The sequence below is a fragment of the Sphingopyxis italica genome (assembly GCF_011926545.1).
Classification (GTDB): domain Bacteria; phylum Pseudomonadota; class Alphaproteobacteria; order Sphingomonadales; family Sphingomonadaceae; genus Sphingopyxis; species Sphingopyxis italica.
In genome coordinates this window covers 1-226,034 of record NZ_JAATIT010000003.1, presented here as the reverse complement: position 1 = coordinate 226,034, position 226,034 = coordinate 1, and the positions used below count along the sequence as shown (strand labels likewise).

Annotated in this window: 219 protein-coding genes, 1 tRNA gene and 1 pseudogene; 121 read left to right on the top strand and 100 right to left on the bottom strand. The window is 65.2% G+C overall.

Annotated features, from left to right (window positions below; translation table 11 throughout):
* Nucleotides 1-143: 143 nt before the first annotated feature.
* The 7 genes from sufC to GGR90_RS12305 all read right to left on the bottom strand — a co-directional run bounded on the left by sufC (nt 144) and on the right by GGR90_RS12305 (nt 6,748).
* Complete coding sequence (sufC, locus tag GGR90_RS12335; RefSeq protein WP_167921758.1) at nt 144-887, bottom strand: Fe-S cluster assembly ATPase SufC; 744 nt, start codon at nt 885-887, stop codon at nt 144-146.
* The gene (locus tag GGR90_RS12330; protein WP_167921757.1) at nt 874-1,146 is read right to left on the bottom strand and encodes a hypothetical protein; all 273 of its coding nucleotides are present in this window, start codon (nt 1,144-1,146) and stop codon (nt 874-876) included. The genes sufC and GGR90_RS12330 overlap by 14 nt, the downstream gene beginning before the upstream one ends.
* Nucleotides 1,143-1,562, bottom strand: a complete 420-nt coding sequence (locus tag GGR90_RS12325; RefSeq protein ID WP_280740874.1) for an endonuclease domain-containing protein — start codon at nt 1,560-1,562, stop codon at nt 1,143-1,145. The genes GGR90_RS12330 and GGR90_RS12325 overlap by 4 nt, the downstream gene beginning before the upstream one ends.
* Nucleotides 1,563-1,657: 95 nt before the next feature.
* Nucleotides 1,658-3,145 carry a Fe-S cluster assembly protein SufB gene (sufB, locus tag GGR90_RS12320; RefSeq protein ID WP_167921755.1) on the bottom strand — a complete coding sequence of 496 codons (1,488 nt, stop codon included), beginning with the start codon at nt 3,143-3,145 and terminating at the stop codon, nt 1,658-1,660.
* A complete protein-coding gene (locus GGR90_RS12315) occupies nt 3,142-3,666 on the bottom strand; it encodes an SUF system Fe-S cluster assembly regulator (protein ID WP_245198648.1) in 525 nt (174 codons plus the stop codon). Before GGR90_RS12315 ends, sufB begins: the two co-directional genes overlap by 4 nt.
* Before the next feature lie 298 nt (nt 3,667-3,964).
* Complete coding sequence (locus GGR90_RS12310) at nt 3,965-4,852, bottom strand: AraC family transcriptional regulator (RefSeq protein ID WP_167921754.1); 888 nt, start codon at nt 4,850-4,852, stop codon at nt 3,965-3,967.
* A 96-nt stretch (nt 4,853-4,948) separates the two neighbouring features.
* The gene (locus GGR90_RS12305; RefSeq protein ID WP_167922130.1) at nt 4,949-6,748 is read right to left on the bottom strand and encodes a DUF885 domain-containing protein; all 1,800 of its coding nucleotides are present in this window, start codon (nt 6,746-6,748) and stop codon (nt 4,949-4,951) included.
* A gap of 110 nt (nt 6,749-6,858) precedes the next feature.
* Here GGR90_RS12305 and GGR90_RS12300 point away from each other — a divergent pair, with 110 nt between their 5' ends.
* The 3 genes from GGR90_RS12300 to GGR90_RS12290 are packed head-to-tail and all read left to right on the top strand — an operon-like array spanning nt 6,859 to nt 11,515.
* Nucleotides 6,859-7,929, top strand: coding sequence for a quinone-dependent dihydroorotate dehydrogenase (locus GGR90_RS12300; RefSeq protein WP_167921753.1), 1,071 nt, complete (start codon nt 6,859-6,861; stop codon nt 7,927-7,929).
* A gap of 41 nt (nt 7,930-7,970) precedes the next feature.
* Entirely contained in the window at nt 7,971-9,659 is a 1,689-nt protein-coding gene (gene ggt / locus GGR90_RS12295) for a gamma-glutamyltransferase (protein WP_167921752.1), read from the top strand.
* A 50-nt stretch (nt 9,660-9,709) separates the two neighbouring features.
* On the top strand, nt 9,710-11,515 hold the full coding sequence (locus GGR90_RS12290; RefSeq protein ID WP_167921751.1) for an AMP-dependent synthetase/ligase: 1,806 nt from the start codon (nt 9,710-9,712) through the stop codon (nt 11,513-11,515).
* Nucleotides 11,516-11,697: 182 nt separating this feature from the next.
* On the opposite strand, the gene GGR90_RS12285 is transcribed toward GGR90_RS12290, so the two are convergent.
* The 8 genes from GGR90_RS12285 to GGR90_RS12250 all read right to left on the bottom strand — a co-directional run bounded on the left by GGR90_RS12285 (nt 11,698) and on the right by GGR90_RS12250 (nt 15,784).
* A complete protein-coding gene (locus GGR90_RS12285; RefSeq protein ID WP_167921750.1) occupies nt 11,698-12,144 on the bottom strand; it encodes a hypothetical protein in 447 nt (148 codons plus the stop codon).
* A 64-nt stretch (nt 12,145-12,208) separates the two neighbouring features.
* Complete coding sequence (gloB, locus tag GGR90_RS12280) at nt 12,209-12,961, bottom strand: hydroxyacylglutathione hydrolase (protein ID WP_167921749.1); 753 nt, start codon at nt 12,959-12,961, stop codon at nt 12,209-12,211.
* A gap of 45 nt (nt 12,962-13,006) precedes the next feature.
* Nucleotides 13,007-13,444 (bottom strand): VOC family protein, encoded by a 438-nt coding sequence (locus GGR90_RS12275; RefSeq protein ID WP_167921748.1) that lies wholly within the window; start codon nt 13,442-13,444, stop codon nt 13,007-13,009.
* Nucleotides 13,445-13,453: 9 nt separating this feature from the next.
* The gene (locus GGR90_RS12270; protein ID WP_167921747.1) at nt 13,454-13,891 is read right to left on the bottom strand and encodes an acyl-CoA thioesterase; all 438 of its coding nucleotides are present in this window, start codon (nt 13,889-13,891) and stop codon (nt 13,454-13,456) included.
* A 12-nt stretch (nt 13,892-13,903) separates the two neighbouring features.
* A complete protein-coding gene (locus GGR90_RS12265; RefSeq protein WP_167922129.1) occupies nt 13,904-14,671 on the bottom strand; it encodes an alpha/beta fold hydrolase in 768 nt (255 codons plus the stop codon).
* Entirely contained in the window at nt 14,668-14,922 is a 255-nt protein-coding gene (locus GGR90_RS12260; RefSeq protein ID WP_167921746.1) for a DUF6356 family protein, read from the bottom strand. The genes GGR90_RS12265 and GGR90_RS12260 overlap by 4 nt, the downstream gene beginning before the upstream one ends.
* A gap of 65 nt (nt 14,923-14,987) precedes the next feature.
* Nucleotides 14,988-15,365 carry a VOC family protein gene (locus tag GGR90_RS12255; protein ID WP_167921745.1) on the bottom strand — a complete coding sequence of 126 codons (378 nt, stop codon included), beginning with the start codon at nt 15,363-15,365 and terminating at the stop codon, nt 14,988-14,990.
* A complete protein-coding gene (locus GGR90_RS12250) occupies nt 15,362-15,784 on the bottom strand; it encodes a MerC family mercury resistance protein (RefSeq protein ID WP_167921744.1) in 423 nt (140 codons plus the stop codon). Before GGR90_RS12250 ends, GGR90_RS12255 begins: the two co-directional genes overlap by 4 nt.
* Before the next feature lie 145 nt (nt 15,785-15,929).
* On the opposite strand from GGR90_RS12250, the gene thrS reads away from it, so the two are divergent.
* The 3 genes from thrS to GGR90_RS12235 are packed head-to-tail and all read left to right on the top strand — an operon-like array spanning nt 15,930 to nt 19,569.
* Entirely contained in the window at nt 15,930-17,948 is a 2,019-nt protein-coding gene (thrS, locus tag GGR90_RS12245; protein ID WP_167921743.1) for a threonine--tRNA ligase, read from the top strand.
* 2 nt (nt 17,949-17,950) lie between these two features.
* Nucleotides 17,951-18,811, top strand: coding sequence for a metallophosphoesterase (locus tag GGR90_RS12240; protein ID WP_167921742.1), 861 nt, complete (start codon nt 17,951-17,953; stop codon nt 18,809-18,811).
* Nucleotides 18,808-19,569, top strand: a complete 762-nt coding sequence (locus GGR90_RS12235) for a sulfite exporter TauE/SafE family protein (RefSeq protein WP_167921741.1) — start codon at nt 18,808-18,810, stop codon at nt 19,567-19,569. Before GGR90_RS12240 ends, GGR90_RS12235 begins: the two co-directional genes overlap by 4 nt.
* Here the strand turns inward: GGR90_RS12235 and GGR90_RS12230 are convergent.
* Together GGR90_RS12230 and GGR90_RS12225 are read right to left on the bottom strand one after the other, a co-directional pair.
* Nucleotides 19,566-22,067, bottom strand: a complete 2,502-nt coding sequence (locus GGR90_RS12230) for an ABC transporter permease (RefSeq protein WP_167921740.1) — start codon at nt 22,065-22,067, stop codon at nt 19,566-19,568. The two genes, GGR90_RS12235 and GGR90_RS12230, sit on opposite strands and share 4 nt — an antisense overlap.
* On the bottom strand, nt 22,068-22,769 hold the full coding sequence (locus GGR90_RS12225; protein ID WP_167921739.1) for an ABC transporter ATP-binding protein: 702 nt from the start codon (nt 22,767-22,769) through the stop codon (nt 22,068-22,070).
* A gap of 17 nt (nt 22,770-22,786) precedes the next feature.
* On the opposite strand from GGR90_RS12225, the gene GGR90_RS12220 reads away from it, so the two are divergent.
* Complete coding sequence (locus GGR90_RS12220; protein ID WP_167921738.1) at nt 22,787-23,500, top strand: arylesterase; 714 nt, start codon at nt 22,787-22,789, stop codon at nt 23,498-23,500.
* Here the strand turns inward: GGR90_RS12220 and GGR90_RS12215 are convergent.
* From GGR90_RS12215 to GGR90_RS12200, 4 genes are all read right to left on the bottom strand, one after another.
* Nucleotides 23,497-23,820: a YnfA family protein gene (locus GGR90_RS12215; RefSeq protein ID WP_167921737.1), complete on the bottom strand. Its 324-nt coding sequence runs from the start codon at nt 23,818-23,820 to the stop codon at nt 23,497-23,499. The genes GGR90_RS12220 and GGR90_RS12215 overlap by 4 nt on opposite strands.
* Before the next feature lie 87 nt (nt 23,821-23,907).
* Nucleotides 23,908-24,366, bottom strand: coding sequence for an outer membrane protein (locus GGR90_RS12210; RefSeq protein WP_167921736.1), 459 nt, complete (start codon nt 24,364-24,366; stop codon nt 23,908-23,910).
* A gap of 228 nt (nt 24,367-24,594) precedes the next feature.
* Nucleotides 24,595-25,839 carry a dual-specificity RNA methyltransferase RlmN gene (gene rlmN, locus GGR90_RS12205; protein WP_167921735.1) on the bottom strand — a complete coding sequence of 415 codons (1,245 nt, stop codon included), beginning with the start codon at nt 25,837-25,839 and terminating at the stop codon, nt 24,595-24,597.
* Between the two features lie 72 nt (nt 25,840-25,911).
* Nucleotides 25,912-26,655, bottom strand: coding sequence for an SDR family oxidoreductase (locus GGR90_RS12200; RefSeq protein ID WP_167921734.1), 744 nt, complete (start codon nt 26,653-26,655; stop codon nt 25,912-25,914).
* Nucleotides 26,656-26,768: 113 nt separating this feature from the next.
* Between GGR90_RS12200 and GGR90_RS12195 the strand changes: the two genes are divergently transcribed.
* Nucleotides 26,769-27,161, top strand: coding sequence for a winged helix-turn-helix transcriptional regulator (locus GGR90_RS12195; protein WP_167921733.1), 393 nt, complete (start codon nt 26,769-26,771; stop codon nt 27,159-27,161).
* Between the two features lie 13 nt (nt 27,162-27,174).
* Here GGR90_RS12195 and GGR90_RS12190 read toward each other — a convergent pair whose 3' ends face one another.
* From GGR90_RS12190 to GGR90_RS12140, 11 genes are all read right to left on the bottom strand, one after another.
* A complete protein-coding gene (locus GGR90_RS12190) occupies nt 27,175-27,603 on the bottom strand; it encodes a PilZ domain-containing protein (protein ID WP_167921732.1) in 429 nt (142 codons plus the stop codon).
* Nucleotides 27,604-27,732: 129 nt separating this feature from the next.
* Nucleotides 27,733-29,583: a gamma-glutamyltransferase family protein gene (locus GGR90_RS12185; RefSeq protein WP_167921731.1), complete on the bottom strand. Its 1,851-nt coding sequence runs from the start codon at nt 29,581-29,583 to the stop codon at nt 27,733-27,735.
* A gap of 164 nt (nt 29,584-29,747) precedes the next feature.
* Nucleotides 29,748-30,272, bottom strand: coding sequence for a hypothetical protein (locus GGR90_RS12180; protein ID WP_167921730.1), 525 nt, complete (start codon nt 30,270-30,272; stop codon nt 29,748-29,750).
* A 253-nt stretch (nt 30,273-30,525) separates the two neighbouring features.
* Nucleotides 30,526-31,353 (bottom strand): glycine zipper 2TM domain-containing protein, encoded by an 828-nt coding sequence (locus GGR90_RS12175; RefSeq protein ID WP_167921729.1) that lies wholly within the window; start codon nt 31,351-31,353, stop codon nt 30,526-30,528.
* Between the two features lie 138 nt (nt 31,354-31,491).
* Nucleotides 31,492-31,980: a GAF domain-containing protein gene (locus tag GGR90_RS12170; protein ID WP_167921728.1), complete on the bottom strand. Its 489-nt coding sequence runs from the start codon at nt 31,978-31,980 to the stop codon at nt 31,492-31,494.
* Nucleotides 31,980-34,145 carry a prolyl oligopeptidase family serine peptidase gene (locus tag GGR90_RS12165; RefSeq protein WP_167921727.1) on the bottom strand — a complete coding sequence of 722 codons (2,166 nt, stop codon included), beginning with the start codon at nt 34,143-34,145 and terminating at the stop codon, nt 31,980-31,982. Before GGR90_RS12165 ends, GGR90_RS12170 begins: the two co-directional genes overlap by 1 nt.
* Nucleotides 34,146-34,232: 87 nt before the next feature.
* Nucleotides 34,233-35,894, bottom strand: a complete 1,662-nt coding sequence (locus tag GGR90_RS12160) for a saccharopine dehydrogenase family protein (RefSeq protein WP_209023733.1) — start codon at nt 35,892-35,894, stop codon at nt 34,233-34,235.
* Nucleotides 35,891-36,289 carry a thiol-disulfide oxidoreductase DCC family protein gene (locus GGR90_RS12155; RefSeq protein ID WP_167921725.1) on the bottom strand — a complete coding sequence of 133 codons (399 nt, stop codon included), beginning with the start codon at nt 36,287-36,289 and terminating at the stop codon, nt 35,891-35,893. Before GGR90_RS12155 ends, GGR90_RS12160 begins: the two co-directional genes overlap by 4 nt.
* A complete protein-coding gene (locus GGR90_RS12150; protein WP_245198647.1) occupies nt 36,282-36,950 on the bottom strand; it encodes a DUF4166 domain-containing protein in 669 nt (222 codons plus the stop codon). Before GGR90_RS12150 ends, GGR90_RS12155 begins: the two co-directional genes overlap by 8 nt.
* A gap of 10 nt (nt 36,951-36,960) precedes the next feature.
* Nucleotides 36,961-37,536, bottom strand: coding sequence for a GbsR/MarR family transcriptional regulator (locus GGR90_RS12145; protein ID WP_167921724.1), 576 nt, complete (start codon nt 37,534-37,536; stop codon nt 36,961-36,963).
* 365 nt (nt 37,537-37,901) lie between these two features.
* Nucleotides 37,902-38,231: a UrcA family protein gene (locus GGR90_RS12140; RefSeq protein WP_167921723.1), complete on the bottom strand. Its 330-nt coding sequence runs from the start codon at nt 38,229-38,231 to the stop codon at nt 37,902-37,904.
* Nucleotides 38,232-38,383: 152 nt separating this feature from the next.
* On the opposite strand from GGR90_RS12140, the gene GGR90_RS12135 reads away from it, so the two are divergent.
* Complete coding sequence (locus tag GGR90_RS12135) at nt 38,384-39,265, top strand: LysR family transcriptional regulator (RefSeq protein ID WP_167921722.1); 882 nt, start codon at nt 38,384-38,386, stop codon at nt 39,263-39,265.
* 115 nt (nt 39,266-39,380) lie between these two features.
* Entirely contained in the window at nt 39,381-39,851 is a 471-nt protein-coding gene (locus tag GGR90_RS12130; protein ID WP_167921721.1) for a hypothetical protein, read from the top strand.
* 97 nt (nt 39,852-39,948) lie between these two features.
* On the opposite strand, the gene GGR90_RS12125 is transcribed toward GGR90_RS12130, so the two are convergent.
* The gene (locus tag GGR90_RS12125) at nt 39,949-40,446 is read right to left on the bottom strand and encodes a hypothetical protein (protein ID WP_167921720.1); all 498 of its coding nucleotides are present in this window, start codon (nt 40,444-40,446) and stop codon (nt 39,949-39,951) included.
* A gap of 171 nt (nt 40,447-40,617) precedes the next feature.
* Between GGR90_RS12125 and dnaN the strand changes: the two genes are divergently transcribed.
* Nucleotides 40,618-41,733, top strand: coding sequence for a DNA polymerase III subunit beta (gene dnaN, locus GGR90_RS12120; protein WP_167921719.1), 1,116 nt, complete (start codon nt 40,618-40,620; stop codon nt 41,731-41,733).
* Between the two features lie 248 nt (nt 41,734-41,981).
* Here dnaN and GGR90_RS12115 read toward each other — a convergent pair whose 3' ends face one another.
* Nucleotides 41,982-43,334, bottom strand: a complete 1,353-nt coding sequence (locus GGR90_RS12115) for a PQQ-dependent sugar dehydrogenase (protein ID WP_167921718.1) — start codon at nt 43,332-43,334, stop codon at nt 41,982-41,984.
* Between the two features lie 170 nt (nt 43,335-43,504).
* Here GGR90_RS12115 and GGR90_RS12110 point away from each other — a divergent pair, with 170 nt between their 5' ends.
* Nucleotides 43,505-43,720 (top strand): hypothetical protein, encoded by a 216-nt coding sequence (locus GGR90_RS12110; RefSeq protein ID WP_209023732.1) that lies wholly within the window; start codon nt 43,505-43,507, stop codon nt 43,718-43,720.
* Nucleotides 43,721-43,723: 3 nt separating this feature from the next.
* Here the strand turns inward: GGR90_RS12110 and argC are convergent, their stop codons facing one another.
* The 3 genes from argC to GGR90_RS12095 all read right to left on the bottom strand — a co-directional run bounded on the left by argC (nt 43,724) and on the right by GGR90_RS12095 (nt 47,087).
* Nucleotides 43,724-44,650, bottom strand: a complete 927-nt coding sequence (gene argC / locus GGR90_RS12105; RefSeq protein WP_167921717.1) for an N-acetyl-gamma-glutamyl-phosphate reductase — start codon at nt 44,648-44,650, stop codon at nt 43,724-43,726.
* A gap of 3 nt (nt 44,651-44,653) precedes the next feature.
* Nucleotides 44,654-45,598 carry a C40 family peptidase gene (locus GGR90_RS12100; RefSeq protein WP_342449934.1) on the bottom strand — a complete coding sequence of 315 codons (945 nt, stop codon included), beginning with the start codon at nt 45,596-45,598 and terminating at the stop codon, nt 44,654-44,656.
* Nucleotides 45,599-45,683: 85 nt separating this feature from the next.
* Nucleotides 45,684-47,087, bottom strand: coding sequence for a leucyl aminopeptidase family protein (locus GGR90_RS12095; protein WP_167921716.1), 1,404 nt, complete (start codon nt 47,085-47,087; stop codon nt 45,684-45,686).
* Nucleotides 47,088-47,145: 58 nt separating this feature from the next.
* On the opposite strand from GGR90_RS12095, the gene GGR90_RS12090 reads away from it, so the two are divergent.
* From GGR90_RS12090 to GGR90_RS12080, 3 genes are all read left to right on the top strand, one after another.
* Nucleotides 47,146-47,970 carry a DUF4163 domain-containing protein gene (locus tag GGR90_RS12090; RefSeq protein WP_245198646.1) on the top strand — a complete coding sequence of 275 codons (825 nt, stop codon included), beginning with the start codon at nt 47,146-47,148 and terminating at the stop codon, nt 47,968-47,970.
* Between the two features lie 15 nt (nt 47,971-47,985).
* Nucleotides 47,986-48,921, top strand: coding sequence for an SDR family oxidoreductase (locus GGR90_RS12085; RefSeq protein WP_167921714.1), 936 nt, complete (start codon nt 47,986-47,988; stop codon nt 48,919-48,921).
* Nucleotides 48,922-49,086: 165 nt separating this feature from the next.
* On the top strand, nt 49,087-49,269 hold the full coding sequence (locus GGR90_RS12080) for a DUF3008 family protein (protein WP_167921713.1): 183 nt from the start codon (nt 49,087-49,089) through the stop codon (nt 49,267-49,269).
* Between the two features lie 3 nt (nt 49,270-49,272).
* Here the strand turns inward: GGR90_RS12080 and GGR90_RS12075 are convergent, their stop codons facing one another.
* The gene (locus GGR90_RS12075; protein WP_245198644.1) at nt 49,273-50,811 is read right to left on the bottom strand and encodes a flavin-containing monooxygenase; all 1,539 of its coding nucleotides are present in this window, start codon (nt 50,809-50,811) and stop codon (nt 49,273-49,275) included.
* Nucleotides 50,812-51,004: 193 nt separating this feature from the next.
* Here GGR90_RS12075 and GGR90_RS12070 point away from each other — a divergent pair, with 193 nt between their 5' ends.
* Complete coding sequence (locus GGR90_RS12070; protein ID WP_167921712.1) at nt 51,005-52,129, top strand: DUF47 family protein; 1,125 nt, start codon at nt 51,005-51,007, stop codon at nt 52,127-52,129.
* Between the two features lie 138 nt (nt 52,130-52,267).
* The gene (locus tag GGR90_RS12065) at nt 52,268-53,281 is read left to right on the top strand and encodes an inorganic phosphate transporter (protein WP_167921711.1); all 1,014 of its coding nucleotides are present in this window, start codon (nt 52,268-52,270) and stop codon (nt 53,279-53,281) included.
* Here the strand turns inward: GGR90_RS12065 and GGR90_RS12060 are convergent.
* Genes GGR90_RS12060 through rimO form a run of 3 tightly spaced genes read right to left on the bottom strand, consistent with a single transcriptional unit; the run spans nt 53,265 to nt 56,618 of the window.
* Entirely contained in the window at nt 53,265-53,690 is a 426-nt protein-coding gene (locus tag GGR90_RS12060; RefSeq protein WP_167921710.1) for a SecDF P1 head subdomain-containing protein, read from the bottom strand. The two genes, GGR90_RS12065 and GGR90_RS12060, sit on opposite strands and share 17 nt — an antisense overlap.
* A 23-nt stretch (nt 53,691-53,713) precedes the next feature.
* Nucleotides 53,714-55,216: a DUF4403 family protein gene (locus GGR90_RS12055; RefSeq protein WP_245198642.1), complete on the bottom strand. Its 1,503-nt coding sequence runs from the start codon at nt 55,214-55,216 to the stop codon at nt 53,714-53,716.
* A 31-nt stretch (nt 55,217-55,247) separates the two neighbouring features.
* Nucleotides 55,248-56,618: a 30S ribosomal protein S12 methylthiotransferase RimO gene (rimO, locus tag GGR90_RS12050; protein WP_167921709.1), complete on the bottom strand. Its 1,371-nt coding sequence runs from the start codon at nt 56,616-56,618 to the stop codon at nt 55,248-55,250.
* Nucleotides 56,619-56,724: 106 nt separating this feature from the next.
* Between rimO and GGR90_RS12045 the strand changes: the two genes are divergently transcribed.
* A complete protein-coding gene (locus GGR90_RS12045) occupies nt 56,725-57,051 on the top strand; it encodes a DUF423 domain-containing protein (protein WP_167921708.1) in 327 nt (108 codons plus the stop codon).
* Nucleotides 57,052-57,060: 9 nt separating this feature from the next.
* On the opposite strand, the gene GGR90_RS12040 is transcribed toward GGR90_RS12045, so the two are convergent.
* The 5 genes from GGR90_RS12040 to GGR90_RS12020 all read right to left on the bottom strand — a co-directional run bounded on the left by GGR90_RS12040 (nt 57,061) and on the right by GGR90_RS12020 (nt 61,449).
* Nucleotides 57,061-58,125, bottom strand: a complete 1,065-nt coding sequence (locus GGR90_RS12040) for a potassium channel family protein (protein WP_167921707.1) — start codon at nt 58,123-58,125, stop codon at nt 57,061-57,063.
* A 33-nt stretch (nt 58,126-58,158) separates the two neighbouring features.
* A complete protein-coding gene (gene surE / locus GGR90_RS12035; protein WP_167921706.1) occupies nt 58,159-58,923 on the bottom strand; it encodes a 5'/3'-nucleotidase SurE in 765 nt (254 codons plus the stop codon).
* Between the two features lie 125 nt (nt 58,924-59,048).
* On the bottom strand, nt 59,049-60,458 hold the full coding sequence (gene serS / locus GGR90_RS12030) for a serine--tRNA ligase (protein ID WP_167921705.1): 1,410 nt from the start codon (nt 60,456-60,458) through the stop codon (nt 59,049-59,051).
* 191 nt (nt 60,459-60,649) lie between these two features.
* Nucleotides 60,650-61,108, bottom strand: a complete 459-nt coding sequence (locus tag GGR90_RS12025; protein WP_167921704.1) for an SRPBCC domain-containing protein — start codon at nt 61,106-61,108, stop codon at nt 60,650-60,652.
* Nucleotides 61,105-61,449: an ArsR/SmtB family transcription factor gene (locus GGR90_RS12020; protein ID WP_167921703.1), complete on the bottom strand. Its 345-nt coding sequence runs from the start codon at nt 61,447-61,449 to the stop codon at nt 61,105-61,107. The genes GGR90_RS12025 and GGR90_RS12020 overlap by 4 nt, the downstream gene beginning before the upstream one ends.
* Before the next feature lie 152 nt (nt 61,450-61,601).
* Between GGR90_RS12020 and GGR90_RS19285 the strand changes: the two genes are divergently transcribed.
* The 3 genes from GGR90_RS19285 to GGR90_RS12005 all read left to right on the top strand — a co-directional run bounded on the left by GGR90_RS19285 (nt 61,602) and on the right by GGR90_RS12005 (nt 64,131).
* The gene (locus GGR90_RS19285; protein WP_209023731.1) at nt 61,602-62,477 is read left to right on the top strand and encodes a hypothetical protein; all 876 of its coding nucleotides are present in this window, start codon (nt 61,602-61,604) and stop codon (nt 62,475-62,477) included.
* Nucleotides 62,478-63,196: 719 nt separating this feature from the next.
* Entirely contained in the window at nt 63,197-63,658 is a 462-nt protein-coding gene (gene dksA, locus GGR90_RS12010) for an RNA polymerase-binding protein DksA (RefSeq protein ID WP_167921702.1), read from the top strand.
* Between the two features lie 83 nt (nt 63,659-63,741).
* Nucleotides 63,742-64,131: a PilZ domain-containing protein gene (locus tag GGR90_RS12005; protein ID WP_167921701.1), complete on the top strand. Its 390-nt coding sequence runs from the start codon at nt 63,742-63,744 to the stop codon at nt 64,129-64,131.
* A 44-nt stretch (nt 64,132-64,175) separates the two neighbouring features.
* Here GGR90_RS12005 and GGR90_RS12000 read toward each other — a convergent pair whose 3' ends face one another.
* Nucleotides 64,176-64,334: a DUF465 domain-containing protein gene (locus tag GGR90_RS12000; RefSeq protein ID WP_167921700.1), complete on the bottom strand. Its 159-nt coding sequence runs from the start codon at nt 64,332-64,334 to the stop codon at nt 64,176-64,178.
* A gap of 122 nt (nt 64,335-64,456) precedes the next feature.
* On the opposite strand from GGR90_RS12000, the gene GGR90_RS11995 reads away from it, so the two are divergent.
* Nucleotides 64,457-64,654, top strand: a complete 198-nt coding sequence (locus GGR90_RS11995) for a DUF465 domain-containing protein (protein ID WP_167921699.1) — start codon at nt 64,457-64,459, stop codon at nt 64,652-64,654.
* Nucleotides 64,655-64,768: 114 nt separating this feature from the next.
* Nucleotides 64,769-65,227 (top strand): DUF1465 family protein, encoded by a 459-nt coding sequence (locus tag GGR90_RS11990; protein WP_245198640.1) that lies wholly within the window; start codon nt 64,769-64,771, stop codon nt 65,225-65,227.
* Here the strand turns inward: GGR90_RS11990 and GGR90_RS11985 are convergent.
* Complete coding sequence (locus tag GGR90_RS11985; protein WP_167921698.1) at nt 65,224-66,306, bottom strand: DUF2332 domain-containing protein; 1,083 nt, start codon at nt 66,304-66,306, stop codon at nt 65,224-65,226. The genes GGR90_RS11990 and GGR90_RS11985 overlap by 4 nt on opposite strands.
* Before the next feature lie 39 nt (nt 66,307-66,345).
* Between GGR90_RS11985 and hisG the strand changes: the two genes are divergently transcribed.
* The 6 genes from hisG to GGR90_RS11955 all read left to right on the top strand — a co-directional run bounded on the left by hisG (nt 66,346) and on the right by GGR90_RS11955 (nt 74,508).
* Nucleotides 66,346-67,014 carry an ATP phosphoribosyltransferase gene (gene hisG / locus GGR90_RS11980; RefSeq protein ID WP_167921697.1) on the top strand — a complete coding sequence of 223 codons (669 nt, stop codon included), beginning with the start codon at nt 66,346-66,348 and terminating at the stop codon, nt 67,012-67,014.
* Nucleotides 67,001-68,293 (top strand): histidinol dehydrogenase, encoded by a 1,293-nt coding sequence (gene hisD / locus GGR90_RS11975; RefSeq protein WP_167921696.1) that lies wholly within the window; start codon nt 67,001-67,003, stop codon nt 68,291-68,293. Before hisG ends, hisD begins: the two co-directional genes overlap by 14 nt.
* A gap of 139 nt (nt 68,294-68,432) precedes the next feature.
* A complete protein-coding gene (gene nusB, locus GGR90_RS11970; RefSeq protein ID WP_167921695.1) occupies nt 68,433-68,882 on the top strand; it encodes a transcription antitermination factor NusB in 450 nt (149 codons plus the stop codon).
* A gap of 190 nt (nt 68,883-69,072) precedes the next feature.
* Nucleotides 69,073-70,005: a thiamine-phosphate kinase gene (gene thiL, locus GGR90_RS11965; RefSeq protein ID WP_167921694.1), complete on the top strand. Its 933-nt coding sequence runs from the start codon at nt 69,073-69,075 to the stop codon at nt 70,003-70,005.
* Between the two features lie 183 nt (nt 70,006-70,188).
* Nucleotides 70,189-72,309, top strand: a complete 2,121-nt coding sequence (locus tag GGR90_RS11960) for a sodium-translocating pyrophosphatase (RefSeq protein WP_167921693.1) — start codon at nt 70,189-70,191, stop codon at nt 72,307-72,309.
* A 309-nt stretch (nt 72,310-72,618) separates the two neighbouring features.
* Entirely contained in the window at nt 72,619-74,508 is a 1,890-nt protein-coding gene (locus GGR90_RS11955; RefSeq protein ID WP_167921692.1) for an alpha/beta hydrolase family protein, read from the top strand.
* Between the two features lie 45 nt (nt 74,509-74,553).
* Here GGR90_RS11955 and GGR90_RS11950 read toward each other — a convergent pair whose 3' ends face one another.
* Nucleotides 74,554-75,378 (bottom strand): SDR family NAD(P)-dependent oxidoreductase, encoded by an 825-nt coding sequence (locus GGR90_RS11950; protein ID WP_167921691.1) that lies wholly within the window; start codon nt 75,376-75,378, stop codon nt 74,554-74,556.
* A gap of 313 nt (nt 75,379-75,691) precedes the next feature.
* Here GGR90_RS11950 and GGR90_RS11945 point away from each other — a divergent pair, with 313 nt between their 5' ends.
* Complete coding sequence (locus tag GGR90_RS11945; RefSeq protein ID WP_037556573.1) at nt 75,692-76,219, top strand: CarD family transcriptional regulator; 528 nt, start codon at nt 75,692-75,694, stop codon at nt 76,217-76,219.
* Nucleotides 76,220-76,391: 172 nt separating this feature from the next.
* Here the strand turns inward: GGR90_RS11945 and truA are convergent, their stop codons facing one another.
* Together truA and fmt are read right to left on the bottom strand one after the other, a co-directional pair.
* Entirely contained in the window at nt 76,392-77,132 is a 741-nt protein-coding gene (gene truA / locus GGR90_RS11940; protein ID WP_167921690.1) for a tRNA pseudouridine(38-40) synthase TruA, read from the bottom strand.
* Between the two features lie 118 nt (nt 77,133-77,250).
* Nucleotides 77,251-78,171, bottom strand: a complete 921-nt coding sequence (gene fmt, locus GGR90_RS11935; protein ID WP_167921689.1) for a methionyl-tRNA formyltransferase — start codon at nt 78,169-78,171, stop codon at nt 77,251-77,253.
* A gap of 226 nt (nt 78,172-78,397) precedes the next feature.
* Between fmt and recR the strand changes: the two genes are divergently transcribed.
* The 3 genes from recR to def are packed head-to-tail and all read left to right on the top strand — an operon-like array spanning nt 78,398 to nt 79,993.
* Nucleotides 78,398-78,994, top strand: a complete 597-nt coding sequence (gene recR / locus GGR90_RS11930; RefSeq protein WP_167921688.1) for a recombination mediator RecR — start codon at nt 78,398-78,400, stop codon at nt 78,992-78,994.
* Between the two features lie 11 nt (nt 78,995-79,005).
* The gene (locus GGR90_RS11925; RefSeq protein ID WP_167921687.1) at nt 79,006-79,419 is read left to right on the top strand and encodes a hypothetical protein; all 414 of its coding nucleotides are present in this window, start codon (nt 79,006-79,008) and stop codon (nt 79,417-79,419) included.
* Nucleotides 79,420-79,459: 40 nt separating this feature from the next.
* On the top strand, nt 79,460-79,993 hold the full coding sequence (gene def, locus GGR90_RS11920; protein ID WP_167921686.1) for a peptide deformylase: 534 nt from the start codon (nt 79,460-79,462) through the stop codon (nt 79,991-79,993).
* A 164-nt stretch (nt 79,994-80,157) separates the two neighbouring features.
* Here the strand turns inward: def and grpE are convergent, their stop codons facing one another.
* Together grpE and hrcA are read right to left on the bottom strand one after the other, a co-directional pair.
* Nucleotides 80,158-80,703, bottom strand: a complete 546-nt coding sequence (grpE, locus tag GGR90_RS11915; RefSeq protein WP_167921685.1) for a nucleotide exchange factor GrpE — start codon at nt 80,701-80,703, stop codon at nt 80,158-80,160.
* A 4-nt stretch (nt 80,704-80,707) separates the two neighbouring features.
* Nucleotides 80,708-81,751 (bottom strand): heat-inducible transcriptional repressor HrcA, encoded by a 1,044-nt coding sequence (gene hrcA / locus GGR90_RS11910; RefSeq protein WP_167921684.1) that lies wholly within the window; start codon nt 81,749-81,751, stop codon nt 80,708-80,710.
* A gap of 90 nt (nt 81,752-81,841) precedes the next feature.
* Between hrcA and GGR90_RS11905 the strand changes: the two genes are divergently transcribed.
* The 6 genes from GGR90_RS11905 (at nt 81,842) to GGR90_RS11880 (ending at nt 86,752) form a co-directional block, all read left to right on the top strand.
* Nucleotides 81,842-82,642 (top strand): dienelactone hydrolase family protein, encoded by an 801-nt coding sequence (locus GGR90_RS11905; RefSeq protein ID WP_167921683.1) that lies wholly within the window; start codon nt 81,842-81,844, stop codon nt 82,640-82,642.
* A gap of 48 nt (nt 82,643-82,690) precedes the next feature.
* Nucleotides 82,691-83,419: a ribonuclease PH gene (gene rph, locus GGR90_RS11900; protein WP_167921682.1), complete on the top strand. Its 729-nt coding sequence runs from the start codon at nt 82,691-82,693 to the stop codon at nt 83,417-83,419.
* Nucleotides 83,419-84,051 carry an RdgB/HAM1 family non-canonical purine NTP pyrophosphatase gene (gene rdgB / locus GGR90_RS11895; RefSeq protein WP_167921681.1) on the top strand — a complete coding sequence of 211 codons (633 nt, stop codon included), beginning with the start codon at nt 83,419-83,421 and terminating at the stop codon, nt 84,049-84,051. Before rph ends, rdgB begins: the two co-directional genes overlap by 1 nt.
* A 51-nt stretch (nt 84,052-84,102) precedes the next feature.
* On the top strand, nt 84,103-84,621 hold the full coding sequence (locus tag GGR90_RS11890; RefSeq protein WP_167921680.1) for a DUF2239 family protein: 519 nt from the start codon (nt 84,103-84,105) through the stop codon (nt 84,619-84,621).
* 31 nt (nt 84,622-84,652) lie between these two features.
* Nucleotides 84,653-85,798: a radical SAM family heme chaperone HemW gene (gene hemW, locus GGR90_RS11885; RefSeq protein WP_167921679.1), complete on the top strand. Its 1,146-nt coding sequence runs from the start codon at nt 84,653-84,655 to the stop codon at nt 85,796-85,798.
* Nucleotides 85,799-85,861: 63 nt separating this feature from the next.
* Nucleotides 85,862-86,752 (top strand): tyrosine recombinase XerC, encoded by an 891-nt coding sequence (locus tag GGR90_RS11880; protein ID WP_167921678.1) that lies wholly within the window; start codon nt 85,862-85,864, stop codon nt 86,750-86,752.
* 221 nt (nt 86,753-86,973) lie between these two features.
* On the opposite strand, the gene GGR90_RS11875 is transcribed toward GGR90_RS11880, so the two are convergent.
* From GGR90_RS11875 to rsmI, 4 genes are all read right to left on the bottom strand, one after another.
* Nucleotides 86,974-87,582 carry a DedA family protein gene (locus GGR90_RS11875; protein ID WP_167921677.1) on the bottom strand — a complete coding sequence of 203 codons (609 nt, stop codon included), beginning with the start codon at nt 87,580-87,582 and terminating at the stop codon, nt 86,974-86,976.
* Between the two features lie 22 nt (nt 87,583-87,604).
* Complete coding sequence (gene gshB, locus GGR90_RS11870; RefSeq protein WP_167921676.1) at nt 87,605-88,555, bottom strand: glutathione synthase; 951 nt, start codon at nt 88,553-88,555, stop codon at nt 87,605-87,607.
* 152 nt (nt 88,556-88,707) lie between these two features.
* Nucleotides 88,708-89,058 carry a YraN family protein gene (locus tag GGR90_RS11865; RefSeq protein ID WP_167921675.1) on the bottom strand — a complete coding sequence of 117 codons (351 nt, stop codon included), beginning with the start codon at nt 89,056-89,058 and terminating at the stop codon, nt 88,708-88,710.
* Nucleotides 89,055-89,915 carry a 16S rRNA (cytidine(1402)-2'-O)-methyltransferase gene (gene rsmI / locus GGR90_RS11860; RefSeq protein WP_167921674.1) on the bottom strand — a complete coding sequence of 287 codons (861 nt, stop codon included), beginning with the start codon at nt 89,913-89,915 and terminating at the stop codon, nt 89,055-89,057. Before rsmI ends, GGR90_RS11865 begins: the two co-directional genes overlap by 4 nt.
* Nucleotides 89,916-89,991: 76 nt before the next feature.
* Here rsmI and GGR90_RS11855 point away from each other — a divergent pair, with 76 nt between their 5' ends.
* Both GGR90_RS11855 and infC read left to right on the top strand, forming a co-directional pair.
* Complete coding sequence (locus tag GGR90_RS11855; RefSeq protein ID WP_167922123.1) at nt 89,992-91,128, top strand: penicillin-binding protein activator; 1,137 nt, start codon at nt 89,992-89,994, stop codon at nt 91,126-91,128.
* Nucleotides 91,129-91,314: 186 nt separating this feature from the next.
* On the top strand, nt 91,315-91,836 hold the full coding sequence (gene infC, locus GGR90_RS11850) for a translation initiation factor IF-3 (protein ID WP_167921673.1): 522 nt from the start codon (nt 91,315-91,317) through the stop codon (nt 91,834-91,836).
* Between the two features lie 12 nt (nt 91,837-91,848).
* Here the strand turns inward: infC and GGR90_RS11845 are convergent, their stop codons facing one another.
* On the bottom strand, nt 91,849-92,547 hold the full coding sequence (locus GGR90_RS11845; protein WP_167921672.1) for an NRDE family protein: 699 nt from the start codon (nt 92,545-92,547) through the stop codon (nt 91,849-91,851).
* 144 nt (nt 92,548-92,691) lie between these two features.
* Between GGR90_RS11845 and GGR90_RS11840 the strand changes: the two genes are divergently transcribed.
* Nucleotides 92,692-93,129, top strand: a complete 438-nt coding sequence (locus tag GGR90_RS11840) for a hypothetical protein (RefSeq protein ID WP_167921671.1) — start codon at nt 92,692-92,694, stop codon at nt 93,127-93,129.
* Between the two features lie 945 nt (nt 93,130-94,074).
* Here GGR90_RS11840 and GGR90_RS11835 read toward each other — a convergent pair.
* The 4 genes from GGR90_RS11835 to uvrB all read right to left on the bottom strand — a co-directional run bounded on the left by GGR90_RS11835 (nt 94,075) and on the right by uvrB (nt 98,443).
* The gene (locus GGR90_RS11835; RefSeq protein ID WP_167921670.1) at nt 94,075-95,583 is read right to left on the bottom strand and encodes a S10 family peptidase; all 1,509 of its coding nucleotides are present in this window, start codon (nt 95,581-95,583) and stop codon (nt 94,075-94,077) included.
* A 98-nt stretch (nt 95,584-95,681) separates the two neighbouring features.
* Nucleotides 95,682-95,906: a type II toxin-antitoxin system HicB family antitoxin gene (locus GGR90_RS11830; RefSeq protein ID WP_381449531.1), complete on the bottom strand. Its 225-nt coding sequence runs from the start codon at nt 95,904-95,906 to the stop codon at nt 95,682-95,684.
* Nucleotides 95,903-96,157 carry a type II toxin-antitoxin system HicA family toxin gene (locus GGR90_RS11825; RefSeq protein WP_167921669.1) on the bottom strand — a complete coding sequence of 85 codons (255 nt, stop codon included), beginning with the start codon at nt 96,155-96,157 and terminating at the stop codon, nt 95,903-95,905. The genes GGR90_RS11830 and GGR90_RS11825 overlap by 4 nt, the downstream gene beginning before the upstream one ends.
* Before the next feature lie 99 nt (nt 96,158-96,256).
* Nucleotides 96,257-98,443 carry an excinuclease ABC subunit UvrB gene (uvrB, locus tag GGR90_RS11820; RefSeq protein WP_167921668.1) on the bottom strand — a complete coding sequence of 729 codons (2,187 nt, stop codon included), beginning with the start codon at nt 98,441-98,443 and terminating at the stop codon, nt 96,257-96,259.
* 88 nt (nt 98,444-98,531) lie between these two features.
* Here uvrB and GGR90_RS11815 point away from each other — a divergent pair, with 88 nt between their 5' ends.
* The 11 genes from GGR90_RS11815 (at nt 98,532) to GGR90_RS11765 (ending at nt 109,507) form a co-directional block, all read left to right on the top strand.
* On the top strand, nt 98,532-99,038 hold the full coding sequence (locus GGR90_RS11815; protein WP_167921667.1) for a DUF3617 domain-containing protein: 507 nt from the start codon (nt 98,532-98,534) through the stop codon (nt 99,036-99,038).
* A gap of 564 nt (nt 99,039-99,602) precedes the next feature.
* Nucleotides 99,603-101,357 carry a tetratricopeptide repeat protein gene (locus GGR90_RS11810; RefSeq protein WP_167921666.1) on the top strand — a complete coding sequence of 585 codons (1,755 nt, stop codon included), beginning with the start codon at nt 99,603-99,605 and terminating at the stop codon, nt 101,355-101,357.
* Between the two features lie 215 nt (nt 101,358-101,572).
* Nucleotides 101,573-101,809 carry an acyl carrier protein gene (locus tag GGR90_RS11805; RefSeq protein ID WP_003039428.1) on the top strand — a complete coding sequence of 79 codons (237 nt, stop codon included), beginning with the start codon at nt 101,573-101,575 and terminating at the stop codon, nt 101,807-101,809.
* 184 nt (nt 101,810-101,993) lie between these two features.
* Complete coding sequence (gene fabF / locus GGR90_RS11800) at nt 101,994-103,256, top strand: beta-ketoacyl-ACP synthase II (protein WP_167921665.1); 1,263 nt, start codon at nt 101,994-101,996, stop codon at nt 103,254-103,256.
* Nucleotides 103,257-103,380: 124 nt separating this feature from the next.
* Nucleotides 103,381-104,319, top strand: coding sequence for an endolytic transglycosylase MltG (gene mltG / locus GGR90_RS11795; protein ID WP_167921664.1), 939 nt, complete (start codon nt 103,381-103,383; stop codon nt 104,317-104,319).
* A gap of 26 nt (nt 104,320-104,345) precedes the next feature.
* Nucleotides 104,346-105,098 carry an alpha/beta fold hydrolase gene (locus tag GGR90_RS11790; protein ID WP_167921663.1) on the top strand — a complete coding sequence of 251 codons (753 nt, stop codon included), beginning with the start codon at nt 104,346-104,348 and terminating at the stop codon, nt 105,096-105,098.
* Nucleotides 105,099-105,328: 230 nt separating this feature from the next.
* On the top strand, nt 105,329-105,814 hold the full coding sequence (locus GGR90_RS11785) for a 2'-5' RNA ligase family protein (protein WP_167921662.1): 486 nt from the start codon (nt 105,329-105,331) through the stop codon (nt 105,812-105,814).
* 61 nt (nt 105,815-105,875) lie between these two features.
* A tRNA-Met gene (locus tag GGR90_RS11780) sits at nt 105,876-105,952 on the top strand.
* A gap of 190 nt (nt 105,953-106,142) precedes the next feature.
* The gene (locus tag GGR90_RS11775) at nt 106,143-107,468 is read left to right on the top strand and encodes a tyrosine-type recombinase/integrase (RefSeq protein WP_167921661.1); all 1,326 of its coding nucleotides are present in this window, start codon (nt 106,143-106,145) and stop codon (nt 107,466-107,468) included.
* 144 nt (nt 107,469-107,612) lie between these two features.
* Nucleotides 107,613-108,338 carry a hypothetical protein gene (locus GGR90_RS11770; RefSeq protein ID WP_167921660.1) on the top strand — a complete coding sequence of 242 codons (726 nt, stop codon included), beginning with the start codon at nt 107,613-107,615 and terminating at the stop codon, nt 108,336-108,338.
* A 14-nt stretch (nt 108,339-108,352) separates the two neighbouring features.
* Nucleotides 108,353-109,507, top strand: coding sequence for an XRE family transcriptional regulator (locus tag GGR90_RS11765; RefSeq protein ID WP_167921659.1), 1,155 nt, complete (start codon nt 108,353-108,355; stop codon nt 109,505-109,507).
* A 288-nt stretch (nt 109,508-109,795) separates the two neighbouring features.
* Here GGR90_RS11765 and GGR90_RS11760 read toward each other — a convergent pair whose 3' ends face one another.
* Complete coding sequence (locus GGR90_RS11760) at nt 109,796-110,842, bottom strand: aldo/keto reductase (RefSeq protein WP_167921658.1); 1,047 nt, start codon at nt 110,840-110,842, stop codon at nt 109,796-109,798.
* Nucleotides 110,842-111,549 carry an ester cyclase gene (locus tag GGR90_RS11755; RefSeq protein WP_167921657.1) on the bottom strand — a complete coding sequence of 236 codons (708 nt, stop codon included), beginning with the start codon at nt 111,547-111,549 and terminating at the stop codon, nt 110,842-110,844. The genes GGR90_RS11760 and GGR90_RS11755 overlap by 1 nt, the downstream gene beginning before the upstream one ends.
* 253 nt (nt 111,550-111,802) lie before the next feature.
* Between GGR90_RS11755 and GGR90_RS11750 the strand changes: the two genes are divergently transcribed.
* On the top strand, nt 111,803-113,053 hold the full coding sequence (locus GGR90_RS11750; RefSeq protein ID WP_167921656.1) for a cytochrome P450: 1,251 nt from the start codon (nt 111,803-111,805) through the stop codon (nt 113,051-113,053).
* A 38-nt stretch (nt 113,054-113,091) separates the two neighbouring features.
* Nucleotides 113,092-114,312: an alpha-hydroxy acid oxidase gene (locus GGR90_RS11745; RefSeq protein ID WP_167921655.1), complete on the top strand. Its 1,221-nt coding sequence runs from the start codon at nt 113,092-113,094 to the stop codon at nt 114,310-114,312.
* Here the strand turns inward: GGR90_RS11745 and GGR90_RS11740 are convergent.
* Nucleotides 114,309-115,316: an AraC family transcriptional regulator ligand-binding domain-containing protein gene (locus GGR90_RS11740; RefSeq protein WP_167921654.1), complete on the bottom strand. Its 1,008-nt coding sequence runs from the start codon at nt 115,314-115,316 to the stop codon at nt 114,309-114,311. The two genes, GGR90_RS11745 and GGR90_RS11740, sit on opposite strands and share 4 nt — an antisense overlap.
* 268 nt (nt 115,317-115,584) lie before the next feature.
* Between GGR90_RS11740 and GGR90_RS11735 the strand changes: the two genes are divergently transcribed.
* The 11 genes from GGR90_RS11735 to GGR90_RS11685 all read left to right on the top strand — a co-directional run bounded on the left by GGR90_RS11735 (nt 115,585) and on the right by GGR90_RS11685 (nt 129,212).
* Nucleotides 115,585-117,864 carry a TonB-dependent receptor gene (locus tag GGR90_RS11735; protein ID WP_167921653.1) on the top strand — a complete coding sequence of 760 codons (2,280 nt, stop codon included), beginning with the start codon at nt 115,585-115,587 and terminating at the stop codon, nt 117,862-117,864.
* A 116-nt stretch (nt 117,865-117,980) separates the two neighbouring features.
* Nucleotides 117,981-118,397, top strand: coding sequence for an ester cyclase (locus GGR90_RS11730; protein WP_167921652.1), 417 nt, complete (start codon nt 117,981-117,983; stop codon nt 118,395-118,397).
* 8 nt (nt 118,398-118,405) lie between these two features.
* Nucleotides 118,406-118,717, top strand: coding sequence for a Rieske (2Fe-2S) protein (locus GGR90_RS11725; RefSeq protein WP_167921651.1), 312 nt, complete (start codon nt 118,406-118,408; stop codon nt 118,715-118,717).
* Nucleotides 118,714-120,123 carry an FAD-binding oxidoreductase gene (locus GGR90_RS11720; RefSeq protein ID WP_167921650.1) on the top strand — a complete coding sequence of 470 codons (1,410 nt, stop codon included), beginning with the start codon at nt 118,714-118,716 and terminating at the stop codon, nt 120,121-120,123. The genes GGR90_RS11725 and GGR90_RS11720 overlap by 4 nt, the downstream gene beginning before the upstream one ends.
* Nucleotides 120,120-120,821, top strand: a complete 702-nt coding sequence (locus tag GGR90_RS11715) for a glutathione S-transferase family protein (protein WP_167921649.1) — start codon at nt 120,120-120,122, stop codon at nt 120,819-120,821. The genes GGR90_RS11720 and GGR90_RS11715 overlap by 4 nt, the downstream gene beginning before the upstream one ends.
* The gene (locus tag GGR90_RS11710) at nt 120,814-124,308 is read left to right on the top strand and encodes an indolepyruvate ferredoxin oxidoreductase family protein (RefSeq protein WP_167921648.1); all 3,495 of its coding nucleotides are present in this window, start codon (nt 120,814-120,816) and stop codon (nt 124,306-124,308) included. The genes GGR90_RS11715 and GGR90_RS11710 overlap by 8 nt, the downstream gene beginning before the upstream one ends.
* A 16-nt stretch (nt 124,309-124,324) precedes the next feature.
* On the top strand, nt 124,325-125,740 hold the full coding sequence (locus GGR90_RS11705) for an aldehyde dehydrogenase family protein (protein ID WP_167921647.1): 1,416 nt from the start codon (nt 124,325-124,327) through the stop codon (nt 125,738-125,740).
* A complete protein-coding gene (locus GGR90_RS19490) occupies nt 125,737-126,870 on the top strand; it encodes an SDR family oxidoreductase (RefSeq protein ID WP_167921646.1) in 1,134 nt (377 codons plus the stop codon). Before GGR90_RS11705 ends, GGR90_RS19490 begins: the two co-directional genes overlap by 4 nt.
* Entirely contained in the window at nt 126,858-127,589 is a 732-nt protein-coding gene (locus tag GGR90_RS11695) for an EthD domain-containing protein (RefSeq protein WP_167921645.1), read from the top strand. Before GGR90_RS19490 ends, GGR90_RS11695 begins: the two co-directional genes overlap by 13 nt.
* On the top strand, nt 127,586-128,827 hold the full coding sequence (locus GGR90_RS11690) for an MFS transporter (RefSeq protein WP_167921644.1): 1,242 nt from the start codon (nt 127,586-127,588) through the stop codon (nt 128,825-128,827). Before GGR90_RS11695 ends, GGR90_RS11690 begins: the two co-directional genes overlap by 4 nt.
* A gap of 46 nt (nt 128,828-128,873) precedes the next feature.
* Nucleotides 128,874-129,212: a DMT family transporter gene (locus GGR90_RS11685; RefSeq protein WP_167921643.1), complete on the top strand. Its 339-nt coding sequence runs from the start codon at nt 128,874-128,876 to the stop codon at nt 129,210-129,212.
* Nucleotides 129,213-129,221: 9 nt separating this feature from the next.
* On the opposite strand, the gene GGR90_RS11680 is transcribed toward GGR90_RS11685, so the two are convergent.
* Both GGR90_RS11680 and GGR90_RS11675 read right to left on the bottom strand, forming a co-directional pair.
* Nucleotides 129,222-130,184, bottom strand: a complete 963-nt coding sequence (locus GGR90_RS11680; protein ID WP_167921642.1) for an NAD(P)-dependent oxidoreductase — start codon at nt 130,182-130,184, stop codon at nt 129,222-129,224.
* Nucleotides 130,185-130,306: 122 nt separating this feature from the next.
* Nucleotides 130,307-131,449 (bottom strand): acyl-CoA dehydrogenase family protein, encoded by a 1,143-nt coding sequence (locus GGR90_RS11675; protein WP_167921641.1) that lies wholly within the window; start codon nt 131,447-131,449, stop codon nt 130,307-130,309.
* A 114-nt stretch (nt 131,450-131,563) separates the two neighbouring features.
* Between GGR90_RS11675 and GGR90_RS11670 the strand changes: the two genes are divergently transcribed.
* From GGR90_RS11670 to GGR90_RS11660, 3 genes are all read left to right on the top strand, one after another.
* The gene (locus GGR90_RS11670; protein ID WP_167921640.1) at nt 131,564-132,313 is read left to right on the top strand and encodes an electron transfer flavoprotein subunit beta/FixA family protein; all 750 of its coding nucleotides are present in this window, start codon (nt 131,564-131,566) and stop codon (nt 132,311-132,313) included.
* A complete protein-coding gene (locus GGR90_RS11665; RefSeq protein ID WP_167921639.1) occupies nt 132,310-133,239 on the top strand; it encodes an electron transfer flavoprotein subunit alpha/FixB family protein in 930 nt (309 codons plus the stop codon). Before GGR90_RS11670 ends, GGR90_RS11665 begins: the two co-directional genes overlap by 4 nt.
* Before the next feature lie 108 nt (nt 133,240-133,347).
* Nucleotides 133,348-134,205 carry a fumarylacetoacetate hydrolase family protein gene (locus GGR90_RS11660; RefSeq protein ID WP_167921638.1) on the top strand — a complete coding sequence of 286 codons (858 nt, stop codon included), beginning with the start codon at nt 133,348-133,350 and terminating at the stop codon, nt 134,203-134,205.
* Here GGR90_RS11660 and GGR90_RS11655 read toward each other — a convergent pair.
* Genes GGR90_RS11655 through GGR90_RS11630 form a run of 6 tightly spaced genes read right to left on the bottom strand, consistent with a single transcriptional unit; the run spans nt 134,202 to nt 139,085 of the window.
* A complete protein-coding gene (locus GGR90_RS11655; RefSeq protein WP_167921637.1) occupies nt 134,202-134,816 on the bottom strand; it encodes a TetR family transcriptional regulator in 615 nt (204 codons plus the stop codon). The genes GGR90_RS11660 and GGR90_RS11655 overlap by 4 nt on opposite strands.
* On the bottom strand, nt 134,813-135,643 hold the full coding sequence (locus tag GGR90_RS11650; RefSeq protein WP_167921636.1) for an alpha/beta fold hydrolase: 831 nt from the start codon (nt 135,641-135,643) through the stop codon (nt 134,813-134,815). Before GGR90_RS11650 ends, GGR90_RS11655 begins: the two co-directional genes overlap by 4 nt.
* 34 nt (nt 135,644-135,677) lie before the next feature.
* Complete coding sequence (locus GGR90_RS11645) at nt 135,678-136,421, bottom strand: SDR family NAD(P)-dependent oxidoreductase (RefSeq protein WP_167921635.1); 744 nt, start codon at nt 136,419-136,421, stop codon at nt 135,678-135,680.
* Nucleotides 136,414-137,310, bottom strand: coding sequence for a VOC family protein (locus tag GGR90_RS11640; RefSeq protein ID WP_167921634.1), 897 nt, complete (start codon nt 137,308-137,310; stop codon nt 136,414-136,416). Before GGR90_RS11640 ends, GGR90_RS11645 begins: the two co-directional genes overlap by 8 nt.
* Before the next feature lie 9 nt (nt 137,311-137,319).
* Nucleotides 137,320-137,826, bottom strand: coding sequence for an aromatic-ring-hydroxylating dioxygenase subunit beta (locus tag GGR90_RS11635; RefSeq protein ID WP_209023730.1), 507 nt, complete (start codon nt 137,824-137,826; stop codon nt 137,320-137,322).
* Nucleotides 137,823-139,085 carry an aromatic ring-hydroxylating oxygenase subunit alpha gene (locus tag GGR90_RS11630; protein ID WP_167921633.1) on the bottom strand — a complete coding sequence of 421 codons (1,263 nt, stop codon included), beginning with the start codon at nt 139,083-139,085 and terminating at the stop codon, nt 137,823-137,825. Before GGR90_RS11630 ends, GGR90_RS11635 begins: the two co-directional genes overlap by 4 nt.
* A 110-nt stretch (nt 139,086-139,195) precedes the next feature.
* Between GGR90_RS11630 and GGR90_RS11625 the strand changes: the two genes are divergently transcribed.
* The 9 genes from GGR90_RS11625 to GGR90_RS11585 all read left to right on the top strand — a co-directional run bounded on the left by GGR90_RS11625 (nt 139,196) and on the right by GGR90_RS11585 (nt 150,229).
* Complete coding sequence (locus GGR90_RS11625) at nt 139,196-139,972, top strand: 2-keto-4-pentenoate hydratase (protein ID WP_167921632.1); 777 nt, start codon at nt 139,196-139,198, stop codon at nt 139,970-139,972.
* A gap of 4 nt (nt 139,973-139,976) precedes the next feature.
* The gene (locus GGR90_RS11620; protein WP_167921631.1) at nt 139,977-140,918 is read left to right on the top strand and encodes an acetaldehyde dehydrogenase (acetylating); all 942 of its coding nucleotides are present in this window, start codon (nt 139,977-139,979) and stop codon (nt 140,916-140,918) included.
* Nucleotides 140,915-141,943 carry a 4-hydroxy-2-oxovalerate aldolase gene (gene dmpG, locus GGR90_RS11615; RefSeq protein ID WP_167921630.1) on the top strand — a complete coding sequence of 343 codons (1,029 nt, stop codon included), beginning with the start codon at nt 140,915-140,917 and terminating at the stop codon, nt 141,941-141,943. The genes GGR90_RS11620 and dmpG overlap by 4 nt, the downstream gene beginning before the upstream one ends.
* Nucleotides 141,940-142,605, top strand: a complete 666-nt coding sequence (locus tag GGR90_RS11610) for a class II aldolase/adducin family protein (protein ID WP_167921629.1) — start codon at nt 141,940-141,942, stop codon at nt 142,603-142,605. The genes dmpG and GGR90_RS11610 overlap by 4 nt, the downstream gene beginning before the upstream one ends.
* Nucleotides 142,602-144,494, top strand: a complete 1,893-nt coding sequence (locus GGR90_RS11605) for an AMP-binding protein (RefSeq protein ID WP_167921628.1) — start codon at nt 142,602-142,604, stop codon at nt 144,492-144,494. Before GGR90_RS11610 ends, GGR90_RS11605 begins: the two co-directional genes overlap by 4 nt.
* A gap of 134 nt (nt 144,495-144,628) precedes the next feature.
* On the top strand, nt 144,629-146,920 hold the full coding sequence (locus GGR90_RS11600) for a TonB-dependent receptor (protein ID WP_167921627.1): 2,292 nt from the start codon (nt 144,629-144,631) through the stop codon (nt 146,918-146,920).
* A 180-nt stretch (nt 146,921-147,100) separates the two neighbouring features.
* Complete coding sequence (locus GGR90_RS11595; protein WP_167921626.1) at nt 147,101-147,889, top strand: enoyl-CoA hydratase/isomerase family protein; 789 nt, start codon at nt 147,101-147,103, stop codon at nt 147,887-147,889.
* Nucleotide 147,890: 1 nt separating this feature from the next.
* Complete coding sequence (locus GGR90_RS11590) at nt 147,891-149,450, top strand: class I adenylate-forming enzyme family protein (protein WP_167921625.1); 1,560 nt, start codon at nt 147,891-147,893, stop codon at nt 149,448-149,450.
* Nucleotides 149,447-150,229 carry an enoyl-CoA hydratase gene (locus tag GGR90_RS11585; protein WP_167921624.1) on the top strand — a complete coding sequence of 261 codons (783 nt, stop codon included), beginning with the start codon at nt 149,447-149,449 and terminating at the stop codon, nt 150,227-150,229. Before GGR90_RS11590 ends, GGR90_RS11585 begins: the two co-directional genes overlap by 4 nt.
* On the opposite strand, the gene GGR90_RS11580 is transcribed toward GGR90_RS11585, so the two are convergent.
* From GGR90_RS11580 to GGR90_RS11535, 10 genes are read right to left on the bottom strand one after another with little or no spacing between them, the layout of a single operon-like run.
* Nucleotides 150,218-150,928, bottom strand: coding sequence for an SDR family oxidoreductase (locus GGR90_RS11580; RefSeq protein ID WP_167921623.1), 711 nt, complete (start codon nt 150,926-150,928; stop codon nt 150,218-150,220). The genes GGR90_RS11585 and GGR90_RS11580 overlap by 12 nt on opposite strands.
* A gap of 14 nt (nt 150,929-150,942) precedes the next feature.
* Entirely contained in the window at nt 150,943-151,938 is a 996-nt protein-coding gene (locus tag GGR90_RS11575; RefSeq protein WP_167921622.1) for an NADP-dependent oxidoreductase, read from the bottom strand.
* Nucleotides 151,935-152,882, bottom strand: coding sequence for an NAD(P)H-dependent flavin oxidoreductase (locus tag GGR90_RS11570; protein ID WP_167921621.1), 948 nt, complete (start codon nt 152,880-152,882; stop codon nt 151,935-151,937). The genes GGR90_RS11575 and GGR90_RS11570 overlap by 4 nt, the downstream gene beginning before the upstream one ends.
* Nucleotides 152,879-153,733 (bottom strand): MaoC/PaaZ C-terminal domain-containing protein, encoded by an 855-nt coding sequence (locus GGR90_RS11565; RefSeq protein WP_167921620.1) that lies wholly within the window; start codon nt 153,731-153,733, stop codon nt 152,879-152,881. Before GGR90_RS11565 ends, GGR90_RS11570 begins: the two co-directional genes overlap by 4 nt.
* A 3-nt stretch (nt 153,734-153,736) precedes the next feature.
* A complete protein-coding gene (locus GGR90_RS11560) occupies nt 153,737-154,651 on the bottom strand; it encodes an SDR family NAD(P)-dependent oxidoreductase (protein ID WP_167921619.1) in 915 nt (304 codons plus the stop codon).
* Between the two features lie 11 nt (nt 154,652-154,662).
* Nucleotides 154,663-155,841, bottom strand: coding sequence for an acyl-CoA dehydrogenase family protein (locus GGR90_RS11555; RefSeq protein ID WP_167921618.1), 1,179 nt, complete (start codon nt 155,839-155,841; stop codon nt 154,663-154,665).
* Between the two features lie 16 nt (nt 155,842-155,857).
* Nucleotides 155,858-156,721, bottom strand: coding sequence for an HpcH/HpaI aldolase/citrate lyase family protein (locus GGR90_RS11550; protein WP_167921617.1), 864 nt, complete (start codon nt 156,719-156,721; stop codon nt 155,858-155,860).
* Nucleotides 156,718-157,170 (bottom strand): MaoC family dehydratase, encoded by a 453-nt coding sequence (locus GGR90_RS11545; protein ID WP_167921616.1) that lies wholly within the window; start codon nt 157,168-157,170, stop codon nt 156,718-156,720. Before GGR90_RS11545 ends, GGR90_RS11550 begins: the two co-directional genes overlap by 4 nt.
* Nucleotides 157,171-157,181: 11 nt before the next feature.
* A complete protein-coding gene (locus GGR90_RS11540; RefSeq protein WP_167921615.1) occupies nt 157,182-158,381 on the bottom strand; it encodes an acetyl-CoA acetyltransferase in 1,200 nt (399 codons plus the stop codon).
* A 3-nt stretch (nt 158,382-158,384) separates the two neighbouring features.
* Nucleotides 158,385-159,815: a 3-oxoacyl-[acyl-carrier-protein] synthase III C-terminal domain-containing protein gene (locus tag GGR90_RS11535; protein WP_167921614.1), complete on the bottom strand. Its 1,431-nt coding sequence runs from the start codon at nt 159,813-159,815 to the stop codon at nt 158,385-158,387.
* A 139-nt stretch (nt 159,816-159,954) separates the two neighbouring features.
* Here GGR90_RS11535 and GGR90_RS11530 point away from each other — a divergent pair, with 139 nt between their 5' ends.
* From GGR90_RS11530 to GGR90_RS11485, 10 genes are all read left to right on the top strand, one after another.
* Nucleotides 159,955-160,842 (top strand): SDR family oxidoreductase, encoded by an 888-nt coding sequence (locus GGR90_RS11530; protein ID WP_167921613.1) that lies wholly within the window; start codon nt 159,955-159,957, stop codon nt 160,840-160,842.
* Between the two features lie 27 nt (nt 160,843-160,869).
* Nucleotides 160,870-162,036 carry an acyl-CoA dehydrogenase family protein gene (locus GGR90_RS11525; protein ID WP_167921612.1) on the top strand — a complete coding sequence of 389 codons (1,167 nt, stop codon included), beginning with the start codon at nt 160,870-160,872 and terminating at the stop codon, nt 162,034-162,036.
* A 103-nt stretch (nt 162,037-162,139) separates the two neighbouring features.
* Nucleotides 162,140-162,625 carry a MarR family transcriptional regulator gene (locus GGR90_RS19625; RefSeq protein WP_167921611.1) on the top strand — a complete coding sequence of 162 codons (486 nt, stop codon included), beginning with the start codon at nt 162,140-162,142 and terminating at the stop codon, nt 162,623-162,625.
* A 17-nt stretch (nt 162,626-162,642) separates the two neighbouring features.
* Entirely contained in the window at nt 162,643-163,404 is a 762-nt protein-coding gene (locus GGR90_RS11515) for a glucose 1-dehydrogenase (RefSeq protein ID WP_167921610.1), read from the top strand.
* Nucleotides 163,405-163,411: 7 nt separating this feature from the next.
* A complete protein-coding gene (locus tag GGR90_RS11510; protein ID WP_167921609.1) occupies nt 163,412-163,831 on the top strand; it encodes a PaaI family thioesterase in 420 nt (139 codons plus the stop codon).
* Nucleotides 163,828-164,622 carry an enoyl-CoA hydratase-related protein gene (locus tag GGR90_RS11505; RefSeq protein ID WP_167921608.1) on the top strand — a complete coding sequence of 265 codons (795 nt, stop codon included), beginning with the start codon at nt 163,828-163,830 and terminating at the stop codon, nt 164,620-164,622. The genes GGR90_RS11510 and GGR90_RS11505 overlap by 4 nt, the downstream gene beginning before the upstream one ends.
* Before the next feature lie 18 nt (nt 164,623-164,640).
* Nucleotides 164,641-165,885 carry an acetyl-CoA hydrolase/transferase family protein gene (locus tag GGR90_RS11500; RefSeq protein WP_167921607.1) on the top strand — a complete coding sequence of 415 codons (1,245 nt, stop codon included), beginning with the start codon at nt 164,641-164,643 and terminating at the stop codon, nt 165,883-165,885.
* 12 nt (nt 165,886-165,897) lie between these two features.
* Nucleotides 165,898-166,821 (top strand): 3,5-dioxohexanoate:acetyl-CoA acetone transferase, encoded by a 924-nt coding sequence (kce, locus tag GGR90_RS11495; protein ID WP_167921606.1) that lies wholly within the window; start codon nt 165,898-165,900, stop codon nt 166,819-166,821.
* A 2-nt stretch (nt 166,822-166,823) separates the two neighbouring features.
* Complete coding sequence (locus tag GGR90_RS11490) at nt 166,824-168,215, top strand: AMP-binding protein (RefSeq protein WP_167921605.1); 1,392 nt, start codon at nt 166,824-166,826, stop codon at nt 168,213-168,215.
* A gap of 14 nt (nt 168,216-168,229) precedes the next feature.
* Nucleotides 168,230-169,402, top strand: coding sequence for an enoyl-CoA hydratase-related protein (locus GGR90_RS11485; RefSeq protein WP_054735036.1), 1,173 nt, complete (start codon nt 168,230-168,232; stop codon nt 169,400-169,402).
* Here GGR90_RS11485 and GGR90_RS11480 read toward each other — a convergent pair.
* Nucleotides 169,357-170,085 (bottom strand): MerR family transcriptional regulator, encoded by a 729-nt coding sequence (locus tag GGR90_RS11480; protein WP_167921604.1) that lies wholly within the window; start codon nt 170,083-170,085, stop codon nt 169,357-169,359. The genes GGR90_RS11485 and GGR90_RS11480 overlap by 46 nt on opposite strands.
* 136 nt (nt 170,086-170,221) lie before the next feature.
* On the opposite strand from GGR90_RS11480, the gene GGR90_RS11475 reads away from it, so the two are divergent.
* Both GGR90_RS11475 and GGR90_RS11470 read left to right on the top strand, forming a co-directional pair.
* A complete protein-coding gene (locus GGR90_RS11475) occupies nt 170,222-171,331 on the top strand; it encodes an alkane 1-monooxygenase (protein WP_167921603.1) in 1,110 nt (369 codons plus the stop codon).
* Nucleotides 171,331-171,678, top strand: a complete 348-nt coding sequence (locus GGR90_RS11470) for a DUF2834 domain-containing protein (protein WP_167921602.1) — start codon at nt 171,331-171,333, stop codon at nt 171,676-171,678. Before GGR90_RS11475 ends, GGR90_RS11470 begins: the two co-directional genes overlap by 1 nt.
* A gap of 43 nt (nt 171,679-171,721) precedes the next feature.
* On the opposite strand, the gene GGR90_RS11465 is transcribed toward GGR90_RS11470, so the two are convergent.
* Together GGR90_RS11465 and GGR90_RS11460 are read right to left on the bottom strand one after the other, a co-directional pair.
* A complete protein-coding gene (locus GGR90_RS11465; protein WP_167921601.1) occupies nt 171,722-173,161 on the bottom strand; it encodes an aldehyde dehydrogenase in 1,440 nt (479 codons plus the stop codon).
* Between the two features lie 16 nt (nt 173,162-173,177).
* Entirely contained in the window at nt 173,178-174,224 is a 1,047-nt protein-coding gene (locus tag GGR90_RS11460) for a 2Fe-2S iron-sulfur cluster-binding protein (RefSeq protein ID WP_167921600.1), read from the bottom strand.
* 136 nt (nt 174,225-174,360) lie between these two features.
* Between GGR90_RS11460 and GGR90_RS11455 the strand changes: the two genes are divergently transcribed.
* The 10 genes from GGR90_RS11455 to GGR90_RS11410 all read left to right on the top strand — a co-directional run bounded on the left by GGR90_RS11455 (nt 174,361) and on the right by GGR90_RS11410 (nt 187,118).
* Nucleotides 174,361-176,973, top strand: a complete 2,613-nt coding sequence (locus GGR90_RS11455; protein WP_167921599.1) for a TonB-dependent receptor domain-containing protein — start codon at nt 174,361-174,363, stop codon at nt 176,971-176,973.
* Nucleotides 176,974-177,064: 91 nt separating this feature from the next.
* Nucleotides 177,065-178,009 (top strand): DUF7064 domain-containing protein, encoded by a 945-nt coding sequence (locus GGR90_RS11450; protein WP_167921598.1) that lies wholly within the window; start codon nt 177,065-177,067, stop codon nt 178,007-178,009.
* Complete coding sequence (locus tag GGR90_RS11445; protein ID WP_167921597.1) at nt 177,990-179,150, top strand: phosphotransferase family protein; 1,161 nt, start codon at nt 177,990-177,992, stop codon at nt 179,148-179,150. The genes GGR90_RS11450 and GGR90_RS11445 overlap by 20 nt, the downstream gene beginning before the upstream one ends.
* On the top strand, nt 179,147-179,626 hold the full coding sequence (locus tag GGR90_RS11440) for a hypothetical protein (RefSeq protein ID WP_167921596.1): 480 nt from the start codon (nt 179,147-179,149) through the stop codon (nt 179,624-179,626). Before GGR90_RS11445 ends, GGR90_RS11440 begins: the two co-directional genes overlap by 4 nt.
* Nucleotides 179,623-180,591, top strand: a complete 969-nt coding sequence (locus GGR90_RS11435; RefSeq protein WP_167921595.1) for a DUF7064 domain-containing protein — start codon at nt 179,623-179,625, stop codon at nt 180,589-180,591. The genes GGR90_RS11440 and GGR90_RS11435 overlap by 4 nt, the downstream gene beginning before the upstream one ends.
* A gap of 15 nt (nt 180,592-180,606) precedes the next feature.
* Nucleotides 180,607-181,707, top strand: a complete 1,101-nt coding sequence (locus GGR90_RS11430) for an NAD(P)-dependent alcohol dehydrogenase (RefSeq protein WP_167921594.1) — start codon at nt 180,607-180,609, stop codon at nt 181,705-181,707.
* A gap of 28 nt (nt 181,708-181,735) precedes the next feature.
* Nucleotides 181,736-182,494, top strand: a complete 759-nt coding sequence (locus tag GGR90_RS11425; protein WP_167921593.1) for a tyrosine-protein phosphatase — start codon at nt 181,736-181,738, stop codon at nt 182,492-182,494.
* 240 nt (nt 182,495-182,734) lie between these two features.
* A complete protein-coding gene (locus GGR90_RS11420; protein WP_167921592.1) occupies nt 182,735-183,550 on the top strand; it encodes an SDR family NAD(P)-dependent oxidoreductase in 816 nt (271 codons plus the stop codon).
* Between the two features lie 44 nt (nt 183,551-183,594).
* On the top strand, nt 183,595-185,454 hold the full coding sequence (locus GGR90_RS11415; RefSeq protein ID WP_167921591.1) for an AMP-binding protein: 1,860 nt from the start codon (nt 183,595-183,597) through the stop codon (nt 185,452-185,454).
* Nucleotides 185,451-187,118: an acyl-CoA dehydrogenase family protein gene (locus tag GGR90_RS11410; RefSeq protein WP_167921590.1), complete on the top strand. Its 1,668-nt coding sequence runs from the start codon at nt 185,451-185,453 to the stop codon at nt 187,116-187,118. Before GGR90_RS11415 ends, GGR90_RS11410 begins: the two co-directional genes overlap by 4 nt.
* 5 nt (nt 187,119-187,123) lie before the next feature.
* Here GGR90_RS11410 and GGR90_RS11405 read toward each other — a convergent pair whose 3' ends face one another.
* The 7 genes from GGR90_RS11405 to GGR90_RS11375 form a co-directional block, all read right to left on the bottom strand.
* On the bottom strand, nt 187,124-188,158 hold the full coding sequence (locus tag GGR90_RS11405; RefSeq protein WP_167921589.1) for a lipase secretion chaperone: 1,035 nt from the start codon (nt 188,156-188,158) through the stop codon (nt 187,124-187,126).
* The gene (locus GGR90_RS11400) at nt 188,155-189,117 is read right to left on the bottom strand and encodes a lipase family alpha/beta hydrolase (protein ID WP_167921588.1); all 963 of its coding nucleotides are present in this window, start codon (nt 189,115-189,117) and stop codon (nt 188,155-188,157) included. Before GGR90_RS11400 ends, GGR90_RS11405 begins: the two co-directional genes overlap by 4 nt.
* Before the next feature lie 57 nt (nt 189,118-189,174).
* Complete coding sequence (locus GGR90_RS11395) at nt 189,175-190,062, bottom strand: alpha/beta fold hydrolase (RefSeq protein WP_054734988.1); 888 nt, start codon at nt 190,060-190,062, stop codon at nt 189,175-189,177.
* Nucleotides 190,059-192,230 (bottom strand): TonB-dependent receptor, encoded by a 2,172-nt coding sequence (locus GGR90_RS11390; protein WP_167921587.1) that lies wholly within the window; start codon nt 192,228-192,230, stop codon nt 190,059-190,061. Before GGR90_RS11390 ends, GGR90_RS11395 begins: the two co-directional genes overlap by 4 nt.
* A 105-nt stretch (nt 192,231-192,335) precedes the next feature.
* Nucleotides 192,336-192,845 carry a helix-turn-helix domain-containing protein gene (locus GGR90_RS11385; RefSeq protein ID WP_167921586.1) on the bottom strand — a complete coding sequence of 170 codons (510 nt, stop codon included), beginning with the start codon at nt 192,843-192,845 and terminating at the stop codon, nt 192,336-192,338.
* Nucleotides 192,846-192,920: 75 nt separating this feature from the next.
* A complete protein-coding gene (locus GGR90_RS11380) occupies nt 192,921-193,700 on the bottom strand; it encodes an enoyl-CoA hydratase/isomerase family protein (RefSeq protein ID WP_167921585.1) in 780 nt (259 codons plus the stop codon).
* On the bottom strand, nt 193,697-195,229 hold the full coding sequence (locus tag GGR90_RS11375) for an AMP-binding protein (RefSeq protein WP_167921584.1): 1,533 nt from the start codon (nt 195,227-195,229) through the stop codon (nt 193,697-193,699). Before GGR90_RS11375 ends, GGR90_RS11380 begins: the two co-directional genes overlap by 4 nt.
* Nucleotides 195,230-195,410: 181 nt before the next feature.
* Between GGR90_RS11375 and GGR90_RS11370 the strand changes: the two genes are divergently transcribed.
* The 6 genes from GGR90_RS11370 to GGR90_RS11345 are packed head-to-tail and all read left to right on the top strand — an operon-like array spanning nt 195,411 to nt 201,789.
* Nucleotides 195,411-196,604, top strand: coding sequence for an acyl-CoA dehydrogenase family protein (locus GGR90_RS11370; protein ID WP_245198639.1), 1,194 nt, complete (start codon nt 195,411-195,413; stop codon nt 196,602-196,604).
* Complete coding sequence (locus tag GGR90_RS11365; protein WP_167921583.1) at nt 196,601-197,461, top strand: SDR family oxidoreductase; 861 nt, start codon at nt 196,601-196,603, stop codon at nt 197,459-197,461. The genes GGR90_RS11370 and GGR90_RS11365 overlap by 4 nt, the downstream gene beginning before the upstream one ends.
* Before the next feature lie 2 nt (nt 197,462-197,463).
* Nucleotides 197,464-198,234 carry an SDR family oxidoreductase gene (locus GGR90_RS11360; protein ID WP_342449932.1) on the top strand — a complete coding sequence of 257 codons (771 nt, stop codon included), beginning with the start codon at nt 197,464-197,466 and terminating at the stop codon, nt 198,232-198,234.
* A 4-nt stretch (nt 198,235-198,238) separates the two neighbouring features.
* Complete coding sequence (locus tag GGR90_RS11355) at nt 198,239-199,714, top strand: acetyl-CoA carboxylase biotin carboxylase subunit (protein WP_167921581.1); 1,476 nt, start codon at nt 198,239-198,241, stop codon at nt 199,712-199,714.
* Nucleotides 199,714-200,175, top strand: a complete 462-nt coding sequence (locus GGR90_RS11350; protein ID WP_167921580.1) for an acyl-CoA carboxylase biotin carboxyl carrier protein subunit — start codon at nt 199,714-199,716, stop codon at nt 200,173-200,175. The genes GGR90_RS11355 and GGR90_RS11350 overlap by 1 nt, the downstream gene beginning before the upstream one ends.
* Before the next feature lie 3 nt (nt 200,176-200,178).
* Nucleotides 200,179-201,789, top strand: coding sequence for an acyl-CoA carboxylase subunit beta (locus GGR90_RS11345; RefSeq protein ID WP_167921579.1), 1,611 nt, complete (start codon nt 200,179-200,181; stop codon nt 201,787-201,789).
* On the opposite strand, the gene GGR90_RS11340 is transcribed toward GGR90_RS11345, so the two are convergent.
* Nucleotides 201,790-202,362 carry a helix-turn-helix domain-containing protein gene (locus GGR90_RS11340; RefSeq protein WP_167921578.1) on the bottom strand — a complete coding sequence of 191 codons (573 nt, stop codon included), beginning with the start codon at nt 202,360-202,362 and terminating at the stop codon, nt 201,790-201,792.
* 176 nt (nt 202,363-202,538) lie between these two features.
* Here GGR90_RS11340 and GGR90_RS11335 point away from each other — a divergent pair, with 176 nt between their 5' ends.
* From GGR90_RS11335 to GGR90_RS11325, 3 genes are all read left to right on the top strand, one after another.
* Nucleotides 202,539-204,782 carry a TonB-dependent receptor gene (locus tag GGR90_RS11335; RefSeq protein WP_167921577.1) on the top strand — a complete coding sequence of 748 codons (2,244 nt, stop codon included), beginning with the start codon at nt 202,539-202,541 and terminating at the stop codon, nt 204,780-204,782.
* 183 nt (nt 204,783-204,965) lie between these two features.
* Nucleotides 204,966-206,108: a CaiB/BaiF CoA transferase family protein gene (locus GGR90_RS11330; protein ID WP_167921576.1), complete on the top strand. Its 1,143-nt coding sequence runs from the start codon at nt 204,966-204,968 to the stop codon at nt 206,106-206,108.
* A 179-nt stretch (nt 206,109-206,287) separates the two neighbouring features.
* Nucleotides 206,288-207,007: a TetR/AcrR family transcriptional regulator gene (locus GGR90_RS11325; protein ID WP_167921575.1), complete on the top strand. Its 720-nt coding sequence runs from the start codon at nt 206,288-206,290 to the stop codon at nt 207,005-207,007.
* 41 nt (nt 207,008-207,048) lie between these two features.
* On the opposite strand, the gene GGR90_RS11320 is transcribed toward GGR90_RS11325, so the two are convergent.
* Nucleotides 207,049-209,280, bottom strand: coding sequence for a TonB-dependent receptor (locus GGR90_RS11320; RefSeq protein WP_167921574.1), 2,232 nt, complete (start codon nt 209,278-209,280; stop codon nt 207,049-207,051).
* A gap of 222 nt (nt 209,281-209,502) precedes the next feature.
* Between GGR90_RS11320 and GGR90_RS11315 the strand changes: the two genes are divergently transcribed.
* Together GGR90_RS11315 and GGR90_RS11310 are read left to right on the top strand one after the other, a co-directional pair.
* The gene (locus tag GGR90_RS11315; protein ID WP_167921573.1) at nt 209,503-211,446 is read left to right on the top strand and encodes an AMP-binding protein; all 1,944 of its coding nucleotides are present in this window, start codon (nt 209,503-209,505) and stop codon (nt 211,444-211,446) included.
* Nucleotides 211,443-213,605 (top strand): molybdopterin-containing oxidoreductase family protein, encoded by a 2,163-nt coding sequence (locus GGR90_RS11310; RefSeq protein ID WP_167921572.1) that lies wholly within the window; start codon nt 211,443-211,445, stop codon nt 213,603-213,605. Before GGR90_RS11315 ends, GGR90_RS11310 begins: the two co-directional genes overlap by 4 nt.
* A gap of 64 nt (nt 213,606-213,669) precedes the next feature.
* Here GGR90_RS11310 and GGR90_RS11305 read toward each other — a convergent pair whose 3' ends face one another.
* The 3 genes from GGR90_RS11305 to GGR90_RS11295 all read right to left on the bottom strand — a co-directional run bounded on the left by GGR90_RS11305 (nt 213,670) and on the right by GGR90_RS11295 (nt 217,120).
* A complete protein-coding gene (locus GGR90_RS11305; protein WP_167921571.1) occupies nt 213,670-215,046 on the bottom strand; it encodes a 2-hydroxyacyl-CoA dehydratase subunit D in 1,377 nt (458 codons plus the stop codon).
* Nucleotides 215,047-215,073: 27 nt separating this feature from the next.
* Nucleotides 215,074-216,255: a 2-hydroxyacyl-CoA dehydratase subunit D gene (locus tag GGR90_RS11300; RefSeq protein ID WP_167921570.1), complete on the bottom strand. Its 1,182-nt coding sequence runs from the start codon at nt 216,253-216,255 to the stop codon at nt 215,074-215,076.
* A gap of 73 nt (nt 216,256-216,328) precedes the next feature.
* Nucleotides 216,329-217,120, bottom strand: a complete 792-nt coding sequence (locus GGR90_RS11295) for an SDR family NAD(P)-dependent oxidoreductase (protein WP_167921569.1) — start codon at nt 217,118-217,120, stop codon at nt 216,329-216,331.
* Between the two features lie 410 nt (nt 217,121-217,530).
* Between GGR90_RS11295 and GGR90_RS11290 the strand changes: the two genes are divergently transcribed.
* On the top strand, nt 217,531-218,445 hold the full coding sequence (locus tag GGR90_RS11290) for an acyl-CoA dehydratase activase (protein ID WP_167921568.1): 915 nt from the start codon (nt 217,531-217,533) through the stop codon (nt 218,443-218,445).
* Nucleotides 218,394-218,900, top strand: a pseudogene (locus GGR90_RS19775) (ParB/Srx family N-terminal domain-containing protein); the annotation flags it as partial. The gene GGR90_RS11290 and the pseudogene GGR90_RS19775, both read left to right, overlap by 52 nt.
* A gap of 366 nt (nt 218,901-219,266) precedes the next feature.
* Here GGR90_RS19775 and GGR90_RS19770 read toward each other — a convergent pair.
* Nucleotides 219,267-219,518 (bottom strand): hypothetical protein, encoded by a 252-nt coding sequence (locus GGR90_RS19770; protein WP_381449603.1) that lies wholly within the window; start codon nt 219,516-219,518, stop codon nt 219,267-219,269.
* 130 nt (nt 219,519-219,648) lie between these two features.
* Between GGR90_RS19770 and trbJ the strand changes: the two genes are divergently transcribed.
* From trbJ to GGR90_RS11245, 8 genes are read left to right on the top strand one after another with little or no spacing between them, the layout of a single operon-like run.
* Nucleotides 219,649-220,365, top strand: coding sequence for a P-type conjugative transfer protein TrbJ (gene trbJ, locus GGR90_RS11280; protein WP_167921567.1), 717 nt, complete (start codon nt 219,649-219,651; stop codon nt 220,363-220,365).
* A gap of 1 nt (nt 220,366) precedes the next feature.
* The gene (gene trbK-alt / locus GGR90_RS11275) at nt 220,367-220,618 is read left to right on the top strand and encodes a putative entry exclusion protein TrbK-alt (protein ID WP_209023728.1); all 252 of its coding nucleotides are present in this window, start codon (nt 220,367-220,369) and stop codon (nt 220,616-220,618) included.
* Nucleotides 220,615-221,895 (top strand): P-type conjugative transfer protein TrbL, encoded by a 1,281-nt coding sequence (trbL, locus tag GGR90_RS11270; RefSeq protein WP_167921565.1) that lies wholly within the window; start codon nt 220,615-220,617, stop codon nt 221,893-221,895. The genes trbK-alt and trbL overlap by 4 nt, the downstream gene beginning before the upstream one ends.
* Before the next feature lie 4 nt (nt 221,896-221,899).
* Nucleotides 221,900-222,583 carry a conjugal transfer protein TrbF gene (gene trbF, locus GGR90_RS11265; protein WP_167921564.1) on the top strand — a complete coding sequence of 228 codons (684 nt, stop codon included), beginning with the start codon at nt 221,900-221,902 and terminating at the stop codon, nt 222,581-222,583.
* Nucleotides 222,584-222,597: 14 nt separating this feature from the next.
* The gene (trbG, locus tag GGR90_RS11260; protein WP_245198677.1) at nt 222,598-223,416 is read left to right on the top strand and encodes a P-type conjugative transfer protein TrbG; all 819 of its coding nucleotides are present in this window, start codon (nt 222,598-222,600) and stop codon (nt 223,414-223,416) included.
* Nucleotides 223,413-224,642, top strand: a complete 1,230-nt coding sequence (locus GGR90_RS11255) for a TraB/TrbI/VirB10 family type IV secretion system protein (protein ID WP_342449931.1) — start codon at nt 223,413-223,415, stop codon at nt 224,640-224,642. Before trbG ends, GGR90_RS11255 begins: the two co-directional genes overlap by 4 nt.
* Nucleotides 224,639-224,851 carry a DUF2274 domain-containing protein gene (locus GGR90_RS11250; protein WP_167921562.1) on the top strand — a complete coding sequence of 71 codons (213 nt, stop codon included), beginning with the start codon at nt 224,639-224,641 and terminating at the stop codon, nt 224,849-224,851. Before GGR90_RS11255 ends, GGR90_RS11250 begins: the two co-directional genes overlap by 4 nt.
* 38 nt (nt 224,852-224,889) lie before the next feature.
* Nucleotides 224,890-225,138, top strand: coding sequence for a helix-turn-helix domain-containing protein (locus GGR90_RS11245; protein WP_342449930.1), 249 nt, complete (start codon nt 224,890-224,892; stop codon nt 225,136-225,138).
* Nucleotides 225,139-225,378: 240 nt separating this feature from the next.
* Here the strand turns inward: GGR90_RS11245 and GGR90_RS11240 are convergent, their stop codons facing one another.
* A complete protein-coding gene (locus tag GGR90_RS11240) occupies nt 225,379-225,852 on the bottom strand; it encodes a hypothetical protein (protein WP_209023727.1) in 474 nt (157 codons plus the stop codon).
* Nucleotides 225,853-226,034: the final 182 nt, after the last annotated feature.

Genomic DNA, 226,034 nt, shown 5'->3' with positions numbered 1-226,034 from the left:
CCTCGTGGCGTGTGGGGACGGAAGCCGCGCTCACGGCCTGTCCCCCTCCGCGTCTCCGCGTCTCCGCGTGAACAAAATGAATGATTCACGCGGAGACGCGGAGACGCGGAGAAAGAGAGAGGCGCCTACGGCGCGAAAGCGTGTCACGCCATCACCTCCGCATAGCCATGCGCTTCCAGCTCGCGCGCGAGCTCGGGGCCGCCGGACTTCACGATCCGGCCCGCCGCCAGAACATGGACGAAATCGGGCTGCACATAATCGAGCAGGCGCTGATAGTGGGTAATCAGCAGCACCGCCTTGTCGGGGCGCCGCATGATCGAATTGATCCCGTCGCCGACTGTGCGCAGCGCGTCGATGTCTAGCCCTGAGTCCGTTTCGTCGAGGATCGCGAGCTTGGGGTCGAGGATCCCCATCTGCACCATCTCGTTGCGCTTCTTCTCGCCGCCCGAAAAGCCGACGTTCACCGGACGCTTGAGCATGTCCATGTCCATCTTGAGCAGCCCCGCCTTCTCGCGCGCCACTTTAAGGAAATCGCCGCCCGACAGCGGTTCTTCACCGCGCGCCTTGCGCTGGGCGTTGAGGCTCTCGCGCAGGAACTGGACGTTCGATACGCCGGGGATTTCGACCGGATATTGGAAGCCGAGGAACAGGCCGGCGGCGGCGCGCTCATGCGGATCCATGTCGAGCAGATCCTGTCCGTCGAAGTCGACCGACCCCTCGGTGACTTCATAACCGGGCCGCCCGCCGAGCACATAGGACAAAGTCGACTTGCCCGCGCCATTGGGCCCCATGATCGCATGGATTTCGCCCGCATTGATGGCGAGCGACAGGCCCTTCAGGATCGGCTTGTCGGCGACGTTGGCGTGGAGGTTTTCAATCCGAAGCATTGTTTTCCAATTCAGCGATTAACTCGGAGACCAGAGGCGTGATGCGTTGCCGCAACGTTTGATCTCGCGAGGAAAGTAGATTGATCAGTTCGTTAGCGACTCGAAGACGGCATCGATTGATCGCGGGATCAGAATGCGGGATCGACATGAAATCATCTATGTCCCACTCGCGCATATCGATCTGCTCACGGCCATCAATGGCGCCGAGCAGACGTATCGCGTTCTTGCGAGTTTCAATGCCGTTGGGGAAGGCTGTCACCCGACCGACCCCTCCAGCGAAATCCCCAGCAACTTCTGCGCCTCGACCCTCTCAAGCCCCTCCCCTTCAGGGGAGGGGTTGGGGTGGGGTCTCTCGGCCTGACGCAAGGTGTCGGCTATGAACCGCAACACCCCGTCCATGTTGGACATCACATCATAGTTAGCCACGCGGATGGTTCGATAACCTTGCTCCGCCAATGTTTCATCGCGGACGCGGTCCGCTGCTTCCTCATGCGTATCGCCATCGACTTCGACGATCAGCTTCGACGCAGCACACACAAAATCGGCAATATGCCAGCCAATGACCTGCTGGCGACGGAACTTATGGCCTTCAAGCTGGCCATTCGACAGATGCCGCCACAGCCGCTTTTCGGGCTCGGTCGGGTTGTTTCGCATGCTGCGCGCTCGGCTCTGCAACTCTTCGAGGCTAAAGGCCGATAGACCCCACCCCCGGCCCCTCCCCTGAAGGGGAGGGGTGTTAAGTTGTTTTGCCTGATCGCGAAGGGTCCAGGTCACCCCACGCTCCCCTCAAGGCTGATACCCAGCAATTTCTGCGCCTCGACCGCGAACTCCATCGGCAGCTGCTGCAACACTTCCTTGGCAAAGCCGTTGACGATCAACGCCACCGCTTCTTCGGCGTCCAGCCCGCGCTGCATCGCGTAGAAGAGCTGGTCGTCGCTGATCTTGCTCGTCGTCGCTTCATGCTCGACGGTCGCGGTCGGGTTGCGGACCTCGATGTACGGCACGGTGTGTGCGCCGCTGAGCGACCCCAACAACAGGCTGTCGCACTGGGTGAAGTTGCGCACCCCTTCGGCATTGGGCGCCACGCGGACGATGCCGCGATAAGTGTTGTTCGACTTGCCCGCGCTGATTCCCTTGCTGACGATGGTCGAGCGCGTGCGCTTGCCATTGTGGATCATCTTGGTGCCGGTGTCGGCCTGCTGGAAATTGTTGGTGACCGCGACCGAATAGAATTCGCCGACGCTGTCGTCGCCGTTGAGCACGCAGCTCGGATATTTCCAGGTGATCGCCGAGCCGGTTTCGACCTGCGTCCACGACACTTTGCTGCGCTTGCCCTGGCACAGCGCGCGCTTGGTCACGAAATTATAGATGCCGCCCAGCCCCTCGGCATTGCCGGGATACCAGTTCTGCACCGTCGAATATTTGATCTCGGCATCGTCGAGCGTCACCAGTTCGACCACCGCGGCGTGGAGCTGGTTTTCGTCGCGCATCGGCGCGGTGCAGCCTTCGAGGTAGCTGACATACGCACCCTTGTCGGCGATGATCAGCGTGCGCTCGAACTGACCGGTATTTTCGGCATTGATGCGGAAATAGGTCGACAGCTCCATCGGGCAGCGCACACCCTCGGGCACATAGACGAAGGTGCCGTCCGAAAAGACCGCGCAATTGAGCGTCGCGAAATAATTGTCGTGCATCGGCACGACCTTGCCGAGCCACTTTTTCACCAGCTCGGGATATTCGCGGATCGCTTCGGAGATGGAGAGGAAGATCACCCCCGCGCGCTTCAGCTCCTCGCGGAAGGTCGTCGCGACGCTGACGCTGTCGAACACCGCGTCGACCGCGACCTTGCGCGCGCCCTCGACCCCGGCGAGCACCTTCTGCTCCTCGATCGGGATGCCGAGCTTTTTATAGACCTCGAGGATCTCGGGATCGACCTCGTCGAGGCTGCTCAGCTTCGGTTTCGCCTTGGGCGCCGCGTAATAGTACGCGTCCTGATAGTCGATCGGCGGGACGTTGAGCTTCGCCCAGTCGGGCGTCTCCATCGTCTGCCAGTGGCGGAACGCCTTCAGCCGCCAGTCGAGCATCCATTCGGGCTCGTTCTTCTTTGCCGAAATGAAGCGGACCGTATCTTCGGTCAGCCCCTTGGGCGCGAAGTCGGTCTCGATGTCGGCCGACCAGCCATGTTCATAATCGGCAACCTTCGCCGCGGCGTCGTGCGCGGCCTGGTCCTTGACGGGAAGTTCGGTGTTGTCGGTCATAGAAGAATTCCGTTCGCCTCGAGCCCTTCGACACGCTCAGGATTCGAGAGGCCCATCGGTTGTGCGCTGCCGAGGAGTGTCTCGACTTCGCTCGACACGAGCGGGTTTGATTTGCGGGGTGTCACGGTGAGGCTGGCGAGGCTGATTTCCGCCAATGCCCCGCGCACCGCGCCGTTCACGACGCCCCAGTGCGGCTGCACCTTGCAGCTGCCCTCGAGCGAGCAATCATGGCGCCCTTCGGCAACGCAGGCGGTCAGCGCGATCGGCCCTTCGACCGCTTCGATGATGTCGGCGACATTGATCGCCGCCGCGGGTCGCGCGAGCCGCACCCCGCCGCCGCTGCCGCGCGACGCGACGAGCAGTCCGGCCCGCGCGAGCTGACTCACCAGCTTCTGCGCGGTCGGCCCCGGAATGCCCGTCTGCTCGGCGAGCATGCCGGCGTGGATGGGCACCGACCCGCACTGGCGCGCGGCGGCGCTCATCAGCACCACGGCATAATCGGCAAGGTTGGACAGGCGCATGTTCTTTTCCGTCGCAGTTGCGAACGATTCTTAACTGGAGTAAATCACTCCACTTACATAGGCGATCGGTTCAAGCGGTGCAAGGTTGGTGCCTTCGCATAGCTTTGCGGCCAAAAAAAAGGCACCCATCCGGCCGAAGCCAAATGAGTGCCAAGATGAAGGTCTCAAGTCCTCGTTAGAGGATGAGCTCTTCTGGGTCGCAGGGGGGAATTATGCCCCCGCGACGATTCGCGATTGTATGGAAACGCCAAAACGACATGCGGCGCAATTTTTGAAGGCTTTCGCCGTTGGAATGCGCTCAGGTCTCGGAAACGAGCGGGCTGACCTTGCCAGCAAGCTGCTTGCGGCCCTTGGTGGTCGCCTCGGTATAGCTGGTGGGCTTGCCGAGCTGGCCGGGGGTCGCTCCGGCGAACCGCTTGATCTCGCGGATCAGGTGCGACTGGTCGTAGAAGGCGTCGCCCAGCTGCGCCGCGTCGAGTCCTTCGCCACGCGCGAGCGCCGATGCGGCGCGGACAGCGCGATATTTGCGCGCGAGCATTCGCGGCGACAGGCCGTAATAATGCTTGGTCATCCGTTCGACCGAGCGGATCGACATGCCCGTCGCCCCGACCAGTTCGGGCACCTGCGGCGAAGCGGACGCGGTCAGCCAGCCGTCGACGGTGCGGATGAACCACATCGGCGCGGGCTCATCGCGTTTCAGCACCTCGCGCGCGAAATTATTGCCGATGACCAGCTTGTCCTCGACGGTCGCCGCCTTTTCCAGCGTGGCCGCGACCTCGTCGATCCATGGACCGAACAGATCGGCGGCGTTCATGGCGCGGTCGGTCAGCTTGTCGGCGTCGTCGCCCATCAACGCGGCCCAGCCCGCGGGCAGCATGCCGAAACCGAACATCTGGGTGGGGCGGTTGCTGATTGCACGCACGCGCCCGCTCGTCGGGCCGACGATATTGGCCCGGCAAACCGGCGCATGATGGGCGTCGGCAAAGATATATTCGCCATCGGCCGCGGTCACGAAGCGAAACTGCGGCCGGTCGGCGCGTTCATATTCGTCGAATCGCGGCATGTTGACGCGCGCGAAATAAAAGCTCGACACCATGTCCGCCAGATCGGGATCGGGCGGAAAATAATGCAGTTCGAACGGCGCGCTGCCGTCCGCGCCGGACGGCGAGGATGATGTTTGCGACATGGACCCAGACCCCGACAGCCTTTCCCCGGCTGCCTTCTTATCCGGGAAATCATTTGCCTTTCATCCCCGCGCGTCAAGCGCCAATCGTCAACTTATTTAACTCTTCTGCGCGGCGATCCACGTATCGACCCGCCGTTCGAGGATGTCGAGCGGCACCGGGCCCGATTCGAGCACGACGTCGTGGAAGGTCCGGAAATCGAATTTGTCGCCGAGCGCCGTCTGCGCGCGGCCGCGGAGTTCCATGATCTTGAGCTTGCCGATCAGATAGGCCGTCGCCTGTCCGGGATAGACGATATAGCGTTCGATCGCCTTTTCGATGTCGCCGTCGGGATTGGGCGTGTTGTCCTTCAGATACTGGATCGCCTGTTCGCGGCTCCAGCGCTTGTCGTGGATGCCGGTGTCGACGACGAGGCGGCACGCGCGCCACAATTCCATGCCGAGCCGCCCGAAATCGCTGTAGGGATCGGTGTAGAAACCCATGTCCTTGGCGAGCTCCTCGGTATAGAGCCCCCAACCCTCGGTATAGGCGGTGAAACCGCCGAAGCGGCGGAAGGGCGGCAGGCCGGTGAGTTCGGTCTGCACCGCGCGCTGCAAATGATGTCCCGGTATGCCCTCATGGTAAGCAAGCGCCTCGAGTTCGGTCTTCGACATGTCGCGAAGGTCGTAGAGGTTCACATAGTAAGTGCCGGGCCGCGATCCGTCGGGTGAGGGCGACTGATAGAAGGCCTTGCCCGCCGATTTCTCGCGGAACGCCTCGACCGCCTTCACCTGCAGCGGCGCCTTGGGCAGCGTGTTGAAGAAGGCGGGGAGCCGCGCCTCCATCGCCTTCACATGCGCATCGACCTCGGCAAGATAGGCCGCGCGCGTCTTATGGAAATATTGCGGGCTGGTGCGCAGATGCACGAAGAATTGCTGCAGACTGCCCTTGAAGCCGACCTTCGCCATGATCGTCTTCATCTCGCCGTGGATGCGCGCGACTTCGGACAGGCCGAGATCGTGGATCTGCGTCGCGGTCATGTCGGTCGTCGTATAATTGGCGAGCAGCGCCTCATAATAGGCCTTGCCGTCGGGGAGCCGCCACACGCCGTCGGCGGTCGGTGCGCCGGCCTGCTGTCCCTTCATTTCGGCGAGCAGGCGGGTGTAGGCGGGACCGGCGCTCGCCGACCACGCCGCCTTCGCGGCATCGACCAGCCGCGCCTTTTCGGCGGCCGCGACGTCGAGCTTGCCGACCTTGGCGGTGATATCCTCGATCAGCGCATTGTCGGGCTTCAGCAGATTCTCGACGTCCGAGATGACATAGGCATAGACCCATTTGGGCGGCTGGATGCCCATCTTGACGCGCTCGGCCGACTGCGCGGTCAGCGCGTCGATCACCGGACCCATGCCGCGGATGCGCTCGACATAGGCCTCGGCCTCGGCGACGTTCGACACGCGGTGGATGTTGATCAGGAACGCCGGCATCTGGCTCTGCGCGCCGCGCATCTGGTTGAACAGATAATTGTGGTGGCGATAGGGGAAGAGGCTTTCCTCGCGCGCCGCCTGCGCGTTGAACAGTTCAAAGGACAGCGCGTCGTCGGGCGACAGCTTGGCGGGGTCGTAACTCGTCCGCATCGCGGCGGCGGTCGCCTGTTGCAGCTTGTGCTGCGCGACCTCGGCCTCGTCGCTCACATCATTCCATTTGCCATAATCGCCGTCGCGGATGCCGCGATACGCCTTGGTCTGCGGAGACAGGGATAGTTGCGCCTCGTCATATTTCTGGAAGAATTCGGCGAGCGGGGCACCGGCAGGCACGTCCAAAGGCGCCGCCGCGACGGGCGTCGAGGCGGTCGCGGGGGCCTGATCGGTCGCGGCGGGCGCGCAGCCCGCCACGGCGAGCAGCAGCAGGCCGGTGGACATTTTGGCGGCAAGGCGAAGGTGCGACACGATTTTCTCCCGGTTTTTTTCAAGCGTTCATGCTGGCCCGCGGGGGGCTTGCCATAGGGGCCGGCTCGGCGCAATGGCGGGCCATGTCGCTTTTCGCCTCGCTCACCGACACCGCCTACGCGCTCGTCCGCCCGATCGTCCACGCCACCGACGGCGAGGCGGCGCACAATCTGACGCTGAACGCGCTCGCGCCCCTGCCGCGCGCGCGGCATGCGCTGACGAGCCCGGTGCTGGCGACCGAGTTCGCCGGGCTCCACTTTCCCAACCCCGTCGGCGTCGCGCCCGGCTTCGACAAGGATGCCCGCGTTGCGCACGCGATGCCGCACTTCGGTTTCGGCTTCGTCGAGGTCGGAACGCTGACTCCGCTGCCGCAGGACGGCAATCCGCGTCCGCGGCTGTTCCGGCTGGTCGAGGACCGCGCGGTGATCAACCGCATGGGCTTCAATAACGGTGGACAGGCGGCCGCCGCCGAGCGCATCCGCTGCCTGCGTCGCTACGGTCTGCCGGTGCCGCTCGGCATCAACATCGGCGCAAACAAGGACAGCGCCGACCGTATCGCTGATTATGCGAAGGGCGCGGCGGCGATGGCGCCGCTCGCCGACTATCTGACGGTCAATATCTCCTCGCCCAACACGCCGGGCCTTCGCGCGCTGCAAGACAAGGGCGCTCTCGAAGCGCTGCTCGACGGCGTCGCGGCGGCGCAGCCCGCCGGGGCGGCGAAACCGGTTTTCCTGAAAGTCGCGCCCGACCTCGAAACCGCCGACATCGACGACATCGTCGCGGTCGCCTTCGACAAGGGGCTGGCCGCCGTCATCGTCTCGAACACCACGATCGAGCGGTCGGCGCTTGTCTCGCGCCACGGCGGGGAAGCGGGCGGCCTGTCGGGCGCTCCGCTTGCCGAACTGGCGCTGCGGCGCGTCAGGGATTTCCACGTTGCGAGCGGCGGCAAATTGCCGCTGGTCGCGGCGGGCGGGATCGCATCGGCGGACGACGCGTGGCAGCGCATTCGCGCCGGTGCCGGGTTGATCCAGATCTATTCGGCGATGGTGTATGAAGGCCCGGGTCTCGCGGCGCGGATAGCGCACGGCCTTGAGGAATTGGCGGCGCGCAATGGTTTCGCAAGCATTTCGGACGCGGTGGGAACGGCACACTGACGGGGTTGCGTTGGCCCGAGGGCCACGCCAATGTCGCGGCCATGTTGAAAAGATTCCTCCCGCTCGCCGCGCTCGTCACCTTCGCCCTCCCGTCGCTCGCCGCCGCGCAGGGCGTAACCTCGTCGGCGGATCCGCGCGCGACCGAGGCGGGGCGCGAGATTTTGCACCAGGGCGGCACTGCCGCCGACGCCGCGGTTGCCATGGTCGCGGTGCTGACGCTCGTCGAGCCGCAGTCGAGCGGCATCGGCGGCGGCGGCTTCATGCTTCACCATGACGCGAAGAACGGCATCTCGACGATCGACGGCCGCGAAATGGCGCCGGCATCGGCGAAACCCGAACGGTTCCTTGGCCCCGACGGAAAACCGCGTCCCTATAGGGATGTCATTCCCGGCGGGTTGTCGGTCGGCGTGCCGGGCAACATGCGCCTGATGGAAATGGCGCACAAGAAATGGGGCAAGCTCGAGTGGAAGGCATTGTTCCAGCCCGCGATCAAGCTCGCCGAGGAAGGCTTTCTGGTTACCCCCGCGCTCAACAACTGGCTCGTCGAGTTCGAACCGATGTGGAAGGATTTTCCCGACGCGCGCGCGATCTATTATGTCGATGGCAAGCCCGCGCCCGTCGGCACCCGGCTCAAGAACCCGGCCTATGCCGCGATCCTGCGCGACATCGCCGCGCGCGGCCCCGACGCCTTTTATTCGGGCGCGAATGCCAAGGCGATCAGCGATGCCGTCGCGAAGGCTCCGCGCAACGCGGCCGCGCTCACCGTCAAGGATCTCGCGGCCTATCAGGCGAAGGAGCGCCCCGCCGTCTGCACCAGCTATCGCGTCTACAAGGTCTGCGGCATGGGCCCGCCTTCTTCGGGCGCGACGACCGTTTTCGGCATCCTCGGCATGATCGAGGGCTGGGATATGAAGGCGATGGGCAAGGACAATCCGATGAGCTGGCACCTGCTCGCCGAGGCGATGCAGCTCAGCTATGCCGATCGCGCCGCCTATCTCGGCGACGGTGATTTCGTCGATGTTCCGGTGAAGGGCCTGCTCGACAAGGCCTATCTGGCGGAGCGCCGCCAGCTCATTTCGCCCTATCGCGCTGCGGGCCGCTACGAACCCGGCACGCCGCCGGGGGCGAAGCCGCGCGCCGCCGCGCCGGCGATCCCCGAACAGGGTACGACGCATTTCGTGACGGTCGACGCCGCCGGCAACGTCGTCTCGATGACCTCGACCGTCGAAAGCATCTTCGGCAGCCAGCTCATCGCCAACGGCTATTTCCTCAACAACGAACTCACCGATTTCGACCACGCGCCGACGAAGGACGGCGTGCCGACCGCGAACCGGGTGCAGGCGGGCAAGCGCCCGCTGTCCTCGATGTCGCCGACGATCGTCTACGGCCCCGACGGCAAGGTCGTGCTCGCGGTGGGCTCGGCGGGCGGCAAGCGCATCATCATGCACGTGACCAAGGTGCTGATCGGCGTGCTCGACTGGGGACTCGATGCGAAGGCGGCGATGGAATTGCCCAATCTCTTCTACGGAAAGAACGGCGTGCTGATCGAGAATAATGCGGCGGGGCAGGCGATCGCCGCGAAGATGAAACCTTTCGGCTACAGCTTCACCGCGACCAGCCTAGGGTCGAAACTCAACGCGGTCGAACGCACCGCGGCGGGCTGGCGCGGCGCCGCCGATCCGCGCGGCCCCGGCAGCTCGTCGATCGACGGCGCGCCGGCACAGAATTGACCCAATGATAATATAACAGAAGCAACGAAATCTCCCTGGAGAGAGGCAGAATGAAGCTCGAAAATCCCCATCTCGACCATTTTCCGAGCCTGGTCGCGATGTTCTTCGACCGCGCGGAGCGCGGCGGCGAAGATCCTTTCCTGTGGCGCAAGGCCGATCGCGCCTGGCACCCACTGAGCTGGCGGCAGGTCGCCAATCAGGTGGCGGCGCTGGCGCATAATTTGCGCGAACTCGGCCTCAAGGAAGGCGACCGGGTGGTGCTGGTCAGCGAGAACCGGCCCGAATGGTGCATCGCCGACCTTGGCATCATGGCGGCGGGCTGCATCACCGTCCCGACCTATACGACCAACACCGAACGCGATCATCAGCATATTCTCGACAACAGCGGCGCGAAGGCGGTGATCGTCTCGACCGCGAAACTCGCGCGCACGCTGATGCCCGCGGTCATGCGGTCCGAGGCGCATATCGTCATCACGATGGAAAGCCTGCGCGTCGGACAGCAGGGCGAGGTGTCGGTCCACGACTGGGCGCCGCTGGTCGAAGGCGGCCAGGCTTATCTTGAGGAAACCAAGGCGCGCGGCCTCGGCGTCAAGCGCGAGGACACCGCCTGCCTGATCTATACCAGCGGCACCGGCGGCGCGCCGCGCGGCGTGATGCAGCATCATGGCGCGATCCTGCACAATGCGGCGGGCGCCGCCGAAGTCCTCGTCAACGACTTCGGCATCGGCGACGAAGAGGTGTTCCTCTCCTTCCTGCCGCTCAGTCACGCCTATGAACATTCGGGCGGCCAGTTCCTGCCGATCATGGTCGGGGCGCAAATCTATTACAGCGAGGGGCTCGAAAAGCTCGTCTCGAACATCGAGGAGACGCGCCCGACGATCATGGTCGTCGTGCCGCGGCTGTTCGAGGTGATCCGCGCGCGGATGATCAAGGCGGTCGAAAAGCAGGGCAGGCTTGCGAACTGGATGTTGAACCAGGCGCTGCGCGTGGGTGAGAAGGATTATGAGCGGCGGATGGGGCTGCTCGACCGCCCGGTCGACCTCATCCTCGACAAATTGTTCCGCCCCAAGATCGGCAAGCGTTTCGGCGGCCGGATGAAGGCGCTGGTGTCGGGCGGCGCGCCGCTGAATCCCGAAATCGGGGTCTTCTTCCACTCGATCGGGCTGACGCTGCTTCAGGGCTATGGCCAGACCGAGGCGGGGCCGGTGATCAGTTGCAACCGCCCGAGCGCGGGGATCAAGATGGATACGGTCGGCCCGCCGCTGATGAACACCGAGGTCCGCATCGCCGACGACGGCGAAATCCTTGTGCGCGGCGAACTGGTGATGAAAGGCTATTGGCGCAATCAGGCCGAGACCGAGCGCGTGCTTGTCGATGACTGGCTACACACCGGCGACATCGGGCATATCGACGACAAGGGCCGCATCGTCATCACCGACCGCAAGAAGGACCTGATCGTCAACGACAAGGGCGACAACGTCTCACCGCAGCGCGTCGAGGGCATGCTGACGCTCCAGCCCGAAATATTGCAGGCGATGGTCTATGGCGACAAGCGCCCGCACCTCGTCGCCATCCTCGTCCCCGACCCCGAATGGGCGGCCGAATGGGCCGAGGCCGAGGGGCTGCCCAAGGATATGAAGCTGCTGCGCGAGCATGAGAAGTTCCGCACCGCGATCCGCGCCGCGATCGATCGGGTCAACGGTCAGCTCTCGGTGATCGAGAAGGTCCGCAAGTTCGACTTTGCCGATGAAGCCTTCGGAATCGAAAATGAACAGATGACGCCGTCGATGAAGATCCGGCGCCATGTGCTGAGGCAAGTCTATGAGGACAAGATCGCGGCGCTGTATAAAGGCTGACTCAAATTCCGTTCGTGTCGAGCGAAGTCGAGACACCCATCGCGATGGCGCAAGGTCGAGGGGCCATCTCGACTTCGCTCGATGCGAACGGGAGTTAACAATGGACTACACTCATATAGCAGGCGGGGTGCGACCCGAAGAGCTCGGCGCAAACCGGTCCCCGCCTGCGACTGAACCTGGGCTCAGCCTTTGTCCCCCTCCGGTTTGCGATAGGGGACGAATTCGCCGAAAACGCATGTCGGCCCGCGAATGCCGCTCGACCGGTCGACCAGATGGAAGAAATCGCCTTCGCAGGTCGACGACCCGAACTGGCGCACCACCATGATGTCGCTGTCGCGCGCGAGGCCCGGGCAGCTGCTTTTCAGGTCATTACGATAGACGAGATTGCCGCCCGATCGATAGAGCAGGATATTGTCCGATACGCGGATCGTCTGGTTGGTGCGGTAGCTCGGCAGACATCGCATCGGTTCGCCCGGAACCTTGCCGGCGAGCTGATCGTCGAGCCGCTCGGTCTGTTTGGGCGTCAGCGCCGCTGCGCCCGGCTCGCTCGATCCAGCGGGCGCGCAACTGGCGACCAGCGGCACGGCCGCGGTCAACAGCGCGGCAGCCATCAGGTTCAGCTTCGCCATGAAATAGCTCCTTGAGATCGGCCAATATGGCCGTTGCAGATGAATGAGGGCTGAAGCGGAAGCATCAGGCCGCGTCCTTCAGCGCGCGAATACGCGCGAGTTCGGCGGCGTCGGGGGCACGAAAAAAGGGGTTGGTCGCGCGTTCCTCGCCGATGCTGGTCGGCACGGTCGCCTCACCTGCCGCGCGCGCGGTTTCGACCGCCGCCAGCCGCGCCGCAAGTGCTTCGTTGCCCGGATCGACCGTCACCGCGAAGCGCGCGTTCGACAGCGTATATTCGTGGGCACAGTAAACGCGCGTCGCATCGTCGAGCGTGCCGAGTTTCCGCATATTGGCGAACATCTGTTCGGCGGTGCCCTCGAACAGCCGGCCGCAGCCCATCGCGAACATCGTGTCGCCGACGAAGATCGCGGCGTCGTTCGCGAAATGATAGGCGATATGACCCGCGGTGTGCGCGGGCACGTCCCAGACGTCGGCGACATGTTCGCCGAGACGCACCGTGTCGCCGCCCTTCACCTGAACGTCGAGCGTCGGGATGCGCGCGAACTCGGCCGCAGGACCGGTAATCGTACAACCAGTGGCTTCCTTGATCGCCGCGTTGCCGCCGGTATGATCGGGATGCCAGTGGGTGTTCCAGATATCGGTGATCGTCCAGCCGCGCGCTGCGGCCGCTTCCAGCACGGGTTCGGCAACCGCGGGATCGACGACCATCGTCGCCTTGCTGTCGCGATCGTGGACCAGCCAGACATAATTGTCGCTGAGGACGGGGATACGGACGATGTCAATTGGGCTCACGACGTCTCCTTTCGCTCCGGCCATTCCTATAGCACAGACGGAGCGAAAGGCATGCCGCCTTGGTCGGCTTTACCAGGCGCCGGTGTTGGGCATCGACGCCCAAGGCTCGGCGGGATCGAGCGTGCCTTCCTGGAGCAGCTCGACCGAAATGCCGTCGGGCGAGCGCACGAACGCCATATGGCCGTCGCGCGGCGGGCGGTTGATCGTCACGCCCGCGTCCATCAGCCGCTGGCACGTCGCATAGATATCGTCGACGCGATACGCGAGATGTCCGAAATTGCGGCCGCCCGAATATTCTTCGGGCGCGCTGCCGTCGAGGGGCGGCCAGTTATAGGTGAGCTCGACCTCGGCCACATCGCCCTGTCCTGGGGCGGCGAGAAAGATCAGGGTGAAGCGGCCGACCTCATTGTCGAAACGGCGGGTTTCCTCCAGTCCGATCAGCTTGAAGAAGCGGGCGGTCGCGTCGGGATCCGACACGCGGATCATCGTATGAAGATATTTGGTCATGCCGCCATATTAGGCGCGAAGGGCCCGCGCTTCAAACGCTTCGAACAGGAATAGGAATTCGTCCGGCACCGGCGCCGGTGCGCCCTGTGCCTCGGCGACATGGACGTTGATCAACTGTCCGCTGGCGCGCAGGTCGTCCTTGCCCGCGCCGTGCAGCTCGAACAGGAAGGTCATCGAGCTTTTGCCGACGCGCGACGCGCGCACGCAGATGTCGATCTCTTCGTCGAGCAGGATCGGAACCTTGTAGTCGACCTCGGCCCGCGCGACGTGGAATTCGGGGCTGCTGTGATCGGGCCAGCGATCATAGACGCCCGCGGCGCGCCAATATTCGGTGATCCCGATGTCGAAATATTCGAGGTAACGGCTGTTGAACACGACGCGCTGCGCGTCGATCTCGGCGTAGCGGACGCGCTTGGTGACGTGGAATTTGAAGTCGCTGCGGGCCATGGAAGTCCTCTTCTAGATTTGCGTCGCGAGCCGAGCGACCGTGTCGATCAGCAGCGCGATGTCGGTATCGCGCGACAATCGATGATCGCCGCCTTTCACCAGCGTCACCTGCACGTCCGCGCTGGCGAGCGCGGACGCGAGGCGCAGGCTGGTCTCGGGCGGAACGTCGCCGTCTTCCTGCCCGTGGAGCAGGCGCACGGGGCAGGCGAGGGGAATCTCGCTGCCCAGAAGGCGGTTCGCCTCGCCCGACTGCCAGAAGGCGCGCGTCGTCATATAGGGCTGGTCGCTGTAGGGCGTTTCCTCAAGCAGCGCGCCCTCGGCCTGGATGATCGCCTTTTCGGCGTCGCTGAAACCCCAGTCGGTGAAATCGGGCGCCGCGGCGATCCCGACAAGACCCGCCACCCGCGCCGGTCCGTCGCGTTGGACGAGCGCGAGCGCGGTGAGCAGCATCAGCCAGCCGCCCATCGACGATCCGACGATGACCACCGGCCCCTCGGCCTTCGCATCGATCAGGTCGAGCACATCGCCGCGCCAGTCGAGCAGGGTATGGTCGGCGAACAGTCCGTCCGACAATCCGCATCCGGCATAGTCGAGCAGCAGGCAGGCGTGGCCCTCGGCCGCCGCCCAATCGAACAGCGCCGTCGCCTTGCCGCCGGCCATGTCGGACATGTAGCCGGGCAGGAAGACGATCGCCGGACCCGCGCCCGGCGTGTGGCGATAAGCGAGCCGAGGGCGGCCCGGACGGTCGAGATAGTCGGGGGCGGTGTCCACCAGGATCAGATGACCCAGTCGACCGTGCTCATTTGCATTACGGATTGCCCCTTGGCGCGCCGCTGCTCGACCATGATCTTGTTGAGCCGCTGGATCGTGTCGCTGCCCGTGGTGATGCACCAGCCGGGAACGATCGCATGGACGAGCGCGCACAGGCCGCCCCAGATCATCGTCACCCCGAATTTCGACGCAACGCCGAAATGCTCGACGTAATTTTCATCGACGCTCTTCGGATGGTCGACGAACAGGCGCTTGAACATGGCGAGGCTCCCTTGCTGCCGCCGCCCTAGCGGGGGATGGGTAAGCCTGCAAGGCGGAGGCGCGGTCAACCCACCAACCGGCTCGGCCAGCCGATGCGGACGAGCGTTTCGTCGGGGTCCGACAGCGCGAACTCGTACATGCCCCACGGCTTGTGCGTCGGCGCCTTTTCGCGTTCGAGGATCGCGTCGCGCATCCGCTCGGCGAGTTCCGCGACGCGGTCGGTATAAAGGTAGAGGCCGAACGGATTTTGCCCCGGCACCAGCCAGCCTTCGGGCGACTCGTTCGTCAGGTGAAGCTGCCACCCCTTGCCGTCTTCGAGCAGACGATAGCTACCATGATCGCTGACGACCGACAGGCCGAGCTTTTCATAGAAGGCGGTGCTGGCGTCGAGATCGGTGCACGGCAGGATCGCGGCGATGCTGTGGGGCGGGGCGTCGGTCATGCCGGCAGCTTATGCCCGCCGCCGCGATGACGCCAGCGCCAGTTGACGAGATGGGCCGCGGCAAGCGCGAGGGCGCCGGCGGAGGTCAGCAACCGGTCGGCCGCCGCTGGGTTGGCAACGGCGATCCAGCCCTCGTGCGCCGACAGGCCAAGCGCGAGCAGGCTTAACCCCGCGACCGCGAAGACCGCGGGTACCAGACGTCGATGACGCCGCCACCCGTCCCGCATCGCGACCGCCGCCGCTGGCAGGGCCAACAGCAGGATCGCCGCGTGGACGCCCTCGGGCAACGCGATCCAGCGGCTGAGCGCAGGAGCGAGCAGGAGGATCAGCGGCAGGGCGAGGCAATGGATCAGGCAGGTCAGCGACAGGAGGATGCCCGTCAGGTCGGCGAGGCGCGGGCGCGCGGCGGGGAGGCACATATCTGGTCTTTCGCGGGAGGGGTTCCGGTGCCAGATAATGATACATTATCTCATTGCAAGTCTTGTTGTGAATCGGCCCCTTGCCGCCCATATCGCATGCTGGCAAAGGGGCGCGGCAATTTTGCCCAGAAAGGCTGTATTTTCGATGTCCGAAATGATCCGTGTCACCCTTCCCGATGGCTCTGCCCGTGAAGTCGTGCGCGGCACTACCGCGGCGCAGATCGCGGCCGACATCGGACCCGGTCTCGCGAAGGCCGCGCTTGCCGCCAAGATCGATGGCGAGCTGCGCGACATCATGCGCCCGCTCGAGGAAGACACGAACCTGTCGCTGGTGACGAGCCGCGACGAGGCCGACGCGCTCGAACTCTTTCGCCACGACTATGCGCATGTCCTCGCCGAGGCGGTGCAGAACCTCTTCCCGGGCACGCAGATCACCTTCGGCCCGTCGACGGGCGACGGCTTCTATTATGATTTCGCGCCGACCGCCGAACATGGCCCGTTCCGCGACGACGAACTGCCGCTGATCGAGGAGGAGATGCGCAAGATCATCGCCGCCGACCTGCCGCTCACGCGCGAAGTGTGGGAGCGCGACAAGCTGATCGCCAAATGGGCGGCAGAAGGCGAGAGCTTCAAGGCCGAATGGGCCGCCGAACTGCCGCAGGGCGAAGAACTCACCGTCTATCGCAGCGGCCCACCCGGAGACGAAAACGGCTGGATGGACATGTGCCGCGGGCCCCACTTGGCCTCGACGGGCAAGCTCGACCCCGCGGCGTTCAAGCTCACGCGCGTCTCGGGCGCATACTGGCGCGGCGACCAGAAGAACGCGCAGCTGTCGCGCATCTACGGCACCGGCTGGCTCAACAAGAAGCAGCTCGCCGAACATCTCGTCCGGCTGGAGGAAGCCGCCAAGCGCGACCATCGCAAGATCGGGCGCGAGATGGACCTGTTCCATTTGCAGGAAGAGGCGCACGGCAGCGTCTTCTGGCACCCCAAGGGTTACCGGATCTACCGCGAGCTCGAGGCCTATATGCGCCGCGCGATCGACGGCGCGGGCTATCAGGAGGTCAAGACGCCGCAGGTGATGGACGCCAAGCAGTGGGAACAGTCGGGCCACTGGGGCAAATATCGCGAGAATATGTTCGTCATCCCCGACGAGGTTCCGAACATCGAGGACGAAGGCCCGATCGTGTCGGACGACGCCGAGTGGATGGCGCTGAAGCCGATGAACTGTCCCGCGCATGTCCTGATCTTCCGTCAGGGGATGAAGTCGTATCGCGACCTGCCGCTGCGCATGGCCGAAATGGGATGCTGCCACCGCAACGAGCCGCATGGCGCGCTGCACGGCATCATGCGCGTGCGCCAGTTCACGCAGGACGACGGCCATATCTTCTGCCGCGAGGACCAGATCGTCGAAGAGGTCCGCGATTTCTGCGCGCTGCTCGACCGCGTCTACAAGCAGCTCGGATTCGAGAAATATGCGGTGAAGCTCGCGCTGCGCCCCGACATGCGCTTCGGCACCGAAGAAATGTGGGACAAGGCCGAGGCCGAACTTCGCGAAGCGGTCGAACGCGCCGGCATGGCGAACGAGGATTATGGCTGGGAAGAATTGCCGGGCGAAGGGGCTTTCTATGCGCCCAAGCTCGAATTCCACCTGACCGACGCGATCGGGCGCACCTGGCAGTGCGGGACGATCCAGTCCGACCGCGTGATGCCCGAACGCCTCGATGCGAGCTATATCGGCGAGGATGGCGAGCGCCACCGCCCGGTGATGCTCCACCGCGCGATCCTCGGCACGTACGAGCGTTTCATCGGCATTTTGATCGAGCATTTCGCCGGCCGCTTCCCGACCTGGCTCGCGCCGGTGCAGGCGGTGGTAGCAACGATCGTCAGCGACGCCGACGATTATGCCAAGGATGCGGTGGCGCAGCTCACCGCGGCGGGCATTCGCGCCGACAGCGACCTGCGCAACGAAAAGATCAACTACAAGGTCCGCGAACACAGCCTCGCGAAGGTGCCGTATCTGCTGGTGGTCGGCAATCGCGAGGCCGATGAAGGCAGTGTCGCGATCCGCACCCTCGGGCAGGACGGCCAGCGGATCATGCCGCTCGCCGACGCGATCGCGATGCTGAAGGCTGAGGCGACCCCGCCCGATCTGCGCGATTGAGCATGGCGGAGAAGCGTCGCCCGCGCCGATGGCTGCGCTGGCTGTCGTTGCTGGCGTTCGTCGGCGCGGCGCTTCTCGCCAAGGGCTATTGGAATGCGACCCGCGATCCGGTGATCCGCACCGCGGCGGTCGAGGTGGCCGACTGGCCGGCAGGTCAGCCGCCGCTCAAGCTGCTCCTGCTATCGGACATCCATGTAGCAGGACCCGATATGCCGCCCGAGCGGCTGGTGCGGATCGTCGCTGACCTCAACCAGCTGAAGCCCGATCTTGTGCTGATCGCGGGCGACCTCGTCAGCGAAAAGCGCAGCGCGACGCATATCTACTCACCCGCCGAGGTCGTAGCGCCGCTCGGCAAGCTGGACGCGCCGCTCGGCGTCGTCGTCGCGCCGGGCAACCATGATCACTGGTTCCGGCCCGACGCGCTGCGCGGCGAACTCGAAATGCGCGGCATTCGGGTGCTCCAGAATGAAGCGGTAAAGCTCGGCCCGCTGCTCGTCGGCGCGATCGACGACGATTATTCGGGGCATGACGATTTGCCCGCAACGCTCGCGGCGATGGACCGGCTGGGTCCCGGTGTTCCCCTGCTACTGACGCACAGCCCCGACATCGTGCCCGATCTGCCGCGGCCCGTCGTCGCGATCCTCGCGGGACACACGCATTGCGGCCAGATCCGCTTCCCGTTCATCGGCGCGCTGACCTATGTCTCGCGCTACGGCGACCGCTTTGCATGCGGTGCGATCGACGATAATGGCCAGCGCGTCTTCGTCGGCGCGGGGCTCGGGACCAGCCTCTTGCCGCTTCGTTACCTGACGCCGCCCGACGCGTGGTTGATCACGCTGAAACCGAAAGATTCGCACCCATGATCGATATTCAGCACCTCGTCGGCATCGCGCCGCTGACGCTCGCCGGCGCGGCCGCCATGACGTTCGGCGCCGCCTATGTGCGCGGGCTGACCGGGTTCGGCATGGCGATCATCCTCGTGCCGCTGCTCGGGCTGATCATCGCCCCGGGCGAGGCGGTGGTGATGGGCATATTGTTGCAGCTGCTGATCGGGCCCGTGGGGATCGGACATATCATGGCCGACGCCGACCGCGAGACCGCGCTTCCGATCGGTCTCGCGGCGATGGCGACGACGCCGGTCGGAATGTATGTGCTCGACCTGACGCCCGCCGACGTCGCGCGGGTGCTGATCACGCTCGCCGCGGTCGGGGCGTTCGTCGCCGTCCTGCTGCCGAAAAAGCCCGAGGGACACCGTCCGGGACGAGTTGCCGTCGCGGGCACCGGCATCGTATCGGGCATCCTCACCGGCTTTGCCGCGATGCCCGGGCCGCCGGTCGTGCCCTTCTACCTGCGACGCCGTATCGACCCGAAAGTGGCGCGCGCGTCGATGCTGATGATCTTTTTCATGACCGCGATCGCCGGGACGCTCGCCTCCTTGTGGCTGGGTATCGCCACATGGCGATTGTTCCTGATGGCGGTCATCCTCTTCCTGCCTATGTGGTTCGGCAATTATTTCGGCGCCCGCGCGTTCGGCCGGGTTCCGCAGCACATCTGGCAGGCGATGGTCGCGGTCGTGCTCGGGGTGGCTGCGGTGTCGGCCGTGGTGCGCCTGCTGAACTAAAGGCTGCGCAGCGCCTGCGCCGGCTTGGCCGAGAGCAAAGGCCAGCTCCCCGCGATCCCGATCAGGAAGGACAGCCCGGCGCCGCCAATCAGCGTCAATCCGACGATCAGCGGATCGGGCGCGAAGTCGAACTCGAACAACTGCGTCACGACATACCAGGCGCCCGCGAGCCCCAATCCCAGCGCGAGCAGCGCGAGGATCGCCGCGAGCACCGCATATTCCATGCCCTGCGCGCCCAAAATCTGCCCGCGCGTCGCGCCGAGCAATTTCAGGATGACGCTGTCGTAAACACGCCGTTCGCGGCTGGCCGCGATCGCGCCGATCAGCACCGCGATCCCGGCGAGGATCGCGATGCTCGCCGCCGCGGCGATCGCCTGGCTCATCTGCGTGAGCAGGGTCGTAACCTGGCTCACGACATCGCGCACCGCGATCAGCGACGCCGAAGGGAAGGCGCGCGGAATGCTGCGCGACAGTGCGGTTTCCGCCTCCGGCCCGACTGCCACCGTCGCGACCATATTATGCGGCGCGGCGTCGAAAGTGCCGGGCGAGAAGACGAGCACATAGTTCAATCCGAAATTGTCCCAGTTGACGGTTCGGAACGACGCGACCTTGGCTTGCACCTCGACCCCCAGCACATTGACCGAGAGCGTGTCGCCGATCTTGAGCCCGAGCGATGTCGCGACCTCCTGCTCGACACTGACCAGCGGCGGCCCCTTGTAACCGGCCGCCCACCATTCGCCGCCCACCAGCTCGCTGCCGTTGGGGAGGACGGGGCTGTAGGTCAGCCCCCGGTCGCCGCGCAGCACCCACGCGCCCTCGGGCAGTTCGGCGAGTTCGTCGACGCGCTGCCCGGAAAATTCGGTGATGCTGCCGCGCAGCGCGGGGATCATGTTGATCTCGGCCTTGGGATCGGCCTCGGTGACGATCGTGCGGAAGCGCACAGCATCGGTTCGCGGAACGTCGAGCACGAAGAAGCTCGGCGCGCGCTGCGGCACGGTCGACCGGATTTCGGAGGTGATGCTCGTCTGGATCGCCGCCAGCGTCACGAACAGGGTGAGGCCAAGGCCGAGGGCGACGACGAGCGCGCCCGTCGCTGCGCCCGGACGGTGCAGGTTCGCGAGCGCGAGGCGGAAGAGCGGACGTTTCGGCCGCGGTAGCCGGCTCGCGGTGCGGCGCACCAGCCAGCCGAGCCCGACGAGGATGAGGAGAAGCCCGATCGCGGCGCCGATGAAACCGAGCGCGAACAGCGGTTCGCGTGCGGTGCCCACCGCCAGCGCGACGATCGCGATCAGCGCGGCGGCGACCGCGATGACCGTCCGCCGGTCGATGCGCGCCGCGCCGCTTACCGTCGCGCGGTAGAGGCCGGCGGCGGGGACGTGGCGGGTGGCGGCCAGCGGGGGCAGCGCGAAGGCGATCGCGATGAGCAGGCCATAAGCCGCGCTGACCGCGAGTGGCAGCGGATAGATGGCTACGCCGGGTTTGACCGGCAGCACGTCGCCCGCGATCGCGCCGATGAGCGCGGGCGCGAGCGCCCCGACGATCAGGCCGGCGACGATCGAGACGGCGGCGACCGCCAGAATCTGCAATCCATAGATGCGCGCCACGGTGCCGCTGTCGGCGCCGAGTACCTTCAATGTCGCGAGGCCGGGGCGTTTGCCAGCGAGGTAGCTCGCGACACCATTGCCGACACCAATCCCGGCAATGACCAGCGCGGCAAGGCCGACGAGCGACAGGAATTGACCCATGCGTTCGATGAAACGCCGCGTGCCGGGGGCGCCGTTACTGCTGTCGGTGATGTCCCAGCCCGCGTCGGGGAATTCGGCGGTCAGCGCCTTGCCGACCGCTTCGGGATTTGCGCTGTCAGGCAAGCGGACGCGATATTTGCTTTCATAAAGGCTGCCCGGCTGGATCAACTGCGTCGAGGGCAGGTCGGCGAGGCCGATGATGGCGACGGGACCGAGCGTGAAGCCTTCGCCCAGACGGTCGGGTTCTTCGGCGATGATACCATCGATAAGGAACGCTTTTTCGCCAAACTTCACTCGCTCGCCGACTTTCAGGTCGAGGCGTGAGGCGAGATCCTTGCCGATCCAGATCGCACCCGATGGCGGCGGGCCCCGGCGCGCGCCGCTCCCCAGCCGCATCGTGCCATAGAGCGGGTAGGCGCCGTCGACCGCTTTCAACTCGGAGAGCAGCGCCTCGCCGTCGGGATCGTTCGCCATCGCGCGCAGCCGCACGGTCGCCGAGGGTGTGCCGACGCGGCGGAACCCCGCCATCTCCTCCACCGTCGCTTGGCGCTGCGGCAGGCTGAACTCGACATCGCCGCCGAGGATCGTCTGTCCGCGCACTTCGAGTTCGGAGGTGATGCCGCGCGTCAGGCTGCCGATCGCGGCGAGCGTCGCGACGCCGAGGAAGAGGCAGGCCGCGAGCAGACGCAGCCCGCGGATGCGCGTCGCAAGGTCGCGCCGCGCGATCCGCCAGAGTGAGGCGAGGGGGAGCATCTAGGCGACCCGCTCTTCGATCTTGCCGTCGTGCATCACGACGACGCGGTCGCAATGCTCGGCGAGTTCGGGGTCGTGGGTGATGATGAGCAGCGTTGCGCCGAGCGCGGCGCGGCGCGCGAAGATCAGCTCGATGATCGATTGCCCCGTCGCGGTATCGAGGTTGCCGGTCGGTTCGTCGGCGAAGATGATCGCGGGGCCGCTCGCCATCGCGCGGGCGATCGCGACGCGCTGCTGCTCGCCGCCCGAAAGCTGCGCGGGGTAATGGGTCAGGCGGTGACCGAGCCCGACGGCTTCCAATTCGGCGGCGGCGCGGCCGAAGGGATCGGCGATGCCCGCCAGTTCGAGCGGTACCGCGACATTTTCGAGCGCCGTCATCGTCGGGAGCAGGTGGAAAGCCTGAAGCACGATGCCGATGCGCCCGCGCCGCGCCCGCGCGAGATCGTCCTCGTCCATCGCCGCGAAATCGAGCCCCGCGACATGGATGCTGCCGCCATTGGCGCGCTCCAGCCCCGCGAGCACCGCCATCAGCGAGCTTTTGCCCGATCCCGACGGGCCGAGCAGCGCGACCGACGTCCCGGCTTCGACTTCCAGGTCGACGCCACGCAAAATTTCGACGGGGGCCTTGTCGCTTCCCAGCGTGAGCGTCACATTGTGGGCGGCGATCGCCGCGTTCGGCGATTGTCGTTGGGCGTCGGGCAAGGAGAGGACCCTTTGAAATGAGAACGGCCGGATGGCGCTCTTTCGCGATATATGGTTGCGCAATCGCGCTTTGCCAACCGCTCGCCGCATGCGGATCGGCGGAGCAGCCGCCGGCTTCGACCAACGACAAGGCTGCGGCGAAAAAGGCGCCCGCTATTCCGGCCAATGCGCCCCTCGTGATCGCCTTCGGCGACAGCCTTTACGCCGGTTATCAGCTCGGTCCCAAGGAAGGGCTCGCGCCGCAATTGCAGGCCGCGCTCGGCGAAGACGGCGTGGTCGCGCGCGTCCAGAATGCGGGCGTTTCGGGCGACACTACCGCCGCCGGCCGCCAGCGACTGGCCTATGTGCTGGGCAATGCGAAGGCGAAGCCCGCGCTCGTCATACTCGGGCTCGGCGGCAACGACATGCTGCGCGGGATCGGCCCCGACCAGACGCGCGCCAATCTCGACGCGATGCTCGCCGAGCTGAAGAAGCGCGAGATTCCGGTGCTGCTCACCGGCATGATGGCGGCGCCGAACCTCGGCAGCGACTATGCGAACAAGTTCAATCCCATCTATCCCGAGCTCGCGTCGAAATATGAGGTGAGCTTCTATCCCTTCATCCTCGACAATGTCGTTACCGACAAGGCGCTGATGCTGGGCGATAATCTCCATCCGAATGCCAAAGGCGTGAAGGTGGTGGCCGAAGGGCTGGCGCCGCTGGTCGAACAGGCGCTGCCGGAGGCGAGTTAGCCGCCTCGCGGCCCGAACAAGATGATCGTCGCGCCGCCGAGGCACACGGCGGCGCCGATCAGGTCCCAGCGGTCGGGTTTCGCCCCTTCGACCGCCCACAGCCACAGCAGCGCCGAGACGATATAGACCCCGCCATAAGCGGCATAGGTGCGCCCCGCATGTTCGGCATCGACGAGCGTCAGCAGCCAGGCGAACAACGCGAGCGAGGCCATTCCGGGCACGATCCACCAGACGGACTTATCGAGCCGCAGCCATGCCCAAAAGGCGAAGCAGCCCGCGATCTCCGCCAGCGCCGCGCCGATATATGCGAATGCCGTCATCGGCGCACCGTGACCGTATCGCGGACAAAAGAAAAGGGGCGACCCGATGGGCCGCCCCTCTCTTTTTGTTTCGCTGGTCCGAACGGATCAGAAAGCGAAGCCGATGCCTGCGACGAACGTGTCGAAGTCACCGAAATTGTCGATGAACTGGTGACGATATTCGCCCTTGGCATAGACGTTCTGGGTCAGCTTGTGCTGATAGCCGGCACCGACGTACGGATCGTCGACGTCACCGAAGGTGTAGCCGCCCGTGGCATAGAGCTTGCCGTTGGCACCAATTTTGGCGCCAACGCGGCCGCCGGCCGAGAACTGGACGTTCGCGCCATCGACGAGCACCTTGTCGCCCGCGATTTCGGCACCGACGAAGGTCGAGCTGCCGAGGTCGAAGTCATAACCGGCGGCGAGGCCAGCCGTGCCTTCGTCGGCGCCATTGCCGGTGATCAGACCGCCGCGAACTTCCACGCGGCCTTCGCCGGCGGGGGCTGCAAGGGCGGGGGTTGCAACGATGGCCGTCAGGAGAGCGGCTGCAACTGCGAATTTCTTCATGTTGTTTTCCTTCTGCTTTCAATCGGGTCACGCCCTTTGGGTCGCGGCCCGCCCCCTAAATGGCGCTCGCGCCTGTCGCTTCAATGAACGGATCATTCAGAATATGACAATTTTCTTACCTGTGTTATTTTTACCACACGGTATAGAATAGCTATGCGAAATCGCGCCCGGAAATGGACGGATTTCCGTGGCTTTCAGATGTTGGTAAGGGCGGGTGCGGGCGTGGTGTCAGCCCAATGCGGCCTGTTTTTCCTCGGCGATGCGGTCGAGTTCGGCGCGCGTCGGCTTGGTCGCCGCACTTTTCAGCTGACCGCACGCGGCCATGATGTCGCGCCCGCGCGGGGTGCGCACGGGGGCGGAAATGCCCGCCTTGAAAATCAGGCTGCTGAACGCGCGCACCCGTTCGGGCGTCGAACATTCATATTGAGCGCCGGGCCAGGGATTGAAGGGGATCAAATTGACCTTCGCGTGCAGGCCATATTCCCGGATCAGCCGGACGAGTTCGCGCGCATCCTCGTCGCTGTCATTCTTGTCCTTCAGCATCACATATTCGAACGTGATGCGCCGCGAATTGCCCGCCCCCGGATAATCGGCGCATGCCTTGAGCAACTCGTCGATGCCATATTTGCGATTGAGCGGGACGATCTCGTCGCGCACCTCCTTCGACACCGCGTGGAGCGACACCGCCAGGTTGACGCCGATCTCTTCGCCGGCGCGCGCCATCATCGGCACGACGCCGCTCGTCGACAGCGTGATCCGGCGGCGCGACAGCGCGAGCCCGTCGCCGTCCATGACGATCTTGAGCGCGCCTTTGACCTCGTCGAAATTATACAGCGGCTCGCCCATGCCCATCATCACGATGTTGGTCAGGATGCGGCCGTCGGCGGTATAATGGCCGCCCTCTTCTTCGTCGTCGTCCTCGGGATCGGGGCCGAAGCCCGCCATCGTGCCCTTGGGCCATTCGCCGAGTTCGTCGCGCGCCAGCATCACCTGCCCGACGATCTCGCCCGCGCCGAGGTTGCGCACGAGGCGCATCGTGCCCGTGTGGCAGAAACGGCAATTGAGCGTGCAGCCGACCTGGCTCGATACGCAGAGCGTTCCCCGATCGGCGTCGGGGATGAACACCATCTCATATTCCTGCCCGTCGGCGGCGGCGAGCAGCCATTTGCGCGTGCCGTCGCTCGACACCTGCGCCTCGCGCACCGTCGGGCGGCCGATGATGAAGCGGTCGGTCAGCCACGGGCGCATCGTCTTGGCGATGTCGGTCATCGCCTCGAAATCGGTGACGCCGCGATGGTACATCCAGTGCCAGATTTGCTTGGCGCGCAGCTTCGCGGCCTTGGCATCGAGTCCCGCCTCGACGAGCACGCCGCCGATCGCGTCGCGCGTCAGCCCGACAAGGTCGATGCGGTTGCCGCCGCGCAGCGGGACGGTGCCCGTCGTGACGGGGTCGATATGGCCGGGAATCTGCATGATGCGCGGCGATATAGTGGGGAAGGGGGGATTTCGCAATGCAATCCCCTCCCGCAGGCGGGAGGGGAGAAATTACAGCGACTTCAGCATCGCCAATACCTGCGGAACCGTGCCGTTCGCCTCGGCATGGCGGAGCGGCAGGACGTTCTGCACGAGGATTTCCTCGGGCGTCGGCTGCTGCGCGAACAGCGCCATCACCTCGTCGGCGAAGTCGTCCAGCGGCATATAATTCTCGCGCGTCGACTGGCCGGGGGTCAGGTCAGTGCGGACGGCGGGCGGCGCCAGTTCGATCACCTCGACCTTGCCCTCGAGCTGGATGCGTAGCGCGACCGAATAGCTGTGCATCGCCGCCTTCGTCGCCGAATAGGTCGGCGCCTTGGGGAAGGGGACGAAGGCGAGACCCGACGTCACATTGACGATCGCGCTATCCGCCCGCGCCGTCAGATGATCGACCAGCGCGTCGGTCAGCCGGATCGGGCCGAGGATGTTGGTGATGACGGTGGCTTCGGCGTGTGCGAGGTCGCGCTTCGCGCTCGCATCCTCGGCGCCCATGATGCCGGCGTTGTTGACGAGTATGTTGAGGTCCGGATGCTTCGCGACGACGTCTTTTGCGAAGGCCGCGATGGCATCGGCATCGGTGACGTCGAGCGACATCGCCGTCATGTTCGGCCGCCCGGCGATCGCGGCTTCGAGCTTGGCGGCGTTGCGGCCGGTGACGATGACGGTGTTGCCCGCGTCGTGCCAGCGATGCGCGAGCGCGAGGCCGATGCCCGAGCCGCCGCCGGTGACGAGGATGGTGTTGCCGCTGGTCTTCATGGCGCTTCTCCTTAGGGGTGGTGAGAAGGCCTAAATATTCCTATACTCTCCAAAGGAAAGAAGGCACCCGAAAGTGCCATAGTTACCGAAAAGAGAGAATTGGATTTTCCGCCATGCCCGCCCTCGAAAAAATTTCCTATGATCCCAATGCGCCGGTCGATCCGCGCGTCGAGACGCTCGTCAACGAACTCATCGGCCGAGTCGCCGACAAATGGACGCTCCTTGTCCTCGAGGAGCTGGAGGATCATGGGACCTGCCGCTTCACCCAATTGTCGCGGCTCGTTCCGGGGATCAGCCAGAAGATGCTGACGCAGACCTTGCGCGCGATGGAGCGCGATGGCCTGCTCGTGCGGACGGTCCATCCGGTCGTCCCGCCCAAGGTCGAATATTGTCTGACCGACCTCGGCCACAGTCTGGGCGAAGCCTTTTGCGGGGTCTGGATATGGGCCGAAACCAATCTCGACCGGATCGAAAAGGCCCGATCGGCCTTCGACGCGCGAGGATAAGCGGAGGGGCGCCTTAGCCTTTGCGCCCGAATTGCCCCGGCGGGCCGTTGGTAAGGCCGGGACGCCAGGTGTCGACGCGCGGCGGGGGGATGATCTGAAAATCGGCCTTGCTGTCGGCGGCGACGATCTGGTCGTTGTGCGCGGCGCGCAGGCGCATCGTTTCGATTTCTCGGTCGGTCTGGATGCCGAAACGTGTGCCCGCGACCCAGCGCACCGTCCCCAGCATCGGTTCGTGACCGGGCATGATCACCGTCATGCGCTCGCCGATCTGCAGCGCGTGCGGCCCCTGGCCGCCGATGCCGGTCAGCGAGACGTTGCGAAGCGTGACGTCGAACCGGCCCAACCGCTGGCAGGCGAGCGCCGCCTTGACCAGCCGCGACTGCCGCGGCTGGCGCTTTTCCTCCGGGAGCGAAGAGGCGGGGAAGGCCTCGGGATTCGACATGCGCGACTCGATATTTGCCGCCCGATTCCCACCTCGGACGGTTATTTTCTGGTCCCGATGCGAGTCCTAAACGGAGAAGGTAAATTTTCGTATAGCGTGTTCGATGATCGCTGGTCTTGGGGCCGGATGCTAATAGGCCAGCGCGCAGCCGTCGGCGCGCATCTCGCTCGCCGCGGCATAGACGCGGGTGTCGCCGTCCATGCGGTGCTCGACGCATTGATAGCGTCCGAACCCGCCATCGGGCTCGCCCAGCGTCCAGCCGATCTCGGCGAGCCGCCGGCGGGCCGCCTCGGGCACGCCGCTTTCGAGCCGCAACATGCCGTTCGGGCCGAGGCCGGGTGAATCCTCGCCCATCGATTGCGACGATCCCTCGTGGTGCCAGCGCGGCGAATCGCCGGCCGACTGGATTTCGAGCCCGTAATCGACGCGGTTGATGACGATCTGCGCCTGTCCCTGCGGCTGCATGTCGCCGCCCATCACGCCGAAGCTCATCCACGGCACTTGCCCACGCGCCGCAAAGCCCGGGATGATCGTCTGGAACGGCCGCTTGCCCGGCGCATAGATGTTCGGATGCCCGTCCTGGAGGCTGAACAATTGCCCGCGATCCTGGAACATGAAGCCCAGCCCGTCGGCGACCAGCCCCGACCCCATGCCGCGGAAGTTCGACTGGATCATCGACACCATCATCCCGTCCTTGTCGGCACAGCTGAAATAGGTCGTGTCGCCGTGGCTCGGCGCCTGCCCCGGATGCACGGGCGACAGCAGGCGGTCGGGGCGGATCAGCTTCGCGCGCTCGGCCGCATATTCCTTTGAAATCAGCCATTCGACCGGCACATTCGAAAAGTGCGGATCGGCGTAGTATCGCGCGCGGTCCTCATAGGCGAGGCGCTTCGCCTCGGCCTGCAAATGGATCGACAAGGGCGACTGGAAGCCTGCGCCCTTCAGGTCGAAATGCTCGAGGATATTGAGCATCTGCAAGGTCGCGATACCTTGCGTGTTCGCGCCGAGCGCATAGACGTCGGTGCCGCGATAGCCGGTCTTGTGCGGCTCGATCCATTCGGACTTGTGCGTGGCGAGATCCTCGTAGCGCAGCCAGCCGCCGATCCGCTTGAAATAGGCGTCGATCGTGCGCGCGATCTCGCCGGTGTAGAAGGCGTCGCGCCCGCCTTCGGCGATCAGGCGGAAAGTGCGCGCGAGGTCGGGGTTGCGGAACACCTGTCCCGCCGCGGGCCCCTTGCCGTCGTTCAGCCCATAGGTGTGCAGCGCATTGTCGGTTTCCTCGATCCCGCGGCCTGGCTGGCGGAAACCGGCGAGGCTGCGGCGGATATAATAAGCGATCATGTCGGGCACCGGCGTGCCCGCCTCGGCATGCGCGATGACCGGCTCGAACAATTCCTTCCACGGCAGCTTGCCGTAACGCTGGTGCATGGTCCACCAGCCGTCGACCGTGCCCGGCACCGATACGCTGATCGCGCCATAAGCGGGCAGGGTGCCGCCCTTGGCGCGCGATCGCACCGTCGCGAGGTCGAGCCCGCGCGGGCTCTTGCCCGAACCGGCAAGCCCCGCGAGCTTCTTCGTCTTCGGATCCCAGATCATCGCATAAACATCGCCGCCGATGCCGTTCGCGGTGGGTTCGAGCAGACCGAGGCACGCGTTGATCGCGATCGCCGCATCGACCGCCGACCCGCCACGCTTCAAAATGTCGATCCCCGCCTGCGTCGCGAGCGGATGCGCGGTGCCCGCCGCGCCGCTGAGACCGTAAGCCGCGGTGCGCGAGGCGAAGCTCGCGCCGACCACCCTGTCGCCGCCATGGACGTCGGGCCGCACGAACCGGTCGGCGCCCGCTTCCCACACCGGCGGCGTCGAAACGTCAGGATTGGGCGTGGCGGGCGCGGCCTTGGGTTTCGGGCCCTCTGCGAGGCCCGCGGTCGGCAACAGCGCGGCGGCGGGGACGGCGGCGAGAAGTGTACGGCGACGCATGAGCTCTCCCTTTGAGAAAGACCCATTTTTGCGGGACGAGCCCGCGATAGCAAGGCCGGATTGCGCGCAAGCGAAATGGCCGGCGGCGCGGCGCGAAGCCAGCGCAAACAAAAGCCCGCCGCGTGCCGGGACACGGGCGGGCTCGTTATTGAAATTCCGGGGAGTTAGCGCAGACCCGAAAAATCGATGTCGCGGATGCGGCCGTAGCGGACGTTGCAGGTGAACTTGCCCCTGTCATATGATCCGCCGCGACCCCAGCGGCCGCCGTAGCCGTCGCGGACGACGACGCGGCCCTTGACCTTGTAACCGTCGCGCTTGCGGTCGATGTCGGTCACTTCGGTGACGTCGGTGCGGCCATAACGGCGGCTGCCGCGTTCGACGGCGCTCACGCACTGGCTGACCGCGCTGCGGCTGTTGCCATAGCGGTTGTAATTATAGCCATAACCATAGCGCGGATCGTCGTAACGGCCGCGGTAACGGTCGTCGTAGCGGTCGTAACGGTCGTTATCGCCGCTCGACAGAATCGCGGCGAGGCCGCCGAGGACGACGGCGCCGGCGATGATTTCGCCCGCGCTGATCCCGTCGCGGTCATAGCGGTCGCGCGCGGCGGCGGGGGCGGCGCTCATCAGCATCGCGCCGGCGGTGGCCGCACCAATTGCGGCCCGGGTCAGGTTGGTCTTGATAGCCATGGTTCGGTCTCCTCAATCAACGCAGGCGGCATGGGGGCGGCCTGTTGAGGATGGTTTAGCGGACCGGTCGTGACGCGGTGCTGAACCCGGCGCTTATCTGGCGTTCAGCCTTGGTTTTGCTGGCGTTCATCTAAAGATCCTTCCTGCCGAGGGTCTGCAGAGCGTCGAAGCAGGCGGGCAAAGGAAAGGCCCGCCATCCTGTGGATGACGGGCCTCGGGACCAGATATAGGTGACCAGACCTATCTCAAAATCTCAGCAGACGCAGCGCGACACCGGCTTGCGTTTCGGTTTCCATTTCTTCTTCGCGACATAGCGTTTCCGCACCGGCACATTTTCATAATAGGTGCGCGTCGAGGTCTCGACCGTTTCGGTCACGATGGGCGCGCCGTTGATGATCGTCGTGACGACAACGCCGGGCGTATAATAGCCGTAGCCATAGCCGTAACCACCGTGATGGTAAGTCGTCGAAGTGCCGCCGGGGTAATAGCCGCCTTGATAATAGCCACCCTGATAGTGGGCGCTGCGGCTCGACCACCATTGTTCGCATTTCTTCTTGTCCGCGGCGCTGCCGATCGCCGATCCCGCGAGCGCGCCGACCCCGGCGCCGATCAGCGTGCCGGCGGTGCGGTCGCCGCGGCCGGCTATGCGGTTGCCGGCGATGCCCCCCACGAGCCCGCCGACAACCGCGCCGCCCACTGTGCCCCCCCGGCCACAGCGGCGTTCCATTTCCGTGTCATAACGCGGGTCGTACCCGCCGCTATAATATGGATCATAGGCGGGCGGCGGCGGATAGCCGGCGCCATGGCCCTCGACCGTGCCCTCATAGCGACCCTCGTAACGGCGGCCGTCGGGCGCTTCATAAGTGCCGTCCCACGTGCCCGTCCAGCGGCCCTCGGCGTCATAGGTGCCACCGACGGTGCGATAGTCGACCTCGCCCGGCACGCGGTCGGGATAGCCGGTGTAGACGCGCGTATCGGGATCGGCGGGGACGCCATAGTCGAGCGCCGGCTGTTCGGCGCGCGCATGGCCCGCCAGCAACAACGACCCCGCGGCCAACCCCAACAACACGAACGTGCGCATGACTTGCTCCCTGTTCCCTCGGCCCGAACCGATTGGTTAACAGCTTGTTAGCAAAATTAGCGCCTGTTCGCGATTCCGTTAACCTAGAAGTTTCTGTCCCGATTTGAAGCAGATCGTCGCACGCGCGGAGGCGGGGTTTCAGGACGCCAGCGCCGTCGCGATGCGTGCGACGAGTGCTTCGGCGCCCGCCTGGTCGGCGGCGGTGAAGCGCGCGGGGTTGGGGCTGTCGAGGTCGAGCACGCCCACCAGCCGGTCGTTCGCGATCACCGGGACGACGAGCTCGCTGCGGCTGTCGGCGTCGCACGCGATATGGCCGGGAAAGGCATGGACGTCGTCGACGCGCTGGGTGGCGCGCAGCCGTGCGGCGGCGCCGCACACCCCCTTGTCGAGCGCGATGCGGATGCACGCCGCCTTGCCCTGGAAGGGACCGAGCACCAATTCAGTGCCGTCGAAGCGGTAAAAGCCCGCCCAGTTGAGGTCGGGGATCGCCTGCCAGATCAGCGCCGCGACATTCGCCATATTGGCGATGCCGTCGCGCTCTCCCGCCACGAGCGCCGCGGCGGCGTCGCCCGCCTCGGCCCAGCGTTCGGCGGGATCGGTCGCGGAGAAGGCGAGGGCGTAGCTCATTATTCGACGTCCAGCCCGGTCCACTTCGCCGCGAAGGCGTATTTGTCGGCCGCCTCGGCGATGATCTTGTCGGTCGGCTTGCCGCTGCCGTGGCCGGCGCGGGTTTCGACGCGGATCAGATGCGGCTTGTCGCCCGCGTCGGCGTGCTGGAGCGCGGCGGTATATTTGAAGCTGTGCCCCGGCACGACGCGGTCGTCGGTGTCGGCGGTGGTCACCAACACCGCCGGATACGCCGTTCCGTCCTTGATATTATGATAGGGCGAATAGGCGAGCAGATTCTTGAAATCGGCTTCCTTCGACGGATAGCCATAATCGTCGACCCAATAACGCCCTGCGGTGAAGCGGTCGAAGCGCAGCATGTCCATCACGCCGACGGCGGGCAGCGCCGCGGCGAACAGGTCGGGGCGCTGGTTGGTCACCGCGCCGACGAGCAGGCCGCCGTTCGACCCGCCCTCGATCGCGATCTGGCGCTTGCCCGCGATGCCTTCGGCGATCAGATATTCGCCCGCGGCGATGAAATCGTCGAAGACATTCTGTTTCTTGTCGAGCCGGCCGGCATCGTGCCACGCCTTGCCATATTCGCCGCCGCCGCGCAGGTTCGCGATCGCGAGCACCCCGCCCTTGTCGACCCAGGCGAGCCGCGTCGGCGAGAAGGCGGGGGTCAGAGAGACGTTGAAGCCGCCATAGCCATAGAGAAGCGTCGGCGATCCCTTGCTGCGGTCGAGGCCTTTCTTCATCACGACGAACATCGGCACCTCGGTGCCGTCCTTCGATTTGTAGAAACGTTGTTCGACGGTGAAATCGGCGGGCTTGAAGGTCAGCTTGGGTTCGGCGAAAATCTCGCTCTTCCCGGTCTGCGTGTCGAAGCGATAGATCGTCGTCGGGCGCGCATAGCTCGAAAAGGCGTAGAAGGTTTCGGGGTCGCTCGACTTGCCGCCGAAGCCCGATGCCGAACCGATGTCGGCGAGATGGATGTTGGCGATCGGCTTGCCGTCCAGGGCGACCATTCGAGCTTCGGACTTCGCATCGCCGAGGTAGGAAAGGATGATGCGATTGCCGACGCGCGACGCGCCGATCAGCGTCGCGTCATTTTCGCCGACGATCTGCGTCAGCTCACCGGGCTTCTTGATGTCGAACGAGACGATCCGCGCGCGCGGCGCGCCCTTGTTGGTCAGGAAGGTGAAGCGCGTGCCCGCGTTGGTCACATATTCCCAGTTGTTCGCAAAATCGTCGACCAGCACGATCGGCTTCGCGTCGGGCTTGCCCACCGGATACAGCGTCAGGCCATAGCGTTCGTCGGTCCCTTCGGACGAGACGACGAGCAGATATTTGCCGTCGTCGGTGACGACCGCGCTGTTGTTGAGCTTGGGCTTGTCGGGGGTCGCGTGGATCAGCACATCTTCGCTCTGCGGCGTGCCGAGCTTGTGGAAATAGACGCTGTGATTCTCGTTGAGCGACTGGAAGGCTTCGCCCGCTTCCGGCTCGGGAAAGCGCGAATAATAAAAGCCGCTGCCGTCCTTCGCCCAGTCGAGCGCGGAGAATTTCACCCAGCGCACCTCGTCGGCCAGATCCTGCCCGGTCGCGACATCCTTGACGCGCACGATGCGCCAGTCGGTGCCGCCATCCTGCACCGAATAGAGGAGGTGCTTGCCGTCCTCCGACGGGCTCCATTCGGCGAGCGCGGTCGCGCCGTCCTTGGCCCACAGGTTGGGATCGATGAGGACGCGGCCTTCGCCCTTCAGCCCCTCGCGGACATAGAGCACCGACTGCGGCTGCAGCCCGTCGTTGCGGCTGTAGAAATAGCGGCTTCCCGCCTTGGTCGGCAAGCCGAAGCGTTCGTAATTGTAAAGCTCGGTCATCCGCGCCTTGAACGCGTCGCGGCCCGGCAGCGTATCGAGATAGGCGTCGGTCACCTCGTTCTGCGCCGCGACCCAGTCGGCGACCTTCGGATTGACGCGGACGTCATCCTCGAGCCAGCGATAGGGGTCGGCGACGTCGACGCCGAACTGCGGGTCGACCGTTTCGCCGCGCAGAGTGTCGGGATAGGTGAGTCCTGGGGCCGCCGCTGCCGCCGCCTCGGTCGCCCCCTCAGCCGCTTGGGCCGCCGCCGGGATCATCGCGAGAGCCACCAGCGCGAGCGGGGTGGAAAGGGTTTTACGGGACATGGCAAGGCGACCTCATTGCGTTTAAGGAAATTATCGTGCGCCTGTATGTAAGGATCGGCAAGGGGCGGGCAAGGAATTAAGTGCGCGTCACGCCGGTTCGAGCGATCCGCGATAGGCGACGATCAACCCGGTGAGCGGCGTGGTGATTTCGACATCGAAATGAAACCGGCCGCCGGCCTCGGTTTCGAAGCTCGCCCCATAGGGCATCAGCCAGCGCGGCATCGGAAGGCCGAAAGCCGACCAGCGCCGCGGGATCAGATGGAGCCGGTCCCGCTCGACGACCAGCGCCATCGCAAACGACAGCACCCCGAACCGTTCGACCAGCAGATATTCGTTCCGGCCGGCGCCGCGCGATTGGTGCGACGAGAAACGCTTGCCGGCGAAATCGCGGGTCCAGCGTTCGCCGCCGCCTTCGGGGTCGAACGCGACGGTGAGGGGTGCGCGCTGGGCCGCTTTCGGAAAGCGCATCGTCGCGGCCGCGATCCGCGCGAGCAGGCTCGTGCCGCGGCGGACTTCGGCATGGCCCTGCCACCGGCGCGCGGCCTTGCCACCGTGAAGCTCCTTCAGCCGCGGCGGTAGCGTGTCGAAGGCCGAGCCGAGAATCAGGCGATAGAGCGGCGCGTCGGGCTCTTCGCTGCGAAAGCCGGTGTGGATCGAGCGGCCATCGAACAGCGCATCATAGTCCGCCAGCGTTAGCGCATCGACGCTCGACCGGGCGCCGGCGGGGGGACGGTGGCCGGCGAGCGATTTGCGGATGATCGCCTCGGCTGCCATCGACGGAATATAGGGGCCGTCATCGCCCTCGGCCAAAAGATGCCAACTGCGCTCGACCGTCCGGCCTTCGGCGACGCCGCGGGCGCGAACGAACATGCCGCCGCGATGCTCGCCGAAGCGCATCCGGTTGAGTACGGCGTAGAAGAGGCGTGAAAAAGGCTCGAACGAGGGCAGGTCAAGACGCCAGCGCACCTGGGCGAGCAGGTTGAGAATGCGGTGCAAAATCTCCGGCACCGGCCCCGCGCCCATCCAGATATCGTTCATCGCCGGATAGGCGCGCGGCAATAGCTGGAGGTCGGGGACATCGACGAGCGAGAAGTGAATATTGCGCAGTGGCAAACGGCCTGGCACCGCTACGGTGAAGCGCATGCTTTCGGCGAGCCCGACGCCATACGAATCCTTTCCCCCGCGACGCAGCTTCACCGGCGCGCCAGCATAACCGACGACCGCGCGCATGACGTTAAGGCCGATGCCGGCGAAGGGCGATGGCGCGATGCCGCCCTCGACGCTGCGAATATCCATCGTCCGCGCCATTTCGCGCAGGACCGCGCCCGTCAGCGCGGGGAAACTGCTGACTCCCGAAAGGACGAAGATGCCCGCCGCCTTGGCGGCGGCGTCGAAGCGATCGATGCCGAACACGAAATCGGCACCATCGGCGAAGTCGAGATAATCGACGCCCGCCGCTATGCAGGCATCCACGACATGGTAGCGATCGGTGCCATAGTCCTGGAATGGGCCCGAAGCGTCGACGACGAGACCGGGTGTGAAGCGTTGCAGGGCATCGGCGATGTCGCGCCGGTTAAGGGCGCCGGGAAACGCGCGGGCCTCCCCTTGGTAGCGGGTGCAGAAGGCCTCGGCACGGGCGAGGTCGCGGCCGCAGATCAGCAGTTCGAGGTCGGGGCGATCGGCCAGCAATTCGGCAAGCCGTCCGCCGAAAACGCCATAGCCGCCGAGTATCAATATCCTCATCGTCATAATATGCGGTCCCTATATTCGGGCGGGGCGACCCAGCAGCTCTGGCGCTTGCCGAAGAAGCGGTATCGGTTGCGCGCGATCCAGCGATAGACGGGGTCGCGCAGCGCGGCGGGGATCAGGCGGAAGACGCCGGCGAGCGCCCATGGAAAGCCGAGCCCCTGATAGATGGCGAGGATGGCATCGCTGTCGCGCCGTACCCGTGCGCCTTCGACGAGAAGCAGCGTCGTCGGGTCCTCGGGATCGACACCGTGGCGGCGGCAGATCGCGGCGCCGGCGACGCTCTGGATCGAGGCGAGCCGGAAATACGCCGCCGTGTCGTGGCGCAAGATGAAGCGGGCGTTCGCCGAGCAGAGGACGCATTCGGCGTCGAACAGGATGACCGGATCGTCAGCCATCGCGAAACAAGGCGTGCTGATTGACGAGTTCACCCAAGCGCGGGTGGGTGACCCTGAGATCGAAGGCGAAGCGGCCGGCGCCCAGATGCTGGTGCGTCACAACCGTGGCCCCCGGCGTCAACCCACGTGAAAGGCGCAGGCGAACGCGGCCGAACTGCCAGAAATAATGGTCGGAGGTGAAGATCAGCGCGTCGGCCTCCGCACGCACGGTCAACGCCATGCCGAAACCGCCGCCGATATGCTCCTCGAGTCCCGTCGGGCCGTTGAAGATTTTGGCGCTGTGGATCACCTGCGGATGCCCGCTCGCGCGGCCATAGAGGCGCGACCAGCATTGGCCGCCGCTTGCCCTGTCCTCGCTCACCGCGACCGCGGCGGGGGCGGGGCCGCTCGGTGCGAGGGGAAGCGGCGCGCCGATCGCGCGACAGAACTGCGCGAGCAGCCAGCCGGCAGCGGAGAGGCGCGTCCAGACGATCTCGCCGCTGTAGGTCGCGGCCGCGGCGCCCGTCAGACGCTTGCTGAAACGGCGTCGGATATCCTCGGGGAGCGCGTCCCATGCCGCGCGCGGGACGAGGCGGCGGAAGCGATAATCGTGGAGCGCATCGTCCTCGTCCCGCATGGCAGGCGCTTGCGCTTCGACGGGTCTTTTCGCTGTGCCCCGCATCGTCTGCCTCCTATCCGGCGTCCTTGCCCTTGCCCGGGCGCCAGTTGATCAGCTTCGTCACGCCCGCGCCCAATTTGATCAGGCGCATCAGCGCCGGTTTGGGCACCTCCAGCATCTGGTCGTGCCAGCGGCTCATCGTCGTTACGAAATCGAGCATGTCGGCGAGGCGCGCCTTGGCATCGCCGCTGAGCTGCGGGTCGTGCGCGGCGCGCGCGACGCACGCCTTGAGCGCCGCCTCGGCGGGATCGACCTCGCGCGCCTTGCGCCCCGCGGCGATGCGGGTGACCATCTCCCATATGTCCTTCTCGGCGCTGAAATGGTCGCGCCGGTCGCCGAGCAGCGGGACGCGCTCGATCAGCCGCCAGCCGATGAGTTCCTTGATCGAATTAGAGACGTTCGAGCGTGCGAGACCGAGCATCTCTGCAATCTCCTCGGCATGGAGCGGACGGTCGGAAATGAAGAGCAGCGCATGAATCTGCGCCACCGAGCGGTTGACACCCCATTGCCCGCCGAGATTGCCCCAGTGGAGAATGAACTCGGTCGCCGCGGGCGACAGTTTGGATGGGTGTTCTTCAATTTCTGTCATAACAGAAATATCGGACGGAAAGGATTTTAAGTCAAGTGATTTGTGCGGGTCGGGGGTGTCGGCAAACGACCGGTTGCGGCCGAAGCGCGATTGCTCTCTCCCCTTCAGGGGAGAGATACGAAGGCTTGCCGGCTTGTCCGGCTAGCCGCAGTTGAGAGGGGCATGAACCGCTTCGGCCCCCTCTCCCAACCCTCTCCCCTGAAGGGGAGAGGGCTATGACAGCTCACCACCCCAAAGCGGCCATGGCTTCCGCGTGGAGGGCATGGCTTGGGCGACGGCGCTGAACCGGGCAGCACGCCGGAGCGGCGACCGTGCCCTGATCGCCGCGCCGGCTCTTACGAGCCCTGCAACAAGGGGCCCGCTGACTATTTGCCGATCGAGCTGACCTGGATATTCCGGTCGCGTGAGGCGCCGGCGATCGCCAGATCGGCCTGCGCGGAAGCGACGCGCCGCGTGTCGCGGCGGCATTCACGCACGTCATTCTTTCCTGCGAGGTCATAGTCGGGCGCGCTGCCGCACACCGTCACCACGGCGCGCCAGATCCGGCGGTCGAGCCTCTTGGCGCCCGCCTCGGTGCTGAGGTCGAGGTCGCGGTGCGCCACCGCGACGCTGGGGTTCGCGGATGCGGTTTGCGCCGATGAAGGCTGGCCGGTCGATACGGCAGCGAGGGCGGCGAGGATCAGAAGCTTTTGCATCTTGTATCTCCATCGTCCGGCTCGGGGAGGAGGGGAGGAAGCCGGTCAGATGAAAATAGGCGATTGCGCGGCGTGACAGGAGCAACGAGTTTGCCGGGGCATTCTGCAAAATTGCAGAATGAGGCGGGGACGATTATGACGCACAAGGCGTCATGTATGATTGGAACGACCTCAAGGCCTTTCTGGCGGTGGCCGAAACGGGCAGCACCCTGTCCGCCGCGCAGGCGCTGCGCGTCAGCCAGACGACCGTGGCCCGGCGCATCGCCGCGCTCGAAGCGGCGACAAGCCTCAACCTGTTCGAGCGGCGGCAGGCGGGTTACGCGCTGACCCCGGTGGGCGAAGCGATGCTGGCGAGCGCGATGGCGGTCCGCGATGCCGCGAACCGCTTTGGCGAAGCGGCGGGGGCGCGGTCGCGCGACGCGGGCGGGGCGGTCAGCCTGACGACAATGGAAATCTTCGCGGTGACGATCCTGCCGCCGATCCTCCGCGACCTGCGCGCGGCGCACCCGAGTATCCATATCCATCTCGACACGTCGGACGAGCCGCGTGACCTTGCCGCCGGCGCGGCGGACATCGCGATCCGCAGCAGCAAGCAGCCGATGGGCGCGGGCCTCGTCGGCCGCCGCGTCGCCGACAATCCGTGGACGCTCTATTGCAGCCGCGACTATGCCGACCGTCACGGCATCCCGCACACGCGCGACGAACTTGCCGCTCATCCTTTCATCGGCGGCGGCGGCGGCGTATGGGAACCCTATCAGGCGTGGCTCCGGCAATATCGGCTCGAAGAGTCGGTGGTCATGCAATATGACAGCGGTTCGGGGCTGCTTGCGGGGGTGCGTTCGGGCATGGGCCTGACGATCCTGCCCGCCTTCCTCGCCGACCGCGAAGCCGATCTGATCCGCTGCATCCCGCCAAAAAGCGAGGATACCACGGGGTTATGGCTGCTGACCCACGAACGGCTGCGTCATGTCCCGCGCGTGCGGCTGGTCCTCGATTTTCTCGCCGCCGAACTTGCGAAGCTGGGGCGGGAATAGGCGGGTTTGATCCTATCGAAAAACGGCTTTCCTATTATGCTGGCGCGTGGTTCAAATTGACCGAATGATGTGGCGATGCCCTAGTTGCCAATGATTGACCGGGAGGGGGTGGCATTTGAAAGGACCGCAGGATTTCGGCAATGCTGCTGCGCCATTTGATGGACCGCTGAAGGCGCGCGAGCGGATCGGCGATAATGTTTTCGAGGAATGGCTTTATACGCCTGAAGAAGATTGGGGGCCAGCGGAGGAAACCGAGCAGCAGGCGCTTGAAGCCGAATGGGCCGAGGACGATCTGAGACTTCGCATCAAGACCGCCGGTTATATTGCTATACCGGCGGTGTTCATAGGCATGGGGATTCTTTCCCTTTTTACGACGTCATGGGGTGCCCAGATTTCGTTTCTGTGGGTGTTCATCAACCTTCCGCTTCTTACGCTTGCCGTGATTACCTGGCGGCGACGCGAGCTGCGCCTTGGGCTCAAACGCCCAGTCAAGGGCCGCAAGGCCCGTATCCTGGCGGTTATTCTGGTGATGCTCTCATTCATATCCTTCGTGCTGGCTTGGATGCAGGCCGGGATGCGCGGCTGAGGCGATGTCCCGGAAATGCCGTGGTCGGCCTTTTCCGTCCGCACAGCAAATTCAGAGTGAAGTTGCGCGGAAATCGGTCACTTTTCCGCGAACGGCGTCAGCGTAGCCGCGCGCACCCCAGCGCCGCCGCGTCGATCGCGGTCGCGGCGCCGCGCAATCGATAGGTATCGGCGATCGCCCGGCCGTCGGGCGTGCCGCTCTCGACGCTCATGCTCGGCGCCGATCGCATCGCGGCGACGATCGCGGCGTCCATACGCGGATCGCTCGCCCAGCCGTGCGCGCCGTTGCCGGTCAGGATGAAGCGGCGGCTGCCGATCGTCAGGCGCAGCTCGCGATCGGGCGCGCGCGCTTTCGACAGGCGGACATAGAATTGGCCGCGGATGCGGGACTTAGGCCAGTAGCCGACGCTCGCATAGGCCTTGACCCGCGGCGTGCCGATCGTCGCGGCGGGCGCGGCGAGGGCATAGCAGCGCGGCGTGGCGGGATCGCGAAACGCGCCCCAGCCGTCGAAAATGCCGAGCGCGACGGGCGGCGCGGCGAGCGCCGCCGCGGGCACTGCCATTGCCATCAGGAAAAGGAAGCCCCACCGCCGCATCGCGTCTCGTTCGCGCGATTGGCGGTGCTTTGCAAGCATGGCTTGCACCCGCCGACGCGTGCGTTAAGGAAGGTGGACATTTTCAGGGGCCAGAATCGGGGCGCGAATCGCCTCCGATGCTCTGTCCCTCAGGGACTTTTCCCGAGAAAACACGCAGGATGGCGATTTAGAATGAAAGCGACGATCGAACGCGCAGTGTTGTTGAAAAGCCTCGGCCACGTCCAGTCGGTGGTCGAACGGCGCAACACGATCCCGATCCTCTCGAACGTCCTGATCGAAGCAGACGCGTCGGGCCAGCTTAAATTGATGGCGACCGACCTCGACCTGCAGGTCGTCGAAACGATCGCGGCCAAGGTCGAAACGCCGGGCACGACGACGGTGTCGGCGCACACGCTCTTCGAAATCGCGCGCAAGCTGCCCGAAGGGTCGGAGGTCAGCCTCGCCGCCGCCGAAGGCAAGATGCAGGTCAAGGCGGGCCGCTCGAACTTCAACCTGCCGACGCTGCCGCGCGACGATTTCCCGGTGATCGCCGAGGGCGAGCTGCCGACCAATTTCGAACTGCCCGTCGCCGAGCTCATCCAGATCATCGACAAGACGCGCTTCGCCATCTCGACCGAGGAAACGCGCTATTACCTCAACGGCATCTTCTTCCACGTCGCCGAGGATGCGACGGGTCCGGTGCTGAAGGCCGCCGCCACCGACGGCCACCGCCTCGCGCGCTACACCGTCACGCGCCCCGACGGCGCCGCGTCGATGCCCGACGTCATCGTGCCGCGCAAATGCGTCGGCGAGATCCGCAAGCTGCTCGACGAGGCCGAGGGCAATGTCGAAATCAGCCTCTCGGCCAGCAAGATCCGTTTCCAGCTCGGCCATGCGGTGCTCACCTCGAAGCTGATCGACGGCACCTTCCCCGATTACAGCCGCGTGATCCCGACCGCGAACGACAAGCTTTTGAAGGTCGATCCGAAGAGTCTGTTCCAGGGCGTCGACCGCGTGTCGACGATCGCGAGCGAAAAGACGCGCGCGGTCAAGGTCGGGCTCGACAAGGACCGGATCACGCTCAGCGTTACCAGCCCCGAAAACGGCACCGCCGCCGAAGAACTTGCCGCGGGTTATGACAGCGACGCGATGGAGATCGGCTTCAACGCGCGTTATCTCAGCGACATTTTGGGGCAGGTCGACGGCGACAGCGTCGAACTCCACCTCGCCGACGCCAACGCGCCGACGCTGATCCGCGAAAGCGAGAAGAGCCCGGCGCTCTATGTGCTGATGCCGATGCGGGTGTAACGACCCGCTCCGGTTGAAGGAAAAGGCGTATATTTTGCAAACACTCTAGCGGATAAATATCCACGCAAGGTTTCCGAGGGCGACCACCGCAAAAAAGCCGCAGAGCCAACGCAGATTTCTCTCGCCTGTGTCGCTTATACGCGCCTGTCCAAGGCTCATAACAAGGATCACTCCGCGCGGTGTGAGTGTGAGCAGCAGGAACCAAACAAAAGCGGCCGCATAGAAAGTTTTGTCAGAAAGCGGTAGCATTACTCGGGCTGTTTCGCCTTCGCGACCCGCCAGATCACCCCGCCGGTGTCGTCGGCGACGAGCGCGCTGCCGTCCTTCGCGACCTTGACGTCGGCTGGGCGGCCGCGGGTGGTCTTGCCGTCCTTGCCGAGGAACTGATCGAGCAAGGTGATGGGCAGCGCGCGGGCGGGCTTGCCATTGGCGCCGAACTTCACGAACACGACGTCATAGCCCGTCACGGGATCGCGGTTCCACGACCCGTGGCGCGCGATCAGTGCGCCGTTCGCCCAGCGTTCGCCGAGGTCGAGGCCGTCGGTGAAGGTCATGCCAAGCGGCGCGGTATGGGCGCCGAGGCCATATTCGGGGCGCTTCACATATTGGCGGCGATCCTCGGCCTCGGGCGCGACGCGCGGGTCGATGAAGCCGCCCCAATAATACCAGGGCCAGCCATAGAAATCACCCTCGTCGAGGTCGGTCAGATAGTCGGGCACCAGGTCGCTGCCGAGCATGTCGCGTTCGTTGACGACCGTCCACAGCCGGTCGCTGCCGGGGTAGAAAGCGAGGCCGACGGGGTTGCGGATGCCCGCGGCGAAGGTGCGCATATATCCATTCTCGGGCCGCACCTCGAGCACGCTGGCGCGGCGGAACTCGCGGTTCATGCCCGCCTCGCCGATGTTCGAATCGGCGCCGACGCCGACATAGAGCCAGCCGTTGGGCGCGGCGACGAGGCTCTTGGTCCAGTGGCGGTTGGTGCCTTTCGCGGGCAGGTCGACGACCTTCGTGGGCTTGCCGCTCATTTTCGTCTCGCCCGCGACATAGGGAAAGGCGAGCAGCGCATCGGTGTTCGCGACATAGAGCGTGTCGCCGACCAACGCCATGCCATAGGGCGAGTTGAGGCCGGTGATATAGGCGCTCTTCACCTCGGCCTTGCCGTCGCCGTCGGCGTCGCGGAGCAGGGTGATCCGGTTCGCCGACGGACGGCGTCCCGCGCCGCCCTTGCCCATCAGGCTCTTCATCACCGCGCCCTGCACGCCGCCGTCCTTGCGCGGCGGGCTCTGCGATTCGGCGGCGAGCACATCGCCGTTGGGCAGCACGAACAGGGTGCGCGGATGGTCGAGCCCTTCGGCAAAGCGCTGAACGGCCAGCCCCTGCGCGGCGCGCGGCGCCTGACCCGCGGGCCAGCTCGTCGCCTCGGGCACATTCACCGTCGGAAATGTCTCGGTGCGCTGCGACGCCATCACCGGCACCCGGCCGCTGAGTTCGGCGGTCGAGAAGCGCGCCACGTCGGGGCGCGACATGATGTAGAGCGTGATGCCGCCGGCGATCAGCAGGACCAGCAGGGCGAGGGCGGCATATTTCAGGATTTTGCGCATACCGCCTGTCTACACGCGCGGCGCGCGGCGTCAAAGGGTTGCGAGAGCCGGCGAAGGGTTAACCGGCGGGGCTTTGCGATTAACCTTACCCACGCGTTCATTACGGTTGGGAACGGGGCGGTGAGGCGTGAAAGATAGGAGGAGGTTCGAAGTGAAGGACCGGGAACCCGATGCACCTGCCAGCCCCCTTTCTTGCCGATCGCGCCGCGGTCGAGGATGCCCATGCGCTGATCACGCTGCATGGCGAGGAAGCCGGGTTCGCGGCGGCCGCGCGCGCCGAGCAATATCGCGCGCTCGGCAATCACCTTCATTTCGCGCGCTGGCGCCAGATCGAGCGGCTGATCACCTATTTGTCGGTCGAGGATGTCCTCGACACGGTGCACTAGGCCTTACAGCCGCAGGCCCGCGGTCTCGGGCAGCCCCGCCATGATGTTGAGATTCTGGACGCAGGCGCCGCTGGCGCCCTTGCCCAGATTGTCGAGCCGCGCGACGAGGCGCGCCTGGCTGGCGTCTTCATTGGCAAAGACGAACAATTCGAGGCGGTCATCCCCCGCATCGCTCGCGCGGAGCAGCATTTCGCCGCCTTCGGGCGCCGCGCCCATGACGACGATCGGGCTCGCGCCGTAGAAGTCGGTGAGCGCAGCGCGCAGAGCGTCGGGCGAAGCGGCGGTCGGCATCGCGTTCAGCGGCAACGGCACCTCGACGATCATGCCGCGGTGCGCCGGGATCACGGCGGGCGAGAAAAGCGGGCCGATCGACAGGCCGCACCGCGCCTGCATTTCGGGCACATGCTTGTGGCCGAGCGTCAGCGCATAGCCGCGCCATGCGATGTCGGCATTCTGCTCGAACCGTTCGATCAACGCCTTGCCGCCGCCCGAATAGCCGCTGACCGCGTGGCAGATATAGGGCCAGTCGGCGGGAAGCAGGCCCGCGCGCACCAGCGGTGCGACGAGCGCGATAAAGCCGGTCGAATAGCAGCCGGGGTTCGACACGCGCGTGGCGGCGGCCACGGCATCATGGCCGCTGACTTCGGGAATGCCATAGACCCAGCCCGGCGCGACGCGATGTGCGGTCGACGCGTCGATCACGCGCGTGCGATCATTGTCGATCATCGCCACCGCGTCGCGCGCCGCGTCGTCGGGCAGGCAGAGGATGACGAAATCGGCATCGTTTAATGCCTCGCGCCGTGCTCCGGCATCCTTGCGGCGCGCTTCGTCCAGCGTGATCAGCGAAAATTCGCTCCGTCCGGCGAGGCGCTCGGCGATTTCGAGGCCCGTCGTTCCCGCCGCGCCGTCGATGAAAACCGTCTGTGTCATATGTTATCGCAGTCTTTTATATCCGCTCACCGGCGGATCATGGTCCTTGGCGGCCGAACGCGCGATGACGTCGGCCAGCGGCTCGGCCTTCACCGCCATCCATCGTCGGCTGGCATGGATGATGTTTTTATCGTCGGCCATGATGCCGACATGGCCGGGAAAGAAGACGAGATCGCCGCGCGCGAGCGCGGCCGGATCGACGTCCTTGTCGGCGCCGAGCGCGGCCAACTGAAGGTCGCTGTCGCGTGGCAACTGCACCCCCGCCGCGCCCCACACGAGCTGGACGAGGCCCGAGCAATCGATTCCCTTGGCCGTGCGTCCGCCCCAAAGATAGGGCGCGCCGATCATCTGCTCGGCGAGTTCGGCGGGGTTCTCGTCGTCGGTCGCCACGTCGGCGAGCGCGGCGAGCGGCAGATAGCCGTGCGAGGTCGCCAGCCATTCACCCTCGACTTCGCCCATCACCAGAGCGCCGCGCGGCAGGACGCCGGGGCCGCCGCTCGCGGCATCGGGGGCGCTGTGGAGCATCGCTTCGATCATTTCGACGCGGTGCGTCGGCGCGATCGGCGCGGCAAGGGCTTCGGCGGCGAGATAGCCGACATAATGGTCGGCGAGACAATAACCCCAGGCCCAGCCGCCGGTGAGGTCGAGCAGGGCAAAGCCTTCGCCGAACAGCAATTCGCTCGTCTGGCCGGCATCGAGAGACGGGGATGCGCGCAGCGCCGCGGCGGGCAGCACGCCGCTGCGCATCATCGGCGCGGCATAATGCGGCGCGAAGTGCGTGCCGGCCACGGCGATATCGGCGAGGTCGGGGCGGATCGCGACGACGCGCGGATCGAAGGCCTGCGAGCTTCCGGTCAGACCGAACCGGTCGCGGCCCGCGCCGGCGGCGCCGGGGCGCCCCATGCGCACCCGATTGGCCGCTGAATTTTCACCGCTGTCTGCTGTCACTTGCCGTCCTGTTGAAGCCCGAGGTCCGCCGGGCGCGGACAATCGCGGGCCATTAGACCAGCAGGGCCGCCTTTATCAAGAATGTTCAGCCTTTCGCGCGGCGGTCGTAGCGCGCCTGAAGCATCGCCCACGCCGCGCGCAGTCCCAGCGCCGCACCGCCCTTGGGCCGGCCGGGCTTGGCCGACGGGCGCCAGGCGAAGGTGTCGAGATGCGCCCAGGCCGTGCCTTCGGGGACGAAGCGTTTCAGGAACAGCGCCGCCGTGATCGTCCCGGCGAAGGGCGAACTGCCGGCATTGCCGAGGTCGGCGATGTCGGTTTCGAGCAGGTCGGCGTAACCGTCCCACAGCGGCATGCGCCACAAGGGATCGTCGCGTTCGGTCCCGCCCGCGAGCATCGCTTCGGCGAGACCGTCGTCATTGGCGAACAGCGGCGGCAGGTCGGGGCCGAGCGCGACGCGTGCGGCGCCGGTCAGCGTCGCGAAGTCGACGATCAGCTCGGGCTTGGCTTCGCCCGCCTTCGTCAGCGCGTCGCCGAGCACGAGCCGGCCTTCGGCATCGGTGTTGCCGATCTCGACCGTCAAACCTTTGCGGCTCTTCAGCACATCGCCGGGACGGAAGGCGTCGGACGAGATGGCATTTTCGGCCGCCGCGACCAGACAGTGGAGCCGCACCGGCAGCCCGCTCGCCATCACCAGCTCGGCGAGCGCGAGCACATGCGCCGCGCCCCCCATATCCTTCTTCATCAACCGCATCCCGGCGGCGGGCTTGATGTCGAGCCCGCCGCTGTCGAAGCTGATCCCCTTGCCGACGAGCGCGATCCGCGGATGATCCTCCTTACCCCATTCGATTTCGATCAGCCGCGGCGCATGATGCTTGGCGGCGGCGCGGCCGACCGCATGGATCATCGGATAACCCTGTTCGAGCGCCTCGCCCTTGGTGACGGTCAGCTTGCCGCCGTGCGCCTTGGCGATGCGCCCGGCCGCTTTCTCGATCGCGGCGGGCCCCATGTCGGCGGCGGGCGTGTTGACGAGGTCGCGGACGAGCGCGACCGCGCGCATCTCCGCGACCATCGGCGCGATCGCCCCCACGTCGGTCGTCAGCAGGACGCGGGATCCCTTGGTGGGTGCATTGGATTTATAGGTGTCGAAGCGATATTGCGCGCTCATCCATCCGAACAGCGCCTTGCCGGGCTGCCGGTCTTCGAGCCGGTAGCGACCCTCGGGCAAGATCTGCCCCAGCTTGGCGAGGCACCAGGCCGACAGGCTCGCGGCATCGGCGACGGTGGTGACGACGGACCATTTTTCGGGATCGTCCCCCGGCAGGATCGCGTGGACGAAGGCATCGGGCTTGAAACCGACCGCCGCCAGATGCGCGCGCTCGCGTGCGCTGCGGCCCTTCAGCCACTCGTCATAGCCCTTTTTGTCGACGAGATGGATGGGGCGGGCGTCCTGTCCCTTGTCGGGCTGGATCAGGTCGGAATAGTCGGTCATGCGAGCCGTGCTAGGCCCGCCGGGAAACTTTGTCGATTCCTCGCGTTATGTCCGCATGATGATCTTCATATCCCGGCGAAACGCCATTCCGATCCTTGCCGGCGCGCTGTTGCTGGCGGGCTGTTCCGAAGACGGGCCGACGAAGGCCGAAAAGGTCGCCGCGGCATCGGTGCCCGGCGCGCCGCCGCAGGCCGCCGCCGACGAAGCCGCGAAGGGCGCGGCGGCGTCGGACGTCAGCGAAAACACCGACCTCATCGAGTTCGCTTATGCCTATCCCGCCGACGCCGCGCGGATCCCCGAGCTGGCGAAGGCGCTCGACGAGGACCGGGCGACGAAACGCGAGGCGCTGGTCGCGGCGGCCCAGCGCGACAAGGACGCGGCGGAAAAGGATGGCTTCCCCTATCGCAAGCATAGCCATCTCCAGACCTGGCAGCGTGTCACCAGCACCCCACGCTTCCTCAGCCTGTCGGCGGAAATCGGAACCTATTCGGGCGGTGCGCACGGCATGCAGACCTTTGACACGCTGATCTGGGACCGCAACCGGCGCAAGCGGATGAAGCCGCTCGACCTGTTTCAGAGCAGCGCGGCGTTCGACGCGGCGGTCCGCGACGCCTTTTGCGCCGGGATCAAGCGCGCGAAGGCGGCAAAGGGGATCGAGGAGGCGCCCGACAGCGTCTTCGCCAAATGCCCGCCGGCGTCGGCGCAGACATTGTGGCTCGGCTCATCGGACGGGCGCTATCTCGACCGCCTGACGATCGCGATCGCGCCTTATGAAATCGGCGCCTATGCCGAGGGAAGCTACAAGATCAACCTCCCGATGACCGGCGCGCTCGTCAAGGTCGTGAAGGACGAGTTCGCGCGCGACTTTCTCCCCATCAACTGAACCAAAGGACAAGGCATGGCGAAGCAGCCCAAAGCCGGAAAGGTCGGCGAAAGCGCGAAGGAAAAGAAAGGCAAGCGAAGCGCGGCGGCGAAGCTGCGCCGCGACGTGGGCAGCGGCAAGACGATCGCCAAGCCGCCGTCCGACCGCGAAGCCGACCTCGACCGCGCGCCGAAATGGCAGCCGCGCTATCCGGGGTCGGGCCGCCTCGACGGCAAGGTGGCGATCGTCACCGGCGGCGACAGTGGCATCGGTCGCGCGGTTTGCGCGCTCTTCGCGCGCGAGGGCGCCGACGTCGCGATCGTCTATCTCGAGAACCGGGCCGATGCCGTCGAAACCGCCGCGATCGTCGAGGCCGAAGGGCGGCGCGCGATCGCGATCAAGGCCGACGTCGGCAAGCCCAAGGCCGGCGAGAGGATCGTCGAACAGACGGTCGAGAAGCTCGGCCGCCTCGACATTTTGGTCAACAACGCCGGCGAGCAGCATCCGGCGGCGGATATTCGCGACATCGGCGAGGATCAGCTGCAGCGAACCTTCGCGACCAATATTTTCGGCATGTTCTATCTGGTGCAGGCGGCGCTGCCGCACCTCAAAAAAGGGTCGGCGATCGTCAATTGCACCAGCGTGACGATGTATCAGGGGTCGAAGGGCCTGCTCGATTACAGCGCCACCAAGGGCGCGATCACCGCCTTTACCCGCTCGCTTAGCGAAAATCTGATCGAGAAGGGCATTCGGGTGAACGGCGTCGCGCCCGGACCGATCTGGACCCCGCTCAACCCGCGCGGCGGCGCGCCGGCCGAGAAGGTCGCCGCCTTTGGCGAGAGCACGCCGATGAAGCGGCCGGGCGAACCCGATGAGGTCGCGCCCTGCTTCCTGTTCCTCGCCTGCGACGACAGCAGCTATATGTCGGGTCAGGTGCTGCATCCCAATGGCGGCACGATCGTTAATGGCTAGGATCGATCGCCATTCAGCCCCTGCCGGCCTGCAAATGGCAACTTTCCGCGCTTCCGGTGCTCACGTGCAGAAGCACGCTGCGCTCCGGGTCACGGAAAACCGCCATTTTCGACTCGCCAGGAACTAAATGGCGATCGATCCTAGCGGGGGCAAAGGAGAGAGACCATGCCAGCCAAATCGAAAGCCCAGCAGAAAGCCGCCGGCGCCGCGCTCAGCGCCAAGCGCGGCGATACACCCAAGTCTAAACTCAAGGGCGCGTCGAAACAGATGGAAGACAGCATGACCGAAAAAGAGCTCGAGGATTTCGCCAAGGGCTCGACCAAGGGCAAGCCCGAGCACGCGGATTAGAGATTACTCGGCGGCTTCAAGCTCCGCCGGCGCTGCCGTCGCCGCGGCCTTCGCGTTGCTGAAGGTCAACACGCCGTCGGCGATCGCGCCGGTACGCATGTCGACGCGGTCCTGCACATAATTCTGGCTGAGCCGCCATGGCAGCGCGGCCGTGCTCTTGGGCATGATGTGCAAGCCGCGCTGGATATAGCCCGACGAGAAGTCGAAGACATTTTCCTCTTCGAGGCTCGCCGGATCGGCGAGCGCGGGGGTCGCGACCGTCGTCCCGGTGTCCTTCATATGGTTGAGCACGCGGCAGACATATTCGGACACGACGTCGGCGCGCAGCGTCCAGCTCGCGTTGAGATAGCCGAACACCGCCGAGAAGTTCGGGACGTTCGAGAACATGCACGCCTTGTAATAGAAGTGGTCGTGCCAATCGACGGGCGCGCCGTCGACGCGCACCGGAATCTTGCCCGCGACCGCAAGCTTGAGGCCGGTCGCGGTGATGATGATGTCGGCGTCCAGATGCTTGCCCGACTTCAATTGGATGCCGCTCGCGTCGAACCGCTCGATATGATCTGTCACGACCGACGCCTCGCCCGCCTTCATCGCCTCGAAGAAATCGGCGTCGGGGACGAGGCACAGCCGCTGTTCCCACGGATTGTAGGGCGGAGTGAAGGCCTCGGCGTCATAATGGTCGCCAAGGCTCGCCTTCAGCTTGTTGGTCAGGAATTCCTTGACCTTCTCGGGCTTCTCACGCGCCCGGCGGAACGCGATGTCCTGCAGGCGGACATTCTTGAACCGCGTGATCTTGTAAGCGAGCTTTTCGGGCAGGAATTTGCGCAGGAAGTTGGCGAAACCGTCCTTGGCGGGGCGGATGAAATACCAGGTCGGCGTGCGCTGGAGCATCGTGACGTGCGCGGCTTCCTTCATCGACGGGACGATCGTGACCGCGGTCGCGCCCGATCCGATCACGACGATCTTCTTGTCCCGATAATCGAGGTCCTTGGGCCAGAATTGCGGGTGGATGATCTGCCCCTCGAAATCCTCGCGTCCCGCGAACCCGGCGTCGAAGGGCTCGTCATAGTCATAATAGCCCGAGCCGAGATAAAGCCAGCGCGCGGTCGTCGTCGAGGTTGCACCCTTGCTGTCCTCCATCGTTACCGTCCAGCGCGCCGTGGCGCTATCCCAGTCGGCGCCGACGACCTTGCTGTCGAGGCGGATGCGCTCGCGAATATGGCGCTCATCGACGATGCGATTGAGATATTCGAGGATCGCCGGGCCGTCGGCGATCGACTTTTCATGCTTCCACGGTTCGAAGATGAAACCGAGCGTGTGCATGTCGCTGTCCGAACGGATGCCCGGATAACGGAAAAGATCCCAGGTGCCGCCAAGCTGTTCGCGGCGCTCGACGAGGGTGAAGCTATGGTCGGGGCAATTCATCTGGAGATGCACGGCCATGCCGATACCCGAAATGCCGGCGCCGACGATCAGCACATCCTGATCGACCGGTGCAGCCTTTGCGTCCACGGGGCGTTCCATCGTCGCCGTGCCTGCCATCGTCTGTCTCCCATCTGTCTTTGGGTTCAGCTTACGCACCGCGTTGCATTTTGCAATCGAATTGACAGCCTTGAAAGTATGGGCTCAGAGGCGGCCGTCCCTTGTGGCTGTCACATTATTGTCATAGGGGCGAAACCCGATTGTCATCATTCGGCCACCGCGCCGCATCAACGATAGGAAAGGATTGATCCCCATGCGCCAGATCGCGGTTCTCCCCTATCGATTCGGCGGCCCCGCGCAGGATGGCCCGACCGAAATCCTGCTGATCACATCACGCGAAACCAAACGCTGGGTGGTGCCGAAGGGCAATCCGCTCAACGGAATGCCGCGCCACGCCGCCGCGGCGGTCGAGGCGGAAGAAGAAGCGGGCGTCATCGGCGCTATCTGCCCGACGCCGATCGGCAGCTATGAATATAGGAAGCGCCGCGCGAACGGCGCGTCGATCATGTACAATGTCGAAGTCTTTCCGCTCGCGGTGACCAATGAACTCGCCGACTGGAAGGAAATGGACGAACGCGACCGCAAATGGTTCTCGTTCAGCGATGCCGCATCGGCGGTCGACGAACCCGATTTGCAGGCGCTGATCCGTTCGTTCGGCGACAGCGGCTTCCGCGCGGTCGCGCAGCCGCGCGACGTGGTGCAGAATATAGGTGACAAGACAGGGGTAAGCCGAATGTTCGCATGGTTTCAGCGTTTGCTGCCGCGACAGGGAAATTTCTTCGAATTGTTCGAAAGCCACGCCGCCACGCTCGTCGCGGGGGCGAACGCCTTGTCGCGGATGCTGCAGGGTGGCGAGGGCATGGCCGACCATGTCCAGGAAATCATCGAGCGCGAACATGACGCCGACGCGATCACGCGCGAAGTGCTTCAGACCGTCCGCCGCACCTTCCTCACGCCGTTCGACCGCAGCGCGATCACCGACCTGATCGCCTCGATGGACGATGCGATCGACGAGATGCAGAAGACCGCCGGCGCGGTCGACCTTTACGACGTCACCGAATTCGAGCCCGAGATGCGCGACATCGCGGGCATCATCGTCGACGCCGCGCGCCTTACGGCCGAGGCGCTGCCGCTGCTCCGCAACATCGGCGCCAACGGCCCGCGCCTCCACGAACTGACCGAACGGCTGGTGCGGATGGAGGGGCATGCGGACGATATCCACGCCGCAGGCCTCAAGCGCCTGTTCCGCGAACATGGCGAAGCGAACCCGACGCGCTTCCTGATCGCGCGCGAGCTGTTCCGCCATCTCGAACGCGTCACCGACAGTTTCGAGGACGTCGCGAACGAAATCGACGGTCTGGTCATCGACCACGCGTAAGCGCGCGACCATTATGCCGCCGCAAGAAAATCCGTTCGCATCGAGCGAAGTCGAGATGCCCATTGAAGCCGCGTACGGCCGATGGGTGTCTCGACTTCGCTCGACACGAACGGCCCTATAGGGTCGGAGCGACTACCCATGCACGAAATCGCCTTTCCGCTTCTCGTCGGCCTCGTCATCCTCGCGCTGGCGTTCGACTTCCTCAACGGCCTGCACGATGCGGCCAACAGTATCGCCACGGTGGTTGCGACGCGGTTGCTGCGCCCGGTGCAGGCGGTACTGTTCGCCGCCTTCTTCAACTTCGCCGCCTATTTCCTCAGCCTCGCCTTTCCGGCGCTGCACAAGGTGGCGGAGACGATCGGCGCGGGGCTGATCGACAAGGATCTGGTGACCCCGGCGGTGGTGTTCGGCGCGCTCGTCGGCGCGATGTTCTGGAATGTCGTTACCTGGCTCAAGGGCATCCCCTCCTCGTCCAGCCACGCCCTCGTCGGCGGGATCGTCGGCGCGGGGGTTGCGCATGCGGGGTTCGAAGGCATTCAGTGGACCGGCCTCAACAAGACGGTGATCGCGATCTTCCTGTCGCCCATGCTCGGTATGCTGCTCGCGATGCTCGTGATGCTGCTCAGCAGTTGGGCGCTCCGCCGCGCCACGGCGAAATTTGCCGAAAGCACTTTCCGCACCCTCCACCTCTTCTCTTCCGCCGCCTATTCGCTCAGCCACGGGCTCAACGACGCGCAGAAGACGATGGGGATCATCGCCGTGCTGCTCTATTCGACCGGCTATCTGTCGGGCGAGTTTCACGTCCCGCACTGGGTCGCCTTCGCCTGCTACATCGCGATCGCGCTCGGCACGCTGTCGGGCGGGTGGAAGATCATCGAAACGATGGGCGGTCGCATCACCAAGCTGTCGCACCATCAGGGTTTCGCCGCCTCGACGGGCGGGTCGATCATGGTGTTCACCGCCAGCCTGCTCGGCATCCCGGTATCGACGACGCACACGATCACCGGCAGCATCATCGGCGCCGGCGTCGCGCGCCGCGCCAGCGCGGTGCGCTGGGGCGTCGCGGGCAATGTCGTCGCGGCGTGGTTCATCACCATTCCCGCGAGCGCGATCGTCGCGGCGGCCTTTTACGCGATTACGCGCCTGTTCTAGCCGTTTCCGTGGAGCAGCTTTGCAAGGCCGCCGCGATCCGGTCGGCCTCCGCCTGATCGACGCCCGAAATCTGGAGTTCGCCGCCCGAGATCGGTTCGTTCACATTCGGCTCGCTGACGACTCTACCGTTGACGCGGATCGGCAACGGTTTGCCAATGTTGGCGGCGGTCAGTTCCTCCAGCGCATCGTGTAACGCCGCGGGCAGCACGATGCTGACGATGGGCAGGCTGCTGTAGAGTTCAATGCTCGCCACCGCCTTGACCGGACCCGAACGGCAGAGGTCGAGGTTTCCGATCCAGATGCCCTTTTCAGCAGCCGCGCCGGATTGAGCGACAGCTTGCGCCGTCAGTGCTGCCGGGCAGAGCAGTAGAGCGGAGGCGAGAAGGACAGGCGCCAAGTTCAGCCGCATCGTTTTAGCCTTTCGTCGTCGGGTCACTGCGGACGATAGTCGATGTTCGCTCCGCCGACCATCCGCACCGGCAGATAAAGGCCATTGCCATAGGCCTTGATCGCCCCGGTTTCGAAGCGGTCGACGCGGGTGCGGATGACGAAGGCGCCTTCGCGCCGCTGGTCGACCGCTCGGCGAATCTTGTCCTGAAGCTCGGTCAGGTCGTGGGTGAAATTCTGCGTCAGCGCGTCAGCGATGAGCGGAGCGAACCCCTCGCTGCGTCCGAGCATGATCAGAAGGTCGCCGCCGACGCCGTCGGTATCGCCGTTGATGACGAGGTCGGTGAAATGCACCTGGGCCGAACCCGGCCTATTCGCGGGAAGGGCGGTCATCCAGATGCGGCCGCGGGTCGGCGCGCCGGTTCGCGCTTTCAGCTTTGCCTCGATGTCGACCCCGACGGCGATACGGCCGCCCGGCGCGCCATAGATCGTCGACTTGCCGAATTTGACCATCATCGGGCCGAGTTCGGGCAGGACGAAGGGGCGCTTCGACCGCTTGGCGAGCGCGCGGTCGACGACGGGCTGCAACTGCGCATAGTCGGCGATCACGGGCACGCGCACATCGAGATGCGGTTTCGGCGTTTCGCGGACCAGGCGGGGGAGCGGCGTAGGCGAGGGGTCGGCCGGGCGCGTTGAAACAAAGGTTTCGGTTATCGCCTCGACCCCGAGGTTAAGGTTGATCCGCCGCCCGTCGAGCCGGTAGCCGCCGTAAAGGATGCGCTGCGGCATGACGCGCATCCATACCGGCGGATTTTCACGGTTGAGTTCGAGCGACGTGAACGCCTGCCGCCAGATGTCGGCGGCCTGCTTGCGGATGTCGATTTTCGCGATCTCGCGGGTCACCTCGCGCTCGACGCTCGCGACGACGGGCTTCAGCTTTTCGTCGGCCTGGTCGGTGAAGGTGATCCGGCGGCCGAGGAAATCGATCCCCGGCGCCTTGGTCCAGCCATAGGTGATGCGCGCCTTGCCCCGCGTACGCCAGTCGGGCGTCAGGTCGATGCGAACGCGCGCATGGGCCATCGCGGCGCCGGTCGCGGTCTCGCCCTTCAGCACCCCGCCGACGTCGCGCGCGCTGATTTTCGCATGGAGCGGCACATCGACGACGAACTCATTCCCTTCGCTGCGCAGCCGCAGCGGTCCGCGTGTCACCCGTCCGACGATCGTGCAGGCGATCGGCGGGGTGACCTTGACCTTCTTGCCGAAGAGTTTGACCCGCTGCGTCTTTACGCATTCGCGCTCGCGCCGGTCGATCGTCCACAGCGTCTTGGGCACCGCGCGCTCAAGCGCCTGTTTGAGCGAAGCGGTGCTGGCGCCGATCGGCACCGCGATCAGCGATGTCTGCGTCGGGGAAGGCGCCCTGTCGGTCGCGCGCGGCGGCGGCTCGACTTCGGTCTTGCGATCACAGCTGGCGAGCAATCCCGGCAAAAGCAGCGCGGCAAGCATCGAGATGCGCATGAACGACCCCTGTTCGATGTCTTTGGATAACATCGAACGGGTAAAGCCGTTCCAATATTATGTTTCAGCCCGCGACCACTCCGAACAGATCATGCTCGTCGGCGTCCTCGATTGCGACGTCGACGATGTCGCCGGGCTTCAGGGTCGCCGCGACGTCGCGCAGATAGACATGGCCGTCGATTTCGGGCGCATCCGCCTGGCTGCGGCCCGTTGCGCCGATGCTGCCATCTTCGTCGGCGTCACCGACCTCGTCGATGATGACGGGGAGCGTGCGGCCGATCTTGGCTTCGAGCTTGGCGGCGCTGATCGCGGCGGTTTTCGCCATGATGCGCTGGTAACGTTCTTCCTTGACCTCTTCGGGCACCTGATCGTCCAGCGCATTGGCTTGCGCGCCCGCGACGGGTTCGAAGCGGAAAGCTCCGACGCGGTCGAGCTGCGCTTCGTCGAGCCAGTCGAGAAGATATTGGAAATCGGCCTCGGTTTCGCCGGGGAAGCCGACGACGAAGCTCGAGCGGATCGAAATGTCGGGGGCGACCTGGCGCCAGCTTTTCAGCCGTTCGAGCACCTTCGCTTCGTTCGCGGGGCGCTTCATGCGCTTGAGGACGCTCGGCGCTGCGTGCTGGAAGGGGATGTCGAGATAGGGCGTCAGCAGCCCTTCGGCCATCAGCGGGATGACCGCATCGACGTGCGGATAGGGATAGACATAGTGGAGGCGCACCCATGGGGCGCGGCCTTCGCTGGTCTTGAGCTGCCCAAGTTCGCGCGCGAGGTCGGTCATATGTGCGCGCACCTCGCGGCCGTGCCACTGGCGCGTATCGTGGCGGATGTCGATGCCGTAAGCAGACGTATCCTGGCTGATCACCAGCAGTTCTTTCGTCCCCGCGGCGACGAGCTTCTCGGCCTCGCGGAGCACCGCATCGACGCGGCGCGACACCAGTTTTCCGCGCAGATCGGGGATGATGCAGAAGGAGCAGCTGTGGTTGCAGCCTTCCGAAATCTTCAGATAGCTGTAGTGGCGCGGGGTGAGTTTCAGCCCGCCCTCGGGAACGAGATCGACGAACGGGCCCTGGGTGGGCGGCGCGGCGTCGTGGACGGCATCGACGACCTGTTCATATTGATGCGCGCCGGTGACCGCGAGGACGTTCGGGAAGCGCGCGCGGATGACCTCGGCCTCGTTGCCCATGCAGCCGGTGACGATGACGCGGCCGTTCTCGGCCATCGCCTCGCCGATCGCCTCAAGGCTTTCCTCCTTGGCCGAATCGAGGAAGCCGCAGGTGTTGACGAGCACGACGTCGGCGCCCGCATAGTCGGGCGACAGGCCGTAGCCATCGGCGCGCAGCTTGGTCAGAATCCGTTCGCTGTCGACGAGCGCCTTGGGGCAGCCGAGCGAAACCATGCCGACCTTCGGCTGGGTGGGGAGGGTTTTGACTGTCATGATTGGCGGCGCCCATAGTCGATTTCGTGGCCCTTGTCACGCCTCCCTTGTCACCCAGCGCGCGTGCGGGCATGGAGCGCGCGGTTCGAGATGAAAGGGCAAGATGATGGCGATCGGAGCGTTTGCGGCGATTTCGGCGGCGATGGCGGTCGCGGCGGGCGCGTTCGGCGCGCATGGTGCGGGCCAGCAGGAGGCCGAATGGCTGCGCACCGGCGGGCTCTATCAGCTGGTCCATGCGGTCGCGGCGCTCGCGATCATGGGCTTTGCGCGCGGGCCGGCGATCATGCTGCTCGGCGGTGCCGCGATCTTTTCGATCACCCTCTATGCGATGGCGCTGGGCGCGCCGCGCTGGCTGGGCGCGGTGACGCCGATCGGCGGCGGCCTGCTGATCATCGGCTGGCTCTGGGCGGGCTGGCTTTTCTGGCGGGGCTAGCCGCTCGGGTCAGTCCGGCACGCCCGCTTCGGATTCCTCGCAGCGGATGACCTCGACGATCAGGTCGCCGTGCTGGAGGCTCTGCGCCTCGTCTTCCCAAAAGCCATAGGGCTTGCCGTCGCGATAGATGCGCAGCCCGCGCCCCTCGCTGGCGAGCGCGTCGAGGCTGCGCCCGACCTCTTCGGCGGCGACGGGCCGTTCGCGGAGCTGGACGCGGCCACCGACGCTGGCGAGGTCGGCCATATAGTCGGCGACGTGCGCCCCCTGCGCCGACCCTGCGAGCAGCAGGCCGGTGAAGCTGACCGGATTGATGACATTGTTCGCGCCCGCCTGGCGCGCGAGCAGTTCGTTGTCCTGCGTGCGAATGACGACGCTGATCGGCACGCGCGGCGCGAGATGGCGCACGGTGAGTACCATCAGGATCGAGGTGTCGTCGCGGCCGGCCGAGACGAGGACCGACTGCGCGCGCGCGATATGCACGTCGATCAGCGTCTCGTCGCTCGACGCATCGCCTTCGAGCACGTTGCACCCCATCGCTTCGGCGGCGTTGACGCGGCCGCGGTTGCTGTCGATCACGACGATGCACGCGGGGTCGGTGCCCCGCGCGATCAGTTCGCGAACCGCCTCGCTGCCGCTGATGCCGAAGCCGAGGACGACGATATGGTCGGTGAGCTTTTCCTGGATGCGGGCCATACGCCATTTTTCCCATATTTGCTTGATCGCGAACTGATAGGCGGTGCCGACGAAGATGAAGAGCACCGCGATGCGGATCGGAGTGACGATCACCGCCTCGATCAGCCGCGAGCGGTCGGATACCGGGGTGATGTCGCCGAAGCCGGTGGTGGTGACCGAGATCATCGTGAAATAGACGACGTCGAGAAAGCTGATCTGGCCGTCGTGGCTGTCCCTGAGTCCCGCGCGGTCGATCCAGTGGACGAGCACGACGATGGCGATGAGCAGAAAGGCCACGCCGAGGCGCGTGATGACGTCGGCCCAGATCGGCCATCTGCTCATGCGGCGGAGCGGCTGGAACCGATGCTGGAGCTTCAGCTTGGACGCGGGGCTTTTGCTCATCGCGGCCCTTGTGCCAAAGCTGCGCGCGTAACGCTAGCCGCCATAAGCGCCGCGCAGCGCGGCGAGCGAGGCGTCGTGGGTCAGGTCGAGCTGGAGCGGGGTGACCGAGATATAGCGGTCGTCGATCGCTTCCAGATCGCTGTCGTGGCCAAGGCTGTGTTCGATGCCGTGGAGGCCGAACCAGTAATAGCGATAGCCGCGCGGGTCGGTCCCCTCGACGATCGAGCCGCGGCCATAGTCGTGGAAGCCCTGGCGGGTGACGCGGATGCCCTTGACCTCGGCGGCGGGGAGGGCGGGGAAGTTGATATTGACCAGCGTACGCGGCGCCATGTCCATGTCGAGCAGCGGACGCAGCACTTTCGCGCCCCAGGCTTCGGCCGCCTCGAACGGCACGCTGTCGCCCATGCCTTCCTTGGCATAAACCTGGCTGAGCGCGATCGCCGGGATGCCCGCGAGCGCGCCCTCGATCGCCGCCGACACGGTGCCCGAGTAGGTGACATCGTCGCCGAGATTGGCGCCGCGGTTGACGCCCGACAGGATCAGGTCGGGCTTTTCGGGCATCAGCTTGCCGATCGCCATCATCACCGAATCGGTCGGAGTGCCGCTGCACGACCAGCGCCGCTCGCCATGCTCGCGGATGCGCACCGGGCGTGAGAGGGTGAGCGAATGGCCGGCGCCCGATTGCTCCTCGGCGGGCGCGCAGACCCAGATATCGTCCGAAAGCTGGCGCGCGATCGCTTCGAGCACCGCCATGCCGGGCGCGTGATAGCCGTCGTCGTTGGTGAGGAGGATGCGCATGGTTTTCTCTTTCTCGGTTCCGTTCGCATCGAGCGAAGTCGAGATGCCCATCGGCACGGCGCAAGGCCGTTGGGTGTCTCGACTTCGCTCGACACGAACGGGAAAATGGGGTCAGCCTAGCCCTATCAACCCAAGGGCGTCAGACGCGTAATCCCGCCCATGTACGGAAGCAGCGCCGTCGGAATATCGACGCTGCCGTCGGCCTGCTGATAATTTTCGAGGATCGCCACCAGCGTCCGCCCCACGGCAAGGCCCGAGCCGTTCAGCGTATGGACGAACTCATTGCCCTTCACATCCTCGCGGCGGAAACGCGTGTTCATGCGGCGCGCCTGGAAGTCGCCGCAGTTCGAACAGCTCGAAATCTCGCGATAGCTGCCCTGCCCCGGCAGCCAGACTTCGAGGTCATAGGTCTTGCGCGCGGCGAAGCCCATGTCGCCGCTGCACAGCAGCATCTTGCGGTACGGCAATTCGAGCGCCTCGAGAATTTGCTCGGCGGCGCGCGTCTTGCGTTCGAGTTCGGCGCCCGAGTCCTCGGGCCGGACGATCGAGACGAGCTCGACCTTCCAGAACTGGTGCTGGCGGATATAGCCGCGTGTGTCGCGCCCCGCCGAGCCGGCTTCGGAGCGGAAGCAGGGGGTGAGCGCGGTCATGCGGATCGGCAGATCGGCTTCGGGCAATATCTCTTCGCGCACCGCGTTGGTCAGGCTAACTTCCGCCGTGGGGACGAGCCAAAATTGCTCGGCGGTGTCGGCGCCCGTTAGCATCCCTTTTATCGTGGCCTCATAGTTCCCTTCGGTTACCTGAGCCAGTTGATGCTCGAAATCGTCCGGCATCGCTTCCCAAAGGAGCCGTTCGCGATTGCCCATATCGGCGGCCGAAAACTGATCTTCCGTGAATTTAGGGAGTTGGCCGGTACCAATCATCGCGTGGTCTCGCACCAACAGCGGCGTCGCGCATTCGGTATAGCCCGCCTCGTTCGTCTGCTTGTCGAGCATGAACTGGCCGATCGCGCGTTCGAGGCGCGCCATCTGGCCTTTCAGGAAAGCGAAGCGCGCGCCCGACATCTTCGCCGCGGTCTCGAAATCGAGCCCGAGCGCGGGGGCGAAATCGGCATGTTCCTGCGGCGCGAAATCGAACGTCCGCAGCGTGCCCCAGCGCGAAATCTCGACATTGGCTTCCTCATCCTCGCCGTCGGGGACGTCGGCGGCGGGGAGGTTCGGGAGCGCGGCGAGTCTGTCCTGCAGCGCAGCGAGCTGTTCGCGCTCGGCCTCTTCCTTCGGGGGCAGCGCGGTCTTCAATTCGGCGACTTCGGCCTTCAGCGCCTCGGCCTTGTCCTTGTCGCCCCCGGCCATCGCCTGGCCGATCAGCTTCGACGCCTCGTTGCGGCGCGCGAGCGTGGCCTGGATATCGGTCTGCAGCGCGCGGAGCGAGGCGTCGGCGGCGAGAATTTCGGCGGACAGGGGTTCGAGGCCGCGGCGCGCGAGGCCAGCGTCGAAGGCTTGCGGGTCGTCCCGGATCAGGCGGATATCGTGCATGGCGGCGCTATGGCGTTGCCGCCCGCGCGGTGCAAGTCTGACTTCACTTGATCCTCCCTGTGGCGAAGCCATGGGGAGGGGGACCGCTCGCTGAAAGCGAGTGGTGGAGGGGCAGCGACGTCGCGTCATCGCCCCTCCGTCAGCGCTTCGCGCTGCCACCTCCCCATCGCTTCGCGACAGGGAGGATCACATTACTCCAACAACCCCGCGAGCTGGCCGATCGCCGTACCCCAGCCTTCGTAGAAACCCATTTCTTCGTGTTTCGCGCTCTCTTCGGGCGTCTTGTGGAGCACCCGCGCCGAATAGAGCGTGCCGCCGTCCTTCGCCTCGAAGGTCAGGATCGCGGTCAGCGCGAGCCAGGGGTCGACGGGCTGCCATCCTTCGGTGAGGACCGTTGTAAAGACGAGCCGTTCGTCCGGGATGGCTTCGAGGAAGCAGCCATCGACGTGCGGCTGGAAATCGGTGGCGCCTTCCTCGCGCATCCGCGTCACGAAGCCGCCGCCGGGGCGGAGGTCGAGCTGGTCGACGCGGCATATGATCGGCGCGGGAATCCACCACCGCGCGAGCTTCGCCGGATCGCTCCACGCGTCCCACACCGCGGCGGGCGGTGCGGCGATGAAGCGGGAGATGGTGAGTTCGCTCTGGGTCATGATGTTTCCTTCGTGGGATGTTGCGATTCGACGAAGACGGCGAGCCGGTCGGTGCGGTCCTGCCAGATGGCGCGTTGCTCGGAGAGCCAGCCCTCTGCGGCCGAAAGCCGGTCGGTATCGATGCGGCAGGTGCGCACGCGTCCCTGCTTTTCGGTATGGATGAGGCCCGATGCTTCCAGCACCGAGAGATGTTTCAGAAAGGCGGGCAGGCCCATCTCGAATGGCTCGGCCAGCCGCTTGACCGGCGCCTCGCCCCGGAGCAGGCGGCTGATCACGGCGCGGCGCGTCGGGTCCGCGAGCGCATGAAAGAGCGAATCGAGCGGCTGAATTTGGTTTGCCATATGGTGAACAATTGCAAATAGTTCTCCAGATGGCAAACTGATTCGACCGGACGAAAAAAAGGCCGCCCCGCGGGGCAGCCCTTAGTTCGGTGGTCCGGGTTAGCCCCCCTGACCGCCAGTGGATTCTTCAAGCCGCGTCGGCGTCGTCGTCGTTGCGATTCGCCGCGCGGCGGCGCGCGACAAGCGCCACGGCCGCTGCCCCGAACAATAGCATCATCGGCGGCGCGGGAACAGGGGTCGGATCGCCCGACGAGCTGCTCGTGCTGCCGCCCGAGCTCGACGAAGAGGAACTCGACGACGAACTGCTGCTGGACGAAGACGAGCTGCTGCTGCCGGTCGAGCCGAAGCTGCTGCTGCCGCCGGTCGCGCCCGACGAAGTGGCGCCGCTCGACGTGCTGCTGCTCGACGAGGAGGAGGAAGAGGACGAGCTGCTGCTCGATCCGCCCGAACTGCTGCTGGATCCTCCCGAGCTGCCGTTCGAGCCACCCGAACTGCCGTGCGACGAACTGCCCCAACCCGAGCTGCCTTTCGACGAACTGCCGCCGGACGAGGAGCTACTCGACGAGGAGGAGGACGAAGAGGAACTCGACGACGAGCTGCTGCTCGACGACGAGGTGCTGACGCTGCCGGTCGAGGTCGACACATTACCCGACGAGGTCGAGGTGCTGACGCCGCCCGTCGAGGTCGAGACGTTGCCCGATGAGGTGCTGACGCCGCCGGTCGAAGTCGACACGCCGCCGGTGGAGGTCGAAACCCCGCCCGTCGAGGTGCTGACCCCGCCCGTGGAGGTGGACACGCCGCCGGTCGAGGTCGAGACGCCCGACGAGGTGCTCGTGGTCGAGCTGAGGCCGCCCGTCGTCGTCGAGGTGACGACGATGCTGCCGCTGCTGCCGCCGCCCGAGCTGCCGCCGAAGAAACCGCCGAAAAAGCCGCCGCCGAAACCGCCGCCAAAGCCGCCGCCGATGACGGTCACGCCGCCGCCGCTACCGCCGCCGCCTTCCCAGCCCGATTGCGGGAAGGGGGCGTAGGGGATCGGGGGCAGGGGGATCGTCTGTGTCACCACCTGCGTCTGCGGGGTAGTGGTGCGGATCACCTTCTTCGTCGTGACGACGCGGCGGACGCGCTTCACCTTCTTGCGCGCCGCATGGCGTTTGCGCACGACCTTTTTCTGGGCGACGCAGGGCGAGCAGGACTGAACCTGCGCCCGCGCCTTCGGAACGTCGGTGATCTGCATCGCGCCGCTACCGATGATCGCGCCGCCGCAGGTGCAGGCGCAAAGCTTGGCCAGGGCCATTCGGACAGACATAGGCTTCTCTTTCTTTCCCGTTGCGGGTGCGAAGCGCCATCGACCGACACCCCCCATTCACCTTCGCTATAACCCAAAAGGCCAAAGCTTTGTGAACACGGCAATTCTGTTAACCGCGTTTGCCTGTCCGAGAGCGGGAAATGCGACGCGAAATCAACAAAAAACGCGGTATCTGTCCCAAAACAGAACGAAATATGCAAGGATTCTGTTCGATTGGTTAACCTTCGGACCTAAATCGGCGCCGGGCAGGGGGTGATGGTTCGTTGCCGCGCCACCGTGGAATCACCATGGTTCCAGCGTCGGTTCACTCGGGCTTCACAGCTCATCGTTATCAACAGCTTCGGTGCTTGTATCGCGGCCGGTGGCTGGGTATAGGCGCGCCACTCCCCGAACCGCACGAGACGGCTCACGGGGTGACAGGAAAGGACGCGAGAGCCCCTCATGCCGACCAAGATTGCCGATGTTGGCGCAGACGCGCTTCGCGAAGCCAAATCCAATCTCGATTCGGATTATGTCCCCAGCGACGACGAAGAGTTTATGAACGAGCGGCAGCAGGATTACTTCCGCGGCCTGCTCCTCGCCTGGAAAAAATCGATCCTGTCCGAATCGGAATCGACGCTGGCGCATCTTCAGGACGGCCCGCTGCGCGAACCCGACCTCGCCGACCGGGCGTCGAGCGAGACCGACTGGGCGATCGAACTGCGCACCCGCGACCGTCAACGCAAATTGATCGCCAAGATCGATTCGGCGATCCGCCGTATCGAAGAGGGCGAGTATGGCTATTGCGCGGTGACCGGCGAGCCGATCTCGCTCGCGCGGCTGCAGGCGCGGCCGATCGCGACGATGACGCTGGAAGCGCAGGAGCGCCACGAGCGTAACGAGCGAATTTCACGCGAAGATTGATCGCGGGGGCTGTGGCCCATTTACGATTCGGCAACCGCTAGGCCCTAGATTTCGCGCCTCGATACGAAAGAGACGGGGCGCAAATGGATTCGCAAAGACCGACATCGGTGGACGAGGAAGTCGCGGCGCTGTCGCGCGGCGCCGACCGCGACAGCCTGTTCATGCAGGCAGAGCTGGCGCTGCCCGGCGGCGGTGGACCCGTCACCGTGCGCGTGCGCAACCTGTCGCCGGGCGGGATGCTCGCCGAGGGCAAGGTCGCGGTCGCGCAAGGGGCGGCGGTCGAGGTCGACCTGCGCAATCTCGGGCCGGTCGCCGGGCGCGTGATCTGGGTCGGCGAAGGCAAGTTCGGCATCGCCTTCGACCGCGCGATCGATCCGCAGGCCGTTCGTCGTCAGGTGGTTTCGCAGTCCGATTTGCCGCCGCATCTGCGGCGCACGGGCCTCGAGACGGGGCCCCTCTACCGCCGGCGCTGATGGCCCTTTGCAGGGCGGCATCAGCGGGGCGATAGCACTCGCGATCAGCCGATCGCGAGCATCTCTTCCTTGAGTTTCAGTTTCCGCTTCTTGAGCTGCGCGAGTGCCCCGGTATCGGGGGCGGGCCGACGCTCTTCATTCGCAATTTTCACATCGAGGTCCGCGTGACGGGACCTCAGGGTGGAAAGGTGCGACGTGCTCATTGGCATTCTCCTTTTCGACTCGATGGGCAGCCGAAGTAAAACATGAAACCGCCCCGATGTCGTGACGATTCGGTGGGGCGGTTGCCGTTGCGGACCAGTGGTGAACGTGGCAGGGAGGCCGGGTGACCCCCGAGGAAATTACCCAGCGCCTGGAACTGCTTCGCATCGAACATCGCGACCTCGACGTCGCGATCATCGCGCTCGGCACCGGGGCGACCGTCGACCAGCTGCAACTCGCGCGGCTGAAGAAGCGCAAGCTCAAGCTGCGCGACGAGATCGCCTGGTGCGAGGACCAGTTGCTGCCCGACATCATCGCCTGAACCAACCGCCTGAATCAAAACGGGACAGCCGATGCAAATGATGGTTACCGCGATTGCGGACCCGCCGCGGAGCGTGGCATCGCTGCGGCCATGATCGGCGGGGACACGAACAGGATGGCGAGGAGCAGGATGGCGACGGGCGCGCCGGTGCAGCGCGCGCAGGTCGAAAATCTCTATGTCGAGGCGATGCTGCTCGCCGACGAGGCGCATGCGGCCTTTGCCGCTGAGCGCGATCTCGGCAGCGTTCGCGGCAACGCGGCGGCGCAGATCGGCCTCGCCTGCGAATCGCTGAAGACGACGACGCGGCTGATGCACGTCATCGCCTGGCTGCTTCACCGCCGCGCGATGTTTGCGGGCGACCCCGGTGCCGGGCCGAACGACAGCGCGGCGCGCATCGGCGCGCCGGTCGCCGCCGACTGGGATGTTTGCGAAGGGTTCGACGCGTCGCTCCGCCGGATCGTCAGTGCGAGCGAGCGGCTGTTCGAGCGCGTTGCGTTGCTGGAGGCGGGATGGGAGGCATCCGCGGTGACGCCGGTGCAGGCGTTGCTGGCGCGGCTGGAGGCGCGGCTTTAGCGCGCGAGCCACTCTACCCACGCGCCATGCGCATGGGCGTGGGCAAGCTTCTGCGCCGCGCCGCCGCCCGGCCAATAGCGCACCACCAGTTCGTGATGATGCACCGTCCGGTTCGCCTCGAGCGCGATCCATGCCAGCGGGCGCTCGGCCGTGGCTCGCGCGCCCGCGGCTTCCATCGCGGCGGTGACGCGCGCCTGCTGGTCGGCGGGGACATATTGCCAGACGATCGAGTGCATCAGCACACGCGTCGTGCCCGCCGGCTGGGGCGTGGCGAGCTCGGCCTCGACGAAATCGGCGGCGTTGGCGTGAACGAGATTGGGCTTCGCTTCATGCGCCGCGGCGATCGCGGCCTCCAGGCGCGCGAACCGGATGTGGTGCTCGGGCCAGATATAGGCCTGGATCCGCAGCGCCTGCACGGGGTCGGTCAGGTCGACCGGCGCGACGTCGCAGCCCTTGAGGCTCGCGATTTCGATGTCGTGCATCGGCGGATGATCGCCGCGCCATTCGGGGGCGAAGGCCATCGCGCCGGGCCGCGGCCCGATATGCACGCCACCGAGCTCGTAATGATAGCGGTCGATCATCAGGTTGATCCCGGCGCTCGACCCGATCTCGAGGCAATCGAAGCGTGGCGGCAGGCCCTGCTCGGCGAGCCACAGCATCGCGGCGATGAAGTTCGATGAGCGGCCGGCTTCGTTCGTCTGCGGCGGGCCGTCGAGCCACGCGAGAAGCGCGGCGTCGTGCCGCCGGACGACGCCGGCGATGACGGCTTCGTCGTTGATATCCTCCGCATCGGCATAGACGGGGGCGAGTTCATGCGCCGCTTCGGACAGGTGGAGCGCATGGATGCCGCCCGCGGCGCGCAGCGGCAGCGCGTCGGCGAGCGGCGCGCCCTGCCAGCCCGCGATGCGGTGCGCGAATTCGCTTGCGGGCTTGTCGAGCAAGGTGCCCAGCGCGGCGACGACTCGCGCGGTCACCCGCGCATCATTGGCGCGGCAATAGGCGACCTGATTGGCAAAAGCCGTGCGGACAGCCTTGGGACCGGTCTGAGCCATGTCAATGAACTCGTAACGCTCGCTCATTGCCCTTTTTCCTCTCGCCGCTTATGGGCGCGCAAGCCTATGCCCGAACCAATCATCTTTGCCATCCCGAAGGGGCGCATCCTCGACGAGGCGCTGCCCCTGCTTGCGCGCGTCGGGATAGAGCCTTCGGACGAGTTTTTCGACAAGAAAAGCAGGGCGTTAGTTTTTGGGACAAACCAGCCGCACATCTCGCTGATCCGCGTGCGCGCGTTCGACGTCGCGACCTTCGTCGCGCATGGCGCGGCGCAGCTCGGCATCGTCGGATCGGACGTCGTCGACGAGTTCGATTATTCGGAGCTTTATGCCCCGGTCGACCTCGGTATCGGCCACTGCCGCCTGTCGCTCGCGGGGCCCGAGGGCAGCGCGCCGCCGGGCGCCAACGAATTGGGGGGCGAAAGCCATATTCGCGTCGCGACCAAATATCCCGGGACGACGCGCCGCTGGTTCGAGGCGCAGGGCATCCAGGCCGAATGTATCAAATTGAACGGCGCGATGGAGATCGCGCCGAAGCTGGGTCTCGCTTCGCACATCGTCGACCTTGTTTCGACCGGGCGCACGCTCGTCGAAAATGCGCTCGCCGAGCAGAAGATCATCAGCGAGGTGTCGGCGCGGCTGATCGTCAACCGCGCGGCGTTCAAGCTGCGGTCGGCCGAAGTGCCGGCGCTGGTCGAGAAGTTCCGTGAGGCCGCAGCCGATGCGGCGGCTTGACGCTTCCGATCCCGGCTTTGCCGCCGAGTTCGACGCGCTGGTCAATGATCGGCGCGAGAGCGATTCCGATGTGTCCGCCGACGTCGCTGCGATCATCGCGCGGGTGAAGGCCGAGGGCGACGCGGCGCTCGCCGACTATACCGCAAAATTCGACCGCTTCGATCTGGACGCGAGCGGGTGGAGCATCTCGAAGCAGGAATGCGCCGAGGCGTATGACGCGCTCGCGCCCGCGCTGCGCGATGCGCTGAACCTCGCGGCGGAACGCATCCGCGCCTATCACGCCGCGCAGCTGCCGCAGGATCGCGACTATCGCGACACCGCGGGGGTGCGGCTCGGCGCGCGCTGGAACGCGGTCGATGCGGCGGGGGTCTATGTCCCCGGCGGGCGCGCCGCCTACCCCTCGTCGGTGCTGATGAACATCCTTCCCGCCAAGGTCGCGGGGGTGGAGCGTATCGTGATGATGACCCCGACGCCGGGCGGCGAGGTCAATCCGGTCGTGATGGCCGCGGCGCATATCGGCGGGGTCGACGAAATCTGGCGCGTCGGCGGCGCGCAGGCGATCGCGGCGCTCGCCCATGGCACGAACCGCGTCGCGCCGGTCGACGTCGTTACCGGCCCGGGCAATGCCTGGGTCGCCGAAGCGAAGCGCCAGCTCTACGGCGTCGTCGGCATCGACATGGTCGCGGGGCCGAGCGAGATCGTCGTCGTCGCCGACGCGAAGAACGAACCGCATGTCATCGCCGCAGACCTCTTGAGTCAAGCCGAGCACGACCCGACGAGCCAGTCGATCCTCTTCACCGACGATGGCGACTTCGCCGATGCGGTCGTTGAAAATATTGAGCATCAGATTCGTAGTCTGGCGTCCGGCGCGACGATGCGCGCCAGTTGGGTGGCATACGGGGCCATCATCATTGTGCCGAACCTAACCGATGCAATTCCGCTGTGCGACCGGCTCGCGCCCGAACATCTCGAACTCGCGGTCGATGCCGCCCAGGCCGACGCGCTGTTCGCCAAGGTGCGTCACGCCGGATCGGTCTTTCTCGGCCGCCAGACGCCGGAAGCGATCGGCGATTACGTCGCCGGCCCCAACCACGTCCTCCCCACCGGCCGCCGCGCGCGCTTTTCGAGCGGGCTGTCGGTCACCGACTTCATGAAGCGCACCAGCTTTCTCGCGCTCGACGAAGCGAGCCTCGCCGCGATCGGCCCCGCGGCGGTCGCGCTCGCCGGCGCCGAGGGACTTCCCGCCCATGCGCTGAGCGTTCAGAACCGATTGAAATAAACCGCCCAAGTCTCCCTTTTATCCGTCATCCCGGCGAAGGCCGGGATCTCGACCTCGCGTCAAGAACCACCGGCGAGATCCCGGCCTTCGCCGGGATGACGATTTGAGTGAATGACGAATTGAGTTAGAAGCGAAAACCATGAACAAACGCGCCCAATCCCGCTCCGCCGCCCGCCTTGCCGCCGTCCAGGCACTCTATCAGCACGAGATGGAGGGCACGCCCGTGGCCAAGCTGATCCACGAATTCCATCAGCACCGCATCGGCGCGACGATCGAGGACGCCGAATATGCCGATGCCGACACCGAATTTTTCGATGACATCGTGAAGGGCACGCTGGCGCGCGCCGAAGAAATCGATGCGGCGATCATCGCGCGGCTCGCGAGCGGCTGGTCGATGGACCGGCTCGATCGCACGATGAAGGCGATCCTGCGGGTGGGGTCTTACGAGCTGATGGCGCGCGGCGACGTGCCGGTGGGTGCGGTGGTCAGCGAATATGTCGATGTCGCGAAGGCATTTTTCGACCAGCGCGAGGCGGGGTTCGCCAACGGGCTGCTCGATGCGATCGGTAAGGATGTGCGGGCGAAGTGATGACAGATCCTCCCTGTGCCGTAGGCATGGGGAGGGGGACCGCTCGCTGAAAGCGAGTGGTGGAGGGGCGGCGACGTTGCGCCAATAGCCCCTCCGTCAGTGCTACGCGCTGCCACCTCCCCACCGCTGCGCGGCAGGGAGGATCGAGGGTATCTTTTATACCGCACCGGTATCCTCTAGGCTTCTCCCCATGAGCGAAGCCGATTTCATCGCCCGCCTGCGAAGCATCGCGACCGATCCCGCCGCGCGCGGCCTGGCCGACGATGCGGCGGTGCTGGGCGATCTCGTCCTGACCCACGACATGATCGTCGAGGGCGTCCATTTCCTTCCCGACGAGCGGCCGCAGGATGTCGCGTGGAAGCTCGTCGCGGTGAACCTTTCCGATCTCGCCGCCAAGGGGGCGGCGCCGCTCGGCGTGCTCGTCGGTTACAGCCTGACCGGGGACGAACATTGGGACGCGGCGTTCGTCCGCGGTCTGGGCGAGGTGCTGCGCCGGTACGAAGTGCCGCTGCTCGGCGGCGATACGGTGGGCATTCCGGCGGGCGCGCCGCGCACCTTCGGGCTGACCGCGATCGGCAAAGCGCCCGCGACGGGGGCGCCGGCGCGAAGCGGGGTTCGGCCGGGCGACCAGATCTGGGTCACGGGGACGATCGGCGACGCCGGGCTCGGGCTCGCGATGCGGCTGGGGCAGGTCGATCCGAATGAAACCTGCCTCGACGCCTATCGCCGTCCGCAGCCACAGCTGGCGTTCGGACAGGCCATTGCGAATCCCGTCCATGCGATGATGGACGTCTCCGACGGCCTGCTGATCGACGCGCAACGCATGGCGGAGGCGAGCGGGTGCGAACTGGGCATCATGCTCGAGACGATCCCGCTGTCGGCGGCGCTGCTCGCGGTGCGGCCCGATGTGCTCGACACGCGGCTCGCGGCGGCGACGGCGGGCGACGATTATCAGCTGCTGTTCACCGCAGACTCGGGCGCGGCGAGCGACATTCGCGCGATCGCGGCGGCGCTGAACGTCGCGGCGACCCCGATCGGCCACGCCGGGGTGGGCGACGGGATCATGCTCACCCACCGCGCCCAGCGCATCGCGCCGCCCGAGCGGCTCGGTTTCATGCACTGACGCGAAAGCCCGCAAAAGCGCCGAATAACCGGGCTTGCCCTTGGCATTCTTTCTTCCCATAACTCGCCCGTCCAAATTTGGGGCGGTCGCATCAGGGGAGAGAGCGAACCGGCATCAATAAGTCGGACGTGCTCGACTGCTATCTTCTGCGTCGCCCTTCTCAACGGGAAGGAATAGTCACGCATGAATCCGGATCCGGTTTTGATCGCGATAGCGTGCGGCCTGGTGGCCGTGCTCTATGGCTTCATTACCTCGCGGCAGGTGCTCAGCGCATCGGCGGGGAATGAGAAGATGCAGGAAATCGCTGGCGCCATCCAGGAAGGCGCCAAGGCCTATCTGGGCCGCCAATATCGCACCATCGCCATCGTCGGCGTCGTCGTCGCCATTCTCGTCGGGCTGTTCCTTGGCCCGATCTCGGCGACCGGCTTCGTCATCGGCGCCGTTCTGTCGGGCGTCGCCGGCTTCGTCGGCATGAACATCTCGGTGAAAGCCAACGTCCGCACCGCGGCGGCGGCGCAGACCGGGCTGCAGGCGGGCCTGACCATGGCGTTCCGCGCCGGCGCGATCACAGGTATGCTGGTGGCGGGCCTCGCGCTCCTCGCGATCTCGGTCTTTTTCTGGTATCTGACCGGTCCCGGTGGCTTCACCGTCGGCGGTGACGATCGCACCGTGGTCGACGCGCTCGTCGCGCTTGCTTTCGGCGCCTCGCTGATCTCGATCTTCGCGCGCCTCGGCGGCGGTATCTTCACCAAGGCGGCCGACGTCGGCGCCGACCTCGTCGGCAAGGTCGAGGCGGGCATCCCCGAGGATGATCCGCGCAACCCGGCGGTGATCGCCGATAACGTCGGCGATAACGTGGGCGACTGCGCCGGCATGGCGGCCGACCTGTTCGAAACCTATGTCGTCACCGTCGGCGCCACGATGGTGCTGATCGCGCTGCTCCTGAAGGGCGCGGGCGACATGCTGTTGCCGCTGATGACGCTGCCGCTCTTGATGGGCGGCGTGTGCATCATCACCTCGATCATCGGCACTTACTTCGTGCGTCTCGGCAGCGGCAAGAACGTCATGGGCGCGATGTACAAGGGTTTCCTCGTCACCGCGGTCCTCTCGATCCCGGCGATCTGGTTCTCGACCAGCTATGCGCTCGGCGACATGAGCGCGAACATCGCCGGCACCGACTTCAACGGCGAAGATCTGTTCTTCTGCTCGCTGCTCGGCCTCGTCATCACCGGGCTGATCATCTGGATCACCGAATATTACACCGGCACCAATTATCGCCCGGTGCGCAGCATTGCCAAGGCTTCGGAAACGGGTCACGGCACCAATGTGATCCAGGGCCTCGCCATCAGCCTTGAATCGACCGCGCTGCCGACGCTCGTCATCTGCGTCGGCATCATCGTCGCTTACCAGACCGCGGGCATCATCGGCATCGCCTTTGCCGCCACCGCGATGCTTGCGCTCGCGGGAATGGTCGTCGCGCTCGACGCTTATGGTCCCGTCACCGACAACGCTGGCGGCATTGCCGAAATGGCGGGCCTCGACGATTCGGTTCGTGAAAAGACCGACTTGCTCGACGCCGTGGGCAACACGACCAAGGCGGTGACCAAGGGCTATGCCATCGGTTCGGCGGGCCTCGCGGCATTGGTGCTGTTCGGCACTTATACGGCCGACATCGCCGAATATTCGGCGGTGCTCGGCATCGACGCGCCGCTGACCTTCTCGCTGTCGTCGCCTTACGTCATCGTCGGGCTGCTGCTCGGCGCGCTCCTGCCGTACCTGTTCGGTGCGATGGGCATGACCGCGGTCGGCCGCGCGGCGGGCGACGTGGTGAAGGACGTCCGCGACCAGTTCGCGAACAACAAGGGCATCATGGACGGCACCAGCCGCCCCGACTATGCCCGCACCGTCGACCTCGTCACCAAAGCAGCGATCAAGGAAATGATCATTCCGTCGCTGCTGCCGGTGCTTGCGCCGATCGTCGTGTTCTTCGTGATCCGCGCGGTCGCCGGCCCGGCGGCGGCGCTCGAGGCGCTTGGCGCACTCCTTCTCGGCGTGATCGTCGGCGGGCTGTTCGTCGCCATCTCGATGACCTCGGGCGGCGGCGCATGGGATAACGCCAAGAAGTACATCGAAGACGGCAACCACGGCGGCAAAGGCAGCGAGGCCCATAAGGCCGCGGTGACCGGCGACACCGTCGGCGATCCGTACAAGGATACGGCGGGGCCTGCCGTGAATCCGATGATCAAGATCACCAACATCGTGGCGATCCTGCTCCTCGCGGCGCTGGCGCACGGCGCGGCGTAGGCCGGGCCGTCCGCGGGCAAAACAAGGCCCCGCCGGAGCGATCCGGCGGGGTTTCGCCATTATCGATGAAAGGTGCGGCTTGCGGGTTGAGTTCTGACGCGATTGTCCGCTAAGCCTTGGGGCAGTCGAGGGGGAGATTGCCGCGTGAATAGAAGCTTCTACCGGAATTCCGTGAGGTCGATTCTGGCGACCGCATCGCTTGCGGTCGCCATGTCGTGGACTGTCGCGACAGCGCAAGCGGCCCAGCCCCCTTCGACGATCGAAGGGCGCGTGCCGGTGTCCCAATTTGCCAATCGAGCGACCCTGCAGATGCCGCGGCTGTCGCCCGATGCAAGCAAGATGGCCGCAAAGGTCAGCTACAAGGGCGTCGAATATCTTGCCATCTTCGACCTGACCGGAAAGGCCCAGCCCGATTATTTCCTGAAGACCGAGGCCTATAAGGAATTCGGCGATCGTCGAATCATCAGCTGGCGCTGGGTGGGAAACCGGACGCTGGTGGTGACGGCCGCTTCGGGCGAGATCGGACTGTTCGAAGGCGAAATGGGCCGACTTTTCAGCTATGATGTCGAAGGCAAAAAGCTTGCGCCGCTGGCGTGGAAAGATGCGGCTGGAAGTGCCAGCGATATCATCCATGTCGATCACAAGAACGAGCGCCTGCTCCTTTCGCGCACGTCGCTGACCTATGGTTATGAATATCTCGGCCGACCCGAGGTGATCGACGTCGATGTTCGTACGGGGCGTTTCAAGCTGGTGCAAAAGCCGAATATTCTGGTCGGCGGCTGGGCAGCGGATGGCAAGGGCGTCGTTCGTATGGGCGTCGGCTATGACCGCGACAGCGGTAAGACACGCGTTCTTTATCGCGCGACGCCGGACGAAAATCTCAAGACCATATATGACAAAGCCGATCCGACCTTTTCCGGCGATTTATTGGTTCCGGAAATTTTTCTGGCCGAGGAAGGCAAAGCCATCGTCACCAGCAACAAGGATGGCTTCGACAAGGTCTACAAGATCGACCTCGCGACCATGGAACTTGGCGAGCCGATTTTCGCGGTCGAAGGCTATGACGTGGGCGAGTTGGGTTGCAACGAAAGCTGCAACCAGCTGCAATCGGTGTCGGTCGTCGAGAATCGTTCGAAAATCTACTGGATGGATGAGCGGCTGAAGGCCGTGCAAGACATGTTCGAACAGCAATTTGGCGCGGGCAATGCCCGGATTGTTTCCAGCGACCTCGGCGACAAGAATATGCTGGTTTGGGTCGGAAAGACGAACCAGACCGGAATCTATTATTCGTTCAACACCGATACGGGAAAGGTCGCGCGGATCGGTTATTCCAACGAATATTTCGGCGAAGCCGAAATGAATCCCACCAAAACGATTATCTACCCCGCAAGCGACGGAGAAAAGATTCATGCGGTCGTGACGATGCCGCGGCATCGTGAGGGGCAGCGCAATTTGCCGGTGGTGATGATCACCCACGGCGGTCCCTTTGGACCGCGCGACGAAGAAGGCTTTGGCCCCTTCGCCTGGCATCAGGCTATCGCCGAGCTCGGCTATGTGGTGGTGCAGCCCAATTACCGCGGTTCGGGCGGTTACGGCCGCGACTGGATCAAAAAGGGGCGGGACGACGGGTTCGGCCTTCGGATGCAGGACGATCTCAACGACGCGATCGACTATCTGGCGGCGCAGGGCACGGTCGATCCCAAGCGCGCGTGCATGATGGGCTGGTCCTATGGCGGATATGCCTCCGCCCGCGCCGCGCAGCGCGACCCCGCCCGGTGGCGCTGCACGATCGCCGGGGCCGGGGTGTATGATCTTGGCGAAATGCGGAAATATGATCGGAACTACCTTGGACGCTTTGGTTCCAACTATCTGTCAAAGGGCACGGCGGACCTCGACACGGTTTCGCCGACGCAGAACGCCGAAGGCAAGTGGTCGCCCATCCTGATCGTGCACGGGGTCAAGGACGATCGCGTGCCACTCGCCCAGGCCAAGGGGTTGGTCAGCGCGCTCGAGCGGTCCGGAAAAGTGCGCGGGCAGGATTTCGACTATCTTTACCAGCCCGACAATACCCACAATTTTCCGGCACCCTCGGACGAAGCCGAGTTTCTCGAGGCGACACGGAAATGGCTGGAACGCTTCAACCCCGCCTATATCGCAAGTGACGCCGGCAAGGCGCCGCCGGTGATCGCGGCCAAATAGATCGCGGCGGGCGTCCCGATTGGGGTTCAGGTCAGGGTCGCGCGGTCAGGTCAGGGTCGCGCGGCCGGCCTTCATCTGCGCCGCATAGCCCGCCTGGACCATCGCGCTCATCCGGTCGAACAGCGCGTCGGGATCGCCGCGGCGCAGGCCGGCTATCGCCGCTTCGGCGCCTTCCGCAACGATCAACTCGCGGGTGCCGGCATCGACGGCGGCGAGCATCTGCGCGGCGGCGTCATCGGGCGACAGGCCGTTCTCGATCGCCGCGTCGCTCGTGCCGCGGACGCTGCCGTCGGCGTTCAGCGCGTTGCGGCTGACGTTGGTGCGCACCGACCCCGGCGCGACGACGAGGACTTTGAGGCCGAGATGCTCGTTTTCGGCGCGCACCGCGTCGTGATAGCCGATGATGCCGTGCTTCGCCGCCGAATAGGCGCTGCGTAGCGGCACGCCCGCGATGCCCGCGACGCTCGATATCGCGATGATCTGCCCGCCGCCCGCGCCGACCATGCGCGGCAGCAATTGCTGGGTGAGCGCGATGGGCGCGAGCAGGTCGACCGCGACGATCCGCTCATAAACCGAAAAGTCGGTCTCGATCGCGAGGCTGCGCTGCGAGATGCCCGCATTGTTGACGAGGCCATCGACGCGCCCCTGCCACGCCCAGGCCTGTTTCGCGATCGCGGGAAGGGCGGCGTAGTCCGTCGCCTCGAACGGCAGGACCAGCGTCTCGGTCGCGCATTCGGCGGCGACCGCCTCGAGCGCCGCGACGTTTCGTCCCGACAGGATCAGCTTCGCCCCGCGCGTCGCCAGTGCCTTGGCCAGCGCCGCGCCGATGCCCGACGACGCCCCGGTGACCCACCAGATTTGATCTTTCATACCGGCTCCCTATCTATGATTTCGTTTCAAGGTGAAACGGGTGTGAGGAGCCGTCAAGGTGCCGACCCGCGCTTTTCCGTGCGGGGGTGGCAATTTTGTTGCGAATCTGTTATAATAAATATCAACACGCCGACATTGTGCCTCTTCCCGCCGCCGGGCTGGGGCACGCTTGGCGTTTCCGATGGAGCCCATTCCTTGTCACGCTGACTGGCTAGCGCCGCCCTACCAGCCCAATCCCCCTCCCATAGAGGGCCGGATATACCGCTGTTCACGCGCTTCCCCGTCCCCGGCAAGGTCACTGAAAGGAACTTGAATGTCCGCAAGCACCCCCGTTTTCGAAGTCGGTGATTATGTCGTTTACCCGAAACATGGCGTGGGGCGCGTCATCGAGCTGCAAAAATCCGAAATCGCCGGCATGCAGCTGGAACTCTATGTTCTTCGTTTCGAAAAGGAAAAGATGACCCTTCGCGTGCCGACGAACAAGGCCGAAGGCGTCGGCATGCGCAAGCTGTCGTCGGACAAGACGCTGAAGGAAGCGCTGCAGGTCCTGACCACCAAGCCGAAGGTCAAGCGCACCATGTGGTCGCGCCGCGCGCAGGAATATGAAGCGAAGATCAATTCGGGCGACCTCGTGTCGATCGCCGAAGTGACGCGCGACCTGTTCCGCGCCGACGACCAGCCCGAGCAGAGCTATTCGGAGCGCCAAATCTTCGAAGCGGCGTCGAGCCGCCTCGCGCGCGAACTCGCCGCGATGGAAGAAAGCGACGAAAAGACCGCGCAGGCGAAGATCCTCCAGATCCTCAACGAACATGCGCCGCTCTACTACGCCGAAAAAGTGTAATCGCGTCCACAGCGATGAAGGAAAGGGCGGTCTGGTAGGGCCGCCCTTTTTCGTTCGCCCGCCAGTTTCTTTCGTCATGCCGGACTTGATCCGGCATCCCGCTTTTTGCGTGGTGGCGAAAAAGGGAGCGGGACCCCGGATCAAGTCCGGGGTCACGATGAGTGGGGGTATTCTACGGGTAAGTTGCGCTCACAAAATACAGCCCGTCGGGCGGGGCATTCAGCCCTAGCGCGTTCCGGTCCGCCGCCTCCAGCGCGCCCTTCAAATCGCGCGCCGACCATTTGCCATAACCGACCAGCGCGAGACATCCGACCATCGAGCGCACCTGATGATGCAGGAAGCTGCGCGCCGCGGCGTCGATGATGACCTCCTCGCCGTGGCGGCTGACGCTGAGCTTGTCGAGCGTCTTCACCGGGCTTTGCGACTGGCAATGCGCCGATCGGAAGGTCGTGAAATCATGCAGGCCGATCAGCTGCTGCGCCGCGGCGTGCATCGCGTCGGTGTCGAGCGGCCGCGCGACCTGCCACGACAGGCCCTTGTCCCAGGTCAGCGGCGCGCGGCGGTTAACGATGCGATATTCATAGGCACGGCCGATGCAGGCGAAGCGCGCGTGCCAGTCGCCCGGGACGATCTCGCACCCGACGATCGCGATCGGCGCGGGACGGAGCTGCGCATTCAGCGCCTCGGTCAGCTTGAATGGGGTCAGCGGCTTTTCGATGTCGACATGCGCGCGCATCGCGATCGCATGGACGCCGGCGTCGGTGCGCCCGGCGCTGAACACCTGCACGGTCTCGGCGGTGAAGCGGTGGACCGCTTCCTCGATCGTCTGCTGGACGCTTGGGCCGTGCGCCTGCCGCTGCCAGCCCATATAGGGACGGCCGTCAAATTCGATGGTGAGAGCGAAGCGGGTCATTGCGACGTTGGCGGGCAATAAATAGGGACAGTCCCTATTTTTTTCGTAGGCGTCCATATGCCGCTGCAACCAGTTGTGGAAAAATAGGGACTGTCCCTATTTATTGGGCACACCTGGGTCATGCGAGCCGCGTGCCTGCCGGGATTGCCCGCCCGCGCAGCAACTCCGCCGCATCCATCGCCGGTTTGCCCGCCCGTTGGACGCGCACCGCGCGGATTGCGCCGGGGTTGCAAGCGATGGCGAGGGCATCGTCGAGCGCAACGCCGGGCGCGGCGCCGGGGGCGGTGTCCGCGGGATGGACAACCTCGGCCGCGAGGATCTTGTAGCGTTCGCCCTCCATCTCGAAGAAGGCCCCCGGCACGGGGTTGAACGCGCGTATCTGCCGCTCGACCTGCACCGCGCTGGTCAGGAAATCGAGCCGCGCCTCGCTCTTGTCGATCTTTGCCGCATAGGTCACGCCCTCATCGGGTTGCGGGACCGGCGGAAAGGCGTGGAGTTCGCTCAGCACGCGGCGCATCATCAGCGCGCCCATTTCGGCGAGTTCGTGGGTCAGCACGCCCGCGCTCTTGGGCCCCACCGGCGTGGTTTCGATCAGCCGCATCGCGCCGGTGTCGAGCCCGGCGTCCATCTGCATGATCGTCACGCCGGTTTCGCCATCGCCCGCGAGGATCGCGCGCTGCACCGGCGCCGCGCCGCGCCAGCGCGGCAGGATCGAGCCATGGACGTTGAGGCAGCCTTCGCGCGGCGCATCGAGCACCGCTTGCGGCAGGATCAGGCCATAGGCCGCGACCACCGCGACATCGAGGTCGAGCGCCGCGAATTCGGCCTGCGCTTCTTCGGTCTTCAGGCTCCGCGGGGTGCGGACGGGCAGGCCATGCTCCTCGGCCCAGACCTGCACCGGGCTCTTCTGCACTTTCTTGCCGCGCTGCGCGGGGCGGGGGGGCTGGCTATAGACGGCGACGATGTCGTGCCCCGCCGCGTGGAGCGCGGCGAGCGTCGGCACCGCGAAGGGCGGCGTTCCCATGAAGGCGATGCGCATGGGTGCGGGCTTTGGCGGAGGAACGGGCGGGGCGCAAGTATCCCTCTCCCCTTGCGGGAGAGGGCAGCGAGACTTGCGAGCTTGCTCGCCAGTCGCAGCGGGAGAGGGGGCCGCGCCGTCGCAACCCCTCTCCAGCCGCCGCTAGGCGCTTCGCGCCAAGCTTTGGCATCCTCTCCCGCAAGGGGAGAGGATTGTATGCGCTCGCGTCGCGCGATAGGTGCTCTGCATGGCCTCCATCGAAATCGAAGCCCTCGTCCAGCAACTCGCCCGCCTGCCGGGGCTCGGGCCGCGTTCGGCACGGCGCGCGGTGCTGCACCTGATGAAGAAGCGCGAGAGCAGCTTCGCGCCGCTGCTCGCGGCGCTCCAGACGGTGTCCGAACGGCTCGTCACCTGCACGATCTGCGGCAATATCGACACGCACGATCCCTGCGCGATCTGCGCCGACCCGCGCCGCGATGCGCGCAGCCTGTGCGTCGTCGAGGAAGTCTCCGACCTCTGGGCGCTCGACAAGTCGCGGCTCTTTCCCGGCAAATATCATGTGCTCGGTGGCCGGCTGTCGGCGCTGGAGGGTGTGCGGCCGCAGGACCTCAGCATCGATGCGTTGGTGGCCCGCGTCGCGGCGGGCGGGATCGACGAGGTCGTGCTGGCGATGAATGCGACGCTGGAGGGGCAAACGACCGCGCATTATCTCGCCGAGCGGCTGGAGGGTTATCCGGTACGACTGACGCAGCTCGCGCACGGTTTGCCGGTGGGCGGCGAGCTCGATTATCTGGATGAGGGGACGCTGGCGCAGGCGCTCAGGGCGCGGCGGCCGGTGGTATGACAGGGATCGACATGAAAAATTTCATCGGCATTGCGGCTTTACTCTCCTGCTCAGCATGTTTCTCATCAAGTGATTTCAAACCTACGGATGATGAGGTTGCGAAGATCGAGACGGCTCTTCAACGCCATCGCTGTGTCGGCGCCCTAGATGGTTGGCGGCGCTCATATTCCCGGATGCCGGTCTTCGATACAGCCGATTTCGATGCGGGCGGACAGGGTGACGAGTTGAGACATCCCGATCGTTTTGACAAACGGATAGTGGAGTTGAGGCTCGAACGCGCGGATGGTCGATCAATTATGCCGGGGCGTAGAGACCTAAAAAGTTATGATGATTTTGCTCTCATGGAATGTCGTGAGCCCGGCTGTTTGGGCGGCGGATATATGATCCAGCGTGACGAGTTGGCGATTGAATGCGGAAAACGATAGGCCCCTTGACCCAACGCCCCCGCGATCATACCTCGCACCAATGGCCATCCTACCCATCATAGAGACCCCGGATCCTCGGCTGCGCGTCATTTCGAAGCCCGTCGAAAAGTTCGACGCCGAGTTGAAGACGCTGGTCGCCGACATGTTCGAGACGATGTACGACGCGCCCGGCATCGGGCTTGCCGCGATCCAGGTCGGGGTGGCGAAGCGCATTCTCGTCATCGACCTGCAGGAACCCGGTCCCGATGACGAAGAGGGCAAGAAGGTGATCCGCGAGCCGCGCGTGTTCATCAACCCCGTCTTTTCGGACGAGAGCGAGGAGCATAGCGTCTATCAGGAGGGCTGCCTGTCGGTCCCCGAACAATATGCCGATGTCACGCGCCCCGCCGAGGTTACCGTCGACTGGCAAGATGCCGACGGCAAGCATCATCAGGAACGCATGACAGGCCTGATGGCGACGTGCATCCAGCACGAGCACGACCATCTGGAGGGCATATTGTTCATCGACCATCTGTCGCGGCTGAAGCGCGAGATGGTGCTGAAGAAGCTCGCGAAGCTGCGCAAGGCGGCGTGATTTAAGCCCCTCCCCTTGCGGGAGGGGTTGGGGTGGGGTTGCGCGCACTTGTGCGCGAAAAGAATACGTTGCTCCCACCCGCGAATATCACGAGTCTTTTGCGGCGCAGACGCGCCGCGCACCCACCCCTTTATCCCCTCCCGTAAAGGGAGGGGAGGTTTGCGTTACCCCGCCTTCGCCACGCCCACCATCGCGGGGCGCAGCAGCCGGTCCTTCATCATATAGCCCGCCTGCATTTCCTGCACGATCGTGCCGGGCGTCTTGTCGCTCGGGATTTCGAGCATCGCCTGGTGCTGGTTCGGGTCGAGCGGCAGGCCGATCGCGGCGATGCGCGTGATGCCGTTGCGTTCGAAGACGCTGAGCAATTCACGCTCGGTCGCTTCGAGGCCGGTGATCAGCGGCTTGATGCCTTCGTCGGCGCGCTGTTCGTCGCTCAAGGCGGCGAGCGCGCGGCCAAGATTGTCGGCGACCGACAATATGTCGCGCGCGAATTTGGTCGACGCATAGGCGTGCGCGTCGGCGATTTCCTTGTCCTTGCGGCGCGTGACATTCTGCGTCTCGGCGCGCGCATAGAGCAGATCCTGCTGAAGCGCGGCGATCTGTTCGGCGAGCTGCGCGACTTCGTCGTTCGCGCCTTCGGGTGCGGCCGTCTCGGCGGTTTCGGTAGCCTGGCCGTCGTCGACCGGGGTGTCATTTTCGATGTTCGTCATAAACCTATCGTATCAGTCTGGAGAGCGATTGTGCGGTGAAATCCACCATGGGAACGATGCGGGCATAGTTCAAGCGCGTCGGGCCGATCACGCCGACCACGCCGACGACGCGCCCGTCCGATCCGCGATAGGGCGCCGCTATCACGGACGAGCCCGAAAGCGAGAATAATTTATTTTCCGAGCCGATGAAAATGCGGGTGGCGGCGCCCTCGCGCGCGCTGTCGAGCAACCCCGCGATGTCCTGCTTGGTTTCGAGCTCGTCGAGAAGCTGGCGCACACGGTCGAGGTCGCCGACCGCGCTCTCGTCGAGCAAATTCGCCTGCCCGCGCACGATCAGCACCGGCCGGTCGGCGCCGTCCGACGACCAGATTGCGAGCCCGCGGCTGACAAGGTCCTGCGCGGCGCGGTCGATCGCGATCCGCTCGGCCTCGATCTCGCGGCGCACCCGCGCCATCGCTTCAGTCAGCGTCAGGCCCGACAGCGTCGCCGAGATATAATTGCCCGCCTCGACCAGCGCCGACGGGTTGAGCCCGGCGGGAATGTCGATCACGCGATTCTCGACCGCGCCGTCGCCCGCGACGAGCACGACGAGCGACTGGTTCGCCGACAGCGGCACGAAGGCGAGCTGTTTGAGCACGCGCTCATGCTTGGGAACGAGCACGAGGCCCGCGCACGCCGACAGCCCCGACAGCGCCGAGGTCGCCTGCGCCAGCGCGCTTTCGATCGGGCCGCCTTCGGACAGGCTCGCCTCGATCTGCGCGCGGTCCTCGGCCGAAGGTTCGGCGACCTGCATCATCCCGTCGACGAAGAGGCGCAGGCCCTGCTCGGTCGGCAGGCGGCCGGCGCTGGTGTGCGGGCTGGAGAGCAGGCCATATTCTTCGAGATCCTGCATCACGTTGCGGATCGAGGCGGGTGAAAGGTTGAGCGCTGCGAGCTTCGACAGCGTGCGCGAGCCGACGGGCTGCCCGGTTTCCAGATAGGCATCGACGACCAGCCGGAACACGTCGCGCGCGCGCGTGGTGAGTTCGATGATCGGCGGTGTGGTCATAAGGGGGGATTTAGGGATGGTGCGGGGAAGGGGCAAGCTTTGCTGGCCAGTGCGCGCAAGTCGCGTTAGCTTCCGCGCGGGGAGAAAATCATGACGATACCGCCACTCGATCGCGACGATCCGCTGAGTGATTTCGACCATCGCGAGATCGCGCTGCTCGGCCGCAAGCATCGCGTCTATACGATGGGTAGCGGCCCCGCGGTGATCGTGATGACCGAAATGCCCGGCATCAGCCCGCACGTCGCACGCTTCGCCCGCTGGGTCGCTGATGCGGGTTTCACCGTCTATATGCCGCATATCTTCGGCAAGGACGGCGCGGTGCCGCGAGCGCCTCGCATGTTGTTCACGATGATCGGCGGCTGCATCAGCCGCCAGTTTCGGGCCTTCCAGTCCAATGAAAGCTCGCCCGCGACGCGGTGGCTGCGCGCGCTGGCGGCACAGGCGCACAAGGAATGCGGCGGCAGGGGCGTCGGCGCGATCGGCATGTGTTTCACCGGCAATTTCGCATTGTCGATGATGCTCGAACCCGCGGTGATCGCGCCGGTGCTGGCACAGCCGTCGTTGCCGCTGAACGACGCGGCGGGCCTGCACATCGCGCCGGATGAACTTGCAGCGGTCAAAGCGCGGATGGAGGCCGAGGACCTGACCGTGCTCGCCTATCGCTTCGAGGGCGACAAATATTGCCGGGCGGCGCGTTTCGCGGCCTATGAGGACGCGTTGGGGGACCGCTTCATCGGCAAGGTGCTGCCCGACAGCGCGGCGAACCCGGACAGCCCGATGAAGAACCCGCACAGCGTCGTCACCATCCACCTGATCGACGAGGCGGGGCAGCCGACGGTTCGGGCGCGCGACGAAATCCTCGAATTCTTCAAGATGCGGTTGAGCGAATGAGGTCGGCGGCCTAAGGGCCACCGCAATCACCAATCGAAAGGATAGTTTATGCGCCCCTCCGGCCGCGCGCCCGATCAGATGCGTCCCATCGGACTCGAAACCCAGTTCACCATTCACGCCGAGGGCAGCGTCCTCGTCAGCTTTGGCAACACCAAGGTTCTGGTAACCGCCAGCGTCGACGAGAAGGTGCCGTCGTGGATGCGCGGCAAGGGCGCGGGCTGGGTGACCGCCGAATATGGCATGCTGCCCCGCGCGACGCACACGCGCGGCAGCCGCGAAGCGGCGAAGGGTAAGCAGTCGGGCCGCACGCAGGAAATTCAGCGGCTTATCGGGCGTAGCTTGCGCGCCGTCGTCGATATGAAGAAGCTCGGCGAACGCCAGATCGTCATCGACTGCGACGTGATCCAGGCCGACGGCGGCACGCGCACCGCCTCGATCTCGGGCGCGTGGGTCGCGATGCGGCTCGCGGTCGACAAGCTGCTCGCCGCAAAGACCATCGCCGAGGACCCGATCGAGGACAAGGTTGGCGCGATTTCGTGCGGCATCTACAAGGGCACGCCGGTGCTCGACCTCGACTATGATGAGGATTCGGTCGCCGAAGCCGACGGCAATTTCGTGCTGACCGGCAAGGGCCAGATCGTCGAGGTGCAGGCGAGCGCCGAGGGTGCGACCTATGACGAGGAAGGCCTGCTCCGCCTGCTCCGCCTCGCGCGCATCGGTTGCGGCGAGATTTTCGCGGCGCAGGACGTCGCGACGGGCAGGGCGACGGCGCGCTGATGACGCGCAAGCTCGCGCCCGGCAAGCTCGTCATCGCCAGCCACAATGCAGGCAAGGTGCGCGAGATTCGTGCGCTGCTCGAACCGTTCGGGATCGATCCCGTGTCGGCGGGCGATCTGGGGCTGCCAGAGCCCGAGGAGACGGGGACGAGTTTTCGCGACAACGCGCTGCTGAAGGCGCATGCGAGCGCGTCGGCGGCGGGGCTCCCCGCGCTCGCCGACGACAGCGGTCTCGAGGTGGCGGCGCTCGGCGGACGGCCGGGGGTCTACACCGCCGACTGGGCCGAACGTCAATGGTTCGAGGGCGAACCGGGCCGCGACTGGTATCTGGCGATGGGTAAGGTCGAAGGCCTGCTCGCCGGACAGGGGCCGGGCGTCGATCGCAGCGCCTGCTTCGTCTGCACCCTCGCGCTCGCCTGGCCCGACGGCCATGCCGAGGTTTTCGAGGGCAGGGCGGAAGGGAAGCTGACCTGGCCGCCGCGCGGCAAGCTCGGCTTCGGCTACGATCCCGTCTTCGTTCCGGCCGGCAAGATGTTGACCTACGCCGAAATCGATCCCGCGGAGAAGCATGCGATCAGCCACCGCGCCGACGCCTTCGCCAAGCTGGTGGCGGGGGCGTTCGACGCGCGATAATTTTACCCGGATGATATTGACGCAAGTTTTACCCGGGTATAAATGGGCGGCATGACCCACGATCATGACACCGTCACCGCCTTTTTCGGCGATATGCAGCTTGCCGCAGGCAGCCGCGAAGCCGTCACCCGTACGCTCGAGGACCGCTATCCCGCCGATCTCGGGGCGATCCTCGTGTTCGACGACGCCACGGGACGATTGACCGACCTCGACTACTGGGATGCGGCGAAGGCGGCGCCCGCGCCGTCGGCCGGGCGCCCGCGGCTGGGCGTCAAGGCGCGCGAAGTCACGCTGTTGCCGCGGCATTGGGACTGGCTCGCCGCGCAGCCGGGCGGCGCATCGGCGGCGCTGCGGCGGCTGGTCGAGGCCGCGAGCAAGGGCGAACCCGACGCGAAGCAGCGCCGCGACGCGGTCTATCATTTCATGAGCCATGTCGGCGGCGACCGCCCGGGTTATGAGGAGGCGCTGCGCGCGCTCTACCGCGACGACGATGCGGGCTTTGCCGCGTCGATCGCCGAATGGCCCGCGGATATTCACGCCTATATCGCGCGATTGCTCCAAGGCGGCTGACATCCGCGCGGCAGCCCCTATATCGCTGCCCATGGCCGAACCGCTCGCCCTTTATGTCCATTGGCCGTTTTGCGTGTCGAAATGCCCCTATTGCGACTTCAACAGCCATGTGCGCGAGCGCGTCGATCAGGCGGCGTGGCGCGAAGCGTTGCTCGCGGACTTGCGGCACGAGGCGGCGTTGCTGCCCGGCCGCACGGTCGGCTCGATCTTCTTCGGCGGGGGCACGCCGAGCCTGATGCCGCCCGAAACGGTCGCGGCGGTCATTGCCGAGGCGGATGCGCTGTGGGGTCTCGCGGACGATGTCGAGATCACGCTCGAGGCGAATCCCAATTCGGTCGAAGTTGCCAATTTCGCCGATCTTGCGGCCGCGGGGGTCAATCGCGTTTCGATAGGCGTTCAGAGCTTCGATGCCGAAGTGCTTGAATTTCTGGGGCGTGCGCACAGCGAGGATGAGGCGCGCCGCGCGATTTCGACCGCGCAGGCGCTTTTTGCACGCGTCAGCTTCGACCTGATCTATGCGCGGCCGGGCCAGTCGCTCGCCGCATGGGAGCGCGAGCTGGCGGGCGCGCTAGCGTTCGGCACCGATCATCTCTCGCTCTATCAGCTCACCATCGAGCCTGGCACGCGTTTCGCCACGCTGGCGGCGAAAGGCGACCTCACCATCCCCGATGGCGATGCGGCCGCCGACCTGTTCGACGCGACGCAGGCGATGGCGCGCGCCGCCGGGCTGCCGCGCTACGAAGTCTCGAACCACGCCCGCATGGGGCAGGAGAGCCGGCACAATCTCGCTTACTGGCGCTACGCCGATTATGCCGGCATCGGGCCTGGGGCGCACGGGCGGCGGCTCGGCCAAGCGACCGAACGGCACAAGAAGCCCGAGAATTTCATCGCGGGGGTCGCGCGCAACGGCCATGGGCTGAAAGTCGAGACCGACCTGCCGGCGCACGAGCGCGCAACCGAGGCGATGTTGATGGGGCTGCGGCTGACCGAAGGCGTGGATCTGGCGCGGATCGAGGCGCGGTGCGGCTTGCCGCGCGAGGCGTTCGTCGATGCGGCTGCGGTGGCGCAACTGGCGGGCCAGGAGCTGATGCGGCACGAGGGCGACCGGCTGGCGGTGACCGAGCAGGGCATATTGCTGCTCGACTCGATCCTTTCCGAGGTGGTGAAAACCCACTAGCCTCAACGCCGCGCGAGCCATTAAATAGGGACAGTCCCTATTTAATGGCGGAGAGGGACGGGTTTGGCACAGCAGTTAATCCGCGATTGGGATGCCCATCTGGCGCATGAGAAGCGCCGGTCGGAGCATACGCGCCGCGCCTATATCGCGACCGCCGAGCGGTTCTGCGGCTTTCTGTCGATACATCGCGGCGGCGCCGTCGACGCGCACGTGCTGAAAGCGCTGACCCCGAACGATCTGCGCTCCTATCTCGCCGAGCGTCGCGCCGAGGGGCTCGGCAACGCGTCGGCGGCGCGCGAACTCAGCGCGCTGCGCAGTTTCCTGCGCTTCGTCGGCGGATCGAACGCCAGCGTGCCGCAGATGCGCGGGCCGCGCGTCAAAAAGGGCCTGCCGCGCCCGGTCGCCCCGGCCGAGGCGTTGCAATTGGCGCAGGATGTCGAGGACAATGCGCGCGAAGGCTGGGTCGGGGCGCGCGATTTCGCGCTGCTGTTGCTGCTCTATGGCGCGGGGCTACGGATCGGCGAGGCGCTGTCGCTTACCGGCGCGGTGCTGCCGCTCGGCGACACGCTGCGCGTCACAGGCAAGCGGGGCAAGACGCGGATCGTGCCGGTGCTGCCGGCGGTTGCGAACGCGGTGTCGCGCTATGTCGCGGCTTGCCCCTGGCCGATCGCGAAGGAAACGCCGCTGTTTCTCGGCGCGCGCGGCGGGCCGCTCCAGCCGGGCGTTGTCCGCGCGAGCGTGCGCGCAGCGCGGCGCGCGCTGGGCCTGCCCGAACGGACGACGCCGCACGCGCTGCGCCACAGCTTCGCGACGCATCTGCTCGCGGGCGGCGCCGATTTGCGGAGTTTGCAGGAACTGCTGGGGCATGCGAGCCTTGCCTCGACGCAGGTCTATACCGCGGTCGATGCCGCGCATTTGCTCGACATTTACCGGAGTGCGCATCCGCGGGCATGACGTCGGCTTTGGGGTGGGAAGCGGACGTTAAAATCCTCCCTGTGGCGGAGCCATGGGGAGGTGGCAGCGCGAAGCGCTGACGGAGGGGCTATAGAGCGAGGTCGCTGCCCCTCCACCATCGCTGCGGCGACGGTCCCCCTCCCCACGGCTTCGCCGCAGGGAGGATTAAGGTCAGCTTCCGGCCGGAAGCGATCATTGCCGCAGAGCGCGGCAAGGACCGGTCATTTTCCCTTCGTCTTCGGCTTCCAGGTGATCACGCGGTAAATATAGACCGCGATCAGCGAGCCGATCGCGACCAGCGCGAGCGGGCCGACGAAGGCGTCGAGGTTGGCGAATTGCTTGCCGAACCAGCTGCCCGCGCCGGCGAGCGCGGCGATCCAGATCGTCGAGCCGGCGGCGGTCCAGATCAGGAATTTGAGCTGGTTCATCCGCACCATGCCCGCGGGCAGCGACACCATCGTCCGCGCGACGGGCATGAAGCGCGCGACGAAGACGATCGCGGGGCCATATTTCAGGAAGGCATGGTGCATCTTCTCGACCTCGGCCCAGTCGAGCGTCAGCCAGCGGCCGTGGCGGTCGATGAAAGGTTTGAGTCGCTCATAGCCGATCCAGCGCCCGATCGCGTACCAGATCCAGTTGCCCGCGGTCGTGCCCGCGACCGCGACCGCGACCAGCGTCCAGAAATCGAAGCGGCCCTGCGCGACGGCGATCCCGCCGAGCCCCATGATCACTTCGGACGGGATCGGCGGGAACACATTTTCGAGGAACATGAGGATGAAAATCCCCGCATAGCCCCAGCTATGGATCAGGTTCAGGATGAAGTCGGTCATGGGAGAGGAACTCCTCGCGAGGTCAGCCGATCCGGCGTTTGATCGCATCCCAGATCATGCCCGCCGTATCGCTGTCGTTGAAACGGTCGATCGCGACGATGCCGGTCGGCGAAGTGACGTTGATTTCGGTGAGCCATTCGCCGCCGATCACGTCGATACCGACGAAGATCAGCCCGCGTTCCTTGAGCGCAGGCCCCAGGACGTCGCAAATTTCCTGCTCGCGCGGGGTCAGTTCGGCCGCCTCGGCATAGCCGCCGACCGCGAGGTTCGAGCGGAATTCGCCTTCGCCGGGCTTGCGGTTGATCGCCCCTGCGACCTCGCCGTCGACGAGCACGATGCGCTTGTCGCCCTGGCTGACGCTGGGGAGGAATTGCTGGACCATGAAGGGTTCGGGCCAGACCTGTCCGAACAGCTCGACGAGCGCGCCGAGGTTCGCGCCATCGGCATCGACGCGGAACACCGCCTTGCCGCCGTTGCCGTGGAGCGGCTTGATGACGACCGCGCCATAACGCGCCTGGAAATCCTTCACCGCGTCCAACTCACGCGTGACCATCGTCGGCGGCATGAACTCGGGGAAGTCGAGCACGAAGACCTTTTCGGGCGCGTTGCGGACCGAAGCGGGGTCGTTGACCACCAGCGTTTCGTGCCCGATGCGTTCGAGCAGCCAGGTTCCGGTGAGGTAGCCGAGGTCGAAGGGCGGGTCCTGCCGCATCAGCACGACATCGACGTCGCGCCCGAGATCGAGCAGCACATCGTCGCCGAACTTGTAATGCGCGCCGGCTTCGCGCTGCGCCGCGACGATGCGATGCGCCTTGGTCGTCAGCCGTCCGGCCTCCCACGTCAGCCCGCGGACGTCGTAATGATAAAGCTCGTACCCGCGTTCGAGCGCCTTCAGGATCAACGCAAAGCTGCTGTCGCCCCCGATATTGATATTGTCCATCGGGTCCATCTGTACCGCGGCGCGCAGGGTCATGTTTTTCTCCTCAAGGTGCGCGCGAAGACCGGCGTCACCTAGTCCAATTCGTCATCCCGGCGAAGGCCGGGATCTCGTCGTCGCAACATGACGCACCGGCGAGATCCCGGCCTTCGCCGGGATGACGGACAAAGAGCGTCGTTGCGGCATCCCTAAGGCTGCCAGACGTGGACCAGATGGCGCGGCAGGCGGCGCGGCGCAAGGAGCATCGCGTCGATTCGGATGTCGTCGCGCGGGCCCGCGAAGCGCGGGGCGAGCATTTCGGCGGCGGCGGCGACGCGGCGCAGGCGATACGGGTCGATCGCGAGGTCGAGGTCGGCGGCGCGGTCGCGCCATTTGACCTCGATGAAGGCGATCATGCGTCCGCGCCGCGCGACGAGGTCGACCTCGCCGACGGGGACGCGGAGGCGCTCGCCCAATATGCGCCAGCCGTGGAGGCGCAGCCACCAGGCGGCGCGGCGTTCGGCCTTGCGTCCGCGCGCTTCGGCGGCGGCGCGGTTCAAGCCCGCTCTTTCAGGGCGAGCGCGCGGGCGTAGACCTCGTGCCGGTCGCGGCCGAAGCGTTTGGCGACCGCCTTTGCCGCCTGCGCGACGGGCTTGTCGGCCATCGCCTCGCGCAGCGCCGCATCGAGCGTCGCGTCGTCGGCTTCCTCGGCCACCGCTTCGCCCGGCGGGCCGACGATGACGACGATCTCGCCCTTCGGCGGCGCGTCGGCGTAGCGCGCCGCAAGCTCGGTCAGCGTGCCGGTGACGCATTCCTCGTAAAGCTTGCTGATCTCGCGCGCGACCGCCGCCTCGCGGTCGCCGAGCCCTTCGGCCATCGCCGCCAGCGAGGCCGACAGCCGCGGTCCGCTTTCGTAAAATACCAAGGTGGCGCGCAACCCCGCGAATTCGGCGATGGTGTCGGCGCGCGCCTTCGCCTTGTTCGGCAGGAAGCCCGCGAAGAGAAAGCGGTCGCTCGGCAGGCCCGACAGGGTGATGCCGGCGATCGCGGCGCAGGGGCCGGGCAGGGTGACGATATGGCGTCCCGCCGCGCGCGCATCGCGGACGAGCTTGTAGCCGGGGTCCGAAATCAGCGGGGTTCCCGCGTCCGACACCAGGACGACAATTTCGGCCTCCATCCGCGCAACCAGCGCGGCGCGGGTGCGTTCGTCGCTATGATCATGGTAGGGGGTCATCGGCACACGCAAACCCAGATGCGACAGCAGCTTCGCGGTCACGCGCGTATCCTCCGCGGCGATCACGCCGGCGGAGGCGAGCGTTTTGGCCGCGCGCGCGCCGATGTCGCCGAGGTTGCCGATGGGCGTCGCGACGATATAGAGACCGGGCAAGGGAGAATCTGAGATGTTCGAATCTGGCATGACGCCGAAAATGGCAGAGACTGCCTCCGATTGCCATCAGCGCGCGCGCCAAAATAATGCGTCGCCGCGCCGCCAGATGCTGCGCGGGCTCGGCGCGATCGCGCTGGCGGGGCTGCTGGCGGCGTGCCAGGTCGTGCCGAAGACCGGCGGCCCGGTGACCCCGCCGCCGCCGACCGATCCGACCGACAATGTCGGCCCCGGCCTTCCCACCGACACCGATCGCCACCGCGTCGCGCTGCTCGTGCCGAAGACGGGCGCCAACGCCGATGTCGGCACCGCGATCGCCAATGCGACGACGCTCGCGCTGCTCGATACGCGCACCGAGCGCGTGCGCATCACAACTTACGACACCGCGCTCGGCGCCGCCGCGGCTGCGCGGCAGGCGGTCGCCGACGGCAACAAGCTGATCCTCGGGCCGCTGCTCAGCGAGGATGTTTCCGCGGTCGCGCCGATCGCGCGCGGCGCGAAGGTTCCGGTGCTGAGCTTCTCGAACGACAGCAGCGTCGCGGGCAACGGCGTCTTCATCATGGGCTTCGTCCCCGGCCAGTCGGTCGAGCGCGTCGTCGCCTTTTCGCGCGCCAAGGGCCATCAGCGGTTCGGCGCGCTCGTGCCCAAAAATGTCTATGGCGATCGCTCGGCCGCCGCCTTTCGCGCGGCGGTCGCCGAGGCGGGCGGCACGCTCGTCGCGGTCGAAAGCTATGACCGCAGCGCGACCGCGCTGTCGGGCGCGGCGCGGCGGCTCGTCAATGCGGGGGCGATGGACGCGGTGCTGATCGCCGACAGCGGCGGCAATGCGATCCGCGCCGTCCCCATGATCAAGGGCACGGGCGACAAGCAGATTCTCGGCACCGAGCTGTGGAACACCGACGCGGCATTGGGCGGCAGTGCCGCGATGCGCGGGGCGTGGTTCGCCAGCGTCTCAGACGGCCTTTATAGCCAGCTCGCGACCAAATATCGCACCCGCTTCGGCCGGCCGCCGTACCGGCTCGCGAGCCTTGGCTATGATTCGGTGCTGTTGACCGTGCGCATCGCGCGCGACTGGAAGCCGGGGAGCAATTTTCCGGTGAACCGCCTGCTCGCCGCCGACGGTTTCGGCGGGATCGACGGTATCTTCCGCTTCAACAACCGCGGTATCGCCGAGCGCGCGCTCGAGGTCAGCGAGATCGGCGCCGGCGGCTTCCGCGTCGTCGATCCCGCGCCGACCAAATGGTGAACCGCGTTTGACAGTGGCAGACCGGCCACAGTTGGCCGAAAACCGGTATCGGAAAAACGCGGCGGCCTTTACGGCGGCGCGGCGATCACTATATGACAATCGCGCGTGTTCCGGCGTCGATGCCGCTCGCCTATTTACAACGATTCAGGAGATACAGCTATACCACCGCCCACGACTCGCCGCCCGATGGACCGAATGCCGCCCAAGAATGGCCCGCGATACAATGAATTCATCGCCTCCCCCAAGGTCCGCGTCATTGACGACGAAGGCGAAAATCTGGGCGTAATGCTGACGGCCGAAGCGATCGAACAGGCGGCCGAGGTCGGGCTCGACCTGGTGGAAGTATCTCCCAACGCCGATCCGCCGGTGTGCAAATTCCTCGACGTCGGCAAGTTCAAATATGAGGCGCAGAAAAAGGCGAACCTCGCGCGCAAGAGCCAGAAGACGCAGGAAATCAAAGAGATCAAGATGCGTCCGAACATCGACGATCATGATTTCGACGTGAAGATGAAGAAGGTCTTCGACTTCCTCGGGGAAGGCGACAAGGTCAAGATGACCATGCGCTTCCGCGGCCGCGAGATGAGCCACACCCAGCTTGGCCTCAACGTGCTCCAGCGCGTCGCCGAGCTGACGTCCGAAATCGCGAAGGTCGAGGCGCATCCGCGCACCGAGGGCCGCCAGATGCTGATGGTCATCGCGCCGAAGTAGAGCGCGTTCGGCTTAGCCGATATGAAATTCGAGGGCGGTCGTTCCGGCGGGACGGCCGCCCTTTTCATATCGGCGCTCGATCATCCTGACGTTCCCGTCGGCCGAAATCGCGACCAAGGTCGAGGCGCGCGTTCCATAGACGTCGCCGCGCAGGAACAGCGCGGGGTCGTCCGCCGCCATCAGCGTATCGAGCAGGCCCGCGGGATCGGCGCCCGCCGCGACAAGTGTTTCGAGGGCGAGGCGCAGCCGCTCGGCGCGCGGGCAGGAGGCATCGACGGGCTCGTTGGCGAGCGCATGGACGCCGGGCTCCAGCGGCATGATCAGCGGGACCGGACGATTGGTCAGCAGCCGCGCCGCGCCGCCATCAACCGCGAACAGGTTGAACGCGTTGAAGCGTGGCAGGTCCTCGGCGGCGGGATCGGCGAAGCGTCCGTCGCCGCGCAGCGTGTCGACGACGAGTGCGCCGCGCGATTCCTTCGCGGGATCGGGCATCGCACCGCGCACATTGGTCACGACGACGGTGCGCCCGCTCGGACGGTGGACGCCGAGCCAGGTCCCTCCCGCCTGCAGATCGCGCCCGGCGACGATGCCGCTGCCGTCGTCCCATTCGTGCAGCGGCGCGGCGGCGCGCGCGTGGAACTCGTCGCGGTTGCCGATGAGGATGAGCGGCCAGTCGGGATGGACGCGGTTGGCGAGGGCGACGACACACATGGCGCGCATATCGGGGCTGCAGGCCCGCTTGCCAAGCCCCGTGGCAACGTGTTCAGGGGCTGTGTTATGCGGATAAATCACCGCATTGCCGGAACGGACAAAGAATGATAGCTTTCGATGATCTTTCTGGAGGGGGAGGCGAAAATGACCGAAGCCGTGAAAACGCCGTGGCACCTGTGGGCGGTGGGGATTCTATCGTTGCTCTGGAACGCCTTTGGCGCGTTCGACTATGTGATGACCAAGCTCAGAAACCCCGAATATATGGCGGCCTTCACGCCCGAGCAGCAGGCCTATTTCTACAGCTTCCCGCTGTGGGCCAATGTCGGCTGGGCGCTCGGCGTGTGGGGATCGGTGCTAGGATCGCTGCTGCTGCTCGTCCGCAGCCGCCACGCCGTGACCGCCTTCCTGCTGTCGCTCGTCGGCCTTGCGATCAGCAGCGTCTATCAGTTCGGGATGCACTATGGCGATCTGGAACGGATGTTCGGGGCTTTCCCGATGATCTTCACCGCGGTGATCTGGGTCGTCGTGATCGCGCTGTTCCTCTATGCGCGGGCACAGACGGCGAAAGGCGTGCTGCGGTAGATATGTCCGCTATGGGGTGGGAAGCCGAAGAGCCGGTTTCGGGTGTCGCCTTGTTGACAGCCGACATTAAAGCCACGGGAGATTTCGTGCGAACCCGACCGCGGCTACGCAGTTCGGCGGTTTGTTGTCTCTCGATTCATCGAAAAAGTCGACTTGTTCGTATGACCAGTTTCGGTTGGCCTCACCTGATATCAATAGCTCACCGTGATAATTTGCTGCTGATCGCCGACCCTCATGGCCGCGCATTATCAGTGGCGTCAGATCGAGCAAATTGTTCGCTGTCCGATAATTGATGCCTTGTGCAACCATGAGGCAATAGGGCCGTCCCGCAGCCCGTTGCTCTGCGGCTAGGACAACGGCGAGGGGCCAAATCAAAATAGCGATTACGCCGGTTATCATCGCGGTGCCAGCGGTGACGAGTATAACCCGATGCCGGGGCATACGTCTCGCGATGCCAAACATCGCCACTGATACGAGCAGACCGATAGTAACGCAGGTCGCGGCCCCGGCAAGGGCAGGGACTGTGGGCGTCAGCAGCCAAGCTCCGCCCCAAATAGCCACGAATAGCGAGCTTGCTTGGACTGGCTTCCAATCGATCTCGGATGGTGATTCGTCAAAACTTCGGTGAACGAACATCAAGCGCAATAGCGCAGGTATTATGCTCAAGAATAACGCAATCCAGATTATAAAACGATCAACCGCTCCCCAATTGCTGCTGATTGGCAATGGCCTGGTGATGATCCAGCATAACCAAGCGTAGATCGGGACTGCGACGGCTATTGCCCAAGGATATGATTGCCTCGAAGTAAACAGGAGAACCAGAAAAATGCAGAGGATTATGGTCAGCGCGATCATCGCTTAGCTATACCTATGCTAAGTTAACGGCGGGTTCTGGGATATCTCATCACGAGCATTAACGCCTGCAATCGGTCGTTAGCAGTCGTCCTACTGACCCTTGATAAACGCCCGCACGTCGGCCGACAATTTATGCCGGTCTTCGTCGCGGATATACATCATGTGGCCCGCATCATAATATTTATACGCGATGCGATCCTGCGGGATGCCGGTGCGCGACAGCGCATATTCGGCGGCGAAAAAGGGCGTCGCGAAATCATAATAGCCCTGCGCGACGAGCACGCGCAGCCCTGAATTCTCGCGCAGCGCCTGTCCGATATAGGGCGCGACGTTGAGATAAGAATTGCTGTCGCGGCCGCCGATGCGCCAGTCCCAGGGGCCGACGCTGCGCCCGATCGACTGATATTCGCGGTCGGTCTTGAACCCCAGCCCGTCGCGGCTCCAGCTGTTGATCGCGGCGGTATAGCTCGCGTCGATGCCATAGAAGCTCGGATCATTGTCGGGGCTTTCGCCCGCGCTGTCATAATCCTTGCCCGTATAGCGGCTGTCGAGACGGCCGACGGTCAGCCCGCGGTCGCGCAGCAGCTCCTTGTAGAAACGGCTCGGCGTGACGCGCAGGTCGGCGCTTTCGAGATAGGTTTCGGAAAGGCCGATGAAGCGCGCCAGCTCGCGGCGGATTTGCGCGCGTTCCTCGCCCTCCAATTTTTGGCCCTTGAGCAGCGCCGTTGCATAGGGACCGATCGCCCATTGCCGCGCTTCCTCGACGAATTGCTCGACCGACGGCGCGGTCGCCTTGCCATGATAGAGCGCGGTCGCCGCCATCGAGGGCAGGTTGGTGATCGGCGACAGCTCGTTGCCCGGCGTGTCGGCACCCGCCGCGAAATCGAGCACGGTCGAAATGAGGATGATGCCGTTCAATGCGACGTCGTTGTATGTCTCGTTCATCAGCTGGTTGGCGACCGCGGCCGAACGCGTCGTGCCATAGCTTTCGCCGCCGAGGAACTTGGGGCTGTTCCAGCGGCCGTTATCGTTCAGCCAGCGGCGGATGACCTCGGCGACCAGCTTCGCGTCCTGCGTAACCCCATAATAATCCTTCGGGTCGGCCTTGCCGATCAGGTGTGAGAAACCGGTGCCCGGCGGATCGATGAAGACCACGTCGGTGACGTCCATCAACGCATCGGGATTGTCGACGATCGGGTAGGGCGGGGCGCCGTCGTCGGTGCCATTGCCGGGGATCGCGACGCGCTTCGGCCCGAATGCGCCCATCATCAGCCAGACGGTGCCCGATCCGGGGCCGCCGTTGAACAGGAAGGTGATCGGCCGGTTCGGATCGCGCGGTTCCTTGATATAGGAGGTCGTGACGACCGCGACTTCGGGCACGCCGTCCTTGTTCTTGATGATCGTCTCGCCGATCGTCGCGGCATAGTTGATCCGCTGGCCGCCGAAGGTGCCGCTGAGCTTGGTCGTGCGGACCTGCGGCTCATAGTCGGCGACGGGCTTTTCGGCCCTCGCCTTGTCATCGGCCTTGTCCTGCGCGTGAAGCGCGACGGGCGCGGTGAAGGCGAGCGCCAAGGCGATAAGCGACAAACCCGATTTCATAGATATATCTCCCCGATTGCGGGGCGACCCTATGCAGTGCGCGCGGAGGCGGCAAGGTTACTTGTCGGTTACAAAAGGGCTTTTGTCGAAGCGGGGGTTCAGGCGGCGGCGTAGATCGCGGGGCGATAACGCGGCGGCGGAACGGGAAGACCATTTTCCTTCGCCGTCTCCAGCCAAAGTTCGATAGCGATTTCGGCCTCGGCAATTGCTTCGGACGGCGTGTCACCATGCGCCGAGCAAGGCTTCAGGTCAGGCACGTCGGCAACCCAGCAATTGTCGTCGGGATACCAGAACACATTGATGTGATAGCGGTGCTGCATCATTCGTCCAAGGCTAGGCCATACTCCTCGATCATATCAAGCAATTCGCGAACTTGGTAGCGCTTTGCATCCTTGCCCTTCGGTTGGACCACCAGCAGTTTCGGACATTTTTTATGCACAAAGCTTTGATGACTGCCTTTCGTTCGCGAATGAACGAACCCGAGCGCGACGATCAACGCGAGAAAATCGCGAAATGCGACATCGCGGTTCGAATTTTCGAGCAGCAGAACAAACAGTTTTGAAGGTTTGACCATCGGGCACTCCAACAACACGAATCGGAGTTCCCTATTGGAAGCACATTTGAATCAGTGTCGATGGAAATCGACCAACATTTTTTCATTGCAAACGGAATTTCATCGCCCCCACTTCGTCTTGCTCTGCTTCCCAAAACGGCCCTTGCGCGTGCCCGGCTTGCCCTCGTTCGAGCGGCCGACGCGCGGCGCTACTTGCTGATCGGCGGGCAACCCCAGCTCGTCGGCCTCCAGCTTGCGGATTTCATCGCGCAAGCGTCCAGCTTCCTCGAACTCCAAATCCGCCGCCGCATCGCGCATCTTCTTTTCGAGGTCCTGGATATAGGCGCGCAGATTGTGCCCGACCATGTGCGCGGGCTTGTCGTCGCCGATGTCGATCGTCACCTGATCCTTCGACGCGACATGCGCGATGATGTCGCCGATGTTACGCTTGATCGTCGTCGGGGTGATGCCGTGCTCGGTGTTGTACGCCTCCTGCTTTTCGCGGCGTCGGTCGGTCTCGCGCATTGCGCGCTCCATACTGCCGGTGATGCGGTCGGCGTAGAGGATGACGCGGCCGTCGACGTTGCGCGCGGCGCGGCCGATCGTCTGCACGAGGCTGGTCTCGCTGCGCAGAAAGCCTTCCTTGTCGGCATCGAGGATCGCAACGAGCCCGCATTCGGGAATGTCGAGCCCTTCGCGGAGCAGGTTGATCCCGATCAGCACGTCGAATACCCCGAGCCGCAGATCGCGGATGATCTCGATACGCTCGAGCGTCTCGACGTCCGAGTGCATGTAGCGGACCTTCAGCCCGGCTTCGTGGAGGAATTCGGTGAGATCCTCGGCCATGCGCTTGGTCAGCGTGGTGACGAGGGTGCGGTATCCCGCCGCGGCGGTCTTTTTCGCCTCGACGATCAGGTCGTCGACCTGCTCCTCGACGGGCTTGATCTCGACCGGCGGGTCGATCAGGCCGGTGGGGCGGATCACCTGTTCGGCGAAGACGCCCTGCGTGCGGTCCATCTCCCACGTCCCCGGCGTCGCCGAGACGCTGACCGTCTGCGGGCGCATCAAATCCCATTCGGCGAAGCGCAGCGGCCGGTTGTCGATGCAGCTCGGCAGGCGAAAGCCATATTCGGCGAGCGTGATCTTGCGGCGGTGATCGCCCTTCGACATCGCGCCGATCTGCGGAATCGTCTGGTGGCTCTCGTCGACGAAGAGCAGCGCGTTGTCGGGGAGATATTCGAACAAGGTCGGCGGCGGCTCGCCGGGCAGGCGACCGGTGAGGAAGCGGCTGTAATTCTCGATCCCCGCGCAGCTTCCGGTGGCGGCGATCATCTCGAGGTCGAAATTGGTTCGCTGTTCGAGCCGCTGGGCTTCGAGCAGCCGGCCCTCCGCTTCGAGCTCCTTGAGGCGCTCGGCGAGTTCGTGCCGGATCGCCTCGCTCGCTTGTTTCAGCGTCGGTCCGGGGGTCACATAGTGGCTGTTGGCATAGATGCGGACCGAATTGAGGTTCGCGATCTTCTTGCCGGTCAGCGGGTCGAACTCGGTGATCTCCTCGATCTCGTCGCCGAAGAAGCTGACGCGCCACGCCATATCCTCATAGTGCGACGGGAAGATTTCCAGAGAATCCCCACGCACGCGGAAATTGCCGCGCGCGAACGCCTGATCGTTGCGCTTGTACTGGAGTGCGACGAGCTTGCGGATGATCTCGCGATTGTCGGCGACCTGGCCTTTCTTGAGGTCGAAGATCATCGCCGAATAGGTTTCGACCGAGCCGATGCCATAGAGGCACGACACCGACGCGACGATGATGACATCGTCGCGTTCGAGCAGCGCGCGCGTCGCGGAATGGCGCATCCGGTCGATCGCCTCGTTTACCGAACTTTCCTTCTCGATATAGGTGTCCGACCGCGGGACATAGGCCTCGGGCTGGTAATAGTCGTAATAGCTGACGAAATATTCGACCGCATTGTTCGGGAAGAAGCTCTTGAACTCGCCATAGAGCTGCGCCGCGAGGATCTTGTTCGGGGCGAGGATGAGGGCGGGGCGCTGCAACTCGTCGATCACCTTCGCCATGGTGAAGGTCTTGCCCGAACCGGTGACGCCGAGCAGTACCTGGTCGCGTTCGCCGCCCTGCGCGGTCGACACGAGTTCCTCGATCGCGGTCGGCTGGTCGCCCGCGGGCTCATAGTCGCTAACCAGTTCGAATCGCTTGCCGCCTTCGACCTTGTCGGGGCGGGCGGGGCGATGGGGGACATAGCCTTCGGCGGTGTCGATTTCGTCGAGCGAGGTGCGAATCTGGATTGCCATCGCTGCCAATATGGTATCGATGGGGCGGGTCCACAATCGCAATAAACAGAAGAACGCCCCCTAACGGTATAGGCACAGGAGACAGGGTATGAAGAAATTTCTGACGGTCGCCGCCATCGGCGCGCTGGTCGCGGTGGCGGGTTGCAGCGGCAAGGGCGAAAATGCCGGCGGCACGGCGAAGCGCGAGGCCGGCAACTGGAAAACCGACGTCAAGCTGGTAAAGTTCGAAGTTCCGGGCATGGCGCCCGAGATGAAGACCCAGATGACGCAGATGATGGAAGGCGCCAGCGGCATGGACCAGTGCCTCACGCAGGAGCAGGTCGACAAGGAAGATGTCGCGGCCGAGCTCGCCAAGGGCGGCGGCGAATGCAAATGGTCGAAGAAGGAGGTCGGGGGCGGCAAGATCGACGTCGCCGGCACCTGCATGCAGAACGGCCAGACCGTCGATATGGCGATGACCGGCACGATGGCGGCGAAGAAGACCGACGTGACGATCACGACCAAGGGCAAGGTTCCGACCGGCGGCGACATGGAAATGGTCATGCAGATGACCCAGACCCACACCGGCCCGTGCAAGGCCGCGACGACGACTTGAGCGCCCGCGCTTTTTTCGAAACGAATGACAGGGGCGTCAGTGCAAACTGGCGCCCCTTCCTTTTGGCGGCGCCGGCAAGGGGAGGGCCGTTTAATCCGTCCGCCAGAAGCCGGCAACGCGCCCACGGCGCTTGTCGCCGCGGACCGGAAAGGTGGTGAAGGAAGCGGGAGGTCGACTTGCCGGGCAGCAGAACAGGTGGGGCTGTCGGGCCGCCCGGCGAAGTCTTGAAATGAAGCCTGAGGGGGATCGAAAGATGCCAGGGACCAGCTCGCACCCTTCGCCTTTTGGCTTCACACCGCGTCATCGTAGGAATGCCGCGACGCCGGAAATGATGCCAGAGTTTCCCATATCCGGCAGTTACAAGGGGTCACATCGCGCAATGTTGCCGGTTGATAACCAATCCTTAACCTGATTTCGCGTTTTTCCTTGCGGATTGGCGCGGCGATTTTCTTCTGATATGGACCAAGGTTGCCGTGTTACCGTTACGTCAAAGTAACAAAGGGTGGCTGCGCGGGCCGATTGGCGTATCTACCGCACCGCCCGTCAGGGGTATTCGAGGGTAGCATGGACCAGGCGAAAGCGAACGAGACACAGGATCGGGCCGAGGTCGACCGGATCATCGCCCAAGAGCTCGAGACGCTGCTCGGCTCCCCGATGTTCACCCGTTCGCCGGTGTTGTCGCGGCTGCTGCAATTCCTCGTCCAGCATCGCCTGCGCGGCGGCCGCAGCTCGCCCAAGGCCTATGCGATCGCCACCGAGGCGCTGGGGCGCAGCGAAGATTTCGATCCCGCCGTCGACAGCTATCCGCGCGTCATGGTCGGGCGGCTGCGCAGCCTGCTCGACCGCTATTATGCCGACACCCCCTGGGTTCACCGCCTGCGCGTGCCGCAGGGCAGCTATGAGGTCGTCGTTCAATATCGCTCGGCGCCGCCGTCGGCGCGATCGGCCGGCGATCAGGCGGGCGATGATGACGTCAAGGCCGCAACCGTTCCGGCGGCGCCCGCCGATCCGCGCGCGCGCTCGCGGCCCGGTGATCGCGGGTCGCGGTTCGGCCGGTGGCTCGTCGTGCTCATCCTCATGGCGCTCGCGCTTTTCACCCTGTGGACGCTCCGGGGCGGTTCCAGCCGGTTGTTCGTCGGCGACCCGGTGCCCGCTCCGCTGCTCGAAGTCAGGCCGCCGCTTGCGGGCAATTCGCCGCAGTCGCGGGCGCTGGCGCGCGCGCTCGACGGCAAGCTGCGCGACGGGCTGCGGCGCTTCGAACTGGTCGATCTCCTGAGTGCGAAGGCGCCGGGCGGCGCGACGGCGCGCGCGGGCGATTATCGGCTCGATACCTCGCTGGTACGCACGGTCGAAGGCGACACCGATGTCACGCTCGTCCTCAACCGCGTCGCCGACCAGCGCGCGATCTGGTCGCAGCAGATGCGCCTGACCAGCGACGAAACCCCCGAATTCACCGCGATCGAACCGCTGATCGCCCAGCTCGCCGGCGATTATGGCGTGATCGTGCGCGACCAGATTCAGCGCCAGCCCGACAATTTCGCGGCGGGCTTTCCGTGCCTCGCGCAGTTCAACCGGATGCGCCAGATGCGCAATGCCGCGTCGGCGAAGCGGGTCGATACCTGCCTGCGCGCGACGATCGAGGCGAATCCGCGCGATCCGGTTGCGCTGACCGCGCTGTCGCTCGTGCGCTATGGCGACTGGCAGCCGCAGCGGTTGATGCCGGCGGGCCGCGAGGCGCTCGGCGAAGCGCGCGCGCTCGCGCTGCGCTCCTATGAAAGCAGCCCCAATTCGGCGGCGGGGCTGTTCGCGATGGCGCGCGCCAATTTCTATTCGGGCAATTGCGCCGGCGGCAATGCGATGGGCGAAGCGGCGCTCGCGCTCAACCCCTATGACGCCGACATGGCGGGCTTCCTCGGTCTGTTCAAGCTGACGTGCGGGCAGGCCGACGAAGGCGAGGCGCTGCTCCGCCGCTCGCTGCAACTCGACGCCTCCTATCCCGGCGTCCCGGCGGTCACCCTGGCCTTCGTCCTGTCGCAGCGCGGCGAGCTGGAAGAGGCGGACCGGATCCTCGATCAAATGCCGTCGCCGAGCAATATGGAGCCGCAATATATGATGGTGCGCGCGGTCGTGCTCGCACGGCAGGGCGATGTAGCCGCGGCGCGTGCGCAGTGGCAGCGCCTGCTCGCCTATACGCGCCAGCCGGCCGACGCGGCGCCCGAAACCGTGCTCGGCCGTTTCATGATCACCCCCGCGGTGATCCAGCGCGCCTCGGCGGCGCTGCGCGATTCAGGCGTCGTGCCCACCGAGACCGCGCCATAAAGCGGCCAAACGCGGCGAACGGTTCGGTTCGACCTTGAATGCGGCGACACCACCCCCTATTTCCGCACGCAGGTGCCGAGGGGGCGGAAAGGGACGCATTCGGCCTATCGCTGCGGAAGAGCGGCCGGCCGATGCCAGCCCTCTTGCCAGTCCCGCCCTCGGGCACTAGGGCAATTTTCAACATTCACGACATAGTCAGAAAAAAGGAACTGTGCATGAGCGATTCGGCCGAAAAGGTTAAAAAGATCGTCGTCGAACATCTGGGCGTCGAAGCCGACAAGGTTACCGAGGAAGCGAGCTTCATCGACGATCTGGGCGCCGACAGCCTCGACATCGTCGAACTGGTGATGGCGTTCGAAGAAGAATTCGGCGTCGAAATCCCCGACGACGCGGCGGAAAAGATCGCCACCGTCAAGGACGCGATCGACTATATCGAAGCGAACAAGGGCTAATATGGCTCTGTCCGGCGTGGCCGGACGCGGCGGCGACGCCGCCCACGCGTTTCCGGCTTCCCGGCCCCGAGCGTTCGCGCGCAGTGGCCGGGAAGCTTTTTTTATGCGCGCGGCTCCTTTAGAAGCGCGCCGAGGATAATGACGCGGCACCCTGCGGGGGCAGGGGCCGATGAAAGGAATGACTATGCGCCGGGTTGTGGTGACGGGTTTGGGTTTGGTGACGCCGCTGGGCGCCGATGTGGAAACCACATGGGCCAATCTGATCGCGGGCAAATCGGGCGCGGGTACGATCACCCATTTCGACGCGTCGGACCAGAAATGCACGATCGCGTGCGAAGTGAAGGGTCCCGACCATGAATATGGCTTCGATCCCGGCAAGCGCGTCGATCACAAGGTCCAGCGCCAGGTCGATCCCTTCATCATCTTCGGCATCGACGCCGCGGGGCAGGCGCTCGAAGACGCTGGGCTGACCGACCTGACCGAAGAACAGAAGGTGCGCGCCGGCTGCTCGATCGGCTCGGGCATCGGCGGTCTGCCGGGCATCGAGAGCGAAAGCCTGCTGCTCGCCGAAAAGGGGCCGAGCCGCGTCAGCCCGCACTTCGTCCACGGCCGCCTGATCAACCTTATCTCGGGCCAGGTCAGCATCAAATATGGCCTGAAAGGGCCGAACCACGCCGTCGTCACCGCCTGCTCGACCGGCGCGCATTCGATCGGCGATGCGGCGCGGATGATCAGGGACGACGATGCGGACATCATGCTCGCAGGCGGCGCCGAGGCGACGATCTGCCCGATCGGCATCGCCGGCTTCGCGCAGGCGCGCGCGCTCAACATGAGCTATAATGACCGCCCCGAACAGGCGAGCCGTCCCTATGACAAGGACCGCGACGGCTTTGTGATGGGCGAGGGCGCGGGCGTCGTCGTGCTCGAGGAATATGAGCATGCCAAGGCGCGCGGCGCCAAGATCTACGCCGAGGTCGTCGGTTACGGCCTGTCGGGCGACGCCTATCACGTTACCGCGCCCGATCCCGAAATGGACGGCGCGTACCGTTCGATGGCGGCGGCGCTCAAAAAGGCGGGCATGACCCCCGCCGACATCGACTATATCAACGCGCATGGCACTTCGACGATGGCCGACACGATCGAACTCGGCGCGGTGAAGCGCCTGTTCGGCGACGCGATGTCCAATGTCTCGATGAGCTCGACCAAGTCGGCGATCGGCCATCTGCTCGGCGGCGCGGGCGCGGTCGAGACGATCTTCTGCATCCTCGCGATCCGCGACCAGATCGTGCCGCCGACGCTCAACCTCGACAATCCCGACGAGGGCACCGAGGGCGCCGACCTCGTCCCGAAGGTCGCCAAGAAGCGCAAGGTCAAGGCCGCGCTCAACAACAGCTTCGGCTTCGGCGGCACCAACGCCAGCCTGATCGTGAAAGCCGTCGAGGACTGACGCGCCGCTCACCGACTTCCGTTCGCCCTGAGCTTGTCGAAGGGCCGTCCTTCTCCTCTCCGACGTGGAAAGAAAGAACAGTGCTTCGACAAGCTCAGCACGAACGGGTTTGGATGCGAGCTCCATGACAATCGGGCGCCTCCTGCTGGCCACCTTGCTCGCCCTGCTGCTCGCCGCCTGTTCGGGGGCGCCGAAGGATGCCGAGGTCGTCATCCCGCAGGGTGCGAGCATCGCGAAGGCGGGAGAGATTCTCGAGGACGCCGGGCTCGTCTCGGCATCGAGCTTTCGCAATCAGGCGCGCTTCTTCGGCTCGGACGAGCCGATCAAGCCCGGCGAATACAAGATCGAAAAGGGGATGGACGCGGGCGACATCCTCGCGCTGTTCCAGTCGGGCAAGACGATCCAGCGGCTCGTGATGATCCCCGAAGGCATGCCCTCGATCATGGTGTGGGAAAGGCTGATGGCCGAGCCGCGCCTTAAGGGCGAAATTCCGGTGCCCGCCGAAGGCAGCATATTGCCCGACTCCTATGCCTTCACCACCGGCGAGACCCGCGCCGCGGTCGTGAAGCGGATGCAGGCGGCGATGGACAAGGCGTTCGCCGAGCTGTGGACCAAGCGCACCCCGCGTACCGCGGTCAAGAACCGCAACGAAGCGATCACGCTCGCGTCGATCGTCGAGAAGGAAACCGCCGTCGCGGCCGAGCGCCGCACCGTCGCGGGCGTCTACACCAACCGCCTCGGCGTCGGGATGCGGCTCCAGGCCGATCCGACGATCATCTACCCGGTCACCAAGGGCAAGCCGCTCGGAAGGCGCATATTGCGCTCCGAAATCCAGGCGGTGAACGGATATAACACCTACAGCATGGCCGGGCTGCCCAAGGGGCCGATCGCCAACCCGGGCAAGGCGTCGATCGCCGCCGTGCTCGACCCCGAGGCGAACGATTATCTCTTCTTCGTCGCGCAGGGCGACGGCAGCCACGTCTTTGCGCGGACGCTGTCGGAGCATAATGCGAACGTCCAGAAATGGTATGCGCTCCGCCGCCAGCGGGGCGAGATGGAATAGCAGTTCCAAGCGAAATGGGAGATTCGATGACCACCGCGAAACTCTTCATCCACGGCGTCCCCGACAGCCCGGCGATCTGGCGGCCGCTCCTGACCGAACTCGACCTCGGCGACACCCCCGTCGCGGTCCCCGCGCTTCCGGGCTTCACGGCGCCGCTGCCCGCCGGCTTTGCCGCGACCAAGGAAGCCTATGCCGACTGGGCGGTGGGAGAAGCCGAGGCCCTGGTCGCCGCGCACGGCCCGATCGACATCGTCGGGCATGACTGGGGCGCGCTGATCGCGCAGCGCGTTGCGATGTTGCGCCCCGACCTGATCCGCAGCTGGGCGATCTCGAACGCGGTTATCGATCCCGACTATCGCGGCCACCGCATCGCGCGCATCTGGAACACGCCGATCCTCGGCGAAATCTTCATGGCGCTGAGCAAGGCCGACAAGCTCGCCGAGGGGCTCGCGGTGCAGGGCATGCCCGCCGACATCGCGCGCGAAGAGGCCGAACAGTGGAAGAACAAGGACAAGCGCCGCGCGATCCTCAAACTCTATCGCTCGGCGAGGGGGCTGAGCTTCGCGCACGACTGGGCGCTGGACATCCCGAAACTGCCCGCGAACGGCGCGCTGATCTGGGGCGAGGGCGATCCCTATGTCGAACTGTCGGTCGCGCGCAGCTATGCCGCGAACACCGGCACGCCGCTCACGATCATCGAAGGGGCGGGGCATTGGGCGATCGCCGAGCGTCCGGCCGAGGTCGCCGCCGCGCTCCGCGCCTTCTGGAACAGCCTCTAAAGCGTGGATAATTTTATTTCATCGCTTTGCACGATTATTGTGACGCAATAAATCGATTGGAACGCCGAAACGATCCGGCGCATTGGATGGATATCGAGAAAGGGCGTCCCGTGGACGATGGCAAATCTCCCCCGAAACCGCCTCGCCCATCCCCTCTCGAAGCAGATGGCCCGGACCTCCCCCCTCCCGACCGGACCACTGGCGCCGCGCCCATCATCGCGACCGCGACGATGGGCGCGGCGGATCAGCGCTTTTTCGACGCGCTGCGCGCCGCGCACTTCCCGCCCGAACGCAATTATCTCGCGGCGCATATCACGCTCTTTCACCAGCTGCCGCCGTCGTGCCTCGACGAACTCGATCGCCTGTTCCGCCGCATCGCCGCCGATACGCCGCCGCCCGCGGCGATGCTGCGCGAGGTCTATTCGCTCGGACAGGGCGTCGCCTTCCGCATCGAGAGCCCCGAGCTGCTCGCGATCCGCGCGCGCATAGCCGATCATTTCGCCGGCATGCTGACCGCGCAGGATCAGGGAACGCCGCGGCTTCACATCACCGTGCAGAACAAGGTCGCCGCGGCCGAAGCGCGTGCGCTGCTCGCGGAACTGGCGTCCGGTTTCCGCTCGCGTCCACTCGCGATCAAGGGACTCGCGGCGCATCACTATCGCGGCGGCCCGTGGGAGCCCGCCTTCGCGCGCAGTTTTCGGGGTCTGCACAGATGATATTGACCGGCGCGGAGAGCCTGCCTATAGGCGCTGCTCGCCCGATGCGGCGGCCTTTCGGGGCGGAGTAGCTCAGCAGGTTAGAGCAGCGGAATCATAATCCGCGTGTCGGGGGTTCGAGTCCCTCCTCCGCTACCAAGACCCAAAATCTACAAAAGTCCGTCATCGTCCGCCGATGTCTTTTTTCGCAATAAAATCAAATATTTCTGGCGTCCTCTGCGGGCCGATTGCGTCCGTTCGCGACCGTCTGAATCCGCCTGCAGCGATTTGATTTTTGCGAAAAATGGGGGCTAGATTCGCCCTGTATCAACTACAGGCTAGCCCCAAAATGCCGCTGACCGATCTCGAGATCAAATATGCGACTCTTCGCAAACGCCCCTACAAGCTGTTCGACGGCCAGGGCCTCTACCTGCTCGTACAACCGGGCGGTACAAAGCTTTGGCGCCTGAAATATCATTTCGATGGCAAGGAGAAGGTGCTGAATTTCGGGAAATACCCCGAGGTTGCCGCCGCCGCCGCGAGGCAGAAAAGAAAAGACGCAAAGGCGACGCTCAAGGAAGGCGTCGATCCGGCAGTCTCGCTTGCCCGTCCTGACGCACCGACGACGTTCGAGCCCATCGCACGGGCATGGCACGCCAATCGTGCCGAAAGCCTGGATGCCGCCCATGCCAGCCGCGTCATCCGGCGCATGGAGCGAGACGCCTTTCCGGCTCTGGGCGCGCGGCCGATCGATGAGATCGATGCACCGGAGGTTTTGGACGTGATCCGTGCGGTCGAGGCACGCGGCGCGCTCGACATCAGCCGGCGGCTCAAGCAGGGCATCAGCCAGGTGTTCCGGTTCGCGATTGCGAGCGGCTGGGCGGAGACCGATCCGACGCTCAGTCTCAACGATGCGCTGAGGCCCAAGCCCAAAGTCCGGCACCGGGCGAGGGTATCGCTCGCCGAGCTTCCCGGACTGGTGACCGCGATCCGGAACTATGATGGTGAAGCGGATAGCCGTCGGCGCGAGACGACGCGCGATGCGATGCTGTTCACTTTGCTGACCTGGGCACGGACGAGCGAGACGCGCTTTTGCGAGTGGGACGAGTTCGAGGATCTTGGAACCGAAAACGCGCTGTGGCGCATTTCGCCCGAGCGCATGAAGATGGAGCGCGAACATCTGGTGCCGCTGTCCGCGCAAGTCTCCGAGATGTTGCTGCGCCGCAAGCGCATATCGAACGATCGCTACGTCTTTCCCGGCGAAAAGCCGGGCCAGCCGATTTCGGAAAACACGATGATCTATGCCTGCTATCGCATGGGCTATCTCGGGAAACAGACGGTTCACGGATTCCGGGGTCTTGGGTCGACGTGGGCCAATGAGGCCGAATGCTATCGGCCTGACTGGATCGAAATGGCGCTCGCCCATGTTGATGAGGACGAGGTCCGCGGCGCATACAACAGCGCGCTCTACCTCTCGCCCCGCCGCCGCATGCTGGAGGATTGGGCCAATCATCTCGACGGGAAGGGCGCCGAAGATGGCGGCAAGCAACTTCCGGCCATCGCAAAGCAAACAAGGATCGCCCAACGCAATGTCCCGCCGTCGAGGCCCCAACCTTTGGTCGTGGGGCGCGAGGTGTTTTGGCAGCGTTCCCGAACCACCATTGGTCGATATTAGGCGCTTCGCACACGCAGACGGCGCTGCGACAGCGTCTCTTTCCAGACGCGGCGAGCGGAAGAGGTTGCCATCGATCGTCAAGACGCAGCTCCGAGTGGCTCGTTTCAACCGTTGTTGGCGATTCAAGAATTGACTTGACGCGAGATGAAAGATTCGGGAAACAGCTTGCAGAAGCTCGTAGAAGGACATTGCATGCCGTCGTTCCAGGAACAACTCGATGAGGCCTTTCCCCCGGACGCCGATGCGGCGCTTGCTCGCTGCGTTGCGCAGGCGATCATGCTTGCCGGCGACGTGATGGCCAACGAGCCGTTCCTCAATTCACTGATCGGGAGCGATATTCGCGGCCATATTCGCCGCGCCGCAGTGCTCTTCAATGTCCACCAAAGCTGCCGGGCAGGGGATCTCCCGTTCGATTCCGAGATGACGCGCATGCCGCTGGGCGGGGGGCATTGGGTCGAGCTTCGTTCGGGGGTGTATCGCGCGCACATCTGCCGGACCGATGGTCCCGTGGCTTTTCCCGAAGAAACGCCGACGCGCCAGGACCAGCGCCTCAGCAACCAGCTCGACATGTTCGAACCCGACCCTGTAGTCGTGCCGTTCCGTGCGCCCTCGGAGACCGAGATGTACGCTTGGCTGACGTTTGGGGCCGAGGGGCGTGATCTCACCCACTTGTGCTGGGGTATGCCCGAGGCCGGCCGTAACAGCTGGCTGGCGCGCACGAACGTCCTCAATCGCCTCGGCCCGGCGTTCGAATATCCGGTCGAGGCGCCGGAGGCTACCGCTCCCTCGGTGGTACTGCGCTTTCGCGAGCATATCGAAGAAGAATTGCGCCGCGACGATGAAGGCTCTGGTGCCGACGAAGGCTCCTGATTACCGGTGACGACATGAGCAAAGACAAGGACGCTCCGACCTCGGTCGGAGCAAAACCGATTCCGGAACGGATAAGGGAAGCCCGCGAAGCGCGTGGGCTGTCAGGGGAGAGCTTTGCTGACGCGATTGGCGTCAGTCGGCAGGCGGTCGCGCAGTTCGAGACCGGCCAGACCTCGCCGGGCGGCGAGACGATGAGCCGGATAATTGCCGAGACCGGTCAGCCGATATCCTTTTTCACGAATGTGCCATCGCGACCCGGCGAGCCACGCGCTCCCTTTTTTCGCAGCCTGAAAAGAATGGAGCAGCAGCAGCGCCGGCGTATCGTACGCCGCATGCAGTGGGCTGGCGATATTGGCATGCTCCTCGAGCGCTTTATTGATCTTCCGGCAGTGAACTTCCCGGACTTCGAATTCGATCTCGAGCGCGGCGATGAGGACGATATCGAACGTGCTGCCGAATCGCTGCGCGATCATTGGGGACTTGGCCGTGGTCCGATCCGCGGCCTTGCCGCCATCATGGAGCAGAACGGTATTCTCATCGTCCGCGAGCCCGTGCGCTGCCAGGACATGGATGCTGTCAGCTGCTGGATCGGCGGCCGTCCCATCGTGCTGCTATCGGAGGAAGTCGTCAGCGGTCCGCGCGATCTTTTCAATCTCGCGCACGAACTCGGTCACCTAGCGTTGCATCCCGACGTCGAAGTGAGCGGTGCCAATCTCGACATGATCGAGAAGCAGGCCAACCGCTTCGCAAGCGCCTTCCTGCTTCCCCGCGAAAGCTTCAGCCGCGAGGTGCTTGGCAGTTCGCTCGCCTATTTCAAATCGCTCAAAAGCCGATGGGGCGTTGCGATCGCGGCGATGGCATATCGAAGCCGCGATCTCGGTATCTTGTCGGAGAACCAATATTCCTATTTGTTTCGGCAGATGAACGCGCAGCGGATCCGAAAGGTCGAACCGCTCGACGACATGTTTCCGGTCAATCGTCCGACGGTGCTTGGTGAGGGTCTGCGCATGCTCGTCGAGCATGGGGTCCACAGCCGCTCTCAGATCGAAGCGTCGCTCAGCCTGAACCTGCGTGACGTTGAGGCGATTGCTGGTCTCGACCATGGCTACCTCGACCAGCGCGTTGTACCCATAAGGCTCCATGCCGATATTCGGGACGATCACAAATAGCCCGGCGGTAGGGCATAAAGTATCCAGAGATACTACGTGTTGCGCTGCAGCATCACTCGAGCATTATTCGAGCAAGTGGTTGTCTATTTTTATCGCCACCGGATCGCAAATGAGTATGTCGCACGACGCGACCCGATGAAGGGGCTCCTTCATCACAAACCTGGCGGCCTTTTAGGCCGCCTTTTTTGCAACCGGCCTCTGCGCCCGCACTTGGGAAGAAGCGATAGCAGCGCGTCTTGGAACAAATTCAGCATCCATTAGCGGCAATGCGTTCGGAGAGATTGCCGGTCAGCGGCGGCCTGGAAAGCGTGGGATGTCAATCTGATCGAACATGCCGCCATAGCCTAGCGCCATAGGCATATCCCATTCGAGCATGCTGTAAGGATGACCGGCGTCGAACGCGCTGGCAGCGTCGAGGTCTGCCAGTTTCTCGTCGCTCAGGACGAGCTCCACCGCCCTCAGATTTTCCGTCAGCTGCTCCGCACGGGTTGCGCCGACGATCGGGATGACGCCGCGCGCCATCATCCAGGCAAGCGCGACTTGCCCCGAGGTGGCTCCGAGTCCGTCCGCAATCTTGTCGAGCGCCAAGGCGATCTCGCGATTGCGTTCGTCCAGGGGCTGGAGCTGCATGCTGTCCATGCGATTATTGCCGTCGCCCGCCGTCCCGCGCGTATATTTGCCAGAGAGAATCCCGCCGGCCAGCGGCGACCAGGCGGTGACGGCGATATCGTGCGCTTGGGCGAGCGGCAGATGCTCGCGCTCGATCGAGCGCTGGACGAGGCTATACTCGAGCTGCATCGCACTTACCGGCACCAGTCCGCGCAAATCGTGGAAAGCTTGTGCACGCGAGACCACCCAGGCAGGAACGTCAGACAAGCCTATGTGCAGGATCTTACCGGCGCTGACCGCATCATCGAGGGCGCGCTGCACCTCTTCGACAGGCGTGGTGAAGTCCCACCAATGCACGAAATAGAGGTCGATATAGTCGACGCCGAGACGCTTCAGGCTGGCATCTAGCGAGCGTGTGAGGCTCTTGCGGTGCATGCCTGCGGCATTGGGGTCGCCGCCGCCGGGCACGGCGTTGGCATATTTGCTCGCGATCACGAACCGGTCGCGGTCGGGTGCGACCATCCGCCCGACGATCCGCTCGCTCTCGCCCCCGGTGTACATGTTGGCCGTGTCGATGAAATTACCGCCTGCCTCGACGAAGGCGTCGAACACCGGTCGGCACTCCTCTTCGGGCCGCGACCAGTCTGCCGCGGTCCCGAAGGTCATGGTGCCGAGCGCGACCTGCGACACGCGCAGGCCGCTCTTCCCGAGCAGGCGGTAGCGCATCAGGCCTGCTCGCCGAGGCCCGGGTTGTTTCGCCAGGCTTCATCGGGATTGGGGATCACGCCGAGCTGCATCGCGAACTCGCGGAAGTTCCAGTGGGTGCGGCAGCGCACGATCTTGCCGTCGCGGTAGAATTGCGTGGTCGTGCCGCGCGTATAGGTTGTCTTGCCGGCGGCGGGGATGCCGAAGAAATCCTCGTTATGCGTGGCTTTCCATATCCACTGCATATAGCCCCATTCGTCATATTCGAAATCGGCGCCGAGAAAGATATTGTCGGCGTAGCGGCGATAGACGTCCTCGGGGAACTCGCCGGGCGTCGGGCCCTTGCGCGTCTGGGCGTGCTGGCGAGGACAGCGATCGCCATCGTAGCTCAGCACTTCGAACTTGTGGACGCCAAACGGCGAGTCCGGCCCCGAATTGTTGAAGACGACGAACGCCTTGTAGAGATCCTCCTTGGTGGTGATCGTCTGCATGAACTCGATATCTTCCCAGACGAAGTCGTCGGCATAATAGCCGAGCACTTCCTCGGCGCCCTTGTCGAAGAATGCGGTGACCCAGTCCTGCGCACTGTTGAAGTCCTTCGCCCGGCTATTGTGCGAAGGCGTATCGACGCCCGTCGCCATGGTCGGCGAGCGAATGCCGCGGAGCACGCGCTGCTGGTCGGGCGTCAGATGTTCGTCGGTGACGTGGGCGGCATATAGAAAATGCATGTGTCTTCCTCTCTCGTCCGGAATCGTGCGGGCTTAGCCCGTTCTCAGTGCCGGCAAATTATCCTGCTATATGGTCTTTGCCACGGCAGAAGGGGTCACGGCGAGGCCGAACGTGCCAGCAGGTCCAAATCTTTGGCACCCTCTGCTTTTTCGTGGCACGGCTGGCCCTTCGGGGCGGCGCTTGCTGCCCATAGGCTTCCCATCAACCAGAAAGAGGATGGCGCGGCGCGCCGTCCCGCATGCGGAGAGATTTATGAGCGAGACCCTCCTCAATCGGAGCGACGACACGGGCGGTGACGAACGGGTCTACGACCCGCTCGACCCCGTGGTGAAGCACGAGCCCTATCCCTTTTACGCCAAGCTGCGCCGCGATGATCCCGTGACCTGGTTGCCTTCGCTCCAGGCCTTCGGCGTCGCGCGCTACGAAGATGTCGACACGCTGCTGAAGAACGGCAAGCTCTACAGCAGCTCGATGTTCTGGCCGGCGCTGCTCGGCGAATATGACCCGGTTCCCGAAGTCCCGCCGATGATCTCGATGGACCCGCCGGGCCACGTCCATCTTCGCAAGCTCGCGAACAAGGCGTTCGTGCCCTCCAAGATCAAGATTCTCGTCGACCGCACCTATGAGGTTGCCAACGAGCTGATCGACGACATCATCGCCAAGCATGGCGTTGAAGGCGAGTTCGATTTCGCGACAGATTTCTGTGCGCTCTATCCCGTCACCGTCATCGCGCAGGTCCTTGGCGTGCCGACGGCGCGGCGCGCCGAGTTCAAGGTCTGGGTCGACAACATCCTCGCCGCCGCGAACCGCGCCGCCTATGGTCCCGAGCGGCTTGCCGAAATCCAGGACAGCTCGGACAAGGTGCGGGCCTTTTTCGAAGATCTCTACGACGAGCGCGCGGCCGATCCGCAGGACGATCTGATCTCGCAGTTCATCGTCGCCGAGATCGACGGAGAGAAGATGTCACGGATCGAAGTCATCCAGATGTCGATCCTCCTCCTCATCGGCGGCGTCGAGACGACCACAAACCTGCTCGGCACGACGCTGGTGGAACTGAAGCGCCATCCAGAAGTCTATGCACGGGTCCGCGCCAATCCCGAGCTGATCCCAGCGCTGATCGAGGAAGTGCTGCGCTACAATCCGCCGGTCCAGATCATCTTCCGTCACACCATGGAGGATACCGAGCTTGGCGGAGTCAAGATTCCGAAGGGCTCGACTGTCATGCCGCTGCTCGCCTCGGCGAACCGCGACGAGAGCAAGTTCGCCGATCCCGAAGTCTTCGATATCGATCGCAAGATCGCTTTCCCACTGATGTCCTTCGGGCAGGGGCCGCATTTCTGCCTCGGCAATTATCTCTCGCGCATGGAAGCGCGATCGGCTCTCGAAACCGTCTTCCAGCGCTTCGAACTCCTTGAGCCTGTGTCGGACGAGGTGGAGTGGCTCGACTCCTACTTCGCGCGGGGGCCGCATCACCTCAAGGTTCGCTTTCGGGCGCGCGGCTGAGCGAGGCTCGCGCGGGTCCGAACAGGGGAGTGGGCAATATGCCAAGGCTGGCGCAATGCTACGGCACCGCTGACTATGAGGACGCCGCGCGGCGCCGCCTGCCGCGGCCGCTTTTCGATTACATCTGCGGGGCGGCAGATGACGAGAAGACGGCCGCGGCGAACGTGGCCTCCTTCGATCGTTACGACCTAGTTCCGCGCTACATGGCGGACGTGACGCGGGTCAGCGCTGCAACCCGCGTTCTGGGCTGCGACCTCGAGTGGCCGCTCATCCTTGCGCCCACGGGCATGAGCCGCATGTTTCATCCCGATGGCGAGCAGGGCGTGGCGATAGCGGCCTCAGATGCTGGCTGCGGTTATGCGCTCTCGACGATGGCGACCGCCTCGATCGAGGAAATCGGCGCGATCAGTGCCGGCCCGAAAATCTACCAGCTTTATCTCCTCGCCGACGACGCCCTCAATTTTGCCAGCATCGATCGTTGCAAGGCGGCGGGTTTCGACGCGCTGTGCCTGACGGTCGATACGATCGTCGCGGGTAATCGCGAGCGGGACCTTCGCTCGGGTCTCACGGTACCGCCGCGGCTCACCCCGACCTCGCTTGCCTCCTTCGCGACGCGGCCGGGCTGGTGCCTCGGCTATCTCGGTGGCGGTAAATTCTCGCTCCCCAACGTGACCGCGGACGGCGGCGGCGACCTGTCGACGCTCGCTGCTTTCTTCGCCTCGAAGATGGAATCGCACATCAGCTGGGAGCGGATCGCAAAGATCGCGGCCTATTGGGGCGGCCCTTTCGCGATCAAGGGCCTTCAATGCGCCGACGACGCGCTTCGCGCGGCCGACGCGGGCGCGAGCGCGGTCATCATTTCCAACCATGGCGGCCGGCAACTCGACGGCGGCGCCGCCATGATCGACATCGTGGCTGACATCGTCGACGCGGTAGGCGATCGGGTTGAGGTGATCCTCGATGGCGGCGTCCGCCGGGGGAGCCATATCGTCAAAGCCATCGCGATGGGCGCGCACGCCTGCATGACCGGCCGGCCCTATCTCTATGCCCTTTCCGCTTTCGGCACGGCCGGGGTTGAGCGCTGGCTCGGAGGGATAAAGCAGGAGACGCTGCGAACGATGGCGCTGATCGGATGCGCAACGCTCGCGGAAGTCAGCCGCGAGCATGTGCGGCTTGCGGGAGCAGCGCCTGCATTTCTCGCGAACGAGGCCGAAGCGTACGACATCGAGCGGTCCGGTCCCGCGCTGCGGCAAGCCTAGATATCGAGCTTGCGGGCGACTTCGACGATCTCGTCGGCTTTCATCTGGGCAACCACGCTTGGCCGGCGGCCCGTCCATCGCTTGAACGCGCGCGAGAATGTCCCCTCGTCGGAGAAGCCGAGCATATAGGCGATATCGCGGATGACGAGGTCGCTTCGCTTCAAATATTGAAAGGCGAGCTGCAGACGCACACGGTCGAGCACGTCCGAAAAGGTCGTACCCTCGTCCTTCAGCCGCCGGAGCAGGGTTCGCTCGGTCATGTGCAGGCTCTTGGCAATGTCGCTCTTGCGGACCATTCCGTCGGGCATGCGGGCAATGAGGGCATCGCGGACACGAACCGCAAACCGTCCGGCCATGCGCGTCTCGAGATAGCGGTTGGCGACGCCATCGAGCAGCGAGGCCAGTTCTTCGTCAGCCACGAGGATCGGGCGGTCAAGATCGGAGCGCGCGAAGACGATCGAATCCTCGGGTTGGCCATAGGATACGGGGCAACCAAAAAACGCTTCGAGACCATCGCCCTGACGAGGCTTGGGATGGGCGAGGCTGACCGAGACCGGCTTGATTTCGATGCCGGCAATCCAGCGAAGATAGCCAAGGACCGAGGCGAGCACCGTGTCGACCGTTTGATAGATGGGCGGCTCACCGCCGGTGTCGAAGAAGATAGACAATGTGACCTGCTCGCCAGATTCGGTGAGTGTCGCGGTCGCCGAATCCGAAATGAGCCGGCAATAGAAGGCGAATCTGTGAAGCGCGCGCGAGAGGGTCGCCGAGCAGCTCATCGCATACCCCACGACATGGAAAGTCGATGGCCGAACCTCGGCTGCGACGCGGAGCGCGAAATCGGAATCGCTCAGCGCAACCGCCTTGCGCCAAAGCATGCTGATCTGTTCCTGCGAGTAGCGCCCATAGCCGCCTTCGAGCCGCGCTGGATCCATGCCGATGTCGCTCAGCACCTTGTCGGGATCAATGCCGCTCGCGTGCATCGCTCTCACGATCGCGAGCACCCAACCTGTCAAACCCGACTTTGATTCCGTATCAGTCACCCGACCCTCGTCGTTATTTTATGGATCGGATGACTAGGCCAATCGGACGCCTATGTCACGAAAGGCCTGCCTGGCCTCTCATTCCATGCCGAACGTGTCGCTTTGTCCCGAACGGCTTTTCCTTGGCACGCCGCGCCCTGTCGTTTGCCGCCCCGATACCCGATGCACGCTGCGACGAAGGCAGATAGCGCCGCAAAGGCCGATGATGCCATAATGGAGGAGAGGATTGATGCGCACCAGGGGTTATCTTTTTCGTGCGTCGGCGGCCTGGGTCGTCGGCATGGCACTGACGGCCGCACCGGCGATGGCTCAAACCGAGCCGGCACCGGTCGGGGAAACCAGCGATCCGACGGACATCATCGTGACGGCGACGAAGCGGAACGAAAATCTGAGCCAGGTGCCGATCGCGGTCTCGGTCACGACCGATGAGGATATCGCCGCCAAGGGCATCGTCCGGCCGCAGGACTATCTGATTTCTACGCCGAATGTGACCTTCATCGACGAGGCGACCGGCGACAGTTTCACCAACATTCGCGGCCAGACCTCGGTCCGCAACTCCGACCCGAACGTCGCCGTCGTGATCGACGGCGTCCAGCTGTCGAGTCTCAAGCAATTCAACCAGGATCTGTTCAACATCCAGCAGATCGAGGTTCTGAAAGGTCCGCAGAGCGCGATTTACGGCCGAAATGCCGCGGCCGGCGCGATCGTTGTCACCACCAAATTGCCGCGCGAGGAACTCGGCGGATCCTTCCTGGCAGGTTATGGCAGCTGGAACACGGCCCGCGCGCAGGCAGAGGTCAGCGGTCCGCTGACCGACACGCTCGGCTTCGGTCTCGCGGCGTCTTTCCGCGATACCGACGGGCCTTTCACCAACATCACGACGGGCGAGAAGCCCTATCGTCTGCGCACCGTGCTCGGGCAGGCGCGGCTCTATTGGGAGCCCGCCGACGGGCTGACGGTGGATTTCAAGCTCAGCGGGCACGATACGAAGGGCGGTTCGACCGCGCTCCAGTCGCAGTTCGTCGGTCTTCCGATCGGCGGGATCCCGGTGAACGAGCTCGATGCCGACCGCACCGACCTGCCGTTCGTGACGAACGTCGAGGGGCAACTCGACGAGTGGCTCGTCGCCGGGTCGCTCAAGATCGATTATGACATGGGCTGGGCGACGATCACCTCGGTGACTGCAGCCGACAAGCTCTACCAGTTCTTCGGCGGGGACTCGCCGCCGTATCTGGCAGACTCGGGTTCGCCCGGCGCTACGGTCCAGGGCTACAAGTATCGCGACCGCAATTTCTCGCAGGAACTGCGACTGACCTCTGCGAGCGATCAGCGCTTTCGTTGGCAGGTCGGTCTCTACTACCTCAACTTCAAGCGCGGCCAGATAAGCGAGCTCAATCAGGACCTCGTCGGTGTCGTGCCGCCTTCGGACGGTATCGACGCCCCGGGCGATCCGATCATCGGTGCGACCGTGTCCTATGCGCGCCAGTCCTACAAGACCGAGAGCTTCGCACCGTTCGCGAGCGTCCAGTTCGACGTAACCGACCAGCTGCACCTGAACCTCGCCGGCCGCTACGACATCGAGAAGCGCAGCGTCGTCGAACTCGCACCCGATGCAATCAATCCGGTGACCGGCGCCAACTACAATCTGTGCATCCAGGCGCGGGGTCCCGGCACCACGCTCGCCGACTGTCAGGCATCGGAAACCTTCAAGGAATTCGAGCCGAAGGCGAGCATTTCCTATGATCTCGGCCGGACGGGCAGCGTCTATGCGAGCTACGGCAAGGGCTTCAAGAGCGGCGGCTTCAACCCGCTCGGCAGCCGCGCCGCGCTTCTCGCCGTTGCGCCTCCCGGCGCTCAGGTCTTCGTCCAGGACCAGTTCGAGCCCGAGAAATCGACCTCTTGGGAAGTCGGCACGAAGCTGCGCTTGTTCGATCGCTCGCTAAGCCTCAATCTCGCCGCTTTCACCACCAATGTGTCGGGCGCTCAACAGTTCGAGTTCTTCCCGTCGGCCGGTCTCCAGACGACGACGTCGATCGACAAGGTTCGCCTGCGCGGTTTCGAGGTGGACTTCAACTGGCGCATACCCGGCGGGCCGCAGATCTTCGGCGCTTATGGTTATACTGACGGCAAGGTGCGCGCCTTCGCTGCGAACCCCGCATATGTCGGCAACCGGGCGCCCAACGCCGCCAAATATAACCTCAATGCCGGGATCACGCACGATTTCGAGCTCGGCAATGATCTGATGCTGACACCGCGCGTCGAATATACGCGGATCGGCTCGATCTGGTGGGACGTCATCAATACACCGGGATCGCGGCGCAGCCCGGTTGATCTCGTGGATGCGCGTCTGACGCTTGCGAAAGCAGACCGGTGGAGCCTGTCGATCTTCGGCAAGAATATCTTCAACGAAAAATACAACCGCTCGGTCCTTCCGCTGCTCGGCGTGTTCCAGCTCACGTCGCGCGCTGAAACCCGCCATCTCGGCGTGGAAGGGCGGTTCAACTTCTGATCTCTCCCAACTGGCCGTCCCCGACAGTCTTTGCCGGGGACGGACATTTTTGAGATGATCGGCGAGTGCGGTGCCGTCGCGCATCGCGACATGAGACCGAGCCACGGAGATACGCAATGAACAAGCAATGGGCGCAATACTGGATCGGCCTTTTCGCCGGTGGGACCGACGAGCTGATGACGCTCTATGCCCCCGAGTTCCAGTTCGAGGACGTCAATTTCGATCTGCGGATCAACAACGATCTGCCGGCGCTGCGTTCCTTTTTTGAGGGCTTCATCATCGAGGATCCGGCCCTCAGCTACAATAAGTTCGACGTGTTCGATTATGTCGGCGACGATCGCCTCGGATCGTTTCAATGGACGTGGGAAACCAAGCATGCCGGCGACTTTCTCGGCGTCGATGCGAAGGGCAAGGTCACCAAAACGCGCGGCGTGACCGTTATGGGTTGGAACGAGGACGGCAAGATCGTCCTGGAGCGCAGCATCTGGGACGCCATTCCCGTACTGCAGCAGCTCGAAGCGATCCCCGGGTGACCACGGTCATGACCGACACGAAGGAATATCGCATCGGATCGCTTGCCGCTGTCGAGGCCGGCGAACCAATCCTCACCGAGGCGGGCGGGCAGGATGTCGCGCTCTTCATGTGCCGCGGCCGCGTCATCGCGACCAACGGCCAATGTCCGCACGCGGAAGGCCCGCTTCATGAGGGCGATGTGGAAGGGACTATCCTGACATGCCCGTGGCATGGCTGGACCTTCGATCTTGAGTCGGGTGCATGCCAGGAAGATGATAGCATCATCCTCGAACGCTATCCGGTCCGCATCGATGGCGACGATGTCTTCGTGAGTCTATGAGTGAGGTGGGTGCCCTTCCTGCCGTGCCGGCAGCGCTGATCGCGGAACTCCGCGCGGTCGTCGGCGATGCGGGCGTGCTGACGGGTGACGAGGTCGCCGCGCGCTATCCGGGCTATTTCATGGACCGGATAGGCGCCGATGCGATCATCCGGCCGCGCTCGACCGACGAGGTCGCTGCGGTCCTGCGCCTGTGCAGCGCCGCCGGCCAGCCCGTCGTGGTCCAGGGCGGCATGTCGGGCTGGGTTCGCGCGACCGAAACCCGGGGCGGAGAGATCGCGCTTTCGCTTGAGCGCATGGCCGCGATTGAAGCCATCGACCCGGTAAACCGCACCGCGACGGTGCAGGCAGGTGTCATACTGGACACGTTGGAAACGGCGCTCATGGACTATGGCCTGACCTTCCCACTCGATCTCGGCGGGCGCGGATCATGCCAGCTGGGGGGGAATGCCTCGACCAACGCCGGCGGCATGCGCGTCATCCGCTACGGGATGATGCGCGAACAGGTGCTCGGGGTCGAGGCCGTACTCGCCGATGGAAGGATCATCTCGTCGCTCAACCAGATGATCAAGAACAACACGGGCTATGATCTGAAGCAGCTCTTCATCGGCTCGGAAGGGACACTCGGGGTCATCACGCGGCTGGTTTTGCGGCTTCGCGAGCGCCCGTCGAGTTCGAACACCGCGATCGTCTGCGCGGCGAGCTTCGATCAGATGGTGAACCTCTTACGCTTCGTCGACCAGAGTTTCGGAGGTTTGCTGAGCGCGTTCGAGCTGATCGACAACAGCTTCTACCGGGTCAACACGGGCGCCGGGAAACATGCGCCGCCGCTCACCGCCGACCAGCCCTATTATGCGATCATCGAGATGCTCGGATCGCACCAGGAACGCGATACCGAGCTTTTCGAGACGGTCCTCGGCGAAGCCGGCGAGCGCGGCTACTTCGACGATGCGGTTCTCGCGCGGTCGGTAGCTCAGCGTCAGCAAATCTGGGAAATTCGCGAAGACCTCGAGCATGTGGTTCGGGAGTTCCAGCCCTTCTACGCCTTCGATGTCTCGCTCCCGGTAGGCGACATGCAGGATTACATCGCGGCGGTGACTGCTATGCTCAAGGGTCGTTGGCCCGATGGCAAGATCGCCTTTCTCGGCCATATGGGCGACGGCAATCTCCATATCGCGATCGGTGCGGGCGGCGAGGGCGACCGGCACGGCGTCGAGGCGTGCGTCTACGAACCGCTCCGGCCGATCAACGGATCGATTTCTGCCGAACATGGCATCGGCCTCGAGAAGAAGCCCTGGCTCGACGTGTCGCGCTCGGAAGGCGAGCGTGGACTGATGGCGGAGATCAAAAGGTTGCTCGATCCCGGGAACATCCTTAATCCGGGCAAGATCATGGATTTGCGGCCATGACCGGTCTTCGTCTCCTCGGCTATCCGGTGAGCAATTATGGCAACATCGTACGTGCTGCTCTCCTTGAAAAGCAGCTCCCGTTCGAGTTCGTCGTCACCCGAGCGTCGCAGGAGCCAGACTTTCGCAGGATGAGTCCGCTCGGAAAGATTCCGGTGCTCGATACGGGCGAGGGGTATCTGAGCGAAACGGTCGCCATTCTCGACTATCTGGACGACGAATATCCCGGCGTGCCTCTGAGGCACCCGGATTCCTTCTCGCGCGCCCGGTCGCGCCAGATCATCAATCTGGTGCAGCTCTATGTCGAGGCGCAGGTGCGCCAGCTGTTTCCGGGCGCCTTCATGGGCGGGAACAACACCGCCGCGACAGAAGCGTCGGTTCGGGCCATGCTAGACCGCGCCACAGCCGCCTTGTCGCAGTTGCTTACGCCATTTCCGTTCCTGTTCGGCGAACGTCCCGGCCAGATCGATCTCTTTCTATTCTATAATCTCGACATCGCCGAGCGCGTGTCGCGCTTCGTCTATCAGCGCTCGATCATCGACGAGATCGGCGGCCTCGATGAGTGGCTCGCGGTGATGCACGATCGGCCGAGTACCCAGCTCGTCCTCGCCGATTTTTATACGAGCTTCCAAACTTATCTCGCGGATCATGGCGCTGCCTATCGTCCCGACGAACTCCCAAGGCCTCATTCCCATGCGTGACGTCAAACTGAGCGACAAATATACGATCGACGAAGGCACCGTGCTGATGACCGGCACGCATGCGCTTGTGCGGCTGCCGATGCTGCAGAAGGAGCGGGACACGCGCGCCGGGCTCGACACCGGCGGGTTCATCTCGGGCTACCGCGGCTCGCCGCTCGGCAGCTATGATCAGGAACTGTGGCGCGCGAAAGATCTGCTCGAGAGCATGGATGTCATGTTCCAGCCCGGCGTCAACGAGGATCTGGCGGCAACGGCGGTCTGGGGCACACAGATGCTCGCGGGCATCCCGGACGCCACCAAGGACGGGGTATTTGCCATCTGGTACGGCAAGGGTCCCGGTGTCGATCGCTCGGGCGATCCCTTCAAACATGGCAATATGGCGGGGTCGCATCCCAACGGTGGCGTGCTGATCGTTGCGGGCGACGATCATACCGGAAAGTCGTCGACGGTCGCGCATCAGAGCGAAATGGCGCTGATGCATGCGGGCATGCCGATCTTGGCGCCGTCGGATGTCCAGGATGTGCTTGAGTTCGGCCTGCTCGGCTGGGCGATGTCGCGCTACACCGGCCTCTTCACCGGCTTCAAGATGTGCAACGAGGTGCTCGAGCAGACGATGACGGTCGAGCTGCCAAAGCGCGACAATGGCCCGGTACTGCCCGATCGCGGTGTCGCGCCTGCCAATGGTTTCAACAATTTTCCGACCCACCTCGACCGCGTCCAGTCGGAGATCGTCGCCAAGCGGTATCGCTGGCCGCTGGTCGAGAAGTTCGTGCGCGCTAACGGCATCGACCGGATCCTCATCGACACGGGCATGCGAAAGCTCGGCATCGTTGCGACGGGCAAGGCGGTGCAGGATGCGCGGCAGGCGCTCAAGCTCCTGGGTCTCGACGATGCCGAAGCGGCGGCGCTCGGTATCTCGCTCTACCAGCTCGGCTGCATGTACCCCGTCGAGCGCGAGGGGCTGGCCGAATTCGCCGAGGGGCAGGCCGAACTCCTGTTTATCGAGGAAAAGGACGGCCTGACCGAGGCGCAGGCGAAGGCGATCCTTTACGGGCGTACCGGTGCGCCACCGATCGTCGGCAAGAGCGACGAGACCGGCGCCTTCATGATCCCGAGCGACGAGCAGCTCGATCCCTTGCAGCTCGCGCTTGTCATTGCCGAGCGGCTGCGGCGGCTCGGAAGCGAGCCGCCGGCGATCATCGAGCGCGTCGCTGCCCTCCGGACCGCGATGACCAGGGTCGCAAGCCAGAAGCCCGGGGACGCGGTGCGCGCGCCCTATTTCTGTTCGGGCTGTCCGCATAATACGGGAACCCGCTTCCCGGATGGGAGCCTCGCTGGCGGCGGCATCGGCTGCCACGCCATGGCGATGTATTCAGGTCCCGAGATGCTTCCCAATACCCAGATGGGCGGCGAGGGCGCGCATTGGTACAGCCTCGCCTATTTCACCGAGACGCCGCACATTTTCCAGAATATCGGCGATGGCACCTATTATCACTCGGGACTGCTCGCGATCCGCGGTGCGGTCGCGGCCAAGGTCAATATGACCTACAAGATCCTGTTCAACGACGCGGTGGCGATGACCGGCGGCCAACCCGTCGATGGCCCTCTCACCCCCGGCGACGTTACGCGCCAGGTGCTTGCCGAAGGCGTCGAGCGCTGCATAGTCGTGACCGACCGGCCCGACCTTTACGACGCGAACAGCGGCTTGGGCGAAGGCGTCACCGTCCATCACCGCGATGAACTCGATGTGTTGCAGCGCGAACTGCGCGAGGTGAAGGGCGTCACCGTCATCGTCTATGAGCAGACCTGTGCCGCCGAGAAGCGTCGCCGCCGGAAACGCGGCAAGTTTCCAGACCCGGCGAAGCGCATGTTCATCAACAGCGCCGTGTGTGAGGGCTGCGGCGACTGTTCGGTTCAGTCCAATTGCGTCAGCGTCTGGCCGAAAGAAACCGAGCTGGGCCGCAAGCGCCAGATCGACCAGTCGAACTGCAACAAGGACTATAGCTGCGTCAAAGGCTTCTGTCCGAGCTTCATTACCGTGCTCGACGCCGAGCCGCGCAAGCCGAAGGTATCGTCGCTCGCGAGCGAGGCGCAGACCGATTTACCTGAGCCCGCGCTCGCGGCGCTCACCGGCGGCGCGTTCAATATCATGGTTTCGGGGATCGGCGGGACCGGTGTCGTGACGATCGGCGCGTTGCTCGGCATGGCGGCGCATCTCGAAGGGCTTGCCTGCTCGGTTTTCGACATGACGGGGCTCAGCCAGAAAAATGGGGCGGTTTACAGCCACGTCCGCATTGCCGCCGTGGCAAGCGATCTTGCTGCGCAAAAGCTCGGCACCGGCGAAGCCGACCTCGCGCTGGCCTTCGATGCCATCGCGGCACTGGCGAAGGAGCCAGTCGTCACCCTGTCGGATACGCGCACGCGGACGGTCGTCAACGCGCGGATTACCCCGACCCCCGCGTTTCAGCGCAATCCGGACCTCGTGCTCGATCAGAGCCTGATCGTCGGACGGCTTCAGAAGCTGTCCTCCGATCTGCACGGGGTCGATGCGACTGGGCTGGGACTCGCGCTGTTCGGCGACACGATCGCCGCCAATCTGTTCATGCTGGGCTATGCCTCGCAGCTCGGATTACTGCCCGTATCGCCCGCATCGATCGCGCGCGCCGTGGAAATCAATGGCGTCGCGATTGCGTTCAATCAGTCGGCCTTTGCTCTCGGGCGCCTTCTCGTCGTGAACCCTGAGAAGGTCGCCGCTGCCGTCGCCGCCACGAAGACCGTCGCCGAGTTCCAGCCGCTCACCGATCTGGCCGAAATCGTTGCGCATCGCACAGCCTTGCTCACAGCGTATCAGGACGCCGGCTATGCGGCACGCTACCGCGCCCTTGTGGATGCCGTGGCGGCCGCCGAGGAGCGGGTCGTCCCGGGGAGTACGGCCTTGGCCGTCATGGTGGCCCGAAACTTTGCCAAGCTTATGGCTTACAAGGATGAATATGAGGTCGCGCGCCTTCACGCCGATCCCGCTTTCAAGCGCGATCTCGCCGCGGCATTCGAAGACGGGGCGAAGCTGCGCTACAATCTTGCGCCGCCGCTTTTTTCGAAGCGCGATCCGGAGACCGGCCATCTATTGAAGCGGGAGTTCGGTCCGTGGGTCGGCAAGCTGTTTCCGCTGCTCGCCAAAGGCAAGCGGCTTCGCGGAACCGTCCTTGATCCGTTCGGCCATACCGCCGAGCGCAAGATGGAACGGGCCCTCATTGATGAATATGAGGCGCGCCTGAGCGGGATGGCTGCGGTGCTTTCGTCCGCCAATCACAAATTTGCTGTGGAAGCGGCGAGCCTGCCTGCGCAAATCCGCGGCTATGGTCATATCAAGGAGGCCTCGGTCGAACTGGTTCGCGGTCTCGAGGCGAGCGTTGTGGAACGGTTCCACAGCGCAGCCGCTGTTCCCGTGAAAGCGAATGAAGACAAGCGGGTTGCAGCAGGCGCCTGAGAATGAGGAGAGTGACATGGTCCGGATGCTGATTGGCGGAGAACTTGTAGAAGGAACCCGCGGGCTCGACGTCGTTGATCCCTGTACCGGTGGCATCTTCACCCAGGTCCCCGATGCGGACGCGGCCGATGTCGAGCGGGCGGTAGCGGCCGCAAAGGCGGCTTATCCCGCCTGGCGTGACCTGACGCCGGCTGCGCGCGGCGAAATTCTCCGCGCTATGGCGGCGAAAGTTACCGAAAATGCCGAGGAACTTTGCGCGCTTCTGGTTCAGGAGACCGGGCGGCCGATGGGATTGGCTCAGTTCGAGGTGCTCCATCTCGCTGTCGGCTATCTGAACTATTATGCAGGGCTCGAAGCGCTGCCCGAGCTAATCGTCGAAGACGATACGCGGCGTGTCGAACTTCATCGCAAGGCGTTGGGGGTTGTGGGCGCGATCGTGCCCTGGAACGCGCCGGTCTTCATTGCGGCGAACAAGATCGCGCCCGCGCTCGCAGCCGGCAACACGATCGTGGTGAAAACGGCTCCGACGACCCCGCTCACCACTCTGCGGCTCGGCGAATTATGGGCCGATATCGTGCCGGCGGGCGTGGTGAATATCCTGTCGGGCGGCAATGATGCGGGCGCACTTCTCGTTGCGCACGAGGATGTCGCCAAGATCACCTTCACCGGGTCGACCGAAACCGGGCGCAAGATCATGGCTTCTGCCGCACCCACCCTCAAGCGCGTGACGCTTGAACTCGGCGGGAACGATGCGGCGATCATACTCCCCGACGCCGACGTTGCGGCCATCGCGCCCGCCATTTTCGCATTTGCCTTCTTCAACTCGGGCCAGGTTTGCGCGGTCATCAAGCGCCTTTATGTCCATGACAGCCTCTACGATGCGATGTGCGACGCTATCGCAGGCCTTGCCTCGTCCGCAACCGTGGCGCCGGGAAGCGATGCCGCCGCCGAGTTCGGGCCGGTTCAGAATAAGGCGCAATATGAGAAAGTCCTTCATTATCTGGGCGAAGCGCGCGCGGCAGGCCAGATCGTAGCAGGCGGAGACGTCCCGGAAGGTGCTGGGTACTTTGTGCCGCTGACGGTCGTTCGCGACGTTTCGGACGGTGCTGCGATCGTCGACGAAGAACCCTTCGGACCGATACTTCCAATCATACGCTACAGCGACGTCGACGACGTCGTCGCGCGCGCCAATGCCTCGCCCTTCGCGCTCGGCGGTTCGGTGTGGGGCAGCGACACCGCGGCCGCAACCAAGGTCGCGGCGCGCCTTGAAAGCGGAAGCGTGTGGGTCAACCAGCATTGCGCACTCGATCCGCAAGTGCCTTTTCCGGCGAACAAACAATCAGGGTTCGGCGTCGAGGGCGGAGTCGAAGGCCTTTACCCTTATCTCGCGTTGCAGACCATCAACGTGGCAAAGCCGGTGGCCGCAGGGTGACGACGCTCATCGTTTGTATCAAGCGCAAGCCCGGCCTCAGTCCCGAAGCCTTCACAACCTACTGGCAGGATCGGCACGGGCCGCTGCTTCGATCGTGCCGCGACTTCACGCGCCATCTGCGAAGCTACACCCAGCATGCACTGGCCGATCGCGACAGTCCGGTAGCGAAACTCTTCGGGGTATCGGGCGACTATGACGGGGTTGCCGTGCTCGATTTCCGGAGCGAGGCTGCGATGCGGCAAGCTTTCGCCGAACCCGCCTATCTGGCGGAGGTGCAGCCAGACGAAGCAAATTTCGTCGATCTCGAGAATTGCCAGTCCTTCGTCACCAATCCGGCCCCGGTCGTCGGGTCGGCGCAGGGCCTCTTCGATCTGACCGGAAAGACCGCGGTCGTGACCGGCGGTGCGAAGGGCGTGGGCGCGATGATCAGCCGATCGCTGCTGGCGGCGGGGGCACGAGTGTTGATCGTCGCGCGGGGCACAGCGGAGAATGAGTCATTCGCCGATGACCTGAACGCCGACGGCTCCTGTATTCTGCTCGCACATGATCTCTCGACGAGCGAGGGGATCGCCGCCGCAGTCTCGGACATCGCTGGCGAAACCGATGAGGTCCATATACTCGTCAACAATGCGGGGACGTTTACCGGGGCACCCATCGAAGCGATTACGCCGGAGCAATGGGACCGAGAACTCGGCGTCAACCTTCGTGCTCCCTTCTTCCTTGTCCAGCAGTTGCTACCCCAATTGACGGCTGCGGCACGCGAAGGCGATCCGGCACGCGTCATCAACATCGGATCGATCGCCGCGCTCTGGGCGAAAAGCAGCAGCGCCTATGCCTACAGCGCCGCGAAAGGCGGGCTTCACCAGCTTACGCGCGCGCTCGCGTCGGATCTGACCCGCAAGGGTGTCAATGTGAATGCCGTCGCGCCGGGCTTTTTTCCCAGCGACATGACCGACGGCTTTTTTACTGCCGTTCCCGGTCTCAAGGAGCAGATGATCGAGGGAATACCCGCTGAGCGTCTCGGCAGCGAAAGCGACATCGGCGGCGCAGTCATCTTTCTCGCCTCCAAGGCTGGCGCTTACGTTTCCGGATCGATCCTCCCGGTGGAAGGTGCCCTTTGGGCGGCGTAAGCACCGTTGCGCTGATCGAGCGGCGTCCTGATATTACCCGCTCGCTCTTCACGCGCTACTGGCGCGACGTTCATGGGGTGATGGCGGCGAGGATACCGGGTTTCGATCGTTATACGCAGCATCATGTTACGCCGCTCGACACCGCCTCCGAACCGTTCGAGGGGATCGCGATCGTTACCTACGGTTCCGAAGACGACCGCGCCGGGCTGATCCACAGCGAGGTGACCCAGCATATCCACCGCGACGAGCAGAATGTCTTCCGCCGCGCGCTCCTCTACAATCTGGGCGAGGGGGCCGCGCGCCAGCTTCTCGGGAGCGAGGATGCCGCGGGCCACGCGATGTTCATTGTCGCGGAGGCGGGGCACGATATCGATGCGGATCTCGCGGCGCTCGACGACACGCCGCTCTATCTGGCAGTCTACGATCTGACGGGAGGCGATCCGTCGGGATGGAACCAGACCGATACGAGCGGCCGTGTTTTCACTGCGTTGCTGCACGGCGTCTGGGCGGACCGCGACAGCGCGGTGACCGCCGCCGGGAAATTCGCGGGGGCCGCCTACATGCTCGACGAACGTCATGTGATGGTCGACGGCGGCAGGCCTACTCCGGTCGGGCTTCGCGGCCTCGATGCGGTACGGACGATCGAGGAGGCGGGGGCCGATAACCAGCTCAGCGAGGCGGTCGTTCGCGCCGTGTATGGAATAGCAGCCGCCCCATGACGCTGCCGGGCGAGTTCGGCGGAAAGAGCGTCCTGCTGGCCAGCGCGGCGATCGGCCTGTCCGCCGGCATGACGGCGACACTCTTCTACAGTCTCGGTACGTTCATTCCGTCGCTGGAAGCCGAGTTCGGCTGGAGTCGCGGCGACATCTCGCTCGCCGTAACGCTGATGACGCTCGCTGTGTTCGTCTCCGGATCGGCAGCCGGGCGCCTCTGCGATCGGTACGGCGCCGCGAACGTAGGCGCCGCCAGCCTTGTTGCCTATGCCCTAGGCGTGGTGCTTCTCGTCGCCACTGCGGGCAGCATCCACGTCTTTTGGGCGCTTTATGCGCTCATCGCGCTTCTTGGCGTCGGTTCGACCCCCATCGTTCTCGTTCGCCCGATCGCGGCGGCGTTCGAAAAGCAACGCGGGCTGGCGCTCGGGATCGCGCTCACCGGCGCGGGGCTCGCCGGCTTCTGGGTTCCACAGCTCGTCGCGGCGGTGACCGAGGCCGCCGGCTGGCGGGCCGCCTATCTGGCGCTTGCCGCGATCGCCGTCGCTTCCGCGCCCATCGTCTGGTTCGGATTCCGGAGCGTGCCGCAGGGCAGGAGGGCCGACCCGTCCGAAGCCGCGGTCGGCGGCATGACGGCTGCAGAGGCGCAGCGGACCGGCCGTTTCTGGCTGCTCACGGTGATTTCTTTTGCGATGGCGGCCGGCCTCGGCGGGGTGGTCGTTCATCTCGTGCCGCTGTTTCGAGATCTTGGCGCAGATCCGCTCGCAGCGGCAAGCACGGCCTCACTTGTCGGCCTGTCCAGCGTCGTCGGGCGGCTCGGCATCGGCCTGTTGCTCGACCGCTTTCCCGCGGCCATCGTCTCGCTGGCAGTCCTGGCCCTCGCTGCCGTGGGCATCGCTCTCTTGCGCTTCGATGGGCTCGCAATGGGGGCGCTCGCAGCGATATTGCTCGGCATGGCGGCGGGCGCCGAGATCGACCTCCTGGCCTATCTGACCGCGCTGCATTTCGGGCAGCGGCAATATGGGGCCATCTACGGCTGGCAATATAGCGTCTTCGCTCTGGGCTATGGGCTCAGCCCCTTCGTCCTCGGTAAGATGCGCGATGCCAGCGGCGATTATGGTGCCGCGCTCATGGTGAGCGGGCTGCTGGTTGCCCTTGCCGCGCTGCTCATGCTGGGACTTCGGCAGGAGCGACAACCGGTGGGCAGTTGCCGCGAGCAGCCGCCCATGTCATCACGGGCGGGATGAGACCGGACGACCACCGAGATGTAAGATTTGGCCTGGGGTCAGGGCAATGATCAATCTCGGCGGTCCCGGTTGGCTGGCGCTGGCCATCCTTTGCGAAGTCCTCGCGACGTCCTTCCTCAAGATGGCCGACGGCTTCACGCGGCCGCTTCCCTCGGTGGTGGTCGTCCTCGGCTACGCTCTGGCTTTCTACTGCCTTTCGATGGCGCTGCGCACCATTCCGGTCGGCGTCGCCTATGCGATATGGTGCGGGGTCGGGATTGTTCTGGTCACCGCCATAGCGTGGATCGTCTACGACCAGAAGCTCGATGGATGGGCTCTTGCCGCGATCGGCTTCATCCTGTTGGGGACGATCATGCTCAACATGCGGTCCCCGGCGAGCGGATAGGACCGGCTCTCAGCCTCCAGTGGGCAAGGCTGTCGGCATTTTCGTGCCGGCGATCGCCGCCTGGATATTGGCGACCGCCATTGCGAAGAGCGCACCAAGATTCTCCTGCGTGTGCGAAATCTCGTGATTGGTGAGAAGCCGGTCGGGAAGGTCGCGGAGCGGACTGTCCAGTGGCAGCGGCTCGGTCACAAAGACATCGAGTGCGATGGTGCCGAGGTGAGCCGCGACGTCCGGGTCGAACAGGGCACTCTCCTCGACGATCGCACCACGCGACAGATTGATGAGGATGGCTCCCGGTTTCATCGCAAGCAGCCTCGATCGCGACAGCAGATTGTCGGTCTCGGGCGTCAGGGGCAGAAGCGGCAGAACGATGTCGCTTTCGGCGAGAAGCGTGTCGAGATCGCGCTGCTCGAAGGCCGGGGACGGCGGCACTTTCGACCGGTTGCTGACCAGAATGCGGGTGTGCCAGCCTTGCAGGCGCTCGATCAGCGCCTTGGCGATGTTGCCGTGACCTATAATCCCGACGGTCTTGCCCTTCAGCATGCGGGCGCGCGGAGGGCCCGTTCGCGTCTCGCCGCGGTCAAGACGGTCCTCGGCATCGCGAAGCCGGTAAAGGGCGGTCAGCATGAAGAGCATTGCGGCCTCCGCGACGGATTCGAAATTCTCCGCAACACGGCCGTTGGCGAAGGCGATCCCTCTGCCGTGCGCGGCATCGACATCGATGCCTTCATAGCCGAGCGATGGCGTGACGATCGCCGTAAGCCCGGGCGCAGCATCCATATCGGCGCCGCTGCACGGGACTCCGAACGAGACGAAGATCTGCGTTTCGTTCCAGCCGGGCGCATCGGCCGGAGACGCCAGCCCGAACTGCACGTCGACCTTGGCCTCATCCGAACCGACCGCCGACGCGAGCTTCTCCAAAAAGGCCTGCGCGCTCGCAGGGCCGCCTATGAGGATCTTCTGGCTATCCATCGAACGATCGTCCCTTGCTGGTTCATGCGCAGCGGGGATCAGGCCGAAGGGTGGGCCGAAAGGCAAGGGCAACCGCCGATTTTGGCACGATCGGGCGCGGCTTGTCGCGCTCGGGGGGTGGGCTAGAGGCCGCGCCCGACCAACTCGCGCATGATTTCGCTCGTCCCGCCGTAGATCCGGCGGACGCGCGCATCGCGCCAGATTCGTGCGATCGGATATTCATTCATATAGCCTGACCCGCCATGGAGCTGGAGCGCGGCGTCGCAAGCCTCCCACTGCATCTCGGTATGCCAATATTTGCTGGCTGCGGCCTCGTCGGCGGTGAGCTCGCCGGCGACGTGCCGCGCGATTGCCCAGTCGAGATGTGCCCAGCCGGCCTGCAGCCTGGCCTTGATGTCGGCGAGCACGAAGCGCGTGTTCTGGAAATCGATTACAGCCTTTCCGAACGCCTTGCGCTCGCGCGTGAAGGCCACTGCCTCGTCGAACGCGCGCTGCGCCGCCGCTTGCGCGGTGATCGAGATCGAGAGCCGCTCTTGCGGCAGGTCGCTCACCAGATGGAGAAACCCGCCATTTTCTCGGCCGAGCAGGTTGGCCGCTGGAACGCGGACGTCGTTGAAGAAGAGCTCTGAGGTGTCGGCCATCCATTGCCCGACCTTGTCGAGGTTGCGCCCGCGCGCGAAACCTGGGCGATCCGCTTCGACCAGAATGAGCGACGTGCCCTTGGCACCCGCGGCGGGGTCCGTCTTGCAGACGGTGATGATGAGATCGGCGTTCTGCCCATTGGTGATGAAGGTCTTGGCACCATTGATCACATAGTCGGCACCTTCGAGCCGGGCCGTGGTGCGAACGCCCTGAAGATCGGATCCGGCTCCAGGTTCGGTCATCGCAATTGCGACGATCGTCTCTCCCGACAGCATGCGCGGAAGAAGTGCCGCCTTTTGCGCCTCGCTCCCATAGTGGAGGATATACGGCATGGTGATGTCGGTCTGGAGCGTGATCGAGTCCGCCATCATCGCATAGGTGAATTCCTCGTTGATGATCGCATTGAAGCTGAAGTCGAGACCGAGCCCGCCATAGGCCTCAGGCATTGTCGGACATAGCAGGCCGGCTTCGCCGCACTTCAGCCAGAAGTCGCGCGCGACCTTTCCTGCCTCCTCGAAGGCTTCGATCCGCGGCGAAAACTCGCGTTCGATGAACTTGCGTACCATCGCGCGAAAGGCGCGATGCTCCTCGCCGAACAGCCTGCTTCCATCGCGATCGAGCATTGCGCTCTCCTATCCCATTTGCCGGCTGCATAGGGAAGAGATTGACAAAGGTAAACTAGTTTATCTATTTGGAGCCAGTCGTGCAGTCGAACTGCACCGGATTGGGAGAGCCGCATGAAAATCCTCGTCCCCGTGAAGCGGGTGCTCGATTACAACGTTAAGCCGCGGGTCAAGTCCGACGGCACCGGCGTTGACCTGGCCAATGTCAAAATGTCGATGAACCCGTTCGACGAGATCGGTGTCGAAGAAGCCATCCGCCTGAAGGAAAAGGGCGTCGCGACCGAGATCGTCGCCGTCAGCGTCGGCCCGGCGAAGGCACAGGAAACGCTGCGCACCGCGCTTGCGATGGGCGCCGACCGCGCGATCCTCGTGCAGACCGACGATGAGGTCGAGCCGCTCGCGCTCGCGAAAATCTTCAAGGCGATTGCCGATGCCGAAGGCCCGGGTCTCGTGATCCTCGGCAAGCAGGCGATCGACGGCGACAACAACCAGACCGGCCAGATGCTCGCCGCGCTCACCGGCTGGGCGCAGGGCACCTTCGCCAGCGCGGTCGACGTCGAGGGCGATCATGTCAGCGTGACCCGCGAAGTCGATGGCGGTCTCGAAACCGTGAAGCTGAAGCTTCCCGCGATCGTCACCACGGACCTTCGTCTGAACGAGCCGCGCTATGCGTCGCTGCCGAACATCATGAAGGCGAAGTCGAAGCCGCTCGATACCAAGTCGCCCGCCGATTACGGTGTCGACACCGCACCGCGCGTCAAGACGGTCAAGGTGTCGGAACCGCCCGTCCGCTCGGCCGGCGTCAAGGTCGCCGATGTCGATGAACTGGTTGCCAAGCTGAAGGCGATGGGAGTGCACTCATGAAAACGCTCGTCTGGGTCGAACATGACGGCAGCGCCGTCAAGGATGCCACGCTCGCCGCGGTGACCGCCGCCTCGAAGCTCGGCGAAGTCCATCTGCTCGTCGCAGGTAGCGGCGTCGATGGCGTTGCCAAGGCTGCGGCCGGTATTGCCGGCGTCGGCAAGGTCCATGTCGCCGACAACGCCGCTTTCGGTCACAACCTACCCGAGAATATCGCGCCGCTCGTCGCCGACCTCATGGGGTCGCACGATGCGTTCGTCGCGCCCGCCACGACCACCGGCAAGAATATCGCGCCGCGCGTCGCCGCGCTGCTCGACGTGATGCAGATTTCGGAAATCCTGTCGGTCGAAGGTCCGAAGACCTTCACCCGTCCGATCTACGCCGGCAACGCGATTGCGACCGTCGAAAGCTCGGACGCGAAGCTGGTTCTGACCGTTCGCGGCACTGCCTTCGAAAAGGCTGCCAGCACCGGTGGTTCGGGTGCGGTCGAAGCCGTGTCGGCTGGTGGTGACACGGGCATCTCGAGCTTCGTCGGCGCCGAAATCGCCAAGCAGGATCGTCCCGAGCTGACCTCGGCGAAGATCATCGTGTCGGGCGGCCGTGCGCTGGGTTCGAGCGAGAAATATCAGGAAGTCATCGTTCCGCTCGCCGACAAGCTCGGCGCCGCGCTCGGTGCTTCGCGCGCCGCGGTCGATGCGGGCTATGTCCCCAACGACTATCAGGTCGGCCAGACCGGCAAGATCGTCGCGCCGGAAGTCTATTTCGCCATCGGCATCTCGGGCGCGATCCAGCACCTCGCCGGCATGAAAGATTCGAAAACGATCGTCGCGATCAACAAGGACGAAGACGCCCCGATCTTCCAGGTCGCCGACTTCGGCTTGGTCGACGATCTCTTCTCGGCCGTGCCTGAGCTGACGGCGAAGATCTGAGGCTGAAGAATGCTGCGCCGGAGCGAACGCCAGTTGTCGCTGCATCGTTGACATACCAAGTGCCCGGTATGTAAATGACGCCATCAGGGATCGAGGGGTGAGGGCAAAATGAAGCTGGTTCGGTTCGACGGTGGTGCTGGCGCGCGCGCAGGCATGGTGATCGGCGATGCTGTGGTCGATCTGGAACCGCTTGGTTTCCTCGATCTCTTGTCGGTGGTGCGGGAGGGCGTGGGGGCGCTCGCTCGCATCACCGACTTTGCCGCGTCCGCGGCGTCGGTACCTATGGCATCGGTTCGGCTCCTCGCGCCGATCGAACGACCCGGCAAATATCTCGCGATCGGCATGAACTATCGCAAGCATGTCGAAGAAGGGGCAAAGCTCGGCATTGCCGAGCCCAAGAAGCAGCTCTGGTTCAACAAGCAGACGACGTCGATCGCCGGTCCTTTCGATGGCATCTTGAAGCCCGATGTGTCGGACCAGATCGATTATGAGGCAGAGCTTGGGGTCGTGATCGGCAAGGCTGCAAAGCATGTGTCCGCCGCCGACGCGCCTGCGCATATCTTCGGCTATTTCGTCGCCAACGATGTCTCGACCCGCGACTGGCAATTCCACTCGCAGACGATGACGATGGGGAAGTCCTTCGACACCCATGGCCCGATCGGCCCTTGGATCGTAACTGCCGACGAGATTGCCGATCCGCATGACTTGCCGATCCGCTGCCTGGTAAATGGCGAAGAGCGTCAGTCGTCGAACACCGGCATGATGCTCCACAATATCTACGAGCAGATCGAATATCTCTCGACTGCCTTCACGCTCGAACCCGGTGACCTCATCGCGACGGGCACGCCCGAGGGCGTCGGCATCGCGATGGACCCGCCGGTCTTCCTGAAAGTCGGCGACATCGTGCGATGCGAGATTGACGGGGTGGGCGCGATCGAGAATCCGGTGGTCGCCGAAGCGCGCTAAGCCGTTTTGCGAGGCCAGGCCGCGTCGACCATCTTGCGCCATTTCCGGAGCGTCGAGGCAAGATATTCATCGACGTCGTCGAAAAGTGTCCGGATGCCGAGGCCGGTGGTGAGCGCCGCGCTCATCCGCACGATTTCTTCGGCATCGCTCGTCGACCAGCCATTTTCCGAAAGGATGCCGACCCAGCGCCGGTAGACGCCGAGGCGGTAGCGCGGCACGATCTCGCGGATCCCGCCCTTGAGCTCGGGATCCTTCGATGCGTTGATGGTGATGTCGAGCGACACCCAGAAATCATCGTTGAAGAAATAGAGCCGGAAGTCGTCGAGCATGAGGTCGATCGGATCCTCGCCCCTGGCAAGTCCCGCCTCGATGATGTCCTCGGTCTTGGCCGACGCGCGCGCGAAGGCATATTCGACCGTCGCGAGCGTCAGGCCATGCTTGGTCTCGAAATGGTGGAGGAGCGCGCCTTGGCTAACCCCCGCCTGTTCGGCGACCGCGGCTGTCCGGAGCCCCGAAAAGCCGCGGGCGGCAATGACCTCGAACGTGGCGTGCGCGACGCGCTCGCGCATCTCCTCCGAGCGCTCGCCCTGCGAGCGCCGCTGGCGTTTCACGCTGCCTTCAGGAACGGCAGCACGACCTCCACGAACCGGTCCTTCTTCTCTATCTGTGTCCAATGCCCGCATTCCCCAAACACATGCAGCTCCGAATGGGGGAGCAATGCCGAGAAACGATAGGCCACGTCAACGGGAACGATCACATCTTCGCGCCCATGGATGATGAGCGCAGGAGCCTCGATCTTGCGGATATCCTCTTCGGGCGTCGCGAGCCGGTCGAGCTTGGCCTGCCGCGGCTCGGGGAAGAGGCGCGAGAAGGCCTCGTGCGAACCGGGACGGATGCTGGCATTGTGGCGTGAGAGCACGATCGCGTCGGTGACGAGGCCCGGATTATAGGCGAAGGTTTCCATGAGCTTGCGCATATTCGCCTCGGACGGCTCATAACCCCACACGTCGAGCAGCCCTTTCGACATCTCGAACCGGAGGCCTGCCGCGCCCATCAACGCGAAGCGGCGGACACGCGCCGGATGGCGGGCGGCGACGGCGAGGCTGAGCGCGCCGCCATAGCTGTTGCCGATGAAGCTGGCCTGCTCGATCCCGAGCGCGTCGAGAAAGCCGATGATATGATCGACCCAGAAATCGAGCGTGAAGTCGGTCACGTCCTCGGGAACCTCGGTATATCCGAAGCCGACCATGTCGGGCGCAAGGACGTGGAAATGTTCGCTGAGCGCGGGGATCACGCCATTCCAGTTGGCGAAGGCGGTGACGCCGGGCCCCGAGCCGTGGATCAGGACGAGCGCCGGCAGCGATGCGTCGCCAGCTTCGATATAGTTGGTGCGAATGCCGTTCGCGACGATCGACTGGCCGATTTCGGGGTTGGTCATGGTCTTCCTTGTCTCTGGGTTGGAGCGTGATCGCTCAGAGCATTGTCGTGCCGCCGTTGACGCTGACGACCTGGCCGGTCACGAAACCGGCCTCGTCACGCGCCAGATAGGCGACCATGCTGGCGACCTCTTCCTCGGTGCCGGCGCGCCCCATCGGGATCACGCTCACCACCTTGGCGATGAGGTCGGGATTGCTCTTCTCGATCTCGCGATATTGCGGGGTCACCACCGCGCAGGGGGCGACGGTGTTGACCGTGATGCCGTCCCTCGCAAACTCGCGGGCGAGCCCCGTGGTCATGCCGTGCATGCCGCCCTTGGCGGCATTGTAGCCGGCATGGTCGAAGAGGCCGTTGCGAACGCTGTCGGCACCGATGTTGATCACGCGGCCCCAGCCGGCCGCCTTCATGTGGGGCAGCGCGTGCCAGCTGCACCAGATCGCGGTCCAGAGATTGCGGTCGATCGTCGCGCGCAGCGTCTCGGGCGTATGGTCGAGAAAGGGGCGGAGGATGCCGCCCCCGGCGTTGTTCACGAGAATCGCCGGCGCGCCGAGCGTTTCGACGGTTTTGGCGACGAGCCGCGCTGCCGTTTCTTCGTCGGCGAGATCGCCCCAGAAGGCGGCGCCCGTCTCGCCTGCCGCCTTGCGCGCGGCCGCTTCCTCGAGATCGGCAAACATGACGCGGGCGCCGTCGGCCTCGAGGCGGCGCGCGATGGCGAGGCCGATACCCTGTCCGGCGCCGGTGACGATCGCAACCCGGCCGTCATGGAGCGACTCACGCATGGGCGAGGATCGCGCCGCCCTTGCCGAAGCGCGGGTCGGGAATGCTGCCCCAGGTGTCGAGCACCTCGGGTTTCGCTTCGAGTTCGCGCGGCGGCCGCGCCCCCTCTTCCTCGAACTCCTCCATGCCGAAGCTATATTCGGTGGTCATCCCGTCGGGGTCGAGGAAATAGAGGAAGATGCTGCCCGAGGGCTCGTGGCGCCCGGGGCCGAAGACGATCGGCACCTCGGCCTTCTTCATCCGGTTGATCGCGCGCCCGACGTCGTCGATGTCCGAGACCATGAAATTGACGTGATTATAGCCGTCCGATGGGCCGGTCAGGATCGCGAAGCTGTGGTGATATTTGTTGGGAAAAGCGCGCAGGAAGGCGATCTTCCCAGGCACATGGTCCGAAATCAGGAAGTTGAGCTTGCCGACGAGCGAGCCTTCCACCGTGGCGAAGTCGGCGACGTTGAGCACGACATGGCCGAGACGCGCGATCGCGGTATGCCCGGCCTCGAAATCATCCTGCAGTTCTGGCTCGACGTGAAACTCGAAATGCAGACCGCAGCCGGGCTCGCGAAATCGGAGCGCCGCTCCGACTTTCAGCTCGCCCGCTTCCTCGGCAGTCAACCATTCGGGCGCGAAGCCCTCGTCGTCGAGATAGGTATAGGCGCGATCGAGATCGGCCTGGCTTTCGAGCTCGAACGCCGCGCGCGCGAGGCCGGGCGTGTCGCCCTCGCGCAGCACGAGGTTTTGCGGTAGCTCGCTGCAGCGAAGATAGGCGGTATCGCCATCACGCCGATCGACGGTGAGACCGACGAGATCGCGGTAGAAGCCGAGCGATTGTTCGAGGTCGGAGACGTCGAGCGCGACGTAGGACAGGCGCCGGTAGCGGAAGGGTGCGGTCATATCGTCATCCTAGAGCAAGATGCTGATGCGGGCATGCGGCCGGAGCGCGTCCATATCGAGCACGCATTTCTTCTCGGCGATGCGCAGTGCGCCGTCGATCTCGACGAGCTTGTACGCATAATGACCGACGAAGATATCGGTGTTCCCATCCTTCGACCGCCAGACCGCGAAGGAGGCGGTCGCTTCGATCGTGTCACCGTCCGCCGAGGCCCGGACATTGCTGACGAGGTGGCGGGTCTTCGATCGCGGGAACTCGCTGTGAGCGCCTTTCTTCTCGAGACGCACGACGCGCTCATGAATGCGGGTCCGGTCGTCGAAGATGTAGAAGAGCGACTTGCTCGGGTCGGCGAAGTCGCCATCGACGTCGGTCGGGGGCACGAGATAACTCGCCTCGTCCGCGAACAGCGCTTCCCATTCATTGAGCTGCCAGCGGTCGAGCAGGTCGGCCTCGTGGAAGAGGAAGCTCTGCACGCGGTGCTGGAGCAGCATCGCGTCGATCTCGGCCTCGCGGGTCATGCGCCATGCTCCTGGATGCGGCGATCCCACTCGTTCCAGAAACAGCGCATCTGAAGCTCGTCGTCATAGGCCGACCCGCCCTCGCGCAGCATGCCGCGCGAGATATCATTATATTGTGCCTCGCGTGCCGCCTGGTAGCCGGTCTGGCATTTCTCGATCGCCTCGACGTCGTCGGGGGTCGCGAAACCGCCGGGTCCCAGAAATTCGGTGAAGTTGAAGAGGCGGAATTTGCGCAGCCACTCCGATTCCTCGGCGGGAGCGAGGGCCCAGGCATTAACCTCCATATAGTCGGGCGCGGTCGGCCAGAAGGTGCGCACCGTGATCGCCATCACGTCGTTGATGACGAGATTGGGGAAGATGATCATGTTGCGGCTCTGCTTTGCGATCCGCTCGGCGCGCTCCTGTCCGAGGCGTGCAGTCAGATCCTGCTGGATCGCCTCAATCTCGCGCTTGCCTTCCTCGCCCCAGAGCGGGATCCAGTTCGCGATCGGCCGGCCCCATGGCGCGAAATATTCGATAACCGCATGGCCGTTTCCGAGATCGTGCCCGAACCCGGCGAGGCGCGTATCGTGCGTCGAGCCGTTCGCGTTCTTGAGATATTCGAGATAAGTCGAGTGCGTGCTCGCGGCATGATAGCCGTCGACGCTGTTCTCGGCGAGCAGCTTCCAGTTGCCGCGGATCGAATATTCCTGCGTCCCGCCGACGATCGTCATGCCCTTCGACGATTGCTCGGACACGAGTTTCAGATAGTCGCCGGCGCCTGCGAGATAGGTCGCGAGATCTTCGCCGTCGGCGGCAAAGCTCACGAAGAAGAAGTCGCCGAAGCGGTCGAAGCGGGGCGCGTGGCTAAGCTGCTTGCCCGGGTCGTCCTTATAGTCGGCGGGATAGCCGGCATGCCCGGGCACGACCATCAGCCGCCCGGTGTTGGCGAACACCCAGCCATGATACATGCACTGAAAGGCGGGCGACGAGCCCTTGCGCTCGCGGCAGACGACCGCGCCGCGATGCGGGCAGACGTTGATCAGCGCGTGATACTGATCATCCTTGTCGCGGGTGAAGAGCATCGGGCGGCCGGCGACCTTGCGCGTCACATAGTCGCCCGGGTTCGGAAGCTCGGACGCATGGCCGAGATAGAGCCAGCATTTATCGAAAATGGCGCGGCATTCGCGCTCGAACACCCCCGGATCGACAAAGGCACGGCGCGGAACACGGTAGATTCCGCGTGTTTCGTCGACGACCGGCCGCAGGCTTTGCTCCATTCCTCTTCCCTTTCGAGCTCTTGGGCTCTTTACAAACCGTGCACTTGGTATGTAACATGAGTCGCAATTAGTCAATCGGTGAACAAACGCCGCAGACGGGAAGAGGGACGATGCCGAGCCATCACGACACCGCCGCGCGGCTACGCGAAGCCTATGCAGGCGGCGCCGTTCCTCCGCTGCGCGATGCGCTCGAACCTGGTGATGCCGATGGCGCCTATGCGGTGCAGACGATTAACACGCGCTATTGGGAAGCGCAGGGGCGCCGCATCGTCGGCCGCAAGGCGGGACTGACCGCGAAGGCGGTTCAGACCCAGCTTGGCGTAGACCAGCCCGATTTCGGGGTGCTGTTCGACGATATGCGCATCGCCGACGGCGGCACGCTCGATCCCGCGAAGACGCTGCAGCCGAAAGCCGAAGCCGAGATCGCCTTCGTGCTGGGCGCCGACCTGCCGGACCCGGCAACGACCGTGGAGCAGGTCGCGGCGGCAGTCGGGAGTGTGCATGCTGCGATCGAGATCGTCGACAGCCGCATCGCCGACTGGAAGATCAGCTTTGCCGACACGGTGGCGGACAATGGCTCCTCGGCTTTCTTCGTACTGGCTGAACAGGGATTGCCGCTCGCCGGACTCGATCTCGAAGGCGCGGCGATGGAAATGGACGTCGGCGGCACGACCGCCTCGACCGGGGTGGGCGCCGCGGCGCTCGGCAACCCGCTAAACGCCGCTGCGTGGCTAGCGCAGACATTGGCCGGGAGAGGCGAGCCGCTGAAAGCGGGCGACATATTGCTCGCCGGCGCGCTCGGGCCGATGGTGGCGCTCACTTCCGGTGACCATGTCGAAGCGCGGATTGCCGGGATCGGCCGCTGCAGCTTCACGTACCGGGCCTGATGTGATGGCGAAGTCCAAGGTCGCAATCATCGGATCGGGCAATATCGGCACCGACCTGATGATCAAGATCATGCGCCTGTCAGGCGTTTTGGAGATGGGCGCCTTCGTTGGCATCGACCCCGAGAGCGACGGGCTGAAGCGCGCGGAGCGCATGGGCGTGCCGGTCACCGCGGACGGGCTCGACGGCTTGGTCGCGATGCCGGGCTTTTCCGACATCGCCATCGTCTTCGATGCGACCTCGGCAGGTGCGCACAAGCACCATAGTGAGGTGCTGATCGGTCACGGCAAGCGTGTCGTCGACCTGACCCCCGCGGCGATCGGTCCCTATACGATTCCGCCGGTCAACGGCGACGCCAACCTTGATGCCGCGAACGTCAATATGGTGACCTGCGGCGGGCAGGCGACGATCCCGATCGTCGCGGCGGTGAACCGCGTCGCGAAAGTCCATTATGGCGAGATCGTCGCCTCGATCGCCTCGAAGAGCGCGGGTCCTGGCACCCGCGCCAATATCGACGAATTTACCGAGACGACGAGCCAGGCGATCGTCGATGTCGGCGGCGCGACGCGCGGCAAGGCGATCATCGTCCTCAATCCCGCCGAGCCGCCGCTGATCATGCGCGACACCGTCTATTGCCTTTGCGAGGATGGCGACCGCGAGGCGATTGCGCAAAGCGTCGCCGATATGGTCGCCGAGGTGCAGACCTATGTCCCCGGATATCGGCTGAAGCAGGCGGTCCAGTTCGAAAGCATCGGCAGCAATGCGCCGCTGCGCATTCCCGAAATGGGCGGAAGCTTTACCGGCCTCAAGGTCAGCGTCTTCCTCGAGGTCGAGGGCGCGGCGCATTACCTGCCTGCCTATGCGGGCAATCTCGACATCATGACCTCGGCGGCGCTCAGGACCGCCGAGAAGATCGCGGCGCGGATGCAGTCGGGAGCAGCGGCATGACCTTCGATCCCGCCACGACCAAGCTCTATATTCAAGACGTCACGCTGCGCGACGGCATGCATGCGATCCGCCATCAATATGGCCTCGACCATGTGCAGGCGATCGCCCGCGCCCTCGACCGCGCCAAGGTCGATGCGATCGAGGTCGCGCACGGCGACGGCTTGCAGGGTTCGAGCTTCAACTATGGGTTCGGCGCGCACACCGACTGGGAGTGGATCGGTGCGGTCGCCGAGGTGCTCGAGCATAGCGTGCTCACGACCTTGCTGCTGCCCGGCATCGGCACCGTTCACGATCTGAAGCGCGCCTATGATTTGGGCGTGCGGTCGGTGCGCATCGCGACGCATTGCACCGAGGCCGATGTATCGAAGCAGCATATCGAGGCGGCGCGTGGTCTTGGAATGGACGTCTCGGGCTTCCTGATGATGAGCCATATGTCCGAGCCCGATGCGCTCGCGAGCCAGGCGCTTCTTATGGAAAGCTACGGCGCGCACTGCGTCTATGTCACCGACAGCGGCGGTGCGATGACGATGGACCAATATGCCGCGCGGCTCGCGGCCTATGACCGGGTACTCAGGCCCGAGACGCAGCGCGGCGTCCACGCGCACCACAACCTCAGCCTCGGGGTCGCGAACAGCATCGTCGCGGTGCAGGGCGGTGCGATCCGCGTCGATGCATCGCTCGCGGGCATGGGGGCAGGGGCAGGCAATGCCCCGCTCGAAGTCTTCATCGCCGCCGCCGACGTCCATGGCTGGAACCATGGCTGCGACCTCTATGCGCTGATGGACGCCGCCGAGGATCTGGTTCGGCCGCTGCAGGACCGGCCGGTCCGCGTCGATCGCGAAACGCTGACCCTCGGCTACGCTGGAGTTTACTCGAGCTTCCTGCGCCACGCTGAAAAGGCCGCTGCCGATCACGGCCTCGATACGCGCGCAATCCTTGTCGAACTGGGTCGCCGCAAGATGGTCGGCGGGCAGGAAGACATGATCGTCGATGTCGCACTCGACATGGTCCGGACCCGCAAATGACGGTGCCGGCCGGCCTCGACGCGCAGGTCCGGCTCGCTGCCCGGGCGCTCGCTTCGGCGGGGCTCGTCCATGCTTTCGGTCATTGTAGCGCTCGCCTCGACGTGGGCAGCTTTCTCGTCTGCGCGCCGCTCCCGATGGGGCGTATCACGGACGAGCCGGGCATCGTCGTGCCGATCGATGGGCCGCTGCCCGAGGGTGTGCTCGGCGAAGTGCGCATCCACCGCGAAATCTACCGGCGTCGCCCCGAGGTGGGTGGTGTTTGCCGGATCATGCCGCCCGCGCTGATGGCGCTCTCGGTGGCTGGCCTCGTTCCCGTCCCGCGTCACGGCATCGGCGCCTATTTCGGACGGCTCCCGCTCTGGAACGATCCGCGGCTGCTGCGCGACGACGCGGCGGCGGCAGCGCTCGCGAATATGCTTGGGGATGCGCCCGCGCTCGTCATGCGCGGCAATGGCGCGGTCGTCGTCGGCGCAGACCTGCCGCAGGCGGTTACCCTCGGCTGGTTCCTCGAGGATGCGGCGCGGGTCGAGCAGTCGGTCCGCAGCATGGGTCTCGATGTCGAGGCGGCACGGCTTTCGCCCGAAGAGATCGACGCGCGGCAAATCTGGTCGGGCGGCGTCGTCGAGCGGATGTGGCACCATCTGACAGGAGAGGTGCTTTGACCTACGCGTCGGTCTATGCGGCAAGCATCGCCGATCCTGCGGCCTTCTGGATGGAAGCAGCGAAGGCGATCGACTGGGACCAGGCGCCGACACGGGCAGCGGACGCGCAGGACGACGGCATCTGGACCTGGTTCCCCGACGGGCGCCTCAACACCTGTCATAACGCGGTCGATCGCCACGTCGCGGCGGGCCGGGGCGACCGGATAGCGCTTATTCACGATAGCGCGATGACGCGTAAGGTCACGCGGTACAGCTACGCCGACCTTCAGCGCGAGGTTGCTCGCGTCGCGGGAATGATCGCGGCCGAGGGCGTCGCGCCCGGCGATCGCGTCATCATCTATATGCCGATGGTGCCCGAGGCGGTATTCGCGATGCTGGCCTGCGCGCGCATCGGCGCGGTTCACTCGGTGGTGTTCGGCGGCTTCGCCTCGAACGAACTCGCCAAGCGCATCGATGACGCCCAGCCTCGCCTCGTGCTCACCGCATCGTGCGGGCTCGAGCCTGGCCGGATCGTCGCTTACAAGCCGCTGCTCGACGCGGCGATCGATCTCGCCGCGCACAAAGTACCGCGCACGATCGTCCTCCAGCGGCCCGAGCTTGCGGCGTCGCTTGTCGCGGGCCGCGATCTCGACTGGTTCGAGGCCCTCGCCGGCGCCGAACCGGCGGGCTGCGTTGCGGTGCCCTCCGATCATCCGCTCTACATTCTCTATACTTCGGGAACGACCGGCATCGCCAAGGGCGTCGTCCACGACAATGGCGGACATGCGGTCGCCATGGCGTGGTCGGTTCCCAATATTTACGGCGTCGGCCGCGACGAGACCTTCTGGGCAGGCTCCGACATCGGCTGGGCCGTCGGCCACAGCTATATCGTCTACGGCCCGCTCATCCACGGCTGCACCAGCGTGATGTATGAGGGCAAACCCGTTGGCACACCCGATGCGGGCGCCTTCTGGCGTGTGATCCGCGACCATGACGTCGATGTTTTCTTCACCGCCCCGACCGCGATCCGTGCGGTGAAGCGCGACGATCCCGAAGGGCGGTTGCTGGCCGAGAAGGGAACCGGCCGCTTGCGCGCGCTCTTCCTCGCGGGCGAACGCGCCGACCCCGATACGCTCGGCTGGGCCGAGGCGATGCTCGGCGTGCCCGTAATCGACCATTGGTGGCAAACCGAGCTCGGCTGGCCCGCGCTTGGAACCTGTATCGGGCTCGGCGACACGCGCACGCGCCACGGAAGCGCGGGCCATCCCATTCCAGGCTATGGTTTCGAAATCCTCGATGCCGAGGACAACTGCCTCCCGACGGGCGAGGTCGGCGACATCGTTCTCAGGCTGCCGCTGCCGCCCGGCTGCTTCCCGACGCTCTGGCAGCGCCATGCCCACTTCCAGGACGCGTATTTGAGCCAGCATCAGGGCTATTATACGACCGGCGATGCGGGACTGATCGACGAAGACGGCTTCGTCCACGTCATGAGCCGGATCGACGATATCATCAATGTCGCGGGCCACCGCCTCTCGACCGGCTCGATCGAGCAGATTGTCGCCGCGCATCCCGCGGTTGCCGAATGCGCGGTGATCGGGGCCAACGACGCCATCAAGGGAATGATTCCCCTCGGCTTCATCGTCCTCAAGGCCGGCGTGAAGGCGACCGACGCGCTGGTCGCGCGCGAAGTCGTGGCGCGGGTTCGCGACGAGCTTGGGCCCGTGGCGGCATTCAAATCGGTTCATGTCGTGAAGTCGCTGCCCAAGACGCGCTCGGGCAAAACCCTGCGTGCAACGATCCGTGCAATTGCCAATGGCGAGACCGTCGCCGTGCCCGCCACGATCGAGGATCCGGCCGCCCTCGACCACATTTACCAATCGGTCGCCAAAACTTCCATGCTGGAAGGATAGCCTTGACTCAAAAGATATAAACTGGTTTACATAGATTCGATAATCAATGCCGACAGCAACAGACTGCGGCCAACTTGGGAGGGTTGATCATGAAGGCCACTACACTCAGAATCCTTTTGTCCGGAGCGGCCCTGATGGCGCCGCTGCACGCCGCCATGGCACAGGATGCCGCGGCGCCCGAAGCGCCTGCCGCACAGGAAGATGCCTACTCCGGCGAGATCCTGGTCACGGCCCAGCGCCGCGAGGAACGGGTTCAGGATATCCCGGTCGCGATTACGGCATTTGGCGGCCAGCAGGTAGAAAAGCTCGGAATTCTCAGCCTTGAGAATATCGCCCCGCGCGTTCCGTCCTTCTATTTTGGGTCGTTCGGCGCGGCACGGCCGCAGCTTTATATTCGCGGCATCGGTACGCGCTCCTTCGATCCCGGCTCGGAAAGCTCGGTCGGCGTGTTCATCGACGACGTCTATGCCGGCCGCGCTTCGGGGTCTTTCGGCTCGCTTCGCGATATCGAACGCATCGAGGTCCTGCGCGGTCCGCAGGGCACGCTGTATGGCCGAAACACGATCGCGGGTGCAATAAACGTGATTACCAAAGGGCCGACGGATCACTTCACCGGCGAGGCCGAAGCGGGCATCAGCAACTATGACGGCTACAGCCTTTTCGGCGCCGTCGGAGGTCCGATCGCAAGCGACAAGCTGATGTTCCGCGTCGCCGGCTGGAAGGCCGAGCGCGATGGCTATCAGACGAACCTCACCACCGGGAACAAGTTCCAGGGCATCGACAATTGGGGCGGCCGCGCCCGCCTGAAGTTCGCGCCCAGCGACGAGTTCACGATCGATCTCACCGCGGAACTGTCGCGGGACGGCGACAAGGCCGCCTTCGCCGGCTTCAACCGCGGTAGCGGCCCGGCGCGTTCGCTTGCCGGCGTCACGACGCCCGCCAACCCCTTCGCCGTCTTCCTCGGCCGGGCGGGACGCACGCCGATCGCCTACACCGGCGGCAACGAGGGCTATTGGTCCTTCGATCCCTATCTCGATCGCAAGACCGAAAGCTACATAGGCCGGGTTGAATATGATGCCGGCTTCGCGACGATCACGTCGATCAGTGCGCTGAAAAAGCTTCGCATTTCCGACGGCCGCGACCTCGAAGGCTCCTCGCTCGACGTGATCAACCAGCTCAGCAACGAGCGCTCCAGGCAGTTCACGCAAGAAATCCGCATCACCTCGGATCCGAGCGGACCGGCCTCGTTCGACGGCGCGCTCGACTGGATCATCGGGGCCTTCTACTATCGCGATCGGAGCTCGCGGCGCGACGAGTTCCGGCTGGGCAACGACAGTGTGGTTGCGGGGATTCCGCTGCCCAGTCCGCCGAACCCAGCGGGGACCCCAGGAGGCCCGCAGGTCAGCACCGCGATCTCGGACTATGAGATCGACAGCTATGCCATCTTCGGCCAGGCTACGCTCCATCTCGGCGAGAAGTTCGAGGTCACGCTCGGCGGCCGCTATACCCGCGACGAGAAGCGTGCGGTCCAGCAGGGGCTCAATACGCGTCCGGGCGTGCCGCTTGTCGCGGTGCCGTTTGCGGTCGATAACAGCGCCACTTACGAGAGCTTCGACCCGCGCGTCGTCGCCACCTACAAGTTCAGCCCCGACGCGAGCATTTATGCGAGCTTCTCGACCGGCTTCAAGAGCGGCGGCTTCCAATATGTTCCCTTCTCGGCGGCGCAGGCGAACGTCCTGTTCCAGCCCGAGGACATCACGACCTATGAAGTCGGCTTCAAGTCGGAATGGCTCGATCGCCGTCTTCGCTTCAACGTCGCGGCCTTCCACTACGACTATAAGGACCTGCAGGTCTCGCGCATCGTCGACCTCGGCGGCGGTGCGGCAGCGAGCCTGATCAGCAATGCCGCCTCGTCGAAAATCTACGGCGCCGACGTCGAACTGCTGCTTCGTCCGAGCGACAATTTCGACCTCAGCGTGACCTATGGCTATCTCGACGCCAAATATGATTCCTACTTCACCAACGCGGCAGGAGTCCCGCCGACGGCCGCCACGAACTTTTCCGACCGTCCCCTGGTTCGCGCACCCAAGCACAGCATCAATGTCGGCGGCGAATGGCGCATTCCGATCGGCGACGACAGCGGCCTGACCCTGCGCGCGGACTATGCGATGCTCGCGAAATTCTATCACGAGCCCGGCGAGGCCGATCCCATCTATGGTGGCGCAGTCAGCCTGTCGAAGGAGCCTTCCTACGGGCTGCTCGACCTTCGTGCCGCCTATGAGATCGGCGACTTCAGGATCACCGCCTATGTGACCAATGCCACGAACAAAAATTATCGCCGTACGGTCCTGGCGCTCGGCTCGACGCTGAGCGATTTCCCCGGCGAACCGCGGATTTACGGCCTCAAGGTGGGCTACCGCTTCTGATCTCCTCCGGTCGTCCCGCTAGGGCTAGCGGGCGGCGGACTCGGGGGCCGGAGGATGTCGGCAACGCGGCATCTTCCGGCCCCTTTTTTGCGTATGCCTATAACTTATTTTTGGTGCCCGCTTGACCAGGCAGTGCGATCTAGTAAACATACTTACAAATAAGGATCATGGGAGAGTGGCATGGCGTTCGAGCGCTTGACGCTTACAGTCGAAGACGGGCTGGCCCGTCTCGAGTTCAACAATGCAGTTCGGGGCAACCCGATCGACGAGACCTTCTGCGCCGAAACCTGCGAGGCAGCGACCCTATTGTCGGTGGATCCCTCGGTGCGCTGCGTCCTCGTCACCGCGCTTGGCGATGCCTTCGGCTATGGCGGCGACATTACCAGCTTCGTGAACGAGCTCGACTCACTTCCTGCGAATATCAAACGCTGGACGACCACGCTCCATAGCGGGATCGCGCGGCTCCAGCGCATGGACGCCCCGATCGTCGCGGCGGTGCATGGCGTTTGCGCCGGCGGCATGTCGGCATTTGTTGCTGGCGCTGACATCCTGATCGCCGCCGAGGATGCGAAGTTCGTCGCCGCCTATCCCGGGATCGGCTTCTCGTGCGACGCGGGATCGTCGATCATGTATGCGCGGCGCATGGGCGCGTCGCGCGCGCGCCGCTTTCTGCTGCTCAACGAAAGCCTCGGCGCTGAGGCGGCGCTCGCATGCGGCCTCGCCGACGAGGTTCACCCAAAGGACGCATTTCGTGCGCGGGCCGAAGAAGTCGCGCTGCAACTGGCTGCGGGTCCGACCAAGGCGTTCGGCGAAATCCGCCGCCTCATGCTCTCGGTCTTCGACCAGCCGCTCGAAACGCAGCTCGAACTCGAAGCCCAGGCGCTCAGCCGGTCGTCGGGGACGCGCGACGCCGCCGGCGCGATCAAGGCGTTCACCGAGCGCCGCCGACCTGAATTCGGAGGGATGTGACATGTGGCTCTTTCCGGAAATCCGCAGTCTTGGCCAATATCCCGAATATTGGGCGCGGCATGACCCTTCGCGCGCGGCTCTCCGCACCGCGGCGCGGGTCGTCGACTTCGCCGAGTTCGATCGCGCCTGCGCGCGCGTCGCCAACTATCTCTCGGACGGGATCGCGCGTCCCGGCGAGCTTGTCGGCTTCATGGGCAAGAACAGCTTCGACTTCTATTTCGCGCTCTTCGGCTGCGCGCGCACCCGCGCCGGCCTCGTCATCTTCAACTGGCGCCTCGCGCCCGCCGAACTTGCTGCGCAGATCGCCGACAGCGAGGTCCGCCACGCGATCGTCGAACGCGAGCAGGCGGAGCTTTGGCAGGCAGCCTGTGCCCATCTCAGCACGCCGCCGCAGGCGATCTGGATCGATGAGCAGGAGACGCTGGAAAAGCGCGTCGCAGCCTGTTCGGAGAAGCCGGTCGGCAAGCGGCCGCATCTCGAAGACACGGCGTTCCAGCTCTACACCTCGGGTACCACGGGGAACGCCAAAGGCGTGATGCTCTCGCACGGCGGCACCAACATGATGCGCCTCTCGGAGCATCTCGAGCCGACCTACAAATGGGAGGCAGGCGACAGCTTCGTCAACGGGCTACCCAACTTCCATCTCCTGCACATCGGCATCATGCTGCAATGCCTCTACAATGGCGTCGCGATCGATATCGTCCGGCAGTTCGACCCCGCCGCGATGCTCGCCACGATTGACCGGATGAAGCCGACGCTGCTGACGCTGACGCCGACGATGCTGCAGATGCTCCTCGACCATCCCGACGCGGCGAAGACCGATTTCTCTTCGATCCGGCTGACCCTTTATGCGGGCTCGCCGATCAGCCTCGGTCTCATCAAGCGTGCGATCGCGTCCATGCCCGGCGAGTTCATGCAATTTTACGGCTCGACCGAAGCGGGAGGGGCGACCTCGATCCTCCGTCCCGACGAGCATGACCTCGAGCATGAAGAGAAGCTCAAGAGCTGCGGCCGCCCGTTGCCCCTGATCGAATTCCGCATCGTCGACGGCGACGGTGCCGATGTCCCGGACGGCGAACCCGGCGAACTCCTGATCCGCCAGCCCTCGATCACGACCGGCTACTGGCGTCAACCCGACCTCACCCAGCAGGTTCTCGAAAACGGCTGGTACCGCTCGGGCGACATCGCCCGGCGCGACGAGGAGGGGCTCTACTATATCGTCGACCGCGCCAAGGACATGATCGTCTCTGGCGGTGAAAATATCTATTCTGCCGAAATCGAAAATGTCCTCTCGACCCATCCCGCGGTCGCCGGCGTCGCCGTCATCGGCGTGCCCGACCCGCGGTGGGGGGAATGCGTCAAGGCGATCGTGATCGTGCGCGATGGACATGCGGCCGACGAAGCCCTGCTGGTCGAGCATTGCCGCGGGCTGCTGGCCGGATACAAAGTGCCCAAGAGCGTCGATTTCGTCGAGGCTTTCCCGCTCGTCCCGTCGGGCAAGGTGTCCAAGAAGGACCTTCGGGCGCCCTATTGGGATGGGCAACAGCGCAGCGTCGCATGAGCGGCGATCCGCTGCTCGTCGAACGCCACGGTGCCGTGGCGCTGCTTACCTTCAACCGCCCCGATAAGCTCAACGCGCTTACGTCGGCGCTCCGCCGCGCCTTTGTTGCCGCTCTTTCGGACCTCGCGGACGACGACGGGGTGCGCGCGGCGGTCTTGACGGGCGCGGGGCGCGCCTTTTCGGCGGGCCTCGACCTCGGTGAGATTGCCGCGTCGGGCGCCAGCGTCGAGGCCAATGTCGGCGCCGAGAATATGGTCGATGCGATCGCGGCCTTCCCGAAACCGATCATCGGCGCGATCAACGGTATCGCGGTAACGGGCGGCTTCGAGATCGCTCTGGCACTCGACATCCTGCTCGTCGCCGAGGAAGCGTCCTTCATCGACAGCCATGTCCGTGTAGGGATCACACCGGGATGGGGGCTGTCGCAGCGACTGGCACGGGCGGTCGGGCTGTCTCGCGCCAACGAGCTGTCGCTTTCGGCGCGCCCGCTCGGCGCGGAGGAAGCTGTTGCCTGGGGACTTGCCAACCACGTCTATCCGGCCGCCGACCTGGTGCCCGCTGCGCTTTCCCTCGCGCAGCAGATCGCCTCGCACGAACCTGGCGGGGTCCGGGCGATGAAGGCGCTGATCCGGTCCGGGTTTGAGGCGACGCTCGAGGCGGGCCTGCGCAAGGAAGATACCGCGGCGCGTGCAGCGAATCTCGCTGTCGCGCCCGAGGACGTCGCGGCGGGCTTTACGCGGGCCCGCGCGCAGCAGGGCGCGGGCGGCTCAGGCGAATAGGCGGCCGCCGTCGACCACGGCGACCTGGCCGGTCGTGAAGCCGGCGCGCATGAAATAGAGATAGGCCTCGGCCGCCTCGACCGGAAAACCCATGCGGGGGAGCGGCTGGGATTTCGTCATCGCTCCGCGCGCATCCTCGGGGACCTTGGCCCACATTTCGGTCGCGATCAGACCCGGCGTCACCGCATTGACCCGCACGGGGGCCAGGTCGACGGCAAGCCCGCGCGTCAGATGTTCGACCGCGCCGGCAATCGCGGTCGACATCGTCGACCCCTTGCTCGGTCGGTGGGCGTAAAGTCCCGCCGTCAGCGTGATCGAGGCCTCGGGCGACAGTTTCGGAAGCGCATGCTTCACCGCGAGCAACGGACCCCAGAAGCGGGCACCCATCGCAGCCTGCGCGGCCGATAGGTCGAAGTCGGGGCCGATCGCGAGCCCGCGCGGCAGGCGGTCACCGGCGCTGTGCACGAGATGGTCGATGTCTTCGAGCCCGGCGAAGAAGGCGGCAAGGCTCGCCTCGTCGGTGGTGTCGACGACCCCGCCGCTCGCCCGAAGCCCGAGACGCGCGAGCGCATCTTCTATCTTTGCCGCGCTCGACGAACCTATATGGACCTTGGCGCCTGCGGCCAATGCAGACTCGGCGACGGCAAAGCCGATGCCCGAGCTTCCGCCGATGATGACGATGTGACGGCCTTCGAGCATGTCGCGCCTTTCCTTCAGAGCCGGATGATCCTCTTGCCCTTGTTCTCGCCGCGATACAGCCCGGCGAGCGCATCGGGGCACGCCTCGATACCCGAGAGGATATCTTCTTCATAGGCGAGCTGGCCGGTGCGGACCCATTCGGCAAGCTGCGCGACGCTCGCTTCATAGCGGTCCATATGATCGAAGATCACAAAGCCTTCCATGCGCGCGCGCTTGACGAGCAGGTGCCGTTCGACGCGCGGACCTTCGGGCCAGGGATCCCAACGATCGATGGCAGCCGTGCCGCAAACGACGACGCGGGCGCGAAGCGCCAGATGCGCCAGCACCGCGTCGCTGATCGCGCCCGCGGTATTGTCGAAATAGATATCGATGTCCTCGGGACAGGTGCGTGCGAGTGCAGCGCGGAGATCCCCCGCCTTGTAGTCGATCGCGGCATCATAGCCGAAACGCTCGAGACAAAGCTTCACCTTGTCGGGACCGCCCGCAATGCCGACCGTGCGGCAACCGAGCAGCTTGCCGATCTGGCCGACCGCCGACCCGACCGCGCCGGCCGCCGTCGAGACGAGCAAGGTCTCGTCGGGCTGGGGATTGCCGATGCCCGTGAGTGCGAGGTGCGCGGTGACGCCGTTGATCCCCAATAGGCCAAGGCTCAGCGAAAGCGGCAGATCGGTCTCGGCGATCTTGCGCACAACGGCGCTCGCGGGGGCGACAGCCTCTTCCTGCCAGCCGAACCAGCCGGTGACCGCGTCGCCAACCGCATAGCCGGGGTGACGCGTTTCGGTGACCATGCCTGCAGTGAGAGCACGCATCACCGAGCCGATGGCCACCGGTTCGGCATAATTGCCCTTATCGGCGATCCAGCCGCGCATCGCGGGCTCCACCGACAGGAAGTGATTGCGGACCCGGATCTCACCCTCGCCGAGCTTCTGGTGCGGCGCCTCGACGATCTCGAAATTCTTCGCTTGCGCGATACCTTCGGGGCGGCAGACGAGGAGGCATTGGCGGTTCATTGGGCAAGTCCCATGCTGCGGCGCGCAGCGGCATAATCGTCGGCGAGCCAGTCGAGCCATTCGCCCGCAGGTCCGGCCGACTTGATCGCGCCGATCCCTTGCCCCGCGCTCCAGATATCGCGCCACGCCTTGCTGTTCGCGCCGCCATTGTTGATGTTGATCGCCCCGCCACTCGTCGCGGGCACGAGATTGTCGGGGTCGAGGCCGTTTTCGACGAGCGAAGGCTTGAGGAAACTCGCCTTCACGCCGGTGAAGCTGCTCGTGACGAGCACATCCTTCGCGCTGCCTTCGACGAGCATGGTTTTGAATCCAGGCTGGGTGTTGGCTTCGCTCGAGGCGAGGAAGGGCGAGCCGATATAGGCGAGGTCGGCGCCCATCGCTTCGGCGGCAAGGACGCCGCGGCCGTTCGCGATACAGCCCGCGAGCAGGAGCAGGCCGTCCCACCATTCGCGGATTTCGCCCACGAGCGCGAAGGGCGACTGGTCGCCGGTGTGTCCGCCGGCGCCGGCGGCCACCGCAATGATCCCGTCGACCCCCATCTCGGCGCATTTCTGAGCGTGGCGGTTGCGGATCACGTCCTGGAAGACGAGGCTGCCGTTGGCCTGGAGTTCGCGCACGAGCCCCGGGTCGGCGGCGAGTGCCAGCACGACGATCGGCACCTTGTGCTTCAGCACGACTTCGAGATCGGGAGCGAGACGTTCGTTGCTCTTGTGGGCGACGAGATTGACGCACCAGGGCTGCCTACCGACGCTTGACGCGATGCGCGCCAGGTCCTTGTCGAGCGCTTCGGTGCTCCGCGGATTGAGCGCGGGCATGGCACCGATAATCCCCGCATTGCACTGCGCGATGACGAGATCGGCCGTCGAGGCGATGAACATCGGTCCCGCCATGACCGGGAGGCGGAGACCGGCCTTGAGGCGGGCGGCCAGTATGGGGTCTGTCATTCGCCGCTCCTCCAGGCGATCCGTCCCTCGTCGAGGACGAGCCGGCCCTCCACATGCGCGCGGAAGGCGGCGCCGTCGGCGTCGAGCCAGATGCTGAACGTGAGCGTGTCGCCGGGCAGGACGATCCCCGAAAAGCGGCAGGAGAGGGCGCTCATGTCGGCGGGATTGCGGTCCAGTGCGCGGGAGACGGCGGCGCCGGCGACGGCGTAGCTGCCGAGACCGTGCATGATCGGGCGCTCGAAGCCCGCGGATTTCGCGAAGGCCGGGTCGATATGGAGCGGGTTCCAGTCGCCCGAGAGGCGGTAGATGAGTGCGGCGCGGGGCGAGAGACGGGCGCTGGCCTCCGCGTCCGGTGCGGTATCTGGAATGACAGATGTCGTGGGTGGCGGCGGCGAACCGCCGAAGCCGCCGTTGCCGCGCAGCAGCAGCGTCTGGCGGAGCGTGCAATAAAGGCCGCCATCCGCCGCATCGGCGATCTGGCGCTCGAGCTCGAGCACCGCTCCGCGGCCCTCGCCGCGGTCGGCGAGCCCGACGACGCGAGCGGTACCGACGACCTCTGCCGACGCGGGCAGCAGCGCGTGAAATTCGGCCGACTGCGCGCTGTGGACGAGGCGGCGGAAATCAACGCCGAAAGCCGCGTCGCGGATCCACATGCCGGGCGAGCAGAGGGTGACCGCGAAGGTGGGCAGGACCGACAGCCGCGTCTCGTCGAGAAAGGCGAGGTCGCCCTCGTCGAGCGGGTCGCCGCCGAGCCCGACGCCGAGCGCGTAGAGGATGGCGTCGCGCGCGGTGTAGCTTTGCCGCGCTTCGCCGAAATCATGGGCGAGAATGCGGTCCGGCCGAAACGTCATGGCTCAGACCGGTTCCCAGGTGAAGACGTCGGCCGAGCGGTGGAGCGGGTAGAAGTCGTTCGCGAACTGGTCGAACACGCGCTCGGCGACCGTTTCGGGGGTCCAGCCATCGGCGGTATGCGCGGTGCGGATCGGGCGCGGCTGCGAGAAGAGGAAGATCTCGTTGTTGCGCACCGCGAAAATCTGTCCGGTCACCTTGGCGCCGGCATCGGCGGTGAGCGCGACGACGAAGGGGGCGATCTTGTCGGCCTCGAGCTTCTTGAGCCCGTCGACACGCTTCTGCTGCTCGGGCGTGTCGGTCGGGATCGAGTCGATCATCCGCGTCCAGGCGAAGGGCGCGATCGCGTTCGAGCGCACCCCGAAGCGCTGCATGTCGAGCGCGATCGATTTCGAGAGGCCGACGATGCCGAGCTTGGCGGCGGCATAATTGGCCTGCCCGAAATTGCCGATGAGCCCGCTCGTCGAGGTCATATGGACATAGGCGCCCGACGCCTGCTCCTTGAAGAAGGGGGCGGCGGCGCGGCTGGTGTTGAAGCTGCCCTTGAGGTGGACGGCGAGCACCGCGTCGAAATCGTCGGGACCCATTTTGTGGAAATAGACGTCGCGCAGGTTCCCGGCGTTGTTCACGACCGCGTCGATGCGGCCGAACCCGTCGACCGCGGCCTTCACCATCGCGCAGGCCCCGTCCCAGTCGGCGACGCTGTCATGGTTGGCGACGGCCTTGCCGCCCATCGCGACGATCTCGGCGGCTACCTGCTCGGCGGGCGAGCCCTCGCCGCCGCCTTCGCCCGTCAGCGACACGCCGAGGTCGTTGACCACCACCGCGGCGCCGGCTTTCGCCATCTCGAGCGCGATACCGCGGCCGACGCCGCGTCCCGCACCGGTGACCAGCACGGCTTTTCCGTCCATCATTCCCATGACTTGTGTCCTCAATAGCTTTTGGGGAGATCGAGCACCTTCTCGGCGATGAAGCTCATGATCAGCTGCTCGGTGATCGGGGCGAGGCGGGTCAGCGCGCTTTCGCGGTAGAGCCGCTCGACATGATATTCCTTGGCGTAACCGAAGCCGCCATGCGTCGCGACCGCCTGCCAGGCCGCGTCGTGGCACGCGCGCGCGGCCAGAAACTTCGCGCTGTTCGCCTCGGCGCCGCAGGGGAGGCCGCTGTCGTAAAGGCGCGCCGCCTTTTCGACCATCAGCCAGGCGCTTTCCAGATACATCCATTTCTCGGCGAGCGGGTGCTGGATGCCCTGGTTCTGGCCGATCGGCCGGTCGAACACGATCCGTTCCTTGGCATATTGGGTCGCGCGCCGCAGCGCGTCGCGCCCGATGCCGATCGCCTCGGCGCCGATGAGCACGCGCTCGGGATTGAGACTGTGGAGGATATAGGAGAAGCCCTTGCCCTCCTCGCCGATCCGGTCCTCCTCGGGAATGAACAGCCCGTCGATGAAGATCGCGTTCGAATCCACGGCCTTGCGGCCCATCTTGGGGATGAGATGGACGTCGATCTTGCTCCGGTCGAGGTCGGTGTAGAAGATGGTGATGCCGTCGGTCGGCCGCGCGCAATCCTCGAACTTGGTCGTGCGCGTGAGCAGCATGATCTTGTTCGCGACCTGCGCGGTCGAGGTCCACACCTTCTGGCCATGGACGACATAGCCGCCTGGCACTTTCTCGGCGAAGGTCTTGATGCGCGTCGTGTTGAGCCCGGCGTCGGGCTCGGTGAAGCCGAAGCAGCACTGGTCCTCGCCGACGACGAGCCGCGGCACCCAGCGCGCCTTCTGCTCGGGCGTACCCTTCACGACGATCGGGTGCGGGCCGAAGAGATTGATGTGGATCGTCGACGCGGCGGCGAAACCGCCGCCCGAGGCCGCCACCTCGTTCATCATCGTCATCGCCTCGGTGACGCCGAGGCCCGAGCCGCCGAACTCCTCGGGCATGGTGATGCCGAGCCAGCCGCCGTCGGCCATGGCGCGGTGGAAATCCTTCGGAAACTCGCCTGTATTGTCGCGGTCGAGCCAATATTCATCGTTGAAGGGCGCACAGACGGCGCGGACGCCTTCGCGGATCGCGGTGAGATCCTCTTCGGTCGGGAGCGGGCGGGTGGCAGTCATGTGCGTCTCTCCGTGGTCAGGCGCTGGCAAGCGTGCGGCGCGCGGCCTTCAAATGGGGAATGTCGACCATCTTCCCGTCGATCCCGAGCGTGCCGGCGTCGGGATTCGCGGCGAAGGCATCGACGATCTTCTGCGCCTCGGCGATTTCTTCGTCCGAGGGGCTGAAGCAGCGGTTGATGATCGCGACCTGGTCGGGATGGATCGCGATGCGGCCGGTGAAGCCGTCGCGCCGCGCGCGGCGGCAATCGGCCTCGAGGCCTTCGGGGTTGCGGAAATCGGCGTAGAGCGTGTCGACGGGCGCGACGCCGGCCGATGCGGACGCATAAAGGCAGAGCGAACGGGCGAGCCGATAGGGATCGGTCCAGTGCCCATCCTCTTCCTTGTTGCCCGTCGCTCCGATCGCGGCGGCAAGATCCTCGGCGCCCCAGGTCAGCGCGACAAGCCGCGGATGCGGCGGCGTGTAACTGCCAAGATTGAACATCGCGAGCGGGGTCTCGGTCGCGACCACCGCGATCTTGACGCTGCCTTGCTCCATTCCGGCCTTTGCTTCGAGCCGGTCGAGCTCTTCGCCGATGCGCGCGATGTCGGCAGCTCCATTGGCCTTCGGGATCAGCAGGCCGTCGAGCCCGGGCTTCACCACCGCGGCGAGATCGTCGAAGGTAATGCCGGTGTCGAAGGGATTGACGCGCACGAAGAAGGACCAGTCGCGCTGGCTGCGATCGTCGAGCAGCGCCGCGACCTGCGCGCGGGCCGCTTCCTTCATGCTCGGTGCGACGCTGTCCTCGAGGTCGAGGATGAGGACGTCCGCACCGATGCCGCTTGCCTTGGCGAACTTCTTCTCGCTGTCGCCCGGCACGAAGAGGAGCGAGCGCAGCCTCATGCGGGGCTCCGCATCATCAGTGCGCCGCGCAGCGTGCGGCAGACGATCTCGTCCTTCTGGTTGAGCCCCAGATGCTCGAAGGTGACGATGCCCTGCGTCGGTCGCGATTTGCTGTCGCGCAGCTCGACAACCGTTGTGCGGGCGCGGATCGTGTCGCCGGCGAAGACGGGCTTGGGGAAGGTCGTCTCGCTCATCCCGAGATTGGCGATCGTCGTGCCGAGCGTCGTGTCCTGGACCGTCACCCCGATGACAAGGCCGAGCGTGAAGATTGAGTTCATCAGCGGCTTGCCGAACTCGGTCGTCGCGGCATAGGCATGGTCGATATGGATCGCTGCCGGATTATAGGTGAGCGAGCTGAACAGGATATTGTCCATGTCGGTCACCGTGCGCCGGATCTCGTGATCGAACACCTGGCCGACGCTGAACTGCTCGAAATAAAGTCCCGCCATAATATCTCTCCCTAGTCGAGGCGGCCGAGGATCGAGACCGCCGCGACGCTGTTGAACGGAGCGCCGCCAAGATTGTGCGTAAGTCCGAAATCGGCCCGCGACAGCTGCCGGTCGCCAGCGCGCTCCTTGAGCTGGTTATAAACCTCATAGGCCATTCGGAGCCCCGAGGCGCCGACCGGATGGCCGAAGCATTTGAGCCCGCCGTCGGTCTGGCAGGGGATCGCGCCGCCGCGGTCATATTTGCCGTCGAGAATGTCGAACACCGCGCGGCCCGGATCGGAGAGACCGAGATCCTCCATCGTGACGAGCTCGGTCACCGAGAAACAGTCATGGACCTCGGTCATCGAAATCTCGGCGCGCGGGTCCTTGATCCCGGCCTCGGCATAAGCGCGCCTGGCGGCGACCTGGGTGTTGCGCACCGAGGCGCCGTCCCACTCGCCATAGCCCATCTCCCAGCCGTTGCTGGCCGACAACTGGATGGCCTTTACGACGACGGGGTTCGTGATGCCGAGGCTCTTTGCGATCTCGGGCGTGGTCACGATCGCGCAGGCCGCGCCGTCCGACACGCCGCAGCAATCGAAGAGTCCGAGCGGGTCGGCGATCATCGGGGCTTTGAGGATCGTGTCCATCCCGACTGTCTTGCGCAGATGCGCCTTGCCGTGGAGCGCGCCATTCTGGTGGCTCTTCCAGCTCACATGCGCCATCGCCTGCTTGAGATCGCCGCCATCGAGGCTGTGCGCGGCGCTATAGGCGCCCGCAAGCTGCGCGAAGGTGCCGGGCGCCGAACCATAGGGCATCCAGAGGTCGTTCGCGAGGCCCTTGGTTCGCAAGGGAAGGCCGCCATAGCCCGTGTCCTTCAATTTCTCGACGCCGAGGGCGAGTCCGAAATCGATCGCGCCCGAGGCGACGGCATAGACCGCGGCGCGCAGCGCCTCGGTGCCGGTCGCGCACATATTCTCGACGCGGCTTACCGGGATCGTCTCGAGACGGAGCGCGTGGGCGAGCGGGAGCGCACTGTTGCCGACATTGATGTCGTCGAGCGCATTGCCCATCCACGCGGCCTCGATCTGGCTGCGCTCGATGCCGGCGTCGCCAATCGCTTCCTCGAATGCCTCGATCATCAGATCGTCGGCGCCGCGGTCCCAGCGCTCGCCGAACACCGAACAGCCCATGCCGATGATCGCGACCTTGTCCTTGATACCCGTCGCCATCGCTCAGGCCTCCATCTGCGGCCGCTTCGCGGGCGCGCCTTTCCAGAAATAGGTCCGCATGCCGCGACGCTTGTCTACAGACTTGATGCGAAGCCGCATGCCGAGCGGGTCGCCGACCTTGAAGCCGGCGGGCCCGGCGTCGGTCAGTTCCATCAGGATGCGCGCGCCATTGTCGAACTGCACGAGGCCGAACCAGAAGGGCGGGTCGGGCGTGTAGTTGAGGCGGTCGGCGGTGACCGAGGCGACCGTCGCGGCGAGATCGGCGAGCCGGACATCCTCGAGGGCTTCGCGTCCCTCGGCGCCGGGGCGCACGGGGATCGCGGTCTTGGGGAATTGCACATTGCCCTTGGCGTCGCGCCCGCCGATGAAGCCGAGCGTGTCGCGGCCGTAGCGTTCGAGCACCGTCGCCTGCGCCTTTTGCTCGAATTCGGAGCGGACCCCGAAGTCGAGATCGAGCGCCCCCGAAAGCGAGAGGAAGCGCACATAGTCGGCGCTCGCCTCGCCAAGACCGAGCGCGGCACGCGCTTCCGCGGCGCCGGGGACTTTCGCATCGACACGGAATATGAGGGCATCGCAGCCGCTGCCGAAGCCAGCGAGCAGGACATGGTCGCCCGGGCGCGCGGCATCGAAGGCGAGAGCGAGCGCGAAGAGCGCATGCGCCGCGCCGAGATCTCCGGTCTGTTCGGCGAGCGTCGCGGCATCATTGGGCGCGGTGATGCCGGTCCGGCGCGCGATATCCTTCCACATGCCCGAGAGTGGCTCATGGACCGCGGCCCATTTGATGTCGCCGGGTGCAATACCAGCCCTCGTGCACGCCGCGAGGATGGCGGGAGCAATGATCGTCCCGCCCGCGATATCGCGTATGAACCGCTCCTCGCTCGCATAGGCGGTCTCATGTCCGCGCGCGGCATAGCTGTCGAGAAGGTCATGCGCCTCCGACGCCCAGCCGACCAGCTTCGCCGCCCCGTTGGTCCCGGTGCGCACGGCGCTGCCGCCGTCGCCATAGGCAAGGTGCGACGGGCTGCCGGCCTTGGCCGGGCGGCGTTCGCCCGCGGCGATCAGCGCATCGTCGGCGCCGAGCAATGCATCGAGCAGCGCGGCGACCGCGCAGCGGCGGCTGCCAGCGACGTCGAGGGTTCGCGTGCTGCGGGGAAGCGCAAGCGCGTCGACGAGCAGACTCGCATGGGCCCGGTCGATGAAGGGGGCCGACGTCGAGGCGAAGCAAACGCGTGCCGGCGGCGACTCGACGATGGCGCGACTCGCTTCGGCGGCGAGCGTGAACGCATCCTCGTCCCAGCCCGCAACGGCGCGATAGCCCGCCTGGCGTCCGCCCAGGCCGAAATGTCTCAGCGATTTGGCAGCCTGCGCCCGGTCCAGACGCAAGAGCGGCAGATAGCCGCCAACAGCCACAATCGACCCCGGTTCATGGGTCACCTTTCGCTACCTCCCGCCATACGTTCAGTTGTTTCCTGCAACCATCCTTGACAGCAATTTTTGAAGTTGTAAACTGGCTTACGAAATTGGAGCGGTGCCAAGCCGCTTGTCAGAATCACAAACGGGGAAGAGGTTCACCATGGATATATTCCGGTCCGACGTGCTCGCGGGCAAATCGATTCTCGTGACAGGTGGCGGATCCGGGCTGGGCTTGGAAATTTCGAAGGCGCTGGCCGCAAAGGGGGCTACCGTCCATATCTGCGGCCGCCGCGCGAATGTCCTTGAGGAAGCCGCTGCCGAAATCGCGAAAGGCGCGGCAGGAAAGGTACATTGGCATACTTGTGACATCCGCGACGCCGATCAGGTCGACGCGATGGTGGAAGCGATGTGGAAGGTGGGACCGGTCACGAGTCTCGTCAACAACGCTGCCGCCAATTTCATCGCTCCGACCAAGGGCCTGAGCCCGCGCGGCTTTCGCGCGATCACCTCGACGGTGATGGACGGGAGCTTCCATGTCACGCTGGCGCTCGGCAAGCGCTGGATCGATGAAGGCATCAAGGGCTCGGTCGTCAGCAACCTCGTCACCTGGGTCTGGACGGGCTCGGCCTTCGTCGTTCCCTCAGCGATGGCGAAGACCGCACTCCACGCAATGACGATGTCACTTGCGGTCGAATGGGGCCCCTATGGCATTCGCCTCAATGCGACGGCCCCCGGGCCGTTCCCGACCGAGAGCGCCTGGGAAAAGCTCAACCCGATCCCCGATGCGAAATCCTCCGCGACGAGCGACGAGACGGTACCGCTCCGGCGCTACGGCGCGATGCCCGAACTCCAGAACCTCATCACCTTCCTGCTCTCGGACGGCTGCGACTATCTCACCGGCCAGACGATCGCGATCGACGGCGGCCAGCATCTCGCGGGACCCGGAACCTTCGCGGATCTGACCGGCATGACCGACGCCCAGTGGCAGACGGCGCGCGAGGCGATCGAGCAATCGACGCAGCGCGACAAGGCCAATCGGGCAGGCTGACGAACAAGAAAAACAGGGGCCTCGGCTATGATCGAACGCAATATCTTCAGCGAAGAACATGAAATGTGGCGCGAGAGCGTTCGCAAGTTCGTGGAAAAGGAAATCGTCCCCCATCATGAGCGGTGGGAGAAGGAGGGCATCGTCCCGCGTGAGCTCTGGCTGAAGGCCGGCGAGGCGGGCATGCTATGCTGCACCGTGCCCGAGGAATATGGCGGCCTCGGCCTCGACTATCTGTTCGATGCTGTCGTCTATGAAGAATTGTGGCGCGTCGGGGCGAGCGGGCCGGGCTTTCTGATCCATACCGATCTTGTGGCGACCTATATCCTGTCCTTCGGAAGCGAAGAGCAGAAACGCCACTGGCTGCCCAAGATGGTCCGGGGCGAGGCGATCGGCTCGCTCGGCATGACCGAGCCTCACGCGGGGAGCGACCTCAAGGCGGTGCGCACACAGGCGGTGCGCGACGGCGACGAGTTTGTGATCAACGGCCAGAAGGTCTTCATCTCGAACGGTCAGCTTTGCGACGTCATCGTGCTCGCGACCAAGACCGACAGCCAGGCCGGCGCGCATGGCGTGACGCTCTTCCTCGTCGATGCGGCGACGCCCGGGTTCAACCGCGGCCAGAATCTCGAGAAGCTCGGCATGAAGGCGCAAGACACGTCCGAGCTCTTCTTCGACAATATGCGCATTCCCGAGGGCGCGATGCTCGGCGGCGAGGGCGAGGGCTTCAAGCTCATGATGACCAAGCTGCCGCAGGAGCGCCTTGCACAGGCGATCCGCTCCGCAACGGTCACCGAAGTGATGCTCGAATGGACCGTCGACTATACCGCCGAGCGCCAGGCGTTCGGCCAGTCGATCGGCGATTTCCAGAACACCCAGTTCGTGCTCGCAGATTTGAAGGCACGGTCGGTGATGGCGCGCGTCTTCACCGACAAGTGCATCGACCTGTTCATGAAGGGCGAGCTCGATCCGGTCGACGCCGCGATGGCGAAGATGGTGACGTCCGAGCTTCACTGCGAGGCCGCGGACAAGTGCCTCCAGCTCTTCGGCGGCTGGGGCTATATGTGGGAGTATCCGATCTGCCGGGCCTATGCCGATGCGCGCATCGTCAAGATCGCGGGCGGCTCGATCGAGATCATGAAGACGATCATCGCGCGCGAAATGTTCAAGGGCAAGCTTCAGAAGAGCCGGGGCTGACCAGGTCATGGCGCGCGGGCCAAAAAATTCCGAAACAGTTCCTTTTGAAAATCCTTCAATCGGGTCTAGCGGTGTCGGTGCAAACCAACACCAAGGATCTGCTGTGACCAAAGACCTCAACACCGGACTTCGCTTCGGCTTTCTCATTCACGATGTGTCGCGTCTGCGCCGCGTCGTGGTGGACCGGGCCCTCAAGCCGCTCGGCATCACCCGCTCGCAATGGTGGGTATTGGCCTTTCTGTCGCGCCGCGACGGGATGACCCAGACCGCGCTTGCGGCGGATCTCGACCTCACCAAGGTCGCGATCGGCGGGCTGCTCGACCGCATGGAAGCGGCGGGCTTCGTCGAGCGCCGGGCCGATGCCAGCGATGGCCGCGCGCGCCGCGTCTATCTGACGCGCGCGGGCAGCAAGATGGTGATCACCATCCGCGAGAATGTGGAGCAGATCGAGCTCCAGATCCTCGAGAATGTGTCGGAGGAGGCCCTCAATCAGGCCGCCGCGACGCTCGTGACGATCAAGGAGACGCTCCTCGAACTCGCCGGCAGCGAGGGCGAGGCGATCGGCTCCGATCCCGAATTCATGACTTAGCTTCAAGGAGAGACACGGTGTTGGGTTTGCAGGGCAAGGTAGCGATCGTCACAGGCGGCGGTCAGGGTATCGGCAGGGCGCTTACGCTCCGCCTAGCAGCCGAAGGTTGCAAGGTCGCGATCTTCGATCTCAAGGCGGAAGCCGGTGAGGAAACCGCGGGCATCGCGGGCGAGGGCGCGGTTATCAAGACCTACGCACTCGACGTCAGCGACCAGGCGGCGGTGAACGCGGCGGTCGAGGCGGTCGAAGCCGACCTCGGTCCCGTCTGGGCGCTGGTCAACAACGCCGGCTGGGACAAGCCCGCGCCGTTCCTCGCGACCGACAAGTCGCTCTGGGACAAGATCATCGCGATCAACCTCTACGGGCCGCTCTTCACCCATCATGCGGTCGCACCGCGCATGGTCGCGCGCGGCGGTGGACGGATCATCAACATCGCGTCGGACGCTGCACGCGTCGGTACCAGCAACGAAGCGGTCTATTCGGCCTGCAAGGGCGGCCTGATCAGCTTCACCAAGTCGGTCGCGCGCGAGCTTGCCTCGAAGGGCGTGCTGCTCAATGTCGTCTGCCCGGGACCGACCAACACGCCGATGATGGCGAGCGTGCTCGGCGAAGGCGAACAGGCGGTCAAGTGGAAGGATGCGATGGTTCGCGGCATTCCGCTGAAGCGCATGGGGGAGCCCGAGGACTATGCGGGTATCGTCGCTTTCCTCGCATCCGACGATGCGGGCTTCATCACCGGCCAGACCTTCTCGGTCGCCGGTGGCATGAACATGATCTGATCTGCTCATGTCCGAAGGGCCGCCTCCCGGCTATGCGCTCGTCGATCTAGGCAAGGGTTATAGCGCAAGGTTCGGGCCGGTCTTCATCGACCGGTCGGGCCAGCGCATGGCCTTTCGCGTCGACGAGCAGCATCTCAACCCTGTCGACACCTGCCATGGCGGGGCGCTCGCGACCTTTTCCGATGCCATGATCGTCGCGGTCTGGCCGGGCTGCGAGTCCGGCGAGGCGCACACGCCTACGATCACGCTCAGTGTCGACTATTTCGCGCCCGCGCCGTCCGGCGCGCTCGTCGAGGCGCAGGTCGAGCTCGTGAACCAGACCCGCACGATGCTGTTCGTCCAGTCGCTGCTCACTATCAAGGGACGCAGGATCGGACGCGCATCGGCAATTTACCGCAAACCCGAACCTTCAGGAGAGACAAGATGATCGACCCCACCACTTTCGAAGACGTGATTTACGAGGTCCGCGGCCGCGCCGCCTGGATCATCATCAACCGGCCGAAGCTCTACAATGCGTTCCGCGCCCAGACGATCGAGGAACTCATCGCCTCGTTCAAGCTCGCGGCAGACGACAAGGGCGTCTCGTCGGTGGTGCTGACGGGGGCCGGCGACAAGGCCTTTTGTACCGGCGGCGACCAGAGTGCGAAGGACGGCCAATATGATGGTCGCGGCATCGTCGGCCTGCCGATCGACGAACTGCAGTCGATCATCCGTGACATTCCCAAGCCGGTCATCGCCCGCATTAACGGCTTCGCAATTGGCGGCGGCCATGTCTTCGCGACGCTGTGCGACCTCTCGATCATGGCCGACACCGCGAAGCTCGGCCAGGTCGGCCCTAAGGTCGGTTCGGTCGACGCGGGCTGGGGCACGGCCTTCCTCGCGCGGCATGTCGGCGACAAGAAGGCTCGTGAAATCTGGTATCTGAACCTCCAGTATAGCGGGCAGGAGGCGCTCGAAATGGGTCTCGTCAACAGGGTCGTGCCCGCTGACGAGCTCGACGCCGCCGTCAACGAATGGACCGACATCATCGCGCAGCGCTCGCCTACCGCATTGGCGCTCGCCAAGCGCAGCTTCAACGCCGACAGCGATAATATCCGCGGCATTAGCCAGTTTGGCCTGAACGCGGTCAAGCTGTTCTATGACACCGAGGAATCGAAGGAAGGCATGCGCGCCTTCCAGGAGAAGCGGGCGCCCGACTTCCACAAATATGTGAAATAGGGCGGACGAGCGACCGACATGGCTCCCGTACCCTTCGATCCCGCCGATATTGCCGAGCTGTTGCCGGCCGGCGGGCGCGTGCTGGTGACGGGAGCCTCGGGCGAATCTGTGCTCCTTGCCGAGGCGGTGATGGCAGCGGGCGAGGCGATCGGCGCGATGACCTTCACTGGCATCTTCGTGCCGGGGCTCAATCGCTATAGCTATCTTGCGAGCGCTACGGCGCGCGTCGAGACCTTCTTCGTGACCCCGCCGCTCAAGAAGGATCTGGGCGGGCGCGTCGAACAGCTGCCGCTTTGCTACAGCGACATCCGCCGCCGGCTGCGCGAGGTGCAGATCGACGCGCTGATCTGTATGGTGACACCGCCCGACGACCAGGGCCTTTGCAGCTTCGGGCCCGCGGTTGATTTCGCGGCCGAACTCTGGCCGCATATCCCGATCCGGATCGCGCACATCAATCCCGCGATGCCGCGAACGCGCGGCGACAGCGGCATCCCTTTCAGCGCGCTCACCGCCTATGTCGAGCAGGCGGCGGGATTCGACGGCGAACCCGACGGCACGGCCGATCCCATCGCCGAGGCGATTGCTGGCCATGTCGCACCCTGGATCACCGATGGCGCCACGCTTCAGACCGGGGTCGGCAAGGTGCCGGGCGCCATCTTGCGCGCACTCACCGGTCGGCGGAACCTGCGTATCCACAGCGGGCTCGTCGGCGACGAGGTTGTCGATCTTCTCGAGGCGGGCGCGCTGGCATCGGGGCAGGCGGTCACCGCGGGTGTCGCGATCGGCTCTCGCCGGCTCTACCATGCGATCGAAGGGACGGAATTCGCCTTTCTTCCCGCCGCGGTCACGCACGACCGCGCGATCATCGCGGGCATTCCCAATTTCGTCGCGATCAATTCGGCGCTCGAGGTCGATCTTCTCGGCCAGGTCTTCTCCGAATTCGGGCCGCGCGGGCTGATATCGGGTCCGGGCGGAGCGCCCGATTTCACGGCGGGCGCGCGGCAGGGCGGGGGGCTTCGCGTCATCGCGCTGCCGGCCGCCGCCGATGGCGGAGCCATCAGCCGCATCGCGCTTCCCGGCGCCTCGTCGGGCCCAGTCACGCTCGGCCGCATGGACAGCGACATCATCGCTACCGAGTTCGGCGCCGCCGATATCCGGGGGCTATCCTACGACGAGCGCGCCGAAGCGCTCGTCGCCATCGCCGCCCCGCAGCACCGCGAGGCGCTGACCGCCGGTTGGCGCGCCTATGCGGCGAAACTTTGAAAAGGACGAAATATGAGCAAGGTCATCATCAGCTGCGCGATCACCGGATCGATCCACACCCCGTCGATGTCGCCGCATTTGCCGGTGACGGCGGAGGAGATCGCGGCAAGCGCGCTCGCCGCCGCCGAGGCGGGCGCCGCGATCGTCCACCTCCACGCGCGCAATCCCGAAGACGGGCGCCCCGACCAGAGCCCCGAGGCTTTCGAGCCCTTCCTCAAGGTCATCAAGCAATCGTCGAATGTCGTGGTGAACCTCACGACCGGCGGCTCGCCCTATATGTCGGTCGAAGAGCGGGTACAGCCCGCCGCGGTCTGGAAGCCCGAAGTCGCAAGCCTCAACATGGGGTCGATGAACTTCGGGCTGTTCCCGATGCTGAAGCGCTACAAGGAGTTCAAGCATGAGTGGGAGCCCGCCATGCTCGAAGGAAGCCACGATCTCGTCTTTCGCAACAGCTTCAAGGACATCCGCTACGCGCTCGAAACGCTGAACGCGACCGGCGCGCGCTACGAGTTCGAATGCTACGACACGAGCCATCTCCATAATCTCCATTATTTCTGGACCGAGGGCCTCGTCCAAGCGCCGCTGTTCATCCAGACCTGCTTCGGGCTCCTTGGCGGCATCGGCCCGCACCCCGAAGAAGTGCTGCACATGAAGCGCACCGCCGACCGCCTGTTCGGCGACAATTATCGCTGGTCGGTGCTCGGCGCCGGTGCGTCGCAAATGAAGATCGCGGCGCAGGCAGCCGCGCTTGGCGGCCATGTCCGCGTTGGCCTCGAGGACAATCTCTGGCTCGACAAGGGTGTGCTCGCCCCGAGCAATGCCGCGCAGGTGACGCGTGTGCGCAAGATCATCGAAGGCCTTGGACTGGAAGTGGCGACGCCGGACGATGCACGGGAGATTCTCTCGCTCAAGGGCGGCGACAAGGTCGGCTTCTGACGATGCGCACCCTCGCCGACGTTCCCGCAGCCTTTCCGCCCGATCGCCTCGCGATCGTGCACGGCGCGGCGCGTTGGACCTGGGGCGATCTCGATCGCCGCTCGGCACAATGGTGCGCGTGGCTGACCTCGCGCGGTGTGACGGCCGACGATCTCGTTGCCTTCGCGCTGCCCAACGGGCCCGACTTCATCGCGCTCGCCTTCGGCATTTACCGCGCGGGCGCCACCCCGGCGCCGATATCCTGGAAGATCACGGCGCATGAGCGCACAGCGATCATCGCCGTCATGCAGCCCCGCCTCGTCGTGGGCGGGGAGGAGGGGCCTGCGCCGGGCGATCCGCAGGGCGAAGCTTCGAGGCATGTCGCGGCATCGTGGAAGGCTTGTACGAGCGGCGGCAGCACGGGCGTGCCGAAGGTCATCGTCGACGGGAGAAGCGCAGGCTTTCCCGAGGGGACCGACTTCATCGGAATTCCGGCGAACAGCTGCGTGCTGGTACCGGGGCCGCTCTATCATAACGCGCCCTTCAGCGCGGCGGTCTTCGCCCTCTGGAAGGGCTCGACGATCGTCACGATGGACAAGTTCGATGCCGTGACGGCGCTGGGGCTGATCGACGACGAGGGCGCTACATGGGCGCTGATGGTTCCGACGATGATGCACCGGATCATGGCGCTCACGCCGACGGCGCGCGCCTGTCACGACCTCTCGCGCTGGGCGATGGTGGTCCACACGGCGGCCCCGATGGCGCCCTGGCTCAAGCAGGCGTGGATCGAATGGTGCGGGCGCGATCATATCTGGGAAGTCTATGGCGCCACGGAGGGTCTGGTGCGCTGCTGGATCGGCGGGCGCGAATGGCTTGAGCGCCCGGGTTCTGTCGGGCGTCCGATCGGCGGCGGGCGCCTCCGGATCCTGCGCGACGACGGGCAGGAGTGCGAGGCGGGGGAGGAAGGCGAAGTGTTCGCCATGCCCCCCGGGGGGCCGGGCTCGACCTATCGCTATATCGGCGCCGAACGGCGGGCCACGTCCGATGGGTGGGAATCGGTCGGCGATATCGGCCGGCTCGATGCCGATGGCTATCTCTACCTTGCCGACCGGCGCACCGACCTCATCATCTCGGGCGGCGTCAACGTCTGGCCGGCCGAAGTCGAGGCGGCGATCCTCCGACACCCGGCGGTCCGCTCCTGCGCCGTCGTCGGCATTCCGCACCCCGATCTCGGTCAGGCCGTTCATGCCGTTGTCGAAGCCGATACGGGCACGCTCAGCCTCGCCGAGCTTGGCCAGTTCCTCAATCCCTGGCTTGCGCGCGAAAAACATCCGCGCAGCCTCGAAATCCGGGCCCAGCCCGTGCGCGACGACGCCGGCAAGGTCCGCAAGGGCCAGCTTGCGCCCGCCCCCTGACCGAAGGAAAGACGATGACCAATCCGCCGCCCGCCATGGAACAGTTCCGGCTCGAGTTTCAGGACAATGGCCTCGTCCATCTTGTCTTCGACGCGCCGGGACGGACGATGAACGTCTTCTCGAACGCCGCGATCCATGAGCTCAAGGCCTTTGCGGCCTGGCTCGGTACGAGCGATGTCCTCGGCGTACTTGTCCGGTCGGGCAAGGACAATGCCTTTTGCGCAGGGGCCGATCTCACCGAACTCGGCGTTGCATATGACATGATCGTCGCGGCGCCGGCGCGCGAACGCTTCACCATCGCCTTCGACCATTTCTTCCCGCTGAGCGCTGCCCTCCGCGCGCTTGAGACCGCCGGCAAGCCGGTGGCCTCGGCGATTGCCGGCCTCGCGCTCGGGGGAGGCTGCGAGCTTTCGCTCGCGACGCACTACCGTGTTCTCGTCGACAGCCCGCGTGCCGCGCTCGGGCTTCCGGAATCGCTCGTCGGTCTGCTTCCCGGCGCGGGGGGGACGCAGCGCCTCCCGCGCCTCGTCGGCGTCCAGGCCGCCCTGCCGATCCTGCTCGAGGGCGCTCGCCTCGCTGGACAGGCGGCGCTCGATGCAGGCCTTGTCCATGCGCTCGTCCCGGAGGGCGACGAAGTCGCGGCCGCCGAGGCCTGGCTTCTCTCGCGGCCGGAAGCCGCACAGCCGTGGGACAAGGAGGACTGGCTCGATCTGGGGCCGGCCTCGGTGTCGGCGCAGATCGATCCGGTGCGCGCCCGTGTAATGGCAGAGACCGAGGGCTATTATCCGGCGCCGATCGCGATCCTCGACTGTATCGAGTTCGGTCTCCCGCAATGCTTCGATGGTGCGATCCGCAGCGAAATGGCGATCTTCGCGCATCTCATTCAGCGCCCCGAACCGCGGAACATGATCCAGACGCTCTTCCTTGGGAAGACCGACTATGATCGGCACGCCCGCAAGGAGACGCTTCCGGCCTTCATTGCCGATGTCGTAGCGGCCTTGCAGCCCTTGAAAGGCCGCTTAGGTGACGTGGCTGCGCGCGAGAGCGCCGCCGAAGCCATTGCACCCTTTGCGGACGGACGCGCCGACGAGGATCTGCGGATGGCCGACTATGCGGTGGTCAGCCAGCTTGGCTATCCGGCCTATTTGGGCGGTCCGTTCGCGTCGCGCCGCGCCGCGTCGACATGACCGGTCACGTCGTCGAAATGGATATAGCGCATCAGGCTCTTGAGACGGAGAAGCGCGAAGAAGTCGACCATGTGACGAATACCGGCATGGAAGATGCGCGCGGCCTCGGCGTCGTCCATTCGTCCCTCGGTCGCATCGATGAACCGCTGCGATTCCTCGCGGGCGACCATGTCGGCGGGCTTGGCGTAGAAATCGACGACGGTCGGAGGAAACCCGTTTTCCTCGGTATAGCCCTCGGCGCGCATCAACTGCCAGATCGTGACGATGCGGCTGTCCATGATGCTGAGGGCAGGGCCTTTGGGCGTGTCGAGGATCTCGACGATCCCAAGACCCTGAAAGACCTTCGCGTCATGCTCGGCATAGGGCCAGGCCGCGGTCAGCGTTTCAAGCAGGACCTCGCCGTCCATGCCGACGCGCGCGGCGACCAGCGCCTCGAGGTTGCGGAAGGCCGCGGCATCGACCCGGCCTTCGCTGTTCTGCCCGCGTAGCGCTTCCTTGATCTGGGGCAGGGTGAGGCCGTCGTCGCGCTGAAGCTTGCGAACCGCGAGCACGGCCTGGACATGCGCCTCGCCATAGTCGGCGACATTGGGTGCCGGGCGCTCCGGCTCCGGGAGGAGCCCGTGCCGAAAGTAAACCCGGATCGTCTCCCGGTGGACCCCAGTCCTTTTTTCGAGATCGCGCATCTTCACGCGCCCCGAATAAGCCTTCCCTTGCGCCGAGGGCAACGCAAAAAATCGCTCATAAGTCGTCAAATGATAAAGTGCTTTATCGTAATGCGTATATATGTTACGCATTGAGTCGGAGAGAGGAGTTCCGACGATGGACTATACGCGTTATTATGTACCCGTGCTCGTGCAGCTCGCCGCTTATGCGGGGTTCGCGCTCGGCGGAAACTGGGTTTTCATCGGCATCGCCTCGCTCCCGCTTCTCGGCCTGATCGACTCGGTTCTCCCCAATGATATGCGCCCGCGCGAAATGAAGCGTGGCCTGATGGCGGACCTTCCGGTGTGGCTCGCGACGATCCTCGCCGTCGGTCTCTATTTCATGGCGGCCTTCTGGGTCCGCTCGGCCGAAGCGATCACGCCCTGGCAATATGCCGGTGCGATCCTCTCGCTTGCCTGGATGAGCGTTGTCCCGCTGGTACCGGCCTCGCACGAACTCTATCATCAGCGCGGCAAGCTGCGCCGGTTCATCGGCACCTATTCGCAGGTCTGCTATCTCGACTGCACCCGCGAGATCGCGCATGTGACCGGTCACCACCTCGACGTCGCGACCGAACATGACGGCGATACCGCTCGGCGCGGGGTCTCGCTTTACGCGTTCACAGGGAATGCCGTCATTCAGAGCACGCGCGATGCGTGGCGGATGGAAAGCGACAGCCTCGAAAAGCAGGGCTATGGACGCTGGTCGATCCGCCACCGCATCTGGAAGGCGCTTCTCGCGCAGCTCGTCATGCAGAGCCTCGTTTTCCTGATCGGCGGCTGGACGGCTGTTGCGGTGGTGCTCGCGGGTATGGTCGGCGCACGCTTCTGGGTCGAAAGTTTCAACTATTTCCAGCATTACGGGCTCATCCGCATCGAAGGCGGCGCAATCGCCCGCCGTCATGTCTGGAACCATCTGAAGCCCTTGTCGCGCGTGATGGGCTTCGAAATCACCAACCATGCCGACCACCACACCGACAGTTTCGCGGCCTTCCACGAACTGCGTCCCGACCGCCAATGGATCCCGATGCCGAGCGTCTTCGTCTGCTTCTTCTCGGCGCTCATCCCGCCCGTCTGGCATAATATGGTGATCAAGCCGGCGCTGAAGAGGTGGGACAATGAACTGGCGACGCCTGAGGAACGCGAGCTTGCGAGGGCGCAAAACCGCGCCGCGGGCTGGCCCGACTGGTTCGACGAAAAGCCTGCAGGCGCCTGGGCCGCCAGCTGATGGCCGCGCGCCACCTGCTCTATATCCTGATCGCGGTCGCCTCGGCGGCCGCGGCCTGGTTTCACGGGATCGCGTGGGTGAGGGAGGGCGGCAATCTGCTGCTCCTGCCGACCTTCTTTCTCGATGCCTATCGCAGCGGCAGCGCCGCCGCCTTTCTCACCATCGACATATTGGCGGCCTGGGCGGTCTTCATGATCTGGGTCGTGCCCGATGCGGTGCGGATCGGGCTTGGTGCGCGCAAGGGCTGGCTCTATTTCGGCCTGTCCTTCATCGGGACCTGCTTCGCCTTCCCGCTCTATCTGGTCGCGCGCGAACGCCATCTCGCGAAAGCCGGCACGGCCGGCTGAGCGCGGCGAGCGGACGGGGCGCCGCGCGGCGGCGCCCCGGGGCTCATCCCATCACATAGATTGATTTGGTGCGCTGGTAGCCGGCGAGCGTTTCGGGGCCGAACTCGCTGCCCATGCCGCTCGCCTTGATCCCGCCGAACGGCGAGCCGAGCGACGGCATATAGCCGTTGACCCCGATCGTTCCGCTCTCGACCTTCCGGGCAACGGAGATGCCGCGTGCCTGGTCCTGGCTCCACACCGAGCCACCGAGCCCGAATTGTGAGGCGTTTGCGATCCGCACGGCATCGGCCTCGTCGGTGTAGCGGATGATCGAAAGGACGGGACCGAAGATCTCTTCCTGCGCGATCACCGCATTTTCGTCGACATCGGCAAACACGGTGGGTTCGACGAACCACCCGCTGTTGTGACCCTTGGGTCGGCCGCCGCCGGCAACGAGCCGGGCTTCGTCGCGGCCCTTGGCGATATAGGATTCGACCCGGTCGCGGTGCGCCGCGGACGCCATCGGTCCCACATGCGTCGCCGGATCGAGCGCGTCGCCGACCGTGAAGCTCGACACGGTCCCCGCCACCGCTTCGACGATCTCGTCATAGCGCCGGTCGGGGACGAGAAGGCGTGTGCCATTGTAGCAGGCCTGTCCGTTGTTCAGCATGCTGACCATCGGAATGGCCGGCAGGAAGGCTGCGAGATCGACATCCTCGAGAAGCAGTGCGGCGGACTTGCCGCCGAGTTCGAGGGTGACCGGGCGGAGGAGCTGGCCGCATTGCGCCGCGATCGCGCGCCCCGCGCCGGTCGAGCCGGTGAAGGCGACCTTGTCGACCCCGGGATGCGAGACGAGATAGGCGCCGACCTCGCGGTCGGCCGCGACGATGTTGATGACGCCGGCGGGCACGCCGGCGGCCAGCGCGGCCTCGGCGACGAGATAGCTATCGAGAACCGTACCGGGCGAGGGCTTGATCACCAGCGTGCAGCCGGTGAGCATCGCGGGCGCGATCTTGCTGAAAGCGAGCGTTACGGGGAAGTTCCACGGCACCACTGCCGCAACGACGCCGACCGGCGCGCGCTCGACAAGCGTTTCCTGGCCCATTTGCGAAGGGCGGCTTTCACTGAGCATGATGCCGTCGGCGAGGCTGGCATAATATTGGAGAACGCCCGCCGGGAATTGCGCCTCGAGCATGTTGGCGAGAGTCACCGGCATGCCGTTCTGCAGGCTCACAGACTCGGCGATCGCACTGCCGCGCGCGACGAGTTCCGCCATGAAGCGCAGCATGATCTCGGCGCGGTCGGCGGGCTTCATCCTTGGCCAGGGCGAATGGTCGAAGGCGTGCCTGGCCGCCGCGACTGCGGCATCGATGTCGGCTTCGCTGCCTTCGGGTACGGTCGCGACCTGTTCTCCGGTCGAGGCGTTCTGGATGCGAAAGGTCCGGTCCGACGCGGGCTTGACCCACTGGTTGCCGATGAAAAAACTGCTGCGATCGAGGCTCATCCCATTCTCCCGTGAGTCATGCGCCGGTGCTGGCGTCTGTAAATTTGTCGTAGTGAATATCGGGCAGGCCGATGCCTGCTTCGCTGAGCGCGTGGATCCCCGCGTCGATCATCGGCGGTGGTCCGCACATATAGCCCTGCGCGCCCGGTCCGAGACGCTCGAGCGCCTGCGCCACATAGGCGGTGACGAAGCCGTGCCGATATTGGGGGTTCTGCTCTTCGGAGAGGATCGGCCAATAGTCGAAACTCGCAGTCCAGCCGCTGCGGATCGCAGCGATCGCTTCGGCGGCGTAGAGATCGCGCGCGCCGCGGCCGCCGAACAGGAGAATGCAGTCCCGGCGGACGCGGCGGTTTGCCGCATCCTGAAGGAGGCTCAGCAGTGGCGCGAGCCCCGAGCCGCCCGCGATGCAGAGGATCGGGCCCTTGCCCTCGCGCAGCCAGAAATTGCCGTGCGGTCCATCGATCTCGAGCGTTTCGCTCGCGAGGGTGCCGCCGAACAGACGATCGGTGAACTGGCCGCCCGGAACGTGGCGGACGAAGAAGCCGGGCTCGAGGGTGCCGCCCGGAGCCGGGGCGTCGGCAAAGCTGTACGACCGGTGGATCGCGCCGTCGCCCCAGTGAATATTGGCATATTGCCCGGCCTTATAGTGTATCGGTTTATCAACTTTGAGAGCGACCCGCTTGATGTCGTGCGTGAGCTCGCTGGCACCGGTGAAGGCGGCCGGCTGACGGATGATTTCCTCCGAGGCGCTCCCCCCGATTTCGACGTCGAGCACGAGGTCGGACCTGGGCAGTGCCTGGCACGCCAATATATAGCCCGCATCGAGCTCCTCGCGGCTCAGCGTATAGCCAAAGGGCGTGATTGCCTCGACTTTCCCGGAGATCAGGCGGCTGCGGCACGACCCGCAGGTCCCCACCGTACAGTCGTGGGGATAGGCGATTCCCTCGGCGAGCGCGCGTTCGAGAATCGTCGCCCCCGAACCGACCTCGAACCGGTCGCCCGACGACTCGATTTCGACGGTGCGAGCGGGCGCCTTCCCAAAAAGCTTGGATAACAGCGACATTCGGCATCTCTCTCAAAATTCGTAAAGTGGTTGACATGTTTGTGGCACAGATTATTTTGCGTATCAAGGTCACGCAATAAATTGCGGACATGATCGCACCGGATCTCCCCGTCCGAGTGCCAAAGGGAGAGCGATAGTGAAGAGCCTTATGTCCGCGAGCGTGCTCGCCGTTGCGATCGCCAGCCTGTCGACGCCCGCTTCTGCGCAGGAAGCGCCGGCGGACGAAACGGGCACCACCCAGGATCAGGTCGGCCTCAGCGACATCATCGTGACCGCGACCAAGCGGTCCGAGAATCTGCAGGATGTGCCCGTCGCGGTCTCGGCCATCTCGTCCGAATCGCTCCAGAACAAGGGCGTGTTCGAGACGAGCGATCTCAACAACACGATGCCGAACTTCCAGGTGTCCTCGCCGTACGGCCAGCAGCAGCCGAACTTCTCGGTGCGCGGCGTCGGTGTCGGCACCGAGTTCAACGCCAATGCGGCATCGCCGGTCGGCGTCTATGTCGACGAAGTCTATCAGGCATTCCGCTCGAGCCATGGCCAGCAGCTCTACGATCTCAACCAGATCGAAGTCGTGCGCGGCCCGCAGGGCACCCTCTATGGCCGCAACACCACGGGCGGCGCGGTGAACTTCATTACCAAGGCACCGCAGCTCGAAGGGCAGGAGGGCTATTTCACCGCCGGCTACGGCAATTACAACCGCATCAACCTCGAAGGCGCGATCGAAGTCACGCCGTCGCCCGACAAATTCGGTATTCGCCTCGCCGCTACCTATGTGGACGCCGATTCCTATATCAAGAACCGGCTGCCCGAAGGCCCGAGCACGGCGGCTGGCGGCGGCGCGTCGGGCCTGAACTTCAACACCGGCCGGAGCCCCGGCGGCACGCAGAGCTACGGCCTTCGCCTGTCGATGCGCTGGAAGCCCGTCGACACCGTCGACCTGAAGCTCAAGGTCTATGCAGCCGAAGCCGAGGGCGGCACTGAAAGCCCGATCCCGACCGGCTCGTCGCGCAACAGCGACGTGATCAGCTACACCAATCCCAACTTCCTGCTCGGCGGGCTGTTCTCGGCGCTTGCCCCGGCGGGTCTGCTGCCGACGAGTTACAGCCAGTCGGGCCGCGGCCTCGGGATCAATGAAGTCGAACTCGACTCGGTCGGCGTCGCGACCTCGCGGGCCCGCGGCGTGGTCTTCGATGCCCGCATCGATCTCACCGATAATCTGAAGCTCATCTCGGTGAGCGGCTATGACGACGGTCTCTATGCCCAGTCGTCGACCGACTGCGACGGCACGCCGCTGCGCCTCTGTGCGATCGGCTACCGGTCGAAGTTCAGCGCGTTCAACCAGGACGTCCGTCTCGACTTCGATGGCGGGCCGTTCAAGGCGATCGTCGGTGCCTTCTACGGCAAGGACAAGGTGACGGGGGACAACACCCCCGACTTCTTCAACTTCCTGCGCGATGTGCGCGCCGCCGTCGGACTTCCGGCGAGCTATTTCAACCCGGGCGGCGCGTTCAATGGGACCGCGCTTTCGGCAGGCTCGCTCCCGACCGGCATCTATGCGACCCAGCATTTCGTCCAGAAGCGCACCTCCTACGCGGCCTATGGCGAGGCGAGCTACGAGCTGACGCCGACCCTCAAGTTCACTGCGGGCCTGCGCTATACGAAGGACAAGAACCGGTTCCTCGACGGTGTCACCACCTATTATGACGACACCGGCACGGCGCGCCTCATCACGGTGTCGGACTTCCAGCAGGGCGGGGCCTTCGCTCCCTATTTCCTCCAGGACGTGCGTGACGAAGCCGGCAATGTGGTCATTCCGTCTTTCCAGGGTCTCGGCATTCCGCTTCCGGGCGGCCTCGAGAACCAGGGTTCGGCGGGACGTGTGACCGGACGCGCGATCGTCGACTGGAAGCCCGTCGACGATGTCATGGTCTATGCGAGCTACAGCCGCGGCTACCGCTCGGGCACCTTCAACGGCCTGGCCTATGGCAGTGCCAACCAGGTATATTTCGTGAAGCCCGAGCAGGTCGACGCGTTCGAAGGCGGGATCAAGTCGCGCTTCTGGGACAATCGCGCCCAGTTCAACGTCTCGGCCTTCTACTATAAATATAAGGGCCAGCAGGGACAGGTCGTCGACGCGTCGGCCACCGCGAACCTTATTTCGCTCGACGGGACGCTGAAGGGGCTCGAGGTCGAAGCGATCGTCGAGCCGGTCAACGGCTTCACGCTGAGCGCCTCCTTCGGTCTGCTGGACTCGAGCTACAAGGGCGGCGATTGCCCGGCTGATCCCTCGACCATTCCGAACTTCCCGGCCCAGCTCGGCAGCTGCGTCGTGTCGTCGGGCGGTCCGGTCAGCGTCGGGGGTAATCCTTTCCCCTATGCCGCGAAGCAGTCGGCCTCCTTTGCCGCCGATTGGGACGTCATCGACGACGGCGACAACAAGCTGACGCTGCACGGCGACGTCAACTACACCGGCCAGTTCTACTTCGACTCGTTCAAGGATTACAGCCGCGGACCGTTGCCTGCCGTGGCATCGGGCAAGTTCGGCGACGGCAATGGCAAATATTGGGTCGCCAATGCCCGCGCGACCTATACGATGGGCAATTATTCGCTCTCGGTCTGGGGCAAGAATCTGACGAACAAGCTCTACTACCCGTTCGGCATCAGCCTCGAGAATCTGTTCGGCACCGGATACCGGGTCCGTGCACAGCCCCGCACTTACGGCGTCGAGGCCACATTGCGCTTCTAACGAAAAAGGGGGTGTCGCGGCCCTGACACCCTCCCGTCAGGGCCGCGGCGCAATTACCGACTAGATATCAAAAACGGAATGGAGAGAGATGATGTTAGAGAGCAATGTCTGGGTCGAACCGGATATGGACGTCGATGCCGTTCACGATGGTCGCCATGTGCTCCCCGACGTCGCCATGGGACGCGAGTCCATTCCCTATATCGTTGTGCTTCCCGAGCATCAGATCGCCTTCTTCACCTATACCTGGGTGTCGAAGGACAGCGTCGCCGGCGCGGCGCTCGCGGTCTTCGGCCCGGGCGTCGGCGGCGATCCGATCCAGCAGCGGCTCGCCGACAGGCCGGTGCCCGCGGACATGGGCTTCGACGATTGGCGCATCGAGGGTTTCGAGATGCAGCAGGATCTGAAGTTCGGCTCGGCGCATGTTCGCTGGGAGACGCCCGAAGCCACCGTCGACTATGAGTTTACCGCAACCCATCCGCCCTACGCCTATGCATCCGACCCGCGCGGCTGCCCGGCCTATTGCGCCACCGACCGGATCGAGCAGGCGGGCCGCGTCAAGGGCACGCTGCGGATCGGCGACCGCGTGATCGAGTTCGACGCGACGGGACACCGCGACCATAGCTGGGGCACGCGCGACTGGGTGCCGTTCCAGCAATATGAGTGGTTCGTCGGGCAGGTCGGCGACGAGATTTCGGTGCATTTCTGGCGCTTCAATGCGCTCGGCAAGGAAAATGTCCGCGGCTATGTCTTCAAGGACGGCAAGGCCTCACGCGTTTCCACTGTTGCCGTCGACGTGACCTACGACGACCAATATTGGCAGACCGGCTATACCGCTGAGATCGTCGACGAGGCGGGCCGGACGACGAGCGTCAGGACCGAGGTCTTCGGATGCTACACGCTGAAACCCGTTCCCAATTGCAGCCTCAACGAAAGCGGCGGCCGGTCCTTCATCGACGGCAAGGAAGGGGTCGGCTGGATGGAATGCTGCTGGCCCACCGATTATCTGGAGCATATTCGTGCAAACGGACCTTATTGAGCGCCCCGTCGTGCGGAACGACATGGAAGCCGTCCATCGGCACATCATCGATCGCCGCAGCGCGAACCGGACCCTGCCGCCCTACCGCGCGGCGCTGACCGAAGAGATCGTCGAGATCCTCTCGAGCTTTTTTGCGAAAGAGCGACCCGGCGCGGCCGTCTCGGGCGTTCGCCGCGTCGGCGGAGGGGCCTCGAAGGAGCAATTCTTCTTCACGCTATCCGAGGGCGGTGCGGAGGAGAAGTTCCTGCTTCGTATGGACCCGCGCTCGGCGATCACCGAGACGGACCGCGAGCGCGAGTTCGTTCTGATCGGTGCGATGCGGGGACGGGTTCCCGTTCCCGAACCGGTGTGGATCGACAATGACGCGAAGCATTTCCCGCAGTCGGCCGCGATCCTGCGCGTCGTCTCGGGCGTCACCAAGCCGAGCGATGCCGGGGTCAAGGTGTCCGGCCTCGGCACGTGGCTCGGCCCCGATCTTCGCGAGAAGATCAAGGACCAGTTTCTCGACCATCTCGTCGAGATCCACCGCTACGACTATCGCGCCAATCCGCTCCCCGGGTTCGAGATCCCCGAGGCGGATGCCAAGCAGGCCGCGCGCTGGGCCTATAATTACTGGCGCGAATTGTGGGAAGTCGACGAGGGCGAACCCAGGCCCATCATGTCGCTCGCGACCCAATGGCTCGCGGACAATATGCCCGACACCGCCGAGCTCGTGATGCTGCACGGCGACTACCGGACCGGCAATTATCTCTTCGACGAGGCAAGCGGCGAAATCACCGCGCTCCTCGATTGGGAGCTGGCCCGGATCGGGGATTATCACGAGGATCTCGGCTGGGTGCTGATGGAGATTTTCGGTAGCTTCGACGGTGAGGGGGTCTTTCGGGCCAGCGACCTGTTCGAGCGCGAGGAGTTCATCACCGAATATGAGCGGCGTTCGGGCCGGACGGTCAACCGCGAGACGCTCCACTATTACGACGTGATGTCGAGCTGGAAGTGCAACGTCATCGTCGCCGCCAACGGCCTGGCTGCGGCGCGGTCGCAGCATAATCACCAGGATGTGCTGCTCACCTTCCTGGGCGCTGCGGCGCCGATGTTCGCCAATGATCTCGTCCGCCTGCTGAGCAAAGGAGCCGGAGAATGACACCGACGACCGACGAGCGCCTCGCAAGCGTCATCCGTTCGCTGACCGAGGTGGTCCTGCCGCATCTTCCGGCGGACGCGTCGCTGGCGCAGGAGCAGGTCCAGCTCGCCATCGGCCATCTGCAGATCCTCCGTCTCCAGTTCGATTCCGTCCTCGGGTTCGAGGCGGAGGAACTTGCGGACACCGAGGCGCTCGCTTCGGAGCTCGCTGCGGCGATCGATGGCGGGCGTGATACGTCGGCTGCGGTGGCCGCCCTGAAGGCGGCCATTGGAGCCGTAAATGCCGATGTCCGCGGGTCGCTGACGGGTCTCAACCGCGCGATCGAACGCGTGGTACAGGCCGTTTCGGCGGACGGTGCGGAGGGAGCGAAGGCGCGGCTTTCCGAAATCATCCTGCGCCGCGAAGGCAATCGCGTCGAGAAGGATCGCCGCTGGTTCCTGCCTTACGGTTTCGACACGATGGACGCGGCGGCATGATCCGCCCGGAGGACGCAGAGTTTCATTTCTCTCAGGGCTCGCACTGGCAGTGGGTCGAGACCATAGCGCTCCCGTTTTGCGTTCCCGAGGCGAACATCAATGTCATCGTCTATGTGGTCACGCGGCCGATGCTCGGCGTGTGCATGGCCGATGTGACGATCATCGACCGGATTACCGATCTTTGGGAAGAGCAGGCCTATGTCGACAATCAGCAGCATATGCCGTGCCCCGCGAAGCTCAGCGACTTCAGCTTACCGAACGGTCTGACCGTGCGGGCCGTCGACCCGGTCAACCATTATCAGGTCGAGTATCAGGGGATCGACGATACCTGGTTCAAGCTCGACTATCATGCGCTGCACACCGCCTATGACATCAACGACCCGGCCATGGATCCGCTCGCGGCGAAGCGAAACGGTCCCGCGTGGGACAGCAGCTGGTCGGGCCATTATGAAATGACCTACCGCATTACAGGCGAACTTTGCGTTCGCGGCCAGCGCATGGCGGTTGACTGCGTCGAGACTGGAGACCGTAGCTGGGGGCCGCGGCCCGAGCGCGAAAATGGTGCCGTCATCTGGTGGCATGTGAGCTTCGGCGAGGCGCTGACCTGCCATATGTTCGTCCAGCACGACATCGCGAAGACCAACGAATTCGGGGCGCTCATCAGCGGATATATACTCGAGGACGGTGAGCTGTCGGGACTTGTCGAGGCCAAAGGCCGCAACGAGTATCGGCGCGTGATGCCAATGGGCGGCGAGGTCAGCGTGACCGACGCGCGCGGAAAGACGTTCGATTTCACCTTTTCGACCGTCAATGGCTGCTACTGGGCGCCTTATCCGTCGAACACCTATCTGCAGGCCTCCATGCGCGCCGCGCACAAGGGCCTCGTCGGCACGGGCGTGCAGCAGCTCGGCCTCAGTCGCGCCTATCTCACGCGTCACCGCGACGCGATCCGCCAACGCTACTGACTTCGGAGAATATCCATGAAAGCTACCGCAGCGATCGTTCGCGCCGTCGGGGGTGACTTCTCGATCGAGGACATCGAAGTCGCCGAGCCGCGGGGCGCGGAGGTACGCGTGCGCATCGTCGGCGTCGGCATGTGCCACACCGACCTCGTCGCGCGCGATGGCTTTCCCGTGCCGATGCCGATCGTGCTGGGCCATGAGGGCGCCGGGGTCGTCGAAAGCGTCGGCCCCGAGGTCACCGATCTGGCGCCGGGCGATCATGTGGTGCTGAGCTTCGATAGCTGCGCGGCCTGCCCGACCTGCGACGAGGGACTTCCCGCCTATTGCCATCAGTTCCTCGGCAAGAATTTCGCCGGGGTGCGTCTCGAGGACGGCACGTCGCCGCTCAGTCAGGCAGGCGATGTGATTCACGGCAATTTCTTCGGCCAGTCGTCATTCGGCGCCTACGCCGTCGCGCACCGGCGCAACACGGTGAAGGTCGATCCGGCACTGCCGCTCGAAATCCTGGGCCCGCTCGGGTGCGGCATCATGACCGGCGCCGGCTCGGCGGTCATCTCGCTCGGCATCCGGCCGGGCCAGTCGCTGGCGATCTTCGGGGGCGGCGCGGTCGGTTTGTCGGCTTTGTTGGGTGCGCTGGCAGTGGGTGCAGGCCCGGTGATTGTCGTCGAGCCCAATACCGAGCGCAGGGCGCTCGCGCTGGAGCTCGGCGCAGCGCATGTCATCGACCCGGCGGCGACTGAAGACGTCCTCGCCGCGGTCAAGGAACTGTCGGGCGGCGGCGTCAATCACGCGCTCGACACGACGGGAATACCGGCGGTCGTCGCCGTCGCGGTCGAGACGACGGTGGCGCATGGCACGGTTGGTCTCGTCGCGGTTCCGCCGCCCGAGGCGATGCTGCCCGCCAATATGATGTCGATGCTCGTTCGCGGCACGACGATCAAATATATTACCGAGGGCGACGCCGATCCGCAGGAATTCATCCCGCGCATGATCGGCTGGTACCGGGACGGCAAATTTCCGTTCGATCGCCTGATCCGCAAATTTCCCTTCGCGGAGATCAACGCAGCGGCGCACGCGTCGGAAGACGGTTCCGCGATCAAACCCGTCCTCATATTGTGAAGCTGCCGGGCCGCGTGCCGACGAGATCATGACCGGCGTCTCGAATTTTCGCGATTTTGGCGGCATGGCGACCGTCGCGTCGCGCCATGTCCGGCGGCGGCTGCTCTATCGCTCCGGCCAGACCGGACCGCTCGGCGACATGCCCTTCGACGAACTGTCGGGCCTGAACTTCTCGGTCGTCGCGGATCTCCGGTTCCCGGACGAGGCTGTCGCGGCCCCGATGCCGTGGCCGGCGGCGAACGCCGGAAAGGTCCTCGCGATCGGCGGCGCGATAAAGGGCGGCACGGCCCCGCATCACGCCTTCATGAGCACCCGGTTCAAGACGGTTGACGAGGTTCGGGCACGCTATCTGGATTTTTACAGCGGGTTGCCCTCCGACCCGCGCTACATGTCGCTGATAGGCCGGACGCTGACGGCTGCCGCCGACGCCGAGGGGCCCGTCCTGATCCACTGTTCGGCCGGGAAGGACCGCACAGGGATCGTTTGCGGCCTGATCCTCGCGCTGCTCAATGTCCCGATGGATGCCATCGTCGAGGACTATATGATCTCCGCCGCACCCGAGGCGACACGGGCGTTGCGCCCCGAAATCCTGCGTCGGATCGAAGCGCATGGCATCGCCCAGCCCGACGAGGATATCCTCGAGGCGATGCTGACCGTCGAGCCCGACTATCTGCTCGCGAGCTTCGCCGCCATCGCGCGCGAATTCGGATCGCTGGCCGCCTATCTCGATGCAATCGGGGCAGCGCCGCCGCTCGCGAACCGCCTGCGCAGGCGTCTCCTCCAATAGGGTCTCACCGGCCAGCACGGCTGGCGGCGCGAGCGTTCCGCCTTGTTGATAAACCTGTTGAGCCGCTGTTCTCGCTGAGCGCGAGATTGTGACATTTCGACCGGCAGGGCGAAGTCCTCAGGAAATTCGAAGATATACTCGGTCGGAGACCTGGTCCGGCACGGCGCTTGACGTTCACGTAAGCGGCATATAGTAATCCTGTTTACATAAAATATCTGCTAAAACGGGAGCGGAGAGACCATGGGTTCGAACGCAAGCGTAGCGCCGCGCACAGCCGACGCATCGACGCCATCTGGCGGCGGTGCAGGGGCCGCGCTGATCGTTGGAGGGTCGTCCGGCGTGGGATTGGCGACCGCGCACCGCCTTGTCGCGCAGGGCATTACCAGGATCGCGATCGCCGCCCGATCGGTCGAGCGCGGCGAAGCCGCTGCCGCAAGTCTTTCGTCCGCCACGGTCGAGGCGCGCTTCTTCGCCTGCGACGCGAACGATCCCGCGGAAGCGGTCCGTCTCGTCGATGAGGTTGAGGCCGCTTTCGGCGCCATCGACCTCCTCGTCGTCTCCACCGCGGCCGCCGTGCTGCCGCGCCTCCTTGGCGACATCGAGCCCGCCGAGATCGCGCGCACCCTCGTCGATCAGGCGGCGGCACCGATGGTCATGAGCCGGGCGGTCCTGCCCGGAATGCGGGCGCGTGGTTCAGGGTCGATTGTCGTCGTTGCGTCGGATGCGGCCAAGTCGGCAACGCCGGGCGAAACCGTTATCGGGGCTGCGATGGCCGCGATCACCATGTTCGCGCGGGCCATGGCGATGGAGGTCAAGCGCGACGGTATCCGCGTCAACGTCGTGACGCCCTCGCTGATCAGCGGCACGCCGATCTACGACCGGCTGATGGAGGACGAGTTCAGCGCCCGCCTGTTCGGCAAGGCGGCGAAGCTCGCCTCGCTCGGCGTCGCCGATGCCGACGATGTCGCGGCAACGATCGCTTTCCTCTGTTCGCCCGATGCAGCGCGCATCACGGGCCAGGCGATCAGCGTCAACGGAGGCATTTCGGCGGCCTGATCCGCACAGCGGACCGGCCTGGACAGACAATCGGGAGAGACAGGGTGAGCAGCGAGAGTGCGGCAGGAGCGGTGATGCGGCGGGCCTTGCCGTCGGCGATGGCGGTCGAGGCACTTGAAGCCGGGCCCTGGCGCGATTTGCTTCCGTGCTGGACGCTCGCCGGCGCGATCGAGGAGGCTGCGAGCCGATTCCCCGACAAGGCCGCGATCGTGCAGCTCGACGACGATGCCATGGGGTCGCCGCGTCTCAGCTTTGCCGAATATCGCGACCGGATCTTCCGGGCCGCCAATCTCTTTCGCCGCGGCCGAGGCGACGCCGAGCCCGTCGTCGCCGTGATCATGCCCTTCCTGCCCGAGGCGTTCGTCGCCATGTGGGCCGGCGGGATCGCGGGGCGCTATGTTCCGATCAACCCGTTCCTCGATGTCGAGCATGTCGCCGCCATCCTGAATGCGGCCAAGGCCGATATTCTCGTCTCCGTGCCGCCGGAACGGGGACGCGGGGTGTGGGAGCGGCTGGATGCGTTGCTCGAACGCGTGCCCTCGATCGCACAGGTCTGGCTGGCGGGGGCCGACGCGTCCGATGCCCGATGCTTCGAGGCGGCGCTTGGCCGCGAGGACAGCGCGCTCGGCTTCGTGCCCGCAACCGACCCTGCCGGCGTGTGCGCCTATCTTCATACCGGCGGCACGACCGGGAGCCCGAAGCTCGTTCGCCACACCCATGAAGGCCAGCTCTTCCAGGGCTGGCTCTGCGGCATGGCGATGGGACCCGAGGAAGATGTCATCTTCGGTCATGCCATGCCCAATTTCCACGTCGGCGGAGCGATCGCTTCGGGGACGCGCGGGATCGTCTATGGCCAGACCATCGTCACCCTGACCGCGGACGGCTTCCGCAATCCGGCGGTGATGCCGCGCTTCTGGGACATTGTGCGGCGCGAGGGGATCACCGCGATTGTCACGGCGCCGACGACGGCAGCGGGCCTTGCCGACGCCGAGGGCGACGGGCCCGCGTCGCTTGTGCGCTATACCACGGGCGGCGGGCCGCTCCCGCTCGAGGTGGCGCGCGCCTTCGACCGGCGCTTCGGCATCCAGCTGAAAGAGGTCTGGGGCGGCACCGAATTTCACGGCATCCTGAGCTTCCACTATGACGGCGGCGTGCCGCCGCGGCTCGGTTCGTGCGGCCGCGTGGTGCCCTTTCACCGGGTGATCTCGGCGGTGCTCGACGGCAATCGCTTCGTTCGCGAAGCCGCGGCCGACGAGCGCGGGGTGCTGATCGCGGCGGGGCCGACGCTGATCCCGGGCTATGTCGATCCCGCGGCGGACAAGGGCTTTTTCGTCGAGGGCGGTCCCGATGGTCTCGTCTGGGCGACGACGGGCGATATCGGAATGGTCGACGAGGATCATTATGTGTGGATCTACGGGCGCGAGAAGGATGTCATCATTCGCGGCGGCCACAATATCGATTCCGCGGCGATCGACGAAGTTCTCGCGCAGCATCCGGCGGTGCTGCACGCGGCGGCGATCGGGCGGCCCTGTTCTTCGAAGGGCGAGCTTCCGATCGCCTATGTCGAACTCAAGCCGGGCGCGCGCGTCGCCGAGGGCGAACTCGCCGCGCACGCGCGTGCGAAGATCCAGGAGCGCGCGGCTGTCCCGGTCGACATCATCCTGCTCGAGGCCCTGCCGATGACCGCCGTCGGCAAGGTCTCGAAACCGCACCTGCGCATCATGGCGATGGAAGCGGTGGGACGCGCCGCATGCCCGGGCCGGGATGTCGCCGTCGAGGAGAAGGGCGGCAAGCTCACGCTCGTCGTCACCGCCGAGGATGAAATCGACCGCGCCCGGATCGATCGCATTTTTGCGCCCTACACCTTTACGACCCGCATCGACCTCGCCGGAGCTTTCGCATGACCTTTCGCAGCCCGCGCACCCAGCTTCGCACCCACAGCGTCGAGAACCAGCCGCCGCCGCTCGAGGGCGCGAACGCCTTTCTCGCCGACCCGGCGCTCTGCGAAGCGGTCGCGCGCGAAGGCGGCGCCTGGGCGGCCGACGATCTCGCGGCGCTCGGCGCCAAGGTCTTCGACCCCGAATGGGTGCACAAGGCGGTGACGGCGAACCGCTATACCCCCGAGCTCAAGCGCTTCGACCGCTTCGGCCAGCGCGTCGACACCGTCGAATTCCACCCGGCCTGGCACGAGCTGATGGGGCTCGCCTATGAACATGAGGTGCATGCGCTGCCTTGGCGCACGAAGGAGAGCGGCGGCCATGTCGCGCGCGGCGCGGCCTCGATGCTCTTCGCGCAGCTCGAATGCGGCGTCCTCTGCCCGACCGCGATCACCTATGGCGTCGTGCCCATGATGTGGCAGCAGCCCGATCTTGCCGAGCAATGGGAGCCGCTCATGGTCTCCAAAGACTATGATCCGCGCCCCATCCCGCACGGCGAGAAGAGCGGCATCTCGATCGCCTTCACCGCGACCGAGAAGCAGGGTGGATCGGATATCCGCCGCAACATGACCGAGGCGAAGCCGGCGGGGCAGCCGGGGCCGGGCCGCGAATATATCCTGACCGGGCACAAATGGTTCTGCTCCGCGGCCGGCGCCGACATCATCTTCGTCGTCGCGCAGACCGAAAAAGGCCCGGGCTGCTTCCTCGTGCCGCGCTGGCTTCCCGACGGCACCCGCAACCCGATCTCGCTCGAGCGGCTGAAGGACAAGCTCGGCAACAAGTCGAATGCCTCGACCGAGCTCGAGTTCGAGGGAACGCATGGCTGGCTCGTCGGCGAGGAAGGGCGGGGCATTCCCGTGGTCATGGAGTTCATGCTCCACACCCGCTTCGACGTGTCGCTGGTGCCTGCCGGAATCATGCGGCTCGGCCTCGCCCATGCGACGCATCACGCGCGCAATCGCTCGGCCTTCCAGCGCCGGCTCATCGACCAGCCGCTGATGCGCAACGTCCTCGCAGATCTCACGGTCGAGAGCGAAGCGGCGACCGCGATGGTGTTCCGCATCGCGCGGGCCTTCGACGCGTCGCGCAGCGACGAGGGCGAACGCGTCTTTGGCCGCCTCGCGGTCGCGCTCTCCAAATATTGGCTCAACAAGCGCGTCGTGCCCTTCATCCATGAGGCGATGGAGGTGCATGGGGGCGCCGGTTACATCGAGGAGTCGGTAATCCCGCGCTATTATCGCGAGGCCCCGCTCAACGGCATCTGGGAAGGGGCGGGCAATGTGATCAGCCTCGACGTCCAGCGCGCGCTCCGCAAGGAACCCGAGGCCGCCAACCTCTTCTTCGACGAGCTCGCGGCCGCGAGGGGCGGCAACCGCCATCTCGACGCCGCGGCGGTCGGGCTCGACAGCCTCATCCGCGGCGAGCCCCTCGCCGACGCGAGCGCCCGCTATCTCGCCGAGCGCATGGCGCTATCGCTGCAGGCCGCGGCGCTGGTCCGTCATTCGCCGGCCGCCGTGGCCGATGCCTTTTGCGCCACGCGTCTCGGCGGCGCGGGCGGCGCGGCGTTCGGAACCTTGCCGGCGGGCGCGGACCAGGATGCGATCCTCGAGCGGAGTTTCGTCGCGGGCTGATCGGGTCAGCGGGCTTCGGCATCGAGCGCGCGCACCCGCGCGAGCTCGCTGCCGGAAAAGTGGCGCTGGCGGAGCGCATCCTGCGCTTGCCGATAGGCCGCATTGCCCTGGCCGCCATGGTCCGCGCGAAGCCGTTGATCTTCGCGGCGATAGGCAGCGAAGCGCTGCTCCCATCTGGCGCGCGCGCCGTCGAGCTCCGCGAGCCGCTCGGCCGCCGCCGCGCCATATTCCGACCGGCGCATCGCGGCGATATCCGCGTCCGACCCGCCCGCGGCGCGCAGCGCCTCCACCTTGAGGTGCAGCGCCGTGGGCGCTGCGGAAACCGTGCGGGCACTCCGTATCCCGGGCGGCAGCTCGGCGTCGATCGCGGCCAGCGCGCGCTGCCGCTCGTCCTGCGTCATCGCCGCATTGCGAAGGATGGTCATGCGCCGCAATTCGATGTCGGCGAGGTCGCCGTCGTCGCCGTAAAAGGCCTTGGCGAGATCGGGGCCGAGCATCATGGTCTGCAGGCTTCGCATCGCTGCGACCCTGGCGCCGAGATCGGCGGGCGCCGCGGTCCCGGTGGCAAGGGCGGCGCGCGCCGCGCTGCGGTAGGCGATATAGCGGTCGAGGACGGCGGCGATCTCGGCGACCGCGCTCTCGGCAAGCCCGCCGTTGATCGCGTGAAGGAGGATGCGCCCGCGCAGCACCTCCTCGCTCTCTTCGCCGCCCGCGCTCAAGAAATAATCGAAGACGCGCAGCGCATTGCGGTCGGGCACGAAATGGCCGCGCCCGTCGATCGTGAACCCGCCGTCGACCGCGGTTCCGGCGAGCGAGGAGGGCAGCGGTGCACGGGCGGCGGCCGGTATGGCGAGGCCGGCTCTCGTGTCGGGCCCGATGCCGCTCGCGGGAAGCGTCACGAGCGGGGAGGCTTCGCTCCCGTCACCCCTTCCGTTCGCCATGATCTGCCAGGCTGCGATGGCGGCGAGCAGCAGCCCGCCGCCCGCCGCGATCATCAGCGCCCGGCCGTGAGGCCGGACGCTGCCATTCGCTCGCGTCACAGGCCCGCCGTCTTCAGCCGGTTCGCATGGTTGCGATAGAGGGTGCGCGGATCGACCTCGAGGACCGAGGTCAGTCCGAAGAGATTATTGACCTCGTCGAGATGATTCATCCGGTAATTGTCGCGGATGACCGTGCCGAAATGGCTGGCGCATCGCTCGACCAGCCCGTCGTTCGGCTCGTCGTAGAACAGGCTGAGCGCGACCATCGCGGGGTCGCTCGGGTCATAGACATTGGTGAAGGGTGCGTCGCCCGACCAGCTATAGTTGCGGATCGGCCCCGCGCTGGTCTGGGTGACCGCCTGCCCCTGGCCGCAGGACGTCGTCGGCATGCCCGCCGGGAAGCTCGCATTGAAGGCCGCGATTCCCGCCGGCGAGAAATTCTTGAGCACCGCGGTGATGCTGATCGGGTCGGGGCTGCCGCCGAGGGAGCTCCAGACCATGCTGACGAAATTGCTGAAGGCGTTGGTGGCAGGCGTCGGAACGAGCTGGCCATTGACGTCGAAGGTGATGAGGTCCGAGCCCTTGTGCGGCGAGCCGACGGTGGTCAATGAGGCGACGAGGTCGGGGCGCACTGCGGCGACATAGCGGATGTCGAGGCCGCCCTGACTGTGCCCGATCAGGTTGAATTTGAGGCTGTTATTGCCCTTGATGGCTCGGATGTCATCGAGCTGGGCGATGAGCGACTCGCCGCGCACGACCGAGCTGTTGAACGGGCTGACCTGCGTCACATAGACTTCGGCGCCGGTCGATCGCAGATTTTCGGGGATGCCGTTCCAATAGGGGAGGACGCCGCCCAGCTCGTTAAAGCCCGCGAGCCCATGTTCGAGGACGATCGGATATTTGGTCCGCGTAAAATCGCAGTTCGTCCAGCAGATATCCCACGCCATCGCCGGCGTGGCGGCCAGCGCGGCGGCGAGCAACGCCCCCGCTTTCAAGAGCGTGCTGGTAAGCGTCTTCATAGTCCGTCTCCCGATTGTTTATCATTGTGGATCGGTCGGCGGGCGTGGCGGCGGGTCTCAGCCTTTCCCTTCGGACAGGAGCGGCTCGAGCCAGCGCCAGAGGTCGCCAACGACCTCGGCCCGGTTGGTCTCGTTCAGCATTTCGTGGCGCCCGCCCGCATAGAGGCGGCTCTCGACGGTCTTGCCCGCCGCCTCGTAGCGCTCGATCAGCGGCGTCACGCCGCCGAGAACGCAGTGGAGCGGATCCATGTCGCCCGAGAAGATATAAATGGGAAGGCTCGCCGGAATGGCCGCGAGCGCGTCCGCATCGGCGAGGCGCGGCCCCGCGGCAGCGAGCGAGGCGAAGCTCGCGTCTGTAAGGCCGAAAGCGCAGAGCGGATCGGCGAGATAGAGGTCGACCTCGGCCTCGTCGCGGCTCAGCCAGTCGAACGGGGTGCGCGCGGGTTCGAACGGCGAATTCAACGCCGCGATCAGCCCGGCGGGGTCGCCGCCCGCCGGAATATGGTCGACCGCGACCGATCCCGAGAGGATGAGACCGTCGAGCCGGTCGCCATGATCGATCGCCAGCGCCTGCGCGATCATCGAACCCATCGAGTGGCCAAGAAGGATGACGGGGCGGCCAGGCGCCGCCGCGCGGGCCCAGTCGACGAGCGCGAGAAGGTCGGCCTCGACACCCGCGAACCCGCCCTCGCCATAGTCGCCGAGCGAGGCTGCCGCGAGCGCATCCTCGCCATGCCCGCGATGGTCGATCGCCGCGACGTCGACCCCGCGGCGGATGATCGGGGCGAGCGGCGCGAGATAGCGGCCTGCATGCTCACCCATTCCGTGCGCGACGATCAACATCGCGCGCGGCGGGGCGCCGACGGACCAGCGCCGCGCGAGCGGGGCATGACCACCGCGCGCGGGCAGCCGGAAAAGCTCTTCCTCGATCGCGGCTTCGCTCACCGGAACCGCGCCGTCAGCTCGACACCGAAGCGGCGCGGATAGGGCACGGTAGAGAATTTGGTGAGCGTCGAGGGATCGATCTGGATGCCGGTCGACTTGCGGTTGTCGGTGAGGTTCTTGGCATAGGCGGCGATCTCGAAGCGGCCCGACGGCTCGACGAAGGCAATGCGCGCGCCGAGGTCCCAGAAGGCGGGGACGCGGAAATCGGCGCTGTTCGTTGCCGAAAAGTATTGCCGGGTGACGTTGGTAGCATCGAAATGGAAGCTCAGCGAGCCCTCGGCGCCGACGGGTACACGGTAGTCCGCAGCGAGGTTGAGCGTGCGGTGCGGCGCCTCGATCAGTTCGTTGCCCGAAAGATCGACGCCGTTGAGCAGCAACTCCTTATATTCGCTGTCGAGGAGGCCGAGTCCGGCGGTGAAGCTCAGGCCCTCGGCGGGGCGAAGCGCGGCCTCGATCTCGATGCCCTTGATCTCGGAGCGGCCGGCGTTGACGAGCTGCTGCGTGCCGATGCCGACGACGTTGATGAACTGCTGGTTGCGGAACTTGTAGAGGAAGGCCGAGGCGTTGAACGTCAGCATGCGATCGAACAATTGCGATTTCAGGCCGACTTCCCAGCTGTCGAGCTTTTCGGGATTGGCGACGTTGAGGTCGGCGGGGTTGGTGAGCGCGCCGCCGTTGATCGCGCTGCTGCGGTATCCGCGCGCGAACTGGCCGTAGAGCATGATGTCGTCGGCAGGCTTCAGCCGGACCCCGATACGTCCCGTCGGCTCGCCGTCGCTGTAGCTCTTGTCGGCCTGGACCGGGATGATCGGCGCGACCTGGAAATTGGTGAGCTGGCCCTTGTCCCATGTGTAGCGAAGGCCGCCATAGACGGCGAGGGCGGCGGACAGGTCGAAGGTGCCGTCGGCATAGACGGCATAGGAGCGGCGCGCCTGCTCATAGCTCTGGGTCAGCACGGGGAAGACCGGCGGGCCGCCGAAGAGAAGATAGGTCGTCTCGATGTCGATATCGTCGCGCTGGTGATAGAGGCCGACGATCGCGTTGAACGGGCCGCTGCCATTGGTCGAGAGGCGCAGGTCCTGGCTATATTCCTCGGTCTTCGATCCGAAATCGATGTGAAGCAGCGGGGCGATCGTGCCGTCGCCATCGACGAGGTTGAGGAAGCGGCCACCGATGTAGGAGCTGATCGAGGTCAGTGTGACACCGCCCAGATCCTTGTTCATCGTGAGGATCGCGCCGCGGCCGCGCACTTCGATCACGCCCGAGCGGTCGGTCGCGACCTGGTGGCGGGTGAGGGGCGTGCCGTCGAACGGATTGAGGCGGGGGTTGAGGCCGAAGGCATTGGTGCCGCCCGGGCCGAGGCCCTCGTTGATCGCGCCGATCGCGCGCGCGTCATTCTGGACCGCGAAGAGCCGCAGGGTCGCGTCGAAGCCGCTGTCGTCCTTGTAGCCGATCGTGAGGCGGCCGGCCTTGCGGTCGATGTTCGAGAGGTCGCGCCCCGCGGGGTTCACATTCTCGATATAACCGTCCGAATGCGCGACATTGAAGGCGAAGCGCACCGATAATTTGTCTTCGATCAGCGGCGCCTCGCCGGCGCCCTTGATTTCGGCGTAACCATATTCGCCATAACCGACGCTGATCTCGCCCTCGTTGCGGAAGGTCGGTGCGCGCGAGATGAAGTTGATCGCGCCCGCCGTCGTATTCTTGCCGAACAGCGTGCCCTGCGGGCCGCGCAGCACCTCGACGCGCTCGATGTCGAAGATCTGGGCGCCGCCGAGGAAGGAGGAGCCGACATAGACCTCGTCGTAGAAGACGCCGGTCGGCGAAATCGCGTTGAGGTTGAACTCGGGGGTCGAGATGCCGCGGATCGCGAACTTCGGCTGGCTCTCGTCGCCGAGCACCGAGACGCGAAGATTGGGGGTCTGCCGGGCGATCTCGGTGCCGCTGTCGATCCCGGCAGCTTCGAGCTGCGCGCTGCCGAGGGCGGTAACCGAGACCGGCACGTCCTGGAGCCGCTGCTCGCGCTTCTGCGCAGTGACGATGATAGTGCCGTCGTCGGGAGAGACGGCACCGTCGCTGTCGCTTTGCGCCCATGCTGCAGCGGGGGTGAAAGCGGCGCTCGCGCACAAGGCCGTGAGTGCGCGGCGGCGCAGTTTCCGAAATTCCATCCTGTCCTCTCCCGAACCTGCGGTCGCTGATGCGACTCGCCGTGCGCAGCCTGACGCTGCTCCGGCTATATTATGCAGTTTCTGTAAGATTCCAAGTTGGAAGTTTCAAAGTGGTAAATTGGTTTCCTGTCCAAAGGCTTCTTCGAGGAAGGCGAGTCCCGCGGCGAGCTTGGCCTGATCCATATGTCCGACGCGGCCGGTGAGGAATTTTGTTGCCGAAGCAATCATCGTGCTTACGAACGCACGTCCGTTCGAGGTGAGGCGCAGCACCTTCTCGCGTCCCGATCCCGGGCTCTCGATGATCTCGATCATCTCGTGCGGGGGACTGGCCGTGTCGCGGATGATCTTGGTGACGTTCGGCGGGCTCATTTCGAACCAGGTGCCGAGCTTCGCCTCGATGTCCTTGCGCGGCATCCAGCCATCGCTGCCCGCTTCGGAATGAAGGAGCCAGAGAAGGGCAGCCTGCTTCCGGCCGAGCTGGCCCTGGCCCATGGCCTGCTCCATCTCCATGCCGAACCGGTAGTGGACGGGGTAGAAATAGCCGAGCACGCGTTCGGCAAACGCGTCCGGCCCGGCGCGCCGCGCGCGCTTCCTTCCATTTTCACTCTCTTCCATTGACGCATCGTCCCCTTCGCCCGCTACCTTGCACGATGCAGCGGGGACGGCGCAAGTATGAGACCGGATCGTCGGCTAGCTTCGCGGCTTCAGCATCGCCGCCATCGCTGCGGCGACTGCGGGGTCGCGCGCGAGGCGCACGACATGCGCTTCCTCGAGTGCGAGCTGCGCGGGCAGGTCGTTGCCGCGCGCCGCGCGGGTAAGCGCCTTGATGGCGGCATAGGCCCCGCCGGGTCCCGCAGCGAAGGCCCGCGCGGCCGCCTCGGCGGCCGCGGGCAAGGCATCGTCCTCGACAACCTCGTCGATCAGGCCAAGCGAATGGGCCTCGCCGGCGCCAAGAAAGCGCGCGGTCATCAGGAGAGCGCCTGCCTGGCGCGGCCCGAGGGCCTGCGTCAGGAACCAGCTGACGCCCGCATCGGCGCTGAGGCCCAGCCGGGCATATCCCGTCGAAAAGCGCGCGGACCGGCCCGCGACGATGAGGTCGGCGGCGAGCGCGAGTCCGAAGCCGGCGCCGATTGCCGAACCTTGTACGGCGGCCACGACGGGTTTGGGCAGGCGGTAGAGCCGCTCCAGCATCGCGTGAAAACCGGTCGCCATCTCCTGCAGCTCGTCCGCGACGCGGTCGAGCTTGCCGGCGAAATGCCTGAGATCTGCCCCGGCGCAGAAATTGGTGCCCGAGCCCGCGATCAGGACCGCGCGAACGTCGCGATCCTCGGCTTCGGCCACCGCGCCCATGAGGTCGGCGATGAGGCCCGGGGTGACGGCATTGCCGTTTGCCGGCCGGTCGAGGCTGATCCGGAGCAGCCCCGCCTCATATTCGGTGACGACGCTCTCGCTGTCGGCCTTGCTGGTCATGACTGGCTTTCCTTCAGATAGGCGGCGCGGAGCGCGGTCTTGTAGAGCTTGCCGTTGGGCTGGCGGGGCAATTCGGGCGAGAGGTCGACCGAGCGGGGCACTTTGATCCGCGAAAGATGCGCGCGGCAATAGGCGATGATCTCGTCCTGGAAGGCCGCTCCGTCGTCGGGCCAGACCCTTGGCTGGATGACGGCCTTCACCTCCTGCCCGAAATCCTCGTTGGGGATACCAAACACCGCAGCATCGTCGACCTCGGGATGCATGACGAGCAATTGTTCGATCTCGGCCGGATAGACATTGACCCCTCCGGTGATGATCATGAAATCCTTGCGGTCGGCAAGATAGAGATAACCCTCCTCATCGAGCCAGCCCATGTCGCCGAGCGTCACCCAGCCGCGCTCATTATAGGCACGCGCGGTCTTTGCCGGGTCCTTGTGATATTCCATCGCGGGTCCGTTGGCGAAATAGATATGGCCGATCTCGCGCGCCGGCAGCGCCTTGCCATCGCCGTCCAGAATATGGAGGTCGCCAAAGACCGAGCGGCCGACCGATCCCGGGCGGGCGAGGGCCTCGGCGCTGTCGATCGACGTATAGCCGACCGCCTCGGACCCTGCGTAAAACTCCCAGACGATCGGGCCCCACCAGTCGATCATCTGCTGCTTGAGTTCCGGCGGGCAGGGCGCGGCCGCATGGATCGCGACGCGGTGGCTCGACAGGTCGTAGCGCGCCTTTGTCTCATCGGGCAGCCGAACCATGCGGTGGAGCATCGTCGGGACCCACTGGCTGTGGGTTACGCCGAAGCGGTCGATGGCCGCGAGCGCGCCCTCGGCATCGAAGCCTTCCATGATGATGTTCGTGCCGCCGGCGCGGTGGACCGCCATCGAATATTTGGTCGGCGAGCCGTGATAGAGCGGGGCGGGGGTCAGATAGCGCGTCGCGGCGTCGAAGCCATAGAGCTGCGTGAGAAGCGAGGCGAGGGGGTTTGGTTCGTCGCGTTTCGCACCGCCGCGCGGCTTGATGCCTTTCGGCCGCCCGGTCGTGCCCGACGAATAGAGCATGTCGGCGCCGACGGCATCGGTCGGTCCGACCGCGAGTTCGGCCTCGGTCTCGATCAGGGTGCGCAAGGATGATGTTCCTCCGGCTCCCGTACCGGTGAGAATCCAGTGCGCGACCTGCGGCAGCCCCGGTTTGATTTCGGCGATCAGACCCTCATGGGCAGGGGAGGCGATGACGATCCGCGAACCGCTGTCCTCGACCAGATAGGCCACTTCGCTTGCTGTCAGGCGCGTGCTGACGGGCGTGAAATAGAGCCCCGCATACCAGGCGCCCCATGCCACCGGGTGGTACATGATCTCGTTGTCGATCATCATGGCGAGATGATCGCCCGGTCCGAACCCGAGCCTCCGCAGCAGCCCGGCGAACCTGCGGGCGAGACTGTCAAGCTCGCTGTAGGTCATCGTCTCGCCGGTTGCGGCCATGATCGTTGCGGCGCGGTCCGGCGCGCTCTGCGCTACCACTTGCGGGTTCACGACCGGGCTCCCGCGAGCGCGGAGGCGCAGTTCGATGCCGTCATATCTCTCTCCCGATTCTTGTCGATTCTCCCGCATTATGCGCGGCGCGACAGATTATGCAAATTTTGAACACTTGCGATATTGAACAATCTTGCATAGGAGACGGCCCAACAGCAAAAGACGGATCGGGGAGAAGATTTTGGCCAGCCATGCAATCGATATGGCGCCGTGGAGCACGGCGCTATCGCCCGAGCATCAGCAGATCTTCGACGAAGCCGACCGTTTTGCCCGCTCGGAGCTGAGGCCGCTCGCGGCCCGGATGGACGATGAGGAATGGTGGCCCGACGCGATGTTTCGGTCGCTCGGCAACCTTGGCTATTTCGGGATCAGCGTGCCCGCCGAGCTAGGCGGAACCGGCGCCGACATCTTCACCACCGGCCTCGTTGCCCAGGCGTTCGCGCGCTCGAACCACGCCTTTGCGCTCGCCTGGGTGGTCCACGAGAATCTCTGTCTCGGCAACGTTTATGCCAATGCCAGCGACGAGCAGCGTGCGCGCTTCCTGCCGAAGCTGCTCAGCGGCGAGTGGATCGGGGCGCTGGGGCTCACCGAGCCGGGTGCCGGATCCGACGCGCTCGGCTCGATGCGCACGACCGCGCGGCGCGATGGCGACGATTATGTCCTGAACGGCGGCAAGATCTATATTACAAACGGGCCCGTCGCCGACGCGGTCCTTGTCTACGCCAAGACCGACATGGCGGCGGGTCCCAAGGGCATATCGGCCTTCGTCGTCGAAACCGACACTCCGGGGTTCAAGGTCGCACAGAAGCTCAAGAAGATGGGATTTCGCGGCAGCCAGACCGCCGAGCTTGTCTTCGAAGAGTGCCGCGTTCCCGCCGCCAACCGGCTGCGCGGGGAAAATCAGGGGGTCGCGGTGGTGATGAGCGGTCTCGACCTCGAGCGCGCGATCATCTCGCCGATCATGCTCGGCATCTGCGAGCGCGCGCTGGAACTCACGATCGAACATGCCAAGACGCGCGAACAGTTCGGTCAGCCGATCGCGGGTTTCCAGATGATCCAGGCCAAGCTTGCCGACATGTTCGTCTGGATCGAGACGATGCGCAGCTTCACCTATCAGGTTCTCGCCGAATGTACGGCCATCGCGCACGGTGAGGGCGGGCGCGGACGCATCCATGCGCTCACCGCCGCGTCGGTGATGTATGCCGCGGAAACCGCCAACCGCATTCTCAACGAGGCGGTGCAGATCCATGGCGGCACCGGCTATATCTGGGAAAGCGAGATCAACCGGCTCTTCCGTTCGATCAAGCTGATGGAGATCGGCGCCGGAACGACCGAAGTGCGCAAGCTCATCATCGCGGCCGATCTTCTCAAATGAGCGGCGCCGCGCGCACTGCGGCGAGCCGGCTCGCGCGCGAGCCGCATGCGCTCGCTCCCGATCTCTTCGCCGGCCGGACGGTGCTGGTCTCGGGCGGCGGGAGCGGCATCGGCATGGCGATCGCCTGGCTCTTCGGCCGGCTTGGCGCGCGTGTCGCGATCTGTGGGCGCTCGGCCGAGCGGCTGGAACAGGCCGCCGCCGACATGACGGCGCACGGGATCGACCTCCTCTGGATGCCGACCGATATCCGCGACGAAGAGGCGGTGGCGCGGTTGTTCGATGCCGTCACCGGCCGATTCGGATGGCTCGATGCCCTCGTCAACAACGCCGGCGGGCAATATCCGCAGGCCGCCGCGGACATCGTTCCCAAGGGTTGGCGCGCGGTTGTCGAGACCAACCTGACCGGTAGCTGGCTCATGATGCAGGCCGCCGCGACGCACTGGATCGGCGCGGGCCGGCCGGGGTCGATCGTCAACATCGTCGCGTCGAACGAACGCGGCATGCCCGGCATCATTCACAGCAGCGCCGCGCGCGCGGGGGTGATCAACGCGAGCAAGACGGCGGCAGTCGAATGGGCGCCCAACGCGATCCGCGTCAATTGCATCGCCCCCGGTCTCATCGAGACGCCGGGTCTCGACGTCTATCCGGACGAAGCCCGTGCCGGTTTTGCGAACGCCAATCCCCAGCGTCGGTCGGGTGACCCCTGGGAGGTCGCGCAGGCGGTGGCCTTTCTTTCAAGCCCGGCTGCGTCGTTCGTGACCGGGGCAACGCTGGTCATCGACGGTGGCGGCGCGCTTTCGGGCGAACTTTGGACCCATCGTCCCAGCCCCTATGATCGAGGAACAACGGAACAGTGAATGTGTCGGGTAAGAAGGCGCTCGTCGTGGGCGCATCGAGCGGAATCAATCTCGCGATCGCGAAACGGCTCGGCGAGCAGGGCGCGCGCCTTGCCGTCGCGAGCCGGACGCCCGAGCGCATCGCGGCGGCAGCGGAGGGGCTTCGCGCCGACGGTCTCGACGCGATCGGCATCGCGGGCGACGTGCGCGACGCGGCCGCGATGGAGGATGTCGCCGGGCAGGCGGCGCGCCACCTCGGCGGAATCGATATCGTCGTCTCGGGCGCCGCGGGAAATTTCTTCGCATCCGCCGAGGAGATGTCAGCCAACGGTTTTCGCACCGTCGTCGAGATAGATCTCATCGGCACCTTCAACGTCTTCAAGGCCGCGTTTGCGCATCTTACGCGGCCGGGCGCCTCGCTCGTCGCCGTGTCGGCGCCGCAGGCGCAGCGCGCAATGCGCAACCAGGCGCACGCCTGCGCCGCCAAGGCGGGCGTCGATATGCTCACCAAATGCCTCGCGCTCGAATGGGGCGCTCACGGTATTCGGGTAAACGGTGTCTCGCCGGGCCCGATTGCCGATACCGAAGGGCTGGCGCGGCTGACGGGCGAGGGCGATCTCGCCGATCGCGTGCAGGCGGCGCTCGCGCTTCCCTATTTCGGCCGCGGCAGCGACGTCGGCGATGCCGTCGCCTTTTTGTGCAGCGATGCCGCGAGCTATGTGACCGGCACGATCCTCGACTGCGACGGCGGCATGCGCCTCGGCGACCTGCCCGTCCCGTCCGGCTCGCGGTGACGCCATGACCTATCCTTTCGACAGCGTGCTCGTGGCCAACCGCGGCGAGATCGCGGCGCGCATCCTGCGAACCGTGAAGGCGAAAGGGCTGCGCGCGCTCCTGGTCGCGCACGTTGTCGACGGGCGGACTCCGGCCATGGCGCTGGCCGACGAGACGATGATGATCGAAGGCGACACTCCCGTCGCGGCCTTTCTCGACGGCGATGCGATCATCGCCGCGGCCAGGGCGATGGGCGCCGGCGCAATCCATCCGGGCTATGGATTTCTTTCCGAAAATGCCGCCTTCGCGCGCGCGGTCGAGGCAGCGGGGATCGTCTGGATCGGCCCAGCGCCCGAGACGATCGATCTCATGGGCGACAAGATCTCGGCCCGCCGCTTCGTTGCGGAGCGCGGCTTTCCCGTCGCGCCGTCGGTCATCGAGGAAGACGACCCCGGAAATTTTGCGGCGCATGCGCGCGCGGTCGGCGCGCCGCTGCTGATCAAGCCTTCGGCGGGCGGGGGCGGCAAGGGCATGCGCATCGTGCGCGATCTCGATACGCTCGAAGAGGAGATCGCGACCGCCCGGTCGGAAGGCGAGCGCTATTTCGGCGACGGGCGCCTGTTCATCGAGCGCTATGTCGAAAAACCCCGCCATATCGAAGTGCAGGTCCTCGGCGACGGCAAGGGCGGCGCGCTCCATCTTTTCGAGCGCGAATGCTCGCTGCAGCGCCGCTTCCAGAAGATCGTCGAGGAGGCTCCCTCGCCGGCGCTGGACGAAGCCGAGCGCCAGCGCATCTGCGAGGCGGCGGCCGGCATCGCCCGCGCCTGCGACTATCGCGGCGCGGGAACGGTCGAGTTCATCTATGGCGGCGGCGGCGAATTCTATTTTCTCGAGATGAACACCCGGCTCCAGGTCGAGCATCCGGTCACCGAGATGATCACCGGCGTCGATCTCGTCGAACAGCAGCTCGCAATTGCCGCCGGGGCTCCGCTGCCGGTGGGGCAGGATGGTCTCTTTCGTGAAGGCCATGCGATCGAGGTGCGTATCTATGCCGAGGACCCGGCGGCGGGATTCACGCCGACCACGGGCCCCGTGCTTCGCCTTGTGCCGCCCGCCGGCGCCCGCTTCGATGCCGGCCTGGTCGAAGGCGAACGGGTGCATGCCGCCTTCGACCCGATGATCGCAAAACTCATCGTCCATGGCGCCGATCGCGCGGCAGCGCTCGCCGCGATGGACAGCGCGCTCGCGCGCCTCACCCTCCTCGGGGTGACCACCAACATCAACTATCTCCGCCGCCTGCTCGCCGATCCCGATGTCGCGGCGGGGCGCATGCATACGGGGCTCATCGCGGAGAAAGCCGGGCTGGCTGGCGAGCCGCCGCCGAGCGCCGAGACGCTGGACGCGCTTTGCGCGCTCGCGGCGCTTGCCGTTCCCGACGTCGCGGCAGCGCTCGAGGCGGTGCCGGAGATGCACGCTGCGATGGGGAGGTGGCGGAACTGATGCAGGGATATTTGCGCATCGGCGACATGATCGCCCCGCTTTCGCTGTCGAAGGGGCCGAGGCTGGCCGATGGCCGTCTCGTTTCGCTGGGGGCGGACGGGCTCGACGTTGGCGGCGATCGCTGGCCCGTCGCCTATGCGCGCGACGGTGACCGGCTTTGGGTCCATCTTGGCGGCCAAATCCATGAGCTTGTCTGGGTCGACCCCGTCGCCTTTCATGAAGCGGCCGGCGCCGCCGGCGCCAACAATATCGTGGCGGCGCCCATGCCGGGCCTCGTTGTGCGTCTTATCGCATCCGAGGGGCAGGAGGTTTGCGAGGGCGATCCCTTGCTCGTGATCGAAAGCATGAAACTCGAGACGACCCTCCGTGCCCCGGCGGACGGTGCGCTCGCGCTCCAGGTCGCGGCCGGACAGGGGTTCGATCGCGGCGCGCCGCTCGCCACCATCACGCCGAAGGACTGACATATGCGGCGCATCATCAGCAGGATTTCGACGGCCTCGGCCGACTTTGCGGCCAATGCCGCGCACCACCGCGCCATTGCGGCCGACCTCGCCGAACGGCAGCGCAGCGCGCGCGAGGACCGGCCGGAACGGGACCGCGAGCGGCTTGCGCGGCAGGGGAAGATGGGGCTTCGCGAGCGGCTTGCGGCCTTGCTCGACCCCGGCACGCCGTTCCTCGAGCTTTCGACCCTGGCGGCAGGCCGCGCTTATGGGGGCGAGGTGCCCGGGGCGGGCCAGCTGACCGGGATCGGCATCGTCGGCGGCCGCGAGGTGATGGTCCGGGCCGACGACCCCGCGGTGAAGGGCGGCGCCTGGTATCCGCACTCGGTGAAGAAGATCGTCCGTGCGCTCGACATCGCGATCGAGAACCGGCTTCCCGTCGTCCATCTGTGCGACAGCGCCGGGGGATTTCTGCCGCTCCAGGCCGATTTCTTCCCCGACCGCTATCATGCCGGGCGCATCTTCCGGAACCAGTCGATCCTCTCGAAACTCGCGGTGCCGCAAGTCGCCATCGTGATGGGGCATTGCACTGCGGGCGGGGCCTATATCCCGGCGCTCAGCGACTACTCAGTGATCGTGCGCGGAACCGGCGCGGTCTTCCTCGGCGGGCCGCCGCTCGTCAAGGCGGCGACCGGCGAGGTGGTGAGCGTCGACGAGCTCGGCGGCGCCGACATGCACACCAGCGTCTCGGGGGTCGCCGATTATCCCGCGGCGTCGGAGGCCCATGCCATCGCGCTGGCGCGTGAGGTCCTCGCCTCGCTCGCGCCGCGGCCGAAGACGCGGATCGACAAAGCGGCCGCCGAGCCCCCGGCCTATGACCCCGAGGAGCTCTACGGTATCCTGCCGCGCGACCCGCGCACCCAGTTCGACATGCGCGAGGTGATTGCGCGGATCGCCGACGGCAGCCGCTTCCATGAATATCAGCCCGCCTTCGGCACGACGCTCGTCTGCGGCTTCGCGCGCATCTGGGGCTACAAGGTCGGCATCCTCGCCAACAATGGCGTGCTCTTCTCCGAGAGCGCGCTCAAGGGGACGCACTTCATCCAGCTTTGCGACAAGGACCGCACCCCGCTGCTTTTCCTTCAGAATATCACCGGCTTCATGGTCGGGCGCGACTATGAGCGCGGCGGTATCACCAAGGACGGCGCCAAGATGATCATGGCGGTCTCGGGCGCGAGCGTGCCCAAGTTCACGGTCAACGCCAATGCGAGCTACGGGGCAGGGACCTACGGGATGGCGGGCAGGGCGTTCGACAGCCGCTTCCTCTTCTCCTGGCCGCATGCGCAGGTCGGCGTGATGGGCGCCGAACAGGCTGCGAATGTGCTCACTGAGGTCAAGATGCGCCAACTCGCGCGCGAGGAGCGCACGCTCGGCGAAGCCGAGGCGGCAGCGATCCGTGAACCGATCCTCGCCGAATATGCCGACAAGGCGAGTGCATGGCATGCGACGTCCGAGTTGTGGGACGATGGCATCCTCGATCCGGTCGCGACACGCAACGCGCTCGGCATCGCCATATCGGCGGCGCTGAATGCGCCGATCGACGATCCGGCGCATTATGGCGTCTTCAGGATGTGATCAGCCGGCGCCTTCGGGTGTCGGCGGCGGCGCATCGCTGCTGAGCGGCTGGAAGGCGAGCTTGAAGAACTGGATGCCGCGATCGAGTTGCGTCTGGTCGACATGCTCGAGATGACGCCCGAGATAGTCAATCGACTGGCGGATGGACTCATCGAGAAAGGCGCGGCCCTTGGGGGTCAGGCAGACGAGCTTTTCGCGTCCCGATGTCGGGTTCTCGATCTGCTTTACCAGCTCGAGCGGCGGCCGGGTCAATTCGCGCAGGAGGTTCGACACGCTCGAATTGCTGATTTCGAACCAGGCCGAGAGCCGCTCTTCGATCAGCTTGCGGCGCAGCCACCCATCCTTGTCGCCGCGCGAATGGATCAGCCAGAGGATCGTGCCCTGCTTGCGCGATATGCGCCCCTGGCCCATCACCGTCTCGACGTCGATCCCGATCCGGTAGTGCATCGGATAGTAGAAAGACAAGAGATCCCCGAGGCTTGAGCGCCGTGGGTCGTTGCCGCGGGCCTCATCTGCCGATGCCGCGCCGGCGCGGCCGACGCTTTGCTGTCCCGATTTTTCCTGCTTTGCCATGAAACCCTCTCCGGCGGTGACTGTGCCATGAAGCGCAAAGTTTCAACAGTGAAATAATTTGATTGTTCAATTCTTGCATTATTTTGATTCTGCAGTTAGCACGATGCCGAGGCGGGCCAGCGAACGGTCGGCCCGACACGAGGCCGGCCAACGACGCCGGCGGGAAGGGAGAGATAATGCAAAAGGCGATCCGGGGCGCAGGCGCGTCCATCCTGATACTGGCGCTGCTCGGCGCCGCGCCCGCGATGGCGCAGGACAGCGAAACCGAAACCGAAACCGGCAGCGTCATCGCGCCGGGCGAGATCATCGTCACCGCGCAGAAGCGCTCGCAGCGTCTCCAGGACGTGCCGGTCTCGATCTCGGCCTTTTCGAGTGAGCAGCTCGAAGGCAGCGGCATCATCAACCTGACCCAGATCGCTCCGCGCGTTCCCGGCTTCTACGGCGGCAGCGCCGGCGCGACCCGGCCGCAGCTCTATATCCGCGGCATCGGCAGCCGCCAGTTCGACGCGGGCTCCGAGGCGTCGGTCGGCGTGTTCGTCGACGAAGTCTATCTCGGGCGCACCGCGGGCACGCTCGGCGCGCTCCGCGATATCGAACGCATCGAGGTGCTGAAGGGGCCGCAGGGCACGCTCTATGGCCGCAACACCATCGGCGGCGCGATCAACGTCATCACCAAGGGGCCGACCGACAGCTTCGCGGCCGAAGCCGAGGCGGGCTTCGGCAATTTCGATGCCTATAATGTCTTCGCCGCGGTCTCGGGACCGCTCCTCGGCGACACGGTCAAGGGGCGCATCGCCGGTTGGCGGACCTTCTCCGAAGGTTATATGAAGAACCCGCAGACCGGCAACCATGCCCAGGGCATCGACAATTATGGCGGGCGGCTGCGTCTCGATTTCGAGCCGAGCGCAGACATTCACATCAGCCTGATCGGCGAGCTGCTGCGCGACGACGGCTACTCCTTCTCGGGCAAGAGCGAGGGCACGATCGTCAATCCGAACGCGGTCTTCTTCGCGCGCGCCGGCGTGGTCCCGGTCAAGTCGCCCGGCCGCTACACCGAGCGCACCGACCGCGACAATCTGCTCGATCGCAATGTCGAGACCTTCAGCGGCAAGATCGATTGGGATCTCGGCCTCGGCACGCTCACCTCGATCACCGCCTATCGGCACAACCGCGCGATCGACGACCGTGATTTCGACAACACCTCGCTCGACGTCATTCAGCAGGTGAGCGACGAGCGGAGCAAGCAGTTCACACAGGAAATCCGCTTCGCGTCCGATCCGAGCGGGCCCTTGTCCTTCGGCGGCGCGGTCGACTGGATCGTCGGCGGCTTCTATTATGACGACCGCAGCACGCGCGTCGACACCTTCAATTTCGGCGCCGACAGCGTCAAGTTCGCGCTGACCGGCGCGCGCCAGACCGACGTCGCGGCGACGCGCTACCAGACCAAGAGCCTCGCCGCCTTCGCGCAGGCGACGGTGCATATCACGGGCACGCTCGATCTGACGCTGGGCGGGCGCTACACCGAGGACGACAAGGACGCGGTGTCGAGCGGCACGACCACCGCGCCAGGCATCCCGCTGGTCGCCGCCAATTTCACGACCGCGCAGGGCGGCAAGTTCAGTTCGTTCGATCCGCGCGTGACCTTGTCCTATCAGCCGACGCGCGACCTCAATTTCTACGCCAGCTACAATCAGGGCTTCAAGTCGGGGGGCTTCCAATATGTGCCTTTCTCCGCCGCGCAGGCGAATGTCGTGTTCGAGCCCGAGAGCCTCGATGCCTATGAAGTGGGCTTCAAGACCCAGCTTCTCGATCGCCGCCTGACCTTCAACGGCTCGGCCTATTATTACGACTATAAGGATCTCCAGGTGCTGCGCGTCGTCGCGGTTCCGGGCGGCGGCGCGGCCACCTTGATCACCAATGCCGCTACGAGCGAGATCAAGGGCTTCGAGCTCGAACTTGTCGCGCGGCCTTCGGACCGTTTCGAGGCCAATCTGAGCTACGCCTATACCGACGCCAAATATAAGAGCTTCCCGTTCAACGCGACGACCGACTTTTCCGACACGCGGCTCGTGCGGGCGCCGGTGCACTCGGTCAATGCCGGGGCGCAGTGGACGATCCCGTTCGGCGGCGACAACTCGCTCCAGCTGCGCGCCGACTATGCCTTGCTCAGCCAGTTCTTTTTCGAGCCGGGCGAAGGCAATGCGATCTACGGGACGACGACGCCGCTCGCGGTCCAGCCGAGCTACGGCCTGCTCGACCTGCGCGCGACCGCCCGGATCGGAGACTTCCGGGTGAGCGCCTTCGTGATGAATGCGACCGACAAATATTATCGGCGCACCGTGCTCGCGCTGCCGGGGCAGCTCGTCGGCTACCCCGGCGCTCCGCGCACTTACGGGCTGACGGTCGGCTGGTCGATGTGATCGACGGCTGGAGAGCGACCCGCCGGTGGCGGGTCGCTCCCGGCGGAGCCGCGGCGCGGATTCGTCGCCCCGGATCCCTGTAGGACAAAGCTTTCCCTTACCCCGTCATTAGGGCTTGCAACGGCCCCGGATTTCATCGCAAAGACTGATTTAGTAAATCAGTTAACATGTGAGGATGGTGTGATGGGGCCGCTGGCGGGATGCCGTGTTGTCGAGATGGCGGGTATTGGTCCCGCGCCCTTTTGCGGTATGCTGCTCGCCGATCTCGGCGCCGAGGTGATCCGTATCGACCGCACCGGCAAATCGGGTCTCGGGGTCGATTTTCCGACCCGTTACGATCTTCTCGGACGCTCGAAGCGCTCGATCGCGATCGATCTGCAGAACCCGTCAGGCCTCGGCGTCGCGCGGGCGCTGATCGGGCGCGCCGACATGCTCATCGAAGGCTTCCGTCCCGGCGTGATGGAGAGGCTCGGGCTCGGCCCCGAGAGCTTCGAGGCCGAAAATCCGGCGCTGGTCTATGGCCGGATGACCGGGTGGGGACAGGATGGCCCACTTGCGCCGAGCGCCGGCCATGACATCAACTATATCGCGATCACGGGGGCGCTCGACGCGATCGGCCGCGAAGGCGCGCCGCCGACGATCCCGCTCAATCTCGTCGGGGATTTCGGGGGCGGCTCCCTCTACCTCGTGATCGGCCTGCTGGCGGCCCTGACAAGCGCGCGGGCGAGCGGGAAAGGGCAGGTCGTCGACGGCGCGATCGTCGATGGCGTCAACCATCTGCTGACCATGCAATATGCCTTCTCCCAGATGGGGGCCTGGGGCGGCGGGCGCGGCACCAACCTCATCGACGGCGGCGCCCCCTTTTACGACACCTATGAAACCGCCGACGGCCGCCGTGTCGCGATCGGCCCGGTCGAACCGAAATTCTTCGCTATCCTTGTCGATAAGATGGGATTGGCCGGAGCGGACCTCCCTTCGCAGAACGACCGCAAGGCCTGGCCCGAGCTTCGGCTCCGCCTCGCCGACGCCTTCCGTACAAGAACCCAGGCCGAATGGTGCGACCTGCTCGAGGGAAGCGATGCCTGCTTCGCGCCCGTTCTGACGCTCGCAGAAGCGCGCGAGCATCCGCATAACCGCGCGCGCGGCGCGATCGTCGATGTGGACGGTGTCGCGCAGCCCGCGCCCGCGCCACGTTTCCTCGGAACGCCCGCGGGGCCCCCGCGCCCGCCGGTCGCGCCCGGGACCGACACCGACGCGATCCTGCACGACTGGGGCGTCGCCGAAAGCGAACGCGACGCCTGCCGCGCCGGCGGCGCCTTCGGCTGAGCGGCACGATGGCGGGCGTGTCCGGCCTCGACCGGACGCTCACTGAACCAGCGTCACCGTCGAGTGCCTCGGCGTGTCGGACTATCGCCCATTTCACGGGAAAAGCGGCTGGCGGTCTAATGAGGCCAGTTCATTACAAAGCGGTCGACAGGGTCCGGGGCGCGCGTCATAGGTAGGGGATGACGAGTTTACAGCCTGCCAGGGCGCCGCGCGCGCCGCGCCGCGGTCCCGCCAACCGCCTCCCGCCCGAGCGGCGCATCGCCGAAATCATCGCCGCTGCGCGCGCGCTTCTCGCGGAACGCGGCTACGAGAATTGCGTGATCAGCGATATCGCCGAGCGCGCCGGGGTCGTTGAGGGGACCATCTACCGCTATTTCGAGAACAAGCGCGATCTCTTCATCAAGGTCGCTGAAAGCTGGTTCGAGGAACTGCTCGGGCAGCAGGAGGACGTTGCCCATGTCGCCGGTACGCAGGAGCGGCTCCGCCGCACGATCCGCCGCGCGCTCTCGATCATCCGCCACGAGCCCGCGCTGACGCGCTTCGTGCTGATGGAACTAAGGCCCGACCCCGATTACAAGAATCTTCGGCTTTACCGGCTGAACCGCGCCTTCGTGTCGGGGGTGATGCAGGTCCTCAAGGAAGCCCATGCGAAGGGCGAGATCGACGGGGCGCTATCGCTTCCGCTGCTGCGCGACATGATCTTCGGCGCGATCGAGCACCAGACCTGGGCCTTCTTGCGCGAGGAAGGGGATTTCTCGGTGGACGAGACCACCGACGGCATCACGGCGGTGGTGTTCCGCGGCATGCAGCCGGTGTCGGTCGGCGCGGCCGGCGCCGACGATATGGCGGCGCGCATGGAACGGATGGAAGCGGCGATCGCGCGGATCGAGGCGCGCTAGGCGCCGGCAGTTCCCCAACTGCCGGCGCCGGCGGCGGTCCGTCAGAAATTGAACCTGATTTCGCCGCCGATCACGCGTCCGCGTCCGAGCGGCGAAAAGGTCGGCAAGGGACGCGGGCCCGCCGGACCGTCGCCGCCGAACGCGGGGGTGTCGGGCAGGACGGCGTCATTGCCATAGGTCGTCTCGTTGGTGAGGTTCTTGCCATAGACGCTGAACGTCACCGACCCATCGTCGAGCGTGTAGCTCAGATTGGCGTCGACGAGGTCGACCGCCTTGTAGAAGCCGAGATTGTTGTCGGTGTGGAACGCCGGGTCGCGGTGGTTGAACGACACGCGCGCCGAGACGACCCCCGTGCTCATCGGAATATCGAGCGTGGCGCTCGCACCATAGGTCCAGGGCGACTGGCGCGGCAGCTTCAGCGAGAAGTCGGTCGCGTTGATCACGCCGTCGCCGTTGAGGTCGACGAGGAGCGACGTATATTTGCCGTCGGTATAGCCGACCTGACCCGAGAGCACGAAATTGTCGACGGGCGAGAATTGCACCTCGCCCTCGAAGCCGCGCACGCGCGCGGTGCCGACATTCTGGATCAGCTGCGCGATGCCGACGCCGACGACCGGCACCTGCACTTCGCGCTGGATATTTTTGATCGTGTTCTGGAACACCGCAAGGCTGACGCGGCCGCCCGGGATGCGCTGCTTCACGCCGAACTCATAGGCGTCCTGCGATTCCGAATCGAACGGTCCCGGAGGCGCTCCGAGCAGCGTGTTGCGGAAGTTGTAGCCGCCGCTGCGGAAACCCTTGGCGAAATAGCCATAGACCTGCGTCCGGTTGCTCGGCTGCCACTGGAGGCCGATCTTGGGGGAGAGATCGTTCCAGCTCTTCTCGCTGAGGAAGTCGGCAACGATCGTGCGGGCCGGGTAATTGGCGCCGCCCGCGCGCACGGTCGCGATCTCGACCTCCTTCTTCTCCCAGGTGTAGCGAAGCCCGAGGTTGAGGGTCAGCGTATCGACAAACTCCCAGTCGACCGCGCCGAAGGCACCGAAGGTCTGGAAGGTGCCGATGCCGCCGCCCGCGCGGCGGACCGCGCCGCCGGCCAGCGTACGGTCCTCGAGATAGGTGAGGTCCTGCGTGAAATAATAGACGCCGATGGTCGGCTTGAGGCGCCCGAAGGTTCCCGCGTAGCGGAGCTCGTTGCTGAACTGCTCCTGGTCGGTGAAGGTGCCGATGTTGAACTGCACCGTATTCACGCCGTCGAGGTCCGACAGCGTGTCGCCCTTGAAGCGGCGCCAGCCGGCGATGTTCGTGATCGTGCCTTCGTCGCCGAAGCCGACGTCGACGTTGATCTCGCCGGTGAGCGAGTCCCATTTGTTGTGGAAGAAGCCGCGGTCGTTGACGAGGAAGTCGTGGGAGTCGCGCGAATAGAGCGCATGGTTCTGCGTTGCCGGACCATCGCCGTTCGCCTCGCCATGCTCATAGCGCAGCAGGACCTCGACATTGTCCGAGGGCGTGAAGCGAAGCATCGGGCGGACGATGAACTGCCGGTCCTTCCCGAACTCGCTATTGTCGAAGAGGTTCGTGAACCAGCCATTGTCATAGCTGTAATAGGCGGCGATCTTCGCCTGCAGCTTGCCTTCGATGATCGGCCCCGAGACCGAGGCATCGGCGACGACGCGCAGGCCCGTCTCGACCGCGATGCGGCCGCGCATGTCGAATTCGTCGGTGGGCTTGCGGGTGCGCACGAGGATCGCGCCGCCGGTCACGTTGCGGCCGAACAATACGCCCTGCGGACCGCGCAGCACTTCGACCGCCTCGAGATCGAAATTGTCGAAGACCTGGCCCGCGTTGATGCCCTGGTAGACGCCGTCGACGAAAAGGCCGACGGTCGGATCGATCGAAGGGATCGAGCTGTTCACGCCGATGCCGCGGATCGAGAAGTTCGCATAGCCCTTCGACGTGCCATTATCGTCGAGCGCGACGTTCGGCATCGTGAAGCCGAGGCTGCCGATGTCGCGGAAGTTGATCGCCTGCAGCTGCTCTTCGCCATAGGCCGAGATCGCGACGGGGACGGTCTGGAGATTGTCCGAGCGTTTGAGCGCGGTCACGACGATGTCTTCGGACTCGAGAGCGGCCGCGGCACCGCGCGCCGTCGTCGCCGCCTCGGACTGGGTCTCGCCGCTGTCGGTGCCGCTCTCCTGAGCGAGCGCCGCCGGCGTCCACAAAGCGGCCGCCGCCGCGGTGCTGCAAACCAACCATGCCTTGAAGCCGTGCCGCATTTTCTCTCCCCTAGCTAACCGCTCTGCGGCGGTGAATTGAATTCATTAAGGAGATTGTTGCCGAGCGGAAAAAAAGTCAAGTAGTTTATCTCTTTGCCGAACGGCTTGCTTTCTAGGGGATTCTATGCAAATTTGCCCGGAGATTTGCTGTTGAAATTAAACTCATTAACGAGTGCGCAACGGCAAGATGATGGTCCGCACCACACGATTCGGGAGAGTGAAATGGGTTCGACGGGACGGGAAAGCCGGGGCTGGGTTGCCGGAGCCGGGCCGGGCTCGCCCTTCATGCGCGGCCGGATCGAGGGAATCGCCGATGTCGAAGCCATCGAGTCGGTGCCCGCGCGGTCGGTCCTTGCCGGCGAGACCGTCTATGATTGCCTCGCCGCGGCAGCCAGCATTGACCCCGCCAAGACCGCGATCGTCGCGCTCGCGCCCGGCGGCTCGGGCGATGTCGATGCGACATTGACCTATGGCGACTATCTTCGCCAGTCGACCGCGGCGGCCAATTTGTTTCACCATCTTGCCGGCGATCGGCGAAGCGTCGTCGCCCTGATGCTTCCCATCGTCCCCGAGGCGCTCGTCGCCGCCTGGGGCGCGACCGCGGCTGGCGTCGTCAACCCGATCAACCCGCACCTCGAGCCCGCGCTCGTCATCTCGATCCTGAAGGCCGTTGGCGCCACCGCGCTCGTGACCACGACCGCGCACGGTCCGAGCGCCGCCGACCATCTCGCCGACATCGTCGCGGCGGTGCCGGGGCTCGATCATGTCTTCCTTGTCGGCGGCGACGATCCCGCGTCCGACTTTTCCGGCGCAATCGAGAGTCGAAACGGCGACGCGCTCGATTTCGAGCCCGAAGGGAAATGGGACTCGGAGGCCATGTATCTGCCCACCGGCGGCACCACCGCCGTTCCCAAGCTCGCGCGCCTCACCCAAGGCGGAATGGCCTTGAGCGGCTGGATCGCGGGCGCGGTGATGGGGGCCGAGGAAGATGAGGTCATCGGGCTTGGCATGCCGCTGTTCCACGTCGGCGGCATGCTCATGCTTGCGCTGCGCGCTGCGGTACTCGGTCAGACGGTGGTCCTGCTCAGTCCCGCGGGCTTTCGCGACCGCGGGGTCGTCGGCAACTTCTGGCCGATCGTCAAGACACACGGGATCACGTCGCTCATCGCGACGCCGACCACGGCGGCCGCGCTTCATGCGAGCCCGGGCGCCGACCATGAAGGCCATCCGATCCGGACGTTCAGTTCGGGCGGCAGCACCATCCCGCTCGAACTTGGGCGCGCCTTTCCCGAGCGCTTCGGGATCGAGCTGCGCGAAGTCTGGGGCGCGACCGAATTTCACGGCTTTCTTGGTTGCATGCCGAACGCCATGCCCCCGCTCATCGGTTCGGTCGGCGTGCGCACGCCCTGGCACGACATCAAGGCGGTCGAGGTCGACGAGCATAATCGCTTCGTGCGCGAAATGGCGCCCGGCGAGCAGGGGGTCATCATCGGCTCGGGTCCGTGCCTTGCGCTCGGATATGTCGATGCCGCTGCCGACCGGCAATTCTTTGTCGAGAGCGGCCCGGGCGGCCGCGCATGGGGCTCTTCGGGCGATCTCGGCCGTGTCGGCGCGGACCAGTTCGTGTGGATCGACGGCCGCGCCAAGGATGTGATCATCCGCGGCGGCCATAATATCGACCCCGCGCTGATCGAGGAGGCGCTGGTGCGGCGCCCCGACATTCTCCTCGCCGCCGCGGTCGGGCTTCCCGACCGCGAGAAGGGCGAGCTCCCGCTCGCGTTCGTCGAGGCCGCGCCCGGCGCCGTCGTCGACGAAGCCGAGCTGGTCCAATATTGCCGGACCGCCATCCCCGAGCGCGCCGCATGCCCCGTTGCCGTTGTCGTGCTGCCGGGCCTGCCGCTCACGCCCGTCGGCAAGATCTTCAAGCCGGCGCTGCGCGAACTTGCGATCCGCCGCGCGGTCGGCGCGGCGCTCGGTGCGCATTATGACGGCGAGATAGTGGGCATAGAGATCGTCACCGGCAAGGCGCGGCCCGACGTCGTCGTGCGCATCGCCGAGGCCGACGCGGCGCTGCGCGCGCGGCTGTCCGCCGTGCTCCAGGGCTTCGCCTTTTCGGCGCGTGTCGAACCCGCTGCGGCGGAGGCGCGGGCGGAAGCCGTCACTTGACGCTTCACCACAGCTTCTGCCGGCTCTGCCTCAACGGCTGTGCGCTGAAGGTCGAAGTCGAGGACGGCGTTGCCGTCAAGGTGGGCGGCGACAAGGACAATCCCGTCTACCGCGGCTTTACCTGCGTGAAGGGACGCGAGCAGGGCAGGCTGCTCGCCGATCCGCGCCGGCTGCGCCACAGCCTTCGCCGCAAGCCCGATGGGAGTTTCGAGCCGATCGCGTCGCGCGACGCGATCGGCGAAATCGCCGCGCGCCTCGAGGCGATCGCCGCGCGGCACGGCCGGGAAGCGATCGCCGGCTATCTTGGTACTTATTTCGCGGCGTCGGCCGCGACCATGCCTTTCTTCGGCGGCTTCATGGCCGCGCTCGGCAGCCCCATGGCCTTCAGTCCCGGCACGATCGACAAGCCGGGCAAGAAAATCGCGCAGGCGCTGCACGGCGACTGGGACGCGCCCGCGATCGGGTTCGACGATCCGGAGGTGATTTTCCTGATCGGGTCGAACCCGCTGATCAGCTTCACGGGCTTTCCTTATGGCAATCCCGGCAAATGGCTGAACGAGCGCCTTGACGCGGGCGCGCGCCTCATCGTTCTCGACCCGCGGCGCAGCGATGTCGCGAAGCGCGCGCATATCCATCTGCAGGCGAAAGCGGGCGAGGATGTCGCGATCATCGCCGCGATGATCCGGATCGTCATCGCGGAGAATCTGTTCGACCGGGCGTTCGTCGCGCGGCACGCGCAGGGGCTGGACGAGCTCACCGAAGCGGTGTCCGCATTCGACGTCGCCTCTGTCGCCGCGCGCGCCGGGATCGACCCCGATGCGCTCGTCGCGGCGGCACGGATCCTCGGCGGTACGCGGCGCGGCTATATCATGGCAGGCACCGGTCCCAATATGTCGGGACGCGGAACCCTGATCGAATATCTGCTCCTCAATCTTCACACCCTGTGCGGATATTGGCTGCGCGCGGGCGACCGTGTGCGTCATCCGGGCGCTCTCGCTGCGCCGGTTCCCGCCCGCGCGCAGGTGCGGCCCTTTGGCCCGGCCTATGCGTTCGGCCCCGATCTCGGCGTGCGCGCGCTCGGCAATACGGCGGCGGGCATGCCGACCGCCGCCTTGCCCGACCTCATTCTCGGCGAAGGCAAGATGCCGGTCCGCGCGCTCATCAGTTGCGGCGGCAACCCGGTCGGCGCCTGGCCCGACCAGGCAAAGACGCTGCGTGCGATGGACGCGCTTGACCTGCTCGTCCAGATCGATCCCTGGATGTCGGCCACCGCGCGGGTCGCGGACTTCGTCATCGCGCCGCGGATCTGGCTTGAGGTGCCCGGGACGTCGCAGGTACTCGACTGGCTGACACGCAACGGCACCGGCTACGGCCAGTCCGATCCTTATGCCCAATATTCGCCCGCACTGCTCGATCCGCCGCCGGGCTCGGACGTCGTCGAGGAATGGGAATTCTTCTACGAGCTCGCGCGCGCGATGGGGCTCAGCCTCTCGGTGGCGCCGGGACTGGCGGGCATGCCGGCGCGCCCGGTCGACATGGACGCGAAGCCGAGCACCGACGCGGTGCTGGCGCAGCTCTGCGAAGGCTCGCGCGTCGCGCTCGACGAGGTTCGCAAATTTGAGAGCGGCGCCATCTTCCCGGGCGATCCCGTCTTCGTCGGCGAAGGCGAGGGCGAGCAACACCGCTTCGATCTCGCGGCACCCGACATGATCGCCGACCTGAAAGCGGACGCTGCCTCTGGCGCGAAGCCGGCGCGCGGGTTTAGCCTGCTGTGCCGCCGCATGATGCATGTTTACAACAGCAGCTTCGTTGGCGCGCTGCCGCCTTCGGCACGGCCTTATAACCCGGTCTTTCTCCACCCCGGCGACATGTCGGAGCTGGGGATCGAGGAAGGCGAGAGCGTCGATGTCATATCCGATCGCGGCGCTATCGCGGGGATCGCGCATGCCGACGAGGCGTTGCGGCCGGGGTCGGTGTCGATGAGCTTCGGCTTTGGTGCGCTGCCCGAACAGGACGGCGACTATCGCGAGCTTGGCAGCAACACGACGCGCCTCATCTCGAACGACGAGATATGGGACCGCTATTCGGGCCAGCCGCTGATGTCGAACGTGCCGGTCGACGTCGTGCGCCGGACGGACAAGTCGGACCAGCCCGGATAAAAAGGCGGGACGCCGGCACTTTCGCCGACGCCCCGGATGGGAGCTTGTCAGTTCAGCCGCCGGCTCAGAAGTTGCGGCGCCGAACGTCGATCGTCTCGAGCATCGCCTCGAGGCGGCTCATCAAAATCTCGTCCTTGTAGAAGGAGGCATCGGCGACATCGCCTTCGAGGACCATCGTCTGGATGCCGCGCGCCTGCGCCATCTTCGCCATCACCATCTGTCCGTTCGAGGCGGAGCGGCAGGTTCGGGTGGCGTGGAAGACGACCCCGTCGATGCCATAGGTTTCGCAGTCGCGAAGCAGGAGTTCGCCGAGCGTCTTGGTGCTGTGGTTGAACGGGCAGAGAAGATAATGCTGCGCCATGCCGAGGATGGGATCATCCTCGTCGATCAGGTGCGGCTCGTTCCAGAAGCTGCTGTGCGTATAGCGTCCGCAGATGACCGCGGCATCATGGTCGGCGAACTGGTTGGCGAGCCAGCCGACCTTGTTCCAGTTCATGATGCCGTCGAAGGCGAGGCGATAGCGCTCGCCCGGCAGTGCTGCGACGCCGTCGATCACGCGCTGCTCGATCTCGGCCTTCACCCCGGCGAAATAGTCGACGAGGTCCTGGTTCCCGGGGAGGAAATTGATCGGCGCGATGCTGGCGACCCAGTCCCAGAACACCGCCGGTGTCGGCGTCGCCTTGCACAGCGCGAGCGCGTCGAGCCGGAGCTGCGCCGCCTTTTTGATATAGTGCATGGACTCGCGAAGGGCGTCCCAGTCGAACGGGCGTCCGGTGTGAAACTCGAGGAATTCGATGAGCTTGTGGATCTGCGCCGCCACATAGCGCGACGCCTCCATCCATTCCTCGCCGCGCAGATAGCCGGCGTCCGCCTTGTTGCCCCAGAGAAGCGGGTAGGAGACCTTGAAGAAGGGCAGCTCCTTGTTGAACAGGCGGTACGAAATCTCGTCCCACTGCTGGCCGGTGCTGCAGCCCGCATAGGCATTCACGAAGAGATCGGGCGGCGGCAGCTTGCTCGCCAATACCTCCTGGCTCGGAATATCGGGTACATCGGCGCCATCGCCCGCATTCACATATTTGGCGGCTTCCTTCTGCGTCAGCACCGCGCATCCGAGCGTCGTGCGCGCATAGGAGCAAAGCTCCTGATTATAGCCATATTCCTCGCCCATCCGCTGCGCCGGACCTTCGAGATGCATGGCGGCCAGGCGCGCGCCGAAAGCCTCGCCATGGCACCATTCGATCCCTGCGGCCTGGAAAATGGGATTGAGCGCCGCGCCATTATACCAGACGACGGTCGCACCGCGCTCGCGCGCGGAAAAGAGCCGGTCCCAATAATCCTTCACCATCTTGCCGCCGCTTCGCGTGCTGACGAGACGATTGGCGGGCGCACCCGTTTGCGGGATCACCAGCTTCGGCTGAGCGTTTTGCTTTATCAGCGACATCAGATCATTCCTTCGGGTTCGAGCCGGTCAGGCCAGGACGGGCTGCAATTTTCTGAGGCGTATCGTCTCTAGGAGCGCCTCGACCCGGGTCCGCAGCATCTCGAGCGCCAGGCCCTCATGCTCGGTCTCGATGAGCAGGTGCGGGATTTCGCTGCGCATCAGCTCTTTGCGCAGCTCGGGATAGTAGAGCATGTGCGGCTCGCAGAATTTCGCGAGCAGGATGATCACGCCCTCGGCGCCGCTCGCATGGACCGAGCGGGCGAGATACTCCTCCCAATCGACGGTCATTTGCGAGCGCGTCGAGCAGGGGACATGGGTGTTGCGATCGAAATACCAGCGCGTGAGCGCTGCGATCGGGTCGCCGTCGGCCGGAACGTCGGTCGCGATGAAGCGAAACCCCGTGAAGAGATCGTCGTCGACGATGACCGTGCCGCAATCCTCGATCATGTCGAGAAGCTCGGGCCGCGGCGCATGGCAGAAATGGCCCGAGAGATGCAGTTTCACGAGGTTGGCCGGTGCCGGCAGGCCGGTCTCGAGCAAGGGCAGGAGCGCATCGAGACGTTCGTTATGCGCTCCGACCTCCATGATCATGCTCGATTTCACCAAGATCTGCATCTGGCGGCCGGTGAGCGCGATCTTACCCGAGCGCCGCAGCGCATAGATCTGCCGCAGCATGTCGCGATTGCGGTTGTAGGCCGCAATGCTGGCCGCGATCTCGTCGTCAGAAAGGGCGGCATCGCAATATTCCGCGAGCGCCCCGCGCAGGTCCTCGACCCGCTTCCGGATCTCGGCGGGCGTCCACGCCTCGTCCATCGAGGCCGTATATTGCGCGAGGAAGACCGGTTTGTCGGGTATCTCGAAGCGCAGCGCGTCGGCGGCGCCGAGCAGCGCGACGCAATGATCGACGAGATAGAAGGCGTCGTAGACGTCGAACTTCCGGGTTGCTGCCTGGTCGACGATGCTGCGCGTGTAGCCGCAGTAGAATTCATAGAGCAGGCTGCGCCCAAGCGTGATCGGCGCCTCGTCTTCCTGGACGACGAGTGGAAGCGCGCCCGCGGCGTGGACAAGCTCGGACGGGAAATTCATCGGGAAGACCCCGATCACCTTTCGCCCGGTTTCCTGTTTCCACGCGGCGGCATAGCCATGCGGGTCGCTGGCAACTCCGGCGAGCTCGCCGAGGATGAGATTGATTTTGTCTGCGCCGTTCATTTTCTTCTCCGGGCGACGGAGTTGCAGTCCCGTTCGCCATGGTCCGACGTCGGACCCGATTGATAAGGAGGCATCATGCCGCCGATATGCCTCCGTTGATGCTGATCGCCTGACCCGTGAGCCGCGCCGACTGGGGCCCGCCGAGGAAGACGACCATATCGGCAAGGTCCTCGGGGACGGCGACACCGAGATGCGCCATCGCGGCCGCCTTCTCGAACAGCTTCGCGCTAAATCCGCCGCCGGTGACGAGATCGGCCGTCGGGGTTCCTGCGATGAGCGAAGGCGTGAGGACGTTCACGCGAATTCCGTCGCGCTTCGCTTCCATCGCGAGCGTGCGGGAGAACATGACGATCGCGGCCATGCCGGCGCCGGCGATCGTTTCGCCGGGCGTCGCCGTCTTCGCCGCGTCCGACGCCATGTTGATGATCGAGCCGCTCTTCTGCTCGCGCATCCATGGGAGCACCACGCGCGTCAGGTAGATGGGGGGAAGCACGAGCCGATCGAAAATGCCCGATATGTCCTCGATCGGCGTCCGCATCAGAAGGTCGGGCGCATAATTGCTCGCGGTGGAATTGAGGAGAATGTCGATAGAGCCGAGCTTCGCGCGCGCGGCCTCTGCGGCGCGCGTGATGTCGGCGATGTCGCAAGCATCGGCGCTGATGAACGATACCGAGGCGCTCGGGACTGCCGCCAGCACCGAGGTGACCGCCTGCGCGCCGCGTTCCGGGTTGCGGCCGAGCAGGACGATGCCCCGCACGCCTTCGCGCGCGAAGCCGATCGCCGAGGCGAGTCCCACGCCCGACGTGCCGCCGGCAATCAATACGCCGCATTCTGAAAAGGGCTTTGCGCCCGCTCTCTCGTCCATTTCCTGCTTCCGTCCTCTCCCGACTCATTGTTGAGTAAAACTCATTAGGCGTCAATGGGGGAATTATACCGGCCGTCCTTTCGTGGGCGGAGCGCTGGCGAATTGAACGGAATTGAAGGAAAAGTGAGACAAATTTTTCGCTCGTTGGCGTGCTCGCGAGACAGGAGTCGGAACCGCCAGCGGCCTGTTTCGTCCCACCAGGCTCGCGCATGCGTCTGCCGAACTTGCCAGTTGATGAATTTCATTTATTAATGCTATAGGCTATATGTCCCGGTCGCCCCAACCATGCGCCTGTCCGCAATGCAGCGGTGCCCTGGCGCGGCGCATTGACTGACAGGCCCGGTGCGAATTCGAACGGCGGATCACTGCGGACGGTCCAATGCCCGCTGTCTGATTGGAGAGGTAAGGTAATGAACGCTTTTGTGATGGGGATCGATTTCGGATCGACGACCGCCAAGACGGTCATTCTCGACCTCGACGGCGGCATCGTCGCCTCGAACGTCGCTCATATGGGCGCGGTCAGTGGGCAGGGGGTCGTGGCATCCGTTGCCGATGCGTTGAGTGACGCCGGGCTGACCCAGGCCGACATGGTCCGGACCGTGAGCACCGGCTACGGCCGGCGCATGCTCGACATCGCGGAAAAGAACTACACCGAGATCACCTGTCACGCCCGCGGTGCGGTTGCGATGGTACCCGAGGCGCGTCTCGTTATCGATATCGGCGGCCAGGACAGCAAAGTCATCGCCGTCGACGCCAATGGTCTCGTGGTCCAGTTTGCGATGAACGATCGGTGCGCGGCCGGCACGGGCAAGTTTCTTGAAGTGCTGGCCCGCGCCATGGAGATCGAGCTCGACGCGATGGGCGGTGTCGCGCTCGAGGCGGAGCAAGAGCTCAAGATCTCGAGCATGTGCGCGACATTCGCCGAAACCGAGGTCATCTCGTTGCTCGCCGAAGGTCATGGCAAGCCCGACGTCCTCGCCGCAGTCCACGCCTCCATCGCCAACCGAACGCTGGGCCTCGTCAGTCGCGTCGGCAAGGTCGGACCTGTCGCGATGACTGGCGGCGTTGCCCGGAACCCGGCTGCGGTCCACCATATCGAGAAGGTTCTCGGCATGCCGCTCCTCTTGCCCGAGAGGCCGCAGATCGCGGGCGCATTGGGCGCTGCGTTGCTGGCGCTCGACGATTACCGGGCCTCTCTCGGGCGGTCCGCCCGGCCCGAAGACGATGACGATCTGGAGAGCCGGATCGGCATTCCCGGGAGCTGCGCCCCGGCATGCAAGGGCAACCCGGCGGCAGCGGCCGCTGCCGCGCAATCCACGCACTAGCGACAAGCCGCGGCGGTATCTGTCCCAACCGCAGCTACCAGCCGCAAAGAGCCAGTTCCAAGCGTCGCGGCTTGGCCGCGCCCAAGCTCGCTACATTCCATTGCCGCGGTCCGGCGAGAGGGAGAGAGGGGAGGGGGCTTCGCGGCAGGTTCCGAGCCGGGAGAGAGTCTCGCGGCGGCCTGCCACGGAGATGGCAGATGGCCCGAACGCAACCGAAAATCACCCTCAGTCCCTCGCGCGACATACCCTTCGACAGGCTAATCCTGTCGGCGGCCAATGTCCGGCGCGTGCGGCCGGACGAGGGAATTGCGAACCTTGCTGACGACATTGCGCGGCGCGGTTTGCTCCACAATCTGAACGTGCGTCCGATCCTCGACGCCGAGGGTCAGGAAACCGGCGACTATGAAGTTCCGGCCGGCGGCAGGCGCTATCGCGCGCTCCAACTGCTCGTCAAGTCGTGGCGGCTTGCCAAGGATGCGCCCATCCCATGCCGCGTCCGCGCCGCGGATGACGCCATTCTCGCCGAGGACGACAGTCTCGCTGAAAACGCGCAACGCGTGAACCTTCATCCACTGGACCAGTTCAGGGGGATGCAGGCCCTTGTCGATAAGGAGCAGGCGATCGAGGACATCGCGGCGCATTTCTTCGTCACACCTGCGGTCGTCCGCCAGCGACTGAAACTCGCATCGGTGTCGCCGACGCTCCTCGACATCTATGGCGAAGACCGTATGTCGCTCGAATTGCTGATGGCCTTCACCGTCGCGGACGACGAAGAGCGGCAGCTGCAGGTCTGGGAAATGATCGCCGATGCGCACGATCCCTCACCTTCCTGGGTGCGCCGGAAGCTTACCGAGAACAGCGTCCGCGTGTCCGACAAGCGCGTCCGCTTCGTCGGCCTCGATGCCTATGTCGAGGCGGGGGGCAGCGTGGTGCGCGACCTGTTCGAAACGGATCATGGCGGGTGGCTGACCGATGTCGGCCTGCTCGACCGGCTCGTCGCCGCGAAGCTCGAGGCTGAGGCGCTGCGGATCGGGGGCGAAGGCTGGAAGTGGGTCGATGCGGCCGAGGAGCATGTCTTCAATCCCGGACGCGGGATGCGGGTGGCGCCGCCGGCTTTGCCGCCGCCTGGCTCTCTCACCGCAAGCTCGAATGGGCGGCCGAGCTGCTCCCCTCCATTGCCGCCCCCAATGAGGAGTCTCCCCTATGAAGAAGAAACTTGCCCGCACGATGGTCGCTGCGGCGCTCGCTGCCGTGACAGTATCCGGCCCCATGCTGGCGATGCGGGCGCAGGCCCAGGTCGGCGGCATCGTCCACGATCCCCGCAATTTCTCGCAGAATATCCTGACTGCCGCGCGCACGCTCGAGCAGATCAACAACCAGATCAAGCAGCTCCAGAACCAGGCGACTTCGCTGCTCAACGAGGCGCGGAACCTCCAGAGCCTGCCCGTTTCGACGCTCGGCGAACTACAGGCGCAGGTCGACCAGACGCGCCAGCTGCTGAGCGAGGCCGAAGGCATTGCCTATGACGTGACCGACATCCGCAAGGGCTTCGAGCAGCGGTACAAGGGTGGTGCGCTGACCGGCTCGGCCGCCGAGATGGTCGCCAATGCCGAGGCGCGCTGGAAAGACAGCGTCGGCGCGTTCGAGGATGCGATGAAGGTGCAGGCCGGCATCGTCTCGAACATGGGCGGTACGCGCACGTCCATCTCGACAATCGTCGGGGCAAGCCAGTCGGCGACCGGGGCGCTGCAGGCGGCGCAGGCGGGCAACCAGCTGCTCGCCATCCAGTCGCAGCAGATTTCCGACCTCGCAGCGGTGATGAGCGCGCAGGGGCGGGCGGAGATGCTGGGCGCGGCGCGCGCGGCGGCCGCCGAGGCCGAGGGCCGCGAACGCTTCCGCCGTTTCCGCAAAGGCAATTGAGATGGGCCGGGCGGGCGGCTTGGTGATGGGGGCAATCGTCCTGGGTCTTGCGCTGGCCCTTGCCCTCATCGCGGCGCTCGATCCGCCCGCGCCCGGTGCGTCCGCTCCCCAGATCTCCGGAGCGGACGCACCCCCCGATTATGGCGACACGCTGCGCCGCTGCCGCACCGTCACCGAAGCCGACCCCGAGTGCGAGGCCGCCTGGGAGACCAAAAGGCGCCACTTCTTCCGGACCGAAAAGAGCAAGCCATGAACGACACCGGCGTCATCGACAATTTTCTGGGCGTCTTCTCGACCTATATCGACAGCGGCTTCGGTCTGCTCGGCGGCGAGGTCGGCTTTCTTTCCTCGACGTTGATCGTCATCGACGTGACGATCGCCGCGCTCTTCTGGGCATGGGGCACCGATGAGGATGTGCTGCAACGGCTCGTCAAAAAGACGATCTACGTCGGCGTCTTTGCCTTCATCATCGGTAATTTTCAGGCGCTTGCGACCATTCTTTTGGAAAGCTTCGCAGGTCTCGGCCTGAAGGCGAGCGGCGGAGCGATGGCCATCGGCGACTTCATGCGCCCCGGCATGGTCGCAGCCACCGGGCTCGACGCCGCCGAACCGCTACTAGACGCGACCGCCGACCTCGTCGGGCCGGTCGGGCTCTTCACCAATTTCGTCCAGATCCTGATCCTGCTGATAGCCTGGGTGATCGTCGTCATTGCCTTCTTCATCCTCGCGGTGCAGATTTTCGTGACGATCCTGGAGTTCAAGCTGGTCACCCTTGCGGGGTTCGTCCTGCTGCCCTTCGCCTTCTTCAACCGGACCGCCTTCATGGCCGAGCGCGTGCTCGGGCATGTCATTTCCTCAGGCATCAAGCTGCTGGTGCTCGCGGTCATCACCGGCATCGGAACCACGCTCTTCCAGCGCTTCATGGATGCGGGACTCGGCACCGAGCCCGACATCCGCGAAGTCATGGCGATCGCGCTCGGCGCGCTGACGCTGCTCGGCCTCGGCATTTTCGGCCCCAGCGTGGCGAACGGCATCGTTGCCGGCGGCCCGCAGCTCGGCGCCGGCGCCGCCGCCGGTACGACCCTCGCGGCGGGCGCGACGCTTGCTGCCGGCGCAGCGGGTGCGACACTAGCCGCCGGCGCGGCAAGCAGCGCCCTTGGCCGGACTGCGCTCGGTGCCTCGCGCACCGCTGGCGGCGCATCGGCCTCCTATGCGCGCGGGGCAGCCGGTAGGAGCGGGATGCGCGCTTTCGGCGCGGGCCTCGCGAATGTGGCGCGCGACGCGGCGAGTGGCGCCGGATCTCCGCTGCGCCGCGCCGCGGCGCGGCTCCGGTCAAGCTATGCCGAGGGGCAGGGCGGTGCGCCCTCGCAGGCGGCACAAGGTTCCGCGCCCGCCGGTCCGCCAGCATGGGCCGCTGCGATGAAACGGCGTCAGGCCGTCACATCGGGCGCGACGATCGCCTCGCAGACACTGAAGGCCGGCGACAGCCATGGTGCCGGCTCCGCTCCCGACATCAGCCAGAAGGAATGACGCGATGTTTCGACGACCGACCAATCATTATGGCAAATCGCCCGAGCCCGTGACGCCATATCAGCGCGCAGGCCAGGTCTGGGACGACCGGCTCGGTTCCGCTCGCGTCCAGGCGAGGAACTGGCGGCTCGCTTTCTTCGGCACGCTCTTCCTGTCGGGCGGGCTCGCCGCCGCCGTGGTCTGGCAGGCGTCACGCGGCACGATCACGCCCTGGATCGTCGAGGTCGACAAGCTTGGCGAGGCGCGCTCGGTTGCGCCAGCCGACGGCGAGTTCGCGCCGACCGATCCGCAGATCGCCTTCCACCTCGCGCGCTTCATCGAGCATGTCCGCTCGATTCCCGCCGATCCCGTCGTTCTGCGCAGGGATTGGCTCAGCGCCTATGACTTTGCGACGACGAGCGGGGCGCAGGCACTCAATGATTACGCCCGCACCAACGACCCGTTCGCCGAGATCGGCAAGCGCCAGGTCGCGGTCGATGTATCGAGCGTGATCCGGGCGTCCAAGGACAGCTTCCGCATTGCCTGGACCGAGCGCCGCTATCAGGACGGCAGCCTCCTCGAAACCTCGCGCTGGTCCGCGATCGTTACGGTCACGATCCAGCCGCCCCGAACCGCCGACGCGCTGCGGACAAACCCGCTCGGCGTCTTTGTGTCCAGTCTGAATTGGTCGAAGGAGCTCAGCCAGTGATCCGCTTTCCCCTTTTGCTGGGCGCCCTCGCGCTCGGCCTTCCCGCGCACGCCGCGCCCGGCGATCCCAAGGTCCAGGTCGGCCGCGCCAATGACGCCGCCCGCGTCCAGCCCGAGCGTGCGACCTTCCAGGGCGCGATCCAGAAATATGCCTGGGCCGATGGCGCGCTGTTCCAGATCTACACGGCGCCGGGCCAGGTCACCGACATCGCGCTGCAGGAAGGCGAGGAGCTTGTCGGCCCCGGACCGGTTGCCGCAGGCGACACGGTGCGCTGGATCATCGGCGACACGCTGAGCGGCGCCGGCGTATCGCGCCGCGTCCACATCCTCGTGAAGCCAACGCGGCCCGATATCATGACGAACCTCGTCATCAACACCAGCCGTAGAACCTATCACATCGAGCTCAGGGCAACGCCGTCGACCTATATGGCGGGCGTGTCCTGGTCCTATCCGCAGGACGAGCTGATCGCGCTCCGCGCCGCGGAGACCGAACGCGAAAGGCTTGCCCCCGTGGCCGGCGGGATCGATTTCGCCGCCCTGAACTTTGCCTACCGGATTTCAGGCGACAAGGTCGCGTGGCGGCCGCAGCGCGTCTTCGACGATGGCCGCCAGCTTTTCGTCGAATTCGGAGCAAATGTCGCGACCGCGGAGATGCCGCCGCTCTTCATTCTGGGCGACAAGGGCGCAGCCGAACTCGTCAACTACCGCGTCCAGGGCCGCTTCATGATTGTCGACCGCCTCTTCGAGCGCGCCGAGCTTCGTCTCGGCAGCGGGAGGGCCGCGAACTCGGTTCGCATCGAGCGCGATGCGCCCCGCCGCCGGAGCGGCAAGTGAACGCGCCGGACCGAGAAGGCGAGGGGGCGCCTGTCGAGGCGGAGCTCTGTCCGGCAGCGGTGGCCCCCGCCAGCCCCGACGGCTTCCGGCTCGAAGGCGAGCTGCCGCGGGTCATGCGTCTGTCGCGCAAGACCCTCGCCCTTGCGGGCGGGGCGGCGGGCCTCGCGATCGGCGGCGCTTTGCTCTGGGCGTTGCGGACACCCGATCCGAAAGCTGCGCAGGAGCTCTACGAGGTGACCAACCCCAATCGGGCGGAAGCGATCACCGGCGGCCCTGCCGACTATGGTTCGGTGCCGAAACTGGGGCCGCCGCTTCCCGGCGATCTCGGGCGGCCGATCGTGGCGGCCCAGAATGCCGGCGAAACCGTCCCCGTGCCCGGCATGGCGCAACCGCCGGTCGATGCCCGGGTCGCGGCGGCCGAACAGGCGCGGCAGCGCGCCGTGCAGGAGCGGGAGGCCGCGCAGGCGAGCCGGCTCTTCCTTGGCGGAAGCGGTGGCGCGTCGCTGCGCGAGGCTGCGGCCGAGATCGCCGCGGCGCCGGCTTCCGCCGAAGCTACCCCCGAGAAGCCGACGGCTACATCGGCGCGGCGGCATTTCATGGCGGGCGGCGGCCGGCCTCCCATCGAGAGCAGTGAGCCGATCGTAGCTCCGAGCTCGCCCTTCATCCTGCAGGCAGGCGCTGTTATTCCGGCCGCGCTCATCACGGGCATACGCTCCGACCTGCCCGGTCAGATCAGTGCCCAGGTCACGCAGAATGTTTTCGATAGCCCTACGGGCCGCATTCTCCTGATCCCGCAAGGCGCGCGCCTTGTTGGCGAGTATGACAGCGAGGTCGTCGCCGGGCAGAGCCGTGTGCTTCTTGCATGGGACAGGCTCATCCTTCCCGGTGGCCGGTCGATCCGGCTCGACCGTCAGCCCGGTGCCGATGCGTCCGGCATGGCAGGCCTGGAAGACAAGGTCGACAATCATTGGGGCCGGATGCTCCGCGCTGCGCTGATCTCTTCGCTTCTCGGCGTCGGCACCGAACTGGTGTCGGGCGGCGACAGCGACCTCGTGCGCGCTTTGCGCGCGGGGGTGCAGGACGGGACGAACGAGGCGGGAAGGCGGGTCGTCGAGCGCGAACTGTCCGTCCCGCCCACTCTCACAGTGCGCCCGGGCTTTGCGTTCCGCGTCATCGTCACGCGCGATTTGATCCTGGAGCCGATCGACATCGGGGCGGCGCGATGACGAAGCTCCGCCTCGGTCCGATCCCCGAAGACAAACCGGTGAAGCTGACACTCGAGATATCGGGCGCGCTCGCGCGCGACCTAGCAGATTATGCCGAGGTCCATGCCAAGCTGACAGGGCTCGCATCGGCGCTGACGCCGGAGAAGCTCATCCCGCCGATGATCGAGCGCTTCATCGCCGGCGACCGCGAGTTCAGCAAGCAGCGGTGAAGGACGTAGCGATGCACCGTCGCGGAAGCGGAGCAAGTTTGACGACCGGCGACGTCCGGTTGCCGATCGAACCGATCAGTGTTCGCATTCCTGACGCCAGCCGCATGACCGGTCTGGGGCGCTCGACCATATATGAGCTGATCGCCTCGGGGGACATCGAGGCTGCAAAAGTCGGGCGCGCGACCGTCATCATGGTGGACAGTATCCGCCGCTTTCTCACAGCAAATCGAATGCAGCATCGCCCGCGCGGAACGACGGCATCGGAGACATCGCGGGAAGCGAACTGACAAAAACGGTCTGTCGTATTCCGCAAACTACTCGTCGAATGGGGGCTAAAACTGGGGCGGTTTTCGAGCGGTCGTCAAAATAAATCGTGTGAAAACAGATAATTAATACCTTGATATGGGTCCCTCCTCCGCTACCGGAAAACCTACGTTTTCTGCCGTTTTCAGTGAAACGAACCCCCGAATTTTCTTGCCCGCCGCTCCCGCGCGGCTGAATGGCCGAAATGGGGTGGGGAGCGGACGTTAAGCCTTGAATAGTCTCTCAGCCTGTTTGGTCGGGATCGCCAGTGCATACGCAACATCTTCGATCGATATTTCTGGTCTCGCGCGTCGCAAATCTTGCGCCGTTTCGACGAGAGCGGGGCTTTTCGGGTCGAGGAAAGTCGCGACGTATCCGGCTTCCCGCCCGAGACGCAGTACATTCTCATAGGAAAGAAAATCGTCAGGCCACCCGGAATGTTCGACAATCTCGTTTAGTGTCTGCCAGTCAATGCGTTTCAAGCAATAGTTATCGTGAATACGTTCTTCTTGGGCGATCATCCAATTCTGTCCGCAGGCCCGGCAGGTGGACGCATAGAGCCACCATTTATCATCTCCGTAATTGCGAACAAGATCGAGTGTTTCAAAAACCCGCTCGTCCATCCCTTCGGCATCGCCCATGCCAATTATGGCGGTGTCGGCTAATTCGGAGCAACAGCAAGCAGTCGAGTTATCCATCGGCCATCAATGCACCAACGAACTGACGTCCGCAATCGGTCGCTTGCTGCCATTCGTGCCAATTCGTACGCGATGACCGGAATCGACGGTGGGTTCAACGGGTCGCCGCAACACGCTCAGCGAACATTTCAGCCGGTGTCTGATACATCAAGGTTTTTCTGGGGCGCTCGTTGAGCTGGCGA

Coding starts and splice junctions, on each gene's coding strand:
- sufC (WP_167921758.1), bottom strand. CDS start 887: ATGCTTCGGATTGAAAACCTCCACGCCAACGTCGCCGACAAGCCGATC.
- sufB (WP_167921755.1), bottom strand. CDS start 3,145: ATGACCGACAACACCGAACTTCCCGTCAAGGACCAGGCCGCGCACGAC.
- GGR90_RS12315 (WP_245198648.1), bottom strand. CDS start 3,666: ATGCGCCTGTCCAACCTTGCCGATTATGCCGTGGTGCTGATGAGCGCC.
- GGR90_RS12310 (WP_167921754.1), bottom strand. CDS start 4,852: ATGTCGCAAACATCATCCTCGCCGTCCGGCGCGGACGGCAGCGCGCCG.
- GGR90_RS12305 (WP_167922130.1), bottom strand. CDS start 6,748: ATGTCCACCGGCCTGCTGCTGCTCGCCGTGGCGGGCTGCGCGCCCGCC.
- GGR90_RS12300 (WP_167921753.1), top strand. CDS start 6,859: ATGTCGCTTTTCGCCTCGCTCACCGACACCGCCTACGCGCTCGTCCGC.
- ggt (WP_167921752.1), top strand. CDS start 7,971: ATGTTGAAAAGATTCCTCCCGCTCGCCGCGCTCGTCACCTTCGCCCTC.
- GGR90_RS12290 (WP_167921751.1), top strand. CDS start 9,710: ATGAAGCTCGAAAATCCCCATCTCGACCATTTTCCGAGCCTGGTCGCG.
- GGR90_RS12285 (WP_167921750.1), bottom strand. CDS start 12,144: ATGGCGAAGCTGAACCTGATGGCTGCCGCGCTGTTGACCGCGGCCGTG.
- gloB (WP_167921749.1), bottom strand. CDS start 12,961: ATGGCCGGAGCGAAAGGAGACGTCGTGAGCCCAATTGACATCGTCCGT.
- GGR90_RS12275 (WP_167921748.1), bottom strand. CDS start 13,444: ATGACCAAATATCTTCATACGATGATCCGCGTGTCGGATCCCGACGCG.
- GGR90_RS12270 (WP_167921747.1), bottom strand. CDS start 13,891: ATGGCCCGCAGCGACTTCAAATTCCACGTCACCAAGCGCGTCCGCTAC.
- GGR90_RS12260 (WP_167921746.1), bottom strand. CDS start 14,922: ATGTTCAAGCGCCTGTTCGTCGACCATCCGAAGAGCGTCGATGAAAAT.
- GGR90_RS12255 (WP_167921745.1), bottom strand. CDS start 15,365: ATGACCGACGCCCCGCCCCACAGCATCGCCGCGATCCTGCCGTGCACC.
- GGR90_RS12250 (WP_167921744.1), bottom strand. CDS start 15,784: ATGTGCCTCCCCGCCGCGCGCCCGCGCCTCGCCGACCTGACGGGCATC.
- thrS (WP_167921743.1), top strand. CDS start 15,930: ATGTCCGAAATGATCCGTGTCACCCTTCCCGATGGCTCTGCCCGTGAA.
- GGR90_RS12240 (WP_167921742.1), top strand. CDS start 17,951: ATGGCGGAGAAGCGTCGCCCGCGCCGATGGCTGCGCTGGCTGTCGTTG.
- GGR90_RS12235 (WP_167921741.1), top strand. CDS start 18,808: ATGATCGATATTCAGCACCTCGTCGGCATCGCGCCGCTGACGCTCGCC.
- GGR90_RS12230 (WP_167921740.1), bottom strand. CDS start 22,067: ATGCTCCCCCTCGCCTCACTCTGGCGGATCGCGCGGCGCGACCTTGCG.
- GGR90_RS12220 (WP_167921738.1), top strand. CDS start 22,787: ATGAGAACGGCCGGATGGCGCTCTTTCGCGATATATGGTTGCGCAATC.
- GGR90_RS12215 (WP_167921737.1), bottom strand. CDS start 23,820: ATGACGGCATTCGCATATATCGGCGCGGCGCTGGCGGAGATCGCGGGC.
- GGR90_RS12210 (WP_167921736.1), bottom strand. CDS start 24,366: ATGAAGAAATTCGCAGTTGCAGCCGCTCTCCTGACGGCCATCGTTGCA.
- rlmN (WP_167921735.1), bottom strand. CDS start 25,839: ATGCAGATTCCCGGCCATATCGACCCCGTCACGACGGGCACCGTCCCG.
- GGR90_RS12200 (WP_167921734.1), bottom strand. CDS start 26,655: ATGAAGACCAGCGGCAACACCATCCTCGTCACCGGCGGCGGCTCGGGC.
- GGR90_RS12195 (WP_167921733.1), top strand. CDS start 26,769: ATGCCCGCCCTCGAAAAAATTTCCTATGATCCCAATGCGCCGGTCGAT.
- GGR90_RS12190 (WP_167921732.1), bottom strand. CDS start 27,603: ATGTCGAATCCCGAGGCCTTCCCCGCCTCTTCGCTCCCGGAGGAAAAG.
- GGR90_RS12185 (WP_167921731.1), bottom strand. CDS start 29,583: ATGCGTCGCCGTACACTTCTCGCCGCCGTCCCCGCCGCCGCGCTGTTG.
- GGR90_RS12180 (WP_167921730.1), bottom strand. CDS start 30,272: ATGGCTATCAAGACCAACCTGACCCGGGCCGCAATTGGTGCGGCCACC.
- GGR90_RS12175 (WP_167921729.1), bottom strand. CDS start 31,353: ATGCGCACGTTCGTGTTGTTGGGGTTGGCCGCGGGGTCGTTGTTGCTG.
- GGR90_RS12170 (WP_167921728.1), bottom strand. CDS start 31,980: ATGAGCTACGCCCTCGCCTTCTCCGCGACCGATCCCGCCGAACGCTGG.
- GGR90_RS12165 (WP_167921727.1), bottom strand. CDS start 34,145: ATGTCCCGTAAAACCCTTTCCACCCCGCTCGCGCTGGTGGCTCTCGCG.
- GGR90_RS12160 (WP_209023733.1), bottom strand. CDS start 35,894: ATGACGATGAGGATATTGATACTCGGCGGCTATGGCGTTTTCGGCGGA.
- GGR90_RS12155 (WP_167921725.1), bottom strand. CDS start 36,289: ATGGCTGACGATCCGGTCATCCTGTTCGACGCCGAATGCGTCCTCTGC.
- GGR90_RS12150 (WP_245198647.1), bottom strand. CDS start 36,950: ATGCGGGGCACAGCGAAAAGACCCGTCGAAGCGCAAGCGCCTGCCATG.
- GGR90_RS12145 (WP_167921724.1), bottom strand. CDS start 37,536: ATGACAGAAATTGAAGAACACCCATCCAAACTGTCGCCCGCGGCGACC.
- GGR90_RS12140 (WP_167921723.1), bottom strand. CDS start 38,231: ATGCAAAAGCTTCTGATCCTCGCCGCCCTCGCTGCCGTATCGACCGGC.
- GGR90_RS12135 (WP_167921722.1), top strand. CDS start 38,384: ATGTATGATTGGAACGACCTCAAGGCCTTTCTGGCGGTGGCCGAAACG.
- GGR90_RS12125 (WP_167921720.1), bottom strand. CDS start 40,446: ATGCGGCGGTGGGGCTTCCTTTTCCTGATGGCAATGGCAGTGCCCGCG.
- dnaN (WP_167921719.1), top strand. CDS start 40,618: ATGAAAGCGACGATCGAACGCGCAGTGTTGTTGAAAAGCCTCGGCCAC.
- GGR90_RS12115 (WP_167921718.1), bottom strand. CDS start 43,334: ATGCGCAAAATCCTGAAATATGCCGCCCTCGCCCTGCTGGTCCTGCTG.
- GGR90_RS12110 (WP_209023732.1), top strand. CDS start 43,505: ATGCACCTGCCAGCCCCCTTTCTTGCCGATCGCGCCGCGGTCGAGGAT.
- argC (WP_167921717.1), bottom strand. CDS start 44,650: ATGACACAGACGGTTTTCATCGACGGCGCGGCGGGAACGACGGGCCTC.
- GGR90_RS12095 (WP_167921716.1), bottom strand. CDS start 47,087: ATGACCGACTATTCCGACCTGATCCAGCCCGACAAGGGACAGGACGCC.
- GGR90_RS12090 (WP_245198646.1), top strand. CDS start 47,146: ATGATCTTCATATCCCGGCGAAACGCCATTCCGATCCTTGCCGGCGCG.
- GGR90_RS12085 (WP_167921714.1), top strand. CDS start 47,986: ATGGCGAAGCAGCCCAAAGCCGGAAAGGTCGGCGAAAGCGCGAAGGAA.
- GGR90_RS12080 (WP_167921713.1), top strand. CDS start 49,087: ATGCCAGCCAAATCGAAAGCCCAGCAGAAAGCCGCCGGCGCCGCGCTC.
- GGR90_RS12075 (WP_245198644.1), bottom strand. CDS start 50,811: ATGGCAGGCACGGCGACGATGGAACGCCCCGTGGACGCAAAGGCTGCA.
- GGR90_RS12070 (WP_167921712.1), top strand. CDS start 51,005: ATGCGCCAGATCGCGGTTCTCCCCTATCGATTCGGCGGCCCCGCGCAG.
- GGR90_RS12065 (WP_167921711.1), top strand. CDS start 52,268: ATGCACGAAATCGCCTTTCCGCTTCTCGTCGGCCTCGTCATCCTCGCG.
- GGR90_RS12060 (WP_167921710.1), bottom strand. CDS start 53,690: ATGCGGCTGAACTTGGCGCCTGTCCTTCTCGCCTCCGCTCTACTGCTC.
- GGR90_RS12055 (WP_245198642.1), bottom strand. CDS start 55,216: ATGTTATCCAAAGACATCGAACAGGGGTCGTTCATGCGCATCTCGATG.
- rimO (WP_167921709.1), bottom strand. CDS start 56,618: ATGACAGTCAAAACCCTCCCCACCCAGCCGAAGGTCGGCATGGTTTCG.
- GGR90_RS12045 (WP_167921708.1), top strand. CDS start 56,725: ATGGCGATCGGAGCGTTTGCGGCGATTTCGGCGGCGATGGCGGTCGCG.
- GGR90_RS12040 (WP_167921707.1), bottom strand. CDS start 58,125: ATGAGCAAAAGCCCCGCGTCCAAGCTGAAGCTCCAGCATCGGTTCCAG.
- surE (WP_167921706.1), bottom strand. CDS start 58,923: ATGCGCATCCTCCTCACCAACGACGACGGCTATCACGCGCCCGGCATG.
- serS (WP_167921705.1), bottom strand. CDS start 60,458: ATGCACGATATCCGCCTGATCCGGGACGACCCGCAAGCCTTCGACGCT.
- GGR90_RS12025 (WP_167921704.1), bottom strand. CDS start 61,108: ATGACCCAGAGCGAACTCACCATCTCCCGCTTCATCGCCGCACCGCCC.
- GGR90_RS12020 (WP_167921703.1), bottom strand. CDS start 61,449: ATGGCAAACCAAATTCAGCCGCTCGATTCGCTCTTTCATGCGCTCGCG.
- dksA (WP_167921702.1), top strand. CDS start 63,197: ATGCCGACCAAGATTGCCGATGTTGGCGCAGACGCGCTTCGCGAAGCC.
- GGR90_RS12005 (WP_167921701.1), top strand. CDS start 63,742: ATGGATTCGCAAAGACCGACATCGGTGGACGAGGAAGTCGCGGCGCTG.
- GGR90_RS12000 (WP_167921700.1), bottom strand. CDS start 64,334: ATGAGCACGTCGCACCTTTCCACCCTGAGGTCCCGTCACGCGGACCTC.
- GGR90_RS11990 (WP_245198640.1), top strand. CDS start 64,769: ATGGCGAGGAGCAGGATGGCGACGGGCGCGCCGGTGCAGCGCGCGCAG.
- GGR90_RS11985 (WP_167921698.1), bottom strand. CDS start 66,306: ATGAGCGAGCGTTACGAGTTCATTGACATGGCTCAGACCGGTCCCAAG.
- hisG (WP_167921697.1), top strand. CDS start 66,346: ATGCCCGAACCAATCATCTTTGCCATCCCGAAGGGGCGCATCCTCGAC.
- hisD (WP_167921696.1), top strand. CDS start 67,001: ATGCGGCGGCTTGACGCTTCCGATCCCGGCTTTGCCGCCGAGTTCGAC.
- nusB (WP_167921695.1), top strand. CDS start 68,433: ATGAACAAACGCGCCCAATCCCGCTCCGCCGCCCGCCTTGCCGCCGTC.
- thiL (WP_167921694.1), top strand. CDS start 69,073: ATGAGCGAAGCCGATTTCATCGCCCGCCTGCGAAGCATCGCGACCGAT.
- GGR90_RS11960 (WP_167921693.1), top strand. CDS start 70,189: ATGAATCCGGATCCGGTTTTGATCGCGATAGCGTGCGGCCTGGTGGCC.
- GGR90_RS11955 (WP_167921692.1), top strand. CDS start 72,619: ATGCCGCGGCTGTCGCCCGATGCAAGCAAGATGGCCGCAAAGGTCAGC.
- GGR90_RS11950 (WP_167921691.1), bottom strand. CDS start 75,378: ATGAAAGATCAAATCTGGTGGGTCACCGGGGCGTCGTCGGGCATCGGC.
- GGR90_RS11945 (WP_037556573.1), top strand. CDS start 75,692: ATGTCCGCAAGCACCCCCGTTTTCGAAGTCGGTGATTATGTCGTTTAC.
- truA (WP_167921690.1), bottom strand. CDS start 77,132: ATGACCCGCTTCGCTCTCACCATCGAATTTGACGGCCGTCCCTATATG.
- fmt (WP_167921689.1), bottom strand. CDS start 78,171: ATGCGCATCGCCTTCATGGGAACGCCGCCCTTCGCGGTGCCGACGCTC.
- recR (WP_167921688.1), top strand. CDS start 78,398: ATGGCCTCCATCGAAATCGAAGCCCTCGTCCAGCAACTCGCCCGCCTG.
- GGR90_RS11925 (WP_167921687.1), top strand. CDS start 79,006: ATGAAAAATTTCATCGGCATTGCGGCTTTACTCTCCTGCTCAGCATGT.
- def (WP_167921686.1), top strand. CDS start 79,460: ATGGCCATCCTACCCATCATAGAGACCCCGGATCCTCGGCTGCGCGTC.
- grpE (WP_167921685.1), bottom strand. CDS start 80,703: ATGACGAACATCGAAAATGACACCCCGGTCGACGACGGCCAGGCTACC.
- hrcA (WP_167921684.1), bottom strand. CDS start 81,751: ATGACCACACCGCCGATCATCGAACTCACCACGCGCGCGCGCGACGTG.
- GGR90_RS11905 (WP_167921683.1), top strand. CDS start 81,842: ATGACGATACCGCCACTCGATCGCGACGATCCGCTGAGTGATTTCGAC.
- rph (WP_167921682.1), top strand. CDS start 82,691: ATGCGCCCCTCCGGCCGCGCGCCCGATCAGATGCGTCCCATCGGACTC.
- rdgB (WP_167921681.1), top strand. CDS start 83,419: ATGACGCGCAAGCTCGCGCCCGGCAAGCTCGTCATCGCCAGCCACAAT.
- GGR90_RS11890 (WP_167921680.1), top strand. CDS start 84,103: ATGACCCACGATCATGACACCGTCACCGCCTTTTTCGGCGATATGCAG.
- hemW (WP_167921679.1), top strand. CDS start 84,653: ATGGCCGAACCGCTCGCCCTTTATGTCCATTGGCCGTTTTGCGTGTCG.
- GGR90_RS11875 (WP_167921677.1), bottom strand. CDS start 87,582: ATGACCGACTTCATCCTGAACCTGATCCATAGCTGGGGCTATGCGGGG.
- gshB (WP_167921676.1), bottom strand. CDS start 88,555: ATGACCCTGCGCGCCGCGGTACAGATGGACCCGATGGACAATATCAAT.
- rsmI (WP_167921674.1), bottom strand. CDS start 89,915: ATGCCAGATTCGAACATCTCAGATTCTCCCTTGCCCGGTCTCTATATC.
- GGR90_RS11855 (WP_167922123.1), top strand. CDS start 89,992: ATGCTGCGCGGGCTCGGCGCGATCGCGCTGGCGGGGCTGCTGGCGGCG.
- infC (WP_167921673.1), top strand. CDS start 91,315: ATGGACCGAATGCCGCCCAAGAATGGCCCGCGATACAATGAATTCATC.
- GGR90_RS11845 (WP_167921672.1), bottom strand. CDS start 92,547: ATGTGTGTCGTCGCCCTCGCCAACCGCGTCCATCCCGACTGGCCGCTC.
- GGR90_RS11840 (WP_167921671.1), top strand. CDS start 92,692: ATGACCGAAGCCGTGAAAACGCCGTGGCACCTGTGGGCGGTGGGGATT.
- GGR90_RS11835 (WP_167921670.1), bottom strand. CDS start 95,583: ATGAAATCGGGTTTGTCGCTTATCGCCTTGGCGCTCGCCTTCACCGCG.
- GGR90_RS11830 (WP_381449531.1), bottom strand. CDS start 95,906: ATGATGCAGCACCGCTATCACATCAATGTGTTCTGGTATCCCGACGAC.
- GGR90_RS11825 (WP_167921669.1), bottom strand. CDS start 96,157: ATGGTCAAACCTTCAAAACTGTTTGTTCTGCTGCTCGAAAATTCGAAC.
- uvrB (WP_167921668.1), bottom strand. CDS start 98,443: ATGGCAATCCAGATTCGCACCTCGCTCGACGAAATCGACACCGCCGAA.
- GGR90_RS11815 (WP_167921667.1), top strand. CDS start 98,532: ATGAAGAAATTTCTGACGGTCGCCGCCATCGGCGCGCTGGTCGCGGTG.
- GGR90_RS11810 (WP_167921666.1), top strand. CDS start 99,603: ATGGACCAGGCGAAAGCGAACGAGACACAGGATCGGGCCGAGGTCGAC.
- GGR90_RS11805 (WP_003039428.1), top strand. CDS start 101,573: ATGAGCGATTCGGCCGAAAAGGTTAAAAAGATCGTCGTCGAACATCTG.
- fabF (WP_167921665.1), top strand. CDS start 101,994: ATGCGCCGGGTTGTGGTGACGGGTTTGGGTTTGGTGACGCCGCTGGGC.
- mltG (WP_167921664.1), top strand. CDS start 103,381: ATGACAATCGGGCGCCTCCTGCTGGCCACCTTGCTCGCCCTGCTGCTC.
- GGR90_RS11790 (WP_167921663.1), top strand. CDS start 104,346: ATGACCACCGCGAAACTCTTCATCCACGGCGTCCCCGACAGCCCGGCG.
- GGR90_RS11785 (WP_167921662.1), top strand. CDS start 105,329: ATGGGCGCGGCGGATCAGCGCTTTTTCGACGCGCTGCGCGCCGCGCAC.
- GGR90_RS11775 (WP_167921661.1), top strand. CDS start 106,143: ATGCCGCTGACCGATCTCGAGATCAAATATGCGACTCTTCGCAAACGC.
- GGR90_RS11770 (WP_167921660.1), top strand. CDS start 107,613: ATGAAAGATTCGGGAAACAGCTTGCAGAAGCTCGTAGAAGGACATTGC.
- GGR90_RS11765 (WP_167921659.1), top strand. CDS start 108,353: ATGAGCAAAGACAAGGACGCTCCGACCTCGGTCGGAGCAAAACCGATT.
- GGR90_RS11760 (WP_167921658.1), bottom strand. CDS start 110,842: ATGCGCTACCGCCTGCTCGGGAAGAGCGGCCTGCGCGTGTCGCAGGTC.
- GGR90_RS11755 (WP_167921657.1), bottom strand. CDS start 111,549: ATGCATTTTCTATATGCCGCCCACGTCACCGACGAACATCTGACGCCC.
- GGR90_RS11750 (WP_167921656.1), top strand. CDS start 111,803: ATGAGCGAGACCCTCCTCAATCGGAGCGACGACACGGGCGGTGACGAA.
- GGR90_RS11745 (WP_167921655.1), top strand. CDS start 113,092: ATGCCAAGGCTGGCGCAATGCTACGGCACCGCTGACTATGAGGACGCC.
- GGR90_RS11735 (WP_167921653.1), top strand. CDS start 115,585: ATGCGCACCAGGGGTTATCTTTTTCGTGCGTCGGCGGCCTGGGTCGTC.
- GGR90_RS11730 (WP_167921652.1), top strand. CDS start 117,981: ATGAACAAGCAATGGGCGCAATACTGGATCGGCCTTTTCGCCGGTGGG.
- GGR90_RS11725 (WP_167921651.1), top strand. CDS start 118,406: ATGACCGACACGAAGGAATATCGCATCGGATCGCTTGCCGCTGTCGAG.
- GGR90_RS11720 (WP_167921650.1), top strand. CDS start 118,714: ATGAGTGAGGTGGGTGCCCTTCCTGCCGTGCCGGCAGCGCTGATCGCG.
- GGR90_RS11715 (WP_167921649.1), top strand. CDS start 120,120: ATGACCGGTCTTCGTCTCCTCGGCTATCCGGTGAGCAATTATGGCAAC.
- GGR90_RS11710 (WP_167921648.1), top strand. CDS start 120,814: ATGCGTGACGTCAAACTGAGCGACAAATATACGATCGACGAAGGCACC.
- GGR90_RS11705 (WP_167921647.1), top strand. CDS start 124,325: ATGGTCCGGATGCTGATTGGCGGAGAACTTGTAGAAGGAACCCGCGGG.
- GGR90_RS11690 (WP_167921644.1), top strand. CDS start 127,586: ATGACGCTGCCGGGCGAGTTCGGCGGAAAGAGCGTCCTGCTGGCCAGC.
- GGR90_RS11685 (WP_167921643.1), top strand. CDS start 128,874: ATGATCAATCTCGGCGGTCCCGGTTGGCTGGCGCTGGCCATCCTTTGC.
- GGR90_RS11680 (WP_167921642.1), bottom strand. CDS start 130,184: ATGGATAGCCAGAAGATCCTCATAGGCGGCCCTGCGAGCGCGCAGGCC.
- GGR90_RS11675 (WP_167921641.1), bottom strand. CDS start 131,449: ATGCTCGATCGCGATGGAAGCAGGCTGTTCGGCGAGGAGCATCGCGCC.
- GGR90_RS11670 (WP_167921640.1), top strand. CDS start 131,564: ATGAAAATCCTCGTCCCCGTGAAGCGGGTGCTCGATTACAACGTTAAG.
- GGR90_RS11665 (WP_167921639.1), top strand. CDS start 132,310: ATGAAAACGCTCGTCTGGGTCGAACATGACGGCAGCGCCGTCAAGGAT.
- GGR90_RS11660 (WP_167921638.1), top strand. CDS start 133,348: ATGAAGCTGGTTCGGTTCGACGGTGGTGCTGGCGCGCGCGCAGGCATG.
- GGR90_RS11650 (WP_167921636.1), bottom strand. CDS start 135,643: ATGACCAACCCCGAAATCGGCCAGTCGATCGTCGCGAACGGCATTCGC.
- GGR90_RS11645 (WP_167921635.1), bottom strand. CDS start 136,421: ATGCGTGAGTCGCTCCATGACGGCCGGGTTGCGATCGTCACCGGCGCC.
- GGR90_RS11640 (WP_167921634.1), bottom strand. CDS start 137,310: ATGACCGCACCCTTCCGCTACCGGCGCCTGTCCTACGTCGCGCTCGAC.
- GGR90_RS11635 (WP_209023730.1), bottom strand. CDS start 137,826: ATGACCCGCGAGGCCGAGATCGACGCGATGCTGCTCCAGCACCGCGTG.
- GGR90_RS11630 (WP_167921633.1), bottom strand. CDS start 139,085: ATGGAGCAAAGCCTGCGGCCGGTCGTCGACGAAACACGCGGAATCTAC.
- GGR90_RS11625 (WP_167921632.1), top strand. CDS start 139,196: ATGCCGAGCCATCACGACACCGCCGCGCGGCTACGCGAAGCCTATGCA.
- GGR90_RS11620 (WP_167921631.1), top strand. CDS start 139,977: ATGGCGAAGTCCAAGGTCGCAATCATCGGATCGGGCAATATCGGCACC.
- dmpG (WP_167921630.1), top strand. CDS start 140,915: ATGACCTTCGATCCCGCCACGACCAAGCTCTATATTCAAGACGTCACG.
- GGR90_RS11610 (WP_167921629.1), top strand. CDS start 141,940: ATGACGGTGCCGGCCGGCCTCGACGCGCAGGTCCGGCTCGCTGCCCGG.
- GGR90_RS11600 (WP_167921627.1), top strand. CDS start 144,629: ATGGCGCCGCTGCACGCCGCCATGGCACAGGATGCCGCGGCGCCCGAA.
- GGR90_RS11595 (WP_167921626.1), top strand. CDS start 147,101: ATGGCGTTCGAGCGCTTGACGCTTACAGTCGAAGACGGGCTGGCCCGT.
- GGR90_RS11590 (WP_167921625.1), top strand. CDS start 147,891: ATGTGGCTCTTTCCGGAAATCCGCAGTCTTGGCCAATATCCCGAATAT.
- GGR90_RS11585 (WP_167921624.1), top strand. CDS start 149,447: ATGAGCGGCGATCCGCTGCTCGTCGAACGCCACGGTGCCGTGGCGCTG.
- GGR90_RS11580 (WP_167921623.1), bottom strand. CDS start 150,928: ATGCTCGAAGGCCGTCACATCGTCATCATCGGCGGAAGCTCGGGCATC.
- GGR90_RS11575 (WP_167921622.1), bottom strand. CDS start 151,938: ATGAACCGCCAATGCCTCCTCGTCTGCCGCCCCGAAGGTATCGCGCAA.
- GGR90_RS11570 (WP_167921621.1), bottom strand. CDS start 152,882: ATGACAGACCCCATACTGGCCGCCCGCCTCAAGGCCGGTCTCCGCCTC.
- GGR90_RS11565 (WP_167921620.1), bottom strand. CDS start 153,733: ATGACGTTTCGGCCGGACCGCATTCTCGCCCATGATTTCGGCGAAGCG.
- GGR90_RS11560 (WP_167921619.1), bottom strand. CDS start 154,651: ATGGGAATGATGGACGGAAAAGCCGTGCTGGTCACCGGTGCGGGACGC.
- GGR90_RS11555 (WP_167921618.1), bottom strand. CDS start 155,841: ATGACTGCCACCCGCCCGCTCCCGACCGAAGAGGATCTCACCGCGATC.
- GGR90_RS11550 (WP_167921617.1), bottom strand. CDS start 156,721: ATGAGGCTGCGCTCGCTCCTCTTCGTGCCGGGCGACAGCGAGAAGAAG.
- GGR90_RS11545 (WP_167921616.1), bottom strand. CDS start 157,170: ATGGCGGGACTTTATTTCGAGCAGTTCAGCGTCGGCCAGGTGTTCGAT.
- GGR90_RS11540 (WP_167921615.1), bottom strand. CDS start 158,381: ATGGCGACGGGTATCAAGGACAAGGTCGCGATCATCGGCATGGGCTGT.
- GGR90_RS11530 (WP_167921613.1), top strand. CDS start 159,955: ATGGATATATTCCGGTCCGACGTGCTCGCGGGCAAATCGATTCTCGTG.
- GGR90_RS11525 (WP_167921612.1), top strand. CDS start 160,870: ATGATCGAACGCAATATCTTCAGCGAAGAACATGAAATGTGGCGCGAG.
- GGR90_RS11510 (WP_167921609.1), top strand. CDS start 163,412: ATGTCCGAAGGGCCGCCTCCCGGCTATGCGCTCGTCGATCTAGGCAAG.
- GGR90_RS11505 (WP_167921608.1), top strand. CDS start 163,828: ATGATCGACCCCACCACTTTCGAAGACGTGATTTACGAGGTCCGCGGC.
- GGR90_RS11500 (WP_167921607.1), top strand. CDS start 164,641: ATGGCTCCCGTACCCTTCGATCCCGCCGATATTGCCGAGCTGTTGCCG.
- kce (WP_167921606.1), top strand. CDS start 165,898: ATGAGCAAGGTCATCATCAGCTGCGCGATCACCGGATCGATCCACACC.
- GGR90_RS11490 (WP_167921605.1), top strand. CDS start 166,824: ATGCGCACCCTCGCCGACGTTCCCGCAGCCTTTCCGCCCGATCGCCTC.
- GGR90_RS11485 (WP_054735036.1), top strand. CDS start 168,230: ATGACCAATCCGCCGCCCGCCATGGAACAGTTCCGGCTCGAGTTTCAG.
- GGR90_RS11480 (WP_167921604.1), bottom strand. CDS start 170,085: ATGCGCGATCTCGAAAAAAGGACTGGGGTCCACCGGGAGACGATCCGG.
- GGR90_RS11475 (WP_167921603.1), top strand. CDS start 170,222: ATGGACTATACGCGTTATTATGTACCCGTGCTCGTGCAGCTCGCCGCT.
- GGR90_RS11470 (WP_167921602.1), top strand. CDS start 171,331: ATGGCCGCGCGCCACCTGCTCTATATCCTGATCGCGGTCGCCTCGGCG.
- GGR90_RS11465 (WP_167921601.1), bottom strand. CDS start 173,161: ATGAGCCTCGATCGCAGCAGTTTTTTCATCGGCAACCAGTGGGTCAAG.
- GGR90_RS11460 (WP_167921600.1), bottom strand. CDS start 174,224: ATGTCGCTGTTATCCAAGCTTTTTGGGAAGGCGCCCGCTCGCACCGTC.
- GGR90_RS11450 (WP_167921598.1), top strand. CDS start 177,065: ATGTTAGAGAGCAATGTCTGGGTCGAACCGGATATGGACGTCGATGCC.
- GGR90_RS11440 (WP_167921596.1), top strand. CDS start 179,147: ATGACACCGACGACCGACGAGCGCCTCGCAAGCGTCATCCGTTCGCTG.
- GGR90_RS11435 (WP_167921595.1), top strand. CDS start 179,623: ATGATCCGCCCGGAGGACGCAGAGTTTCATTTCTCTCAGGGCTCGCAC.
- GGR90_RS11430 (WP_167921594.1), top strand. CDS start 180,607: ATGAAAGCTACCGCAGCGATCGTTCGCGCCGTCGGGGGTGACTTCTCG.
- GGR90_RS11425 (WP_167921593.1), top strand. CDS start 181,736: ATGACCGGCGTCTCGAATTTTCGCGATTTTGGCGGCATGGCGACCGTC.
- GGR90_RS11420 (WP_167921592.1), top strand. CDS start 182,735: ATGGGTTCGAACGCAAGCGTAGCGCCGCGCACAGCCGACGCATCGACG.
- GGR90_RS11410 (WP_167921590.1), top strand. CDS start 185,451: ATGACCTTTCGCAGCCCGCGCACCCAGCTTCGCACCCACAGCGTCGAG.
- GGR90_RS11400 (WP_167921588.1), bottom strand. CDS start 189,117: ATGAAGACGCTTACCAGCACGCTCTTGAAAGCGGGGGCGTTGCTCGCC.
- GGR90_RS11390 (WP_167921587.1), bottom strand. CDS start 192,230: ATGGAATTTCGGAAACTGCGCCGCCGCGCACTCACGGCCTTGTGCGCG.
- GGR90_RS11385 (WP_167921586.1), bottom strand. CDS start 192,845: ATGGAAGAGAGTGAAAATGGAAGGAAGCGCGCGCGGCGCGCCGGGCCG.
- GGR90_RS11380 (WP_167921585.1), bottom strand. CDS start 193,700: ATGACCAGCAAGGCCGACAGCGAGAGCGTCGTCACCGAATATGAGGCG.
- GGR90_RS11365 (WP_167921583.1), top strand. CDS start 196,601: ATGAGCGGCGCCGCGCGCACTGCGGCGAGCCGGCTCGCGCGCGAGCCG.
- GGR90_RS11355 (WP_167921581.1), top strand. CDS start 198,239: ATGACCTATCCTTTCGACAGCGTGCTCGTGGCCAACCGCGGCGAGATC.
- GGR90_RS11350 (WP_167921580.1), top strand. CDS start 199,714: ATGCAGGGATATTTGCGCATCGGCGACATGATCGCCCCGCTTTCGCTG.
- GGR90_RS11345 (WP_167921579.1), top strand. CDS start 200,179: ATGCGGCGCATCATCAGCAGGATTTCGACGGCCTCGGCCGACTTTGCG.
- GGR90_RS11340 (WP_167921578.1), bottom strand. CDS start 202,362: ATGGCAAAGCAGGAAAAATCGGGACAGCAAAGCGTCGGCCGCGCCGGC.
- GGR90_RS11335 (WP_167921577.1), top strand. CDS start 202,539: ATGCAAAAGGCGATCCGGGGCGCAGGCGCGTCCATCCTGATACTGGCG.
- GGR90_RS11330 (WP_167921576.1), top strand. CDS start 204,966: ATGGGGCCGCTGGCGGGATGCCGTGTTGTCGAGATGGCGGGTATTGGT.
- GGR90_RS11325 (WP_167921575.1), top strand. CDS start 206,288: ATGACGAGTTTACAGCCTGCCAGGGCGCCGCGCGCGCCGCGCCGCGGT.
- GGR90_RS11320 (WP_167921574.1), bottom strand. CDS start 209,280: ATGCGGCACGGCTTCAAGGCATGGTTGGTTTGCAGCACCGCGGCGGCG.
- GGR90_RS11315 (WP_167921573.1), top strand. CDS start 209,503: ATGGGTTCGACGGGACGGGAAAGCCGGGGCTGGGTTGCCGGAGCCGGG.
- GGR90_RS11305 (WP_167921571.1), bottom strand. CDS start 215,046: ATGTCGCTGATAAAGCAAAACGCTCAGCCGAAGCTGGTGATCCCGCAA.
- GGR90_RS11300 (WP_167921570.1), bottom strand. CDS start 216,255: ATGAACGGCGCAGACAAAATCAATCTCATCCTCGGCGAGCTCGCCGGA.
- GGR90_RS11295 (WP_167921569.1), bottom strand. CDS start 217,120: ATGGACGAGAGAGCGGGCGCAAAGCCCTTTTCAGAATGCGGCGTATTG.
- GGR90_RS11290 (WP_167921568.1), top strand. CDS start 217,531: ATGAACGCTTTTGTGATGGGGATCGATTTCGGATCGACGACCGCCAAG.
- GGR90_RS19770 (WP_381449603.1), bottom strand. CDS start 219,518: ATGCTCCTCGGCCGCATCGACCCACTTCCAGCCTTCGCCCCCGATCCG.
- trbJ (WP_167921567.1), top strand. CDS start 219,649: ATGAAGAAGAAACTTGCCCGCACGATGGTCGCTGCGGCGCTCGCTGCC.
- trbK-alt (WP_209023728.1), top strand. CDS start 220,367: ATGGGCCGGGCGGGCGGCTTGGTGATGGGGGCAATCGTCCTGGGTCTT.
- trbL (WP_167921565.1), top strand. CDS start 220,615: ATGAACGACACCGGCGTCATCGACAATTTTCTGGGCGTCTTCTCGACC.
- trbF (WP_167921564.1), top strand. CDS start 221,900: ATGTTTCGACGACCGACCAATCATTATGGCAAATCGCCCGAGCCCGTG.
- GGR90_RS11250 (WP_167921562.1), top strand. CDS start 224,639: ATGACGAAGCTCCGCCTCGGTCCGATCCCCGAAGACAAACCGGTGAAG.
- GGR90_RS11240 (WP_209023727.1), bottom strand. CDS start 225,852: ATGGATAACTCGACTGCTTGCTGTTGCTCCGAATTAGCCGACACCGCC.